This window comes from Kitasatospora sp. NPDC022785 (assembly GCF_055561295.1).
This window is the reverse complement of sequence record NZ_JBVHHB010000006.1, coordinates 1-230,686: the sequence shown is the minus strand read 5'-3', so window position 1 is coordinate 230,686 and position 230,686 is coordinate 1. Positions and strand designations below refer to the sequence as shown.

General features: G+C 73.4%; 182 protein-coding genes and 4 pseudogenes (1 of these 186 cut by a window edge). 114 read left to right on the top strand and 72 right to left on the bottom strand.

What is annotated here, in order from left to right; genetic code table 11:
* From ACZ3YO_RS12760 to ACZ3YO_RS12750, 3 genes are all read left to right on the top strand, one after another.
* Positions 1 to 531, top strand: the final stretch of a protein-coding gene (locus ACZ3YO_RS12760; protein ID WP_465568554.1) for a protein kinase domain-containing protein. 1,770 nt of this gene lie to the left of the window's left edge; the window shows 531 of its 2,301 coding nt (coding positions 1,771-2,301); its start codon lies beyond the left edge, outside the window; it ends in the stop codon at positions 529 to 531.
* Positions 532 to 533: 2 nt separating this feature from the next.
* Positions 534 to 2,951 (top strand): protein kinase domain-containing protein, encoded by a 2,418-nt coding sequence (locus ACZ3YO_RS12755; RefSeq protein ID WP_465568551.1) that lies wholly within the window; start codon positions 534 to 536, stop codon positions 2,949 to 2,951.
* A gap of 182 nt (positions 2,952 to 3,133) precedes the next feature.
* The gene (locus ACZ3YO_RS12750; protein WP_465568549.1) at positions 3,134 to 3,439 is read left to right on the top strand and encodes a hypothetical protein; all 306 of its coding nucleotides are present in this window, start codon (positions 3,134 to 3,136) and stop codon (positions 3,437 to 3,439) included.
* Between the two features lie 111 nt (positions 3,440 to 3,550).
* Here the strand turns inward: ACZ3YO_RS12750 and ACZ3YO_RS12745 are convergent, their stop codons facing one another.
* Positions 3,551 to 3,883 (bottom strand): cupin domain-containing protein, encoded by a 333-nt coding sequence (locus tag ACZ3YO_RS12745; RefSeq protein WP_465568546.1) that lies wholly within the window; start codon positions 3,881 to 3,883, stop codon positions 3,551 to 3,553.
* 71 nt (positions 3,884 to 3,954) lie between these two features.
* Between ACZ3YO_RS12745 and ACZ3YO_RS12740 the strand changes: the two genes are divergently transcribed.
* The gene (locus ACZ3YO_RS12740) at positions 3,955 to 4,911 is read left to right on the top strand and encodes a GlxA family transcriptional regulator (RefSeq protein WP_465568543.1); all 957 of its coding nucleotides are present in this window, start codon (positions 3,955 to 3,957) and stop codon (positions 4,909 to 4,911) included.
* 137 nt (positions 4,912 to 5,048) lie between these two features.
* Here ACZ3YO_RS12740 and ACZ3YO_RS12735 read toward each other — a convergent pair whose 3' ends face one another.
* The 6 genes from ACZ3YO_RS12735 to ACZ3YO_RS12710 form a co-directional block, all read right to left on the bottom strand.
* On the bottom strand, positions 5,049 to 5,651 hold the full coding sequence (locus ACZ3YO_RS12735) for a dTDP-4-dehydrorhamnose 3,5-epimerase family protein (RefSeq protein WP_465568540.1): 603 nt from the start codon (positions 5,649 to 5,651) through the stop codon (positions 5,049 to 5,051).
* Between the two features lie 99 nt (positions 5,652 to 5,750).
* Positions 5,751 to 6,860: a DegT/DnrJ/EryC1/StrS family aminotransferase gene (locus tag ACZ3YO_RS12730; protein ID WP_331741972.1), complete on the bottom strand. Its 1,110-nt coding sequence runs from the start codon at positions 6,858 to 6,860 to the stop codon at positions 5,751 to 5,753.
* Positions 6,861 to 6,945: 85 nt separating this feature from the next.
* Entirely contained in the window at positions 6,946 to 7,953 is a 1,008-nt protein-coding gene (locus tag ACZ3YO_RS12725; protein ID WP_465568536.1) for an NAD-dependent epimerase/dehydratase family protein, read from the bottom strand.
* 78 nt (positions 7,954 to 8,031) lie between these two features.
* Positions 8,032 to 9,183: an acyltransferase family protein gene (locus ACZ3YO_RS12720; RefSeq protein WP_465568533.1), complete on the bottom strand. Its 1,152-nt coding sequence runs from the start codon at positions 9,181 to 9,183 to the stop codon at positions 8,032 to 8,034.
* 210 nt (positions 9,184 to 9,393) lie between these two features.
* Positions 9,394 to 10,824 carry an NDP-hexose 2,3-dehydratase family protein gene (locus ACZ3YO_RS12715; protein WP_465568531.1) on the bottom strand — a complete coding sequence of 477 codons (1,431 nt, stop codon included), beginning with the start codon at positions 10,822 to 10,824 and terminating at the stop codon, positions 9,394 to 9,396.
* Between the two features lie 78 nt (positions 10,825 to 10,902).
* Positions 10,903 to 12,576 carry a cation:proton antiporter gene (locus tag ACZ3YO_RS12710; protein WP_465568528.1) on the bottom strand — a complete coding sequence of 558 codons (1,674 nt, stop codon included), beginning with the start codon at positions 12,574 to 12,576 and terminating at the stop codon, positions 10,903 to 10,905.
* Between the two features lie 241 nt (positions 12,577 to 12,817).
* Here ACZ3YO_RS12710 and ACZ3YO_RS12705 point away from each other — a divergent pair, with 241 nt between their 5' ends.
* Positions 12,818 to 13,957 (top strand): winged helix DNA-binding domain-containing protein, encoded by a 1,140-nt coding sequence (locus tag ACZ3YO_RS12705; protein ID WP_465568525.1) that lies wholly within the window; start codon positions 12,818 to 12,820, stop codon positions 13,955 to 13,957.
* A 127-nt stretch (positions 13,958 to 14,084) separates the two neighbouring features.
* Positions 14,085 to 15,296, top strand: coding sequence for a glycosyltransferase (locus tag ACZ3YO_RS12700; protein WP_465568522.1), 1,212 nt, complete (start codon positions 14,085 to 14,087; stop codon positions 15,294 to 15,296).
* Positions 15,297 to 15,401: 105 nt separating this feature from the next.
* Here ACZ3YO_RS12700 and ACZ3YO_RS12695 read toward each other — a convergent pair whose 3' ends face one another.
* From ACZ3YO_RS12695 to ACZ3YO_RS12675, 5 genes are all read right to left on the bottom strand, one after another.
* The gene (locus ACZ3YO_RS12695; protein WP_331741990.1) at positions 15,402 to 16,913 is read right to left on the bottom strand and encodes an MFS transporter; all 1,512 of its coding nucleotides are present in this window, start codon (positions 16,911 to 16,913) and stop codon (positions 15,402 to 15,404) included.
* Positions 16,914 to 17,144: 231 nt separating this feature from the next.
* Positions 17,145 to 17,822 (bottom strand): TetR/AcrR family transcriptional regulator, encoded by a 678-nt coding sequence (locus ACZ3YO_RS12690; protein ID WP_465568519.1) that lies wholly within the window; start codon positions 17,820 to 17,822, stop codon positions 17,145 to 17,147.
* A gap of 286 nt (positions 17,823 to 18,108) precedes the next feature.
* Complete coding sequence (locus tag ACZ3YO_RS12685) at positions 18,109 to 18,276, bottom strand: Trm112 family protein (RefSeq protein WP_331741995.1); 168 nt, start codon at positions 18,274 to 18,276, stop codon at positions 18,109 to 18,111.
* Positions 18,277 to 18,374: 98 nt separating this feature from the next.
* Positions 18,375 to 19,877 (bottom strand): class I adenylate-forming enzyme family protein, encoded by a 1,503-nt coding sequence (locus ACZ3YO_RS12680; protein ID WP_465568515.1) that lies wholly within the window; start codon positions 19,875 to 19,877, stop codon positions 18,375 to 18,377.
* 17 nt (positions 19,878 to 19,894) lie between these two features.
* Positions 19,895 to 20,653 (bottom strand): class I SAM-dependent methyltransferase, encoded by a 759-nt coding sequence (locus ACZ3YO_RS12675; RefSeq protein WP_465547398.1) that lies wholly within the window; start codon positions 20,651 to 20,653, stop codon positions 19,895 to 19,897.
* A 229-nt stretch (positions 20,654 to 20,882) separates the two neighbouring features.
* Between ACZ3YO_RS12675 and ACZ3YO_RS12670 the strand changes: the two genes are divergently transcribed.
* The 18 genes from ACZ3YO_RS12670 (at position 20,883) to ACZ3YO_RS12585 (ending at position 72,761) form a co-directional block, all read left to right on the top strand.
* Entirely contained in the window at positions 20,883 to 21,761 is an 879-nt protein-coding gene (locus tag ACZ3YO_RS12670) for a DUF6039 family protein (protein ID WP_465568512.1), read from the top strand.
* On the top strand, positions 21,762 to 22,997 hold the full coding sequence (locus ACZ3YO_RS12665) for a hydroxymethylglutaryl-CoA synthase family protein (RefSeq protein WP_465568509.1): 1,236 nt from the start codon (positions 21,762 to 21,764) through the stop codon (positions 22,995 to 22,997).
* Entirely contained in the window at positions 22,988 to 23,794 is an 807-nt protein-coding gene (locus tag ACZ3YO_RS12660) for an enoyl-CoA hydratase-related protein (protein WP_465568506.1), read from the top strand. Before ACZ3YO_RS12665 ends, ACZ3YO_RS12660 begins: the two co-directional genes overlap by 10 nt.
* Positions 23,795 to 23,897: 103 nt before the next feature.
* On the top strand, positions 23,898 to 26,354 hold the full coding sequence (gene fabD, locus ACZ3YO_RS12655) for an ACP S-malonyltransferase (RefSeq protein ID WP_465568503.1): 2,457 nt from the start codon (positions 23,898 to 23,900) through the stop codon (positions 26,352 to 26,354).
* Between the two features lie 88 nt (positions 26,355 to 26,442).
* Entirely contained in the window at positions 26,443 to 27,420 is a 978-nt protein-coding gene (locus tag ACZ3YO_RS12650; RefSeq protein WP_465568500.1) for a DUF6039 family protein, read from the top strand.
* A gap of 31 nt (positions 27,421 to 27,451) precedes the next feature.
* Positions 27,452 to 29,329, top strand: coding sequence for an amino acid adenylation domain-containing protein (locus ACZ3YO_RS12645; protein WP_465568497.1), 1,878 nt, complete (start codon positions 27,452 to 27,454; stop codon positions 29,327 to 29,329).
* Complete coding sequence (locus tag ACZ3YO_RS12640; RefSeq protein WP_465568494.1) at positions 29,326 to 30,276, top strand: chlorinating enzyme; 951 nt, start codon at positions 29,326 to 29,328, stop codon at positions 30,274 to 30,276. Before ACZ3YO_RS12645 ends, ACZ3YO_RS12640 begins: the two co-directional genes overlap by 4 nt.
* Positions 30,257 to 31,447, top strand: a complete 1,191-nt coding sequence (locus tag ACZ3YO_RS12635) for an alpha/beta fold hydrolase (protein WP_465568491.1) — start codon at positions 30,257 to 30,259, stop codon at positions 31,445 to 31,447. The genes ACZ3YO_RS12640 and ACZ3YO_RS12635 overlap by 20 nt, the downstream gene beginning before the upstream one ends.
* A 189-nt stretch (positions 31,448 to 31,636) precedes the next feature.
* The gene (locus tag ACZ3YO_RS12630; protein ID WP_465568488.1) at positions 31,637 to 44,713 is read left to right on the top strand and encodes an amino acid adenylation domain-containing protein; all 13,077 of its coding nucleotides are present in this window, start codon (positions 31,637 to 31,639) and stop codon (positions 44,711 to 44,713) included.
* Positions 44,710 to 65,478 carry an SDR family NAD(P)-dependent oxidoreductase gene (locus tag ACZ3YO_RS12625; protein ID WP_465568485.1) on the top strand — a complete coding sequence of 6,923 codons (20,769 nt, stop codon included), beginning with the start codon at positions 44,710 to 44,712 and terminating at the stop codon, positions 65,476 to 65,478. Before ACZ3YO_RS12630 ends, ACZ3YO_RS12625 begins: the two co-directional genes overlap by 4 nt.
* A complete protein-coding gene (locus ACZ3YO_RS12620; protein WP_465568482.1) occupies positions 65,475 to 66,467 on the top strand; it encodes an LnmK family bifunctional acyltransferase/decarboxylase in 993 nt (330 codons plus the stop codon). The genes ACZ3YO_RS12625 and ACZ3YO_RS12620 overlap by 4 nt, the downstream gene beginning before the upstream one ends.
* Complete coding sequence (locus ACZ3YO_RS12615) at positions 66,464 to 66,751, top strand: phosphopantetheine-binding protein (RefSeq protein ID WP_465547388.1); 288 nt, start codon at positions 66,464 to 66,466, stop codon at positions 66,749 to 66,751. The genes ACZ3YO_RS12620 and ACZ3YO_RS12615 overlap by 4 nt, the downstream gene beginning before the upstream one ends.
* Positions 66,748 to 67,977 (top strand): hydroxymethylglutaryl-CoA synthase family protein, encoded by a 1,230-nt coding sequence (locus tag ACZ3YO_RS12610; RefSeq protein ID WP_331742036.1) that lies wholly within the window; start codon positions 66,748 to 66,750, stop codon positions 67,975 to 67,977. Before ACZ3YO_RS12615 ends, ACZ3YO_RS12610 begins: the two co-directional genes overlap by 4 nt.
* A 163-nt stretch (positions 67,978 to 68,140) precedes the next feature.
* Positions 68,141 to 68,890 (top strand): thioesterase II family protein, encoded by a 750-nt coding sequence (locus ACZ3YO_RS12605; RefSeq protein WP_465568478.1) that lies wholly within the window; start codon positions 68,141 to 68,143, stop codon positions 68,888 to 68,890.
* Between the two features lie 122 nt (positions 68,891 to 69,012).
* Positions 69,013 to 69,426 carry a nuclear transport factor 2 family protein gene (locus ACZ3YO_RS12600; protein ID WP_331742040.1) on the top strand — a complete coding sequence of 138 codons (414 nt, stop codon included), beginning with the start codon at positions 69,013 to 69,015 and terminating at the stop codon, positions 69,424 to 69,426.
* 41 nt (positions 69,427 to 69,467) lie between these two features.
* Positions 69,468 to 69,866 (top strand): DUF3224 domain-containing protein, encoded by a 399-nt coding sequence (locus tag ACZ3YO_RS12595; protein WP_331742042.1) that lies wholly within the window; start codon positions 69,468 to 69,470, stop codon positions 69,864 to 69,866.
* 141 nt (positions 69,867 to 70,007) lie between these two features.
* Positions 70,008 to 71,204, top strand: coding sequence for a cytochrome P450 (locus ACZ3YO_RS12590; RefSeq protein ID WP_465568474.1), 1,197 nt, complete (start codon positions 70,008 to 70,010; stop codon positions 71,202 to 71,204).
* 291 nt (positions 71,205 to 71,495) lie between these two features.
* The gene (locus tag ACZ3YO_RS12585) at positions 71,496 to 72,761 is read left to right on the top strand and encodes a cytochrome P450 (protein ID WP_465568471.1); all 1,266 of its coding nucleotides are present in this window, start codon (positions 71,496 to 71,498) and stop codon (positions 72,759 to 72,761) included.
* Between the two features lie 104 nt (positions 72,762 to 72,865).
* On the opposite strand, the gene ACZ3YO_RS12580 is transcribed toward ACZ3YO_RS12585, so the two are convergent.
* Together ACZ3YO_RS12580 and ACZ3YO_RS12575 are read right to left on the bottom strand one after the other, a co-directional pair.
* Positions 72,866 to 73,243, bottom strand: coding sequence for a VOC family protein (locus tag ACZ3YO_RS12580; RefSeq protein ID WP_465568468.1), 378 nt, complete (start codon positions 73,241 to 73,243; stop codon positions 72,866 to 72,868).
* Positions 73,244 to 73,355: 112 nt separating this feature from the next.
* Entirely contained in the window at positions 73,356 to 74,072 is a 717-nt protein-coding gene (locus tag ACZ3YO_RS12575) for a PIG-L deacetylase family protein (RefSeq protein WP_465568465.1), read from the bottom strand.
* A 204-nt stretch (positions 74,073 to 74,276) separates the two neighbouring features.
* Here ACZ3YO_RS12575 and ACZ3YO_RS12570 point away from each other — a divergent pair, with 204 nt between their 5' ends.
* Genes ACZ3YO_RS12570 through ACZ3YO_RS12560 form a run of 3 tightly spaced genes read left to right on the top strand, consistent with a single transcriptional unit; the run spans position 74,277 to position 79,320 of the window.
* A complete protein-coding gene (locus ACZ3YO_RS12570) occupies positions 74,277 to 75,857 on the top strand; it encodes an ABC transporter substrate-binding protein (protein ID WP_465568462.1) in 1,581 nt (526 codons plus the stop codon).
* The gene (locus ACZ3YO_RS12565) at positions 75,854 to 76,855 is read left to right on the top strand and encodes an ABC transporter permease (RefSeq protein WP_465547382.1); all 1,002 of its coding nucleotides are present in this window, start codon (positions 75,854 to 75,856) and stop codon (positions 76,853 to 76,855) included. Before ACZ3YO_RS12570 ends, ACZ3YO_RS12565 begins: the two co-directional genes overlap by 4 nt.
* Positions 76,852 to 79,320, top strand: coding sequence for an ABC transporter ATP-binding protein/permease (locus ACZ3YO_RS12560; RefSeq protein ID WP_465568458.1), 2,469 nt, complete (start codon positions 76,852 to 76,854; stop codon positions 79,318 to 79,320). The genes ACZ3YO_RS12565 and ACZ3YO_RS12560 overlap by 4 nt, the downstream gene beginning before the upstream one ends.
* Before the next feature lie 63 nt (positions 79,321 to 79,383).
* Here the strand turns inward: ACZ3YO_RS12560 and ACZ3YO_RS12555 are convergent, their stop codons facing one another.
* Both ACZ3YO_RS12555 and ACZ3YO_RS12550 read right to left on the bottom strand, forming a co-directional pair.
* Positions 79,384 to 80,088 (bottom strand): Crp/Fnr family transcriptional regulator, encoded by a 705-nt coding sequence (locus tag ACZ3YO_RS12555; protein WP_465568455.1) that lies wholly within the window; start codon positions 80,086 to 80,088, stop codon positions 79,384 to 79,386.
* A gap of 598 nt (positions 80,089 to 80,686) precedes the next feature.
* A complete protein-coding gene (locus ACZ3YO_RS12550) occupies positions 80,687 to 81,430 on the bottom strand; it encodes a helix-turn-helix transcriptional regulator (protein ID WP_465568452.1) in 744 nt (247 codons plus the stop codon).
* Between the two features lie 54 nt (positions 81,431 to 81,484).
* Between ACZ3YO_RS12550 and ACZ3YO_RS12545 the strand changes: the two genes are divergently transcribed.
* The 3 genes from ACZ3YO_RS12545 (at position 81,485) to ACZ3YO_RS12535 (ending at position 85,782) form a co-directional block, all read left to right on the top strand.
* The gene (locus ACZ3YO_RS12545) at positions 81,485 to 82,681 is read left to right on the top strand and encodes an MFS transporter (RefSeq protein ID WP_465568449.1); all 1,197 of its coding nucleotides are present in this window, start codon (positions 81,485 to 81,487) and stop codon (positions 82,679 to 82,681) included.
* 239 nt (positions 82,682 to 82,920) lie between these two features.
* Entirely contained in the window at positions 82,921 to 84,000 is a 1,080-nt protein-coding gene (locus tag ACZ3YO_RS12540; protein WP_465568446.1) for a hypothetical protein, read from the top strand.
* A gap of 111 nt (positions 84,001 to 84,111) precedes the next feature.
* The gene (locus ACZ3YO_RS12535; RefSeq protein ID WP_465568444.1) at positions 84,112 to 85,782 is read left to right on the top strand and encodes an Ig-like domain-containing protein; all 1,671 of its coding nucleotides are present in this window, start codon (positions 84,112 to 84,114) and stop codon (positions 85,780 to 85,782) included.
* 221 nt (positions 85,783 to 86,003) lie between these two features.
* Here ACZ3YO_RS12535 and ACZ3YO_RS12530 read toward each other — a convergent pair whose 3' ends face one another.
* A complete protein-coding gene (locus ACZ3YO_RS12530; protein WP_465568441.1) occupies positions 86,004 to 86,657 on the bottom strand; it encodes a CatB-related O-acetyltransferase in 654 nt (217 codons plus the stop codon).
* Positions 86,658 to 86,729: 72 nt separating this feature from the next.
* The gene (locus ACZ3YO_RS12525) at positions 86,730 to 88,202 is read right to left on the bottom strand and encodes an MFS transporter (RefSeq protein WP_465568438.1); all 1,473 of its coding nucleotides are present in this window, start codon (positions 88,200 to 88,202) and stop codon (positions 86,730 to 86,732) included.
* A gap of 150 nt (positions 88,203 to 88,352) precedes the next feature.
* Here ACZ3YO_RS12525 and ACZ3YO_RS12520 point away from each other — a divergent pair, with 150 nt between their 5' ends.
* Positions 88,353 to 88,916 carry a TetR/AcrR family transcriptional regulator gene (locus ACZ3YO_RS12520; protein ID WP_465568435.1) on the top strand — a complete coding sequence of 188 codons (564 nt, stop codon included), beginning with the start codon at positions 88,353 to 88,355 and terminating at the stop codon, positions 88,914 to 88,916.
* A 576-nt stretch (positions 88,917 to 89,492) separates the two neighbouring features.
* Here the strand turns inward: ACZ3YO_RS12520 and ACZ3YO_RS12515 are convergent.
* Complete coding sequence (locus tag ACZ3YO_RS12515) at positions 89,493 to 90,836, bottom strand: collagenase (RefSeq protein ID WP_465568432.1); 1,344 nt, start codon at positions 90,834 to 90,836, stop codon at positions 89,493 to 89,495.
* A 140-nt stretch (positions 90,837 to 90,976) separates the two neighbouring features.
* Here ACZ3YO_RS12515 and ACZ3YO_RS12510 point away from each other — a divergent pair, with 140 nt between their 5' ends.
* A complete protein-coding gene (locus tag ACZ3YO_RS12510) occupies positions 90,977 to 91,654 on the top strand; it encodes a quinone oxidoreductase family protein (protein WP_465568429.1) in 678 nt (225 codons plus the stop codon).
* A 310-nt stretch (positions 91,655 to 91,964) separates the two neighbouring features.
* Here the strand turns inward: ACZ3YO_RS12510 and ACZ3YO_RS12505 are convergent, their stop codons facing one another.
* The 3 genes from ACZ3YO_RS12505 to ACZ3YO_RS12495 all read right to left on the bottom strand — a co-directional run bounded on the left by ACZ3YO_RS12505 (position 91,965) and on the right by ACZ3YO_RS12495 (position 93,822).
* On the bottom strand, positions 91,965 to 92,261 hold the full coding sequence (locus ACZ3YO_RS12505) for a hypothetical protein (RefSeq protein ID WP_465568426.1): 297 nt from the start codon (positions 92,259 to 92,261) through the stop codon (positions 91,965 to 91,967).
* 336 nt (positions 92,262 to 92,597) lie between these two features.
* Positions 92,598 to 92,741, bottom strand: coding sequence for a hypothetical protein (locus tag ACZ3YO_RS12500; protein ID WP_465568423.1), 144 nt, complete (start codon positions 92,739 to 92,741; stop codon positions 92,598 to 92,600).
* A 154-nt stretch (positions 92,742 to 92,895) separates the two neighbouring features.
* Positions 92,896 to 93,822, bottom strand: a complete 927-nt coding sequence (locus ACZ3YO_RS12495; protein ID WP_465568420.1) for an NADP-dependent oxidoreductase — start codon at positions 93,820 to 93,822, stop codon at positions 92,896 to 92,898.
* Between the two features lie 238 nt (positions 93,823 to 94,060).
* Here ACZ3YO_RS12495 and murJ point away from each other — a divergent pair, with 238 nt between their 5' ends.
* Positions 94,061 to 95,749, top strand: coding sequence for a murein biosynthesis integral membrane protein MurJ (gene murJ, locus ACZ3YO_RS12490; protein ID WP_465568418.1), 1,689 nt, complete (start codon positions 94,061 to 94,063; stop codon positions 95,747 to 95,749).
* A gap of 115 nt (positions 95,750 to 95,864) precedes the next feature.
* Here murJ and ACZ3YO_RS12485 read toward each other — a convergent pair whose 3' ends face one another.
* The 4 genes from ACZ3YO_RS12485 to ACZ3YO_RS12470 all read right to left on the bottom strand — a co-directional run bounded on the left by ACZ3YO_RS12485 (position 95,865) and on the right by ACZ3YO_RS12470 (position 98,637).
* The gene (locus ACZ3YO_RS12485) at positions 95,865 to 96,545 is read right to left on the bottom strand and encodes a hypothetical protein (protein WP_465568414.1); all 681 of its coding nucleotides are present in this window, start codon (positions 96,543 to 96,545) and stop codon (positions 95,865 to 95,867) included.
* Positions 96,546 to 96,735: 190 nt separating this feature from the next.
* The gene (locus ACZ3YO_RS12480) at positions 96,736 to 97,620 is read right to left on the bottom strand and encodes a DMT family transporter (protein WP_465568411.1); all 885 of its coding nucleotides are present in this window, start codon (positions 97,618 to 97,620) and stop codon (positions 96,736 to 96,738) included.
* A 206-nt stretch (positions 97,621 to 97,826) separates the two neighbouring features.
* Positions 97,827 to 98,279 carry an SRPBCC family protein gene (locus tag ACZ3YO_RS12475; RefSeq protein ID WP_465568408.1) on the bottom strand — a complete coding sequence of 151 codons (453 nt, stop codon included), beginning with the start codon at positions 98,277 to 98,279 and terminating at the stop codon, positions 97,827 to 97,829.
* A gap of 190 nt (positions 98,280 to 98,469) precedes the next feature.
* Positions 98,470 to 98,637 (bottom strand): hypothetical protein, encoded by a 168-nt coding sequence (locus tag ACZ3YO_RS12470; RefSeq protein WP_465568405.1) that lies wholly within the window; start codon positions 98,635 to 98,637, stop codon positions 98,470 to 98,472.
* Positions 98,638 to 99,202: 565 nt separating this feature from the next.
* Here ACZ3YO_RS12470 and ACZ3YO_RS12465 point away from each other — a divergent pair.
* Genes ACZ3YO_RS12465 through ACZ3YO_RS12450 form a run of 4 tightly spaced genes read left to right on the top strand, consistent with a single transcriptional unit; the run spans position 99,203 to position 104,134 of the window.
* Entirely contained in the window at positions 99,203 to 100,909 is a 1,707-nt protein-coding gene (locus ACZ3YO_RS12465) for a hypothetical protein (RefSeq protein WP_465568402.1), read from the top strand.
* Positions 100,910 to 100,963: 54 nt separating this feature from the next.
* Positions 100,964 to 101,767, top strand: coding sequence for a hypothetical protein (locus tag ACZ3YO_RS12460; RefSeq protein ID WP_465568400.1), 804 nt, complete (start codon positions 100,964 to 100,966; stop codon positions 101,765 to 101,767).
* Entirely contained in the window at positions 101,748 to 103,082 is a 1,335-nt protein-coding gene (locus ACZ3YO_RS12455) for a radical SAM protein (protein WP_465568397.1), read from the top strand. Before ACZ3YO_RS12460 ends, ACZ3YO_RS12455 begins: the two co-directional genes overlap by 20 nt.
* Complete coding sequence (locus ACZ3YO_RS12450) at positions 103,079 to 104,134, top strand: NAD(P)/FAD-dependent oxidoreductase (protein ID WP_465568394.1); 1,056 nt, start codon at positions 103,079 to 103,081, stop codon at positions 104,132 to 104,134. Before ACZ3YO_RS12455 ends, ACZ3YO_RS12450 begins: the two co-directional genes overlap by 4 nt.
* Before the next feature lie 51 nt (positions 104,135 to 104,185).
* On the opposite strand, the gene ACZ3YO_RS12445 is transcribed toward ACZ3YO_RS12450, so the two are convergent.
* The 3 genes from ACZ3YO_RS12445 to ACZ3YO_RS12435 all read right to left on the bottom strand — a co-directional run bounded on the left by ACZ3YO_RS12445 (position 104,186) and on the right by ACZ3YO_RS12435 (position 105,412).
* The gene (locus ACZ3YO_RS12445) at positions 104,186 to 104,506 is read right to left on the bottom strand and encodes a hypothetical protein (RefSeq protein WP_465568391.1); all 321 of its coding nucleotides are present in this window, start codon (positions 104,504 to 104,506) and stop codon (positions 104,186 to 104,188) included.
* 292 nt (positions 104,507 to 104,798) lie between these two features.
* Complete coding sequence (locus tag ACZ3YO_RS12440) at positions 104,799 to 105,170, bottom strand: fic family toxin-antitoxin system, toxin component (protein WP_465568388.1); 372 nt, start codon at positions 105,168 to 105,170, stop codon at positions 104,799 to 104,801.
* Positions 105,167 to 105,412, bottom strand: coding sequence for a plasmid mobilization protein (locus ACZ3YO_RS12435; protein ID WP_465568385.1), 246 nt, complete (start codon positions 105,410 to 105,412; stop codon positions 105,167 to 105,169). The genes ACZ3YO_RS12440 and ACZ3YO_RS12435 overlap by 4 nt, the downstream gene beginning before the upstream one ends.
* Before the next feature lie 291 nt (positions 105,413 to 105,703).
* Between ACZ3YO_RS12435 and ACZ3YO_RS12430 the strand changes: the two genes are divergently transcribed.
* The 21 genes from ACZ3YO_RS12430 to hypE all read left to right on the top strand — a co-directional run bounded on the left by ACZ3YO_RS12430 (position 105,704) and on the right by hypE (position 128,513).
* Complete coding sequence (locus tag ACZ3YO_RS12430) at positions 105,704 to 108,589, top strand: hypothetical protein (RefSeq protein ID WP_465568382.1); 2,886 nt, start codon at positions 105,704 to 105,706, stop codon at positions 108,587 to 108,589.
* Between the two features lie 305 nt (positions 108,590 to 108,894).
* Positions 108,895 to 109,134, top strand: coding sequence for a DUF5302 domain-containing protein (locus tag ACZ3YO_RS12425; RefSeq protein ID WP_331742090.1), 240 nt, complete (start codon positions 108,895 to 108,897; stop codon positions 109,132 to 109,134).
* A gap of 338 nt (positions 109,135 to 109,472) precedes the next feature.
* The gene (locus ACZ3YO_RS12420; protein WP_465568378.1) at positions 109,473 to 110,693 is read left to right on the top strand and encodes a GNAT family N-acetyltransferase; all 1,221 of its coding nucleotides are present in this window, start codon (positions 109,473 to 109,475) and stop codon (positions 110,691 to 110,693) included.
* Between the two features lie 314 nt (positions 110,694 to 111,007).
* On the top strand, positions 111,008 to 111,145 hold the full coding sequence (locus ACZ3YO_RS12415) for a hypothetical protein (protein ID WP_465568375.1): 138 nt from the start codon (positions 111,008 to 111,010) through the stop codon (positions 111,143 to 111,145).
* Between the two features lie 302 nt (positions 111,146 to 111,447).
* The gene (locus tag ACZ3YO_RS12410) at positions 111,448 to 111,666 is read left to right on the top strand and encodes a hypothetical protein (protein WP_465568372.1); all 219 of its coding nucleotides are present in this window, start codon (positions 111,448 to 111,450) and stop codon (positions 111,664 to 111,666) included.
* Positions 111,667 to 111,948: 282 nt separating this feature from the next.
* A complete protein-coding gene (locus ACZ3YO_RS12405; RefSeq protein ID WP_465568369.1) occupies positions 111,949 to 113,328 on the top strand; it encodes an erythromycin esterase family protein in 1,380 nt (459 codons plus the stop codon).
* Positions 113,329 to 113,684: 356 nt separating this feature from the next.
* Positions 113,685 to 115,376 carry a hydrogenase maturation protein gene (locus tag ACZ3YO_RS12400; protein WP_465568366.1) on the top strand — a complete coding sequence of 564 codons (1,692 nt, stop codon included), beginning with the start codon at positions 113,685 to 113,687 and terminating at the stop codon, positions 115,374 to 115,376.
* A 102-nt stretch (positions 115,377 to 115,478) separates the two neighbouring features.
* Positions 115,479 to 116,540 (top strand): NADH-quinone oxidoreductase subunit B family protein, encoded by a 1,062-nt coding sequence (locus ACZ3YO_RS12395; RefSeq protein WP_465547351.1) that lies wholly within the window; start codon positions 115,479 to 115,481, stop codon positions 116,538 to 116,540.
* A gap of 64 nt (positions 116,541 to 116,604) precedes the next feature.
* On the top strand, positions 116,605 to 118,389 hold the full coding sequence (locus ACZ3YO_RS12390; protein ID WP_465568363.1) for a nickel-dependent hydrogenase large subunit: 1,785 nt from the start codon (positions 116,605 to 116,607) through the stop codon (positions 118,387 to 118,389).
* The gene (locus ACZ3YO_RS12385; RefSeq protein WP_465568360.1) at positions 118,386 to 118,916 is read left to right on the top strand and encodes a hypothetical protein; all 531 of its coding nucleotides are present in this window, start codon (positions 118,386 to 118,388) and stop codon (positions 118,914 to 118,916) included. Before ACZ3YO_RS12390 ends, ACZ3YO_RS12385 begins: the two co-directional genes overlap by 4 nt.
* On the top strand, positions 118,913 to 119,536 hold the full coding sequence (locus ACZ3YO_RS12380; RefSeq protein ID WP_331742111.1) for a DUF5947 family protein: 624 nt from the start codon (positions 118,913 to 118,915) through the stop codon (positions 119,534 to 119,536). Before ACZ3YO_RS12385 ends, ACZ3YO_RS12380 begins: the two co-directional genes overlap by 4 nt.
* Positions 119,533 to 120,180 carry a DUF6084 family protein gene (locus tag ACZ3YO_RS12375; RefSeq protein WP_465568356.1) on the top strand — a complete coding sequence of 216 codons (648 nt, stop codon included), beginning with the start codon at positions 119,533 to 119,535 and terminating at the stop codon, positions 120,178 to 120,180. Before ACZ3YO_RS12380 ends, ACZ3YO_RS12375 begins: the two co-directional genes overlap by 4 nt.
* Positions 120,177 to 121,592, top strand: coding sequence for a hypothetical protein (locus tag ACZ3YO_RS12370; protein ID WP_465568353.1), 1,416 nt, complete (start codon positions 120,177 to 120,179; stop codon positions 121,590 to 121,592). Before ACZ3YO_RS12375 ends, ACZ3YO_RS12370 begins: the two co-directional genes overlap by 4 nt.
* Positions 121,589 to 122,122: a hydrogenase maturation protease gene (locus ACZ3YO_RS12365; RefSeq protein WP_465568350.1), complete on the top strand. Its 534-nt coding sequence runs from the start codon at positions 121,589 to 121,591 to the stop codon at positions 122,120 to 122,122. The genes ACZ3YO_RS12370 and ACZ3YO_RS12365 overlap by 4 nt, the downstream gene beginning before the upstream one ends.
* Positions 122,123 to 122,139: 17 nt before the next feature.
* Positions 122,140 to 122,244: a DUF6893 family small protein gene (locus tag ACZ3YO_RS12360; RefSeq protein ID WP_465568347.1), complete on the top strand. Its 105-nt coding sequence runs from the start codon at positions 122,140 to 122,142 to the stop codon at positions 122,242 to 122,244.
* A gap of 215 nt (positions 122,245 to 122,459) precedes the next feature.
* A complete protein-coding gene (locus ACZ3YO_RS12355; protein WP_465568344.1) occupies positions 122,460 to 122,840 on the top strand; it encodes a hydrogenase maturation nickel metallochaperone HypA/HybF in 381 nt (126 codons plus the stop codon).
* A gap of 3 nt (positions 122,841 to 122,843) precedes the next feature.
* Positions 122,844 to 123,590 carry a hydrogenase nickel incorporation protein HypB gene (hypB, locus tag ACZ3YO_RS12350; RefSeq protein WP_465568341.1) on the top strand — a complete coding sequence of 249 codons (747 nt, stop codon included), beginning with the start codon at positions 122,844 to 122,846 and terminating at the stop codon, positions 123,588 to 123,590.
* Positions 123,587 to 125,953: a carbamoyltransferase HypF gene (gene hypF / locus ACZ3YO_RS12345; protein WP_465568338.1), complete on the top strand. Its 2,367-nt coding sequence runs from the start codon at positions 123,587 to 123,589 to the stop codon at positions 125,951 to 125,953. Before hypB ends, hypF begins: the two co-directional genes overlap by 4 nt.
* Before the next feature lie 34 nt (positions 125,954 to 125,987).
* A complete protein-coding gene (locus tag ACZ3YO_RS12340; RefSeq protein ID WP_465568336.1) occupies positions 125,988 to 126,308 on the top strand; it encodes a HypC/HybG/HupF family hydrogenase formation chaperone in 321 nt (106 codons plus the stop codon).
* A complete protein-coding gene (gene hypD, locus ACZ3YO_RS12335) occupies positions 126,305 to 127,438 on the top strand; it encodes a hydrogenase formation protein HypD (RefSeq protein ID WP_465547342.1) in 1,134 nt (377 codons plus the stop codon). The genes ACZ3YO_RS12340 and hypD overlap by 4 nt, the downstream gene beginning before the upstream one ends.
* Entirely contained in the window at positions 127,431 to 128,513 is a 1,083-nt protein-coding gene (hypE, locus tag ACZ3YO_RS12330) for a hydrogenase expression/formation protein HypE (RefSeq protein WP_465568333.1), read from the top strand. Before hypD ends, hypE begins: the two co-directional genes overlap by 8 nt.
* Positions 128,514 to 128,529: 16 nt before the next feature.
* Here the strand turns inward: hypE and ACZ3YO_RS12325 are convergent, their stop codons facing one another.
* Together ACZ3YO_RS12325 and ACZ3YO_RS12320 are read right to left on the bottom strand one after the other, a co-directional pair.
* Positions 128,530 to 129,798, bottom strand: a complete 1,269-nt coding sequence (locus tag ACZ3YO_RS12325) for an ATP-binding protein (RefSeq protein ID WP_465568330.1) — start codon at positions 129,796 to 129,798, stop codon at positions 128,530 to 128,532.
* 374 nt (positions 129,799 to 130,172) lie between these two features.
* Positions 130,173 to 130,937, bottom strand: a complete 765-nt coding sequence (locus ACZ3YO_RS12320; protein ID WP_465568327.1) for an alpha/beta fold hydrolase — start codon at positions 130,935 to 130,937, stop codon at positions 130,173 to 130,175.
* 170 nt (positions 130,938 to 131,107) lie between these two features.
* Here ACZ3YO_RS12320 and ACZ3YO_RS12315 point away from each other — a divergent pair, with 170 nt between their 5' ends.
* The 3 genes from ACZ3YO_RS12315 to ACZ3YO_RS12305 all read left to right on the top strand — a co-directional run bounded on the left by ACZ3YO_RS12315 (position 131,108) and on the right by ACZ3YO_RS12305 (position 134,187).
* Entirely contained in the window at positions 131,108 to 131,953 is an 846-nt protein-coding gene (locus tag ACZ3YO_RS12315; protein ID WP_465568324.1) for a hypothetical protein, read from the top strand.
* Between the two features lie 766 nt (positions 131,954 to 132,719).
* Positions 132,720 to 133,727 (top strand): DUF2278 family protein, encoded by a 1,008-nt coding sequence (locus ACZ3YO_RS12310; RefSeq protein WP_465568321.1) that lies wholly within the window; start codon positions 132,720 to 132,722, stop codon positions 133,725 to 133,727.
* Between the two features lie 157 nt (positions 133,728 to 133,884).
* Positions 133,885 to 134,187, top strand: coding sequence for a putative quinol monooxygenase (locus ACZ3YO_RS12305; RefSeq protein WP_465568318.1), 303 nt, complete (start codon positions 133,885 to 133,887; stop codon positions 134,185 to 134,187).
* 238 nt (positions 134,188 to 134,425) lie between these two features.
* Here ACZ3YO_RS12305 and ACZ3YO_RS12300 read toward each other — a convergent pair whose 3' ends face one another.
* Positions 134,426 to 134,944, bottom strand: coding sequence for a MarR family winged helix-turn-helix transcriptional regulator (locus ACZ3YO_RS12300; protein WP_465568315.1), 519 nt, complete (start codon positions 134,942 to 134,944; stop codon positions 134,426 to 134,428).
* Between the two features lie 139 nt (positions 134,945 to 135,083).
* On the opposite strand from ACZ3YO_RS12300, the gene ACZ3YO_RS12295 reads away from it, so the two are divergent.
* Together ACZ3YO_RS12295 and ACZ3YO_RS12290 are read left to right on the top strand one after the other, a co-directional pair.
* On the top strand, positions 135,084 to 135,683 hold the full coding sequence (locus ACZ3YO_RS12295; protein WP_465568312.1) for a malonic semialdehyde reductase: 600 nt from the start codon (positions 135,084 to 135,086) through the stop codon (positions 135,681 to 135,683).
* A gap of 76 nt (positions 135,684 to 135,759) precedes the next feature.
* Positions 135,760 to 136,998, top strand: a complete 1,239-nt coding sequence (locus tag ACZ3YO_RS12290; RefSeq protein ID WP_465568310.1) for an MFS transporter — start codon at positions 135,760 to 135,762, stop codon at positions 136,996 to 136,998.
* An 88-nt stretch (positions 136,999 to 137,086) separates the two neighbouring features.
* On the opposite strand, the gene ACZ3YO_RS12285 is transcribed toward ACZ3YO_RS12290, so the two are convergent.
* From ACZ3YO_RS12285 to ACZ3YO_RS12275, 3 genes are all read right to left on the bottom strand, one after another.
* Positions 137,087 to 137,224, bottom strand: a complete 138-nt coding sequence (locus ACZ3YO_RS12285) for a hypothetical protein (protein ID WP_465568307.1) — start codon at positions 137,222 to 137,224, stop codon at positions 137,087 to 137,089.
* Between the two features lie 140 nt (positions 137,225 to 137,364).
* Complete coding sequence (locus tag ACZ3YO_RS12280) at positions 137,365 to 139,851, bottom strand: ricin-type beta-trefoil lectin domain protein (RefSeq protein ID WP_465568304.1); 2,487 nt, start codon at positions 139,849 to 139,851, stop codon at positions 137,365 to 137,367.
* A gap of 264 nt (positions 139,852 to 140,115) precedes the next feature.
* Complete coding sequence (locus ACZ3YO_RS12275; RefSeq protein ID WP_465568301.1) at positions 140,116 to 142,440, bottom strand: RICIN domain-containing protein; 2,325 nt, start codon at positions 142,438 to 142,440, stop codon at positions 140,116 to 140,118.
* 513 nt (positions 142,441 to 142,953) lie between these two features.
* Between ACZ3YO_RS12275 and ACZ3YO_RS12270 the strand changes: the two genes are divergently transcribed.
* Positions 142,954 to 143,901 carry a helix-turn-helix transcriptional regulator gene (locus tag ACZ3YO_RS12270; protein WP_465568298.1) on the top strand — a complete coding sequence of 316 codons (948 nt, stop codon included), beginning with the start codon at positions 142,954 to 142,956 and terminating at the stop codon, positions 143,899 to 143,901.
* Between the two features lie 128 nt (positions 143,902 to 144,029).
* Here ACZ3YO_RS12270 and ACZ3YO_RS12265 read toward each other — a convergent pair whose 3' ends face one another.
* From ACZ3YO_RS12265 to ACZ3YO_RS12215, 11 genes are all read right to left on the bottom strand, one after another.
* Positions 144,030 to 145,397, bottom strand: a complete 1,368-nt coding sequence (locus ACZ3YO_RS12265; RefSeq protein WP_465568295.1) for a M1 family metallopeptidase — start codon at positions 145,395 to 145,397, stop codon at positions 144,030 to 144,032.
* A 181-nt stretch (positions 145,398 to 145,578) separates the two neighbouring features.
* Entirely contained in the window at positions 145,579 to 146,097 is a 519-nt protein-coding gene (locus ACZ3YO_RS12260; protein WP_331742173.1) for a nucleoside 2-deoxyribosyltransferase, read from the bottom strand.
* Positions 146,098 to 146,185: 88 nt separating this feature from the next.
* Positions 146,186 to 146,806: a class I SAM-dependent methyltransferase gene (locus ACZ3YO_RS12255; protein WP_465568293.1), complete on the bottom strand. Its 621-nt coding sequence runs from the start codon at positions 146,804 to 146,806 to the stop codon at positions 146,186 to 146,188.
* A 27-nt stretch (positions 146,807 to 146,833) separates the two neighbouring features.
* Entirely contained in the window at positions 146,834 to 148,717 is a 1,884-nt protein-coding gene (locus ACZ3YO_RS12250) for a hypothetical protein (RefSeq protein WP_465568290.1), read from the bottom strand.
* 334 nt (positions 148,718 to 149,051) lie between these two features.
* Complete coding sequence (locus ACZ3YO_RS12245; RefSeq protein WP_465568288.1) at positions 149,052 to 150,281, bottom strand: MFS transporter; 1,230 nt, start codon at positions 150,279 to 150,281, stop codon at positions 149,052 to 149,054.
* A gap of 81 nt (positions 150,282 to 150,362) precedes the next feature.
* Positions 150,363 to 151,604 (bottom strand): ATP-grasp domain-containing protein, encoded by a 1,242-nt coding sequence (locus ACZ3YO_RS12240; protein ID WP_465568285.1) that lies wholly within the window; start codon positions 151,602 to 151,604, stop codon positions 150,363 to 150,365.
* Positions 151,601 to 152,782 carry a DegT/DnrJ/EryC1/StrS family aminotransferase gene (locus ACZ3YO_RS12235; RefSeq protein ID WP_465568280.1) on the bottom strand — a complete coding sequence of 394 codons (1,182 nt, stop codon included), beginning with the start codon at positions 152,780 to 152,782 and terminating at the stop codon, positions 151,601 to 151,603. The genes ACZ3YO_RS12240 and ACZ3YO_RS12235 overlap by 4 nt, the downstream gene beginning before the upstream one ends.
* Positions 152,779 to 153,945, bottom strand: a complete 1,167-nt coding sequence (gene blsG / locus ACZ3YO_RS12230; protein ID WP_465568274.1) for an arginine 2,3-aminomutase — start codon at positions 153,943 to 153,945, stop codon at positions 152,779 to 152,781. Before blsG ends, ACZ3YO_RS12235 begins: the two co-directional genes overlap by 4 nt.
* 186 nt (positions 153,946 to 154,131) lie before the next feature.
* Positions 154,132 to 155,082 carry a CGA synthase-related protein gene (gene blsF / locus ACZ3YO_RS12225; protein ID WP_465568271.1) on the bottom strand — a complete coding sequence of 317 codons (951 nt, stop codon included), beginning with the start codon at positions 155,080 to 155,082 and terminating at the stop codon, positions 154,132 to 154,134.
* Positions 155,070 to 156,059, bottom strand: coding sequence for a cytosylglucuronate decarboxylase (blsE, locus tag ACZ3YO_RS12220; RefSeq protein WP_465568268.1), 990 nt, complete (start codon positions 156,057 to 156,059; stop codon positions 155,070 to 155,072). Before blsE ends, blsF begins: the two co-directional genes overlap by 13 nt.
* Positions 156,060 to 156,125: 66 nt before the next feature.
* Entirely contained in the window at positions 156,126 to 157,394 is a 1,269-nt protein-coding gene (locus ACZ3YO_RS12215) for a hydroxymethylcytosylglucuronate/cytosylglucuronate synthase (protein WP_465568265.1), read from the bottom strand.
* Positions 157,395 to 157,707: 313 nt separating this feature from the next.
* Here ACZ3YO_RS12215 and ACZ3YO_RS12210 point away from each other — a divergent pair, with 313 nt between their 5' ends.
* The 3 genes from ACZ3YO_RS12210 (at position 157,708) to ACZ3YO_RS12200 (ending at position 160,506) form a co-directional block, all read left to right on the top strand.
* Entirely contained in the window at positions 157,708 to 159,348 is a 1,641-nt protein-coding gene (locus ACZ3YO_RS12210; protein ID WP_465568262.1) for an ATP-binding cassette domain-containing protein, read from the top strand.
* A 326-nt stretch (positions 159,349 to 159,674) separates the two neighbouring features.
* Complete coding sequence (locus tag ACZ3YO_RS12205) at positions 159,675 to 159,872, top strand: hypothetical protein (RefSeq protein ID WP_465568259.1); 198 nt, start codon at positions 159,675 to 159,677, stop codon at positions 159,870 to 159,872.
* 250 nt (positions 159,873 to 160,122) lie between these two features.
* A complete protein-coding gene (locus ACZ3YO_RS12200) occupies positions 160,123 to 160,506 on the top strand; it encodes a VOC family protein (RefSeq protein ID WP_465568256.1) in 384 nt (127 codons plus the stop codon).
* Between the two features lie 180 nt (positions 160,507 to 160,686).
* Here ACZ3YO_RS12200 and ACZ3YO_RS12195 read toward each other — a convergent pair whose 3' ends face one another.
* Both ACZ3YO_RS12195 and ACZ3YO_RS12190 read right to left on the bottom strand, forming a co-directional pair.
* Positions 160,687 to 161,586, bottom strand: coding sequence for an MBL fold metallo-hydrolase (locus tag ACZ3YO_RS12195; protein WP_465568253.1), 900 nt, complete (start codon positions 161,584 to 161,586; stop codon positions 160,687 to 160,689).
* A 123-nt stretch (positions 161,587 to 161,709) separates the two neighbouring features.
* Positions 161,710 to 162,960, bottom strand: a complete 1,251-nt coding sequence (locus ACZ3YO_RS12190) for an MFS transporter (RefSeq protein ID WP_465568250.1) — start codon at positions 162,958 to 162,960, stop codon at positions 161,710 to 161,712.
* A gap of 280 nt (positions 162,961 to 163,240) precedes the next feature.
* Between ACZ3YO_RS12190 and ACZ3YO_RS12185 the strand changes: the two genes are divergently transcribed.
* The 9 genes from ACZ3YO_RS12185 to ACZ3YO_RS12145 all read left to right on the top strand — a co-directional run bounded on the left by ACZ3YO_RS12185 (position 163,241) and on the right by ACZ3YO_RS12145 (position 174,004).
* On the top strand, positions 163,241 to 163,870 hold the full coding sequence (locus ACZ3YO_RS12185) for a TetR/AcrR family transcriptional regulator (RefSeq protein ID WP_465568247.1): 630 nt from the start codon (positions 163,241 to 163,243) through the stop codon (positions 163,868 to 163,870).
* A gap of 314 nt (positions 163,871 to 164,184) precedes the next feature.
* On the top strand, positions 164,185 to 166,176 hold the full coding sequence (locus ACZ3YO_RS12180) for an ATP-binding protein (RefSeq protein WP_465568244.1): 1,992 nt from the start codon (positions 164,185 to 164,187) through the stop codon (positions 166,174 to 166,176).
* 116 nt (positions 166,177 to 166,292) lie between these two features.
* Complete coding sequence (locus tag ACZ3YO_RS12175; protein ID WP_465568241.1) at positions 166,293 to 167,852, top strand: MFS transporter; 1,560 nt, start codon at positions 166,293 to 166,295, stop codon at positions 167,850 to 167,852.
* 175 nt (positions 167,853 to 168,027) lie between these two features.
* Entirely contained in the window at positions 168,028 to 168,468 is a 441-nt protein-coding gene (locus ACZ3YO_RS12170; protein WP_465568238.1) for an SRPBCC family protein, read from the top strand.
* A gap of 66 nt (positions 168,469 to 168,534) precedes the next feature.
* A complete protein-coding gene (locus ACZ3YO_RS12165) occupies positions 168,535 to 169,902 on the top strand; it encodes a carotenoid oxygenase family protein (protein ID WP_465568235.1) in 1,368 nt (455 codons plus the stop codon).
* A gap of 344 nt (positions 169,903 to 170,246) precedes the next feature.
* Positions 170,247 to 171,410 carry a 4-hydroxybenzoate 3-monooxygenase gene (locus ACZ3YO_RS12160; protein WP_465568837.1) on the top strand — a complete coding sequence of 388 codons (1,164 nt, stop codon included), beginning with the start codon at positions 170,247 to 170,249 and terminating at the stop codon, positions 171,408 to 171,410.
* A 116-nt stretch (positions 171,411 to 171,526) separates the two neighbouring features.
* Positions 171,527 to 173,311 (top strand): methyltransferase, encoded by a 1,785-nt coding sequence (locus tag ACZ3YO_RS12155; RefSeq protein WP_465568232.1) that lies wholly within the window; start codon positions 171,527 to 171,529, stop codon positions 173,309 to 173,311.
* A 90-nt stretch (positions 173,312 to 173,401) separates the two neighbouring features.
* A complete protein-coding gene (locus tag ACZ3YO_RS12150) occupies positions 173,402 to 173,590 on the top strand; it encodes an HAAS signaling domain-containing protein (RefSeq protein ID WP_465568229.1) in 189 nt (62 codons plus the stop codon).
* A gap of 96 nt (positions 173,591 to 173,686) precedes the next feature.
* Positions 173,687 to 174,004 (top strand): hypothetical protein, encoded by a 318-nt coding sequence (locus tag ACZ3YO_RS12145; protein ID WP_465568226.1) that lies wholly within the window; start codon positions 173,687 to 173,689, stop codon positions 174,002 to 174,004.
* Positions 174,005 to 174,280: 276 nt separating this feature from the next.
* Here ACZ3YO_RS12145 and ACZ3YO_RS12140 read toward each other — a convergent pair whose 3' ends face one another.
* Entirely contained in the window at positions 174,281 to 174,604 is a 324-nt protein-coding gene (locus ACZ3YO_RS12140) for a hypothetical protein (protein ID WP_465568223.1), read from the bottom strand.
* Between the two features lie 492 nt (positions 174,605 to 175,096).
* Between ACZ3YO_RS12140 and ACZ3YO_RS12135 the strand changes: the two genes are divergently transcribed.
* Both ACZ3YO_RS12135 and ACZ3YO_RS12130 read left to right on the top strand, forming a co-directional pair.
* Positions 175,097 to 176,200: an NADH:flavin oxidoreductase/NADH oxidase gene (locus tag ACZ3YO_RS12135; RefSeq protein WP_465568220.1), complete on the top strand. Its 1,104-nt coding sequence runs from the start codon at positions 175,097 to 175,099 to the stop codon at positions 176,198 to 176,200.
* Positions 176,201 to 176,456: 256 nt separating this feature from the next.
* Entirely contained in the window at positions 176,457 to 176,927 is a 471-nt protein-coding gene (locus ACZ3YO_RS12130) for a GyrI-like domain-containing protein (protein ID WP_465568217.1), read from the top strand.
* A 199-nt stretch (positions 176,928 to 177,126) separates the two neighbouring features.
* Here the strand turns inward: ACZ3YO_RS12130 and ACZ3YO_RS12125 are convergent.
* Positions 177,127 to 177,567: pseudogene (locus ACZ3YO_RS12125) on the bottom strand (MarR family winged helix-turn-helix transcriptional regulator); the annotation flags it as partial.
* Positions 177,568 to 177,672: 105 nt separating this feature from the next.
* Here ACZ3YO_RS12125 and ACZ3YO_RS12120 point away from each other — a divergent pair.
* Complete coding sequence (locus ACZ3YO_RS12120) at positions 177,673 to 178,065, top strand: nuclear transport factor 2 family protein (protein ID WP_465568214.1); 393 nt, start codon at positions 177,673 to 177,675, stop codon at positions 178,063 to 178,065.
* Between the two features lie 459 nt (positions 178,066 to 178,524).
* Complete coding sequence (locus tag ACZ3YO_RS12115; RefSeq protein ID WP_465568211.1) at positions 178,525 to 179,751, top strand: enoyl-[acyl-carrier-protein] reductase FabV; 1,227 nt, start codon at positions 178,525 to 178,527, stop codon at positions 179,749 to 179,751.
* A gap of 54 nt (positions 179,752 to 179,805) precedes the next feature.
* Here the strand turns inward: ACZ3YO_RS12115 and ACZ3YO_RS12110 are convergent, their stop codons facing one another.
* On the bottom strand, positions 179,806 to 180,705 hold the full coding sequence (locus ACZ3YO_RS12110; protein ID WP_465568208.1) for a LysR family transcriptional regulator: 900 nt from the start codon (positions 180,703 to 180,705) through the stop codon (positions 179,806 to 179,808).
* Positions 180,706 to 180,773: 68 nt separating this feature from the next.
* On the opposite strand from ACZ3YO_RS12110, the gene ACZ3YO_RS12105 reads away from it, so the two are divergent.
* From ACZ3YO_RS12105 to ACZ3YO_RS12085, 5 genes are all read left to right on the top strand, one after another.
* Positions 180,774 to 181,496: an SDR family NAD(P)-dependent oxidoreductase gene (locus ACZ3YO_RS12105; RefSeq protein WP_465568205.1), complete on the top strand. Its 723-nt coding sequence runs from the start codon at positions 180,774 to 180,776 to the stop codon at positions 181,494 to 181,496.
* Positions 181,497 to 182,028: 532 nt separating this feature from the next.
* Positions 182,029 to 182,637: an RNA polymerase sigma factor gene (locus tag ACZ3YO_RS12100; RefSeq protein WP_465568835.1), complete on the top strand. Its 609-nt coding sequence runs from the start codon at positions 182,029 to 182,031 to the stop codon at positions 182,635 to 182,637.
* On the top strand, positions 182,634 to 183,461 hold the full coding sequence (locus ACZ3YO_RS12095) for a zf-HC2 domain-containing protein (RefSeq protein ID WP_465568202.1): 828 nt from the start codon (positions 182,634 to 182,636) through the stop codon (positions 183,459 to 183,461). The genes ACZ3YO_RS12100 and ACZ3YO_RS12095 overlap by 4 nt, the downstream gene beginning before the upstream one ends.
* 88 nt (positions 183,462 to 183,549) lie before the next feature.
* The gene (locus tag ACZ3YO_RS12090) at positions 183,550 to 184,362 is read left to right on the top strand and encodes an ATP-binding cassette domain-containing protein (protein WP_465568199.1); all 813 of its coding nucleotides are present in this window, start codon (positions 183,550 to 183,552) and stop codon (positions 184,360 to 184,362) included.
* 67 nt (positions 184,363 to 184,429) lie between these two features.
* Complete coding sequence (locus tag ACZ3YO_RS12085; protein ID WP_465568194.1) at positions 184,430 to 185,746, top strand: hypothetical protein; 1,317 nt, start codon at positions 184,430 to 184,432, stop codon at positions 185,744 to 185,746.
* Here ACZ3YO_RS12085 and ACZ3YO_RS12080 read toward each other — a convergent pair.
* Genes ACZ3YO_RS12080 through ACZ3YO_RS12070 form a run of 3 tightly spaced genes read right to left on the bottom strand, consistent with a single transcriptional unit; the run spans position 185,662 to position 188,148 of the window.
* The gene (locus ACZ3YO_RS12080) at positions 185,662 to 186,621 is read right to left on the bottom strand and encodes a hypothetical protein (protein WP_465568191.1); all 960 of its coding nucleotides are present in this window, start codon (positions 186,619 to 186,621) and stop codon (positions 185,662 to 185,664) included. The genes ACZ3YO_RS12085 and ACZ3YO_RS12080 overlap by 85 nt on opposite strands.
* Positions 186,591 to 186,944, bottom strand: coding sequence for a hypothetical protein (locus ACZ3YO_RS12075; RefSeq protein ID WP_465568187.1), 354 nt, complete (start codon positions 186,942 to 186,944; stop codon positions 186,591 to 186,593). The genes ACZ3YO_RS12080 and ACZ3YO_RS12075 overlap by 31 nt, the downstream gene beginning before the upstream one ends.
* Position 186,945: 1 nt before the next feature.
* A complete protein-coding gene (locus ACZ3YO_RS12070) occupies positions 186,946 to 188,148 on the bottom strand; it encodes an erythromycin esterase family protein (RefSeq protein WP_465568184.1) in 1,203 nt (400 codons plus the stop codon).
* Positions 188,149 to 188,206: 58 nt separating this feature from the next.
* Here ACZ3YO_RS12070 and ACZ3YO_RS12065 point away from each other — a divergent pair, with 58 nt between their 5' ends.
* Entirely contained in the window at positions 188,207 to 188,998 is a 792-nt protein-coding gene (locus ACZ3YO_RS12065) for a TioE family transcriptional regulator (RefSeq protein WP_465568181.1), read from the top strand.
* An 881-nt stretch (positions 188,999 to 189,879) separates the two neighbouring features.
* On the opposite strand, the gene ACZ3YO_RS12060 is transcribed toward ACZ3YO_RS12065, so the two are convergent.
* Positions 189,880 to 190,209, bottom strand: coding sequence for a delta-60 repeat domain-containing protein (locus tag ACZ3YO_RS12060; protein WP_465568178.1), 330 nt, complete (start codon positions 190,207 to 190,209; stop codon positions 189,880 to 189,882).
* Between the two features lie 590 nt (positions 190,210 to 190,799).
* Here ACZ3YO_RS12060 and ACZ3YO_RS12055 point away from each other — a divergent pair.
* Positions 190,800 to 191,243, top strand: coding sequence for a hypothetical protein (locus ACZ3YO_RS12055; RefSeq protein WP_465568175.1), 444 nt, complete (start codon positions 190,800 to 190,802; stop codon positions 191,241 to 191,243).
* A 98-nt stretch (positions 191,244 to 191,341) separates the two neighbouring features.
* The gene (locus ACZ3YO_RS12050) at positions 191,342 to 192,250 is read left to right on the top strand and encodes a hypothetical protein (RefSeq protein ID WP_465568172.1); all 909 of its coding nucleotides are present in this window, start codon (positions 191,342 to 191,344) and stop codon (positions 192,248 to 192,250) included.
* A 131-nt stretch (positions 192,251 to 192,381) separates the two neighbouring features.
* Here ACZ3YO_RS12050 and ACZ3YO_RS12045 read toward each other — a convergent pair whose 3' ends face one another.
* Positions 192,382 to 192,756, bottom strand: coding sequence for a hypothetical protein (locus ACZ3YO_RS12045; RefSeq protein WP_465568169.1), 375 nt, complete (start codon positions 192,754 to 192,756; stop codon positions 192,382 to 192,384).
* Between the two features lie 399 nt (positions 192,757 to 193,155).
* Here ACZ3YO_RS12045 and ACZ3YO_RS12040 point away from each other — a divergent pair, with 399 nt between their 5' ends.
* The 3 genes from ACZ3YO_RS12040 (at position 193,156) to ACZ3YO_RS12030 (ending at position 196,030) form a co-directional block, all read left to right on the top strand.
* A complete protein-coding gene (locus ACZ3YO_RS12040; protein ID WP_465568166.1) occupies positions 193,156 to 194,232 on the top strand; it encodes a DUF4190 domain-containing protein in 1,077 nt (358 codons plus the stop codon).
* Between the two features lie 141 nt (positions 194,233 to 194,373).
* Positions 194,374 to 194,952: a TetR/AcrR family transcriptional regulator gene (locus ACZ3YO_RS12035; protein WP_465547287.1), complete on the top strand. Its 579-nt coding sequence runs from the start codon at positions 194,374 to 194,376 to the stop codon at positions 194,950 to 194,952.
* A 181-nt stretch (positions 194,953 to 195,133) separates the two neighbouring features.
* The gene (locus tag ACZ3YO_RS12030; protein ID WP_465568162.1) at positions 195,134 to 196,030 is read left to right on the top strand and encodes an SDR family NAD(P)-dependent oxidoreductase; all 897 of its coding nucleotides are present in this window, start codon (positions 195,134 to 195,136) and stop codon (positions 196,028 to 196,030) included.
* Between the two features lie 446 nt (positions 196,031 to 196,476).
* On the opposite strand, the gene ACZ3YO_RS12025 is transcribed toward ACZ3YO_RS12030, so the two are convergent.
* A complete protein-coding gene (locus ACZ3YO_RS12025) occupies positions 196,477 to 197,436 on the bottom strand; it encodes an alpha/beta hydrolase family protein (RefSeq protein ID WP_465568159.1) in 960 nt (319 codons plus the stop codon).
* A gap of 165 nt (positions 197,437 to 197,601) precedes the next feature.
* On the opposite strand from ACZ3YO_RS12025, the gene ACZ3YO_RS12020 reads away from it, so the two are divergent.
* Positions 197,602 to 198,201, top strand: coding sequence for a TetR/AcrR family transcriptional regulator (locus tag ACZ3YO_RS12020; RefSeq protein ID WP_465568156.1), 600 nt, complete (start codon positions 197,602 to 197,604; stop codon positions 198,199 to 198,201).
* 94 nt (positions 198,202 to 198,295) lie between these two features.
* Here ACZ3YO_RS12020 and ACZ3YO_RS12015 read toward each other — a convergent pair whose 3' ends face one another.
* The 3 genes from ACZ3YO_RS12015 to ACZ3YO_RS12005 form a co-directional block, all read right to left on the bottom strand.
* Positions 198,296 to 199,159: an NmrA family NAD(P)-binding protein gene (locus ACZ3YO_RS12015; protein ID WP_465568153.1), complete on the bottom strand. Its 864-nt coding sequence runs from the start codon at positions 199,157 to 199,159 to the stop codon at positions 198,296 to 198,298.
* Between the two features lie 146 nt (positions 199,160 to 199,305).
* Positions 199,306 to 199,776, bottom strand: coding sequence for a hypothetical protein (locus tag ACZ3YO_RS12010; RefSeq protein ID WP_465568150.1), 471 nt, complete (start codon positions 199,774 to 199,776; stop codon positions 199,306 to 199,308).
* A 150-nt stretch (positions 199,777 to 199,926) separates the two neighbouring features.
* On the bottom strand, positions 199,927 to 200,445 hold the full coding sequence (locus ACZ3YO_RS12005) for a MarR family winged helix-turn-helix transcriptional regulator (protein WP_465547281.1): 519 nt from the start codon (positions 200,443 to 200,445) through the stop codon (positions 199,927 to 199,929).
* Between the two features lie 392 nt (positions 200,446 to 200,837).
* Between ACZ3YO_RS12005 and ACZ3YO_RS12000 the strand changes: the two genes are divergently transcribed.
* The 5 genes from ACZ3YO_RS12000 to ACZ3YO_RS11980 all read left to right on the top strand — a co-directional run bounded on the left by ACZ3YO_RS12000 (position 200,838) and on the right by ACZ3YO_RS11980 (position 208,173).
* On the top strand, positions 200,838 to 202,388 hold the full coding sequence (locus ACZ3YO_RS12000; RefSeq protein ID WP_465568145.1) for a TolB family protein: 1,551 nt from the start codon (positions 200,838 to 200,840) through the stop codon (positions 202,386 to 202,388).
* Between the two features lie 431 nt (positions 202,389 to 202,819).
* Entirely contained in the window at positions 202,820 to 203,344 is a 525-nt protein-coding gene (locus ACZ3YO_RS11995) for a GtrA domain-containing protein (RefSeq protein WP_465568143.1), read from the top strand.
* Positions 203,345 to 203,564: 220 nt separating this feature from the next.
* A complete protein-coding gene (locus ACZ3YO_RS11990; protein ID WP_465568140.1) occupies positions 203,565 to 205,415 on the top strand; it encodes a zinc metalloprotease in 1,851 nt (616 codons plus the stop codon).
* A 204-nt stretch (positions 205,416 to 205,619) separates the two neighbouring features.
* Positions 205,620 to 206,711 (top strand): vWA domain-containing protein, encoded by a 1,092-nt coding sequence (locus tag ACZ3YO_RS11985; RefSeq protein WP_331742318.1) that lies wholly within the window; start codon positions 205,620 to 205,622, stop codon positions 206,709 to 206,711.
* Between the two features lie 94 nt (positions 206,712 to 206,805).
* Complete coding sequence (locus ACZ3YO_RS11980; protein WP_465568137.1) at positions 206,806 to 208,173, top strand: NAD(P)/FAD-dependent oxidoreductase; 1,368 nt, start codon at positions 206,806 to 206,808, stop codon at positions 208,171 to 208,173.
* 53 nt (positions 208,174 to 208,226) lie between these two features.
* Here ACZ3YO_RS11980 and ACZ3YO_RS11975 read toward each other — a convergent pair whose 3' ends face one another.
* On the bottom strand, positions 208,227 to 208,409 hold the full coding sequence (locus tag ACZ3YO_RS11975; protein WP_465568134.1) for a hypothetical protein: 183 nt from the start codon (positions 208,407 to 208,409) through the stop codon (positions 208,227 to 208,229).
* 20 nt (positions 208,410 to 208,429) lie between these two features.
* Here ACZ3YO_RS11975 and ACZ3YO_RS11970 point away from each other — a divergent pair, with 20 nt between their 5' ends.
* Positions 208,430 to 208,891 carry a pyridoxamine 5'-phosphate oxidase family protein gene (locus ACZ3YO_RS11970; RefSeq protein ID WP_465568833.1) on the top strand — a complete coding sequence of 154 codons (462 nt, stop codon included), beginning with the start codon at positions 208,430 to 208,432 and terminating at the stop codon, positions 208,889 to 208,891.
* Here the strand turns inward: ACZ3YO_RS11970 and ACZ3YO_RS11965 are convergent.
* Positions 208,822 to 209,412: a helix-turn-helix transcriptional regulator gene (locus ACZ3YO_RS11965; RefSeq protein WP_465568132.1), complete on the bottom strand. Its 591-nt coding sequence runs from the start codon at positions 209,410 to 209,412 to the stop codon at positions 208,822 to 208,824. The genes ACZ3YO_RS11970 and ACZ3YO_RS11965 overlap by 70 nt on opposite strands.
* A 403-nt stretch (positions 209,413 to 209,815) precedes the next feature.
* On the opposite strand from ACZ3YO_RS11965, the gene ACZ3YO_RS11960 reads away from it, so the two are divergent.
* Positions 209,816 to 210,526: an alpha/beta fold hydrolase gene (locus ACZ3YO_RS11960; protein ID WP_465568130.1), complete on the top strand. Its 711-nt coding sequence runs from the start codon at positions 209,816 to 209,818 to the stop codon at positions 210,524 to 210,526.
* 38 nt (positions 210,527 to 210,564) lie between these two features.
* Here ACZ3YO_RS11960 and ACZ3YO_RS11955 read toward each other — a convergent pair whose 3' ends face one another.
* Positions 210,565 to 211,212, bottom strand: a complete 648-nt coding sequence (locus tag ACZ3YO_RS11955; RefSeq protein ID WP_465568127.1) for a helix-turn-helix domain-containing protein — start codon at positions 211,210 to 211,212, stop codon at positions 210,565 to 210,567.
* 140 nt (positions 211,213 to 211,352) lie between these two features.
* Here ACZ3YO_RS11955 and ACZ3YO_RS11950 point away from each other — a divergent pair, with 140 nt between their 5' ends.
* The gene (locus ACZ3YO_RS11950; protein ID WP_465568125.1) at positions 211,353 to 212,342 is read left to right on the top strand and encodes an alpha/beta fold hydrolase; all 990 of its coding nucleotides are present in this window, start codon (positions 211,353 to 211,355) and stop codon (positions 212,340 to 212,342) included.
* A gap of 117 nt (positions 212,343 to 212,459) precedes the next feature.
* On the opposite strand, the gene ACZ3YO_RS11945 is transcribed toward ACZ3YO_RS11950, so the two are convergent.
* Complete coding sequence (locus tag ACZ3YO_RS11945; RefSeq protein ID WP_465568123.1) at positions 212,460 to 212,849, bottom strand: hypothetical protein; 390 nt, start codon at positions 212,847 to 212,849, stop codon at positions 212,460 to 212,462.
* 152 nt (positions 212,850 to 213,001) lie between these two features.
* On the opposite strand from ACZ3YO_RS11945, the gene ACZ3YO_RS11940 reads away from it, so the two are divergent.
* Both ACZ3YO_RS11940 and ACZ3YO_RS11935 read left to right on the top strand, forming a co-directional pair.
* Entirely contained in the window at positions 213,002 to 213,772 is a 771-nt protein-coding gene (locus ACZ3YO_RS11940; RefSeq protein ID WP_465568121.1) for a DUF4328 domain-containing protein, read from the top strand.
* A gap of 280 nt (positions 213,773 to 214,052) precedes the next feature.
* Positions 214,053 to 214,598 (top strand): GNAT family N-acetyltransferase, encoded by a 546-nt coding sequence (locus tag ACZ3YO_RS11935; RefSeq protein ID WP_465568832.1) that lies wholly within the window; start codon positions 214,053 to 214,055, stop codon positions 214,596 to 214,598.
* 433 nt (positions 214,599 to 215,031) lie between these two features.
* Here the strand turns inward: ACZ3YO_RS11935 and ACZ3YO_RS11930 are convergent, their stop codons facing one another.
* Positions 215,032 to 215,304: a hypothetical protein gene (locus tag ACZ3YO_RS11930; RefSeq protein ID WP_465568119.1), complete on the bottom strand. Its 273-nt coding sequence runs from the start codon at positions 215,302 to 215,304 to the stop codon at positions 215,032 to 215,034.
* 842 nt (positions 215,305 to 216,146) lie between these two features.
* Between ACZ3YO_RS11930 and ACZ3YO_RS11925 the strand changes: the two genes are divergently transcribed.
* From ACZ3YO_RS11925 to ACZ3YO_RS11900, 6 genes are all read left to right on the top strand, one after another.
* Positions 216,147 to 216,485 (top strand): hypothetical protein, encoded by a 339-nt coding sequence (locus ACZ3YO_RS11925; RefSeq protein ID WP_465568117.1) that lies wholly within the window; start codon positions 216,147 to 216,149, stop codon positions 216,483 to 216,485.
* Positions 216,482 to 216,751 carry a ferredoxin gene (locus tag ACZ3YO_RS11920; protein ID WP_465568115.1) on the top strand — a complete coding sequence of 90 codons (270 nt, stop codon included), beginning with the start codon at positions 216,482 to 216,484 and terminating at the stop codon, positions 216,749 to 216,751. Before ACZ3YO_RS11925 ends, ACZ3YO_RS11920 begins: the two co-directional genes overlap by 4 nt.
* A complete protein-coding gene (locus ACZ3YO_RS11915) occupies positions 216,748 to 218,142 on the top strand; it encodes an NAD(P)/FAD-dependent oxidoreductase (protein ID WP_465568830.1) in 1,395 nt (464 codons plus the stop codon). Before ACZ3YO_RS11920 ends, ACZ3YO_RS11915 begins: the two co-directional genes overlap by 4 nt.
* 166 nt (positions 218,143 to 218,308) lie before the next feature.
* A complete protein-coding gene (locus ACZ3YO_RS11910) occupies positions 218,309 to 219,547 on the top strand; it encodes a cytochrome P450 (protein WP_465568112.1) in 1,239 nt (412 codons plus the stop codon).
* Between the two features lie 922 nt (positions 219,548 to 220,469).
* Entirely contained in the window at positions 220,470 to 221,822 is a 1,353-nt protein-coding gene (locus tag ACZ3YO_RS11905) for a lipase family protein (protein ID WP_465568110.1), read from the top strand.
* 292 nt (positions 221,823 to 222,114) lie between these two features.
* The gene (locus ACZ3YO_RS11900; protein ID WP_465568107.1) at positions 222,115 to 222,570 is read left to right on the top strand and encodes a hypothetical protein; all 456 of its coding nucleotides are present in this window, start codon (positions 222,115 to 222,117) and stop codon (positions 222,568 to 222,570) included.
* A gap of 13 nt (positions 222,571 to 222,583) precedes the next feature.
* Here ACZ3YO_RS11900 and ACZ3YO_RS11895 read toward each other — a convergent pair.
* The 4 genes and pseudogenes from ACZ3YO_RS11895 to ACZ3YO_RS11880 all read right to left on the bottom strand — a co-directional run.
* Positions 222,584 to 223,008: pseudogene (locus tag ACZ3YO_RS11895) on the bottom strand (ATP-binding protein); the annotation flags it as partial.
* A gap of 131 nt (positions 223,009 to 223,139) precedes the next feature.
* The gene (locus ACZ3YO_RS11890; RefSeq protein ID WP_465568104.1) at positions 223,140 to 223,265 is read right to left on the bottom strand and encodes a hypothetical protein; all 126 of its coding nucleotides are present in this window, start codon (positions 223,263 to 223,265) and stop codon (positions 223,140 to 223,142) included.
* A 27-nt stretch (positions 223,266 to 223,292) separates the two neighbouring features.
* The gene (locus ACZ3YO_RS11885) at positions 223,293 to 224,000 is read right to left on the bottom strand and encodes a hypothetical protein (RefSeq protein ID WP_465568101.1); all 708 of its coding nucleotides are present in this window, start codon (positions 223,998 to 224,000) and stop codon (positions 223,293 to 223,295) included.
* Between the two features lie 44 nt (positions 224,001 to 224,044).
* A complete protein-coding gene (locus tag ACZ3YO_RS11880) occupies positions 224,045 to 224,461 on the bottom strand; it encodes a hypothetical protein (protein WP_465568098.1) in 417 nt (138 codons plus the stop codon).
* Between the two features lie 145 nt (positions 224,462 to 224,606).
* Here ACZ3YO_RS11880 and ACZ3YO_RS11875 point away from each other — a divergent pair, with 145 nt between their 5' ends.
* Both ACZ3YO_RS11875 and ACZ3YO_RS11870 read left to right on the top strand, forming a co-directional pair.
* Positions 224,607 to 224,843, top strand: coding sequence for a hypothetical protein (locus ACZ3YO_RS11875; RefSeq protein ID WP_465568095.1), 237 nt, complete (start codon positions 224,607 to 224,609; stop codon positions 224,841 to 224,843).
* Positions 224,844 to 225,026: 183 nt separating this feature from the next.
* Positions 225,027 to 225,422, top strand: a pseudogene (locus ACZ3YO_RS11870) (hypothetical protein); the annotation flags it as partial.
* A 30-nt stretch (positions 225,423 to 225,452) separates the two neighbouring features.
* On the opposite strand, the pseudogene ACZ3YO_RS11865 reads toward ACZ3YO_RS11870, so the two are convergent.
* Positions 225,453 to 225,557: pseudogene (locus ACZ3YO_RS11865) on the bottom strand (HAD hydrolase-like protein); the annotation flags it as partial.
* Positions 225,558 to 225,622: 65 nt separating this feature from the next.
* Between ACZ3YO_RS11865 and ACZ3YO_RS11860 the strand changes: the two are divergent.
* Both ACZ3YO_RS11860 and ACZ3YO_RS11855 read left to right on the top strand, forming a co-directional pair.
* The gene (locus tag ACZ3YO_RS11860) at positions 225,623 to 226,135 is read left to right on the top strand and encodes a hypothetical protein (RefSeq protein ID WP_465568092.1); all 513 of its coding nucleotides are present in this window, start codon (positions 225,623 to 225,625) and stop codon (positions 226,133 to 226,135) included.
* A gap of 686 nt (positions 226,136 to 226,821) precedes the next feature.
* Complete coding sequence (locus ACZ3YO_RS11855) at positions 226,822 to 227,484, top strand: hypothetical protein (protein ID WP_331742351.1); 663 nt, start codon at positions 226,822 to 226,824, stop codon at positions 227,482 to 227,484.
* Between the two features lie 276 nt (positions 227,485 to 227,760).
* On the opposite strand, the gene ACZ3YO_RS11850 is transcribed toward ACZ3YO_RS11855, so the two are convergent.
* On the bottom strand, positions 227,761 to 228,873 hold the full coding sequence (locus ACZ3YO_RS11850) for an FAD-dependent oxidoreductase (protein ID WP_465568089.1): 1,113 nt from the start codon (positions 228,871 to 228,873) through the stop codon (positions 227,761 to 227,763).
* 70 nt (positions 228,874 to 228,943) lie between these two features.
* Between ACZ3YO_RS11850 and ACZ3YO_RS11845 the strand changes: the two genes are divergently transcribed.
* The gene (locus ACZ3YO_RS11845; protein ID WP_465568086.1) at positions 228,944 to 229,624 is read left to right on the top strand and encodes a TetR/AcrR family transcriptional regulator; all 681 of its coding nucleotides are present in this window, start codon (positions 228,944 to 228,946) and stop codon (positions 229,622 to 229,624) included.
* A gap of 203 nt (positions 229,625 to 229,827) precedes the next feature.
* Here the strand turns inward: ACZ3YO_RS11845 and ACZ3YO_RS11840 are convergent, their stop codons facing one another.
* A complete protein-coding gene (locus tag ACZ3YO_RS11840; RefSeq protein ID WP_465547250.1) occupies positions 229,828 to 230,163 on the bottom strand; it encodes an ArsR/SmtB family transcription factor in 336 nt (111 codons plus the stop codon).
* Positions 230,164 to 230,396: 233 nt separating this feature from the next.
* Here ACZ3YO_RS11840 and ACZ3YO_RS11835 point away from each other — a divergent pair.
* Positions 230,397 to 230,686: NAD(P)/FAD-dependent oxidoreductase (locus ACZ3YO_RS11835; RefSeq protein ID WP_465568083.1), on the top strand; the 290-nt coding region annotated here is incomplete at its 3' end.

The following is a 230,686-nucleotide window of genomic DNA, read 5'->3' as shown; positions in this document are numbered from 1 at the left end:
GTCGCCTGGGAGCGCAGGCTCCCGGCGCTCGGCCTCGGCGCCGCCGGGAAGTACGTCCTCGCCCTCGACAAGGACAGCACGCTGACCGCCCTGGACCCGGACGACAAGGGCAGCCCGGTGTGGACGGTGAGCGGCGTCGTCGGGGCCGCCCCGCGCGGCGACGGCTTCCCCGGCAGCGAGGACGGCAGCGTCCTGTACTTCCTCCGGAGGGACGCGGACGCCGGGTACTCGGTGGGCACCCTGGACCCGGCGAACGGTCGCACCGGCTGGAGTACGCCGCTGCCGCTCGACTCTCCGGAGGCCGCCCTCCTCGGGGCCCGCCTGCTCTGCGCCGACGGCAACCTCTACCGGATGGGGCCCGACGCCGTGATCTGGGCCCTCGACCCGGCGAACGGGAAGGCCCGCTGGAAGTACTCCGGGCTGAAGGGGAAGGACACCTCGAGTCTGGCCTGGACGGCCGGTGCCGGGCGGCTCTGCGTCTCCGACACGGCCACCCGCACGATCACCTCCCTGCCCGCGAAGGGGTCCTGAACATGCGCCAGCTGGAGTCCGACGACCCGTCCAGGATCGGCCCGTACGCCCTGCTTGGCCGGCTGGGGGCCGGTGGCATGGGGGTGGTCTACCTCGGCCGGTCGGCCGGCGGACGGACCGTCGCGGTCAAACTGGTCCGGCGCGAGCTGGCCGGTGACGCGAAGTTCCGCGCGCGGTTCCGGGCTGAGGTCTCGGCGGCCAGGGCTGCCTCCTCGGCGTTCACCGCTCCGGTCGTGGACGCCGACACCGACGCGCCCGTGCCCTGGATGGCGACCGCCTTCGTGCCGGGGGTCGCGCTGGACGAGGCGGTCCGGCTGGTCGGCGCGTTCCCCGAGCACGTGCTGCGCATCCTGGCGGCCGGGATCGCCGAGGAGCTGAGGAACATCCACGCCGTCGGGCTGACCCACCGGGACCTCAAGCCGAGCAATGTGCTGCTGGCGCTGGACGGGCCGCACGTCATCGACTTCGGCATCGCGCGGGCGGCGGACGGCACCGCGCTGACCGCCGAGGGCGCGATCTTCGGCACGCCCGCCTTCATGTCGCCGGAGCAGGCGCTGGGGGAGCGGGCCGGCGCGGCGAGCGACGTGTTCTCGCTCGGCTCGACCCTGGCGTTCGCCGCCACCGGCGGGACCGGGCCGTTCGACGGCGGGCATCCGCTGGAGATGCTGCGCAAGGTGGTGAGCGAGGAGCCGGACCTCGCGGCGGTGCCCGGTGGGGTGCGGCTGCTGGTCGCGGCCTGCCTGGCCAAGGCCCCGGGGGACCGGCCGACGCCGCAGCAGCTCGCCGCCTCCCAGGGGGTGGGACCGCTGACACCGGGGACGTGGCTGCACCCGGTGCTGGTCGCGGCGATCGAGGAGGCGGCAGCGGTGATGGCCCCGCTGGCGGCCGCCGCGCCCCCGCCACCCCCGTCGCTCCCGCCGGTCCAGCCGCCCCTGCCTCCCGGGCCGGGCGGACCCGCCGGGCCGCCGCCGGTGGGGCCTGCGGCCGGGACACCGACGGGGCAGCAGACACTGCTGCTCGGCCGGGTCACGCCCTCGCCCGCGCCCCGGCCGGGCCGCCGCAAGCTCCTGCTCGGCCTGGCCGGCGGGGCGGTGGCCGCGGCTGGCGCCGGCACCGCGCTGTTACTCACCCGTGCGGGCGGCGGCGACAAGCCGCAGTCCGCTGCCGGGCCCGGGACGGGCTCCGGCAACCCGCCGCCGACCCCGGCCGCGAACCCGACCGACTACTCGCGCTCGCTGGACACGGACGTCCTGGCGACCCCGCTGTGGACGGCGCCGGTGGACGAGCCGCTGATCGCGGTGACCGGCGAGGGGGACACCGTCGTCGTCGCCGGAATGAAGGGCGTCTCGGCGTTCGACCGGGCGGGGAAGCCCCGCTGGGGACCGCTGACCAACTACTCCGCGCCGTCCGGGGTCGGCAGCGGCGACTGCCCGGTGGCGGTCGGCGGGGGCATGGCCTACGTGATGGGGTACGGCGGCGAGACCGACCTGACGTACGTCTTCAAGGCCGTCGACCTCGCGACCGGAGCCGTCGCCTGGACCCTGAACCGGCCGGACCTGCGGATCGCCCGCTCCGCCTCGGTGGCGGGACTCCTCGACAACCTCGTCTACGTCCACGGGGAGGCGATCGGCACCTTCCGCCTCCCCGACCCGAAGGCCCCGGTCGCCTACACGGGGGGCTTCGTGTGGGCGGTGGACCCGGCGACGCGTCAGCTCCGGTGGCAGCTCGTGCGACCGCGAGGCGTGACGGAGACCACGAGGCTCTCCATCCCGTCCACCGGGACCCGCCTGCTGTGGGAGACCTACGACGTGGACGTCAACACCTACAAGAAGACGGGGAAGCTGGAGGCCCTCGACGTCAACGACGGCGGCAAGAGCCTCTGGCAGCAACTGGCTCCGGGCAGCGGCGCCACGGTCATCATGTTGCCCTTCTTCGCCGACGGCCAGCACAGTTCGGCCGGAGGCTACTTCCTCTACCTGGGCGACCGGCTCTACGCGGTCGACCCGGCGGACGGGAAGGTGGCCTGGCAGTCCGCCGGGGAGTGGGCCTTCAAGGGGGCGGTGGCGAGCCCCGACGGCACCACCGTCTACGCCCTGGGAGCGCACTACGCGAAGGCCTGTACGGTCGTCCAGGCGTTCGACGCCAAGACCGGCGCCGTCCGCTGGTCGGGCTCCCTGCCCGGCGGAGTGCTCCAGGACATGGCGGCGCACTACGCGGACGAGACCCTCTACATCTGGGTCCACGGCAAGGTCCGGGCGCTGGATCCGGCCACCGGCTCCCCCCGCTGGACCTTCGACTTCCACCCCAGCGGCGGCAGTGCGACCCCCGTGCCGTACTGGGCCGGCGGCGGCCGGCTCTACGGCCCGACCGAGAAGGGCCTGGTGGCGATCGCCGCCGACGGCAAGGCGGCACCCGCCTGAGGCGCACCGCCCGGCGGCCGTATCCTCGGAGGCCGTGACGCCGCCGGGCGGCCGTGTGCCCGAGGACACGGCGGGAGCCCGGTTCGGCGGAACCGGCCGGGGTAGGTGCCGCGTCGAAGCGTTCGAGGGCGCGCCGGCCGGCGGCCGTACGAGGGACGGGGGCCGCGACGGTCATGGGATTCGTGATCCTGCTCGTTGTGCTCGGTGGCGGGGCCGGCCTGGTCCTGTCCGGCGTCAGCAAACTGCACACGGTGGTGCCCACCTGCTACGGCCGGCCGATGGAGCCGGGCGACATCTGCCACCCCAAGGTCACCGGATCGTTCTCCGAGGGGATGCCCGAGCCGCACGACACCACCTACCAGGAGCAGTTGGACAGCCTGACCAGCGGGGGCTGGACGTCGATCGCGCTCGGTGCGGTGCTCGTGGTGCTCGCGCTGGTGATCGGGATCGGCTGGGCGGCCGAGGTGGGCCGCGGTCGGGAGACGTGAGCCGCACCCCCTTTTCCGGATGCCGTGCGCGGGGGTGCCGTGTGCGGGGGCGCTGTGCGGGCCCGCCGACGGGTGACCGGCGGGCCCGGTCGGCAGCCGGTGCGGGGTGGGTCAGCGGGGCATGACCGTGATACCGAGCATGCGGGCGCCGGTGTCGGTGCGGGGGCGGTGACGGCTGCCCGGGGCGAAGACGACGTAGGTACCGGGGCCGTGATGTTCGGTGCCCTCGATCACCTCGCCGCTCAGTACGTAGTAGCGCTCCTCTGCGGAGTGGACGTCGACCTCCGGCCACTCCGTCCCGGGGGCGAAGTCGATCAGCCAGCCGCGGGCGTACTCGGTCGCCGGCAGCCGGCGGCGCACGATCCCGGGTGCGACGTCGGCCGGTTCGACGTGGTCGACCTGGACGGTGGTCTTCAGTGCTGTGACGTCATGGGTTTCGCTCATGCGGCCACTGTGCGGCAGGGCGGTGCACGCCTTCGAGAGTCTGGAAAGACATCCATGGATATATTCCTGCCATGAGCCGTCATCGCGTGGTCGCCCTGCTGAACGAGCCCCAGTCGCCCTTCGAACTCGCCTGCGCCAGTGAGGTCTTCGGCACGGTCCGCCCGGAGGTGCCGGTGCGCTACGACTTCCGGGTGTGCACCGAGCGCCCCGGGCCGGTGGCGACCACGGCCGGGTACGCGATGCTCGTCGACGCCGGGCTGGACGCCCTGGCGGAGGCGGACACCGTGATCGTCCCCGGGTGGCAGCCGCCCGGCGGCCCGGTGTCCGCGGCGGTCGTGGCGGCGCTGCGGGACGCCCACCGCCGCGGGGCCAGGATCGTGGCCATCTGCACGGGGGCGTTCCTGCTGGCCGAGGCCGGACTGCTCGACGGCCGCCGCGCCACCACCCACTGGCGCCGCACCGACCAGCTCACCGCGGCGTTCCCCGGCGTCGAGGTGGACCCGGACGTGCTGTACGTCGACCACGGCGACGTGGCGACCAGCGCCGGGACGGGGGCCGGCATCGACCTGTGCCTGCACCTGGTGCGCGCCGACCACGGCGCGGCGTACGCCGCACAGGTCGCCCGGAGCATGGTGCTGCCGCCGCACCGGGAGGGCAGCCAACTCCAGTACGCCGTGCGGCCCGAGCTCGCCCGGGCCGTCGACGAGTCGCTGGCACCCCTGGTGGAGTGGGCCTCCTCCCGGCTCGGCACCCGGCTGACCCTCGACCGGCTCGCCGAGCACGCCGGGCTGTCGAGCCGCACCCTCGCCCGGCGCTTCGACCAGCAGCTCGGCGTCAGCCCCGGCCAGTGGCTGCTGCGCCGGCGGATCGAGGCGGCCCGGGTCCTGCTGGAACGGACCGACCTGCCGGTGGAGGCCATCGCCACCCGGGTGGGCCTCGCCTCCGCGGTCAACCTGCGCCACCGGTTCCGGGCCGCCCTGGGCACCACCCCCGGTGCCTACCGGCGGGCCTTCGGCGAAGCCCGGTAGGCGCGGCCCGGCAGGAGCGGTCTGGTAGGAGCGGCCTGGTCGGCGCGGCCCGGCTCGAACGGGCCGGGGAGGGCCACCCCGCAGGGGGAGCTGTCCTCGCATCGGCCGTGCGGCGACGGACCTGCCGTCCGGGCGTCCTACCGGCGGAGGGCCTCCTCGATGGCGAGGCAGTCCGCGTAGCGGGGGAGGAGTCCGGCGGCGCGGGCCTCGGCGAGGGTGGGGGCGACGCCGTCGCGGTCGGAGAGGATCGGGGGCGTGTCGGTGGGGACGGGGAGGGCGAGTTCGGGGTCGAGGACGGAGACGGCCTGCTCGTGCTCGGCCACGTAGGGGTGGGTGAGGAGATAGGAGACGACGGAGTCCTCGGCCCGGCTGATGAAGGCGTGCCCCACCCCGACGGGGAAGTAGACGGCCTTGAAGGTGCGGGGGTTGAGCACGACGGAGTCCCACGCGCCGTAGGTGGGTGAGCCGACGCGGAGGTCGACGACGATGTCGAGGACTTCGCCGTGCGGGCAGTACACGTACTTGGCGGTGCCGGGGGGCGTGGTGGTGAAGTGGACGCCGCGGACGACTCCGCGGCGGGAGCGGCTGTGGTTGCTCTGCGCGGTGGGGAAGGCGGGGAGGCCGGTCGCCTCGGTGAAGGCGGCGATCTGGAAGGGCGAGACGAACAGTCCGCGGTCGTCGGGGAAGATGCGGGGGGTGAACTCGAGGGCGCCGTCGACGGCGAGTTTGCGTGCTTCCATGTCGTCTCCTGGAGGCGGGGCGGGCCGGTTGGCAGGCGAGGCGAGGCGGGACGGGCCGGTCGGCAGGCGGCCGGGCGGGTGCGCGGGGCGCGTGCGGCGTCAGAGCTTGCGGAGGACCTCGCGGAGGGTGTCGATGACCCGGTCCTGCACATCGGGTGTGAGGGTGGGGTACATCGGGAGGGAGAAGATCTCCCCGGCGAGCTGTTCGGTGACGGGCAGGGAGCCCCGGCCGTGGCCGAGGTGGGCGAAGCCGGTCATGGTGTGGACCGGCCAGGGGTAGCTGATGTTCAGTTCGATGTCGTGGGCCTTGAGGGCCTCCAGGACGGCGTCGCGCTGCGGGTGGCGGACGACGTAGACGTAGTAGACGTGTTCGTTGCCGGGGGCGGTGGCGGGCAGGACGAGGTCGGTGTCGGCGAGGCCCTCGCGGTAGCGGTCGGCGACGGCGCGCCGGGCGGCGGTGTAGTGGTCGAGGCGGCGGAGTTTGCGGCGCAGGATCTCGGCCTGGACCTCGTCGAGGCGGGAGTTGTGGCCGGGGGTCTGTTCGACGTAGTAGCGCTCGGCCATGCCGTAGTACCGCAGCCGGCGCAGTCGTTCGGCGGTGCCCTGGTCGCGGGTGAGGACGGCGCCGCCGTCGCCGTAGGCGCCGAGGACCTTGGTCGGGTAGAAGGAGAAGGCCGCCGCGTCACCGGTCGAGCCGGCGACGCGGCCGTGCCGGCGGGCGCCGTGCGCCTGGGCGCAGTCCTCGACGAGCTTGAGGTCGTGGGCGGCGGCGAGCTCCTCCAGGGGCGCGAGGTCGACGCACTGGCCGTACAGGTGGACCGGCAGCAGGGCCCGGGTGCGGCCGGTGATCGCGGCGGCGACCTGACCGGTGTCCATCAGGTAGGTGTCCGGGTCGATGTCGACGAAGACGGGGGTGGCTCCGGCGCCGTCGATGGCCAGGACGGTGGGGGCGGCGGTGTTGGAGACGGTGATGACCTCGTCGCCGGGGCCGATGCCGAGGGCCTGAAGGGCGAGCTTGACGGCGTTGGTGCCGTTGTCGACGCCCAGGCAGTGGTCGACGCCGTGGTAGGCGGCGAACTCGTCCTCGAAGGCGCGCATGCTGGCACCGAAGACGAGTTGTCCGGAGCGGAAGACCTGGTCGACGGCGTCGAGGAGGTCGGCGCGCTCGTTCTCGTACTCCTGGCGGTAGTCCCACACCCGGATGGTCATGTGTCCTGTCGGTCCGTTCTCTCGGTGGTGGCGCCCCGGGGGCGGATACCCGGCCGGGGCGGGGGTCGCGGTGGCGTGCCGGGGGTCAGCCGGGCCGGCCGGGGGTGCCGGCGAGGGCGTCGACGGTGGCCGCGAGGGCCTGTTCCAGGGGCAGCCCGGGCTGCCAGCCGGTGGCGTGGCGGAAGGCGGAGGAGTCGATGGTGACGCTGCGGAAGTCGGTGGCGGGGGCGTGGTCGGGCGGGTCGACGGAGAGCACGGGGACCGGGGGGCGGCCGGTACGGGCGGCGACGAGGCGGGCGATGGTGCGGAAGACGTCGCCGAGCGGTTCGCCGTGGCCGGAGCCGAGCAGCCAGTGGCCGCCGACCAGCGGGTGTGGTCGCCGGGCGGCGGCGGTGAAGGCGGCGGCGACGTCGGTGACGCAGAGCAGGTCGCGGCGCACGGTGCCGTCGTGCCACAGGGTGAGCGGTTCGCCGGCCAGGGCCCGCCGGATCATGTACGAGACCACGCCCCGGTCGTCGGCCCCGGGCGCGGTCGGCGCGCCGAAGACGGTGGGCAGGCGCAGGCTCACCCCGCGGACCGCTCCGGCGGCGGTGGCCTCCTTGAGGAGCTGTTCGGCGCGGAGCTTGTGGCGGTCGTACTCGGTCGCGGGGTGGTCGGGTTCGCTGCCGTTGATCGGCTCGGTCTGCGGCACTCCGATCTGGGAGGCGGCGCCGGAGTAGAGGAGCAGCGGGGGCCGCCGGCCGGGCGGGTGGTCGCCCAGCACCTCGGTCAGGGCGGCCATGACGCCGACGTTGACCGTCTGCGGGTCGTCGCCGGATTCGGCGGCGCGCCATCCGCCGGTGTGCATGACGAGCGAGACGACCACGTCCGAGCCGGCCACCGCCTCGGCCAGGGCGGTGCGGTCGGTGAGGTCGGCGCTGCGCACCTCGGTGGAGGCGGTGCCCGCGGGGACGGTGCTGGGCCGGCGGGCGACGGCCCGCAGCCGGACGGGCAGCCGGCTGAACGCGGCGGTGACCGCGGAGCCGACGAAGCCGGAGGCACCGAGCACGGTGATCAGCGGAGCCTCGTCGGGGCCGGGGAGGGGGGCCGTCATGGGTGTCTGGTTCCTTCGTTCGGCCGCGGCCGTGGGCACCGTCCCCGGGGCCTGGGGGCGGCGGACCGTCGGGGCGGGTCAGGACGCGGTGGCGGACAGCGCGGCCGGCCGTCGGCGGCCGGCGAGGAGGGTGACGGGGCGTTCGACCAGGGTGTGCAGGATCCACGCCAGGCCCAGGGAGAGGGCCAGGCCGAGCAGGAGGACGAGCAGCTCGACACCGGTGGAGGAGGTCCACTCCGGGCCGAGGGCCTTGCGGAGCTGGGTGAGGACGAGGTAGTGCACCATGTAGAAGGCGAAGGACAGTTCACCCAGCCGTACCCAGAGCGGCGTCCGCAGCAGGGAGGGCGTGCCGCGGGTGTCGGCGGTCGCCGAGGCGGCGATCAGCGGGCCCACCCAGACGGAGGCGAGGCCGCCGACGCCCAGCAGGTACGAGGAGTAGGTGGAGACCAGGTAGCCGGCGACGGCCAGGGCGAGGGCGGGCAGCAGGCCGACGCGGACCCACTGGCCGGTCAGGACGAGCCGGGCCAGCAGGATGCCGAGCAGGAAGTCCAGCATCCGTACGGGCGGGAAGAAGTAGACGAACCACACCTGGTGGAAGGACATCGATTCGAAGCCGGGGTAGGGCAGGGCGGGTTCGTTGGAGATCACGTAGCGGGCGGTCAGGGCGGCGGCGGCGCACAGGGCGACCACGGCCGCGGTCGCGGGCCACAGGGCGCGCCGGGGGATGCGCTTGACGGCCGGCAGCAGCAGGGGGAAGGCGAGGTAGAACAGCAGCTCGCAGGAGAGCGACCAGCTGACCGGGTTGCCGGAGGACGAGACCAGCGGGTCCGGCCACCAGGACTGCAGGAGCAGCAGGTTGGGCAGCCACCCGCTGACGCCGAGGGCGGTGCCGGTGCCGGCGGTCAGCAGCATCGCCGCCACGAAGGTGACCAGGTGGTTGGGGAAGATCTTGGCCAGGCGCCGGCGCAGGAACAGGCCCCGCGGGGCGCCGTTGCGCTGGGACCAGGTGAGGACGAAGCCGCTGAGGACGAAGAAGAACCCCACGCCGTAGCTGCCGCCGCGTTCCATGGCCGAGTGCAGGTGTTCGCCGGTGGTGCCGCTGACGAACCCGACCTCGACGAAGCCGTGGTAGAGGAAGACCAGCAGTGCGGCGGCGAACCGCAGGCCGGTCAGGGTGTCGAGTCTGGACGCCGGGGCGGCGGCGGTGGTTCTCGCGGGGTGCTCGGTCATGGGCTGGTTTCCTTCGGGAGACCGCGCCGCCCCGGCGAGGGGACGGCGGACGCGGGGAGGCGGCGGGACGGCGGACGCGGGGAGGCGGCGGGACGGCGGACGCGGGGAGGCGGCGGGACGGCGGACGCGGGGAGGCGGCGGGAGGGCGGACGGGCGGGGTGGGGCGGGGCCGGCACGCGGTGCCGGGCGCGCCGGGGCGGCACGGGTGGATCAGGCGGTGCTGAGCAGGCAGGCGAGCAGGGTGCGTGCCTGGATGTTGACGTGGTGTCCGAACCGGGTGATCCGGGCGAGTTGGTCGAGGGTGGCCCACCGGTACTGCGGGGGCTGCTCGACGGGGAACCCCTCCGGGGCCTCGACGAGCATGTTGCGGCTCTGCGCGTGGTGGAAGCGGCCGCCTTCCTCGGACTGCAGGACGTCGTAGTGCACCCGGGCGGCGGGGGCGCGGAGCACCTCGTCGAGGTAGGGGGAGGTCTCGCCGGGCAGGCACTGGACGGTCGGGGCGAGTTCGGGCCCGTTGAGGGAGCCCGCCTCCTCGTGGGCCTGCACCAGGACGTGCAGGACGCCGTCGAGGCGGGTGGTGAGGAAGGCGTGGACGGCGGTGCCGGTCGGTTCGAGCAGGGGCTGGGACCACGAGGCCACTTCGCGGTTGTCCGCTTCGACCTGGGCGCCGATGACGGCGAACGGGCCGCCCTCCCGGTGGGCGATGCGGTCGGGGGTGCGGATCCAGCCGGCCTGTTCGGTGTCGGCGAGCGGCACCCGGCGGGCGGAGCCGGGCGCGCCGGCGCGCATGTCGGTGAGCCAGCGGGTGAGTTCGTCCAGGGTGTGCCGGGGCCGGGCGGTGGGGCTCAGCGACTGCAGGACGGCCGCGCCGACGCCGTGGACGCCGGACGGGACGAGGCCCTGCGAGTCGATGGGGACGCAGGACAGCACGGTGCGGGAGTCCATGTTGACGAGGTGCTCCTGCCGGAGCAGGCGGCCGATCTGGCCGAGCGTGAGCCAGCAGAAGTCGTGGTTCCCGGGGACGTCCTCGGTGGTCTCGACCACCATGTGCCGGTTGCGCTTGTGCAGGAAGTACGAGCCGTGTTCGGACTGCAGGAGGTCGACCAGGACGTCGGCGCGGCCGGGCCGGGCGAAGTACTCGAGGTAGCGGACGGCCGAACCACCGTGTGCCTGGGTGTAGTTGCTGCGGGTCGCCTGCACGGTCGGCGACAGCTGCACGGTGTTGATGTTGCCGGGCTCCATCTTGGCCTGCATCAGGAGGTGCAGGATGCCGCCGAACTCCCGGACCAGGATGCCCAGGGTGCCGATCTCGGGCTGGATGATGATCGGCCGCGCATCGCCCGGGGTGGGGCGGTCGCCGTCCTCGGCGCGCAGCCCCTCGACGGAGAAGAACCGGCCGCTGCGGTGGCGCAGGTTCCCGGTGCCGGGCTCGCTGTACCACTGGTCGAGGGCGTCGAAGGGGATCCGGGAGACCTTGAAGTGGCGTGCGCAGCGCTCGGCGTACCAGGTGTGGAAGTCGCTGAGCGGGAAGTGCGGGCTGTCCTGGGCGGCGAGGGAGAGCATGAAGCGCTGTGCGAGGGAGGGTGTGCCGCCGCCGGGCAGCGGTCGGGCGGCCGGCAGGGGCGGTGACAGCTTTTCCATGGCTTCTCCGCAACGGGGTGGGGCGGCCGGGGCGGCCGGGGTGTGGTCGGTGGAGGCTGGACGGCTCGGGCCGGGGCGCTACGCCCCGTGGCGGGCGCCGCTCTCCTGCGGCCGCGGGCGGGCCTCCCCGTCCGGGGACGCCGCGGGCGGCGCGAGGGCGTTCGGTACGTCGGCGTCCTGCGAGTCGGGGTTCCCTGCGCCGGTGCCCGGAGCATCGGCGTCCTGCGCGTCGGGGTTCCCTGCGCCGGTGCCCGGAGCATCGGCGTCCTGCGCGTCGGCGCCCGGAACGGCGGCGCTCCGCTGCGGGCGGCCGTGGCCGAGCAGTCGCAGCAACGGGACAGGCAGGGTGGTGGTCAGCAGGGTGATGACGGTGAGGATGGCGAACATCCGCTGGTCGATGATCCCGGCCTGCTTGCCGATGCCGAGGACGACCAGCTCGGTGAGGCCGCGGGCGTTCAGCAGGATCCCGAGGCCGGCCGCGTCGCGCCAGCTCATGCCGGCCGGCCGGGCGCAGAGGCCCGCCGCGAGCTTGGTGAGCACCGCGGCGACCAGCAGCGCGCCGCCCGCCAGGAGGGTCTGCCCGTCCAGCGGCAGCGCCCCGAGGTCGACCGAGAGCCCGAACCCGAGGAAGAAGAACGGCAGCAGCAGGGTGCCGGAGAAGGACGCCACCCGGTCGGCGGCCGCGTCCAGCGCCGGTGTCCCGGTGGGGTAGGCCGCGCCGGCGAGGAAGGCGCCGATCACCGCGTGCAGGCCGATGGCCGAGGTCAGCGCGGCCGCGCCGCAGGCCAGGCAGAGCAGCAGGACGATGGCCGCGCCGCCGTCGCCCGGCGCCGTGCGGTCACCGGCCGCCTCCGCGGCGCCCGTCGCCGCGCGCGTGCGGCCGAGCCGGTGGTGCGCGGTGCGGCGCAGCGCCGTGCGGACCGGCCAGAGCAGCAGCACGGCGGTGGCGAGGCCGCCGCCCGCGGTGACCCACGGGCTCACCGTGGCGCTGCCCTGGGCCAGTGCGACGGCCACGGCCAGCAGCAGCCAGGCACCGGCGTCGCCGACGGCCGCGGCCAGCAGCGACAGGCGCCCGAGCGGCGTACGGGTCAGGCGCAGTTCCTCGAGGATGCGGGCCAGGACCGGGAACGCGGTGATGCTCAGCGCGCAGCCGAGGAAGACCGTGAAGGCGAGCGGGTCCTGGGCGGGGCCGAGGTAGCGGGTGCCGAGCGCGACCGCGGCCACCGTCCCGGCCGCGAACGGCACGGCGAGGGAGGCCTGGGTGACCAGCAGGTTCCGGCTGCCCGTCCCGCGCAGCCGGACCGAGGAGAGTTCCCGTCCGACGCCGAACATGAACAGCGCCAGGCCGAGTTGGGCCAGGGCGTTGAGCATCGGCAGGACGCCGGCGGGCAGCAGCCAGGCGGTGGCGTCGGGGGACAGGCGCCCGAGCAGGGTGGGGCCCAGCGCGATGCCGGCGCAGATCTCGCCGACCACCGGCGGCTGGCCGGCCAGCACGGCCAGCCGCCCGGCGAGCCGGGCCACGCCCAGGACCACCACGACGGCGATCAGGAAGTGCACGGTGGGATCGGCGTGGGCGCCGCCGGCCACCCGGGCGGCCCCGCCGCCGGTGCCCTGGACGTGGTGCAGGGCGATCAGGCTCACGACCGCCGGCACCACCGCCAGCGCGACGCAGATGCCGATGACGCGCCGCCGGCGCGCGGTGGTGTTCGTCTGGGGGGTGTCACTGGCTCTCCGGAGCCGGTCCGTACTCATCGGGTCCGTCTTTCTCACGGTGTCCAACAGGTGAGTCCGGGCGAGAACCTAGGTGCCGTGGAATGACGCCGGATAGGCACAATTGCGCATTCCCCGGCGCGCCCGGCGGCCGGTGTGGCGATCCGCCGCCGGCCCGCTGCCGCTCGACTAGGCTGCCTGGCGGCAGCGCTTGGCGGACCTTGCCGGACCTTGCGATTCCTCGGCGGGCCAGGCGGACTTCGGCAGGACAAAGGGGTGGGGCGTGAGCGGGCAGACGTTGACGGACCGTGCGTTGAACCGTGCGTTGCTGGCCCGGCAGGGGCTGCGCGAGCGGCTCGACCTGCCGCTGCCGCAGGCGGTCGAGGCCATCGGCGCCGTCCAGGCGCAGTACGGGCCGGCGCTGCCGGTCGCCCTCTTCAGCCGGGTGCGGGGCGTGGACGCGGACAGCGTGCGCACCGCGCTGGAGCGGCGCGAACTCGTGGTCGGCACGCTGCTGCGCCGCACGCTGCACCTGGTGACCCCGGAGCAGCACGCCGCGTACGCGGCCGTGGTGGTCGCGGTCGGGGACGACACCTGGCGCCGCACGCGCGGGGAGTCGGCTGCGCAGACGGACCGGCTGCGGGAGCGGCTGGCCGAGTACGCCGGGTCGGCGGCGCGGTCGCCGCAGGAGGTCGCGGACTGGGTCGAGAAGTGGGTCGCCGCCAACCCCGAGGCCTTCGACCCGGCCGAGCTGGAGCTGCAACGCACGTACAAGTGGCGGCCGTTCCGGTCGACGGTGGCGCTGGTCCGCTCGCCCGCCGACGGGGTGTGGGGGGAGGGCATCCCGGAGGGGGTGCTCGCCGCGCCGCGGCCGGCGGAGGGCGTACCGGAGGCGCAGGAGGCGCTGGAGGAGGTGGTCCTGCGTCATCTGCGGGCGTTCGGCCCGGCCGGGGCCGACGACGTCGCGCAGTGGATCGGCGCGAAGATCACCCCGGTGAAGGCGCTGCTGGCGTCGTTGGGCGAGCGGTTGGAGGTGTTCCGGGACGAGGACGGACGGCTGCTGTACGACCTGCCGGACGCGCCCCGCCCGCCGGCCGAGGAGCCGGTTCCGGTGCGGCTGCTGCCCTGGTTCGACAGCGCGCTGCTGGCGTTCGCGCCCAAGCGGCGGGCCCGGATCCTGCCGCCGGAGTACAAGGACGCCGTCTACGCCAAGGCCAACCTGCAGTTGAAGCCGACCTTCCTGGTGGACGGAACGGTCGCCGGGGTGTGGTTGCTGGACCGCAAGCGGCGCGAGGCGGTGCTGACCCTCACGCCCCTGCAGAAGCTCAGCCGCGCGGTGACGGCCGAGCTGGTCGCGGAGGCCGAGCGGCTGCTGCCGGTGGCCGTGCCGGACGGCCCGGCCCACGTGGTGCTGGGCGACTGAGCCGCAGGCCCCACGCCCCGGCGGCGAGTGGGGCCGGCGGGGGGGGCGGCCGACTGGCCACAACTGAGCAGCGGGTGTGCCCGGGTGGGCGGTAGACAGCAGCCAACCGACTGCTGAGGAGCCCTCGATGCGTGTGCTGTTCACGACGACACCGGCCCCCGGGCACTTCCACCCGCTGGTCCCGCTGGCCGCCGCCGCCCGCGCGGCCGGCCACGACGTCGCCTTCGCCACCGGCCGCTCGATGCTGCCGGAGGTGACGGCGATGGGACTGCGCGGCTTCGCGGCGGGCCTGAGCCGGGACGGCGACGGCGACGCCGAGTTCCTGCGGATCAAGGAGAGTGCCCGGGGCCTGCCGCCGCACGGCGTGGAGATGGACCGGGTGGCGATCGCCCGGATCCTGTACGGGGTCCGGGCCCGCCGGATGGCCCCGGACCTGCTGGAGCTCGCGAAGAGCTGGCGCCCGGACGTGATCGTGCGCGACAGCTACGAGGTGGGCGGTGCGGTGGCGGCCGAGGTGCTCGGCGTGCCGCACGCGGCGCTGGACACCACCCCGCTCTACGACATGGGCCCGCTGAAGGACCTCATCGCCGAGGAGCTGGCGAAGGTCCGGGCCGAGGCGGGGCTGGCGCCCGACCCGCAGGAGCTGATGCTCCACCGCCACCTGACGCTGAGCTGCGCGCCGCCCGGGTATCTGTACCCGGGCCGGACCCGCCCGCAGACCCTCAGGGCGCTGCGGCCGATGCCGTTCGACCGCGCCGAGGGCGAGGAACTGCCCGCGTGGGTCGCCGGGTTGCCGGACCGGCCGACGGTGTACGTGACCTTCGGGACGATCGCGAACCGCTGGGTGCCGGGGGCCTTTCCCGGCCTCTTCGGCCAGGTGCTGGCGGCGTTCGCCGACGAGCCGGTGAACGTCATCGCCACCACCGACCGGGACAGCGATCCGGCCGAGCTCGGCCCGCTGCCGCCCAACACCCGGGTGGAGCGCTACATCCCGCAGAGCCTGTTGTTGCCGCACTGCGCGCTGGCGGTCACCCACGGCGGCTTCAACACGGTGGTGGGCGCGCTGGACGCCGGCATCCCGCAGGTGGTGGTGCCGTTCCTGGGGGACCACCCGGACAACGCCCGCCGGGTCGAGGAGCTGGAGATCGGCCGTTGCGTCGACCCGGCCGGGCTGACCCCCGAGGCGGTGCGCGTGGCGGCGGCGGACGTGCTGGCGGACGCGCGCTACCGGGAGAACACCGCCCGGCTGCGCGCCGAGCTGCGCGGCCTGCCGGGGCCGGCCGAGGCGGTCGGGCTGCTGGAGCGGCTGGTGGCGGACGGGGCCCTGCCGCGGGACTGACGACGCCGCCGTGGTGACGGCCCCGGGCCGTCACCACGGCGGCACCCACCACCGAGGGCCTGTGAGGCGCGGCGGCGCTCACAGGCCCTCGGTGGTGGGTGTGCGTCAGGCCTGCTCGGCCGCCTCCGGCGGGGCCATGTCCTTGAGGACCGCCTCGACGTGCCGCTTGCGCAGCAGGGCGGCGAACAGGATGGCGCCGGTGAGCAGCAGCAGCGCGCCGACGGCGAAAGCGGCCCTGAACCCGGAGACCTGGGCGGCGAGTTGGGTCGCGGTGTCCGGCGAGTCGACGCCGTCGAGTTCGCCGGCGGTGCGGCGCACCGCGATGGCCGACAGCACGGCCAGGCCGATGGCGCCGCCGATCTCCTGCGTGGTCTGGTAGAGCCCGGAGGCCAGTCCGGCGTCCGCCTCGGGGACGCCGGAGGTGGCCAGCAGGGTGACCGGGACGAACGCGATGCCCAGGCCGACGGAGAGCATCAGCAGACCGGGGAGCAGGTCGCCGGCGTAGGAGCTGGAGGACTCGGGCAGGCGGGCCAGCAGCAGCATGCCGCCCGCGCTGACGGTCAGGCCGGCGGTGCCGACCGGGACGGGCCCCAGCCGGGAGACGGTGGGCTGGGCCAGGCCGGCACCCAGCATCACACCGGTGGCGGCCGGCAGGAAGGCCAGTCCGGCCCGCAGCGGGCTGTAGTCGAGGATGCCCTGGAGGTAGAGCGAGGAGAAGAAGAACATCGAGAAGACGCCCGAGGTGAGCATCAGCAGCACGAGGTCGGCGACGGCCAGCGAGCGGATGCGGAAGATCCCGAACCGCACGATCGGCGAACGGCCGCGCAGCGAGACCACCGTGAAGATCGCGAGCAGGACCGCCGAGCCGGCGGCCGTCAGCAGGGTGCGGGTGGAGGTCCACCCCCACGACTCGCTGTTGCTCAGGACCAGCACGAGCAGCAGCAGGCCGCCGGTGACGGTCACCGCCCCGACCACGTCGACCGAGCGGTCGCCGTCCTCGTTCAGCCGGGAGTCGGGGATCAGCCGGGAGCCGATCAGGACGACGGCGCCGATCGGGATGTTGATGAAGAAGATCCAGTGCCAGGACAGCGAGGCGGTGAGCAGACCGCCGAGCAGCAGGCCGAGCGCGCCGCCCGCGGCCGCGATGGTGCCCCAGGCGCCGAGCGCCTTGGTGCGCAGCGAGGCGTCCTTGAAGGAGGTGTTGATGATGGAGAGTCCGGCGGGCGCGATCATCGCTCCGGCCAGGCCCTGGACGCCGCGGCCGGCGATCAGCAGGGTGGCGTCGGTGGCCAGGCCGTTCACCGCGGAGGAGACGGTGAACAGGACGACGCCGGCAAGCAGCAGCCGCTTGCGGCCGAAGAGGTCGCCGAGCCGGCCGTTGAGGATGAGGAAGCCGCCGAACATCAGGGCGTAGATGTTGACGACCCATTGGAGGTCGCCCTGGCTCATGTCGAGGCCGGATTTGATGGACGGCAGGGCGACGTTCACGATCGTGGCGTCCAGGACGACCATCAGGTCGGCCAGGCACAGGAACACGATGATCAGTGCGGGCCGTCCCGGTCCGAGCGATGCCGCGGCCGGGCTCGGGGGAGTGTCCTTCGCGGGTGAGGTGGTCACAAGCGCTCCTGACGGACAGCAGGTCGGTGGACCCGGCGGTGCCGGCTCGCCGGATCGTAGCACCTGAAGCGGACCACGTGGTCCGTTTCGTGCTGACACTGCCGCACCGGGCGCTCCCCGGCGGGGGCGAGCGGCGGTGCGGGCGGTGCGGGGGCGAGCGGCGGTGCGGGTGGTGCGGACGGTACGGGTCACGCGGTGGCCCGGGTCGGGGGAGGGGTCAGGGGACGGGTTCTAGGGTGCGCCGAGCGCCTCGACGGCCCGGCGGTAGTGGGCCCTTGACGGGGCGCCGGTGCCGGCACCGGCCGGTTCGGGTGCGCCGGGTGCGGGGGTCCGCAGGCCGGCGAAGACGACGTCGAGGTAGCGCTGCCAGAGGTCGGGCAGGGTGGCCAGCAGCGGTGCGGCGGCCTGCCGGATGCCGCCGAGCAGCAGCAGGACGTCCACGGTGCTGATGTCCGCCCGGACCGCGCCGTCCTCCTGGGCCCGGCCCAGCAGGACGTCCACCGCGTCGGTCAGCTTCCCCTCGGCCGCCAGGACCTCGGGGTGGGCGTGCGGCGGCAGTGAGAGGGACTCGAAGAAGCCCCGGTCCGCGGCGAACAGCCGGGCGGCGGCCTGCATGAAGGAGTACAGGGCCGCTGCCGGGTCCGCCTCGGCGGCCAGGGCCTCGGCCAGCTCGGTGAGTTCGTCGAGGCGCTCGGCGGCGATCGCGGCGACCAGGTGGTCCTTGGTCGGGAAGCAGCGGAACACCGTGCCCTTGCCCAGGCCCGCCTCCCGGACGATCTGGGAGACGGGGACGCCGAGGCCCCCGGCGGCGAAGGAGCGGGCCGCGGCGTCGGTGAGCAGCCGCTGGTTGCGGACGGCGTCGGCACGCGAGCGCGCCGCCGGTGCGCCGGACGCGGGGGTTCTGGACATGGTGCGGGTACCTCCAGGGCGGTGGTGTCGCGGCGGGGCCGTCCCGGCGCGGGAGCGGGGGCGCCGCCCCCGCCCGCGTCGGCCGGGCCGGTGCCGGCAGGCGCCCCGACGGAGTACAGCGGGCGCCCGGCCTTATGGTGCCCGACCGGGACGGGGCCCGACGACCTCACCCTGAGCGTCCGGGGCCGGCCGGTGCGGCCGGGAGGCCGGCGAGGTCACCGGCTCGGGCACGGGCCCGCTCGGACCCGCCACGGGGCACGGGCCTCGCCGGGCACGTCGGCCGCCGCTACTGCCGGGGCTGGGGCGGCAGCAGGACGGGGACGCCGCCGACCACCGGGAAGGCGTGGGTGCACTCCAGGCAGGTCAGCGACCCGTGGTCGTCGTCGGCCCGCAGACCGGCGTCCGGGTGGTCGGGGCAGCCGAGGACGGCGAGAAGCGCGGGGTCGAGGGGCATCGGGATCTCCTCCTGGCGGGACGGTGCGGGACGGTATGGGGCGGTGCGGGACGGTACGGGGTGGGGTGGTCGGGGAGCGGGCGGCCGGACCGGGGCGGTCAGGCCGGCTGGCCGTAGCGGGCGCGCAGTTCGCGCTTGAGGACCTTGCCGAGGAAGCTGCGGGGCAGCTTGTCGGTGACGATGTAGCGGGCCGGGTGTTCGGCCTTGCCCAGCCGGGTCTCGGCGAACGCGCGGACGTCGTCGAGCCGGCCCTGGCCGGTCAGCACCAGGACGGCGGTGAGGGCCTGGCCGAGTTCCGGGTCGGGGAGGCCTATCACGGCCACCTCCCGGACGTCGGGGTGCTCGTACAGTTCGGCCTCGACGGCGATGCTGGATATCAGCGTCCCGCCGCTGCGCACCGCGTCGACCGAGCGGTCGAAGAAGGTCAGTTCGCCGTCCTCGTCGACACGGCCGAGGTCGGTCATCCTGGTCCAGTCACCGATGTTGAACCGCTGGTCGAGGTCGGTGTCGAGGTAGCGGCGCCTGGGTGCGGCGGTGCGCATCCAGATCTCGCCGACCTCGCCGGCCGGCAGCGGCTGCTGCTGCTCGTCGGTGATCCTCAGTTCGGTCCCGTGGGCGGGGCGGCCCATCGACAGCGGCCTCGCCGGGTCGAACAGGTTCAGGGTGACGGCGGGTGCGGCCTCCAGCGAGGTGTAGGCCATGGCGAGGGTCGCCCCGGGCAGCATGGCCAGCAGCTCACGGGCGACGGCCGGCGGGAACGCGGAGGAGGCGGTGGTGACGGTGTGGATGCTGGACAGGTCGTGCCGCTCGTGGACGCGGGCGCGGACCAGGGCCAGCGCGGTGGCCGGTGTGATCATCATCGAGCCGGCCCGGTGACGGGCGACCGCTTCGGCGATCCGCTCCGGGTCGTCGGGCGGGGCGACCAGCAGGACGCTGCGCGAGAGCAGCGACAGCGAGGCCGTGCCCTGGCTGGAGGAGGTGCCCAGCGGCATCGCGGCGAGCAGGTGGTCCGCGTGGCCGAGGGCGTCGATGGTCGGCTTGGCCCGCCCGAACATCATGTTGCCGTGCGGCACCGTGATGGCCTTGGCCCGCCCGGTGGTCCCCGAGGTGTAGAGGATGTCGGCGATGCCGTCGATGCGCGGCTGTTGGGCCGGCGCGTCGTCGCGGCCGGTGTCGAGCTCCTTCAGGTCGGCCGTCCAGCCGGTGAAGCCGGCCGGCGGGGCCAGCGCGCTCCCGTGCACGATGCCGTTGACGCCGCACTCGGCCAGCCGGTGCGCGACCTCGTCGGCCGGCATCGTGTCGTTGAGGTGCAGCGCGGTCGCGCCGGCCCGCTGGGCGGCGTGGTAGGCGATGGAGTAGTCGATCCAGTCGAGCCCCCCGAAGTAGAGGGCGATCCGGCGGCGGCGGGACTCCTCCAGGCGCAGCAGCCCGTGGGCGGCGGCGTCGGCCCGGCGGTTCCAGTCGCCGAAGGTGAGCGGGGCACGGCCGTCGATGACGATCGCGACGCCGTCGGGATCGGTCGCCGCCCGTTCGCGCAGCACGTCGGTGAGGGTGAGGCCGGGCGTGCCGGCGGGCTGTCCGTCGGTGGTGGTGGATCCCATGTCAGCCCCCCGGCCGGTCAGTTCTTCTCGAGGACGGTCAGCGGCACCCGCCAGACCTGGTGGCGTTCGCGGTCCGGGTCGGGCAGTGCCCGCAGGGCCGCCACGACGGGGACGACCAGGCGCTGCCAGTCCTGCCCGTCGACGTCCTTGAGGTAGGACCAGACCCGGCCGGCGATGCTGTCCGCGTACTGGTTGGGCGTCAGGTCGATCTCGTACGGGTTGACCGACGCCTCCTGGAGCACCCGCAGCCCCACCTTGGCGGCGGCGTCCGCGAGCCGCTCCGGGGTGTCGGGCACCTGCGGCTTGAGGACGTTCAGCGGGGCCTCGGCCGCGACCAGGTCGTCGGGCTCGGCGACGGGGACGCCGTGCACGGTGACCAGGCGGCCGCCGGGGGCGAGCACCCGGGAGGTCTCGGCGAGCACGCGCTGCATGTCGTCCACCACGTGCAGCACGTGCACCATGATCACGTTGGGCAGCGAGCCGGAGGCGAACGGCAGGTGCGCGCCGCTGCCGACCACGACCCGCCCGTTCAGGCGGCTGTGCGCGCGGGCGGCCATCTGCGGCGCGACGTCCACGCCGAGCACGCTGTGGCCGAGCTCCGTCAGGCCGACGTCGACCAGGCCGGTGCCGAGGCCGATGTCGAGCACCGGGCCGGGGAGCAGGTGGGGGGAGAGGTCCGCGGCGGCCTTGCGCCCGCGCTCCAGGCCGCCGTGGTACGCGTCGTACTCGTCCGCGTCCTTGTCGAACCGCAGGGACTCGCTGGTGACAGAGGTCATGAAGGCGCACTCCAATCAGGGGGCCGTGAGCAGCCACAGCCCGCGTCGAGCCAAGAGGACCACGCGGTCCGCTTGTGCGGGAGTCTAGTCGATCTGCCGCCGCGAGGGGTTGCCCAACATTGAGCAGAGTCCCCTTTCCGGGCCCGGTTAGCGTGGCCGCACCGCGGAGCCGGGTGTGCGGACCGGCCACCGGCCCCATCCGCGGAACCGGGCAGAAAGGAATCCCCCCATGGCGTGGACCGATAGTGCGCCGGCCGCCGAACAGGTCGCCGAGCCGCCCGAGCAGCTCCTGCACACCGGGAATTCCGGGCTGATCATCCACCGGGTCGGACAGCTCACCTACGAATTCCGGACCGAGGGCCGTTCGTTCGCCCGGGATCTGCAGTTCTTCACCAACAAGGCCCTGCACCCGAACGCCACCACGTTCGTCTACGAGGAACTCTTCGGCACCCAGGACCGGCTGCACTGGCTGATCCACATGCGGGCCCCCAACGACTACGGCCAGCTGCTGGAAATGGTCGACCACAACACGGAGTTCCAGGAGGTCGCCACCAACGACCGCCTCACCGAGCAGGGCGGCGGCAACTGGGAGCGGATGTTCGTCCAGGGCTCCTTCCACGAGAAGGTGATCGTGCCCCAGCACGGCCTCACCCACGCCGGCCACGACGAGGACCTCGGCGGCCTCTTCGCCGTGCCGGCCCGCTACCAGAGCCGGCAGCCCGTCGAGCAGCAGCTGAACAGCGCCAACGCCGGCGTCATCGTCCACCGCGCCGGACAGGTCAAGTTCGAGTTCCGCAAGGACGGCCGCAACTTCGCCTTCGCCTGGCTCGACCGGATCAACGAGAAGCTCGCCGGCCACGCCACCGTCTTCCTCTACGAGGAGCAGTGGGGCACCCAGGACCGCATCCACTGGATGATCCACCTGCGCAGCCTCGACGACTACCGCCTGATCGTCGAACTGGAGCAGACCGACCCCGAGTTCCGCGAGATCCTGACCGGCCCGCGGATCCCGGCCGGCCGCGGCGGCGGCACCTGGGGCCGGATGTTCCTGGACGGCACCCTCCAGGAGACCGTCCTGGTCCCGCACCACGCGCCGGCGGCCGGCTAGATGGAGGTCGGCATCGAGGCGGTCAACGCCTACGTCGGCCGGGCCTCGCTCGACGTGCGGACCCTGTTCGAGGCCCGCGGGCTGGACGTGCGCCGCTTCGGCAACCTGATGATGCGCCAGAAGTCGGTCAACCTGCCCTGCGAGGACGCCGTCAGCAACGCCGTCAACGCCGCGAAGCCGCTCGTCGACGCCTTGACCCCGGCCGAACGGGACCGGATCGAACTGGTCGTCGTCGGCACCGAATCCGGCCTGGACTACGGCAAACCGCTGAGCACCTACGTCCACGACGCCCTCGGCCTGGGCCGCCGATGCCGCTCCTTCGAGACCAAACACGCCTGCTACGGCGGCACCGCGGCACTGCGCAGCGCCGCCTCGATCCTCGCCGTCGGCGCCGACCCCGACGCCAAGGCCCTGGTGATCGCCGCGGACGCGGCCTCCGCCGCCGCCCGCGACACCTACTGGGAGCCCTCCCAGGGGGCCGGCGCCGTGGCGATGATCGTCGGCGGCCGGCCGCGGATCCTGGCCCTCGACCCGGGAGCCAGCGGCTTCCACAGCTACGAGGTGATGGACACCCTGCGCCCCCGCCCCGACCTGGAGGCCGGCAACTCCGACCTCTCCCTGCTCTCCTACCTGACCTGCCTGGAACAGAGCTACCGTCACTACGCCGAGCGCGTGGCCGGAGCGGACATCGTCACCACCTTCGACCGCCTCGTCCTGCACACGCCCTTCGCCGGCATGGTCCGCGGCGCCCACCGCACCCTGCTGCGCACCCTCAAGGGGTACAGCGCCGCCAAGACCGAGGCCGACTTCGAGCAGCGCACCGCCCCCTCGCTCGACTACTGCACCCGGGTCGGCAACGTCTACTCCGCCGCGCTCTACCTCGCGCTGTGCTCGATGATCGACCACGACGGACCCCTCGCCGGGGCCCGCCGGGTCGGACTGTTCTCCTACGGATCGGGCTGCGCCTCGGAGTTCTACAGCGGCGTGGTGCCCGAGGGGGCCGGCGCACAGCTCGCCGCCCTGGGCATCGACGCCGCCATCGAGGACCGTTACCCGCTCTCGATGCCCGAGTACGAGACGATCGCCGACGGTGGCGCGCTGCGCATGGCCGGCGTCCGCGACCAGGCCTTCGACCCGGCCGACTACGGGCCCGTCTACGAGCAGGCCTTCGCCGGCCGGGGGCTCCTGGTCCTCGACGAGATCAGCGGATTCCACCGGAGGTACCGGTGGAGCTGACCACACCCGCCACGGGCGGCCCGCGCACGCTGCGCCTGGAACGGGACCGCGGCCGGCTCACGGTCACTCTCACCAGGCCCGCCGAGCGCAACAGCATCACCCGCGAGCTGATCACCGAACTCGGGGCCGCCCTGGACCTCGCCGAAGAGGCCGAGGACTGCCGGGTGGTCGTCCTGCGGGCCGAGGGCGACACCTTCTGCAGCGGCATGGACCTCTCCGGCGTCGCGGAGGCCGCCCGCCCGGACGCCGCGGACACCCGGCAGGGCGGGGACGACTACTTCGCGCTGCTGGAACGCCTCACCACGATCGGGCGGATCGTGGTGGCACAGGTGGACGGCCAGGCGGTCGGCGGCGGCGTCGGCCTGGTCGCGGCCAGCGACTTCGTGCACGCCACCGGCCGCAGCCGCTTCAGCCTCCCAGAGGCGCTGTGGGGGCTGCTGCCCTGCTCGGTCCTGCCGTTCCTGATCCGCCGGGTCGGCTTCCAGCGGGCGTACGCCATGTCGCTCGGCACCCTGCCGGTCAGCGCGGCGGAGGCCGCGGCCCACGGGCTCGTGGACGAGCTCGCCGACGACCCGGCGCCGGCGCTGCGCCGGCTGCTCTTCCGTGCCTCCAAACTGCCTCCGGACACGGTGGCCGACCTCAAGAGCTACATGCGCCGGCTGTGGATCCTCGACGACGGCACCCAGCGGACGGCGGTCGATGAGTTCGTCCGGCTGATGACCACCGGCCAGGTCCGCGAGCGGATCGCCGGCTACACCGCCGGGACGGGCCCCGCCGCGCCGCTGCCGCCGCGCTGAACCCGGCCCCGGCGGGCCCGGCACGGCACCGGTCCGGGGCTCTGCCCGTCCGGGGCCACACCGGCCGGGTGCTCATGCGGCTCCAGCGACCCCGGCGGCTGCTGTGACCCCGACGACTCCGATCGACTCCGACGACGACGAGAGGACACCCGTGCGCGCCTGGATCTTCCCGGGACAGGGATCGCACCGGCGGGGCATGGGCGCCGGGCTCATCGAGCGCTTCCCGCAACTGCTGGCGACGGCTGACACCGTCCTGGGCTTCCCGCTCGCACCGCTCCTCCTGGACGACCCGGACCAGCGGCTGACCGACACCCGCTACGCCCAGCCGGCGCTCTTCACGGTGGAGGCGCTCACCGTGCTGGCCGCCCGCGCCGACGGCGAGCCCGGGCCCGACGTCCTGGCCGGCCACAGCCTGGGCGAGTACGCGGCGCTGTTCGCGGCCGGCTGCTTCGACTTCGAGACCGGGCTGCGCCTGGTCAAACGGCGTGGCGAGCTGATGGCCGGCGCCGCGGAGGGTGCCACGGGCGGTGGTGCGGCGGGTGTCGCGGACGGTTCCGCGGGCGGGCGGGAGGACGCGGGGATGCTCGCCGTCGTCGGCCTGCCCGCCGAGCAGCTGGCCGAGGCCCTGGCCCGGTACGGCGCCACCGCGGTGGACATCGCCAACCACAACGCGCGCACCCAGCTGGTCCTCTCCGGCCCGGCCGCCGAGCTGCGCGCGGTGGCCGCCCGGCTGCGCGAGGACAAGGCCGCCAGGACGGTGCCGCTGGCCGTCCGCACGGCCTTCCACTCGCGGTACATGCGGGAGGCCGCCACCGCGTTCGCCGCCCACCTGGCCGGCTTCACGCTGCGCCCGCCCGCCGTGCCGGTGATCGCCAACGTCACCGCCGCCCCGTACGGCAGCGACGTGGCCGCGCTGCTGGCCCGTCAGATCGCCGAGCCCGTCCACTGGGCGCAGAGCATGGCGCGGCTGATCGACCTCGGCGTGCGGGAGGCGCGCGAGTGCGGGCCGGGCACGGTGCTGACCGGGCTCTGGCAGACGGCCCTGAAGGACCGCGGGGCCACCGCGACGCGGCCGCCGGAACCCGCGCCTCCCGCCCGCCCGGCGCCCTCCCGCCCGGCGCCGGCCGGCCCGGAACCCGCCGGCCCGCAGTCCGCCCGACCGGCGCACGACGGCCCGCAACCGGCCCCGGCCCGGGTGGAGTTCCGGCCGGAGAGCCTGGGCAGCGCCGAGTTCCGCGCGGACCACCGCGTGCGGGCCGCGTACCTGGCGGGCTCGATGTACAAGGGCATCTCCTCGGCCGACCTGGTGCTGCGGATGGGCCGGGCCGGCCTGCTGGGCTTCCTCGGTACCGGGGGCCTCGGCCTCGACCGGATCGAGCGGGACCTCGCCCGGATCGCCCGGGAGCTGGGCCCCGACCGCCCGTACGGCGCCAACCTGCTGCACACGCCCGCCGACCCGGCCCGGGAGTGGGCGCTGGCCGGGCTCCTCGTGCGCTCCGGGGTGCGCTGTGTGGAGGCGGCCGGCTTCACCCGGATCACCCCCGCGCTGGTCCGGGCCCGGTTCAGCGGAGCCGGCCGCGACGCCGACGGCCGGCCCCGGGCCGGTCGCCACGTCGTGGCCAAGGTCTCCCGGCCGGAGGTCGCCCAGGCCTTCCTGGCGCCGCCGCCCCCCGCGCTGGTCGGCCGGCTGCTGGCCGAGGGCGCCCTCACCGAGCCGGAGGCGCAGATCGCCCGGGAGCTGCCGGTCAGCGGAGACCTCTGCGTGGAGTCCGACTCCGGGGGCCACACCGACGGCGCCGTGGCGCTGGCCCTGCTGCCCACCGTCGCCCGGCTGCGGGACCGGGCCGGCGCCGAGTACGGGTACCACCGGCGGGTGCGGGTCGGGGCGGCCGGCGGGCTGGGCACCCCCGAGGCGGTGGCGGCGGTGTTCCTGATGGGCGCCGACTTCGTCCTGACCGGCTCCGTCAACCAGTGCACCCCCGAGGCGGGCACCGCGGACGCGGTCAAGGACATGCTGGCCGGGCTGGACGTCCAGGACACCGCCTACGCGCCGGCCGGCGACATGTTCGAACTGGGCGCGCGGGTCCAGGTGGTCCGCAAGGGCACGCTGTTCCCGGCCCGGGCGAACAAGCTCTACCAGCTCTACCGGCAGCACGACGGCCTGGACGGTCTGGACGCCGCGACCCTGCGCTCGCTGGAGGAACAGTGCTTCGGCCGCCCGGTCGAGGAGGTCTGGCGGGAGACCGAGGCGCACCTCGCCCGCACCGCTCCCGAGGAGCTGGCCCGGGCCGCCCGCAGCCCCCGCCACCGGATGGCGCTGGTCTTCCGCTGGTACTTCGTCCACTCGACCCGGCTGGCCCTGCACGGCACCCCCGACCAGCAGGTCAACTACCAGATCCACTGCGGCCCGGCGATGGGCGCCTTCAACCGGCTCGTCGCCGGCACCGAGCTGGCCGACTGGCGGCGGCGCCATGTGGACGTCATCGCCGGCCACCTGATGACGGGCGCCGCCGCGGTGCTGGCCGACCGGACGGACGAACTCCGGCGTGCGCAATTGTGAGCAGGAAATCGGCACCCCGCTGAATAGTCTCTGACAGGCGAATTCCAGAATGCTCGGGAATTCGCTCGCATTCGATCAGGAGGGCCCCATGTCGACATCGGAGACCGGAGCACCGGAATCCATTGGAAACTCCCGGGCGGCCGTGCCGCCGGCCGGCGGCCAGACCGTTCTGGCGCCGGAGCACATCCTGCACTCCGGGAACTCCGGAATGATCGTCGAACGCACCGCCCAGGTACGCGGCGAATTCCACTCGGAATCCCGTGAGTTCGCCCGGGAACTCGCCGAGTACATCAACACCACCCAGCAGGGCGTGGCGAGCGTCTTCGTCTACGAGGAGACGTTCGGCACCAAGGACCTCGTGCACTGGCTGATCCACCTGAAGTCGATGGACAGCTACGAGACGCTGGTCCGCATGGGCACCCAGGACGAGGGCTACCGCAACCTCTTCGGCAAGATCAGGATCGGCGAGGAGAAGGGTGGTGGCAGCTGGGCCCGTATGTTCGTCGACGGCACCCTGCGCGAGGCGGTCCTGCTGCCGCAGTTCTGGGGCATGTACGGAACCGCGGTGGACGGCACCCTGGAACGCCAGAGCTCCGTCTTCAAGGACACCGGCACCGCCGTCGTGCTCCCGTCGGCCCGTCACCAGACCGGCCAGGGCGACGACCAGCTGCTGCACTCCGCCAACGCCGGGCTCCTCATCCACCGCACCGCCCAGATCGAGTACGACTACCGCTCCGAGGCCCGCCAGTTCGCCCGCGAGGCCGCGGCCGCGATCAACGACAACCTGGCCGGCGAAGCCACCGTCCTGCTGTACGAGGAGGCCTTCGGCCCGGCGGACCGCATCCACTGGCTGATCCACCTGCGCTCGCTGGGCACCTACCAGCGCCTGCTCCAGCTGCACGTCCAGAACGAGAGCGTCCGGGAGATCTTCTTCCGGGAGCGGGCACCCGAGAAGGGCGCCGGCGGCACCTGGGCCCGGATGTTCGTCCAGGGCACCATGCAGGACGTCGCCCTGACGCCGCACCACTGGGGCCTGTACGCCACCCAGTACCCGTCCGCGGGCTGACCCGCCCGCCGAGGACCAGGAGGTGTCGGCCATGAGCGGCCGGACGCTGCACGAGATCTTCCAAGACCGGGCCCGCGAAGCGCCCGACCGGATCGCCGTCACCTCGGCCTCCGGGCAGCTGACCTACGGCGAACTCGACGCCCGCGCCGAGGAGCTGGCGGCCCGTCTGACGGCGCGCGGAGTCGGCCCCGGCGCGCTCGTCGGGCTCGCCGCCCACCGCGGCGCCGACCTGGTGGTCGGCCTGCTCGGCATCCTCAAGGCCGGCGGGGCCTACGTCCCGCTCGACCCCGACTACCCCGAGGCCCGGCTGCTCCACCTCGTCACCGACACCGGCGTCGAGGTGGTGGCGGCCACCGGCCAGGCGGCCAAGGCGCTGCCGGACGCGCTGACCGCACAGGTCGTGCCGATCACCGCCGAGGCCCCGCCGGCCGGCACCGGAGCGCGCGAGCGCACCCCGGTGGCCGACCGGGACCTCGCCTACGTGATCCACACCTCCGGATCGACCGGCCTGCCCAAGGGCGTCCTGGTCGAACACCGCCAGGTGGTCCGCCTGTTCGACACCACCCGGGACTGGTTCGGCTTCGGGCCCGACGACGTCTGGACGCTCTTCCACTCCGCCAGCTTCGACTTCTCCGTCTGGGAACTCTGGGGCGCCCTGCTGCACGGGGGCCGGCTGGTCGTGGTCGACAAGGACGTCACCCGCCGGCCCGCCGAGCTGCACGCACTGCTGCGCGCCGAGCGGGTCACCGTGCTCAACCAGACCCCCTCCGCCTTCCGCCAGCTCGCCGCCGCCGACGCCGAGGCGCCGGGGCCGGACGCCCTCGCGCTGCGCCTGGTCGTCCTCGGCGGGGAGCGCCTAGACGTGCGCGACCTGGCCGGCTGGCTGGAGCGGCACGGGGACGCGTCGCCCCGGCTGGTCAACATGTACGGCATCACCGAGACCTGCGTGCACGCCAGTTACCGCCCGATCACCGCGGCCGACCTGGCCACGCCCGAGCACAGCCCGATCGGCGTGCCCCTGCCCGACCTGGACTTCGTCCTGGCCGGCCCGGACGGCGCCCCGGTGCCCGACGGCACCCCCGGCGAGATCCTGATCGCCGGCGCCGGTGTCACCCGCGGCTACCTGAACCGCCCGGAGCTGACCGCCGAGCGCTTCACCACGGAGTCCTTCGGCGGCGGGCCCGTCGCCCGGCACTACCACTCGGGGGACCTCGCCGTACGCACCCCCGACGGGCAGTTGCGCTACCTCGGCCGGATCGACGACCAGCTCAAGGTCCGGGGCTTCCGGATCGAACCGCGCGAGATCGAGCACCGGCTGCTCGGCCACCCCCTGGTGCGCGCGGCCGTCGTCCTCGCGCACGACGTCGACGGCGACGTCCGGCTGGCCGCGTTCGTGGTGCCCGAGCCCCGCCGCACCGCCGACCCGGTCGTCGACCCGGCCGCGCTGCCCGACGACCTCGCCGGGCACGCCGCCGCCGGCCTGCCCGCCCACCTGCGGCCCGCGCTCTACCGGGTGGTCGACGAGCTCCCGCTCACCCCGCAGGGCAAGACCGACCGGGACGCGCTGCGCGGGCTCCTCGACACCGCGCCCGCCGCCCTCCCGGACCAGGACGTCCCCGGCGGACCGACCGTCCTGGACGCCGTGACGGCCATCGTCCACGAAGTCCTGCGCGGCTCCCGCCCGCCCGCCCCCGAGGCCGACCTGTTCGACACCGGGGCCACCTCGCTCGCGTTCACCCGCATCCTCGCCCAGCTGAACCGGCGCTTCGCACTGCGCCTGACCGGCGCCGAGCTGGACGGCGAGGCGAGCATCGCCCGGCTGGCCGCCGCCGTGGCCCAGCAGACCGGCCGCCACCCCGGGCAGAACGCCGGCGGCGACCACGACAACCCCGTGAAGGAGCAGGCATGACCCGGGCAGCAGACGGCCGCGCGTTCGCGCTGTCGGCCGAGGAGCTGGAGAGCTTCCGCACCAACGGCTTCTTCGGTCCGTTCAAGGTCTACGAGCCGGAGGAGATGACCGCCCAGTGGCGGCGCGAGCGGCTGGCGCTGATGGACCGCTCGATGGCCGTCTACGGCGACGAGGCCGCCTCCTCGGGCAACACCAACATCTCCAACTACGACCGCCACCTGGACTCGCCGTTCCTGGCCGACCACATCGGCCGGGCCGAGATCGTGGACCGCGTGGTCGGCGCCCTGGGCCCGGACGTGCTCTGCTGGCGCACCGAGTTCTTCCCCAAGTACCCCGGCGACGAGGGCACCGACTGGCACCAGGCGGACACCTTCGCCAACGCCTCCGGCAAGCCGCAGATCCTGTGGCCGCCGGAGTTCAAGGAGTTCGGCGGCACCATCACGGTCTGGACCGCCTTCACCGAGGCCACCGTCGACAACGGCTGCCTGCAGTTCATCCCCGGCTCGCACGAGCAGATGAACTACGACGAGGCCAAGAAGATGCACTACGACCCGGACCGGATCAACCAGCAGGACAAGGACGGTGTGCGGCGCGGCTTCTTCGGCTACGACTACCGCGAGCTGCGCAAGGACGAGAACTTCGTCCCGGACGAGACCAAGGCCGTCTCGATGGTGATGAAGCCGGGCGAGGCGATCATGTTCTGGTCCACCCTGATGCACGCCTCGCACCCCAACGACGGCCCGGAACAGCGGATGCGGATGGGCTTCGCCTCCCGCTACGTCCCCACCTCGGTGCGGGTCTACCCGGACACCGAGGTGATCGAGGAGTACGGCGGCCAGGTCTCGCTGGACCGCTACGGCGCCGTCCTGGTGGCCGGCCAGGACGTCCACGGGCACAACCGGCTGACGGACCGTACCACCCGGGGCCATGTCTTCCCGGTCTGCTGACGCCGGCGCCGGAGCGGGCCCCGCGCCCGCTCCGGCGGCCCGGCTCGCCGAGGCCGTGCTGTCGCTGCGCCCGCTGCTCGACGTGCTGGCACCGGTGACCGTCCCGGCCGGGCCCCGCGCCCGGTCGCTCGGCCCGCTGCTGGCGGCCGTCACCCGCCGCCTCGGCGCCCCGCCCGTCGCGGTGGCCGCCGAGACGGAGGAGACGGACACCTTCGCCCGGGTGGTCGCCGCCCGGCTGGACCTCGAGGGCCTGGCGGTCACCGCGGACGGGACGGCCGGCTCCACGGCCGGCGCCGTCGTCGACGCGGCGGTCGACGAGGTCGTCGCGGCCGACTTCGAGGGGTTCTGCACCCGGCTGGACGCCACGGCGCCCGACGGCGTGCCGCTGCGGGTGCTCACCGCGGGCCGGCCCGCCGAGCGGGCCGTGGTGCTGGCCCTGGCCCCCGGGATGCCCGCCCGGCTGGCCGAGCGGTGGATCCGCGAACTCGCCCGCACCCACTACGTGGTGACCTGGGAGAGCCGCGGCCTCTTCGCCGGCCAGGACGGCCCGGCGCCGCCCGGCTACGACGTCACCGCCCAGGCCGGCGACCTGCTGGCCGCCCTCGACCGAGCGGGCGCCGTCCGCGCACACGTGGTCGGCCTGTGCGGCGGCGCCGTGCCGGCGGTCGCCGCCGCCGCGCTGGACCCGGCGCGGATCACCTCGCTCAGCCTCTGGCACGGTGACCTCCACCTCGGCCCGGACAGCCCCCGGACGGACCACCAGCGCAACCTGCACGCCCTGCTGGAGATGGCCTGCGAGGACCAGGGCCTGGCCGGGACGATCCACGCCACCCTCTGCCGCTCGATCGGCGACAGCGTTCCGGTCGACCTCGCCCACCTGGTGCTCTACCCGTACGCGACGGTCGAACTGTTCGGCCGCTACTGCGCGTTGAACAACGCGGTGATGGGAACGGACCTGCGCCCGCACCTCGAGCGGGTGAGCGCGCCCGCGCTCGTGGTGACCAGCGCGGACGACGACACCGCCCACCCCGGCGCGTCCGCCCTGGTCGCCGCCGCGCTGCCGGGCTCGGTGAGCGTGGTGCGGCCGCACGGCGACCACCTCTCGCTGTTCCGGGGCGAACCCGCGCTCTTCGAGACGCTGGACGCCTTCCTCGCCGAGCACCCGATCTGACGCCCCGCCTGTTCTGCGCCCGCCCCCGCCCCGTGTCCGCCCCGCGCCTGCTCTGCCCCGCGCGTGCTCTGCCCCGCGCGTGCTCTGCCCTGCGGCAGCGCCTGCGTCTGAATCTGCATCTGCGTCTGTCCCGTGTCTGCCCCCGCCCCGCTGCGCCGCGCCCTGCCGGGCCCGTCAAGGAGGAACCCATTGAACCGCGACGAGATCGCCGCAGCGGTCACCCGTCTCGTCGATGAGGTCGGGCCCGCCGGAGCACCACGGCCCGCCCCCGACCTGCCGCTGCGCGAGCACGGGCTCGCCTCGCTCGCGGCGACCCGCCTGGCCATCGGCATCGAGGCCGCGTGCGGGGTGAAGATCGCGGTCGACTGGATCGGCGGTGGTGCCACGACCCGGCAACTCATCGACAGGATCGACGAGTTGACGGATGAGGCCGACGGCGGCCAGCGGCCGGTGCCGGCCGCCGCCCCCGGCACGCCGGGGCACGACGAACCGTTCCCGCTCACCCCCGTCCAGCAGGCCTACCTGGTCGGCCGTGACCCGGACCTCGGCACCGACCCGGTCGGCTGCCGGATCTACCGCGAGTTCGCGCCGCCCGCACTCGACCCGGCACGGCTGACGGAGGCCTGGCAGCGCGTGGTGGCCCACCACGACATGCTGCGCATCCTGGTCGACGAGGACGGCCGCCAGCGGATCGCCGCCGCGGTGCACCCGGCCGTCCCGGTGCACGACCTGACGACCGCCGCCCCGCAGGCCTTCGCCGACCACCTGGGCGCCGTCCGCGACCGGCTGGCGGACCCGGCCTGGCAGCGGGACACCGGCTGGCAGCCGCACCACGTCGAGGTGTCGCTCGGCCCCGACGGCGTCGGCGTGGTCCACCTGGACATCGACGCCATGCTGACCGACGGCCAGGGCCTCCACGTGCTGCTGGACCACTGGTGGCAGTGCTACCAGCAGCCCGGCCACTCGCTGCCCGCCCCGGCCGTACCGCTGCGCGAGGCCGTCCTGGCCCTGTACGGGCGGCGTTCCACCCCCGCCCACCAGGCCGACCTGGACCACTGGTGCGCCAGCCTCGCCGGGGCGACGGCCGCCCCCGCGGCCGCCCTGGTCCGGCCGCAGGCCCGCCCCGGCGGCCACCCGCGCCGCTCGCTCGGCGCGGCCCTGACCCCGGCCCAGTGGAACGCCCTCAAGGCGCACGCGGCGCGCCTGGGGGTGTCGCCCACGGCGCTGGTGCTCACCGCCTTCGCCGAGGTCCTGGCCGCCGACGCCCCCGGCAGGCCGTTCACCCTGGTGCTGACCACCACCGACCGGGTCCGGCTGCCGGCCGGCACCGAGCAGCTCGTCGGCCCGTTCACCTCCACCGCGCTGCTGGCCGTCACGCCACAGCCCGACCACTCCTTCGACGACGCCGCCCGCGCCCTGCACGACCGGCTCTGGGCGGACCTCGCCCACACCGGCGTCTCCGGGGTGGAGGTCCTGCGCGAGCTGCGCGCCCGCGACAGGTCGGCGCCGCCGGCCGCGCTGCCGGTCGTCTTCACCAGCCTGCTGGACACCGGCACCGGCACGCCGGACGGCCTCTCCGCCCACCTGACGCACGCGGCCGGCCGAACCGCCGGCATCGCGCTCGAACACCAGATGTGGGAGACGGGCGGCGCCCTGCACTACCGCTGGGACGTCGCCGACACCCTGCTCGCCCCGGGCGCCGCCGACACCCTCTTCACCGCCCTCGGCAACACCCTGCGCGACCTGGCCTGCGGCGCCGGCACCGACGAGGAGTCCCGGCCGCTCAACCAGCTCCAGCAGGCGTACTACGTGGCCCGCGCCCAGGGCGCCGCCCCCTGGGACGGCTGTCAGGTCTATCACGCCTTCGAGCTCGACCAGGTGGACATCGGCCGGCTGGAGGACACCTGGCACGCCATGACCGAGCGGTACGACGTGCTGCGCAGTCACCTGTCCTCCGACGGCGAACTGCGGGTGCGCCGCACAGCGGGCCCGCGCCGCCGGATCCCGGTCATTGACCTCCCCGCGGACGGCACCGACGGCCCCGACAGTTCTGGCAGCAGCCCCGGAGGCCCCGACGGCGGGGACGTGGTGGACGCGCTGCGCGACCGGATGGCCGGGACGGCCTTCGCGCTCGGCCGCTGGCCGCAGTTCGACCTCCGGGTGACCCGGGCCGCGACGGGCCGGGCGACCCTGCACTGCGCCATCGACCTGGCCGTCGTCGACGGCCGCAGCCTCCACCTGCTGCTGCGCGAGCTGGTCGCCGGATACGCGGGCCGGCCCGCAGCCCGGCCCGCCCAGCCGGCCCCCGCCGCCGAAACCGCGGCACCGGACCAGGCCGCCGTCGCCTACTGGCGCGAGCGCTTCGCCGCGCTGCCCGCCGGCCCGGTCCCGGCCGGGGGAGCCGACCGCCGCCGGATCCGCCACTCCGGCGTCCTGACCGGCTGGCGGCGCACCCGGGCGGCCGCCGAGAGCCGCGGCCTGAGCCCCGACGCCGCGCTGCTCGCCGTCCTCACGGAGGCTCTGGCGACCCGGGTGGACGGCGACTTCACGGTGGTCGCCGCCCGCTGGCACCCTGACGACGAACACCGCCGCCCGGGCGAGCACACCCGGCTCAGCTGGCTCGACCACGGGCCGGCCGCACTCCCGCTCGCCGAGCGGGCCGCCGCCCACCAGGCGCGGATGGACCGGGACGACACGCTCGGCGCCGGCGCCGACGGGCTCGCCGAACTGCGCCGCGTGGTCATGCGGGAGCGGGCCGGCGCGGGCCTGGCCTTCCCCGTCGTCCACACCGGCCTGCTCGAACTCACCGAACACGCGCCACCGCCCGGGGCACGCACCGCGCGGTGGATGACCTACACCCCGGACGTGAGCCTGGACAGCATCTGCGTCGAGGACGGCGACGAACTGCAGTACCACTGGGACGCGGTGCCGGGGGACTTCGCCCCCGCCGACCTGGAGGCCATGTTCGCGGCCTACCGGCACCTGCTGGCCGGCCTCGGCGAGGCCCTCACGGCGGCCCCTCCCACGGCTTCCGCGACGGGGTCGGCCACGGCGACAGGGCCGGCCTCCGCGACGGGGCCGGCCTCCGCTACCGGTCCGTCGGTCGAGCCGGCGGCCGGGCCGGAGCCCGCCCCGGCCCGGGCGCTCAGCGCCCAGGAGCGGGAGCTGGTGCTGCACACCTGGAACGACACCGCCGTGCCCGTCCCCGACGAACGCCCCGTCCACCTCTACGTCGAGGACCAGGCCCGGCGCACCCCGGACGCGCCCGCCGTGCTGCACCCCGGCGGCACCGTAAGCCACCGCGAACTCGACCGCTGGGCCAACGGCATCGCCCACCGCCTCCGCGCGCTCGGCGTCGACACCGGCCAGGTGGTGGCGATCGGCGCCCGGCGCGGCCCGGCCCTGGTAGCCGCCGTCCTCGGCATCCTCAAGGCGGGCGCCGCCTACCTGCCCGTCGAACCCACCGCCCCCGCCGAGCGGACCGCCGGCATGCTCGCGGACACCGGTGCCACCCTGCTGCTCACCACTGCGGACACCGGGCCGCTCGCCCTCCCGGACGGCGTCCGGGTGCTGGAGATCGACCACGACATCGTCCCCGCCGCCACCGCGCCCCGGCCGACCGCCCACCTGGACGGCACCGCGTACGTCATCTTCACCTCGGGCAGCACCGGTCGGCCCAAGGGCGTCGCGGTCTCGCACCGCCCGGTGGCCAACCTGCTGCACTGGTGCCGGCGCACGTTCGGCCTGGGGCCCGGTGACCTCGGACTGATGGTCACCTCGCTCGGCTTCGACCTCTCGGTGTTCGACATCTTCGGCCTGCTCGGCAGCGGCGCCGCCGTCTACATCGCCGACGAGGCCCAGCAGAAGGACCCGGCGCTGCTGCTCGACCTGCTGCTGGAGCAGCCGATCACCTTCTGGAACTCGGCGCCCACCACGCTCGCCCAGCTGATGCCGCTGCTGCCCGCCACGGCCGGCGACGGCACCGGCGGCCCGAGGGGTACGGACGACCTGCGGCTGGTCTTCCTCAGCGGCGACTACACCCCGCTGTCGCTGCCCGACCAGCTGCGGGCGGTCTTCACCCGCGCCGAACTGGTCAGCCTGGGCGGCGCCACCGAGGCGACCGTCTGGTCCAACTACCACCGGATCGGCACCGTCGACCCGGCCTGGCGGAGCATCCCGTACGGCCGGCCGATCGACAACGCGCGGTACTACGTCCTGGACGAGCGGCTGGAGCCCTGCCCGATCGGCACCGAGGGCGACCTCTACATCGGCGGGGACTGCCTGGCGCTCGGCTACCAGAACCGGCCGGAGCTCACCGAGGAGCGCTTTCTGCCCGACCCGTTCGTGGCGCGCCAGGGGCAGCGGATGTACCGCACCGGCGACCGCGCGGCCTTCGGCCCGGACGGGGTGATGACCTTCCTCGGCCGGGCCGACACCCAGGTCAAGATCCGCGGGCACCGGGTCGAGCTGGGCGAGATCGAGCACCGGCTGCGCAGCCACCCCGCCGTCCGGGAGGCCGTGGTGCTGGTGCGCCCGAGCGCCTCCGGGGACCAGAAGGTCGTCGGCTACCTGCTGGCCGCCGGTGACCCGCCGTCGACGTCCGAGCTGCGGGCGTACGCCGCGCTGGCCCTGCCGGACTACATGGTCCCCAACCACCTGGTCTTCCTGGACACCTTCCCGGCGACCGCCAACGGCAAGCTGGACCGGGCCGCGCTGCCCTGGCCGCTGCCGGCCGCCGCCCCCGTCGCGGCCCTCGTTCCTGTTGCCGCCCCAGGTCCCGTCCCCGCACCCGCCGCTCCTCCCGCCGCTCCTCCCGCCCCCGCCGCGTCGGCGTCCGCCGCCGGGCTCGCCGAGGAGATCGCGCAGATCGCCTCCGGGCTGCTCGACGGCCTGCCGGTCGACCCCGAGCAGGACCTCTGGGACCAGGGTGCGACCTCGTTCACGATGGTCAGGATCTCCCGGACCCTCCAGCAGCGGCACGGGGTGCGGATCCCGGTCAGCGCACTGCTGGACACCCCGACGGCGGCCGGGATCGCCGACCGGCTCGCCCGCGAACTCGGCGCCGCCCCGGCGCCCGCCCCGCAGGCCCCGGCCGGGCCTGCCCCGCAAGCCGCCGCGCAAGCCGTGCCCGAGCCCGCCCCGTACGTTGTGCCCGAGCCGGCTCCCGCCCCGTACGCCGTGCCCGAGCCGGCTCCCGCCCCGTACGCCGTGCCCGAGCCGGCTCCCGAACCCGCCGCCCCCGCACCGGTACCCGCGGCGGCTCCGCAGTCCGTGGACGTGCTCTCGCCCGAGGAACGCGCCGCCTTCAAGGACGGCCGCTGGAACCTGCGCCCGCCCTCGCCGGCCGAGCCCGCCGTGCCGCTGCCCGCCCCCGACGCCCCCGCCGAGCGCCACCTCGCCCGCGCCAGCCGGCGGGAGTTCGGCCCCGGTCCGCTGCCGTTCGCCCACCTCTGCGCGCTGCTCGACCGCCTGCGCGCGAGCGAGGCGGACGGCCGCGAGCGGCGCGGTTACCCCTCGGCCGGTGACACCTACGCCGTCCAGACCTACCTGTACGTGCGCCCCGGCGCCGTCGAGTCGCTGCCCGGCGGCGTCTACTACCACGACCCGGTCGCGCCCGCGCTGCGCCTGGTCAACCCGGCCCCCGCACTCGACCGCTCCGCGCACTTCTTCTACAACCGGCCGCTGTTCGACCAGGCGGCGTTCGAGCTCTACCTGATCGGCCAGCCCCGGGGCATCGCGCCGCTCTACGGCGCGGACGCGGGCCGCTTCCTGCTGCTGGAGGCCGGCTACGTCGGACAGCTCCTGATGGAGGCCCAACAGGAGACCGGGGTCGGCCTGTGCCCGATCGGGAGCGTGGCCTTCGACCGGGTCCGCGCCGAACTGCGGCTGGACGACGGCCAGCAGTTCCTGCAGTCCTTCCTCGGCGGCCTGGCCGCCGACCTGCCCGCCGCCGCGCCGCTCATGGGACCCGGGCCCGTGCCGGTGGCCGCCGCCGCGCCGGCCGAGCTGGCGGTCCCGGCCGGGCGGCGCGCCGGTGTCACCCCCGCCGCCGTGATCGGCCTCGCCGGCCGCTACCCGCAGGCCGGCTCGCCCGAGGAGCTCTGGCATAACCTCCTCGACGGCCGCCGTTCGATCGCCGCCGCGCCCCCCGCCCGCGCCGCCGACACCGGCAGCGTCCCCGGCGGCTACCTCGACGACATCGACGGCTTCGACCACGCCCTGTTCCGGCTCTCGCCCGCCGAGGCCGGCACTCTCGACCCGCAGCTGCGCCAGCTGCTGCACGCGGTGCACCAGTGCCTGGAGGACGCCGGGCACACCGCGGACTCGCTGCGCCGGGCCGCCCCCAGGGTCGGCGTCTACGTGGCGACCATGTGGAACGACCACCAGCACGTCGGCGCCGCGCGCTGGGAGCGCACCGGGCGCGCCGAGGTGTCGGCCGTCGCCGCCGACATCCCCAACCGCATCTCGCACCTCTTCGGGTTCCGCGGGCCCAGCGTCGCCGTCAACACCTCCTGTTCCTCCTCGCTCACCGCCCTGCACCTGGCCGTGGAGGCCCTGCACCGGGGTGACTGTGACGCCGCCGTGGTCGGCGCGGCCAACCTGGTCGCGCACCCGTACCACACGGCGCTGCTGGCGGGCCTGGGACTGGTCGCCCCCGAGGGCGTGCGGGGCGCCTTCGACGCCGCCGCGAGCGGCTGGTCCCCCGGGGAAGGCGTGGGCGCGCTGCTCCTGCGCCGGGTCGAGGACGCGCGCCGCGACGGCGACCACCTGCACGGGGTGGTCGAGGGCAGCTGGATCGACTTCGCCGGCGGCTCCCACCGCTTCGGCGCCCCCGACGTGGCCGCCTTCCAGGAGTCGATGGCTCGCGCGCTGGACCGGGCCGGGGTCACCACCGAGGAGGTCGCCTACGTCGAATGCGCGGCCACCGGGGCCGCGTTCGCCGACGCGGCCGAGGTGGAGGCGCTCGGCGGGCTCTTCCGGGACCGCCCGGGCGGTCCCGTGCTGCTCGGCACGCTCAAGCCCGCCATCGGCCACCTGGAGGCCGCCTCCGGACTGGCCCAGCTCACCAAGGTCCTGCTCCAGCTGCGCCACCGCACCATCGCCCCGACGCCCACCGCCGAGCAGCTCAGCCGCCTGGTCGACTGGGACGCCCTGCCGGTCCGGCTCGCCGACCGCCGGCTGCCCTGGCCCGCACCCGAAGGCGCAGCGCCTCTGCGAGCCCTGGTCAACGCGGCGGGGGCGACCGGCTCGCTCGGCCACGCGGTCGTCCGCCCGGCGACGGCCGCGGAACTCTCCCCGGCTGGCGGCGACACCCCGCGCGGTCCGCTGCTGGCGGTGCTCTCCGGGCGCGACGAGGCCGCCCTGCGCGGCGCGGCGGCCCGCCTGGCCGAGCGGCTGCGCACCACCGACCCCGACCCGGCCGACCTCGCGTACACGCTGCAGACCGGCCGCACCCACCACGCGCACCGGCTCGTCCTCGACTGCGCCGATGGCCTGCCCGCGCTGCGGGCCGCGCTCGCGCACCACCTGGCGGGCGGTCGGCCCGCCGTGCCCTCCGACGGACCCGGCGCCGCCTGGTTGGCGGGCGCGGAGGTGGACTGGCCCGCGCAGTGGGCGGTGCCGGCCCGCCGGGTGCCGCTGCCCACCGAGCCGTTCCCGGTCGCGCCGGTCGCGCCGGTCGCCCGGGAGGCCGGCGCGGCCCCGGCACCCGCCATGCCCGCCGCACCCGCAGCCGCGGACCGGCCGGCGCCGTCCGGCGAGGACGTCGCCCGTGTCGAACGGCGCCTGGTGGAGCTCTACGCCCAGGTGTCCGGCCTGCCGCAGGCCTCGATCGACCCGCACACGCCGCTGGACCAGTACGGCCTCACCTCCTTCCTGGTGGCACGGCTCAACGCCGACCTCCGCGCGGAGTTCGGGATCACCTCGGCCACCCTCCTGTTCGAACAGCGCGACCTGGCCGGTGTCGCCCGCAGCGTCGCCGCGCTCGCCGCCCCCGCTCCCGCCGCCGGGGCCGCGTCGGGCCCGGCACCCGGCGCCGCGGCCGGGGACGACCTCGCCGTGATCGGCCTCGCCGGCCGCTACCCGGGCGCGGCCACCGTGCAGGCGCTCTGGGAACAGCTGCTGGCCGGCGCGGACCTCGTCACCGGTCTGCCCGCCGGGCGGCGCACCGGCCGGCCGGGGGAGGAGCTGATGCAGGGCGGCTTTCTGGACGGGGTGGACCGCTTCGACCCGCTGCTGTTCGGCATCACCCCGCACGACGCCGACCTGATGGACCCCCAGGAGCGGCTGCTGCTGGAGGTGGTGTGGGAGACCCTGGAGGACGCCGGCTGGCCCAGGGAGCGCCTGCGCCGGGCCCACGGCCCCCGGATCGGTGTCTTCGTCGGCTCGATGCACCACGAGTACCCGTACTTCGGCGTCGAACGCACCCTCACCGGTGCGCCCGTGGCCGCCGGCTCGACCCCGGCGGGCATCGCCAACCGGGTCTCGTACTTCCTGGACGCGCACGGCCCCAGCCTGACCGTCGACACCATGTGCTCGTCCTCGCTGACGGCGATCCACCTCGCCGCGCGCAGCCTGCGCGACGGCGAGTGCGAGGTGGCCCTGGCCGGCGGGGTGAACCTCTCGCTGCACCCGAACAAGTTCGTGCAGCAACGGGCGATGGGCATGACCTCCTCCGACCACCGCTGCCGGGCCTTCGGCGCGGGCGGCGACGGCTTCGTGCCCGCCGAGGCGGTCGGCGCCGTCCTGCTCAAGCCGCTGGCCCGGGCGGTCGCGGACGGGGACCGGATCCACGGCGTGATCAAGGGCACGGCCGTCAACCACGGCGGCCGCACCAACGGCTACACCGTGCCCGACCCGGCCGCACAGGGCCGGGTGGTGGCCGAGGCGCTCGCCCGCTCGGGCGTGGAGCCCGGGACGGTCGGCTACCTGGAGGCGCACGGCACCGGCACCGCGCTCGGCGACCCGGTGGAGATCGCCGGACTCCAGCAGGCGTTCGGCGCCCTGGCCCCGGGCCAGGTGGCCATCGGGACGGTCAAGTCCAACCTCGGGCACGCCGAGGCGGCGGCCGGCATCGCCGGGCTGACGAAGGTGTTGCTCCAGCTCCGGCACGGGCGGCTGGTCCCCTCGCTGCACGCCGACGAGCTCAACCCCGCGATCGACTGGGCGGCCTCGCCCTTCCGGGTGCAGCGCTCGGCCGCCGACTGGCCCCGCCCGTCCGGTGGTCCGCGCCGGGCCGGGGTCAGCTCCTTCGGCGCCGGCGGGTCCAACGCCCACCTCGTGGTGGAGGAGTACCCGCAGCCGGTTCCCGCCACGGCGGCGGCGGCCGACCCGGCGGGGCCGCAGCTGGTGCTGCTGTCCGCACGCACCGAGGAGGCGCTGACCGGGCTCGCCGGCCGGTGGGCCGACCACCTGCGGAGCACCCCCGTGCCGGCCGACGGCGCAGCGGAGCTCGCCGATGTGGCCCACACCAGCCGGGTCGGCAGGGAGGAGCTGCGCGAGCGGCTCGCCCTGGTGGTCTCCTCGCCGGCCGAACTGGCCGAGCGGCTCGCCGCGTTCGCCTCCGGCCGGGGCACGGCCGAGCTCCGCGGGCGGGTGAGCGGCCCCTCCGGGCCGGGCCTGCCCGCCGAGCGCGTCGACCCGGCCGGGTACGAGCTCACCGAGCTCGCCCGGCGCTGGGTCACCGGGACGGCCTGGGACTGGCAGGCCCTGCCGCAGACCGCCGGACGCCGGATCGCCGCGCTGCCCGGCTACCCGTTCGCGGGCCGGCGCTGCTGGCTTCCGGAGCCGGTCGGCGGTCCGGACGCGACCCCGCCCACGGAGCCGCGGACCGCCGCACCGGTGGTGGCGCCCTTGCCCGGCCCGGTAAGCACGGTGGCCGTCCCGTTGCGCGAGCGCCGGTGGACGGCCGGCCCGCAGCCGGCCCCGGGCACCGTCCCGCCCGGCACGGTGGCGGTGCTCGCCGGCCCCGGCAGCGAGGCCCTGGCCGCGCGAACCGTCGCGCTGCTCGGCGCCCGGGCCGACTGCGTGCTGCTGCGCGAGGGCGCGGACCGGGGTGACGGCGTGCCGGCCTTCCACGACGAGGCCTCCGCACGGCGTGCCCTCGCCGGGCTGCCCGCCCTCGCCGGGGTGCTGGACCTCACCGACGTGGGCCGGCCGGACGCCGGCCCGGGCCCGTGGACGGCGCGGATCGCCCTGCTCCAGGAGCTGATCCGCGCCCACCGCGGCGAACTGCGGGTGCTCCAGGTGACCGAGGGCCTCCAGGACGTCCCGGGTGCCCGCCCGTCGCCGGCCGGCTCCCGGGTCGCCGGGTTCGTGCGGATGCTCGGCGTGGAGTACCCGAGGGTCCGCGCGACCCACCTGGACACCGACCTGCCCCGGGCCGAGGCGGTCGCCGCCGAGTGGGCCGCCGGGCAGCCGCCCGCCGAGGTCTGCCACCGGGGCAGCCGACGGCTGCTCCCGCAGTGGAGCACCGTCGAGGCGCCGGCGGCGGTACCGTTCACGGCCGACCCCGCCCGGACCTACCTGGTCACCGGCGGCACGCGCGGTCTCGGGGCGACGGTCGCCCGTCACCTGGTGGCCCGCGGCGCCCGCCGGATCGCCCTCGCCTGCCTGCGCGAACTGCCGCCCCGGGAGCGCTGGGACGACCCGGAGCTGCCCGCGGTCACCACCGAGGCGGTGAGCACGGTCCGCGACCTGGAGCGGGCGGGCGCCCGGGTGCTGGTGTTCACCGGCGCGCTCTCCGACCGGGCCCGGCTGTCGGCCTTCCTGACAGAGGTCCGTACCGGACTGGGCCCGATCGCCGGGGTGGTGCACTGCGCCGGGCTCGGCTCCCGGGGTCCGGCGGCCTTCGTCCACAAGCGGTGCGACGACATCCGCGAGGTGCTGGAGCCGAAGACGGACGGGCTGGAGACCCTCGCGGAGCTCTGCGCCGAGGACGGGCCGGACTCTCTCGTCCTCTTCTCCTCGGCGTCCTCGGCGCTGCCCCGGCTGGCGGCAGGGGTGAGCGACTACGCGGCGGCCAACGCCGCCACGGACTTCGAGGCCGGCCGGCTGGCGCGGCTCGGCCGCGGCCGGGTCCGCGCGGTGCAGTGGCCGGTGTGGGCGGACGGCTCCGCCGGGGACGAGGCCCGGGCGGCCGCCCGGGCCGCCGGGCTCGGCGAGCTGTCCACCGCCGACGGGCTCGCCGTCCTCGACTGGGCGATGGCCTCCGACGGCCCGGCGGTCGTCCTGGCGGCCCCGCCGGTGGCCGGGGCCCCGCAGCAGACCGCCCCCGACCGCGTTGCCGCCCCGGCCTTCGCGGCGGGCGCGGTGCCCGGGTGGCTGGCCGAGGTGTTCGAGACGGTCGCCGGCGTCCCGCGCGGGGAGCTCGAACCGACCGCGTCCTTCTCCGAACTCGGCGTCGAATCGGTGATGCTGGGCGAGCTGGTGGTGGAGATCGAGCGCCGCACCGGCCGTCCGCTCGAACCCGCGGTGCTGCTGGAGCACGACACGCCGCAGGCGCTCGCCGCCCACCTGTCCCGGGTGCTTCCGCCCTGGCCCGGCCCGGCTGCACCGGCTGCACCGTCTGCAGGGCCCGCCCCGGCAGCTCCGCCTGCCCCGGTCGAGCCGTTCGCTCCGGTCGCGCCAACCGCCTCGGGCGAGCCGTCCGCTTCGGCTCCCGTCGAGCCGTTCGCACCGCCCACGGCCGCGGAGCCCGTCGCAGGGGGGCGGCCGGACCGGATCGCCGTCGTCGGGATGGCGTGCCGCTTCCCCGGCGCCCCCGGGCTCGCCGCCTTCTGGGAGCAGCTGGCCACCGGGGCGGACGCGGTCACCGAGGTCCCGCCCGGCCGCTGGGACACCGCGCGCCTCTACCGCCCGTCCTACGAACCCGGCCGCAGCATCAGCCGGTGGGGCGGTTTCCTCGACGCCATCGAGGACTTCGACCCCGACCACTTCGGCATGACCGAGGAGGAGGCCACCGGCCTCGACCCGGCGGTGCGGCTCTTCCTGGAGGGCGCGGAGAGCGCCCTGTGCGACGCCGGCTACCCGCAGGAGGAGCTGGCCGGCCGCCAGGTCGGAGTCTTCGCCGGCGCCCGGATGTCCGGCTACCGGCACCGGGCCGGGGCGGGCGGCCCGGCCGGGCTCGGCGGCGACCAGAACTTCATCGCGGCCCGGGTCGCCCACCAGTACGATCTGCGCGGCCCGGCCATGGTGGTGGACAGCGCCTGCTCGTCCGCACTGGTCGCCGTCCAGCTCGCCTGCCGCAGCCTGCTCGCCGGAGAGTCCGAACTGGCCCTGGCCGGCGCGGTGGAGGTGCTCCTGGACGAGGAGCCCTACCTGGAGTTCAGCGCGGCCCGGGCCCTCTCGCCGTCCGGCCGCTGCCGTACCTTCGACGAGCGGGCGGACGGCTTCGTCCCGGGCGAGGGCTGCGGGGTGCTGCTGCTGAAGCGCCTCGACGCGGCGCTGCGCGACGGCGACCGCATCCACGGCGTCATCGACGCGGTGGCCGTCAACAACGACGGCCGGACGATGGGCCTGACCACGCCCAACCCCAGGGCCCAGGCCGCCGTGGTCCGCCGGGCGCTGGCCGACGCCGGTCTGCGGGCCGGGCAGATCGGCATGGTCGAGGCGCACGGCACAGCCACCCTGATCGGCGACCCGATCGAACTGCGGGCCCTGACCGACGCCTTCGCCGACGGCACCGCCCAGGCCGGCCGCTGCGCGATCGGCAGCGTGAAGTCCAACCTGGGCCACCTGCTCAGTGCGGCCGGGATCGCCGGGCTGATCAAGGCACTGCTGGCGGTGGAGCACGCGGCGATCCCGCCCACCCTCGGCTGCGAACGGCCCAACCCGCGCTTCGACCTGGCCGGTTCGCCGTTCCGGGTGAACACCGAACTCTGCGCCTGGGCGACCGGGCACCGCCGGATCGCCGGCGTCAGCGCGTTCGGCCTCGGCGGGACCAACGCGCACGCCGTGGTCGGCGAGCTCGACCCGGGCTTGCGGGCAGGCCACCAGCCCGTCCGGGAACCGCTGCCGCAACCGGAGCTCAAACGACGCCGGTTCTGGCTGGAACGCGAACCGGACGCCTGGCCGCCGCCCGGGCCGGTGCCTGCCGTGGCAGCACCTCCCGGGCCGGTGCCTGCCGAGGCGGTGCCTTCCGGGCCGGTGCCTCCAGGGCCGCCGCCGGGCTCCTCGGGGCCGGTGGCCTCGATCCTCGACCTCCGCTTCGCCGGTGACGACGACGCGATCTCAGAAAGCCTCGGGCAGAGGGGAACACGGCCGTGACGGACCGACCGATCGAGTGCCGGGTGGTACTGACGGCCACCGACTTCATCATGCGCAACCACCACGTGCACGGGGTCTCGGTCATGCCCGGGGTGACGTTCCTGGACATCCTGCTGCGCATCCTGCGCAGCCAGGGCCTCGACCACGAACAGGCCGTGCTCACCCGGATCCTGTTCACCGAGGCGGTGGCCACCACGGAGGGCCGGGACCGCGAGATCCGGATCACCATCGGTGCGGCCGACGCCGCCGGCCAGCGCCCGGTGCGGGCCGACAGCCGCTGGGCCGGCGTGCCCGGCTCGCCGTGGCGGGAGAACCTGACCGCCCTCCTCGGCTTCGACGTCGCACCCGTCGACACCGACCCGGCGCGGCCGGCCGTCGCCGCAGCGCCCGCGGCCATCGACCTCGACGCCCTGCGCTCCGGCGCCGTCCGCCGGTACGACATGGCCGAGCTGTATGCGCGGGCCCGGGACGAGAACATCCGGCACGGTCCGGCGATGGCCTGCCACGGCCTGCTGCACGTCGGTGACGGCTACCTGCTGGCCGAGTTGACCACCGGTGCCGAAGCGCCCGACCCGGCAGCCTTCCACCTGCACCCCGCACTGCTCGACGCCGCCACCATCGCCGCGTACGGGCAGACCGAGGCCGTCTCCCGTGAGCCGTTCATCCCGGTCTACATCGACCGGTTCCGGGCGCCCCGGCCGCTCGGACGGACGGTCCACCTCTATGTGCCCGGCGTCGAGCGGCTGGCCGGCTCCGGCGACGTGATCCGCAGCGACTACGGCCTCTACGACGAACAGGGCCTCCTGTTGGCCGAGTTCGGCGCGCTCACCTGCAAGCGGATCCGCCGTCCGGAGCTGATCACCCGGCTGCTCGACGAGCCCACGGCCCGGGCGACGGTGGCGGCACCGGAGACGGCCGAACCGGCCACCCCGGCCGGCCCGGCCGTCGCAGTCGGCCCTGCCACCCCGGCCGGCCCGGCCGTCGCAGCCGGCCCGGTCGAGTCGGTGGCGGCCGGGCCCGAGGCCGTCGCCGCCTACACCGCCCGACTGCGGCAGCTCGCCGGCGAGGCGCTCGGCCGAGAGCCGGCCGAGGTCGGCAGCGGCACCGGGTTCTACGAGCTCGGCCTGGACTCCGCCGACCTGGTCCGGATCAGCGCCCTGCTGGAGGAGACGGTCGGCAGCCCGCTCTACCCCACGCTCCTGTTCGAGTTCACCGACATCGACAGCCTCGCCGCCCACCTCGCCGAGACCCACCCCGCGGGCGCGACGGCCGCCGCCGCACCGGAGCCGTCCGCCGCCGCGGCCCCCTTCGCCGTCACCGCCGCCCCCGTCGCCGCCGGACCCGGGCCGTCCGCCACCGCGCTCTTCCGGCCGCGCTGGTACCCCGCCCCGGCCCCGGCTGCCGCGGGGTACCGGCCCGAGGGCGACGTCCTCCTCTTCGCCCCCGACGGCGGGCCGGACGGTCTGGCGGCCGAGCTGGCCGCCCGGTGCGACGGCGCCACGGTCGTCACGGTCGGCCCCGGGCCGGTGTTCGAGCAGGCCGGAGTCACCGGCTACCGCCTCGACCCGGCCGACCCCGGCCAACTGGACCAGCTCTGGTCGGCGTTGGAGGCCCGGAGGATCCGCCCGGCCGCCCTGGTGGTCCCGGCCGCCGCGGAGCCCGCTCCGGCGTCCGACGGCCCGCACGGCCCGGCCCTGACCGTGCTGCGCCTGGCGCGCTCCGTGCTGAGCCGGCGTCCGGCCCGGGCAGCGCAGCTCCTCTTCGTCCACCCCGCCCCGGCCGGTGGCGGCGCGCCGGAGCACCTGGCGGTCGGCGCACTCGCCCGGTGCGTCACGGCCGAGGCCCCCGCCCTCGCCTGCCGCTGCGTCGGCGTGCAGCACTGGACGGCCGGCGCCGTCGCCGAGGCCGTGCTGGCCGAGCTCGCCGCCGGCGGGACGGCGCCGCAGTCCCGGCACCTGGACGGGCGCCGCGAGCTGCGGGGCCTGGCGCCCGCCGCGTCACCTGCCGCCCTGCCCGCCGCCGGCCCGGACGCGGCCGTGCCGCTGAAGCGCCACGGCGTCTACGTGGTGACCGGCGGCGGCGGAGCCCTGGCCACCGTCCTCGCGGACCACCTGGCCAGGCGCCACGCCGCCCGGATCGCGCTGGTCGGCCGCCGCCCGATGAGCGCCGAGCAGGCCGCCCGGGCCGAGGAGTGGCGCGCCGCCGGCGCGGAGGTCGTCTTCCTGACGGCCGACGTCACCCGCCGGGCCGACGTCGAGGCGGCGCTCGCCCTCGTCCGCGAGCGGTTCGGTCCGCCGGACGGCGTGTTCCACACCGCGGGAGTCACCGCGGACTCGCTGGTGCGCAACAAGCCGGACGGCGCGCCGTCGGCGGTGGTGGCGCCCAAGGCCCTCGGCGCGGTGCACCTCGACCGGGCGACGGCCGGGGACCGGCTCGACCTGTTCGTGCTGTACTCCTCGCTGTCCGCCTCCCAGGCCAATCCGGGGCAGAGCGACTACGCCTTCGCCAACGCCTACCTGGAGCACTTCGCCGAGGCCCGCGCCGCCCGCGCGGACCGGCCCGGGCGGACCTACGCCATCGGCTGGCCGATGTGGGCCGACGGCGCGATGAGGCTCACCCCCGACGCCCTGGACCACGCGCGCCGCACCAGGGGGACGTGGCCGATGCCCACCGCCGACGCCCTGGACCTGCTGGAGCGCGTCCTGGCCGGCCCCGGGGGCACGACGGTGGCGGTGCACGGCGCACCGGACCGGGTGGCCGCGCCGTTCGCCGGCGCGGATGCCGCCCCGGCCGGCGGTGCCACTTCGGCCGGCGGTGCCACTTCGGCCGCCGATGCCGCCCCGGCCGGCGCACCGGCCGGGACGCACGACCGGCCCGATGCCCCGGCCGCAGAGCGCGTGCAGCCGGCCGAGCCCCCGCACGCCGCCGAGACCGAGGACGCCGTCGAGACCGAGGACGCCGTCGCGATCATCGGGCTGGCCGGCCGCTACCCACAGGCCCCGGACCTCGACGTGTTCTGGCAGAACCTCGCCGAGGGCCGGGACAGCATCACCCCCGTCCCCGAGGAGCGCTGGGACCACAGCGTCCACTTCGCCCCCGAACGCGGCCGGGCCGGCTCCACCTACAGCCGCTGGGGCGGGTTCCTCGACGGTGTGGACCTCTTCGACCGCGAGTTCTTCGGCATCTCCCGGCGCGACGCCGAGCGGATGGACCCCCAGGAACGGCTCTTCCTGACCATCTGCTGGCGCGCACTGGAGGACGCCGGCCGCCCTGCGCCCACCCTGGCGGGCGAGACGGTCGGCGTCTTCGCCGGCGTGATGTGGAACCACTACCAGCTGTTCGAGGACCAGGGCGTGGCACCGACCGCCCTGCACGCCGCCGTCCCCAACCGCGTCTCCTACACCTTCGGCCTCACCGGGCCCAGCCTGGCCGTGGACACGGCCTGCTCGTCCTCCCTGACGGCGATCCACCTCGCCGTCGAGAGCCTGCGCCGGGGCGAGAGCACCCTCGCCCTGGCGGGCGGGGTGAACGTCACCGTCCACCCGCAGAAGTACCTCCAGCTGGCGCAGGGCCAGTTCCTCTCCGACGACGGCCGCTGCCGCAGCTTCGGCGCGGGCGCCACCGGCTACGTGCCGGGGGAGGGCGTCGGCGCGGTCCTGCTCAAGCCGCTGCGCCGGGCGCTGGCCGACGGCGACCACATCCACGGCGTGATCCGCGCGTCGGCCGTCAACCACAGCGGGCGCACCAGCGGCTTCACCGTCCCGAGCCCGCACTCGCAGGCCGAGCTGATCCGCACCGTCCTTCGGCGCTCCGGCGTCGACCCGCGCACGATCGGCTGCATCGAGGCCCACGGCACGGGGACGTCACTGGGCGACCCGGTGGAGATCGAGGGTCTGCGCCAGGCGTTCGCCGGCAGCGCGGCGACGCCCGGCAGCTGCGCGGTGGGATCGGTGAAGTCCAACATCGGGCACCTGGAGAGCGCCGCCGGGATCGCCGGCCTGACCAAGGTGCTGCTGCAACTGCGCCACGGCCGGCTCGTCCCGTCCCTGCACGCGGACGAACCCAACCCGCACCTCGACCTCACCGGCTCGCCGCTGCGCATCCAGCGCGAGGCCCAGGAGTGGACCGGGCCGGCGGACGGCGGCCCCCGCCGGGCCGGGATCAGTGCGTTCGGCGCGGGCGGCGCCGGCGCCCACCTGGTGGTGGAGGAGCACCCGGCCCCCGCCGAGCCGGCGCCCGGCCCCGGCGGGCCGCTGCTCTTCGTCCTCTCCGCCCCGAACCGGGCCGCCCTGCACACGCAGGCGCGGCTGCTGCGGGCCCACCTGGACCCCGGCCACGCCGGGGGGACCGGCGCGGCCGCCGGGGATCCGCCCACCGGGACGCTGGTCGGGCTCGCCGCCGACCTGCTCGGCGTGCGCACCGACCAGATCGACCCGGACGCCTGGCTGGGTGATCTCGGGCTGGACCCGTCCAGCCTGTTGGAGCTGGCCCGCCGGATAGGGCAGGAACTGGCCTGCGACCTCCCGCCGGCCGCCCTCGCCCCGGACGGCTCGCTGCGCCGGATCGCCGAACTGGTGGCCGCCGACCGGCCTGCACCCGGCGCCGGCACCGGCCCCGATCCGGCCGACGTGGCGTACACCCTGCAGGTCGGCCGGACGGCGCGGCCCCACCGGCTGGCCGTCGTCGCGGACGACCGGGCCACCGCGCTCGACCGCCTGCGGGCGGGCCTGGACGCCTACCTGGACGGCGCGGCGCCCGAAGGCGCCGACGTCGTCACGGGCGCCCCGGACCAGTCGGGCACCGGCCCGGCGACACCGCCCTCGCCCGAGGCCTGCGTGCGGCTCCTGAGGCAGGGGCGCCTGAGGGAGCTGGCCGCCGCCTGGGCGGCGGGCGCCGAGGTGCCCTGGCACGAGGCGTACGGCCCCGAAGGCGGACCCGCCGGCCGGCGGATCCCGCTGCCCACGCACCCCCTCACGGAGGAGAGCTGCTGGCTGGGCCGGTGGCGCGGCGCGCCGCAGGAGCCGGCCGGCGCCGGGAGGGCCGACGCAGAGACGGAGCAGCCGAGGGTGCGACAGCGGACGGCACAGCAACGGACGGCACAACAGCGGACGGGGGATCAGACGGTGGCGTCGACGGGCCTCCCAGGGGCCGATGGCCCCGCGGTCGAACTGCGGATCCTCGATCCCGGCATCGCCCTGGTGGTCATGCACGGCGACACCAACATGTTCACCGAGGAGACCGTGCGCGGCCTGGAGGCGGCCTTCGCCGAGCTGCGCGCGGACGAGGGCGTCAAGGCCGTGGTGCTGACGGGCGGCGGTCCGGCGTTCAGCATGGGCGGCACGCCCGAGGCCCTGGAGCGCCTGGCCGGCGGCCGGGGCAGCTTCACCGACGTGCCCTTCCTCTACGAGGGCCTGCTCTCCTGCGACCGCCCGGTGATCGCCGCGATGTCCGGGCACGCGGCCGGCGGCGGCCTGATGTTCGGCCTGCACGCCGACCTGGTGCTGATGGCACGCGAGGGGACGTACGCGGCCAGCTTCCTCAAGTACGGCTTCACCCCCGGCATGGGCGCCACCTACGTGCTGGAACGGCGGTTCGGGCGGTCGCTGGCCACCGAGATGTTCTACACCGGCAGGCCGTTCGGCGGCGCCGAGCTGGAACGGCGCGGGGCGCAGGTCACCTTCCTGCCGCGGGACGAGGTCCTCCCCGCCGCGCTCGACCTGGCCCGGGCGATCGCCGCCCAGCCCGTCCTGCCGGTGCGCGCCCTCAAGCGCGAGCTGGCCGGCCGCACGCTCGCCGAACTCGGCACGGTGGTGGCCCGCGAGGCCGAACTGCACCGCCTCGTGCTCGGCCGGGACGCGGTGAGCCGCGTGCACGAGCACAGCGCGAAGGTGCGCGGCTACGCCCACCCGGCGAGCGCGGCGCCGCCGGTCACGGCAGCCCCGGCCGCCCCGGCGGTCACCGCGGGGGTGCCCGCCGACGCCCCGCCACCGGACCGGGCTCCCGACTCGGCTCCCCGCCTCACACCCGCACCGGCGCCTGACGCGGCACCGGTGCCGGCTCCGGAGCCGGCACCGGAGGCCGAGGGCCCGGACCGCGCCGAGGTCGTCGCCGTGGTCATGGAGACGCTCTGCGGTCATCTGTACCTCGACCGGGACGAGATCGACCCCCGGCTGACCTTCAGCGAGATGGGCGTCGACTCGCTCGGGGCGGTCGAGATCGTCCGCGACCTCAACCAGCACTTCGGCCTCGACCTGGACTCGGTGGCGGTCTACGACCACCCGACGCTGGACCGGCTGGCCGACTTCGTCGGCGCCGAGTCCGCCCGGGGCCGTGCCCTGCACGCCGCTGCCGTCCGCCCGGCCGCTCCGCAGGCCGCCGCGCAGGCCGTTCCCCCACAGACCCCGGCCGACCGGTCCGGTGACGGGCCATCGCAGGGCCGGTCGGCCGGCTCACCGCCCCCGCTGCAGCCCCGCCCCACGGGGGCTCCGGGGTCCGAGGACGCACCCCAGGGCGCGCCGCAGGCCACGCCGCAGGAGACGCCCAGGCCCCCGGCCGGGCCCGGGCAGGTGGTCCTCGCCCCGGTCCCCGGCAGGACCGCACCCGCAGGCGCATCCGCACCCACGGCCGGCCCCGCTGCCGTCCCGCCCGTCACCCTGCCCGCCGTCCGGCCCGTCCCGTCCGTCCCGTCCGTCCCGTCCACCGTCCCGCCCCTCGCCTCGTCCGCCGCCCGGCCCGTGAGCGCGCCCGTGACCGCGCCCGTGGGTGCCCTCGTCACCCTGCCCGCCGTCCGGCCCGAGCCGGCGGGGCCGGTGGACATCGCGGTGATCGGCATGTCCGGCCGCTTCCCCGACGCCCCCGACCTCAGCACCTTCTGGTCCAACCTGGTCGCCGGCCGCAGCAGCATCCGTGAGGTCCCCGCCGAACGCTGGGACGTCGCCGAGCACTTCGACCCCGACCAGCGCGCCGAGGGCCGCACCTACAGCAAGTGGGCCGCTCTGCTCGACGACGTCGACCTGTTCGACGCCTCCTTCTTCCACCTCTCCCCGATGGAAGCCGAGCTGATGGACCCCCAGCAGCGGCTCTTCCTCCAGGAGGCGTGGTCGGCCCTGGAGGACGCGGGCTACGCGCTGCCCGGCACCGAACGGGCCCGCTGCGGGGTGTTCGTCGGCTCCGGCGCGGGCGACTACCTGCGGCTGCTGGAGGAGAACGGCCAGGACGGCACCGGTCAGGCGTTCCTCGGCAACTCGCCCTCCATCCTGGCCGCCCGGATCGCCTACCACCTCAACCTCGGAGGCCCGGCCGTCGCCATCGACACCGCCTGCTCCTCCTCCCTGGTGGCCGTGCACCAGGCCGTGGCGGCCATCCGCGCCGGTGACTGCGACACCGCCGTCGCGGGCGGCGTCGCGGTGATGCTGACCCCCCGGATGCACGTCTGGACCAGCCGCACCGGCATGCTGTCGCCCACCGGGCGCTGCGCCCCCTTCGACGCCTCGGCCGACGGCATCGTCCTCGGCGAGGGCGTCGGCGCCGTGGTGCTCAAGCCGCTGGAGCGCGCACTGGCCGACGGCGACACCGTGTACGCGGTGATCAAGGCCACCGGCACCAACAGCGACGGCCGGACCAACGGCATCACGGCGCCCAGCGCCGACTCCCAGGCCGCGCTCCTGGCGGACGTCCACCGGCGGGCCGGCCTCGCCCCGGAGGACGTCGGGTACGTGGAGGCGCACGGCACCGGCACGGTACTGGGCGACCCGATCGAGGTGAAGGCCCTCACCCGGGTCTTCCGCGACCGGGCCGGGCAGGCCGGCGTCTGCTACCTGGGCTCGGTGAAGTCCAACATCGGGCACACCACCCTGGCGTCGGGCATCGCCGGATTCATCAAGGTGGTGCTCGGGCTCCGGGCCGGGATGATCGCGCCGTCGCTCAACTTCGAACAGGCCAACCCCGTGATCGACTTCGACGGCGGGCCGTTCCGGGTCGCCACCGCCGCGGTGCCGTGGCTCCCGGGCCCGTCCGGGCGACGGGTCGGCGCGGTGAGCAGCTTCGGCTTCAGCGGGACCAACGCGCACGTGGTGCTGGCCGAGGCGCCGCCGCAGGCCGCGCCCGCCGTCGGCCCGTCCGGGCAGGCCGTCGTCCTGCCGGTCTCGGCGCGCACGGACGGCGCCCTGCGCGACCGGGTCCGCGGGCTGGCCGGGTGGCTGACGGAGCAGCACGACCTCGAGGACACCGCCCGCACGCTCGCGCTCTCCCGCGCGCACTTCCCGGCCCGGGCCGCCTTCGTGGTCCGGAGCACGGCCGAACTGCGCGAACAGGCCGAGGAGTTCCTCGCCGGCGGGCGGCCGGCCACCGACGGCCACGGCGAGCGGCTGCGGCGGCTCGCCGAGGACTACCTGGCGGGCCGCGAGGTGGACTGGGCCGCCGTGCACGCCCACCGGCCGCGCCGCAACGTGCCGTTGCCCGCTTACCCCTTCGCGCGGACCAGCCACTGGACCACCGCCCCGGCGTCCGTCACGGCCCGGGCGGGCGTCGCCGCCCCGGCGTCCGTCACCTCCTCCCGGGCGTCCGTCACGGCCCCGGTCCCGCCCGCCGCGCAGGCCCCCGGGCGCGCTCCGGGCGCGCCGGAAGCGGTGGCCGCGCCCGGCTCCGCGGCCGCCCCGGACTACCCGCTGCTGGTCTGCCGGCCGAGCTGGTCCGAGGACGCCGGACCGGGCGAGCGGCCGCCGGCCGGGGGCGGCAGGCGGGTCGCCCTGGCTCACGCCGAGGGGGACGGACCGCTCGCCGACGCCCTGGCCGCGCTGCACCCGGACGACGAGGTGGTCCGCATCCCGCTGGGCGGCGCCGTACCCGTCCCCGGCCCGTTCGACGTGCTCTACGTGCTCGCCGGCCGCGCGGGCGCCGTCCCGGAGCCCGCCGACACCGCACCTTGCGGGGACCCGGTCACCCTGGCCGCGTTCTACCTGCTCAAGCAACTGCTCCGGGTGGGCCAGGCGGCCCGCCCGCTCGCCGCGACCTTCGTCGTGCACGGCGTCCTGCCGGTCACCTCCGGCGACCGGGTGCAGCCGCACGGCGCCGGCCTGGTCGGGCTCTCCCGCACGGTGGCGGCCGAACACCCGCTCTGGCGGGTGAACTGCGTGGACGTCACGCCGGACGCCCTCGCCGCCGACCCCTCCCGCACCGCCCGGCGGATCGCCGCCGAGGACGGCACACACCCCGTGGTGGCCCTGCGCGGCGAGCACCGCTACCTGCGCCGCTTCGAGCCGCTCGCCGCGCCCGTTCCCGGGGAGGCCGCCAGCGGGGATGCCGGTCCGCGTCTGCGCAAGGGCGGTGTCTACCTGGTCGCCGGCGGGACGGGTGGCCTGGGCGGTGCCGTGAGCCGGCGCCTCGCCGCCGTCCACGGCGCCCGGCTGGTCTGGCTCGGCCGCCGGCCGGCCGACGACCCGCAGGTGACGGCCCGGGCGGCCGAGATCGCCCGGCTGGGCGGCGACGTCCGCTACGTCCGCGGCGACGTCACCGACCCGGACGCCGTCCGGGCCGCGGTGGCCGAGGCCCACGACTCCTTCGGCGCGCTGCACGGCGTCCTGCACGCCGCCGGCGAGCTGCGGGACGTCCCGCTCGCCCGGATGACGGAGGTGGAGTTCACCCGGGTGTTCGCCCCGAAGGCGGCCGGCGCCACCGCCCTGGTCGAAGCACTCGACGGGCAGCAGCCGGACTTCTGCGTCTTCTTCTCCTCCGCGGCCTCCTTCGTGGCCTCGCCCGGGCAGGCCAACTACGCGGCGGCGGCGACCTTCGAGGACGCCTGCGTCTGGTCGGCCCGCAGTCGCTGCGCGTTCCCGGTGTCGGTGGTGAACTGGGGCTTCTGGGGGAGCGTCGGTGCCGTGGCCACCGCGCACCACCAGCGCTCGTTCGCGGCCCTGGGCGTCGGCTCCATCGACCCGGCGGAGGGCGCCTCGGCACTGGAACGCGTGCTCTCCGGCGGGGCCGGGCAGGCGCTGGTCATCAAGGCGGACCCGGCCCGGCTGGCCGGGCACGGCATGCCGCTCACCGGGGCCCCGGCGCCCGGTGCGCCGGCGCCCTTGGTTCCGGCTCCCGTGGTTCAGGCGCAGGCGCAGGCGCCGGCGGTTGCGGCGCCGGCCGGCGCGGACCTGGAGCGCCGGGCCCGGGATCACCTCAAGCGGGTCTTCGCCGGGGTCCTCAAGTGCGAGGAGGACGAACTCACCGACCGGGACACCCTGGAGACCTTCGGCATCGACTCGCTGATCGGCGCCGAGATCGTCGAACGGCTCGCCGCCGACCTCGGCGAGCTCCCGGCGACCCTGCTGTTCGAGCACGCGACGATCGAGCGGCTCGCCGCCCACCTCCTCGCCGTCCGACGCGAGCCGCTGACGGCCGTCCTCACCCGCACGGAGGCCGGCCCCGGGCCCCTCGCGACGGCGGCCCCCGCCGACGCGCAGCCGGCGCCGGAGACAGGCTCGGCGGCGGAACCGGCCGGAACGGCGGCGGAACCGGCCGAGGCAGCGGCCCGAACGGCGACGGTCCACCCGGCGTCCGCGCCGCATGACCAGACCCGCGAGGAGCAGGCCCGCGACGGCGCCCTCGACATCGCCGTCGTCGGCGTCACCGGACGCTACCCGGGCGCCCCGGATCTCGACACCTTCGCCCGCAACCTCGCCGCCGGTGCCGCCCACATCACCGAGGTGCCGGCCGACCGCTGGGACTGGCGGGAGCACTTCGACCCGCGACGCGGCCGGCCGAACCGCAGCTACGGCCGGTGGGCCGGATTCCTGGACGGTGTGGACGAGTTCGACCCGCAGCTGTTCGGCATCCTGCCGCGCGAGGCGGCCGCGATCGACCCGCAGGAGCGGCTGTTCCTGGAGACCTGCTGGAACCTCCTGGAGGAGACCGGCTACCTCGGCGCGCACACCCGCGTCCCGGAGACCGGCGTCTTCGTCGGCCTGATGTACGGCTCGTACGGCCAGCTCGCGGCGGCCTCCGGCTGGCCCCGGGGCGAGTTCGGGGCCGCGCACTCGGCGTACTGGTCGGTGGCCAACCGGGCCAGCTACCACTTCGACCTGACCGGGCCCAGCTTCGCGGTCGACTCGGCCTGCTCGTCCTCGCTGACCGCCGTTCACCTGGCCTGCGAGAGCCTGCGCCGGGGCGAGTGCCGGATGGCCGTCGCCGGCGGCGTCAACCTGATCCTGCACCCGGCCCACCTGGTCGCCCTGTCGGCGCGCGGCATGCTGGCCGGCGGCGACGCCTGCCGGACCTTCGACGCCGACGCGGACGGTTACGTCCCCGGCGAGGGGGTGGGCGCCGTCCTGCTCAAGCCGCTGGCGGACGCGGTGGCCGACGGCGACCGGATCTGGGCCGTCATCAAGGGCAGCCGCGCCAACGCGGGCGGCAAGACCAGCGGCTACACCGTCCCGAACCCTAATGCGCAGGCCGACCTCGTGGCCGGGACGCTCGCCGCGGCCGGCGTCGACCCGCGCACCGTCGGCTACCTGGAGGCCCACGGCACCGGTACCGCGCTGGGCGACCCGATCGAGGTGGCCGCGCTCGCCCGGGCCTTCGGCGCCGGGCCCGACGTGCCCTCGGCCACCGGCTGGGACGGCCCGCCGGTCGCGATCGGCTCGGTCAAGGCCAACATCGGCCATCTGGAGGGCGCGGCCGGGATCGCCGGGCTGACGAAGGTGCTCCTGCAACTCAGGGACGGGCTGCTCTACCCGAGCGCCAACCTGGACCGGCTCAACCCGAGGATCGACTTCGACGCCTCGCCGTTCCGGCCGCTGACCGAGGCCGCCCCGTGGCCCCGGCCCGTGGCGGACCAGCCGTACCAAGCGGACCGGGTGGACCGGGCGGACCAGGACGGGCGGGCGGGTGCGCAACCGCGCCGGGCGGGCGTGAGCTCGTTCGGCGCCGGCGGGGCCAACGTCCACCTGGTGCTGGAGGAGTACCTGGGCGCCCCCGCGTCGCTGGGCGCCCCCGCGTCGCTGGGCGCCCCCGAGCCCGCCGGGATCGAGGAGGTCTTCGTGCTGTCCGCCCGGACGCGCGAGCGGCTGGCCGTGCTCGCCGGCCGGGTCGCGGACCACGTGGCGGCCGCGACCGGGGCCGGCGACGACGCACCGACCCTGCGCTCGCTCGCGTGGACCAGCCAGACCGGACGCCGGGAGCTGACGGAGCGGCTGGCCGTGGTCGCCGGCAGCCTGCCCGCCCTGGCCGAGGGCCTGCGCGCCTTCGCCGAGGGGCGCCCGGCCCGCGGCGTCCACACGGGCACCGCCGCCCGCACCGCCGCACCGGTGCGGGACGGCGCGGACCGGGCGGCGGCGGTGGCGGCCTGGCTGACCGGGGCGGAGGTGGACTGGCGCACGCTCTGGGCCGGCCCCCGGCCGCGTCGCGCCGCCTTCCCGACGTACCCCTTCGACCGCGCCCGCTACTGGCTGGCCGAGCCCCCCGCCGACGAGGCGGCGGGGGAGGCCGGGGAAGACGTCACGACCGACGGCGCGCCGCAGCCGGGCCTCGGCGAGGAAGCACCGCAGACCCCCGAGGTACGGAGCGCCCCCGAACGGCCGGAGGAGGCGGGCCTGTTGCGGTTCGCCCGCCCGGTCTGGGAGCCGGTGCCCGCGCCGGAGCCGCTGACCGGTGCCCCGGCGCCGCGCGTGGTGCTGGTCGCCGCCGAGGAGCCCGGGCCGGCCGGGGCACTGGCCGGGCGGCTCGCCGCCGGCGGGGTGCAGGTCGTCGCCCTGGCCCCCGCCCCGGAATTCGCCCGAACCGATGACACGGGCGGCTACCGCCTGGCCCTCACCGACCGGGAGCAGTGCCGGCGGCTGGTGGCGGACCTCGCCGAGCGCGGCCTGGAGCCGGACGGCCTGGTGTTCTGCGCCCCCGAGGGCGCGGCCGGCCACGGCGGTGACGACCTGACGGCCGGTCTCGACCGCGGCTTCCACGCCCTGGTCGCGCTCACCACCGCCCTGCTCGCCCGGCCGGGGGCCCCGCGCGACCTGCGGGTGGTCTACGGGTACACCGCCCCCACCCCGTCGTCCCGGCCGCACGACGCGGCCGTCGGCGCCGCGCTGCGCAGCCTGGCGCTGGAGCACAGCCGGCTGGGCGCCGCCCGGGTGGCCTTCGAGGGGGCCGACGCGGTGGCGCCGCGCGAGCAGCGGGCCGCCCGGCTGGTGGCGGAGCTGGCCGGGTGCCGGCCAGGCGCCGCCGTCGAGGTCCGTTACCAGGGCGGCGAACGGCAGGTGAGAGGCCTGCTCGACCACGTGCCCGCGCCCGCCGACCGGCTGCGGCCGCGCCCGGACGGCGTCTACCTGGTCACCGGCGGCGCCGGGCCGCTCGGCCTGCACACCGCCCGGCTGTTGGCCTCCCGCGCGCGGGGGGTGACCGTCCTGCTGGTGGGCCGCTCCGCGCTGGACCCCCGACGCCAGGCCCTGGTGGACGAGCTCGACCGGGGTGCCGGTACCGTCCGCTACCTGCGCGCCGACGTCGCGGACACGGACGGGATGCGCCGGCTGGTCGGCGAGGCCGTCGCGCAGTACGGCCCGCTGCGCGGTGTCGTGCACGCGGCCGGGGTCACCCGCGACGCCCGCGCGGTGACCAAGAGCCGGGCGGACCTCGATGCCGTGCTCGCCCCGAAGACGGCCGGCGTGCTGGCGCTCGACGAGGCGACGCTCGGCCAGCCGCTCGACTTCTTCGCCCTCTACTCCTCCGTGGTCGCCTACAGCGGCAACCCGGGCCAGCTCGACTACGCCTACGCCAACGCCTTTCTCGACGAGTTCGCCGAGCAGCGGGCCCAGCGGCACGCGGCCGGCCTGCGCGCCGGGCACACGGTGTCGATCGCGTGGCCGCTCTGGGAGGACGGCGGCATGAGTGTGGACGCCGCCACCCGGGAGCTGCTCGCGCGCCGCTGGGACATGGCGCCGATGAGCACCGCCAACGGGCTGCGGGCGCTGGACGTGGCCCTGGGCGGCCGGGAGACCCGGGTGACGGTCGTCCAGCGGCCCTCCGCCCCCTCCGCCCCGTCCGCCGCGTCCGCCCAGGCCGCTCCGGAACCGCAGGTGGATCGCCCCGAGGCCGCCTCGCCGACGCCCGAGCAGCAGCCGACGCCCGAGCAGGAGCCCGAGCAGCAGCCGACGCCCGAGGAGGTGCCGGCGTCGGAGGTGGAGCGCGAACTGCGGGCGATGGCCGCCGGGTTCCTCCTGGTCGAGCCCGAGGACGTCAACGTGGACGACCAGCTGCTGGAGCTCGGGTTCGACTCGCTCACACTGACCGAGCTGATCAACCAGGTGAACGGGCTCTACGGTCTGGACCTGCTGCCGACCGTCCTCTTCGAGTGCCCCGACCTGGCCTCGTTCGCGGCCCACCTGGTCCGCCACCACGCCGCCGAGGTGGCGGTTCACCACCGTCCGCAGCCCCTCCCCGCCCCGGCAGGGCCGCAGCCGGCTCCGGAGCGCGGCGAACCGCCGCAGCCGGCCGACGAACAGGCTGCCGAGCCCGCTGCCGCATCGCAGCCCACAGCCATCGCCGAGCCCACGGCCATCGCCGAGCCCACGGCCATCGCCGAGCCCACGGCCACCTACCAGCCCACGGCCACCTCCGGGCCGCCGACCCCCACCCCCGCGCTACGGCCTTCCAGCGGCCGGCCGCTCCCGGTGGCGGTGGTCGGCATGGCGGCGGTGCTGCCCGGCGCGGCCGGCACGGCGCAGTTCTGGGACCATCTGATGGCCGGCCGAAACCTGGTCACCGACGTGCCGCCGGACCGCGCCGAGCTCGGCCGGGCCGCGGGGGCGGCCCCCGTCCGGGCCGGGTTCCTCGCCGACGTGAGCCGGTTCGACGCCCGCTTCTTCGGTATCGCCCCGCGCGAGGCCGCCCTGATGGACCCGCAGCAGCGGCTGTTCCTGGAGACCGCCTGGCGGGCCGTCTGGGACGCCGGCTACCGCCCGTCCGACCTCGCGGGCACCGCGACCGGCCTGTTCGCCGGTGTCTCGACCTCCGACTACGCCGACCTGCTCGGAAAGGCGGCCGTCACGGTGGAGGCGCACAGCGCCACCGGAGTCGCGCACGCCGTCCTCGCCAACCGGGTCTCCTACCTGATGGACCTGCACGGGCCGAGCGAGTCGGTGGACACCGCCTGCTCCAGTTCGCTGGTGGCGATCCACCGGGCGGTCGGCGCGCTGGCGGCGGGCGAGTGCGAGCAGGCCCTCGTCGGCGGGGTCAACGTGCTGCTCAGCCCGGCGCTGTTCAGCGCGTTCCAGCAGTCCGGAATGCTCAGCGCAGACGGCCGCTGCAAGACCTTCGACGCCGGGGCCGACGGCTACGTGCGGGGCGAGGGCTGCGGGGTCGTCCTGCTCAAGCCGCTGGAGCGGGCGATGGCCGACGGTGACCACGTCTATGGAGTGGTGACCGGGTCGGCGGTCGGCCACGGCGGCCGCGCCGGCTCGCTGACCGCGCCCAACCCCGAGGCACAGGCCAGGGTCCTGGTGCGGGCGCACCGCGCGGCCGGTACCGATCCCGACCGACTGGGGTACCTGGAGGCGCACGGCACCGGGACCAGTCTCGGCGACCCGGTGGAGATCGAGGGCATCAAGCAGGCCCTCGCGACGCTCTACGCCGACCGGGGCCGGGAGCTGCCCGACCATCCGCACATCGCGGTCGGATCGGTGAAGACCAACATCGGCCACCTGGAGGCGGCGGCGGGCATCGCGGGGGTGATCAAGGTCCTGCTCGGCCTTGAGCACCGCCAACTCCCGCCCCACCTGCACCTGGAGCGGCTCAACCCGCACATCCGGCTGGCCGGGACACCGCTGCGGATCGTCGACGGTCCGCTCCGGTGGGAGGGTACGGCCGGTGCCGACGGCGTGCCCGTGCGGTGCGCGGGGGTGAGCTCGTTCGGCTTCGGCGGCACCAACGCCCACGTCGTCCTGGAGTCGCCCCGGCCCCGGCCGGCCGCCGCCGACGACGGCAGCCCGCGGCTGGTGGTGCTGTCCGCGCCCACCGATGCACAACTCCAGGAGTACGCCGGTCTGTTGGCCGACCACCTGGAGCTTCGTGAGCCCGTGCTCGCGGAGGTCGCCCGCACGCTGCAGAGCGGGCGCGAGGAGTGGCCCGAGCGTCTCGCCCTGGTGGTGCGCGACCGGGCGGAGCTGGTGCGCGGGCTGCGTGTGGCGGCCGGGGGCACCTGCCCGCCCGGTGCCCATCGCGGCACCGCGCGCCGGTCCGCCCCGGCGGTCCGCGACCACGAGAACGCCGCCGGCCCCGTGGACCGCGGCCCCGTGGAGCGCGACCACGTCGACCTCGACAGCCCCGCGGACCTCGACGGGCAGGCCCGTGCCTGGGTGGAGGGCATGGCGGTCGACTGGGCCCGTCTCTGGGCCGGTCCGCTGCCGCGCCGCACCCCGCTGCCCGGTGTTCCCTTCGCCGGGGCCCGTCACTGGTTCGCCCCCGGCGCACCGCACCCGAGTCTGGAGGCCACCATCGAAGCGTCACCGTCCTCGTCCACGGCGCCGTCGCCCGTGCGGGCTCCGGCCGTCCGCCGCACGCCGGCGCCCGCTGCGGTCGCCCGCGAGCGGGTGAAGCTGCCCTCGCTCGGCGCGTCCGCCGGCCTGGGGCCCTCGCCCCGCAAACCCGGACCGGCCCCTGCTGCCGGCCCCGCACCTGCCGTGGCCCCCTCTGCTCCAGTGGCCCCCATGGCCCCCACCGCGCCGCCCGGCGTCGGGCTCCCGGAGATCCGGCGGACGGTCACCTCGCTGCTCTCCGACATCCTCGGCATCCCCGAGGCGGAGCTCCCCGCCGACCAGCCCTTCGGAGAGCTGGGGTTGGACTCGGTCTTCCGGATGGACCTGGCCCGGATGCTCAACGAGACCTACGGCCTGGACCTCAAGGCGGCCGAGCTCTACGAGCAGGACTCCGTCGAGCTGTTGAGCGCCGGTGTCGCCGCCGCGATCGCGGCGCTCCCGGCCGTCCCCGCTGCCCCCGCCACCTCGGCCGTCCCCGCTGCCCCCGAAGCCCGCACCGTTCCCGCCACCCCCGCTGCCCGCGTCGCCCTGCCACAACCTCACACCAGTGAAGGTGATCTGACGGACACTCAACTCGCCGGCTTCATCGAGTCGACGGTCGAGCGGCCCGTCGATCCCGGGGCGGACTTCGCCGGCCAGGGCTTCACCTCCTTCGACATGCTGAGGGTCGTCGCCGCCCTGGAGCGGCGGTTCGGCCCGCAGCGCAAGTCCCTGCTGTTCGACCACCCCACGGTGGGCGCGCTGGCCGGGCACCTGTCCGCGACGCACGGCGCCGCAGCGGCCGCCCTGCTGGCCGCGCCGGCCCCGGGCCGGGCCGGAGGTCCGGCGCCGGACCTCGCGGCCGAGCCGGCGGCGGGCGGCCCGGTGGTGGTGCGCAAGCGCGAGCTGGCGGACCGTCCGGAGATCGCCGCAGCGATCGCGGAGCTGGACCGCCGGCACGCCAAGGAGGGCGGCCTGCCGGGCCGGGACATCGCGCCGCTGGTCTTCCTCGGCTCCGCCCGCAGCGCCTACTTCAACTTCTCCCAGCGGGACGGCTCGCTGCTGGCGTGGAGCTACGTCGGCTCGGAGCAGGACCTCCCGGAACTGACCCGCGAGTACACCGAGCACGCGGAGCGCCACGGGCTGAAGCCCAACCTGCTCTCCATGGTGCGGCTGACGGAGGTGGGCGGGCGCGCGTACTCGGCCACGCCCTTCGGTGTGGTCCAGCGGATGGAGTCCATCCAGGAGTTCAGCCTCTCGGGCGCCCGGATGCAGCGGCTGCGCTACATGGTGCAGCGCTTCGCGCGGATGCCCGGGGCGGGTGTGCACGAGTACCGGGTCGGGTCCGATCCGGCCACCGACACCGCGATCGCCGGGCTCATCGACGGCTGGTGCGCCACCAAGGACATGGTCAATCCGTACGTGGCCACCGTGCGGGACGAGATCAGCCGCGGGGTGCTCGCCGAGCGGCACCGGATGTTCCTCACGCACTCCGCCGGACAGCTGTGCAGCGCGGTCATCGTCACCCGGATCCCGTCGGAGAACGGGTACCTGCTGGACCTGGAGTTCTACTCCGAGCAGACGCCGAAGGGCGGTCTGGAGTACACGATCGTGCGGATCGTGGAGCTGCTCGCGGAGGAGGGCTGCACGATGTTCAGCTTCGGGGCGAGCCTGGGCGTGCGGCTCTGCTCCTCGCCGAACGCCGAACCGGCGGCCGAGCAGGCGCTGGCCGAGCTGCGCGCCGCCGAGGTGTTCACGGGGGAGGGGAACTTCCGCTTCAAGAACAAGTTCCGGCCGGTCAACCTCCCCGTCTACCTGTGCCGGCCGGCCGACGGGGAGCCGACCGACGTCGGTGAGCTCATCCTCATGATCGCCAACCCCGAGGTCGCGGCGGGCCGCCCCCCGGCAGCCCGGGCGGCCGCCCGTCCGGCCCCCGCGCCCACCCGGATCCCCGCGCCCACCCCGCTCCCGGCACCCACCCCGCTCCCGGCACCCACCCCGCTCCCGGCACCCACTCCGGCGTCCGCCCGCCCCACAGCCCCGGCGTCCGCCCGCCCCGCACCCCCGCAGCCCGTCGCCGGCGCCGGGGCCCTTCCCGCCGGCACCCGTCCCCTCGAGGCCCCCGACACCGAGGCCGTCGCCGTACGGGCGCGGCGCCTGGCCGCCCACGGCCACAACCCCCTCCTGCTGGACTCCGGCGAGGCCGACATCGACCTCGTCACCGACTCCTGGACGGAGCTCGACACCGCCTACGTCGCCGAGGGCATGGCCGCGCTGCGCGCGCAGACCGCGGCCCGGCCCGGCCCGGCCGAGGACCTCGCGGCCCTGCTGCCCTTCCGCTACGTCGTGCCGACCCTGCGGGGCCGGTCCGCCGAGGCCCTGCTCTGCCGGGCCTGGCCCGGCCGGCGCGGACTGGTGGTGCAGAACGCGCTCTTCCCGACCTGGGCGCTGAACCAGATCGACCACGGCTTCGTCCCGCTGGCCGTCCCGGCCGTCGCCGCCGCGAACGGGGCACAGGCGCTCTGGGGGGACATGGACGTCGACGCGCTGGAACGGGCGCTCGCCGCCAACCCGGGCACGGTCTCCTTCGTCTGCGTGGAGACCAGCACCAACGCGCTCGGCGGGCTCCCGCTGTCGCTGGCCAACCTGCGTAGGGTCCGGGCCTCCGCGGACGCCCACGGGGTGCCGCTCGTCCTGGACGCGACGCGCGTGCTGGAGAACGCGGCCTTCGTCGCCGAGCACGAGGACGGCGAGCGGGGCCGCAAGGTGTGGGAGGTCGCGGAGGAGATCCTCGCCCTGGCCACCGCCGTCACCCTCGGCCTGTCCAAGGACTTCGGCATCGACCACGGCGGCCTCGTCGCCACCGACGACGGCCGGCTCGCCGAACTGCTCCACGAGGACGTGCTGCGGCGCGGCCGGGAGCCGGGCGTCGCCCAGCGCCGGCTGATGGCCGCGGCCCTGGCCGACCGCGAACGCTCGGCCGCGGCCGTGGCCGAACGGATGGGCGCCGTCCGGGAGTTGCGGCGGATCCTCGCCGACGCCGGTCTGCCGGTGGTGGCGGCCGGCGGGCACTGCGTGCTGATCGACGCGGCCCGGCTGCCCGGGGCTGACCGCTCGCCCAACCCGGCGGCCGACTGGCTGGCCTGGAGCTACCGGCACACCGGTGTACGGGCCGCCCCGCACCTGGCCGCCGGCCCGACGGCGGGCGCCGCGCTGGTCCGGCTGGCCGTGCCGCTCGGCCTGGGAACCGAACGGGCGGCGGAGGCCGGCCGCCGGCTGGCGGCGCTGCACCGCGACGGGGGCCCGGCCCCGCTGCTCGTCCCGGCCGACGGCCCCGGCGCCGCCGCGCACCCGGCGACCGCCGCGTACCATCCGGCCGCGGCCCTTCCGGCCGACGTCCGCGCCGCGCTGGACGAGGGCCACCGGCCACTGAGCGACAACCACGCCGTCCTGCGCGAGCACCAGCCGGACGTGCAGCGTCACCTGGTCGCACTGAGCGAGGGCGACGTCGAGGTGTTCACCGCCGGCGGGGGCAGCCCGCTGGTCCTGCTGCACCCCTTCAACATCGGCGCCGGCTTCTTCGGCCCGCAGTTCGCCGCGCTCGCCGACCGGCACCAGGTCATCTCCGTGCACCACTCGGGCGTCGGCGCGACGACGGCCGCCGCCGACCTGTCGGTGGAGGGCCTGGCCGAACTGCTGCGCCGCACGCTCGACGCCCTGGACGTCCGGGGCCCGGTCCACCTGGCCGGCGCCTCCTTCGGAGCGCTGCCCGCGATGTCCCTCGCGATGCGCCACCCCCACGACGTCGCCTCGCTGACCCTGATCGGCGGGTCCTACCGGATCGGCAACCGGCAGGGCGAGATGAACCGCCTGGCCCTCGTCGCCCGGGAGGACTTCGACCACCTGCTGGCCCAGCCCGGCACCGAGCCGATCGCCGGCCACCGCCGGCGCTACGAGGAGCTGCTGCTGCGCTGCGAGAGCCTCGACGCCCGGATCGGGCTGCGCTACCTCGACGAGTTCGACCTCGCGACGAACCTGCTGCCGGGGCTCCCCGGCCTCACCGCGCCCGCGCTGATCGTGCACGGCCGCCACGACACGGTCGTCCCGCTGAAGACCGGTCATCTGCTGCACGGCACCCTGCCCGACGTCCGCTTCCACGAGTTCGAGGACGCCGGACACTTCCCCAGCCTCACTGCCGCGGGGCGCTTCAACCAGGTCCTCGCCGACTTCCTGGCCGGCATCGACGCGGCCGGCCGACCGGAGACCACCCGATGACCCCGACGCCCGCCCACACCCCGGCCCCGGCCTCCGCCCCCGCGCCCTTCCAGGTGCTGGACCCCGGCACCGTCCGCCGCCGGGTCACCGTCTCGCCCGCGATGTGCGGCCACAACTCGCTCTTCCTCGGCCAGGTCGGGGACTGGACCTGGGAGACCGTCGGCGCGCTCTGCGACACCGACGTCCTCGCGGCCAAGGGCGCCGGCGGAGACCCGGCCTACCTCGCGTTCTTCTACTACCGGGTGCGCGGCAGCCGGGAGTTCCACCTGCGCAGCCCCACCTTCGGCGACGAACTCGACGTGCTCTCCCGCTCGTTCGACTTCGGCAGCGAGTCGGTGCTGACCGTCCACCGGATCTCCTCGACCACCGCCGCCGGCGACCCGCCCGAGCCCTGGGACCCGGCCGCCTTCCATCGCGGCCCGGCGCCCGGCACCCTGCACGTGGAGAACTTCAACCGCTGGGTCAGCCGCCGGCACGCCGACAGCAACCGGGGCCTGGTCCCGGCCTCGCCGCCGGACTTCCACCACACCCGGCTGCCGGCCCTGCCCGAGGAGTACTCGCCCCGCCCGGTCTACGGCCGCGCCCGGCGCGCGCTGACCTTCCGGGAGGACACGGCGGGGGAGTACCGCACCGTCGCCCAGGGCTTCACCACCCGGTACGGCATCGACATCACCCGGGACCTCAACGGCGTCGGACTCGTCTACTTCGCGTCCTACTTCTCCTTCGTCGACCAGGCGGTGTTGCGCCAGTGGCGCGCGCTGGGCCGCAGCGACCGCTCGTTCCTGCGGCGCCGGACGGTCGACCAGCAGCTGTGCTACGTCGGCAACGCCGAACCGGACAGCGAGTTCGAGATGGCCGTCACCGTCCGGGCTGCGGTGGCCGACCCGGCAGAGGAGCTCGTCGACGTCGTGGTCCGCGACGCGCACAGCTCGGACCTGATCGCCGTCAGCACCCAGCGGGTGCTGCGGGACCTTGAGGAGGCAGAGTGAACAGCGAGCAGGACGGCGCTCGGCGCGCCGCACAGGAGGCGGCCCGGGCCCGGGCCGAGCAGGCGCTGCACGAGGTGATCCGCGGCATCCTGCCCGCGCTGGACCCACGGGAGATCACCGGGCACAAGCACCTGAAGGAGCTGGGCGCCGACTCGGTGGACCGCGTCGAGATCATCATCGGCGTCACCCGGCTCCTGGGAATCGACGAGCCGATGTCGAACTTCAGTGCGATACCGGACATCGACGGCCTCGTCGCGCACCTGGCCCGGGGGGTGCGGGCGTGATCGGGATCGAGGCGCTCAACGTCTACGCGGGCCTGGCCGGCATCGCCCTGACCGACCTGTTCGACGGCCGCGGCCTGGACCACGCCCGGCTCGGCAACCTGATGATGGAACGCCGCTCGGTCGCCCTGCCCTTCGAGGACCCGGTCACCAACGCCGTCAACGCCGCCAAGGCGCTGGTCGACGCGCTGGACCCGGCCGAGCGCGGGCGCATCGAGCTGCTCGTCACCTCCACCGAGTCGGGGGTGGACTACAGCAAGTCGGTGGCCTCCTACGTCCACGAGTACCTCGGCCTGCCCCGCTCCTGCCGGGTGATGGAGGCCAAGCAGGCCTGCTACGCGGCGACCGGCGCGGTGCAGCTCGCCGCCGGCTACCTGGCCTCCGGGCGCTCGCCCGGCGCCAAGGCCCTGGTGATCGCGACCGACGTGGCCGTGGTGGACGAGTACGCCGCGTACGCGGAGGCCGCCACCGGCCACGGCGCGGCCGCCGTCCTGGTGAGCGACCGGCCCCGGATCATGGCCATCGACCCGGGGGCCTACGGCCTCCACAGCTACGAGACCCTCGACTCCGCCCGCCCGCTGCCCACCCTGGACATCGCGGACGCCGACCGCTCGCTCTTCGCCTACCTCGACTGCCTGGCGAAGAGCTTCGCCGACTACGCGGACCGGGTGGAGGGCGCCGACTTCGCGACCACCTTCGACCGCCTGGTGATGCACACCCCGTTCGCCGGGCTGGTCCGGGCCGGCCACCGCAAGATGATGCAGGAGCACGCCGACGCCCGGCCCGCCGAGATCGACGCGGACTTCGCCCGCAGGGTCGCGCCGTCCCTGGTCTACCCGAGCGTCGTCGGCAACCTCTGCTCCGGCTCGCTCTACCTCGCGCTCGCCGCGACCATCGACAGCGCCCCCTGCGAACGCCCCGAGCGGGTCGGCCTGTTCGCCTACGGCTCCGGCTGCGCCTCGGAGTTCCTGAGCGGGGTGATCACCCCGGAGTCGGCCCGCACGCTCGGCGCCCTGCGGATCGGCGAGCGCCTGGCGGCCCGTCGCGACATCGGCTTCGAGGAGTACACCCGGCTGCTGAAGCAGACCAGGTCCTGCCTCGTTCCCGAACGCGAGCGCCGGGTCGACACCGAGGACTGGGCCGAGTACCTCGACCACGCCGGCCGGCCGGGCGAACTGCTGGTCCTCACCGGCGTCCAGGACTACCACCGCCGCTACGCATGGCGCTGAGCGGCGCACCCGCCCCCGGGGCCGGGGGAGACCGCCTGAACGGTCCCTCGGGCGGCCGCACAGCAGGGACACCGACGCCGACACCGAAACCGACGCCGACACCGACACCGGCAGCCGGCCGGCCGTGCCGGCGGACCGGCCGGGCGAGAGGAGCTGAGGACCGATGACCGGACGCTGGACCGCGGCGGCGCCGGGCGCGCCGGACGCCGGGCTGCGCCTGTTCTGCTTCGCCCACGCCGGCGGCGGACCGACCCTGTTCCGTTCCTGGCAACGGGAGTTCGGCCAGGACGTGGACATCCGGCCGATCCTCCTGCCGGGCCGGGAAGCCCGCGCGAGGGAACAGCCGTTTCGCCGGATGACGGATATCATCGGTCCGATGTGCGACGGCCTTCTGCCGTCGCTGGACCGGCCGTTCGCGCTGTTCGGGCACAGCCTGGGGGCGGTCCTCGCGTACGAGGCGGCCCGGGAGTTCGCGGCCCGCGGCTGGGGAGAACCGCGCCACCTGGTCGTCTCGGCCCGCCGGGCCCCGCACCTGCCGTCCCGCCGGGCGCGGCTGCACGACCTGCCGCAGGACCAGTTCACCGCGGCCGTCGCCGGCATGGGCGGCACCCCGGCCGAGGTGCTCGCCCACCCCGGGCTGCTCAACGCGTTCGCCCCCGGCCTGCGGGCCGACTTCGAGGTGAACGAGACGTACACGCCGCTGCCCGGCGGCCTGCTGGCCTGCCCGGTCTCCGCCGTCGTAGGGCGCTCGGACCCCGAGGTCGACCCGGACGAGATGGCCGGCTGGCGGGACACCACCCGGGGAGGCTTCGACCTGCGGGTGGTGGACGGCGGCCACTTCTACCTGAAGGAGGAACCGGGCGAGCTGCTTGCCCTGATCCGCGAGCTCCTCGGCGTCCCCGCCCCGACCTGACCCCCGGTCCACGACCTGACTCCCGGGCCCCGACCCCCGACCCCCGACCCCGGACCGGGCCCGTCCCGGACCGTCCCGCTCCGCCCCGCGCACCCGCGCGGCACACCCAGAAGGAGAACACCATGGAAGAGCTCGACCTCTCCGGCTGCCACCCGCTCTTCGTCCGCCAGATCGACTGCCTGGACAACAAGGACATCGACGCGCTCATGGAGACCTACCACCCCGACGCCGTGGTGGTCCGGTTCCAGGGCATCCTCACCGGTCACAAGGAGATCCGCGAGACCTTCAGCCGCTACATGGACATCCAGGCCAAGTACGAGCGGCTGCTGGAGTACACCCACACCGGCGACACCCTCTTCATGCGCGCCCTCATGAGCGTCCGGGGCGAACGTGAACTCGGCTTCGGCGCGTACGTGTTGAAGGATGGCCTGATCTGGCGTCAGGTCGCCGGAATCGAGGGCGGAATGCGCGACTGGTTCGCGGCCCAGGCCGAATCAGGGCATGCTGGTGAGCCGGGCGGTGCCGCCTCCGCGTGACATCGCGCCACCTTGCCGACCCTCTCCGAGAAGGACACAGGATGAGCAACGCCACCGGGACCCGCGCCCTCAAGAGCTGGGACGAACAGGACATCACGGAGACCGACGGGCGCAAGCTGACCCGCTCGGCCGTCGAGTACTCCTACACCGGCGACATCGAGGGCCAGGGCGTCCAGGAGTACGTGATGTTCTACCGGAGCGACGACTCCACCACCTTCGTCGGCCTGGAGCAGGTCTCCGGCCGGCTGGGCGGGCGCTCGGGCAGCTTCGTACTCCAGCACACCGGTGAACTGACCGGCACCACCGCCGAGGTGACCTGGACGGTCGTCCCGGGCTCCGGCACGGGCGAGCTGACCGGTCTGACCGGCAGCGGCGGCTTCACCGCCACCCACGAGGAGGCCGGCAACGCCCGGTACCGGCTGGAGTACGACCTCGGCTGATCCACCCCCGGGCTGATCCGCGTTCTCCGTGATCTGCCGGCCAGCACAATACTGAGCAGACCCTCCGAGCGCCGACGACCAGGATGGCTGCCGGGCAATCCCGCCCGGCAGCCGCCCCGTTGGACGAGGAGGACACGCCCCTTGGACGCCCCGACCGAGCCGTCGTCGTACCCGGTGCCCCGCACCTGCCCGCTCGACCCCGCCCCCGTCTACCCGCGGTTACGGGCGGAACAGCCGCTCCACCGCTCCACCCTGGACTTCGACGGCAGCGACGTGTGGCTGGTCACCGGCCACGCCGACGCCTGCGCCGTCCTGGCCGACGACCGCTTCAGCTCCGACTTCTCCCGCGACGGCTTCCCCGCCCGGATGACCGTCCGCCCGCCCGGCCCGGGCACGTTCATCCGGATGGACCCGCCCGACCACACCCGGCTGCGCCGCACCATCGTCGGCGAGTTCCGCAAGAAGCGCCTGGAGGAGCTGCGCCCCGCCGTCCAGGGCATCGTGGACGAGCTCGTCGACACCATGCTGTCCGGCGGCGGCACCGCCGACCTGGTCCAGACGATCGCCCTCCCGCTGCCCACCCTGGTGATCTGCGAACTCCTCGGCGTCCCCTACCGGGACCGCGCGTTCTTCCAGGAGTGCACCCAGGTCATCGGCGACCAGAGCGCGCCGCCGGCCCGCCGTCAGGTGGTCCGCGACGAACTGCGCGAGTACCTGGACCGGCTGGTCCGCGAGAAGACCGCCGAACCCACCGACGACCTGCTCGGGCGGGCCGCCGCCCGGCTCGACGAGGACGGCATCACCCACGACGAACTCGTCGGCATCGCCACCCTGCTGATGATCGCCGGGTTCGAGACCATCGCCAACCAGATCGGCGTCGGCACCCTCGTCCTGCTCCAGCACCCCGAGCAGCTCGCGGAACTCGTGAAGGACCCGGCCCGCGTGCCCGGCGCCGTCGAGGAACTGCTGCGCCACCAGACGGTCATCGACTACGGGCTGCGCCGCGTGGCGACCGAGGACGTCGAGGTCGCCGGGAAGACCGTCCGGGCCGGTGAGGGCGTGGTCGTGGTGCTCTCCTCGGCCAACCGCGACGAGCGCGTGTTCCCCGACCCGGACCGGCTGGACATCACCCGCCCGGAGGCGGCCGAGCACCTCGGCTTCGGCTACGGCCTGCACCAGTGCCTGGGCCAGCTGCTGGCCCGGCTCCAGCTCCAGGTGCTCTGGTCCACGCTGTTCGCCCGGGTCCCGACGCTGCGACTGGCCGTGCCGCTGGACGACGTGCCGTTCCGCAGCGACATGTTCGTGCACGGCGTCCACGCGCTGCCCGTCACCTGGTGAACGGCTGCCCGCCGGCCACCCGTCCCTGCCCGCCGGCCACCCGTCCCTGATCACCGACATCCTCCGAGCGCCGGACCTCCGAGCGCCGGACCTCCGAGCGCCGGACCTCCGAGCGCCGGACCACCGGGCACCCGACCACCGGGCCCCCGACCACCGCGTAGCCCACCACCGACCACCTGCCGGCACCGAACCAGCAGCACCGCACCACCGGCACCGAGCACCGAACCACTGACCACCGGCGGGCCCGGGCGCACCGAGCGCCCGGGCCCCCGCGGACCGAAAGGAGCCGGAGTGACCCGGCCGCAGCCCGAAGACCACCCCGCCGACACCGCCGGCCCCATCGACACCGCGGAGCTCGTGGACACCGCCGAGCGGTGCCCGTTCCCGTTCCCGATCACCTCCGCACTGGACCCCTCGCCCGAGTACGCCCGCCTGCGGACCGAACAGACGGCTTGCCCGGTCACCCTGCCCAGCGGCGACCCCGCCTGGATCGTGACCCGCTACGAGGACGTCCGCACCGTCTTCAGCGACCCGCGCTTCAGCCGCCAGGCAGCCACCAGACCCGGCGCACCGCAGTTCATGCCGGGCGTCGAGGGCGACCCGGACTCCATCGTCAGCAAGGACGCGCCCGACCACACCCGGCTGCGCAAGCTCGTGGCCCCGGCCTTCACCGTGCGCCGCATCGAGGCCATGCGCCCCGGCATCCAGCGGACCGTGGACGAGCTGCTGGACACCATGGAGCAGGGCGGCCCGGGCGGGGACGTGGTCTCCGCCCTGTCCGCACCACTGCCGATCATGACCATCGGCGACCTGCTCGGCGTGCCGCGCCAGGACCAGCCCCTGTTCCGGCAGTGGTCCGACCAGATGTTCAAGACCGCGCCCGACCAGCTCCAGGAGGCCGTCGCCGCCCGCCAGGCCCTCATCGGCTACCTGGCGGCCATGGTGCAGGAGCGCCGCGCCGCCCCCGCCGACGACCTGCTCGGCGTCCTGATCGCCGCCCGCGACAACGACGACCGCCTCAGCGAACGCGAACTCGTCTCCTTCGCCGGCGGACTCATCGTGGCCGGGTACGAGACCACCGCCAACCGCCTCGCCAACGCCGTCCTGGTCCTGCTGCGCAACCCCGAGCAGCTGGCGCTGCTGCGGGCCGAGCCGCAGCGGATCGGCGACGCCGTCGAGGAGCTCCTGCGCTACATCCCCGGTGGTGCGGCGGGCGGCCTGATGCGGGTCGCCACCGAGGACGTCAAGATGGGCAGCGTACTGATCCGGGCCGGCGAGGGCGTCATCGCCGTCACCAACTCGGCCAACCGCGACGCCCAGGTCTGGGAGGACCCGGACACCTTCGACATCACCCGCCGCCCGGGCTCGCACACCACCTTCGGGCACGGCATCCACCACTGCGTCGGCGCCCAACTCGCCCGGCTGGAGATGCAGATCGGCATCAACACGCTGATCCGGCGGTTCCCCGGGCTGCGGCTGGCCGGCCCCGAGAGCGAACTGCCGTGGAAGCGCAACATGGTGATCCACAGCCTGGAGGCCCTGCCGGTCACCTGGTGACGCGCCGCCGCCGGGGCAGGTCCCCGGCGGCCCTGGCACGACGGACGAGCGGGCCGGGAGGTCCCCCCCGGCCCGCTCGCGGCTTCCCGCACCCTTCCGTGCCGTCAGCTGAGCTTCTGACTGAAGAACCACTCGTGGCCCTCGTGGTCCTCGACCTTGAAGACCCGCATGCCCTGCGGGGTGTCGGTGGGCGGGAAGACCAGCGTGGCGCCGGCCGCCTCGGCCCGCTTGAACCGGGCGTCGACGTCGTCGGTGTCCACCGACACCATCGCGCTGCGCTGGCCCGTGGTGGCGGGGGAGCGGTAGTCCCCGCCCGGGCCGGCCAGGTAGACCGGGTCGCCGGCCGGCGTGAGCATCTCCGCGTGGAACACCGGGCCGTCGGGGTGGGCGAACCGTTGCTGCTCGGTGAACCCGAACGCCTCGGTCAGCCAGTCGAGCGCGCGCGCGACGTCCTCGTACTTGACATAGGGGATAGCAGCCATGCCCGGAACCCTACGGATCCGGGCCCGCGCCGCCTGGCCAAAGTTGCGCATCGGCGGGACGAGTTCCGAGCGGTGCGGCCGGGCGGCGGCCCGGGCGGGAGGTGGGCGGCCCTCAGCCCACCACGAGCTCGAACGCGATCGAGAGCCGCCCGCCGAACCGCTCGCCGGTGGACTGGTACAGGCCGGTCAGCGGCGCGCGCACGTCCACCGGACGCCCGCCGCCGAGCGCCGCCAGGTAGGCCTCGTGCGCCTCCAGCGACGCCACCGCCTGGTCCACCGTGCCGCTCACGTCCACCGCGTGGGTCGGCTCGGGGGAGCCCACCATGGCGACGTACCGCACGCCGCCCCACGGCTCGCCGGCCTCGGGGAAGATCCACCGGTTGCCCGCGTCGCCCACCGCGTCCAGCAGCGCCCGCCCGGCGTTGCGGTGGTCGGGGGTGTTCCAGCGGCGGGTGTGGGTGGTGTCCCGGTGGTTGTAGCCGACCACCAGATCCGGCCGGTGCCGGCGGATCGCCGCCGCGATGTCCCGGCGCAGTGCCGGGCCGTACTCCAGGACACCGTCCGGATGGTCCAGGAACTCGACCTCCGCCACGCCCACGATCCGCGCACTGCGCCGCTGCTCCTCCTCCCGCACCCGGGCCGCCTTCGCCGGCTCCATCCCGTCGATCCCCGCCTCGCCGTGGGTCAGCAGCAGGTAACCCACCTGCTTGCCCGCCGCGGTCCACGCGGCCACCGCGCCCGCCCCGCCGAACTCCATGTCGTCGGGGTGGGCGACCACGCACAGCACCCGGTCGAAGTCGGCCGGCATCTCCTGCAGCTGGTTCGTCATGAGGCGCAGACAAGCACGCGTGGCCGGGGCCGGTCTGCTCCGAAGTGAGCGCCCGGATCCGGCGGACCGTGTGGTCCGTTTGGTTCGTACCGGGCCTTCACCTGGGCATCTCCGATGCTCAATGCTGCGCAGATCTTGGGGATTTGAAGTGGATACCTTCCTCGCGCGCACGGCCCAGCGCAGGCACGCGAACTAGGAGGAACCATGGCGGACCAACGGCTCACAGTGTCGAGACGAGCCCTCTTGAGGGCGGCTGCCGGCATCACGGCGGGCACCGCGGGGGTGGGACTGCTGACCGCCTGCGGATCGGACGCCAAGGCCCCGGCCGCGGACGCCACGGCGCCGCCGAGCCCCAAGCGCGGCGGCAAGCTGCGCGCCGCCTTCATCGGCGGCAGCAACGAGACCGCGAACGTGCTGAAGGCCGCCAACACCCCGATCGACTACGTGCGGGCGCGGGCGATCTACGACGAGCTCTGCGTCGTCGACGCCGAGGGCAAGATCGAGATGCAGCTCGCCGAGAGCATGACGCCCAACGCCGACGGCACCGAGTGGACGCTGCGCGTGCGCAGCGGCGTCAAGTTCACCGACGGCCGCAAGCTCACCATCGAGGACGTCCTCTTCACGCTCCAGACCTACGTCGACACCAAGGCCAACCAGGCGCCCCTGCTGGCCGACGTCGACCTCGCCAAGACTCGGCGCAAGGACGAGCTCACCGCCGTCCTGGTGATGAAGCGCCCGCACGGCTTCCTCGACCAGGTGTTCACGCAGGGCATCTTCGTCGTCCCGGCCGGGACGACCGACTTCTCGGCTGTTCCCGGCAGCGGTCCCTTCATCCTGCAGCAGCACAAGGTCGGCCAGGGCGCCACGCTCAAGCGCAACCCCGACTACTGGGGCAGCGCCGGCCCCTACCTCGACGAGCTCGAACTCGTCTCCATCGCCGACGGCGCGGCCCGGCTCAACGCGCTCAAGGCCGGCCAGGTCGACTACGCGGCGAGCATCTCGCTGGTCGCGGGCAAGGCCGAACGCGCCAACACCGCCCTGCAGTTGCTCACCCCGCCCAAGTGGGAGTGGCCCAACTTCGGTGCGATGCTCAAGCGAAGCCAGGACCCGTTCACCGACGCGCGGGTGGCGCAGGCGCTCAAGTACGGGGTGGACCGCGACCAGATGGTCGAGCGGGTCACGCTCGGCTTCGGCGAGGTGGGCAACGACCTCTTCGGCAAGTACCTGCCGGACTACGCGCAGGACCTCCCGCAGCGCCAGTACGACCCGGAGCGCGCCAAGAAGCTGCTCAAGGACGCCGGCGTGGACAACCTCTCGCTGACCATCCGCACCAGCGACTACGAGTACGGGCTGGCCGAGGGCGCCGCGGTGCTGGCCGAGCAGGCGAAGAAGGCCGGGATCACCATCGGCCTCGACAAGGTGCCGGCCGGCGACTTCTTCGCCGACCCGAAGGTCTTCATCGGCGCCAAGTTCCAGTCCGCCAACCGCAAGCCGCGACCGCTGCCGCTGGACGTGCTGTTCTTCTACGGCTCCGACGCCCTGCTGCCCTTCACCGGCGTCGCCGGCCCGAAGGCGGACGACCTGGTCACCAAGGTCCGCTCGGCGGTCACCGAGGAGCAGCGCAAGACCGCGCTGGCCGACATCCAGCACTACCTCCACGAGGAGGGCGGCGACCTCGTCTGGGCGAAGGCGCCGGTCCTGGCCGCCGCCACCCCGCAGGTGCACGGCGTCAAGTCGCTGGGCTACCCGACGTTCCCGAGCTTCCGAGACGCATACCTGGCATGACCGACACCGCTCTCAAGGCCCCGGCGACCCCCGGCACCGGCCGGGGGTCGCTGAGGTCCCTCCTGCTCCGGCGGCTGTTCACCGGTGTCCTGGTGCTGCTCGCCGTCTCGGCGATCGTCTTCGTCGCCACCGACGCGGCTCCCGGTGACGCGGCCGCCGCCTCCCTGGGGCCGGACGCGGACCCGGCCCAGGTGGCCGCCCGCCGCGCCGAACTCGGCCTGGACCGGCCCGCGCTGGTGCGCTACGGCGACTGGCTGCTGACCGTCCTGCACGGCGACCTCGGCACCTCCTACGTGTCCGGCAGCCCGGTCGCGGACGTGGTCGGGGACCGGGCCGGCAACTCGCTGGTCCTCGCCGGGGTGACGCTCGCCCTGCTGGTGCCGCTCGCCGTCGGCCTGGGCGTCTGGGCCGGGCTGCGCTCCGGCGGCCTCGCCGACCGGCTGATCTCGGCGGCCACCCTGACCCTGCTGGCGGTGCCCGAGTTCGTGATGGGCAGCGTCCTGGTGCTGGTCCTCGCCGTCGAACTGGACCTGTTGCCGGCGGTCTCGCTGATCAGGCCCGGCCAGGGGCTGCTGAGCAGACCCGAGGTCCTGGTCCTGCCGGTGGCCACCCTGCTGGCCGGCTGCCTGGCGCACAACGCCCGGCTGGTGCGCAGCGGGGTGGTGGAGGTGGCCGGAGGCGACGCCGTCGCCACCGCACGGCTCAACGGCGTGCCCGAGCACCGGGTGGTGCTGCGCTACGTCCTGCCCGCCGCCATCCCGCCGGTGATCCCGCTGCTGGCGCGCTACCTGTCGCTGCTGGTCGGCGGGGCGCTGGTGGCCGAGACGCTGTTCGGCTTCCCGGGGATCGCGTCCGTCCTGATCCAGGCGTCGGCGGGGCGTGACGTGCCGACCGTGCAGGCCGTCGCCCTGCTGATCGCGCTGGTGACGGTGGTGGCGAACCTGCTCGGCGACGTGCTCGGCATGGCGCTCGACCATTCGAGGAGGATCGTGCTGTGACCCTCGCTTCCACCCCGGTCACCGAACCACCGGCGCCCGTCGCGCCCGCCCCGGGCCCGACCGGGCCGGCCCGGCGGCGGCCGGTCGCGGCGGTGGTGCTCGCCGTGCTGGTGCTGCTGACCCTCTGCGGCCCGTGGCTGGCGCCCAAGGACCCGCGGGTCGGTGTCGGCATGCCGTTCGCCCCGAGCAGCGCCGACGCCCCGCTCGGCACCGACCACCTGGGCGCGGACGTCCTCAGCCGGGTGCTCTCCGGCGGGCGCACGCTCATCCTGCTCTCCGTCGCCGTGCTGCTGGTCGCCTACCTCGTCGGGGTGGCGGCCGGCATGCTCGCGGCCTACCGCGGCGGCCTGACCGCGACCCTCGTGATGCGGGGCGCCGACGTCCTGATGGGCCTTCCGCCGCTGGTGCTGATCGCGGTCATCGCGACCGGCACCGGGCCCGGACTGGTCGGCGTCGCCATCGCGGTGGTCGCGGTGATGGTGCCGGACATCACCCGTATCGTCCGGGCCGCCACCACCCAGGCCCTGGCCCACGACTACGTCGAAGTGGCCCTGGCCCGTGGTGAGTCGACGCCCTCGATCCTGGCCCGGGAGGTGTTCCCCAACCTGGTCCGCACCCTGGCCGCCGACGCCAGCGTCCGCTTCGCCGGCACCGCCTACGCGGTCGCGACCGCCGGCTTCCTCGGTCTGGGCGCCCAGCCGCCCACCCCCGACTGGGGGCTGATGATCATGGAGAACCAGGGCGGCCTCACCCTCCAGCCGCTGGCCGTGCTGGCCCCGGCGGCCCTGCTGCTCGCCCTGCTGCTGACGGTGGGCCGCCTCGCCGACACCCTCGGCCCGGCCGACACCGCGCGCCGCCGGCGAGCCGGCCGGGGCCCGCGGCGGCCGCGCCCGGCGGGCCCTGCGGCCGGCCCGCGCGCCGTGGCGCTGCCCGGACCGGGCGCGGCACCGGACGGTGCGGGTGTGGCGCCGGACGGTGCGGCGACCGTGCGGGGCCTGCGTCTGGAGGCCACCGCCACCGGACGCGAGACCGTCCACGGCGTCGACCTCACCGTCCCCGCCGCCACCGTCGTCGCGCTCATCGGCGACTCCGGCAGCGGCAAGACCAGCACCGCACTCGCCCTGCTCGGCCACACCAATCCGGGCCTGGAACGCACCGCCGGCACCACCCGGCTCTTCGGCACCACCCTGGACGGCCTGAGCCGGCGCGAACTCTCCCGCCTGCGGGCCCGCAGCGTCGCCTACGTCGCCCAGGACCCGCGCACCGCACTGCCGCCCAACCTCAAGGTCGCCGACCAGATCGGCGAGCAGCTGCGCACCCTGGACGTCCCGCCCGCCGAGCGGCTGGAACGCGCCAGGGCCGCGCTGCGCGCCCTCGGCCTGCCCGACGACCCGGCGTTCCTGGCCCGCCGGCCGCACCAGCTGTCCGGCGGCCAGCTCCAGCGGCTGTCGATCGCCGTCGCCCTGGCCCGCGAGCCCCGGCTGCTGGTGCTGGACGAGCCGACCAGCGCCCTCGACCCGGAGAACACGGCCCGCCTGGTCATGGAGGTGGTCGCCCTGTGCCGCAAGAAGGACACCGCCGTCCTGCTCGTCTCCCACGACCTCGACGCGGTCGCCCAGGCCGCGGACACCGTCGTGGTGATGGGCGGCGGGCGGATCCTGCGCTCCGGCCCGCCCGACGCCGCACTGGCCGCCGAGCCCGAACCGGCCGCCACGGCGGCCGTGGCGGCCGCGCCGCCGGGCGCCCCGCCCACGGCGGAGGCGGACCCTGCCGCGCCGCTCTCCGTCGCAGGGCTGCGGGTCGAGCGCCCCGGCGCCGGACGGATCCTGGCCGACGCCTCGCTGAGCGTCCCGGCCGGCGGCCGGCTCTGCATCGTGGGCGCCTCGGGCAGCGGCAAGAGCACCCTGCTGCGGGCGATCACCGGGCTGGTGACACCGGCGGCCGGCGAAGTGCGCCTGGCCGGCCACGTCCTGGCCAAGGAGGTGGGCGGCCGCACCCCGCTCCAACGCCGGCTGCTCCAGCTCGTCCCGCAGAACCCGTACGACTCGCTGAACCCCCGTCACAGCGTGGCGGGGATCGTCGGCCGCCCGCTGCGCCAGTTCGCCCTGGTGCCGCCCGATCAGGTCCGGGCGCGGACCCTGGCCCTGGTCGAGCGGGTCGGCCTGGGCGCCGGGCACCTGGACCGCAGGCCGGCCGCACTGTCCGGCGGTGAGCGCCAGCGCGTGGCTCTGGCAAGGGCGTTGGCGGCAAGCCCGGAGGTCCTGCTGTGTGACGAGATCACCAGCGCGCTCGACCGGACGACCGCACTGGCGGTCCTCGAGCTGCTCGACGAGCTGTGCCGGGACCTCGGGGTGGCGCTGGTGGTGGTCACGCACGACCGCCTGGTCGTGGAGCGGATCGGCGGGAGCCTCGCGCAGGTGGCCGACGGCCGGCTGCGCCACCTTTCGGGGGCGGGGCCGCTCTGACGGCCCGGGGGAGCGGTCCCGCCCGGAGCTGCCCGGGCCGGGCGGGACCGTTTTCCGGGGCGCCTAGACGGACGCGTCGCTGAGGCCGAGGCGCGCTTCGATGTACTCGGCGAGGTTGGCCTCGTTGCGGATGGTGATCCAGCCGCGGCTGGACTCGAGGAGCCCGGCCTCGCGGAATCTCTTCAGGAAATATCCCACCCTCGACCGTGTGGTCCCGACCATTTCGGCGAGTTCTTCCTGGGTGAGCCTCGCGGCGATCTTGAGCCCGCGCTGGTGGCTCTGCCCGAAGCGGTGGGAGAGCTGGAGGAGCCGGGCGGCGAGCCGTAATTCGCTTTCCAGGGTGACCAGGTCGACAATGACCCGCTGGCGTTCCGAGAGCCGCCCGGCCAGGTGCTCGGCAAATTCTTCGAGGAGGCCGCCGCCGGCGAGAATCTTGAAGAATTTGCTGTAGGGAATTCTGGTCAGCTCGGTGTCCGCCATGGCGACCGCCGTCTCGACGCGGCCGAGCTGCGTCATGCAGAGCTCACCGAAGATGTCTCCGGCGATGTAGAGGTCGAGCAGACATCGCTTCCCGGTCGAGGTCACGATCACGGTTTTGACCTGCCCGGATTTCACGAGGTAGAGACTCTGGTCGCTCTCGGCGCAGTTGTAGATGTGGCCGCCTCGGGTGATGGTCACCGTCGGCAGGGTGTGCTCGATCGACTGGAGAGAGCCGACAACCCGGTCGGTGAACTTCGTCGGGGTGATGGCTGGCTTGGGAAAGCTCATGTGGCATCGGGGGACCGCCTGAGCATCGAAGACGTGGACTTTAATGCCAGGCCCCCCCTACCCCCCTCCGCTTTACGGAAATGTCCAACAATAAATACCGAACATGCGGTCGAGCTGTCAAGACGGGCTATAGCACGGGCAAACTGACAATCTGTCGCAGTAGGCCGGCGGGAGCCCTCCCCGAGTTCTCGCACGGCTTTATCGGCGCAGGTCCGAATCGGGGGAGCGGGGGGACGAAGGCCGTCCCGAGTTCACCCGTAATCATTCGAACCAGTCCCCGGAGGGAGTGGGAGGATTAATCGCTGATTTCCTCCAGCCGGTTTATTGATCTTGTCGCCACAGTGCCGTGCCGACCCCCGCCGGATCCGCCGATGCCCCGCGCCCCGGCCCGCCGCCGATCACTCCGGGCCCGGGCCATTCACCGCCGGCCCGCCAGGCGACGCGTCCGATCTTCCATGCGCGTACGCTCCCACAGGATCCTGAACCGGAGCATAACGCGCACGATTGGTCGAGCATGGTCGAACCAGAATTAACCTCCGATCAATTCGAGCCAATCCTGCCGGACGGTGTGCCCGTCGCCGCGCGTTGGCCGGGTGGGTCACCGGCGTTGGTGCGTACCGGGGGTATGGCCGAACGTCCGGCGGAAGACGTCGATGAAGGCGCTGGCCGAGGACCACCCGCACCGGTGGGCCACCGCCGTGACCGGGACGTTCTCGGCGAGCAGGACGAGGGCACGGTAGAGCCGCAGTTGGGTGCGCCACTGGGGGAAGGTCATGCCCAGCTCGTCGGTGCAGAGCCGGGACAGGGTGCGGTCGCTCGCGCCGACCTCCCGGCCCAGGGCGACGAGGGTGCGCCGGTCGGCGGGGTCGGTGCGCAGGATCTCGTAGAGATCCTTGAGCCGGGGGTCGGCCGGGGCCGGCAGGTGGACGGGCCGCTGCGGTGAGGCCGCCACCTGGTCGAGGAGGACGGCCCGCAGTCGCCGTCGTCGGGGGCTGTCGTCGTCCGGGGCGCGGGTGTATTCGACGATCAGCTCCCGCAGGAGGGGGCTCACGATGAGCGCGGTCGGCGTCTCCAGGCCCAGCGGGTTGTCGGTCGCGGGCAGGCCCACCAGGTGCAGGTCGAGCGTGCCGTGGGCGTGGTGGGCGTGCACGGTCCGGGCCGGGATCCAGACGGCGTGGGTCGCCGGGGCGATCCAGGTCCCGAGACCGGTGGTGACGGCCAGCACTCCGCGGGCGGCGTAGACGATCTGGTGATCGTTGTGGCGGTGGGCGTCGATGCCCGTACCGGAGGGCAGCAGCTGGGCCCTGGTCGGCGCGACGGGGGTGTGGCGGATTTCCGGCATCAGTCGGCAGGATATCGGAAGCACGACAGACCGGTGGACGGCGACGATGGCGCAATGCCGAAGAACAGGGCCATCGTTGTCCTCTCCGCCGGCCATGCCTGCGTCGACGTCTACCAGGGGGCCGTGGCCGCGCTCGTCCCGTTCTTCGTCGCCGAACGCGCCTACAGCTACGCCGCGGCCTCGGGCATCGTGCTCGCCGCCTCGGTGGTGTCCGCGGTGGCGCAGCCGCTGTTCGGAGCGCTCACCGACCGGTACGCGCTGCCCTGGCTGCTGCCGGTGAGCACGGTCGTCGGCGGTCTGGGCATCGCGTCGTGCGGGCTCGGCGGCTCGTACGCCGCGACGATCGCCGCCGTGGCCGTCTCGGGGGTCGGCATCGCGGCCTACCATCCCGAGTCGGCCCGCGTCGCGCGTCTGGCCGGGCGGGGCAGCCATTCCGCGATGGGCTGGTTCTCGCTGGGCGGCAACGTCGGATTCGCTCTCGCGCCGGTCCTGGTGGCCGCCGTCGTCGGGGCGGGAGGCCTGGGGCACTCACCGCTGCTCGTCGTGCCCGCCGTTGCCGGCGCCGTGCTGTGCCTGGTGTTCCTACGCGGGGCGCAGGGGCAGCGGACGACGCGGGGTGCGCCCGGCGCCGCCGTGGCGCCCGCGGGCGCGGGGGACACGGCATCGTTCGTGAGGCTGGCGGTGGCGGTGGTCTGCCGGTCGGTGGTCTTCACCGGGCTGTCCACCTTCATCGCGTTCTACGCGCGGGAGCGGGCGGGAGGCGGCACGGCCACGGGCGCCGGCGCGTTGTTCGTGCTCTACCTCGGCGGCGCGGCCGGAACCGTCCTGGGCGGCAGGCTGGCCGAGCGCCGGGACCGGGTCACCGTGGCGCGCTGGTCCTACGCCGCCGCCGTCGTCACCGTGGCCGGCCTCGTCCTGGCCGCCGGCCCGGCCGTCCACCTCTTCGTGGCGCTGACCTCGGCCGCCCTGTACGTCCCGTTCTCGTTGCAGGTCACGCTGGCCCAGGACTACCTGCCCTCCCGCGTCGGCACCGCCGGCGGCGTCACCCTGGGCCTGGGCGTCGGCATCGGCGGTCTGGCCGGTCCGCTGATCGGACGGCTCGCCGACGCGACGTCCCTGCAGACCGCGCTGGCGCCGCTGGTCCTGATGCCCGCCCTGAGCTGGCTGCTGTTCCGCACCCTCGCGGAGCCGGCCGCACCCGGGAGCCCTGCCCCGGCGCCGGAACAGGCCCGGGAGACGGCGGAGACGTGACGGACGGGCCCGGTCCTGCCGTGCGGCCGCGGTGCCCGCGGCGGCGCCGCGGCCGCCGTCAATCCGGGCTCCCGGCTGGCTGATCGCCCAGCCGGCGCGCCGGGGCGCCGTGCGGATCACCAGTGGTCTACCCGGGTGTAGCTGTCGAGGATGTGCAGCGCTCCTCCCAGACGATGCCTCAACGGACAACGCCGCCGGACACTTCGCGGCCGCGTCGGATTCCAGAAAGAGCGATCCAGATGAAGAAGAAGTCGTGTCTGCGCCGGCTCACCGGCCGGGGCGTGGCCGCCGCGGCCGTCCTGGCCGTGCTGGTGCCGGGAATCGCCCACGCCAACACGGTGGGCGTCACCGTGAAGACGCCCGGGGCCACCGCGGGGCCGGGGGCCGCGTTCTCCGAGATCTCCACCCACGCGGACTGCTCCGGCGGCCTGATCTCCGGCGGCGGGATCAGCCAGGCCATCGGCACGGGCACCTCGTCGAACGGCAACAAGGTGAACGGGACGGCTCCGAGCCCCGACGGCAGCACCGAGTACACCGGCTCGACCGGGGTCGTGGGCACCGACGTCACGCATTGGCTCGGCATCGGGGGCAGCGGCGGCGCGGTCAACGCCGACTTCTCCTCCACCCCGTTCGCGGTGTGCTTCGCCAGCAACCTGATCAACCACACCCAGGTCGTCATGAACAAGACCGCGGGCCCCACCGGCAGCGGAACGGTGGGCCTGGTCGTGGCGACCTGTCCGGCCAACACCCGCCTGCTCGGCGGCGGCGCCAGGATCACGCCGGCCGGTGTCGGCAGCCTCAAGCCGATCGCGAGCTTCCCGACCTTCGGCAACGCGGCCCACGACTACGGCCAGAAGGCCGCGGCCGACGGCGAGACCAACCCGGACTCCTGGGCGGCGGTCGGCTGGAACGGCGGCGGCGGGAACAACAACACCACCACCTACGCGTACGCCATCTGCAGCGGGAACGGCATCGGCGTCAGCGGCGCGACCGTGACGGTCCGTCACAGCGAGGTGAGCGGCCCGACGGCGGCCACCGCCGGCCAGTCCGTGACGGTCGGCTGCGGCGGCAACGACGGGAAGCTCGTCAGCGGCGGAGCCGCCGTGAGCGGGGGCAGCGTGACGACCACGGACTTCACCGGACCGGGATCCGTCGGCGACCACCTCAACGGAAGCTTCCCCAGCACCTCCGGCGGCACCCCCGTGGGCGACGGGACGACCACCGCCGCGTACTGGACGGCCGTCACCCACACCGGCGGTGTCAGCTCGCCGAACACCTACTCCGACGCGTGGGCGCTCTGCGCCGACGACGGCATCTGAGACCTCCCGCACCACGACAACGGAGGTGCGGCCCGCCGTCCGCCGGGCCGCACCTCCGGCGCGCACCCTCCCACCCTCGGCCCGCGCGGGCCGGAGAGGCACAGACACTTCATGAACCGTCACCCGAACTCCCTCCCGGTCGCCACCACGGCCGGAACCGGGGCCCAGGCCGGCACCCGGATCCGGACCCTCGCACTGGCCGGCGCGACCGGCCTGCTGGCCACCGTCCTGGCACCCGTCGCCGTGGCCGCCGAGCCTGCCGCGCCCGCGGCCTGCGGCAGCCACGGCGTCTTCACCGCGTCCTCGCCCGCGTGCACCTACGCCGACCCGGGCACCGACACCTTCACCGTCCCCGCCGGGGTCGTCGAGGTCGGTGTCGAACTGTTCGGAGCCGAGGGCGGCAGCGCGGCCGGCCACGTGGACCCCAACCCGCCGAACACCGGGGCACCCGGCGGGCTCGGCGGCCGGACCAGCGCGACGCTGGCCGTCACCGCCGGCCAACGACTGCAGATCACCGTCGGGGCGGCCGGGATCCCCGGCTCCTCCCGGCACGGCGAGTACGCCCGGCCCGGCGGCTTCGGACACGGCTCCGGCGGCGGCGGCGCCCACGGCGGCGGCGGCTCCGGCGGCGGTGCCACCGACGTGCGGGCCGGCTCCTTCGGCGCCGCGGACCGGGTGCTGGTGGCGGGCGGCGGAGGCGGGGCCGGCAACGGTGGCCCGCTGCTGCACGGCGGCGCCGGCGGCGGCCTCACCGGCGAGCCCGGCGGCCAGGGCGGCGGTCCGGACGGGTCCGGCGTCGCCGGCGGCGGCGGCAGCCAGTCCGCTCCCGGGACCGGCACCCCCAACTCCGCGCTGGGCGGCCCCGGCACGGCCGGCGGCGACACCGACCCCAACACCGGCCTGGCCAACCCGGGCAGCGGCGGCCCCGGCGGCAACGGCGCGCGAGGCGGCAACGGGGGCGGTGGCGGGGGCGGCGGCTACTTCGGGGGCGCCGGCGGCTCCGGCGGCGGAAACCCGGGCAACCTCTACGGCGCGGGCGGTGGCGGCGGCAGCGGTTTCGCGGCACCGGGCGCAGCCGACGTCTCGCTCACCCCGGGCGTCAACCACGGCAACGGCAGGGCGGTCGTCTCGTTCCGGTACGGGGCGTCCGTCTCGCTCACCACGGACACCGCGACGCCCCTCTTCGGACACCCCGTCACCCTCACCGCCGCCGTCCTCCCGGCGGACCAGGAGGACGGCACCCCGACCGGAACGGTCACCTTCCGCGACGGAGGAACGGTGCTCACCACCGTCCCGCTGGCCGCCGGCCGCGCCGCCTACACCACCGGCGCCCTGCGGCCCGGCGCGCACAGCATCACCGCCGACTACAGCGGATCCTCCGCCTTCGTGCCGCGCGGCACCACGGCCCCGGCCGCGCTCACGGTCGGCTTCACCCGCCCCTGCCTGACGACGGCACACCACGGTCCCCTGGTGGTGGCGGCCGGCGAGTCGGTCTGCATCGGGCCCGGCGGCCGGCAGCAGGGGCCGCTCGCGGTGCAGCCGGGCGGGGCGCTGGCCGTCTCGGGCGCGGAGGTCAACGGTCCGGTGGCCGCCACCGGCGCCCTGGCCGTCGAGATCTGCGGCTCCACCGTCAACGGCCCGCTCGCCGTGACGGGATCCACCGGCAGCGTGCTGCTGGGCACCGGTCAGGACGGCTCGGCAGCCTGCGCCGCCAACCGGCTGAGGGGCCCGGTGGCGACCGGTACCGGGCCGGATCGTCCGGGGCCGGCGCAGGCCGGCTGAGCCGGGCCGGCCGGGCCGGCGGCCCGGGTGGTACGGGTGGTACGGGTAGTACGGGGGAGTGTGCGGGTGCGGGCCGGCCGGAGTGTGTTCTCCGGCCGGCCCGTCCACGAGCCGGTCGGTGTTCATGAACTGCTCGGCTCCCTGCGGCACGGCGACGGGACATGGGCGATCACTCCTTTCCGGCGCGGGACGGGTGCGGGCGGTGTGGCGAGGACGCGGTGTCAGGGCTGGCCGATCTGCGCGGCGGCCTCCTCCAGGTCGGTGACGGTCCCCGACATGATCGTCCGTACATGCCTGGTGATGTGCTCCACGGGCCAGTCCCACCACGCCACGGCGAGGAGCCGGGCGATGTCCGCAGCGTCGTAGCGGGTGCGGATGAGCCGGGCGGGGTTGCCGCCGACGACGCCGCAGTCGGGGACGTCGCCGGTGACCACGGCGCCGGCGGCGATGATCGCGCCGTGCCCGATGCGTACACCGGGCATGACCGTAGCGCCGTGGCCGAACCACACGTCGTTGCCGACGACCGTGTCGCCTCGGCCGGGCAGGTCGGTAATCAGGTCGAAGTGCTCCGCCCAGGAGCCCCCCATGGTGGGGAACGGAAAGGTGGAAGGACCGTCCATGCGGTGGTTGGCGCCGTTCATGATGAACCGGGTGCCAGTCCCCAGCGCACAGTAACGGCCGATGACAAGCCGCTCGGGACCGTAGTGGTACAGGACGTTGCGCGTCTCGAACGCCGTCGGGTCGTCCGGATCGTCGTAGTAGGTGAAGTCACCGACCTCGACCAGCGGCGACTTCACCAGCTGCTTGAGCAGAACCACGCGCGGGTGCTCGGGCATCGGGTGGAGCACGGTGGGGTCAGCGGGAACGGGCTGCATCGTGGAAGCGGTTCCTCTCTCCTGGGGGTGTGACCCGGGTGCGGCAGAAACGGGCCATGAGATGATCTTGGTCTAGTTCGGGCGGTTCGCGGATGCCCGGTTCAAGGTGGTGACCGCATCCGGACCGGTGGAACGTTGCGGCGCCGGGGAGCCTTCCGCGGGCTTGGACCTCGCCAGCCACAGGCCGGTGAACACGGCGGTGGCCAGAGTTACGGTGCCGGCAGCGAGGAAGGCGCTGTTGAGGCCGGTCTCGAAGGAGGCGCCGCCGGATTGCCGGGTGCGGACGACGGCTCCGAGTACCGCCACGCCGAGCACCGCGCCGATCTGCCGGGTGGTGCTGCTGATGCCTGATGCGAGGCCGCCTTCCTGTGGGCTGACTGCTTGGATGGCGGCTCCCGTCAGTGGGGACAGGGCCAGGGCGAAGCCGATGCCGGCGAGTCCCAGCCGCCACCACACGTTCCCGTAGCCGGTGTCGGCGTGCACCATGCCGAGCGCCTGCAGTCCCAGGCCGGCCAGGGCCAGGCCGGTGGTGACCACGATTCGGAAGCCGTACCGGGCGGCGAGCCGACCCGCGTACGGGCTGACGATCACCATGGCGAGCGATACCGGCAGGGTCTGCAGGCCGGCGCGCAGGATCGAGCTGCCCTGGACGTACACGAAGAACTGGGAGAAGAAGAACGACGAGCCCATGAGCGCGAACCCCACCACGACCATGGCGGTGTTGGACGTGGTGAACAGGCGCTCCCGGAACAGCCTCAGCGGCAGCATCGGTGCGGAGCGACGCGCTTCGACGGCGACGAAGGCGGCGAGGAGGATCACCGCGGCTGTGAAGCTGCCCAGGATCGCGGGCGACGTCCAGCCGCGGGCGCCACCCTCGATCAGCCCGTAGGTCAGTGCCCCCACTCCCAGGACGGACAGCACCGTCCCCGGGATGTCGATCGCGGGGGCGCTCGGATTGCGGGTCTCTTCGAGGCCGCGCAGGCCGACCAGTAGAAGGACCACGCCGATGGGCAGATTGACCAGGAAGATGGCGGGCCAGCCGAAGGCGTCTGTCAGCACTCCGCCGGCCACGGGGCCTGCGGCCAGACCGATTCCGCTGAATCCGGCCCACAGCCCGATCGCCTTGATTCGTTCTTGCGGCGCGGGATGGGCGGCGGCGAGCAGGGCGAGCGAGGCGGGGCTGAGCGCCGCGGCCCCGATGCCCTGCAGCACCCGGCCGGCGACCAGCCAGCCGAGCGAGGGTGCGAGGCTGCACAGCACCGACGCGGCGGTGAACGCCGCCACGCCGGTCAGGTACACGCGCTTGCGGCCGAACCGGTCGGCGAATACGCCGCCGGACATCAGCAGCATGGCGACCAGCAGTACGTACGCGTCGACGATCCATTGCAGACCGGTCAGCTGAGTGTGCAGCCGGTGCTGCATATCGGGCAGCGCCGCTCCGACGATCGTGTTGTCGAGCAGGACCATGAATTGCCCCAGGCAGGTCACCGTGAGCAGCACGGCCCGGTTTGGTCGACGGCCTACGGCTGCAGGCGATGTAGCCATGGGGATTCCTCTCGGTCGTTGGTTGCGCCCCGCCGTGGTCGACGCGGGTGGCGATGCACCTGAGCGCTCTAAAGCAGTCAGCGACTGCGTTAGGTGACTGTAAGGGGGGTGCCTCACAAACGCAAGCGATGACTGCGTTAAGATGGGGGCATGAACGAGCGACAGCGAGCCCGGCGGCCCGGCGGGCGCAGCGCCCGCGTCGGCGCGGAGGTGCACCAGGCCGTCACCGACCTGATCAGTGAGCGCGGCTACGGCAACTTCACCGTCGGCGAGGTCGCAGCCCGCGCGGGCGTAGCCGACAGCAGCATCTACCGCCGGTGGGGCAGCCTGGAAACCCTGCTCACCGACGTGGCACTCAACCGCCTCAACGCGCAGTCGCCGATGCCCGACACCGGGAGCCTGGCCGGCGACCTGCGCACTTACGCGGCCAACGTGGCCCGCGAGATCACCGGACCCGACGGTCTGGCGGTGGTGCGTCTGGCCGTCGCCTTGTCGAGCAACGGTCAGCAGGGCCTGAAGGCCGGTGACGACCTCCGCGCCGAACGCATGCGACAACTGCAGTCCATGCTCGATCGCGCCCGCGACCGTGGCGAGGACGCACCCGACGCATTCGGCGTGCTGGACCACATCCTGGCCCCGATGTACATCCGCGTCTTGTTCGGCATGGAGCTCACCCCGGACTACGTCGACGGGCTGGTCGACCGAATGCTGTGACCTCACCCCGGTTCCCGGTCCCCGGGATCGGCCCTCGGGCGCGGTGCCAGGGCTCCGTACTCGCCGACACCCGTCCGGCCCGCTCAGGCATCCGGCTCTCGGTCGGCTCACACGGCCCGGCTGAATCCGCCGGTCGGCGGGCCGTCGCCGCGGACGGGGGTGAAGCCGGCGTCCAGCTGCGGTCGTAGCCGTCGGGTTGGTCGGCGAGCTCGTGGGTGGAGCATTCACCGAAGCGGCGGGTGTGCTCGGTCAGGTACGGCGAGACCAGCGCGAAGTCCTCCGGGTCGACCGTCTCCCCTTCGTCCTGCAACCGGCGGGGGACGCCGTTGCGCTGTCCGACATCCTCGGGCCTCCCGGGTCGAAGCCGGACGGGTGGGCGGCGCCCCACGGTGCTGTCCGCCGGGCGGACTCGAATCATTGCGGTTGTCATGGAGGCGGAGCATGGGGGCCGGGCACGCAACTTCCGGTCCGCGTTACGCCCGAAACCCGTTCACCACCCCCACTCAACCGCCGTCGTGCCGTCGACGGGCCCCGCCCGGACGGCGGTGGGCGGCCCGACGACGGCACGTTTGCGGCTCAGCGCCGCAGCGGGCCTTCGCAGGTGTACTCGGCGCTGCCGGCCCGGCCGTCGGGCCAGACGTCGACCGTGCCGAACCAGCAGTTCATGTCGGCGAGGTTGTCGGCGGCGGTGCCGGCTCGGGAGAGGAGGTAGTAGTCGACGGTGGCGGCCATGTCCTTGCGGGTCTGGCCGGGGTCGGCCGGGGCCGCGAGGTTGGCGGTGATGCGGCCGGTGCACGTGAAGCGCATCTTGTTGTTCCAGTCGGCGTTGTCCTTGCAGACCGGGGTGTTCCCGGTGGCCCTGGCGAAGGAGGCCTGGACCTCGGAGCTCCAGGCGTAGTCCAGCGATCCGTTGGGGGTGTAGGAGGTGGCCGGGACGAACAGGGAGTCGGCGAGCGGGATCTCGGCGTCGAGGTAGGCGGTGTACTCGCGCTGGAGGGCGGCGTCGCGGCCGAGACGGTCGCGCCAGGCGTCGTACCCGGCACGGTCGTCGGCGCGCAGCAGGCGGTACATCTCGGCGAGTCGGTCGGGGTGCTTCTCGCCGAGCAGGTTGAAGAGCGTCGCCGCGTACGGGTAGGCGCGGAAGCCCTGCCCGCTCCAGGTGGCGTGGAGGATCTGGTCGACGGTCAGCCGGGCGGTGCCGGCCTGGTCGTCCCAGCCGACCTGGCGGACCATGTACTTGCGCGGCTTGACGCCGCCGTCGCGGGTGGAGCCGGCGAAGTACTCGGCGGTGCCCTCGTTCATCGCGAAGGTGGCGTCGCCCGGCCAGCGGGTGGTGTAGCCGGACTCGGGGATGGCCCACGGGGCGTTGAGGTAGTGGGTGTACTCGTGGCGGAAGAGCTCCTCCAGGCTGAAGTACGACTCGGCGGTGGTGCGCTGGTAGGTGTAGAAGGTGGACCGCTCCTCCAGGAACATGCCGCCCTTGTTGACGTCGCCGATCTTGAACAGGAGGTTCTGGAACGCCTGGTAGTTGGCCTTGGTGTCGTACAGCTGGACGTTCAGGACCGGGTGGTCGTCGCCCGCGAGCGGCTGGTCGGTGCCCAGCACCCGGAAGAACTGGCTCTTGACCTGTTTGGTCGCGTAGTAGAGCTGGTCGGCGGTGGCCCGGTCGAGGGCGGTGTGCACCACCAGGGAGCCGTTGTCGTAGCTGTAGGTGTTCGGGAAGAGCTGCTTCTCGATGTCGGCGCGGCAGACGCCGTACTGCTCGCAGAGGCCGAGGTCGTCGACCGGCCCGACGAGGTTGGCCCACGGCCGGCTCAGCCGGCCGAAGGCGGTGGCCGCCCGGACGAGCAGGTCACCGATGCGGGACTTCAACTCGGGCCGGAGGGAGTCGATCTGGGCGAAGCGCCCGTACTCCAGCATCGCGTCGGCGGCGGCCCACTCGCTCGCGGTGCCCTTGAGGTGGGTGTAGCCGGCGTAGGCCCGGAAGGCCTCGCGGTAGTCGGCGCTGGCTCGTCGACGGAACGTGGCGTGAGCAACTGACCGCCGACGCGGCCCAACTCATGCCGATCCCCGACGGGGTCGGTGACGAGGCGGCCTGCGCGCTCTTCGCCGGTGCCGGATTCAGCGCCGCCTACCTCGTGCTGACCCAGCTGATCGACTTCGCACCAGGACAGACGGTTCTGGCACCTGGCGTCGGCGGCTCCGTCGGCATGGGCACCGCGCAAGTGGCACGCGAACTCGGTGCCTCGCTGGTGATATCCACCGCGAGTCGTACCGACAAGGCCGTGCAGGCACGCGCCGCGGGCTACCAGCACGTCATCGACCTTTCCCGCGAGTCGCTACCCGAGGGCGTGGCGCGCCTCACCGAAGGCAGGGGTGTGGACGTGGTGGTTGACGGTGTCGCCGGCCCACTTCTGGGCCCCGCGATCGCGAGCCTCGCCCACGGCGGCAGCTATGTCGGTGTCGGATACTCCGGCGGTACCGAAGGAACGGTGAACATCACTGATCTGATCTGGAAGAACGCGAAGGCCTACGGCTACACCTTCACGATGTTCCCGCGCGACGTCGCTCGGGCCGCCAGGAAGACACTGCTGGAGTGGCTGCGCGACGGACGGCTCGACCCCGCCATCGCCCGCATATTCCCCTTGGAGCAAGCCGCCGAGGCGCAACGTCACCTGATCGAGGACCGCCCGTTCGGCCGAGTCCTGCTCGCCACCCACGAAAAGAGGCTCCGGTGACAGGGCGAACGGCACGGATGCACCCCCATAGGGCTTCAGCCGCCGACGCGCCGGAACTGGTCCGGTCGTGCGCTGTGGCGCGCGACAGTCCGGGTACCGATCCCGGCCCGCCCGAGGCGCCGCGGCGGTAGGTCGCCCAGGAACGGTTCGAACAGCGCATCGCCCGCCAGCGGGACTGGAGGTGCCTGGTCGTCGGCGGCGAACAGGTGCACTCGCCTGTCTGCTCGGAGGTCACATCAACCGGCAAGACCACTCGACGACGGGCCCGATCACACGTCACGCGGTCCGAGGCTGTCGTACGAGCACGCCGCTACGGAGCCGAATTGTCGACGATCTCGGCGATCTCCACGAACTCGATGACTGGCGCGACGCCGTACAGACCGGTCACTCGCTCGCGCAACTCCTCGGTGAAGAACTGATCCGCCTGCTCTTTCGAGTCCCAGACGTAGAAGTTGACCACCTGCTGCTGCTTCTCATCGAAGGTGAAGAACTTGAACCGCAAGCCCGGCATGCCTTCGAACATGCCCCGGGCGTTCTCGGCCACCTTGGTTATCCGTGAGCGATCGAAGTCGCCGGTGTAGGAGAAGGTGACGGTGGCGCCGATCATGGGAACTCCCCGTGTCGATGGGTGTGATCACCTTGCCTCACCTAGAGACGCTACGCCCCTGCTCTCCGGGCGGCCAGCTCGATCGGGTCTGTCGGGCCGACGTCACCGGTCACCCCGCACTGCCGGCGGGCCACGCCCACCGACGTGGTCTCCTTCTTCCGCGCCCGGGTGTCGGCCAGTACCGGCGAGGAGCGAGCGTCCCCGAGATACTCGGCGACATGCGCCCCGAGCTCGGACTCGGCCCTGAGTTCGGGCAGCGGCTCCTCGACATCCCAGGACGCCTCACCCGGGAAGGCTGGATCCGGTGCGGGGTCGCAAGGGGCGACGGCGACGAGCTCAGAGCAGCGAGTAGTCCTCGGACTGCCGGTCGATGAGCAGCGGGGTGATGCCGTCCAGGACGAGCTCACGATAGTGGTCGGTCTCCTGGTGCGCCGCGTGTGCGTCCCGGTTCTCGTACTCGGCGATGACGACTACGGACATGGCGTGATCCTTCGGGCGGCGGCGCCGGGGGCCGGCGCCTCGGGTGGTCCGGGCGGGTCGGACCGGGTGGGGCGGTCGTGCTGTGGCCGGGGCGTGCGGCCCGGCATCGCTGAACAGGGGGGCCGTGGGGGCGGCCCCCCCACGGCCGGTCGGATCAGGGGACGGTGACGATGATCTTTCCGCGGGTGTGCCCGTCGGCGTTCAGGCGCTGGGCGTCGGCGGCGCGCTCCAGCGGGAAGGTCGCGGCGACCTCGACGGTCAGCGCCCCGCTGTCGGCGAGCGCGGCGAGCGCGGTCAGGTCGGCGTGGTCCGGACGGACGAAGACGTAGCGCCCGCCGGCGGCCAGGACGGCGCCGTCGGCGATGGACGCCAGCCGCCCGCCGGGGGCCAGCAGGGCGGGGGAGGCCTGCAGCGCCTCGCCGCCGATCAGGTCGAGTACCGCGTCCACGCCCTCCGGGGCCAGCGCCCGGATGCGGTCGGCGAGGCCCTCGCCGTAGGTGACGGGCTCAGCGCCGAGCGTCCGCAGGTAGTCGTGGTTGCGCTCACTGGCGGTGCCGATCACCCGGGCGCCGAGGGCGCGGGCGATCTGGACGGCCAGCGAGCCGACGCCGCCGGCCGCGGCGTGCACCAGCACGGTCTCACCGGGCTTGATCTCGAGGGCGCCGGTCAGGGCCTGGTAGGCGGTGAGGCCGGCCAGGGGGAGGCCGGCGGCCTGCTCGAAGTCGAGGGCGGCGGGCTTGTGGGCCAGGGTGCGCACGGGGGCGGCGACGTACTCGGCGAAGGTGCCACGGCCGACCATGTCCTCGCGGACGTAGCCGATGACCTCGTCCCCGGGCGCGTACTCGGTGACGCCGACGCCGACCTGCTCGACCACGCCGGCGACGTCCCAGCCGGGGATGACGGGGAAGACGGCGTCGAGCACGCTGTCCAGGTAGCCGGCCTGGATCTTCCAGTCGACCGGGTTCACCGCGGCGGCCCGGACGCGGACCAGGACGGCGTCGGCGCCCAGCTTGGGCTCGGGGACGTCGCCGTACTCCAGGACGTCGGGGCTGCCGTAGCGCTGGTAGGTGATGGCCTTCATGGTGGTGCTCCCGGTGTTCCTGGACAAGAAGTTTTGACGTACTTGATGGTTGATGTCCTCAAGTAACAGATTCGACGGTAGGGCTCGATAATTGAATATGTCAAGTAATGTCCTCCGGGCCGACGCCGTGACCTGGATCACGGCCGATCCCGGGCCGACGCCGGGGCCGGTCCCTGGCCCGACCGGAGAACCCGGACCGGCTTGCACGGCGATGATCTCCACGACGTAGGTTGGGGTCATGTCGGAGGGGACGCAGGCCGCGGCGACAACGCGGTCACGGGGGAAGCGGAAGCAGGGGCGGCACGCCGCCCCGAAGCCGGGGGCGGCCGAGAGCGGGCTGATGCGCTCGTCCCTGGTGATGGCCGCGGGGACGACGGTGTCACGGGCCACGGGGCTCCTCAGAACGGTCCTGCAGGCCGGGGCACTCGGGGCGGGGCTGCTGGCCACGACCTACAACCAGGCCAACGTCGTACCGGCGAGCCTCTACTTCCTGCTCATCGGCGGCGCCCTGAACTCGGTACTGGTACCGCAGTTGGTCAGGGCGAGGACCGAACACCCGGACGGCGGAAGCGCCTTCGAGCAGCGCCTGGTCACCCTCACGATGTCCGTGCTGGGAGTGGGCACCCTGCTGGCCGTGTGGGCGGCGCCGCAGATCATCGGCCTCTACCAGCGCGACACACCGGCCAACCACGAGGCGTTCCGGCTGACGGTGGTCTTCGCGCGGTTCCTGCTCCCGCAGATCTTCTTCTACGGGCTGTTCAGCATCCTCGGCCAAGTGCTCAATGCCCGGAACAAGTTCGGCGCGATGATGTGGACCCCGGTCCTCAACAACGTCGTCCTGATCGCCATGTTCGGCGTCTACCTCGCCATGATGACCGGCCCGGGCTCGGTCCAGGACATCACTCCGGCCCAGGTCACCATGCTCGGCGCGGGCACCACGGTGGCCCTGGCGGTCCAGGCGCTCGCCCTGGTCCCGTTCGTCAGGGCCGCCGGCTTCCGCTTCCGCCCGCGCTTCGACTGGCGCGGCACGGGCCTGGGCAAGAGCATCGGTGCGGCCCGCTGGACCCTGCTGTTCGTCCTCACCAACCTCGTGGCGAGCACGGTGGTGACCCGCTACGCCTCCGCCGCGGACACGGCACTGCCCAAGGCCGGCGTCGGCTTCTCCGCGTACACCTACGCGCAGACCATCTGGTCGCTGCCGCAGTCGGTCGTCACCGTCTCGCTGGTCACCGCCCTCTTGCCGCGCATGAGCCGGGCCGTCGCCGAACACCGCCTGGACGACATGCGCGACGACCTCTCGCAGGCCCTGCGGATCAGCGGCGTCGTCATCGTTCCAGCCGCCTTCTTCCTCGTGGCCCTCGGACCGGAGGCGGCACAGGTGATCTTCGCGCACGGGCACGCCGATCCCGCGTCCGTCGTGCCCCTGGGCCACATGCTGCAGGCCTTCGGACTCGGCCTGATCCCCTTCTCCGCCCAGTACCTGCTGCTCCGCGGCTTCTACGCCTTCGAGGACACCCGGACCCCGTTCTGGATGGCCGTGTGGATCAGTGCGGCCGACATCGTCCTGGCGACCGCCTGCCATCTGCTGATGCCCCCGCGCTGGTCGGTCACCGGCCTGGCGGGCGCCTACGCCGCCTCCTACGCGATCGGTCTGCTCGTCACCGCCCTGCTGCTGCGACGCCGCCTCGGAGGCCGGCTGGACGGCAGGAGGCTGTGCCGCACCTACGGCAAGCTGACCGCTTCCGCCCTCGCCGCCGGAGCACTGGGCTGGTCCGTGGCCCGCGGCTGCTCCGCCACCGTCACGTCGGCCACCTGGGCCCCCGTGCTGGGCCTCGCCGCGGGCGGCCTCGCGATGCTCACCCTGTTCGTCCTGCTCGCACGACTCCTGGGGATCGGCGAGCTGCGGCGCCTGCCGGGGCTGGGCTGAGGCGCCCGGGGCCGTCCGGTCGATGCCGTGGTGACGCGCGGCCCGGCTTGGCGGGCGGGCCGGGGCGGCGCGGCATCGAAGGGCGCCCGGCCGTGCTGTTCGCCGGGCGGGCGGGTCACCCCGTGGGCTGTCCGGGCCGGCCCGGTACCCAGAGCGGTACGGGGCCACCGGGTGGCATGCACCGGGCGGCCTGTTCATCGAGCCACCGGTCGGCCCGAGCCGGGTCGCCGTCACTCACCTCGACCAGCGCGTTCGCGGCCGTCCGGGCACAGGACAGCAGGAGCGCGAGGGTGTCCTGGCGGTGGTGCCGCTCGCGGACGTACGCCTCGCACCGTTCGGCGATGCGCCTGTCGTGGGACTCCCGGCCCGCGGCGGTGTGATCGCCGTCGATGGTGATCGCCTGGATGCCGTGCCAGACGAGGGCGAGTGCGGCGGGCTCGGCCGGGTGGGCGGCATCCGCCCGCCGCGCCTGGTCGCGGGCCTCGGCCGACCGCCGGCCCAGCCACTCCAGAGCGGCCGGAGCGTCCTCCTCCCGGGCCTGGAGCACCAGCTCCGCGGCCCGGGACACGACCGACCGCATCACCGCTCCGGCCGGCACCCGCAGCCCCGGCACGGCCGGTTCGGCAAAGGCCAGCCACGTGTCCGCGAACGAGGCCGCCCGCATCTGCCACACCCACGCCGGCGCCCCTGCCGCCTCGCCCAGCCATTCGTCCGCAGCCAGACGAACCAGACCTACGGCGGAGAGCCGGACCGCGTCCGCGTCCAGCCCGGCCCCCAGCAGCCGTCCACTCCTCAACCCGCACCCCCGTCAGCGGTCATCATCTCGTGACGCCACATCCCACCACAGAGGGACGCGAACGAACCAGACGGAGGCGCGTGAGACCTGGGACACAGATTTGGCCACCCGCTCCCGGGTCGGCGGTCACGCAGGGTGACTTCGACCGGCCGACGCCGCCCGCAGCGGCGTCCGTCACCGTGCTCTACGTTCAGCCGCGGCGGGAGACGGCGACGCCGGCCAGGCAGAGGGCGCCACCGGCCAGGGTCAGCATCGCGGGTGCCTCGCCGAGCAGCAGCCACGCCATCAGCACGACCAGGGCCGGCACCGAGTAGGTGATCGCACCCATGCGCGCCGCCGTGGTCCGGGAGATCGCGTAGGCCCAGGTGGTGAACGCCAGCGCGGTCGGAAACAGGCCCAGGTACACCACGTCGAGCGTCGCGGACAGGGGCGCGGCCGCAAGGTCCGACACCAGCTCCGGAGCGAACGGCAGGCAGGCTGCCGCGCCGATCAGGCAGCCGAAGGTGGTCACCTGGAGGGCGGAGGCGTGCCGCAGTGCCGGCTTCTGGCTCACCACACCCGCCGCGTAGGCCACGGCCGCGAGCAGGCAGAGCGCGATGCCGAGCACCGAACTGCCGCCCCCGCCCGACATGGAGAAGCCCACCACGACCGCCCCGGCCAGCGAGACCGCCATCCCGGCGAGCAGCTTGGGCGGGAGGCCCTCACGCAGCAGCCAGCCGCCTAGGAGGGCGATCAGAACCGGTCCGATGCCGACCAGCATCGCCGCCGTGCCCGCGTCGACCTGCTTCTCGCCCCAGTTCAACGCGACCATGTACAGGCCGAACCAGAGCACCCCCGAGGTGACCACTCCCGGCCAGGCCGGCCGCGGGGGCAGGCCCTCCCGGCGGTACACGAGCAGTCCGACCAGCGCCACCGCCCCCACCAGCAGCCGGCCGAGCGCGAGCGCCCCGGGCCCGAAGTGGTCGCCCGCACTGCGGATCGCCACGAACGCGGACGCCCACAGCACCACCGTCGTCGAAGCTGCCGCGAGTGCCTTGCCGTCCGCCTGGGCCACGTCCGTCGTTGAAAGATCCATGCCGGAGAACCTACGGCCTCCACCGTTCGGTCCCCACCGAAATATGGCCGCCGCCGGCCGCCCCGGCAGGGCCCGATGCCCCCGTGGCACGTCCTCTCGTCCCCGGCGTCCTCTCGTCCCCGGCGTCCTCTCGTCCCCGGACCCGGCCGGAGCCCGGGCGAGCAGAGCCCGGGCGAGCAGAGCCCGGGCATGTGACGAGGCGTCGATCAGGAGGGGGCGTCGCCCGGGGTGTCGGGCCCGGCGCCGCGCTCCTCGATGAAGTGCTTGAAGCGACGAAGGTCGCCCCTCACCTGACGGTCGAGCACACCCAGCTTGTCGGCGGCCTTCTCGGCGAAGCCGGTGGGCTGGAAGTCCATGGTCATCCTGACGCGCGTGTGGGTCGCATCGATCGGCTGCAGGGAGACCATGCCGGTGTGCTTCACGTTCTCGCTGGTGGTGTGCCAGGACACGCGCTCGTCGGGGACCCGTTCGATGATCTCGGTCTCGAACTCACGGGACAGCCCGGCGATCTTCGTCCTCCAGTGGGCGTGCAGGTCGTCCAGTTGTCTGACCTCCTCCACGCCCTCCATGAACTCCGGGAAGCGCTCGAAGGTCGTCCACTGGTCGTAGACGACGCGGACCGGAACGTCCACGTCGATCGACTCCTCCACCCTGCCCATTGCCGCACCCGCCTCCACACCGTCCGGACACCCTGCCGGCGAGCGGTCTCCCGAGGAGGGGAATCCGCCGACAGCACCACCACGAATGTCCGCCCTCCGGCGGGCGACGGCAACCCGCCCGCCCGCCGCCCGGGTCCGGCGGCCGGGAGCGGCCGTCTCCGTTCTGCCGGAGCGTCCGCCTGGGACGGGCTCAGACGGGCCTCTGCGCCGTCCCGCGCGCCCGGGCCCGCGCCCACGAACCCGCGCCCACCAGCAGGGCCGCCCCCAACGCGTACACCGGCAGCCAACGCGTCGTCGCCGCCAGGCACTCGTCGACGGCCTGGCGGCTCTGCTCCCGCTGCGCGTAACCACCCGCCATCACACCCTGCCACCACACCGGGACACCCCCGACCCCACCCGCCCGGCCGAGCCGCCCACAGCTGCCCCCGCCTGTGCGAGGCCCTGGCCGCGCGCAGGCGAGCCCTAGCGCTGATCTGCTCGTTGTTCCCGTAATGGGGCGGGGAGAACGCGGCGATCTGTCGGACGCCGAGTGGGAGCGGCTGCGGCCGGCTGACGGGCTGGCAGCCGCCCGGGGTCCCGCCCGAACGTCTCCCGGCACCAGCCGAGTTCGGCACCGCCGATGCGAGAGTTCCCTGCCGGTGCGCGCGACCACCCGACTGGCGGATCATAGCCAGGCGCGTATTGGGAAGTCCTGGACAGAATGGGTGGCCAGGACAGCGGCAGTAGTGGGAACCAGACTTCCCCATCTCCGTGAATCCGCACCTCGTGTCGGGCGGCAGTCGACGCAGGAAATGAGGACCCATGAATTCCCCTCCCCAGGTCCGTCGGGACGATGCGCCCGCGCAGGGCAGAGCCTTGAGGAAGCCACGCCGGCTGACGGCGCCGAGGAATTCCGGCCGGTGCGGGTCACCGAGGGCCGATCGGTGACCGACGACCAGCTGGACGGAAGCGGCATCACGGAACTGCGGATCCTCCCTCCACTGGCCATCGGTCGCTTCGGGTCGTCCGACGAGCCGATGGACAACTACCACGCAGTGGTCCGCGAACCGACCGGATACCGCGAGCTGCAGCCCGCGCCGACCTTGCACGTCGACCCTGGCAACGGAGCGATCGCGGGGGAGACACAGCCGGCCGAAGTCCGGTTCCGGGACGGCACGGGCCGGGTCCGTCCGGTGGCGCCCTTCCTGGAATTGTGGGCTCGCTTCGGCACCGGGGACCTGGAACCCCTCACCACCGCACGCCTCGAAGCCGTCGGCCTCGCCCCCGCCGACCTGCGCTGGCAGGTCGTGGTCGCCAACCTCAAGGCGGCGCGGCGCACAGGGGACGTCAGGGACGGGATCCACGCCGACACCGGGCCATTCAGCGATCACGCCGAGCACCCGCTCACCGGTCGCGCCGACAATTTCAAAGCCGGCAAGTCGATTCCGCTCGGCACGGTCCGCTTCATCAGGCCGACGGCCGACTTCCCCGAGATCCGGATGCGTTTCGTGCCCGGCCGGGGCGCGGTGTTCGGGGTGCAGCCGGGTGATCCGCTGATCAGCGACGACGTGTACGACCCTGCCGTGGGTCACTGGGACGACCACTTCGACGGCGACCCGGCCACGCCACTGGTGACCTTCCCGGCGCAAACCTACGAGGGCACGCTCGACCAGCAGGGGCAGCGCTACATCTCCAAGGGCTATGTCGACGACTCCTGCGACGGAATCGTCAGTGTCGAGGTCACCGTCGGCGGTCAGGTGCTTGCCGCGTCGGCCCGGATCTGCTCCGGAGTGCCCGACTTCGCGCCGGACAGTTACCACGTCCGCACGCTGCAGGACGACCTTGTTCAGGCGCTGCTTGGGCCCGTCGTGAACGGTGCGCTGGACCGGGAAGAGGTGGAGGACACCCTGCGCCGCGCCCTGGAGACGGTGCGCCTGATGAACACGATGGCCATGAATGCGGACCAGGGGATCGGTGGCGTCGTGACGAACGCCACCAACCAGGCGCGGCATGAGACCGCCGAGTACCAGCGCGCCTTCGAACCCGTCTTCGGGCAGGGCCAGGCTCCTTACCATCAGGTCCTGGCGCTTCACGAGCAGCTCATGACGAGCTGGCAGGCGGGCGTATTGCCCATCCCGCGCGATCTGATCCGTTCCTACGACGAAGCCGGTGATTTCTCGACCATGGCACGCCAGAAGATGCCGGCGCTCATGCGCGGCAGCGACACCCTGGAGCTGGCGCTCACCCGCCGTCAGATCGAGCTCCTGCGTCGTGCCGCCCTGGAGACGCAGGCCACGACCGAGCCCGAGCGCATGATGCTCCGCCTGGTGGAGTTCTTCCGCGCGATGGCTCCCCTCCATGAACACATTCCCACGGAGTCGGGTTCGTTGTCGGAGCTCTTCGTGCGTCCCCTGGACCTGCTGGATCACATCCGTACAGCCAACGCCCAGGGACCGCTCGCGGAAGGGGACGCCGGGCAGCGCCTGGTGACCCCGGGCGACCCGGAGGCCTCGGCGTTCGTACGCCTGCTGCGCCGCGAGAACCACCCCATGCACGGACCGTTCAGCCGCACCCTGCCCGGTACCGACAAGACCGGCCTTGAGATCGTCGAGGCCTGGATCGCCGCGATGCCGCCGGACGGGGACGAGTGACCACCGCCACCAACGCCGCCACCAACGCCGTCATCGCAGAGCCCAGGAGTAGCCGTGGAACCGATCGCGCCCCGGAACCTGACCGCCCAGCTCGCGCACCGGGCGCGTGGCAACCCTCCCGGTACGACCCCGGCTTCCTCCGTCGGCAACTTCTATCCCGGGCTTGAACTGGACCTGCGCAATCTGTGGCGTCGCGTCTTCGCTGGAATCCAGTTGCACGAGGCGGTCGCCCTCGTCCTGGCCGTCGACGACGATGCGCCCGAAGAGGTGCGGGGGCTCGTCGGCGAGATCCTTCTCGCCGTCGATGGGCATCCGGTCTGGATCGAGCTCGCCGGCCCGCGGTCACCCGGAGGGGCCAGCGAGAGCCTGGGCAACTGGTCTTTGGAATGGTCGAACGCCCTTGCCGACGTCGTGCAGAAGGCAGGGCAGGAGGTCCAGTGCACCTTCAGCAAGGGCGACGCCGGTCAACAGGACGTCTCGCTGAGGGTCCGGAAGATCTTCGAGGAGTCCGGGCCCGAGGGCGGGGAGGATACCCGCACCGCGGTGATCAGCCGCGAACTCGCCCAGCCCGGCGAGCTGACGCAGAGTCTCTGTTCGCCATGGCAGAACGACTTCGTCGGCTGCGGTTGCTACTACTGGGCCGCCAGCCGACCCGACTACGTCAACGTCGAGGCGGACGAGGCCGACGGCAGCCGAGGCCACAACTGGCTGCAACGCAATCGGACACCCGCCACGCCCAAGGTCTACACGCTTCGTCAGGCCGACCTGCTCCAGCACGAAGACATCATCGCTAGCTGGGAGGACAAGCTGAGCTTCGTCCTTGAGGGAAAGGACGTCCATGAACGCGACGGTGACTGAGCCTCGGGTCCGCGGCTATCAACTGTTCGACGGAGGAACCGGCCCGCACATCCTCGTCTCCGCCGGTTCGCTCGTCTACGCGATCCCGCCAGAGGTCCGGGAGCTCTTCGAGGACGCGGCCGCCGCCCGGGACGAGGCCGCCGCCGACGCCTTGCTCGCCCGGTTCGGCCTGGACGTCCCCGTGAGGCTTGATGAGGCCCCCCGCGAGGTCCCCCTGCGCTCCGTCTCCCTCGCCATCGCGCAGACCTGCAACTTGGGTTGCACCTACTGCTACGCGGAGCAGGGCGACTTCGGCGGCGCCGCCAAGCTGATGTCCGAGCAGGTCGCCCGCCAGACGGTCGATCGCCTGGTGGACGGCGCGGCCACCGGGGAGCAGGTCACCATCGCGTTCCTCGGTGGCGAGCCGCTCGCCAACCGCCGCGTCCTGCGGTCCGCCACCGAGCACGCTGCCGCTCGCGCCACCGAACGCGGAGTCCGCGTCGGATTCTCGATCACGACGAACGGCACCCTGGTCAGGCCCGACGACGCCGAATTCTTCGCACGGCACGGATTCGCCGTCACTGTCAGCCTCGACGGCGTGGGCACCGTCCACGACCGCCTGCGCCCCACGAGGAACGGACGGCCCACCTACGAACGGGTGCTCAGGCGTCTGGAGCCGCTGCTGAACGACCGACGGCGAACCATGAGCGTCTCCGCCCGCGTCACCGTGACACCGCGGAACCTGTCTCTTCCGGAGACGCTGGAGGAATTCATCTCCCTGGGGTTCGACAGCGTCGGGTTCTCGCCGATGCTCAGCTCGCCCACAGGCGCCGACGAGATGGCTGGGACCGACCTGACCGCCATGCTCGAACAGATGACGGCCTGCGCCGAACGTTTCGAGGAGCGGGTCGAGAACGGCAAGGCATATCCGTTCCTCAATGCCGTCAACGCGCTGCGGGAGATCCACCGGGGCACCCACCGCCCGTACCCATGTGGTGCCGGAGCAGGATATCTGGGCGCGTCCGCCGATGGCGAACTGTTTGCCTGCCACCGATTCGTCGGTGACGACGAGCGCAAAATGGGCGACGTCCTCACCGGGGTGGATCCAGCACGGCAGCTGAAATGGCTGGACGATCGGCATGTGCATCGCCAGCAGCCGTGCTCCGACTGCTGGGCGCGGTACCTGTGTGGCGGGGGATGCCACCACGAGGTGATCGGGCGTGGCCGCCCGGCCTGTGACTACATCCGGGGCTGGCTCCACCATTGCCTGTGCATGTACGCGCGGCTGATGGAGAAGCGGCCGGACTATCTCGACGCGATCGGAACCGGCCGGTGACGACGACCGTTCGGGCGGACGTCTGCGTCATCGGCGGCGGGCCCGCGGGCTCGACCGCCGCCCGCCAGCTCGCCCTGTTGGGGCATTCCGTCCACCTCGTGGAACGTGCGGCGTTCCCCCGTCGCCGGCTCGGTGAGTGCCTGGCGCTCGGGATCTCTCAGGTCCTGGGCGCTCTGGGCCATCTCGCCCCCTCCGGCTTGCGACGCGCGGAGCTGCTCGCGCGGTGGGCCGGCGCCGAGCACAGCGCACCGACGTTCGTCGCCGACCGCGGCGTCTTCGATACGTTCCTGCTGGACGAGGCGCGGACCGCCGGAGTGCAGGTGTCGCAACCCGCCCTCGCCCGCTGCCCTCGCCGGCACGACGACGGCTGGCGCATCGAGGTGCGGCAAGCCGATCAGCGGTTCGATCTGGACTGCAGGTTCCTCATCGACGCCGGCGGACGGACGGGCTTGCTTCGCCAACACCGCCACCGCGCAGGGGCGCGTACCACCGCCCTCTACGGATATTGGCGACCGGGGGTGCGGGACGGGCCCGACGTCCGTGTCGAGGCGGGTTACGACGAGTGGCTCTGCGCCGCGCTGCTGCCGGACGACACGATCAACGCGATGGTCTTCGTCGAGCGCGCCCGGTGTACCGTGCTGGACAGGGACGCGCGGAGTCGGCTCTACCGTTCGCTGTTGTCCGCCTCGGACCTGGTTGGTCCCTGGCTCGGCACACAGATCACCGGAACGTTCGCCTGCGATGCCACGAGCTCGATCGCCCAGAGCACCATCGGCCGTGACTGGATCAAGATCGGCGAGGCGGCCCTGACCCTCGACCCGTTGTCCGCGCAAGGCGTCCAGACCGCGATGACGACCGCCATGCAGGGCAGCATGGCCGCCCACAGCATCCTCCGGTGGCCTGCCACCGCCTCCACGGTCGCCTCCTCCTACCAATCGCACTTGCGGCGCCTCGCCCGACATCACGACGGGCTGGCCGCTGAGCACTACAAGCGTCAGTGTCAGCTACAAGACCGGCAGTTCTGGATTCCGCGAGCCATCACACCCTCCTGAGACGGCGGTTCGTGATCACGGCGGCGGCAGGGCGCGCCGCCGCCCGGTGCGTCAGTCGTCGGCGTCCGTCTCCGCGTGCGCGTCGAGCAGAGCGAGCGCCGTGCGCAGCCAGCCGGTGGCCTCCTCCAAGCGGCAGATCGCGGGCAGGCGGCGCGCGGAGACGGTCAGGAGGGGCCGGTCGCCGTGCGGAGTCGCCGGACCCTCGCCGAGCGCACGGCCGAGGAAGGCCTCGGCCGCCTCCACGGCTTCAGCGTGCCGCTCGCGGCCAAACCGATTGCCGGGCTTGATCGCGCGTATGGAAGTGGCGTGGTTCAGCGCCCCCTCCCAGGCGGTCACCCGGGCGAGCGCGGCGTTGGCGGGCCGGACGGACATGGACCTCCTGCGGCAGGATCCCCGGCCTCGGCCGGAAGGTGGGAGACCGGCAAGGGGTGAACGGTCAGTCGGCCCGCTGCCCGGGCTGACTCGGAGGAGTGCCGCCGGGCTTGAGTGCCTGCCTCACTCCTCCGAGGTCGTCCACGAGACCCTCAGTCCTCATCGTCCTCGTCCCAATCGGGATCCGGCACATGGGGCGGTCCCATGAAGACCGCCCCTGATGGCCCGCCAGCCCTCTACACTCACCCACGCAGCCTCTGAGCAGGCAAAACGTTGAAGTCCTTCTGGAGTACTAGCGGTACCAGGTGCGGACGGCGGTGGCGGTTTCGCGTACGTCCGCCTTCCCGTCGCGGATGCGCGCGGCGAGCTCGACGGCCTGCTTGGGCTCGGCGGTGACGATCACGCCGGAGGCACTGAGGTAGGAGGCGGCGACGACGGCCGCGAAGTGCTCGTTGGCGAAGTCCAGCGCCGGCACGCGGATGAGCTGGTGCATGAGCGCGGCCGCCCGCTGGTGCACGCCCCCGTACACCGGTACGTCCATGACCTCGTCGACGTGGCGGGCCACCGCGGCGGCGAGGGTGCCGTAGTCGGTGACGTCCGGATCGGCCGGCAGGAACTGGTGGGCGATGTCCAGCAGCCAGGCCCGGTCGACATACAGGATCACGCCGCGTCCGCCGTCCCGGACCGGGTGACGCCCTGGGGGTAGGGGCCGAACTCGGCCTCGAATGCCGGCGCCCAGGCCTGGGAGAAGTGCGCGGCGGCGGTCAGGAAGCGTTCACGCCGCTCGTCGGCCTCCTCGGCCAGCACCCTGCGCGCGTAGTCCGGCAGGCTCATTCCGGCCGCCTCCGCCCGCTGCTCGAGGGCCTCGTGAACGGTGTCGTCCAAACGCACATTCAGCTGCTTCATGCGTGGCAGCGTAGCCATGCGTACCGTCCGCTACAACACCGCCGCCGCTCCCGTCCTCGTGCGAGCGGGACGCCGTCTCCGGCAGTAGTCGGTCTCCCTCCACGTTCCGGCGCCGCCCGCCGGTGCCCTCGCCCCGGGAAGACCCTCCGGATGCCCGTCCGTCCGTGCCGGTCTGCCCTTTCGGTACATGCTTCGCACAGGCTCCTTCCGTTGCGGGCACAGCTCTGACACCATCGTCCGCTATCCGGTGACGGAGCGTCGGTGCCGTCGTCCCGTCCGACGGAGGACCGTGTGACCAGCCCCGCCCGCCGTCGTACCCGGCCCGCCGGTGCGTCCCGTACCGCGATCACCGGCGCCCACCGGCCTGCCCCGTGGGTACGCACCAGGCTGCGGACGGCACCCTGGGCCGCGCTGCTCACCGCCGTCCTCGCTCTCGCCCTCGTGTTCCTGGCCGCGGCCTTCCCGAGGGCCCTGGACCGGGGCACGGATGCCGCCCTGCGCGACTTCCTCCACGACCGCGGCACCCTGGAGACCAGCCTGCTGGCCACTTCCGCGCCCCCGCGCGACCGCGAGGAGAGCGCCGCGGACCTGGAGGCCGTGACCGCCGAGCTCCTCGCCCATACCGGGGCGGGCTTCTCCGTGGCGTCCTCCGGTCCGGTGTTCGGCGCCCGGGCCGTCGAGCGTCGTGGGCTCACCAACCCGGGGCTGGACCGCCCGGACGGCCGCTCCCTGCCCACCCTGGACCTGCTCTACCTGGACGGCTTCGCCGAGCACGCCATCCTGGTCGCCGGGAGCTGGCCGAGCGGCGCCACCCCCGACGGCCCGATCCCCATCGCGGTCAGCCGCGCCGCCGCCGAGACCATCGGCATCCGTCTCGGCGACGTCCTCGGGGACGGCTCCGGACCGGCGGAGCAGACCCGGGTCGTCGGCCTCTACACCGTCACCGACTCGGCCGATCCGTACTGGACCGACCTCGCCTGCACCGGCCGGGCCTGCCTGGAGCGTCTCCTCACCGACCCGACGGTCCGGCACTGGCATACCGCCGGGGTCGTCGGCGGCGACCACCTGCGCGCCCTCGCCACCTGGGGCCACCAGGCGCGCGACTTCTGGCGGCTGCCCGTCGACACCGACGCCCTGCGCGCCGACCGGCTGGCCGAGGTCCGGCACGACGTCGCCGCCTATCTGACCGGGCCGACGGCCACCCGGCTGATCGCCGCGACCGGACGCCCGGACCTGTCGACCACGTCCCGGCTGCCCGGTCACCTCGACCGGGCCGTGGCCCGGCAGGCCGCCGTCGCACCGCTGGCCCTGGTCGGACCGGCGGCCGTCGCCGGAATCGCGGCCGTCGTCCTCGCCCTGGCCACCGCCCTCACCACCGAACGACGTGGCGCCGAACTGCGGCTGCTCCGTGCCCGGGGCGGCTCCGGCCCCGGCGTCCTGCTGCGCCTCTGCGGCGAGGGCGCGGCGACCGTGCTCCCCGCCGCCGTGGCGGGCACCGCGCTGGCGCTGTGGCTGCTGCCCACCCCGCGCTGGACGGCGGCCGTCGCGGCCGCGCTGGTCACCACCCTGGTCGCGTTGCTCGCCGTCCCCCTCCGGGCCGCCCTGCCACCGAAGCACAGCCACCCCGGCAAGGCCGCGCGACGTGGACGGCTGATCGCCGAACTCGCCGTCCTCGCCCTCACGGCCGCCGCCGTGGCCGGCGTCCGGCGCCGCGGCGCCGCACCGCCCGCCGACGGGCCCGACCTGCTGCTCGTCGCGGCGCCCCTGCTGGTCGCCCTCACCACGGCGCTGGTGCTGGCGCGACTGCTGCCCGCCCTCGCCGGCGCGCTGGCCCGCACTGCCGTGCGCGGCCCCGGGGTGGTGGGTTTCCTCGGCCTGGCCCGCGCCGCCCGGGGCAGCGACGGCCGCCGCCGCCCCTCCACACTTCCGCTGCTCGCCCTGGTGCTCGCCGTCACCACGGCCGGTTTCGGCGCGTCCGTGCTGGACAGCGTCGGCCTGGCCCGGCAGCGGGCCGCCCGCCTCGCCGTCGGCGCGGACGCCTCCGTCGCGGCGCCCACCGGCCGCACCCTGCCACCCGACTTCGGCCCGGCCGCTGCCGCCCTCCCGGGGGTGACGGCCGCTACCCCCGTCCGGCTGGAGAGCGAGGCCTTCCTGCTCGAAGGCGTCCCGGGGATCGGTACCGGCGTCGACCCCCACGCCACCCAGGTCACCCTGGTCGTCGCCGAACCGCAGGCGTACGCGCGGATCGCGCGCACCGTCGGCGTGGGCGCCTTCGACCCGGCCGCACTCGCCGCCCCGGCCGGTCCCGTCGCCGGAGCGCCCGCCGTCCCCGCCTTGTTCAGCGCCGGCCTCGCGCGCCACCTCGGCCCCGGCGGCCACCGGCTGCGCCTGCCCAGCGGCGGTGAGGTCCTCGCCGTCCGCGCCGGCACGGTCGACGCCACCCCCGCATTGCCCGGCGCCACCCGGCCCTTCATCGTTCTGCCGACCCCGGCGGCCACCGCCGTGCTGCCGGAACTCGACCGGGCCACCGACTGGTTCGCCGTCGGCCGCGTCGACGAACCGGGCCTCGCCCACCTGGTCGGCAAGCTGTCGCCGTCCGTCCTCGCCGACCTCGACGCCCCACCCCCGCCACCCGGGCCGAGCGCCTCCGCGGCCCTGGTCGGCAACGACCCCGACGCCCTGCGCAGCGGCTACGTGACGCGCACCAGCGCCGCCGTCATGGTCGACCTCGCCAACGACCCCCTCCAGCACGCCGCCGGCCGTCTCTTCCGCCACGCGGTCACGGCCGCCGGGGCGCTCGCCCTGCTCGCCGTCCTGCTCACCCTGCTGCGCGCCGCCCCCGACCGGGCCGCCCTGCTCGCCCGGCTGCGCACCATGGGCCTGCGGTCGCGCCAGGGCCTCGCGCTCATCCTCGCCGAGACGTTGCCGCTGACCCTCACGGCCGCGGCCGGCGGCGCCTTCGCCGCGCTGGCCGCCGTCGCCCTGCTCGGGCCGGCCTTCGACCTGTCCACGCTGGTCGGAGCCCCGGCCCCGGTCGGCCTGCGCCCGGCGGCCGGGCAGCTCCTCCTCCCGGCGGCGGCGCTGGCCGCGCTGACCACGCTCGCGGTCCTCGCCGAGGCCCTGACCGGCGGCCGACGCCAGCTTGCGACCCACCTGCGGGTCGGCGACCGGCCCTGACCGGCCGGAGGTCAGGCGCGAGGCCGTAACCGCCCGACCCGCGGACGAACCTCGACCGGGCTGCCCCTTCCCAGCCCGCGCCGTGGTCGCTCCCAGCGGCGCGCGAACCGGTGGTGGGGGCGAGTGGTGCCCCGCAGCGGGGGACCGGCACGCGGACCGGAGAGGTCCGGCCGCACGGGGGAGAGGAGGCCGGGGTCGGGGCGCGCCGGGTGTGCGGGGCCGGTCCCGGCGGTGGGTGGGGCCCTCGGGCATGACATGGTGTCGGTGTAGCCGTCAATCGGCACCACACTTCCAGGAGGTCCTGCATGAGCAGCGACGCAGCATCATCGGAGAACCCCGAGAGCACCGAGAGCACGGAGGCCGTCGAGGCCGCCGCGTCCGGCGCCGGGGACGACGTCAAGGCCCGGTTCCTCGCCGCGCTGGAGCGCAAGCACGGTGCCAAGACCGATGGCACGGCCGGCGGTCCGAGCGGTGACTCGAAGATCCACGGCGCTCACGGCGCGGTCGGGGGCAAGCGCAACTTCCGCCGCAAGAGCGGCGGCTGATCACCCCGCCCCACCCCGTGGGGCCACCGGCCCGGTGCCTGGCCGCCCACGGCGCGGGCCGGGGCCGGGGCCGGGGCGGAGGCGGCGGGGCGGGCGCCCCGTCCCGCCCTGTGCCGTGCCGGCGCGCCGACCGGCCTCCTGCCCCGCTGCCGCGGTGGGCCGCCGCCTCCGGAGGGCGGCGGCCGCCGGCCCCGGGCCTCGCCCCACCGGCCGTGACCGGCGGCGGTTCCGCCGCGGGCCCGGCCGTAATTCGCTTGCCGTGGCCACGGGTCAACGCTGCACTGTGATCCGGACACCACGAGTCGTGGTGCCGGTGATTCGAGGAGGCAGCGGCGGCAATGGAGATTCGTTCCACGACAGATGAGGACTTCGACGTCTTCGTCGAAACGGTCCATGCCGCGTTCGGGCGCTTCCCGGAAACCCCGGTCGAGGGCGGCGGGCTCTGGTGGTCGGCGCTCGAAACGGACCGCTGCCTGCTCGCCCTGACGGCGGACGGGCGGCCCGTCGGCACCGCCGCCGCGTACCCCTTCGAGCTCACCCTGCCCGGCCGGACCCTCGTCCCGGCCGCCGGGGTGACCGCCGTCGGCGTCCTGCCCTCGCACCGGCGCCAGGGCGTGCTCAGCGCGATGATGCGGCATCAGCTCGCCGAGTCGCGGGCTCGCGGGGAGTTCCTCTCCGTGCTGCTGGCCTCGGAGGCCCCGATCTACGGCAGGTTCGGCTACGGACCGGCGACCTACACGGCGCGGCTGACGGTGCCGCGCCACAGGGCCGCCCTCGCCGTTCCCCGGGCGCGCGGAGTCGCCGAGGTACCGGCGACCGGCTCGGTCGAGGTGCTGCGTCGTGCCGAGTGCGGCGAGATTCTGGAGGAGGTCTACGACCGGTACCGCCGCGCCCAGCCCGGCGCACTGTCCCGCCCGCACCGCTGGTGGGCCTTGCGCGCGGGGCAGCCCCCGATCTCGCCGGCGCCGCGCTACGTCGCCGTTCACCGTGACGCCGACGGCGTTCCGGACGGTTACGCCAGCTACTCGATCGGCGAGCCCGAGACCTTGACGGTCGACGAGACCATCGCCGCGGACGACGCCGTCTTCACGGCCCTGGCCCGGTTCGTACTCGGACACGACCTGGTCGCTCGGGTCGTCTTCAAGCACGTCCCGCCCGGGCACCCGCTGCGCTGGCAGTTCGCGGACTTCCGCGCCGGCGAGGTGAGCGGCGACACCGACTGGCTCTGGGTGCGTCTGCTCGACGTCCCGCGTGCCCTGACCGCCCGTGGCTGGTCCATGGACGGCGAACTCGTCCTCGACGTCGCGGACCCGTTCCTCGGCGAGCACGGCCGGTACCTGCTGACCGTCCGGGACGGCAAGGCCGACTGCGTCCCGACGGATCGCGAGCCCGACCTGTCCATGGACGTGAGGGACCTGGGCTCGGTCTATCTCGGTGGCACCGCCCCGAGCACGCTCGTGCGTGCCGGCCACATCCGGGCCCACCGCCCGGGCGCGGCCGCCCTCGCTGACGCCCTCTTCCGCGCCGAGCGCTCCCCGCACTGCCTGCACTGGTTCTGACCGCGCGCCCGCGGCCCGGCACAGGTCTCCTCGGCCGGGTCACGGGCCGGCCGCCCTCCCACGTCCTTTCCGGCCGTGAACCGGCGGAGGTCCGGCGACGGCAGCGGCACCCCGCCGGTTCAAGACCGCATCGCCACAAGGGTCCAGGAGCGTGAGCATCGCGGCCGGCGTCGGAGATCGGCGACAGCGGAAGTCCACCTGCCTGCCAGGCTCAAGAGATTCTCAGACCCGGTGCGCCGGTGCCCTGGGTGGGCCTAGGCTGCCGGGAGGAGGCACACCGGACCTGTCCGGATGCCAGAGCTGGGGGGGAACGGATGAAGAGGATCATCGGAACGCTGCTGTCGATACTGGGCTCCGTCGTCGGGATCGGCAGGCAGCCGAGCGGACAGCCGTACTCGCCGGACGTCGACAACTACCGGCAGGCCGCCGGCTCGGTCCCCGGAGGCTTCTGAGCCTTCGGGCGGCGGACGCCGTACCGGCGAGCGCAAGCGGAGCAGGATTCCCGGTGGGTGCGGTGACCGTGCCGCCGAGACAGCGGGCTCGCCCGGCCGGGCGACCGCCCGGGCGGCTCGGTTCTGTCCGACCGACGACGCCCGGACGACCCTACGAGGGTGCCGGGGCAGGGATCCCTCCAGGGCGGGAGTGCTGACAGGGCCTGCTTCGGCGGCAAGCGGCAGCCGTTCGCCGCAGTGGTCCAGCGCGAGCTGGAGCAGCTCGCGGCCGCCGTGCCGTTGGGGAGGCGGACGGGCGGGCGGTGGACACCCCCGAGTACGCGGGCCACGCCGAGAAGATCGCCGCGCTCTCGCGTGCCCACGACCGCGGCCACACCGCGTACGTCAACCACGACGCCTGTGCGGCCTTCAGTCGAGCCCGGCAGGAGTACGTCCGTGAGCACGTGATCCACCACTTCGGCGGCCAGACCGACGCAGCCGCCTTCGCCGGCGCACTCGATGCCACGCTCTCGGCCCGCTGACGGAGACGAGTACACGGCCGTCACCGGGCCCGGCCCGAAGGGCGCGCGCACCCGGGCCCGGCCTATCCGCCACGGGATGCCGGGCAACGGAAAGAGTCCAAGGGCCTGTCGCACCCCCGCTTGGGCTGTGACGGTTCGAATCCGTCCTCGCCCGCCTCGGACGCCGCCACCCGGGGGTTTTCCCCCGGTTCGGTCCGGTGGCCGGCACCAGCGCGACCCGCCCCCGGTCCGCGCCATGATCATTCCACCGCCCGGCGAACACCGAACCAAGGAGTGATCAGCATGACCGCACACAGTAAGGCGATCGGCCGACGAGGGCTGCTCGCCGCGACGGCAGCGCTCGTGGCCACCACCGTGCTGGCCCCGGCGGCCTCCGCCGCACCCGCCGCCGGCCCCGCGTCCGCATCAGCCGGCTCCTCGGCGACCGACAGCCGGCAGGCGGCCGCGGTACGCGCTCTGGAGCGCGCCGCCTACCGCCTGCGGTCGACGGAACCCGGCGGCACCACCACCGACCTGCGGCCGTTGGGCGCCATGGTCGGCGACGCCAAGGTGGTCGGGCTGGGAGAGGCCACCCACGGCTCGCACGAGTTCTTCGCCATGAAGGAACGCGTCTTCCGCCACCTCGTCGAGGAGAAGGGCTTCACCACCTTCGCCCTGGAGATGAGCTGGACGGCCGGCCTGCGGATCGACGAATACATCCAGGGCGGCCCGGGCGACGCCCGGCAGGTGGCCAAGGAGGAACTCGCCGGATCCCCCTGGGAGCGCGAGGAGTTCGTCAGCCTCATCGCCTGGATGCGGCAGTACAACGACCGGCACCCCGACCGGAAGGTCCACTTCATGGGCAACGACATCGGAGCGCCGAGGCTCGGCAACGCCGTCTTCGACCGGGTCGCCTCCCACGTCCGCGCCACCCACCCCCAGGACCTCCCGCGCCTCGAAGAGCTGTACGCGGGCCTGCGCCCCCTCGACGACGTCTTCGCCTACCTGCGCAGGCCCCTCGCCGAGCGACGCAACAACGCCACCGTCGCCCAGCAGGCGCTCGACCTCGTCATCGCCAACAGGGGCACCGGCGGCGAGGCGTACGAATGGGCCGAGCAGCACGCCCGCAACATCGCCCAGACCTTCGCCTTCGCCGCCCTCGACCTGTCCGACCCGGAGTCGGTGTCCGCCGCGGAGCACCTCCGGGACCGCGTCATGGCCGAGAACACCGTCTGGTGGCAGCGCCGCACTGGCGACAAGGTGCTGCTCTCGGCGCACAACGGCCATGTGGGTTACCTGTCCAGCGACCCCGTCATGTACCCCACGACGCAGGGCGTCTACCTGCGCAACGCCCTCGGCCGGGGCTACGCCGCCATCGGCTTCACCTTCGACCAGGGGTCCTTCCTCACCGCGACCACCCTCGGCGGGGCCTGGAGCAAGGTCACCGTCCCCGCGGCCACCCCCGACATGCAGGAGTACACCCTCGACCTGGTCCACCACCGCGACTTCTACGTCGACCTGCGGACGCTTCCGGCCGCGGCCCGTACCTGGCTGGACACCCCCCGCCCCGTCTACGAAGCCGGCTCCAGCTTCAAGAACGACCCGCTCCCCACCGTCGCCATCACCCAGACCCACGACATCCTCATCCACCTCCACCAGGTCCACGAAGCCACCGCCCTCTGAACCACCCGCCGCGCCGCCCCCGCCGCGCCGCCCCCGCCGCGCCGCCCCCGCCGCGCCGCCCCCGCCGCGCCGCCCTCGGCGGCGCGGCATGCTGCTCGCGCCTCCCGACCGGGCCGGACAGCACGACTACGAGAGCCCGGCCCGGCGCACGGCGGTGCATCGTTGCGCCGTCACGAGACCGACTGTCCGACCCGGGGGATCTCCCCTGGGGAATCCTCCACTCACCGGGTCGTGCCGCCAGATGGGCTCGCGCGATCGAGTGAGCCGGCAGCCTGTCAACCGTGGGTGACGCCGCCCCGTGCACGACGATCGGCGGTGGCCGGGCTCGTGTCCCCACGGGCGGCCGGGAGGCTGTCATGCAAATCCTGCTCGTCGCTTCGGCGTTCAACAGCCTGACGCAGCGCGCGTATTCGGAGCTGGGCGACCGGGGCCACCAGGTGGCCCTCACGCTGTTGCGCGGTGAGGCGTCAGAGCGCGACGCCGAGCTGCGTGCGGCCGTCCGTCGCCACCGGCCGCGGCTGGTCGTGGCACCGATGCTGAGGACCGCACTGCCGCAGGACGTGTGGTCCGGGCTGCCGTGCCTGATCGTCCACCCGGGGCCGGTGGGGGACCGGGGGCCCTCCTCACTGGACTGGGCCGTCGACGAGGAGGCCACCCGGTGGGGGGTGACGGTCCTTCAGGCGAACGCCGTCATGGACGGCGGTGACGTCTGGGCGGCCGGCTCCTGCCCGGTGCCGCCCGTCGGCAAGAGCGACCTCTACCGGAACGAGGTGTCCGACGCCGCCATGACCGCCCTGCTGCTGGCGGTCGACCGCTTCGCCTCGGGCACGTACCTGCCCGTGCGGCAGACGGATGCCGATCCCCGGCCGTACTTCCCCCAGGAACGGCGGAGGATCGACTGGCAGCGCGACTCCACGGCCACCGTGCTGCGCAAGCTGCGCGCCGCCGACTCCTCCCCGGGTGTGCTGGACCGGCTGCTGGGCGAGGAGTGGTTCCTGCACGGCGGCCACCGGGAAACCGAACTGCACGGCACACCGGGGGAGCTGCTGGCCACCCGGGCCGGCGCGGTGTGCCGGGCCACCGCCGACGGAGCCGTGTGGATCCCGCAGCTGCGAGCCCGGCGCCGTCCGGGGCAGGACCGCCCGTTCAAGCTGCCCGCCGCACGCGCGTTGGCCGGCCGGATCCCCGGGCTTCCCGAGGTCCCCGTCGCACCGGACTGCCCCGCCACGACCTGGAGCGACATCCGCTACCGGGAGGAGGGCGCGGCCGGGTTCCTCTCGTTCTCCTTCCCCGGCGGTGCCATGAGCACCGACCAGTGCCGCCGGCTGCTCGACGCCTACCGGCGGGCCTGCTCGCGTCCCACGTCCGTCCTGGTGCTGGGCGGCCAACGGGACTTCTTCTCCAACGGGATCCACCTCAACGTGATCGAGGCCGCCGCCGATCCGGCAGCGGAGTCCTGGGCCAACCTGAACGCGATGGACGACCTGGTGGAGGCGGTCCTGACCACCACCGACCGCCTGGTGGTCTCCGCCCTGGGCGGCAACGCGGCCGCCGGCGGTGTGATGCTCGCGCTCGCGGCCGACGAGGTGTGGTGCAGGGCCGGCACCGTGCTCAATCCGCACTACCGGCTGATGGGGCTCTACGGCTCGGAGTACTGGACCCACCTGCTGCCCGCCCGGGTGGGTGACGCCACGGCCCGGCAGCTCACCGGCCGGGCGCTGCCGCTCAGTGCCGCGTCCGGGCAGCGGATCGGCCTGGTGGACCGGCTGTTCCACTGCCGGCCGCAGGCGTTCGCCGCCGAGGTCCGCGCGGGGGCCCTGCGACTGGCGGGCTCCGGTGCGGTCACCGGGCCGCGGATCGCCGCGAAGAAGGCGGCGCGCGAGGCGCAGGAGGCGATCAAGCCACTGGCCGCCTTCCGCCGGGAGGAGCTCGACCGTATGCACCGGATCTTCTACGACCCCGAAGCGCCGTACCACGCGCTGCGCCGGGCGTTCGTTCGGAAGGAAGCGGCGACCGTCGAGCCGCCCCACGTGGATGACGGAGAGTAGTCGGTTCACCGGATCGGCCGCATCCACCGGCACATCCGCCCCCAAGTGCAGGGAGTCTGGGAGGACACCCGGCTTCGCGACAACCTCCTTGAGGAGGCCCCAATGACCGAGACCACCGAGGCGACCGCCGCCACCGAGGCCCCGTTGATCCACATCCTCTGGATCAACGCCGGCCTGAGCTGTGACGGTGACTCCGTGTCGCTGACCGCCGCGACCCAGCCCAGCATCGAGGAGATCGCCCTCAGCGTGCTCCCCGGGCTGCCCAGGATCGCGGTGCACTGGCCCCTGATCGACTTCGAATGCGGCCCGGTCCAGGGCGCCGACACGTTCATCGAATGGTTCTTCAAGGGCGAGCGCGGCGAGATCGACCCGTTCGTGCTGGTCGTCGAGGGATCCATCCCCAACGAGTCGATCAAGAAGGAAGGCTACTGGTGCGGGTTCGGTGACGACCCCGAGACCGGCCAGCCGATCACCACCAGCGAGTGGCTGGACCGGCTCGCCCCCAAGGCCCTCGCGGTGGTCGCGATCGGCACCTGCGCGACCTACGGCGGCATCCACGCGATGGCCGGCAACCCGACCGGTGCGATGGGCGTGCCCGACTACCTCGGCTGGGACTGGAAGTCCAAGGCGGGCATCCCGATCGTCTGTGTGCCGGGCTGCCCGATCCAGCCGGACAACTTCTCGGAGACGCTGGTCTACCTGCTGCACCAGGCGACCGGCGCGGCCCCGATGATCCCGCTGGACGAGCACCTCCGCCCGGCCTGGCTCTTCGGCGCCACCGTGCACGAGGGCTGCGACCGGGCCGGCTACTACGAGCAAGGCCAGTTCGCCTCCACCTACGACTCGCCCAAGTGCCTGGTGAAGCTCGGCTGCTGGGGCCCGGTCGTCAAGTGCAACGTCCCCAAGCGCGGCTGGATGAACGGCATCGGCGGCTGCCCCAACGTCGGCGGCATCTGCATCGGCTGCACCATGCCCGGGTTCCCGGACAAGTTCATGCCGTTCATGGACGAGCCGCCCGGGGCCAAGGTCTCCAGTACCGCCAGCGGCGTCTACGGCGCGGTCGTGCGCCGGCTGCGGGCGGTCACGGCGGACACCCTGGACAAGGAGCCCAAGTGGCGACGGACCGGCCAGAACCTGACCACCGGTTACCGCAAGCCGTGGTGACACCGCCCGCGCAGCAACAGCATCCCGCAGAACTCCCGGCATGAAGAAGGGCTCGGAAGACACGATGGCACCGACGACGAGAGCGGCCGGAGACGGTAGCGGCCTGGTGGAGATGTCCTGGGATCCGATCACCCGGATCGTGGGCAGTCTCGGCATCCATACGAAGATCGACTTCAGGCAGAAGCGGGTCGCCGAGTGCTACAGCACGTCCTCGGTCTTCCGCGGCTACAGCGTCTTCATGCGCGGCAAGGACCCCCGTGACGCGCACTTCATCACCAGCCGGATCTGCGGGATCTGCGGCGACAACCACGCGACCTGCTCCGTGTACGCGCAGAACATGGCCTACGGAGTGAAGCCGCCGCACCTCGGCGAGTGGATCATCAACCTCGGCGAGTCCGCCGAGTACATGTTCGACCACAACATCTTCCAGGAGAACCTGGTCGGGGTCGACTACTGCGAGAAGATGGTCCGCGAGACCAACCCGGGCGTCCTCGAGCTCGCCGAGCGCACCCCCTCCCCGCACGCCGGCGAGCACGGGTACAAGACGATCGCCGACATCATGCGCTCGCTCAACCCGATCGAGGGTGAGTTCTACCGCGAGGCCCTCCAGGTCAGTCGCTACACCCGGGAGATGTTCTGCCTGATGGAGGGCCGCCACGTGCACCCCTCCACCCTCTACCCGGGCGGCACCGGGACGGTCGCCTCCGTCCAGCTCTTCACCGACTACCTGAGCCGCCTGATGCGGTACGTGGAGTTCATGAAGCGCGTCGTCCCGCTGCACGACGACCTGTTCGACTTCTTCTACCAGGCGCTGCCCGGCTACGAGGAGGTCGGCCGCCGCCGGATCCTGCTCGGCTGCTGGGGCGCGCTCAACGACCCCGAGTACTGCGACTTCACCTACCGCAACATGACCGACTGGGGACGGCGGATGTTCGTCACCCCCGGCATCATCGTGGACGGCAAGCTCGTCACCAACGACCTCACCGAGATCAACCTGGGCATCCGGATCCTGCTCGGCAGCTCGTACTACCAGGACTGGGAGGGCAAGAAGCAGTTCGTCACCCACGACCCGCTCGGCAACCCCGTCGACCCGCGCCACCCGTGGAACCAGCACACCATCCCGGCCCCGCAGAAGCGCAACTTCGAGGACAAGTACAGCTGGGTGATGTCGCCGCGCTGGTTCGACGGCAAGGACTACCTGGCCCTGGACACGGGTGGCGGCCCGATCGCCCGGCTCTGGTCGACCGCGCTCTCCGGCCTGGTGGACATCGGCTACGTCAAGGCGACCGGGCACAGCGTGGTGATCAACCTGCCGAAGACCATGACCAAGCCCGAGACCACCTTCGAGTGGAAGATCCCGCAGTGGAGCAACGCCCTGGAGCGCAACCGCGCCCGCACCTACTTCCAGGCGTACGCGGCCGCCGTCGCACTGCACTTCGCCGAGAAGGGCCTCGCCGAGGTGCGGGCCGGACGCACCCAGACCTGGGAGAAGTTCGAGGTGCCCGAGGAGGGCTTGGGCGTCGGCTTCACCGAGGCCGTGCGCGGCGTCCTCTCGCACCACCTGGTGATCCGCGACGGCAAGATCGCCAACTATCACCCCTACCCGCCCACCCCGTGGAACGCGAGCACCCGCGACACCTACGGGACACCGGGACCGTACGAGGACGCGGTGCAGAACACGCCGATCTTCGAGGAGAACACCCCGGAGAACTTCAAGGGGATCGACATCATGCGCGCCGTGCGCAGCTTCGACCCCTGTCTGCCGTGCGGGGTCCACATGTACACCGGCGAGGGCCGGACCGTGAAGCAGATGCACGTGCCCACCGGCCTGAGCGGACTGGGCGGATGAGCGCGGTGACGGCGGCCGCGGCGGCCCGGACGGTCAACACGGAACAGCTCGGCCGGCGGATCGAGGAGATCCTGGACCAGCTCGCGGCCACCGGCCAGGACGAGGCCGCGGGCGCCGCCGAGGAACTGGTCCGCGCGCTGATGGCCTTCTACGGCGCGGGCCTGGCCCGGATCGTCGACCTGCTGGGCGCCGCCACGGTGGTGAGGACCCTGCTGGCGGACGAGCTGGTGGCCAACCTCCTGGTGCTGCACGAGCTGCACCCGGAGGACCTGTCGGCCAGGATCGGCAGGGTGCTGACCCAGCACCAGGCCGAGATGGTGAGCTTCGACGAGGCCACCGGCGCCCTGCGGGTGCGCTTCACCGGTGGCGGCTGCGGATGCCCGAGCACGTCGGCCACCGCCGACGAGGCACTCACCGACGCGCTGGCCGGCCTCGCCCCGGAGGTGACCTCCGTGGCAGTGGAGGACGCCGTCAAGGAGCCGGCGCTGCTGCAGATCTCCACCCGTGCCCCGGGCGGCGGCTCGTGACGGCGGCCCTCCGCCGGTTCCTCGCACCGCGCGAGCCCGCACCCGAGCGCTGTGAACTGTGCGGGGTGGTGGTGGCCGAGCACGGCCACCGCCACCTGGTGGACGTCGAGCAGCGCTCGCTGAGCTGCGCCTGCATCCCGTGCAGCCTGCTGTTCGAGCACTCCGGAGCCGCCCGCGGGCGGTACCGCGCGGTGCCGGACCGCTACCTGACCGACCCGCAGCTCCGGCTGGACGACGCCGCCTGGGACCTCCTGCAGATTCCGGTCGGGGTCGCGTTCTTCTTCCGCAACAGCGCACTCGACCGGCTGGTCGCGCTCTACCCGAGCCCGGCAGGCGCCACCGAGAGCGAGCTCGACCCCTCGGCCTGGCAGGCCGTGCTGGACGGCACCCGGCTGGCCGCGCTGCTCGAACCGGACGTGGAGGCCCTGCTGCTGCGCCGCTCCCAGGACGGCTACGCGTGCTACCTGGTGCCGATCGACGTCTGCTACCGGCTGGTCGGGCAGATGCGGCTGCACTGGAAGGGGTTCGACGGGGGAGCGCGGGCCCGGGCCGAGCTGGACGCGTTCTTCGCCCACGTCGCCGGGCGAGCCCGGATCCCGCAGGAGGCCGCGCAGCCGTGACCGAGTTCTCCTTCAGCTGCACCGGGGTGCGGGCCGACCGCTACGCCGCCGGCCCCACCCTGGTCTTCAGGCTGCGGATCACCGCCACCCCGGACACCCGGGTACACGCCCTCGCGCTGCGCTGCCAGCTACGGATCGAACCGGCACGGCGCGGCTACCAGCCGGCCGAGGCCGACGGCTTGGCGGACCTGTTCGGCGACCGCTCGCGCTGGGGCAGCACACTCAAGCCGCTGCAGTTCGCCGAGGTCGCGCTGATGGTCCCCGGCTTCACCGGGGAGACCGAGGTGGACCTTCCGGTGCCCTGCAGCTACGACCTGGACATCGCCGCGACCCGGTACTTCCACGCCCTGCGCGAGGGCGAGGTGCCGCTGCTGATGCTCTTCTCCGGTACCGCGTTCACCGGCGCGAGAGGTTTCCACGTGGAACCGGTGCCCTGGGACCGGGAGGCGCACTGCCGACTGCCCGTCACCGTCTGGCGAGAGATGGTCGACCAGCACTTCCCCGGCTGCGGCTGGGTCCGGCTCTCCCGCGACACACTGGACGAGCTGCTCGCCTTCCGGTCGCGCCGTGCGCTGCCGTCCTGGGAGCTGACCGTGCGCCACCTCCTCGATTCCGCCACGGTGCAGAACGGAGCCGTCCAGTGAAGGCCGACGTGCTCACCCCGGCGATCGAAGCGCGGTTCGCGGCGGTGCGGCAGCTGGCCGACGCCGTCCTCTTCGAGGGCTACGTGCTCTACCCCTACCGGGCCTCGGCGGCCAAGAACCGGATGCGCTGGCAGTTCGGCGTCCTGGTGCCTCCCGCGTGGGGCGCCGACCAGGGCGAGCAGTCACGCCAGCGCACCGAGTGCCTGATCGAGCCGCGCCGCGGCGCGACGCTCTACCTGGAGCTGCGTTTCCTGCACGCGCAGCGGCGCGCTGTCCAGCAGGCCCGTCCCGACGGCTCCTACCTGACGGTGCCCGAACTGGAGCTCGCCGACCGGGTGCTGACCGCCTGGGACGAGGGCGTCGAGGAACGCGTCCAGCTGGCCCTGCCGGTCGCCGAACTCGGCGGGCAGCCCACGCCGGTGACCTTCTCCCGCCCCGCCACGAAGGAGACCGAGCTGGTCCGGGACGACACCGGCCGGGTGATCGGCCGGGTCGTCCGCCGCCGGGAGGCCGTGGCCGGCACCCTGCGGATCGCGGCGGCCGAACTCCCCGGCCCCTACACGGTGAGCAAGCTGACGGTGCTGGTGGAGAACTCCAGCGGCTGGACCCCCGGACCGGGCGCGGACCGCGAGGCCGCGCTGCCGCGGTCGCTGGTCTCGGCCCACCTGCTGCTCGCCCTGGACAACGGGTCCTTCCTCTCGCCCACCGACCCGCCCGAGTGGGCCAAGGCCGCCACCGCCGACTGCCGCAGCCTGCACACGTGGCCGGTGCTGGCGGGCGAGCAGGGCAGCGCGGACCTGCTGCTCTCCTCACCGATCATCCTGGAGGACCACGCGGCCGTCGCCCCCGAGAGCCCGGGCACCCTCTACGACGCCCTGGAGATCGACGAGATCCTGGCGCTGCGCACGGCCGCCCTGACCGACCAGGAGAAGCGCGAGGCCCGCGGTACCGACGCCCGGGCGGCCGCCGTGATCGACCTCGCCGACTCGATGCCCCCCGAGGTGCTGGAGCGCCTGCACGGCGCCATCCGCTCACTGCGCGAGGTCACCGCGCCGGACACGCACCACACCGCGGCCGACCCGATCGAGCAGCTGCTCTCGCCCGGCACCCCGTGGTGGGACCCGGCGAGCGACGCCAGCGTCGACCCCGAGCGCGACCGCGTGCTCGTCGACGGTCACCGTGTCGGCGCCGGCAGCCGGGTCGTGCTGCGCCCCGGCCTGCGGCGAACCGACGCCCAGGACCTCTTCCTGCAAGGCCGGAACGCGCTGGTGGAGGCGGTGCTCCACGACGTGGACGGCGGAGTGCACCTGGCGGTCACCGTCGAGGGCGACCCGGGCGCCGACATCCGCCGCGAGCAGGGCCGCTTCCTCTACTTCCAGCCCGACGAGGTCACCCCGCTGGAGGACGCATGACACCCCCGGCACGGACCCTGGTCGCCGGGGTCGGGAACATCTTCCTCGGCGACGACGGCTTCGGCGTCGAGGTGGTCAGGCACCTCACGCCCCGGCAACTCCCGCCCGGGGTCGAGGTGGTGGACGTCGGAGTACGCGGCGTCCACCTCGCCTACCAGCTGCTGGACGGCTACGACACCCTCGTCCTGGTGGATGCCACCGCCCGCGGAGGCCCACCCGGCACGGTCTACCTGATCGAGGCCGGCGAACCGGGCGAAGCAGAACCGGGCGCCGCACCACTGGACGGCCACCGGATGTCCCCGGACGCGGTGCTTGCCCTGCTCGGCACTCTGTGCGCCGGCACCGGATCGACGCCGCCGCGACGCACCGTCGTGGTCGGCTGCGAACCGGCGGACGTCGGCGAGGGCATCGGCCTCAGCGAACCGGTCGCGGCAGCGGTCCCGGAGGCCGTACGGCTGATCCGCCGACTACTGGCCGGGGACGAGGCACGTACACCGCCGCTGACAGCGGCCGACCCGGCCGCGAACTGACGAGAGGAACCACCGCCATGAAGAAGTGCCTCATCGGCACCGTCGCCGCCACCGGACTCGTCTGGCTGGCGATCCAGGTGATGCCGGACATCAAACGCTACCTGCGGATCCGCTGCATGTGACGGCCACCGTGACGGACACCCCGGGCGGCCGCCGGACGGCGACCGCCCGGGCCACGTTCCGAGGGTGAGCCGCGAGCGCCACCGCCGGCCGGCCTTGGCCTGAACGGGCTAAGCGGCGGGCCGGTGGCGGCGCGTCGCCCGCGCGGCCCCTCGGTGGCCGCCCTTTAATGAACCCGGCCGGCTCGCGACAGCTCGGCCGCGCAGGAAGGTCCCCGATGCACGAGATGTCGATCGCCGCGGCCGTCGTCGGCCAGGTCGAAGAGGCCGCCCTGGCGGCCGGAGCCACCACCGTGCGGTCGGTGCTGCTCCAGGTCGGCCAGCTGGCCGGAGTCGTCCCCGACTCGCTCGACTTCTGCTTCGGACTCGCCTGCGAGGGAACGGTGCTGGCCGGCTGCGAGCTGGTCGTCGAGCCCGTCGCCGCCCGCGCCCGGTGCGTGCCCTGCACCGACGAGTGGCTGGTCGGCATGCCGCCGGAGCTGTGCTGCCCCGTCTGCGGCACCACCACCGCGGAGTTGCTGGCCGGGCGCGAGTTGCAGATTGTCAGCGTGCGCTGGGACGACCCGCACGCCGCCGAACCGACTCTCCAGGAGCGCTGAACCATGTGCCGAACGGTCGACCTGCAACAGGCGGTCCTCGCCAAGAACGACCTCGGCGCGCAGCAGTTGCGCGAGGAGCTGGCCGCGCGCGGCACCATCGCCGTCAACCTGCTCTCCAGCCCCGGAAGCGGTAAGACCGCTCTGCTCGAAGCGGAGTTGACCGCCGCCCGGGAGCGCGGCATCCCGGTCGCCGCGCTCACCGCGGACCTCGCCACCGAGAACGACGCGATGCGGCTGGCCCGTTCCGGCGCGCCGGTCAAGCAGGTGCTGACCGACGGGCTCTGCCACCTGGAGGCCCACATGCTGGCCGGCCACCTGGACGGCTGGCTGCCCGCGCAGACCAAGCTGCTCTTCGTGGAGAACGTCGGCAACCTGGTCTGCCCCGCCTCCTACGCGCTGGGCGAGTCCCTGCGCGTCGCGCTGGCCTCGGTCACCGAGGGGGAGGACAAGCCGCTGAAGTACCCGACCGCCTTCGGGCTGGCGAACCTCGTGCTGGTGACCAAGACCGACCTCGCCGAGGCGGTGGGATTCGACGAGGCGGCGTTCCGCGCGAACGTCGGACAGGTCAACCCGGGCGTGGAGATCCTGCTGACCTCGGCCCGGACCGGGAACGGAACGGGCCTGCTGTTGGAGGCCGCGCTGGCGGTCCACGGCGGCAGGCCGGTGCACGTCCCGGTGATGGCGCGGGTCGAGCCGGCGCACACGCACGGGCACGATCACGGGCACGCGCATCCGGCGCTGCACCTGTGACCACGGCCGGCACTTCCGTCGACGCCGCCGAGGCCGCACAGCGCCGAAGGGTTGCCGTCCACGGGGTCGTGCAGGGCGTCGGCTTCCGCCCGTTCGTGCACTCCCTCGCCACCCGGCTCGGCCTGACGGGACAGGTCGGCAACACCGCCGACGGTGTGATCGCCGAGGTCGAGGGCCCGCCCGCGTCGGTCGCACGGTTCTGTGAGCTGGTCGCCACCGACGCACCGCCGCTGGCCGTGGTGGACTCCGTCCAGCACGAGAGCGTCCCGTCGCAGGGTTCGGTGGGATTCACCATCCTCGCCTCGCACGCCGCCGGGCCCGCCCGCACCCTGGTCTCGCCCGACACGGCCACCTGCGCCGACTGCCTCGCCGAGCTGACCGACCCCGGCGACCGGCGCCACCGGCACCCCTTCATCACCTGCACGCACTGCGGGCCGCGCTTCACCATCGTCACCGGCCTGCCCTACGACCGGGACCGGACCACGATGGCCGGTTTCCCGATGTGCGCCGCCTGCACCCGCGAGTACACGGATCCGGCCGACCGGCGCTTCCACGCCCAGCCGATCGCCTGCCACTCCTGCGGCCCCCGCCTTCGCCTGCTCGCGGCCGGGCCGGCGCCCCGGGGCGCGATCCGCGAACTGCCGGGGGAGGACCCGGTGGCAGGGGCCCGGCGCCTGCTCGCCGCCGGGGCGATCCTGGCGGTCAAGGGCCTGGGCGGCTACCACCTGGCCTGTGACGCGTCGGACCAGGCGGCGGTGGCGCGGCTGCGGCGGCGCAAGGCCCGCGGCGACAAGCCCTTCGCGCTGATGGCCGCCGGCCCGGCCGAGGTCGAGGCCCTGGTCGAGCTCGGCGCCGAGGAGCGGTCCCTGCTCACCGGAAGAGCCCGGCCGATCGTGCTGCTGCGCCGTCGCCGCGGTGCGGCGGTGACGCTGCCGGACGCCGTGGCCCCGCGCACTCCCGACCTCGGCGTGATGCTCCCGTACACGCCCCTGCACCACCTGCTGCTCGGCCTGCCCGGCGACCCCCCGGGACCGCGGCTGCTCGTCATGACCAGCGGCAACCTGTCGGGCGAACCGATCGTGACCGACGACGCCGAAGCCCTCGAACGGCTCGCGGGGATGGCGGACGCCTGGCTCACCCACGACCGCCCCATCCACGTGCCCTGCGACGACTCCGTCGTGCGGGTCTGCGACGGCCACCAGCTGACCGTCCGCCGCTCCCGCGGCTACGCCCCGCTCCCGCTGACGCTGCCCTGGCCCGTCCCGGCCGCACTGGCGGTCGGCGGGGACCTCAAGAACACGCTCTGCCTCGGCGAGGGCCGCCGGGCCTGGCTCTCCGCCCACATCGGCGACATGGACGACGTGGCGACCCAGCAGGCGTTCCAACGCGCCGAACAGCAGCTGGAGTCGATCACCGGGGTACGGCCCGGGCGACTGGCGGCGGACCGGCACCCGGCCTACCGGTCCGCCCGGTGGGCCGAACGCCACCGTGCCGGCCGCCCGCTCGTCCGCGTCCAGCACCACCACGCGCATGTCGCCGCGGCCATGGCCGAACACGGACTCACAAGCGCCGAGCGGGTGATCGGAGTCGCCTTCGACGGCACCGGCTACGGCGACGACGGCGCGGTCTGGGGAGGTGAGTTCCTGCTGGCCGGCTACGACGGATTCGAGCGGTTCGCCCACCTGGCGTACGTCCGGCTGCCCGGCGGTGACACGGCCGTCCGGCGCCCGTACCGGATGGCGCTGGCCCACCTGTGGGCGGCCGGCCTGCCCTGGGACGAGGACCTGCCCGCCGTGCGCGCCTGCCCGCCCGAGGAACTGCGCCTGCTGGCCCGTCAGCTGGAGCGCGGGGTCAACTGCGTCGACACCTCCAGCATGGGACGGCTCTTCGACGCCGTCTCCTCGTTGGCCGGCGTCTGCCAAATCGTCGGCTACGAGGCCCAGGCCGCCGTCGAACTGGAGGGGGCGGCCGTCGGCGTGGCGGGAGCGAGCGGCTATGCCTTCGCCCTGCACCCTGCCGGTCCGGACACTGTCGGGCCACTCGTCGCCGACCCCGCCCCGGTGCTGGCCGCCGTGGTCGCCGATCTGCGGGCGGGCACCGGGCGGGGCGTCGTCGCCGCCCGGTTCCACACCGCCGTGGCCGGCCTGGTCCGGGACGTCTGCGGGGCGGCCCGCGAGCGCTCCGGCCTCACGGCGGTGGCCCTCACCGGCGGGGTGTTCGCCAACACGCTGCTCTCCTCGCGCTGCGCCACCCTGCTGCGCGAGGACGGCTTCACGGTGCTGCGCCATACACGCGTCCCGCCCAACGACGGGGGACTCGCGCTCGGCCAGCTGATGGTCGCGGCCCGGGCAGCCGACGGCTGACCGGCCACCCAACGCCCCAGAACGAGGAGAGCCCATGTGCCTGGCGGTGCCCGGCAGAGTGCTGGAGATCGAGGAGAAGGACGGTACCCGGATGGCCACCGTCGACTTCGGCGGCGTGGTCAAGGAGGTGTGCCTGGAGTACGTGCCGGATCTGCGGGTCGGTGAGTACGCGATCGTCCACGTCGGATTCGCGCTGCAGCGGCTCGACGAGGAGTCGGCGCGCCGCACGCTGGAGCTCTTCGCCGACCTCGGCATGCTCCAGGAAGAGTTCGGGGACCCGTGGGAGGCGGCCGCGGCGATGGCCGAGCTCACCGGGGCCGAGGCGGAGGACCGGGCCGGGGAGGCCGAGCTGTGAAGTACATCGAGGAGTTCCAGGATCCCGAGCTGGCCCGCCGGCTGCTCGACGACATCCACGCGACGGTGACCCGGCCGTGGGCGCTGATGGAGGTGTGCGGCGGCCAGACGCATACCATCATCCGGCACGGGATCGACCAACTGCTGCCGGACCAGGTGGAGTTGATCCACGGACCGGGGTGCCCGGTCTGCGTCACCCCGCTGGAGGTGATCGACAAGGCGCTGGAGATCGCCGCCCGGCCGGAGGTGATCTTCTGCTCCTTCGGCGACATGCTCCGCGTCCCCGGCACCGGCCGTGACCTGTTCCGGGTTCGCGCCGAGGGCGGCGACGTGCGGGTGGTCTACAGCCCGTTGGACGCGCTGCGGATCGCCCAGCAGAACCCCGGGCGCGAGGTGGTCTTCTTCGGCATCGGGTTCGAGACCACCGCGCCGCCGAACGCCATGACCGTCCATCAGGCCCGCAGGCTCGGCATCCGCAACTTCAGCCTGCTGGTCTCGCACGTACGGGTACCCCCCGCGATCGAGGCCATCATGCAGTCCCCGGACTGCCGGGTGCAGGGCTTCCTGGCGGCCGGTCACGTGTGCAGCGTGATGGGCGTCGAGGAGTACCCCGCACTCGCCGAGCGGTACCGAGTCCCGCTGGTGGTCACCGGGTTCGAGCCGCTGGACATCCTGGAGGGCGTCCGGCGCGCGGTGCGCCAGCTGGAGGCCGGCACCCACACGGTCGAGAACGCCTACCCCCGGGCCGTGCGGCCGGAGGGGAACCCGGTCGCCCGGGCGATGCTGGCGGACGTCTTCGAGGTCACCGACCGGGCCTGGCGCGGGATCGGCACGATTCCCGACAGCGGTTGGCGACTCTCCTCGCGCTACCAGGAGTTCGACGCCGAACAGCGCTTCTCGGTGTCCGGGATCCAGACCCGCGAGCCCGCCGCCTGCCGAGCCGGCGAAGTCCTGCAGGGGCAGCTGAAGCCGCACGAGTGCGAGGCCTTCGGCACCACCTGCACCCCGCGCAACCCGCTGGGCGCCACCATGGTCTCCAGCGAGGGCGCCTGCGCGGCCTACTACCTCTACCGCCGGCTGGAACTCAAGCCCGCGGCCCCCGCGCACCTGGAGGCGAGCCCCGTTGCCTGAGCCCACCGACACCCTGCCCGCGCCGCGGCCCGACCTCACCGCCTGGACCTGCCCGGCCCCGCTGCGCGACCAGCCCCGGGTGGTCATGGGCCACGGCGGCGGTGGCGCGATGTCCGCCGAGCTGGTCAGCCACGTCTTCGCACCCGCCTTCGGCGGCGAGCTGCTCGCCCACCTCGGCGACAGCGCGGTGCTGACGCTCGGCGGAGCACGGCTGGCCTTCTCCACCGACTCCTACGTGGTGCGTCCGCTCTTCTTCCCCGGCGGCAGCATCGGCGACCTGGCGGTCAACGGGACCGTCAACGACCTGGCGATGAGCGGCGCCCGGGCCGCCTACCTGTCCTGCGGGTTCATCCTGGAGGAGGGCCTGGAGATGCCGGTCCTCGCCCGCGTGGCCGAGGCACTCGGTGCGGCCGCTCGGGCGGCCGGCGTGGAGGTGGCGACCGGCGACACCAAGGTGGTGGAGGCGGGACACGGGGACGGGGTCTTCATCAACACCGCGGGCATCGGTCTCGTCCCGGCCGGCGTCGACCTGCGTCCGCAGCGGGTCATCCCCGGCGACGTGGTGATCGTCAGCGGTGCGATCGGCATGCACGGCGTGGCGATCCTGAGCGTGCGCGAGGGCCTGGAGTTCGGTGTGCAGATCGAGAGCGACTGCGCGCCGCTGGGGGGCCTGGTCGAGGCGATGCTCGCCGTCACCGCGGACCTGCACGTGTTGCGCGACCCCACCCGCGGCGGGCTCGCGGCCTCCCTCAACGAGATCGCGGCGGCCGCCCGCGTCGGCGTGGTGATCCAGGAGCGGAGCGTCCCGGTGCCGCCGCCGGTGGCCGGCGCCTGCGCGATGCTGGGCCTCGATCCGCTCTACGTGGCCAACGAGGGCAAGCTGGTCGCCTTCGTGCCTCGGGAGCATGCGGAGGCCGTGCTGGCGGCGATGCGCGCCCACCCGCTCGGCGCCGACGCGACGGTGATCGGCGAGGCGGTCGAGGAGCACCCCGGCATGGTGGTGGCCCGCACCGGCCTCGGCGGCACCCGGGTGGTGGACCTGCCGGTGGGGGAGCAGCTGCCCCGGATCTGCTGACCGCCGAACTGCCGGGTCAGATGCGCCCGAACCGGACGGTGTCGTCGGCGAACGCCAGCGCCATCTCGGTCGTCACCGTCGGCCGGGTGCGCTGGATCGTCCGCAGGTAGTCGTCCGTGTTCGGGCGCGACCGCTCGCCGGTGTCGAGGGTGCGTTCGAAGACCGCCTGGGCAACGGTGCGGGCCGCCTGGGCGATGTCCGCGGGGGTGAACCCCTCACTGGCGTCGGAGAGGGCGGCGACGTCCGCCTCGGCACCGGCGCGGGCCAGGTAGCTGGACCACAGGGCACGGCGCGCCTCGTTGTCGGGCGGTCCGACCGGCAGGACGTAGTCGAAGCGGCCGTGACGCAGGAAGGCGGGATCGAGGGCGGCCACGCTGTTGGTCGCGCAGATCAGCAGCCGGTTGTCGCGGTCGCGAAACCGGACGATCGACTTGAGGAGTTCGTTCACCACGGCGGTGGCCGCCGGATCCGCCTGGCTGCGGATGCCGGCCACCTCCTCGACCTCGTCGATGAAGACCAGGACGTGGTCGAGCCGGACCACCTCGTCGAACCACTGGTGCAGACCGGTGGCCATCGTGCCGGTCAGGGCGAGGCGGGACGGGAACAGCTCGACGAACGGCCACGCGAGGCGGCCGGCCACGGCCTTCGCGAAGGTGCTCTTGCCCGTACCCGGCGGCCCGAACAGGACGACGGCCTGCGGAGGTTCCACGCCGTGCTGGCCGGCCAGCACCGGGTTGGCCAGCGGAAGCACCAGGCGCCGCTCGATCAGCCTCTTCTCGGAGGTCATTCCGGCGAGGGTGTTCCACAGGCCGGCGGCCGGGACCTCCGCGCCCAGCGAGGAGAGCAGCACCACGTCCTGGGCGGTGACCGCCTCGGACTTCTGGAAGTAGGTCATCCCGGGGCGCGGACGGAAGCCGGCGTTGTGCAGGGCCCTCGTGCCGGTGTCGTGCTCGGCGAGCACGGCCGCCAACGTGCGAGCACCGGCGGCCAGCAGCCGGTGCTCCAGGGCTCCCAGCAGAGCACTGCCCAGACCCATGTTCCGCCACGACGGGTGCTGGCTGATCCGCAGCACCCAGGCCCGGTCGCCCTCGACCCGGCCCACCGCGGCCCCGACGATCTGGTCGTCCGCCACCGCCACGACCGCGGGATGCAGGTCATGCAGTGCGGCGACGACGTCGGACAGCCGGAACACGGGCGAGCCCTCACCGCCCTCGCCGAGGTTCTCGAGCCGGACCACCGCCTCCAGGTCGTCCGGAGCGAAGTCCCGCAGATGCCAGCCGGCCATGGTCCGCTCCGATCGCTCTGCGCGCTCCTCCCATCCTGGGCCGGGTCGTCCGTCGCCGCGCGTTCTGCGTGCCGGGACTGTCCCGCGGGGCCGGGGACGTGATCCCTTGTCCCGGTACCCGTTCGGTGCCCGCCTCCGGGACGCCGGGGGAGCCGCTCGCCGTGGCGGGCATCGGCGCGCACGCCGTCGTCCGGGGCGGCCGGAGGAACGACAGCGGGCGCGGGGCACGACAGCGGGGACACCCGGGCGGAGCGGTCACCGCGCCCGGACCATCCCGGTGTGGCCCGGCGCGTACCCCGGTGCCTTCAACTCGTGAACACGGCCGGCCGCCGTCCTCCCCGCCGGGGCCGCACTCCCCGGCCCGGGCCTTGCCCTCAGCCGGCGGGGACCGTCTCGCGCAGGAAACCGGTCAGCAGGTCCGTCACCTCGGCAGGCCGCTCCAGACTGGGGAGATGACCGGCCCAGGGCAGTTCGAGGTGCCGGGCGGAGGCGAGCAGACCCGGTAGCCGGGCCGCGATCTGCCGGAAGTCCGCGAGGTCGTGGCCGCCGGAGAGAGCGAGCGAGGGGGCCTTGACCGCCGACAGGTCGATGTCCACCTTCCTCCGCCCGGCCCCGTCGGGGGCGGCCAGTTGCACCTCGAAGGCATTCCGTTGCATCCCGCGCACCTTCTCCCGGACCGCCTCGTCGGCGTCCGGCCCCAGCCAGGTCTCCACGTTCAGTTCCACGGCCCCCGCGATGTCGCCCGCCTCGATCAGCGCGTCCTCCTTGTCGCCGAACGCGCGCAGTTCATCGCTGGGTTCGTGCCCCGGCAGGCCGGAACAGAGCAGCGCCATCGCGGACACGCGGTCCGGACGGCGTGCGGCGATCTCCAGGGCGACACCTCCGCCGTACGAGGAGGCGACCAGCGCCGCCTGCTCGATTCCGAGGGCATCCAGTACGTCCAGCACGTCCTCGGCATCGTTGTGGGGGTGGTCCGGCAGGGGCGTCCGGCCGAAGCCGCGGAAGTCGCAGCGCACCACCCGGTATCCGGCGTCGACAAGGGCCGACCACTGCGGGTCCCACATCCTGCGGTCGCACACCGCCGAGTGCAGCAGTACCAGCGCGGGACCGTCTCCGGTTGCATCGTGAGCGAGAGTCATGCGGCCGAGCCTAGGCGGTGGGCGAGAGCGCTCACGCATTTCTGCGGTTGGTGGACGACCGGCCGGGGTGAGCGTTCACCCGGCGGGTCGAAAACCGATTCGATCACGGATCGGCAGGTGTGTCAGGATGCCCCGACCTGTTCGTCCCGTTCGGGGGGCTCTTCTTGACCATGCGTCGTACCACTGTGCTCGCCTCCGCCGTCGCGGTCGTCTCACTCGCCGGCCTGGTGGGCTGTGACGACGACACCGCTCCTACGGCGTCCGCCACCACGACCGCCGCCACCGCATCCGCGTCTCCCGAGGCCTCTCCGAGCGCCTCCGCTGCGCCGACGGCCGGGAGCACGGCCAACACCCCCGCGTCGGCCCCGGCCACCACCGTGCCGGCGGCCGTGCCCGCGGCCACCGGGGCGGGTGGGGTGATCGACCCGGAGCAGGCGCTCGCGCTGGCCGGGAAGACGCCGTACGCGGCCACTCAGGAGTTCCGCTCCGAGGGCGGCCCGCTGACCGCGGTCACCAAGGCCCGGGTCAACCTCAACGGCGCTGTCCGCAGCGGCCGCCTCACCGAGACGATGAGCGCGGGCGGGGAGGACCTGCTCGGAGACGGCGGCTCCGGCCCCACCGTCGTGGTCACCGAGGACGGGACCACCTACATCAGGAGTGGCGGCGGCTGGCGGACGTCCCCGCTGGGGGACCGGATCGCCGACTACCACGGCTACGCCAAGGCGTTGCTCGCCCTCGGCCCGGCCGCGCGCAAGGGGATGGAGGACTGCGCAGGCACCCCGTGCTTCCACCTCTCCGGCACGGTCGATCTGGAGCAGATGCGGACGCTGGAAGCCGAGCAGTACAAGATCCTCAAGGGCAAGAACGTGATGTCCTTCCAACTCGACCAGTGGATCGACGGGCAGGGCCGTACCGTCCGCTACGACCGGCGCACCGACCTGAAGGGCGTCCCCCTTCGCACCCACGGCACCTTCAAGGACTTCGGCCCGGTGGAGAAGGTCGCCCCGCCGGCCTAGGCACGGCCCGATCGGGGGGAGAGTCGGGCTCGCCGGCTGGCGCCGCGGGAGTGGGCGCGCCCGGAGCGGCGTACGCCCCGGTGCCGGAGGGTGCCGGCACCGGGGCGAACGACGGAGCGGTGGCCGGATCAGCAGGAGGCGGCCGGGCGGTCGCGGACCACCAGGTCGTGGTCGTCGCTGTTGCCCATCACCCAGTGGCCCCGGCCCGCGGCCGGCCCGACCGGGGTGGTGGCGTCGCGAAGCAGCGGCGCCGCGCAGGGCGGCGATGTGACGATCAGTCACCCGATGCTCGATCGTGGACGCCCGGCCCGTCCAGGCCCTCGGGCGAAAGTGCCGGGGGAGCCGGAACCCCTGCACATCGGCACACCCGCCCCGTGTCCGAACGGGCACGAACTGCCTCCGGCCGCAGAAATCGCCCCCACCGGTGAACCGCCCCCGGCCCCGTCCCGTGCGAGTCCGCCTGCCGGCGCGCGCCGTTGCATGCCCGCCGCGGTGCACGACCCGCGGGAGATCGTCCACGGGTGGGCCGGCCGTCGCTGCGCCGAGCGGGGACCTCCTGATCCGTGGCCGGGCCGCCGGCTCGGTGGGGTGCCGCGTCCGCTCGTCCCACGGCCCGGCGGGCGGGCCGCGTCCGATTCGTCCGGTCGGCGGCTTCCGCCCCGCCCGAACCGGCTGCGATGGTGGTCAACGGTCCGGAAGACACGGGCGGCTCAGCCGACCGGCGCCGAGACCGATCCGGAGAACCGAGCGCGTTGGAGGATGACGGATGCCCCTCAAGAACTACGGTGTGCTGGCCGCCCGAGCCGTCGACCGGCACCGTGAGGGAGGCACCGACGCACCCCACTACGAGATCCACCTCCAGGACAACGCTGGTAAGCACTACCGGGCCGCCGTCAACGTCCGGTCGAAGGAGTCGCCGCACGAGTTGATGTACGTGGTGGTGGACGACTTCCGTCATCCCCTCACGCAGCAGCTCCCGGTGGCGGGCAGCGGATGGAACGAGCTGCCCCGGCAGGCGGGCGGCGCAGCTCTCGACTTCACCCGTGCCAACCTCTTCGATCCCACCTCCATGCGGGTGCTCCCGCCGGACCTGCCCGGCGTCGACAACGACCTCTCCGACGTCTTCGACCACTACGTCGAGAGGGCCCTCGCGGACCAGGCCGTCGCCCTCTACGTCTTCGGCGAGCGCTTCGGCCCCAAGCCCCAGGAGAAGGACGACGACTTCGGGTTCCAGCCCGCCGACGGCGTGCACGAGGTTCACATGAACCAGGGCAACAGCGAGGATTTCCGCCCGCAGGACGGGGTCTGGCAGGACGGCGGTCTGCTCTTCCACCTGCCCGCCGAGGACCGGTGGGTCGCGGTGTTCCTCGCCTTCCAGTCCCAGAAGTGGCACACCGACGGCACCACCGGCCACACGATCCCCGACGCACCGGAGCAGCCCACCGACCACGACGAGCCGTTGCGGATCGTCGCCGCCCTGGTCAATCCGGTCGGACCGGCACCGGAGGCCGAGACCGTGACGCTGCTCAACGCCTCCGCGGCCGAAGTGGACCTCACGGGCTGGCGACTGGTCGACCAGCAGAGCCACCCGCTCCCGCTGCCCTCCCGGCAGCTGCAGCCGGGCACCACGATCACCGTCGCCGGCGGCAACGGCTTCCAGCTCGGCAACCACGGCGGGACGATCACCCTCTGTGACCCCGCCGGCCTCAAGGTCCACGGCGTCGCCTACACCGCAGCCCAGGCCGCACCCGAGGGCCGGACGATCGCCTTCTGACCGGCGACGCCACCGGTCAACCGGCGGGTGCCGCCGAGGAGGTGAACGGCCTCCTGCCCGGTGTGGGGCAGCCGGATCGCACCGGGCCGCCGTGCTACTGCTTGCCCATCGCCGCTGACGTACGCGGCTGCCCGGACAGGATCGGAGAACAGCGGAGATGTCATCGAACGTCGGCCTGTTGGCCCGCATCGAGGCACGGCCGGAGCATGCGGACGAGGTCGAGGCGCTGCTGCGCGGGGCCCTCGACGCAGCTCGCGCCGAGGAACGGACCGTGACCTGGTTCGCCTTCAGGGAGAGCCCCACCGTGTTCGGGATCTTCGACACCTTCGCCGACGAGGCCGGCCGGACCGCGCACCTGGAGGGCCCGATCGCCGCCGCGCTCATGGAGGTCGCCCCGAGACTGCTGGCGGCCGGGCCGAGCATCCGCTCCATCGACATCCTCGCGGCCAAGCACGCCTGAGCCGCCGGCCCCGAAGCCGTGCTGCCGGCTGCCCGCCCGGACGCCGGGCCGGCAGCCGGCCCGCGCGTAGGGTGCCGTGCCGGCCGGGGGGTGTCCTGGCGGTCGGACCGCAGCACGGCGAAGCCGCCGGTGATGACGTTGCGGGAGCCCCACCTCCTGTCCGGCCGACCTTGCCGGCGCGCGATCGACCGGACGGGACCGGGCACGGGCACCGTGCGGGCCTCACGTCCGCCCGGCCTCACGTCACGGTGGTGTCCCCGAAGGAGACGAGCAGCCGGCGCAGCATGTCGGCGAGCTCCTCGCATTCCGCGCGGTCGAAGAGCTCCAGCATCTCTGCCTCGTTGGCGAGGTGGTCCGCCATGTACTCGCGGGTCACCGCGATCCCCTTCTCGGTGAGCCTGATCCTCACCGAGCGCCGGTCCTCGGTGTCCCGCACCCGCTCGACCAGGCCCTTCTTCTCCATGCGGTCGATCCGGTTGGTGATGGCGCCCGACGTCACCATGGCGGCCTTGCGGAAGGCTCCCGCCGTCAGTTCGTAGGGCGGGCCCGATCGCTGCAGGGTGGTGAGGACGTCGAACTCGCCCAGTTCCAGGCCCCGTTCGGCAGCGAAGGTCTTGAACTCCTTGTCCAGTGCCGTGCCGAGGCGCTGGAGGCGGCCGAGTACCTGAACCGGCCACAGGTGGTCGGTCAGGTCGGGGCGCTCCGTCACCCACTGCTCGACGATCTCGTCCACCGCATCGCTGTCGCCGCCGCTCATCGTTCTCCCTCGGGCCGTTGCCGTGTCTCCGTGTCCCCCTCGAGGATATCTCAACCTTAAGAGACTTGACGTTCAGAGACCGAGAGTGATTTTATCTCAACGTTGAAACTCTCAGTCTTGAACGAATGGAGCGCACGACATGTCCGCACACCCCCTTGCCCTCACCGCGGCCGCCCAGGACCTGCTGTTCCGTGAGGCCCGCACCGCCAACGCGTTCTCCGCCGAGCCGGTGAGCGAGGAACAGATCCAGGCCGTCTACGACCTCGTCAAGTACGGTCCCACCGCCTTCAACCAGTCCCCGCTGCGCATCACCCTGGTCCGCTCCGCGGAGGCCCGCGAGCGCCTGGTGAAGCACCTGGCCGAGGCCAACCGGGCCAAGACCGCCTCCGCTCCGCTGACCGCGATCCTCTCCGCGGACAACGAGTTCCACGAGGAGCTGCCCCAGCTGTTCCCGCACTACCCGCAGGCCCGCGACGACCACTTCGCCGAGCGTCCGGTCCGCGAGGAGTCCGCCCTGCTGAACGCCACGCTGCAGGCCGCGTACTTCATCGTCGGCGTCCGCGCCGCCGGCCTGGCCGCCGGTCCGATGACCGGCATGGACTTCACCGGCGTCCGGAAGGAGTTCCTCGACGACGACCACACCCCGCTGATGGTCGTCAACATCGGCAGGCCGGGCGAGAACGCCTGGTACCCGCGTTCCCCGCGTCTGGCCTACGACCAGGTCGTCACCACCGTCTGACGCGGCCGTCGGCAGCCGCGCCCGCCTCGTCCCGGGTCAGCACCGGGGTCCTCACACGTCCGCCAAGGGAGTCGCCATGTCCGTCGCCGTTCCGACCATCGCCGCCACAGCCCGCACCGCGCCACCCCGCACCGACGGGGCGCGGTCCGGCCGGCCGCCGGCCGCCCTCTGGCTGGCCCTCCTCGCCACGCCCATCGCCATGGGCGCCAACGCGCCCGTCCTGATCCTCCCCGACATGGCCCGCTCGCTCGGGGTCTCCACCACGACCGCGACCTGGCTGGTCACCGTCTTCGCCTGGGCGATGACCATCGGAACGCCGCTGTTCGCCGCACTGATCAGGCAGCGGGGGCTCCGGCCGACCCTCGTCGTGAGCGGGGTCGCCGTACTCGCCGGCACCGCCATCCTCACCACCTCTCCCTGGCTCGCCCTCACGCTGGTCGGGCGGGCCGTCCAGGCGGGCGGCGGGGCGGGGCTCGTGGCCGTGGCGATGAACCTGGCCGGTTCGGCGCGGCGGATGGGGGCCATCACCGCGGGGTTCGGGATACTCGGCGCCTCGGCGCCCCTGCTCGGCTCGGTGATCGCAGACGCGGTCTCCTGGCGGCCGGCGCTCGCACTGTCCACCCTCGCGCTCGTCGCGATACCCGCCGTCTGGCGTCACGCAAACCCCGCCCGGCCCGCAGCCGCCCCCTTCGACGCCACGGGGGCCACGCTCGTGGTGGCACTGGCGTCGGCACTCGTCCTCCTGCCCACCGCACCGCTCGCCGCCGCCGGCGCCGGCCTCGCCGCCGTCGTCTCCCTCGCGGTCCACGTGCGACGCCGCCCTGACGGCTTCGTTCCGGTCGTCCTGCTGCGCTCACGCGCCTTCATCGGATCCGCACTCCTCGCGGCCGCCTTCTCGACCTCGTACTTCACCCTCCTGTTCAGCCTGCCGCGGCTGATCCAGCAGCGGACGTCGTGGAGCACGGAGCTCATCGGCACCGGACAACTCGTCGCACTGCTCATCGGCTCGGGCCTGTCCTGGCTCCTCGCCGCGGCCTCGGTGCGCCTCGGCCACCGCGCGGTCCTCGCCCTCCTGATCACCCTCTCCGTCCTCGCCCCGGTGACCGCGGCCCTCGCCACCCGGCCGCTGCTCCTCCTGTGCGCAGCCTCGGCAGCCGTGTTCGTCTCCGCCGGCAGCAACGCCGTGCTGTCCCTGCACGCCGCCAAGAGCGCGCCCCAGCAGCACCGCCCCACCGCCATCGGCCTGTTCGTCCTCTGCTACCAGCTCGGTGGCGCCCTCGGGCCGGCGCTGGCAGCCCTGCTCGTCCTGAAGTAGCACCGCCCGGGCCGGCCTGAAGGGGCCCCTCTCGCGGCGGGAGCGGCCGGGGATGTGCAGCGGCCGGTGAAGGTGCACTGAACGCCGCTCAGGCCGCCGGGTGGTAGTGCGGCAGCGGGTGGGTGTTCCCGGCCCGGACCTGGCGCTCCACCCCGCCGACCGCCCGCGACAGCGGCAGACGGGCCAGGGTGTCGCGGACGCACCGGCCACCGGCGGTCCTGGGCACGATGAGGCGGACGCTGGGACCGATCCGCTGCCTGCGGTAACGGCGGGTGGCGCCCCTGCGTGCTGCCGCTCCCCGCGCCCACGGTGTGTCGGTGCCGGCCGACCGTCGAGGAATCCGGTCGGCCGGCACCGAGCGGATGATCAGCCGGGCAGTCGCCAGGACTGATTGGCCCCGCCGTCACAGTCCCAGATGTCCAGCCGGGTGCCGTTCGTGGTGTCGAGGGCCGGGTCGTCCAGGCAGCGACCGGACTGGAGACTCCTGAGGCTGCCGTCCGGCTGCGGCGACCACTGCTGGTTGGCGCCGCCGTTGCAGTCCCAGAGCTCGACGGGTGAGCCGTTGGCCGTGGCCTGGCCGGTGACGTCCAGGCACTTGCCGTTGTGCGTGAGCTTGCCGCTGTCCAGGGTCCAGACCTGGGCCGAGCCGCTGGTGCAGTCCCACAGCTGCACCCGGGCGCCGTTCAGGCCGGAGTCCTGGTCGACGTCCACGCACTTGCCGGCCGCGAGCCCGGAGGTGATCGGGCCGACGGGCAGCGGGGTGGCGGCGCCCGGGGTGAGGGCGAAGTCGTCGAACTGTTGGGTCCGGTAGCCGCCGCTGCCCAGCCCGAGGCCGGCCATCCCACTGGTGAACGAGGTGTCGGTGGCCCGGCCGACCTCCTGGCCGCCGACGCTCGCGATCAGGGTCGAGCCCTGCAGGGTGAGGGCGAGGCCGGTCCACTTGCTCAGACCGGGTGCCGCGATCGTCCCGGTGGCGAGGGTGGTGAAGCTCCAGCTGGTGTCGCTCTTGAGGATGGACCACGTGCCGGCATCGGAGAGCCGCAGGTGGTAGGCGTTGAGGCCGTTGTTGTTGTGCCCCTGTCGGCCGATCCGGCCCAGCAGTTCGACACTGCCGGGCTGCTCGAACAGGACGTCCGAGGCGACGGTGTAGTTCTGCCAGGCGCCCTCACCCATGATCGTGTACGGGGCGTTGAACGGTTCGTCGGTCCAGCGCATCGGCACGGTGGGGGCCATCTGCCGCAGGCAGGTCCCGGTCCGGCCGCCGCCGCAGGCCACGGTCTTGAAGGCGCCGTTCATGTCGGCGAAGTACCTCGGCGAGGTGGTGGCGGCGGGCGCCTCGAAGCTGTCGGCGTACGGCAGTTGGAGGGCGCTGCCGGGTGGGGGTGTGGCGGTGCCCTTGCCCTGCCCGGTCGTTGTGGTCACGGTGTAGACGTAGCCGGGCTGGAGGGTCAGGGAGTAGCGGCCGCCGCCCGTCACGACGGGGTCCGGCTGGCGGACGAACCAGTCGCTGCTGTTGTCCGACCGCACGTTGGTCGCCCACACGTGCACCCGTCCGGTGGGCAGGCCGCCGGTGACGGTGAAGTTCACGGCCTGCGCGGCGGTGGCGTCCATGGTCTCGATGACGGTGGAGTACGCGGAGTTGTCGGCGGCCTTCAGCGTCGCGTAGCTGCCGTTGGTGCGCTTGTTGCCGAGGTAGCTGCTCGCGCCGTCGACGTAGCGCCAGCCGGGCTGGGTGAACTGGGTGGTGTGGGCGGTGACCCAGGCCGTCTTGCCCACGGTGTAGTTGCCGGACCACGGCTGGTTGGCGAGTGCCATGCCGTCGGTGGCGAAGTCCAGGTTGCCGTACAGCCCGGCGACGACCGGCCAGTTGACGAAGGCGGTGAACCGGGAGTCGATGTATCCGCGGTTGATGCCGCGGGCCACCGAGCTCGCTCCGGCCTGGTAGTCCTCGGAGCCGTTCTCGCTCGCCCAGATCGGCTTGCCGAGTCCCTGGGCCTTGTCGATCGAGGCGGAGTCCGCGGCGGGCTTGCAGTTGCTGAAGTCGCTGTTGTAGCCGCAGGGGTAGTGCACCCCGATGACGTCGACGGCGTTGCGGAAGGCGGCGTCGTCGGTCATCTGGTCGACCACCCGGTAGCCGAACTGGTCGGGGGCGACGACCTTCACCGAGCCGAAGCCGCCCGCGACGAGCTTGTTCTTCAGGCCCACGAACCACTGCGGGTCGGCGTCGTGCTCGTTCCAGCCGCCGAGGTAGTCGATGGTGAGGTTGTGCTGCCGGGCACAACCGAGCCACGAGAGCAGGTAGTCGTGCATCTTCGGGGTGTAGACGGTGTTGCTGGTGGTGCTGTTGTCGTTGACCCAGCCGGGGGCACCCCAGGAGAGCGCGGCCAGCTTGATGCCGGGGTTGCGGGCCTTGGCCTGCTCCATCATCCACCACTCGTAGCCCTGGTTGCAGTCCAGGGTGTCGGCGGTGTGCATGTGGCTGGCCTCGGCGCCGTCGGTGGAGTTGGTGTCACCGCCGATCTCCACCTTGAGGATCTGGAGCGCGGCGCCGTAGCCCGGCTTGAACAGGTAGTCCAGCACCTGGCTGCGCTGCGGTTCCGGATAGTCCGCCAGCAGCCGGGAGTTGCCGCCGCCGCCGGAAATGGCGCCGACGCCGTCGAACACCCGGCCCGGCTGGTTGCCGGCGACGGTGATCGTGGTCGCGGCGGTCGCCTGCGCGGGGGAACCCTGTGCGGCGGTGGCCTGCGTGGGGGTGGCCTGCGCGGGGGTGGTTGCCGCCACGCCGGTGAGCGCGCCCACCGTCAGGGCGAGGGCGGAGAGCAGGGTGGTGCGTGGTCGTGATCGCCAGGTCATACCAGCTCCTTGTGGGGGATCCGTACGGCTCGGACGGTGTGTCCGAGAGTGGTGGGGCGGCCCGTGCGGCGGGCCGGGGTGTGTCGTGCCACGTGGCTCGCGCCCCGCGGGCGGCGGGGTCAGGCCGACAGGCCGACGGCGGGTTCGTCGCTGCGGGCGCGGAGAGTGGGACTGGGAATGGGAATGGGACTGGGTGGGGTGACCGGTCTCGCGGCCGGACAGCACAACGAGACCGGTCGTGAATCGGGACGGCCGTGTGGCGGACTACTGCGTCGTGGCCCACTGCTGGCTGGTCCGGCCGGTGGCGCAGGTCCACTGGACGACCGGCGCGCCGTCGGCGCCGGAGGCGCCGGTCACGTCCAGGCACTTGCCGCTGTTGACGGAGATCAGTTGGACGGCGCCGGTGCCCGCCACTGGGACGAGCGTCCACTGCTGGTTGGCCTTGCCCGGACCGCAGGCCCACTGGACCACGGGCGCGCCGTCGGCGCCGGAGGCGCCGGTCACGTCCAGGCACTTGCCGCTGTTGACGCTGGTGACCGGGGTGACCGCCGGACCGGCGAGCGGGGTGACGGCGAGGTTGGCGAAGTCGGCGTGCTGGAAGCCGCCGACGGCAAGACCGCTCTGGCCGACGACGTGGCTCGCGTCGGTCACGACGGCCACCTCGACGTTGTCGACGGACGCGGTGATCGACGGGCCCTGCATCGCGAGCGCGAGGTTGTGCCAGGTCCCGGCGCCAGCGCCGGGGTAACTGCCGCTCGCCAGCGGCGTGTCCGTGCCGGAGCGGTTCTCGGTGGACAGCCGCCACGTCCCGGCGTCGTCGATCTTCAGGTGGTAGGCGGACCGGTCGTGGTCCACGTGGTCGATCCGGCCGAGGAGTTCGGCGGAGCTGCCGCCCTGTTCGAGCAGGACGTCCGTGCTGACGCGGTAGTTGCTCCAGGCCGGATCTCCCAGCAGGGTGGCGGGGGTGTAGTTCATGTCCGAGTGCCACGGGTGCGGCGCCTGGGTGAGGACCTGGCGCAGGCACATCGGGGTGCCGGCCCCGGCCGGGCAGGGTGCGGTCTCGAACGCGCCCGCCCAGTCGTGGAAGTAGCGGCCTGCCACCCCGGCCTGCTGGGTGCTCAGGTCGGCCCGGTAGGGCAGCGGGAACGACTTCGCCGCCGGCGCGACGGCGTCACCCTTGCCCTGACCGGTGGTGGTGGTCACGGTGTAGACGTAGCCGGGCTGGAGGGTGAGAGAGAAGGCTCCGCGCCGCGGGGTGACGTCCTGGGTGTGGACGAACCACTGGGAGGAGTCGGTGCTGTTCATGTTGGTGGCCCAGACGTGCACCGCGCCGCTGGACAGGCCGCCGGCGACCGTGAAGTCGACCGTCCTCGCGGCGGAGGCGTCGGTGGTCTCGATGACGGTGCTGTAGTCCTGGCCGGACCTGAGGGTGACGTAACTGCCGCTGTGGGGATCGCCGTTGACACCGACACCGGACAGGTAGCCGACCGAGGTGTCCAGGTACCGCCAGCCCGGACGGGCGAACTGCGTGGTGTGGGCCATCGCCCAGATGTTGCGGCTCACCGCGTAGTTGCCCGACCAGGGCTGGTCGGCCGCCATCAGGCCGGCCCCGGCGAACGGCAGGTTCGAGGGCCAGGAGCTGACCAGCGCCCACTTGATGTCCGAGGTCACCTTGGCGTCGATGTACTCACGGTTGAGGTTGCGGGCTAGCGCCGCCGGCTGGGAGCCGTAGCTGTCGACGTCGTCCTCGGCGACCCACAGCGGCTTGCCGAGCCCCTTCGCGGTGGTGCTGCCGGGGCAGGCGGTGTAGGCCGGGGTCGAGTGCCAGCAGACACCGTGCAGGCCGACGGCGGCGACGGCCTTGTTGAAGGCGGGGTCGGCGGCCAGGTCGTCCGCCACCGACCAGTTCTCGTCGTCGTTGTCGGACGCCACCAGCAGGGTGTCGCCGTGACCGCTGCTGTCGAGGGCGGCGCGGAGGGTCTGGTACCAGGCCTTGTTGTAGCCGTTCTCGTTCCAGCCGCCCAGGTAGCCGATCTTCAGGCCGTGGCTGTCGGCGCATCCCAGCCAGGACTGGATGTAGGTGATGTTGTCCTGGGACCACACGCCGCCGTTCAGCCAGCCCGACGCAGCCCACTCCAGGCCGTAGAACGTGATATCCGGATTCCGCGCCTTGGCCTGCTCCATCAGCCACCACTCGTAACCGCGGTCGCAGTTGACCTCGGTGGGGGTGCGCATGTGGCTGGGCTCGGGGCCGTCGGAGGAGTTCCCGTCGCCCCCGATCTCCACCTTCAGCATCTGTAACGCGGCGCCGTAGCCGGGCTTGAACAGGTAGTCCAGCACCTGGCTGCGCTGCGGCTCCGGGTAGTCGACCAGCAGCCGCGAGGTGGCGCCGCCGCCGCTGATGGCCCCAAGTCCGTCGAAAGACCGGCCACTTGACGAGCCGTCGATGGTGATCCGCTGTTGCTGATGTTGCTGCTGCGCGGCCTGGGCTTCGGATGCCAGGGTGGGCGTCCAGGTGGCGGCGATTCCCAGGGCCAGCGCCGCCAGCGCAGTGGCCCCGCCTCTGAGGGCGCGGGGAAGTGTTCGCACGGAATGCTCCAGTTCCATGGGTGGGGGTCCTGTCGCGGAGGGATCGCAACGGGATGGAACGCATGGGCCTTTGATGTCCCGGTCGGGTGGGCCGGGTTGAGCGCCCGCCGGAGCCCGATGCCGGGCCGGCGGCGGTGTGAGCGCTCAATTTCGCCCAATATGAAGCGCGATTGCACAGAAGTCAACATGACCGAACAGGTATGTGCGCGTTTTCGTCTGCCGAGGGGATGCCGGGAGGCGACGCTCCCTTCGCATGCTCGACCGGCCTGGACCGACCGCACGAAGGTCGAGGGTGCGCCGACGGCTCCACCACGCAGCGGGCGGGCAGGCTGCAGCTCGGGCCGGCGGGTAGCGGTCGGCGATGCCGCATGCAGAGTGTGCGGCGGGGCCGAACCGCCGGCGACGAGTTCGCCCTGGCAGAATCCGGCATGGCGGAAAGACGACAGCCTCGCTCGCCGGATCCGGTCGGCCTCGTGAGACGATCGAGAGGTGTATTCGCTTCATGGCATAGGTATGAGCCAGACGGCCGAGAACGCCTACCTCCTCCTCGTCGAGCGCGGCCCGCTGGCCCCGGCCGAACTGGCCGGCGCCCTGCGGGTGACCTCGCACGCCATGGCCGCGGCGATCGGCGAACTGACCGGCCTCGGCCTGGTGGAACCGGAGGGCACACGGCTGGTCGCCCGCCCCCCGCGCGCCGCGCTGGACGTCGTGGTGGACAGGCGCAGCAAGGAACTCGCCGCCCTGCACGACGGCGTCGAGGAACTGTCCCGCTTCTGGCGCGACCACCACCACGCCGACGGAGCCGACTACATCGAGGTCGCCCGGACGGAGGCGGCCCGCAGTGCACTCGTCCGGCGGCTCTACGACGAGGCCACCGACCGGGTGCGCGGCCTGACCATCGGGTTCACCGGCCGATCCGCACAACCCAACATGCTGGCCCCCGGCTGCCGGGAGGCGCTGACCCGCGGTGTGACGTGCACGGTCGTCTACGGGTCCCGGGTACTGCGGGACGGGGCCGCCCGACAGGCCGTCCAGACCTCCATCGACCTCGGGGAACGAGCCCGCGTCTTTCCCGAGGTGCCGCTGAACATGGGCATCTGCGACGACCGGTTCGCGCTCGTCTGCCCCCCGTCCAGCGACTGGGACCGCCGGCACCACATCGTCGTGCAGCGATCGGACCTCCTCGACTCGCTGATCGGGGTGTTCGAGTCGTTCTGGCAGATCGCCGTCCCGCTGCCGGCCGCCGTCGAGACCGGGGACGACAGCGGGACGGCTCCCGGAGTCGAGAGCCGGCAACTGCTCACCTACCTCAGCGGCGGTCTGACCGACGAGTCGATCGCCCGCGAGATCGGCGTCAGTGAACGGACGGTGGCCCGCCGCATCACCCGCCTCCAGGAGGTCCTCGGCGCGCGGACGCGCTTCCAGCTCGGCGTCCAGGCCAGCCGTCGCGGCTGGCTCTGAGGGCGGAGCCCCGCCCCCGCCGGGGCGTCACCGCAGTGGCCGGGGCCGGGGAGCCGGCGGTCCGGACAGTGCGTCCTTGCCGGACGGTGACTCTCGGCGGCTCCGGGCCGCCGCCCACGGCTGGTCGGTCAGGCGCCGATCCGGTGGGCGGCCCAGAACGGGGTCAGGTCCTCGGCGGTGGCGGCCTGGGCGGCGGACGTGAAGGCGGGAGTGCTGCTCACGCCGTACCGGTGCTCGCACACGTAGTCGCGGAGCAGACGGGTCATCACGTCGGCTCCGATCAGCCGCCGTAGGTCGTGCAGCGCGCACGCGCCGTAGTCGTACACGACGACCCCGTACCGGGCCGGGTGTTCGTCCCAGTACGCCATGCCGTTGGTGATCCGTTCCTGCGGCGACGACCACACGACGGTGCTCCAGCAGTCCGCCCCGTCCCGGCCGCCGGCCAGGTCGGTGGCGTACTCGGCGAACGATTCGTCCAGCCAGGGCTGGTGGTACTGGTCGTCCCCGACGATGCCGTACCACCACTGGTGGGCGATCTCGTGGACGAGGGCGGTCGTGTTCACCCGGTCCAGGACGAACCCGGGGTACTCCATGCCGCTGAACCAGAGGGCGTTGTCCAGGACGGCGTCCAGCTCCGGGTACGGGTACGCGCCGAATGCGCGGCCGTGCGCGTCCAGGGCGGACTCGGCGGTGGCCAGCATCGCCCGCGCGTCCGCCGCGCCGACGCCGGCCGCTGTGTGGACGTTGACCCTGACCCCGTCGGCGGAGACTCCGGAGACGGTGTCGAAGGGGCCCGCGGCCCAGGCGAAGTCACGCACCTGCCGGGCGGTCGCCGTGGTGACGGTCCGTCCGGAGGCGCCAGGGGTGTCGGACGAACTCCCGGTGGCGGGTACCCCCAGGGCAGCCGGATGGTCCAGCACGACGGTGAAGTCGGCGGCCAGCGTGTAGAAGGACTCCCCGGTGTCGGTGAACGGGTCGAGGTGCCAGCCGGTGGCGTCCCGCACCGCGAGCACCGGCAGGGCGTTGCCGAAGTAGCTGTACGCCCCGTGCCGCCCGAACCGGTCGGCGTCGTCCGTGCGTTCGGGGGCCCGGATGGTGAGGTCGAAGCCGACCGTGTGGCGCCCGCCGTGACCGAGCGGCGCCGGCAGGGCGATCCGCAGCGCGGTGCACCCGACCGAGAGCTCGTGCGCGGTGGCCCCGACCAGGTGTGTCACGGTGACGGACGGTGCCGTGCAGCCTCCGTGGGCATTGCCCCACAACCTCAGGAAGACCTCGTGGAGCGGCTCCGCCGAGACGTTGCCGAAGGTCACCCGCTCGTGCCCGGACCAGCCGCCTCCCGAGGAGTCGCCCGTCAGCTCGGTCACGTAGGCGGCCGCGGCCGGCGTCCGGACCGGCTCGGCGCGCCGCCCGTTGCCGGGTCGTGAGCCGCCCGACGTGGTGGCGATCAGCGCGAGGCACGCGAGGATGGCTGCCAGGAGCCGGGCGGACTTGTTCATCGGTTCCCCTCCTCGGGAGTCGGCGGCAGGCCCGGGGGCGGGAGGCTTCCGCTCCGGCTCCGGCGCCTGCTCCTGCTCCTGCTTCGGCTTCCGTTCCGATTTCGGCTTCCGCGCGGGCTCCGGCTTCGGCTCAGGCTCCGGCGTCGGCTCCGGCCGAGGCCGGAGCCCGGGCGCTCGCCGGTCACCGACCGCCGTTGCCCTCCCGCTGCCGCAGCACCGCCAGGTCCACTGCCCGGTCGACGGCCGGCAGGCAGGCGGCGATGTCGGTGTGGACCACGTACTCCACCGAGGCCACCGTGTGCAGGCCCTGGACCAGGAAGGTGTACTCCCGGCCGCGTTCCAGCAGCAGGACGATCGGCTTGTCGAACGCGCTGGCCCAGCCGATCTCGATGTGGGTGCCTGGGGAGGCCGGGTGGCCCGGGAGGGCGACGAAGACATCGGCCTTGCGGATCTCGTCCTGGTCGAGCTTGGTGCACTGATCCGGCCGCATCAGGTCCGCACCCCACGCCTCGCGGCGGTGGGCGTTGTGCACGGAGAGCCCCTGCGCCTCGAAGTGCTTGATCAGGACGTCGAACGGGGCCCGGGCGTCGGCCGGCATCTCTCCGGTCTCCGGGTCCAGGAGCTGGATGAACGGGCCGGCGAGGAAGATCGAACGGATGCCCAGGTCGGGGCGGGAGTCATGGGGCAGCGTGATGGCCATGGGGATACCTCCGGAGCAGCGCCGGTGACCGGGTGTCGGGTGAGGGCCGACCGGCGGGCGGGCGTGGGCTGAAGGCGGCGTGCCGGGGTCAGTCCTTGAGGAAGCACTGGATGAAGGCGTCGCCGGTGGTGCCGCCGTGGGTGTACTCGGTGGTGTCGTACGCGACGAAGGGGTGCCGCTCGACCCGGATCCGACGGAAGTGCGGGAAGTACTGCCAGCGCAGCTCCGGCTTGGTGCTGAAGAACGGGATGAACACGCCGCCGGGACGCAGCACCCGGACGACCTCCGGCATGGTCCTGGCCCACAGCTCGGCGTCCGTCCAGACCTCCATGTCGAGGGCCGGGTCGAAGAACATTCCGTCGATGCTCTCGGACGGCAGCTCGAAGATCCGCTGGAAGAAGTCGCCGCGTTCGACGGTGAGGTTGTCGGGCAGCGCGGGGTGCCGGGCCCGGAAGAGGTCCTCGACCTCGTCGAAGAGTTCCAGCACGGTGTGCCGTCGGGTCGCCGGGTTGCCGGCGATCCGCAGCGCGGACAGGCCGAGGCCCAGCCCCACCTCGTAGAAGTCCTGGCCGTACTCGCAGAGCGTGTCGGCGCTGGCCCACATCAAGTCCCGCTCCCAGGCCTGCATGGCCTGCTCGCCGCCGATGCTGAGGGTCACCTCGCCGTTCTGCTCGATCAGTTCGATCGCGGGCTTGGTCTGGCTCTCCATGGTTCTCCCTAGGGGGTTGCGGGTGGGTCAGGCGCTCACGGGGACGACCCCGAAGTGGCGCCGGGCCGTCGAGACGGCGAGGTCCTGCACGGCGAACACCGTGAAGTAGTAGGCCTGCGGGGCGGTGTCGGCGGCGAACCGCACGCGGAACGCGACCTCCTCGGCGTGCCCGCCGGTGAGCCGGAGCCTCGTGGTGACCGGCTCCACCGTGGCGTCCTCGCGCAGGTAGCCCGGGACGAAGAGGCCCAGCCGGACCGGGCCGGTCCGGGGCGCGGTGACCAGCGCCCGGACCTCCAGCACCCCGCCCTGCTCGACCTCGTCCGCGGCGTGGGCGAGCAGCGTGGGGGCGTCCGGGAGCTGGAAGGTGACGTCGCCGCAGCGCATGCAGACGACGCACGTGGTGTCCAGGACGTGCGGGAGCAGGCCCCGCCGGGTGAACTCCTGCGCGGGGCGCCCGCAGTGGCAGGTGACCTCGCGGACCTGCGGGTCCAGGCTGCTGCGGTCGCCGAAGTGTGCCGGGTAGTTCATCAGCTCGTGCTCGGGGTTGGCCGCGACCTGCTCGGTGATCACGTGGTCGAGGGACTGCAGGTCCGCCGTGAGCGATACGCGGATCTGCTCCGGCGACTGGTCGGCGAGGTGGGTCGGCCTGGCCACCCAGAGGTCGACCTTCCGGGCCAGCTTGGTCAGCCGCGGACGCAGCGGGTGGTTGTGCGGCAGCAGCTCCGAGGCGAGGTAGGCGGCGAGCCGGGCGCCCACGGTGAGCAGCAGCGGGTCGGGGCGGTGGTCCGCCGGGGCCGGGGGCGGCGGGGTGTCCTCCGGTGCTCCTGGCAGGCCGAAGCGCATGAACGCCGGGTAGGGGTGGGAGCCGGCCAGGCTGGCGTTGAGGGTGTCGACGGAGTCCGCGCCGACCAGGGCGCCGTGCATCCAGGCGACGTTCTCCGGGCGGTCGGTGTCGTGCACCGACACGGCCGAGACCACCGTGCGGGCCGGCCCGTCGAGCGCGTTCAGCAGCAGCTGGTACTTCGGGTCGTACAGGGCGAGGTCCGCGAGCGGGCCGCTGTTGCACGCGCTGAGCACCAGCTCGACGGCCTCCACCCGGTTGAGCGGGACGAGCTTGTCCTCCGGCTTGTAGCAGGGCAGCCCGTAGGCGCAGCGCGGGCCGAGCAGCCCGGGCACGGCCGCGGCCGAGCCGTTGAGGCCGCAGATGGTGAACTCGCCGAGGTTGACGCTGTCGTCCTTGCCGTGCCCCTGGAAGGCCACCCGCCGCCAGCGGGTGCCGAGGATCTGGGCCTGGATGTCCTCGCGGTCGAAGTCACGGTCGTCGAAGACCTGGACACCCGGCAGCCGGGGCGGCCGGTCGGTGTCGGTGAACAGGCCCAGCGCGTCGACGTCGAGCGCCGGTTCCGCGTACTGCTTGGCCACGTTCCAGCCGACCGAGGCGTCGTCCCGGCCGCTCAGCAGCGTCAGCCCGTGCGGTCGGCCGCGGTAGGTGGCCAGCAGCAGGGCCCGGACGGGGTCGAGGGTGAGGCGGTCGTAGCGGCCGACGAGCAGCAGCGAACCGCTGTGCCGCTCCTGGAACGCCGCGACGTCCGCCAGTTCCTCCTCGGCCACCCAGGTCCGGGCGAGCGGGCGGGCGAGGTCCGCGAGCCCCTCGGGCAGCTGTGCCGCGCCGAGGACGATCCCGACATCCAGCGGGTGCGGCTGCCGCAGGCCGCCGTACAGCCGGCCGGCGAGCTCGACGCTCTGCGCCAGATCGGCGCGGTCCTCGGTCGGGACCGGCACCGGCAGCAGCTGGGGGGATGCCAGGAACTCCCGGACGGCCTGCGGTAACTGGTCCCGGGTGACCGGACGGAACAGGGGGGTGGGTTCGGACGGCAGGTCGGGCCGCCGGTCGGTGAGGGCAGCGTTCATGGTGGACACCTCGTGTGGTCCGCGCCGGGAGGGCGGGGGAAGGGGAGCGGCTCGGCGCGCGAGCCGATGACGGTCAGCTTGGCGGCCGGGGGCGACCGAGCCGATGAGGGTCAGCCTGGCGCCGGGGCGACCGGGCCGATGGCGGTCAGCCTGGCGCCGGGGCGACCGAGCCGATGAGGGTCAGCCTGGCGCCGGGGCGACCGGGCCGATGGCGGTCAGCCTGGCGCCGGGGCGACCGGGCCGATGGCGGTCAGCCTGGCGCCGGGGGCGACCGGTCTGATGAGGCGGGGCGTCGACGAGCCGGCCGGCGGGTCCCGGGTGGTGGGTCCGGCCGTCATGCCGCACACTCCACCACCGGCACCGCGCGCCGGGTCAGCAGCCCCCGGCAGGCGAAGGCCAGTGCGGCGGCGGCCAAGGCGGTGCCGGTCGCCGCGGCGAACACCGCACGCGGCCCGAGCGGGTCCATCAGCAGCCCGCCGGCCTGCTGGCCCAGCGCGTCGCCCAGGACGGTGGCCAGCGAGGCCCAGGTGAAGGCCTCGGCCAGCGAGCGGCCGTCGGCGATGCCGCTCACCAGGGTCATCTCGCTGGCTGAGACGAGGGCGATGGGTGCGCTGCCCACCGCGAGGGCCACCGCGAGGCCCACCGGGGAACCGGCGAGCAGCGTCAGGCCCGTCCCGAGGGCGTACGCCAGGAGCAGCCGGGGGAAGCGCACCTGGGGGGCCACCCGGGACTGCGAGCGGCCGAGCCAGAGGGCGCCCAGGGCGCTGCCGACTCCCCAGCAGGCGTAGACCACGCCCGCGCCGCCGGGGGCTCCGTGCCGGTCGACGAAGGCCGGGATGGCCAGCGTCAGCAGGCCGATGGGCACCGCGGAGAGGGCCATGATGCCGGTCAGGGCCAGCAGGGCGGGCTCCCGCAGCGGTCCGAGCGGGTGGCGCGGCTCCTTCGGAGCGGCCACCGCGGTGTCCTCGGTGCCGGCCGGGAGCCGGGTGTACGCAAGCCCGAGCGTGCCCACGCCGCCCAGCACCGCGACCGTCGTCAGCGCCAGGCCCGCCGAGCCGACCAGCATCAGCGCCGCCAGGATCAGCGGGGCGCCGATCACCAGGACCTCGGTGAGCAGCGCCTCCCAGAGGTAGGCGGTCTCGCGTTCCTCCTCCTGGAGCGGCAGCCGCGCCCAGAGCGCCCGCATACAGGCGTTCGCGGGCGGCAGCACCGCCCCGGCGAGGACCGCCGCCGCGGGCTGTGCCCAGCCGCCGGGGTGGGTGAACCACACCAGGACGGTGAGCGCCACCGGGTAGGCGACGGCGGTCGCCGTCAGCACCGCCGCCCGGCCGCGACGGTCGAGGTGGCGGGCGATCAGCGGGCTGCCGAGGGCCATCCCCAGCGTGTACAGCGCGGCGACCAGACCGGCCTGGGCGTAACTGCCGCCCTGCTCACGGACGGTCAGGACGAGTGCCAGCGACATCAGATAGACCGGCAGCCTGGAGACGACGCTCCACCAGGCCGCCCCGGCCACCCGGGGGCGTGTGAGCAGATCGAGGAAGCGACGGGGCAGGCCGCTGGTCACGTGGTCGTTCTCCGTTCCGTGGCCGCACAAGGCGGCGGAGTGGGGTGCCGGGCCGCTGCGCGGACGGGCGGCACGGCGGGATCAGGTGGGGACGACACCGGCCTCCCTACCCGGCACCACCTCGATCGCGAAGCGGTCGAGCACCTCGCGCATGCGGACTTCCACCTCCTCGACCGACCCTCCCACGACGTGGGCGTACCCCGAGGCGTTGTGCGAGGCCCGGCGGGCCGCCACCCGGTCACCGGCACGGACCTTGAGGACGGCGTCGACGACGCCGGGCATCCCCAGCAGCTCCTCCCGGGGGGTGATCCGCCGGATCGTCCCGGAGCCGGGCAGCGGCAGCAGCAGGTCGCCCGCACAGCGGCGCTCGCGGTAGTCCAGCTCGGGCCGGCGGCCGAGGTAGACCGCCAGGGTGGCGCCGAACACGTCGAAGCCGTACGCGTGGCCGTGGTTGGCGGGGATCTCGCAGCCCGCGAGCCGTACGCCGATCTCGCCCGCGTACACCTCGCCGTCGATCAGGAAGAACTCCATGTGGGCGTACCCGTGGTCGATGCCCATCCCGGTGGCGATGCGTTGGACCAGCGCCCGCACGTCGACCGGCGGCCCTTCACCGGTGCCGACGCTGATGTTGGCGTTCATCGCGCCGTCGACGATGTCCAGCGGTCGGCAGGGCATCGCGCTCGGCCACGCGTCCAGCACCTCGCCGCCGAGGATGATCGCGCACACCTCCCACTCGGTACCGCCGAGGTGCTCCTCCACCATCCACTGCCGTGCGGTGAGGTCGATCCCGGCGAGGTCACCGGGCCCGGCGAGACGGTAGGTGTCCACGCAGGCGAACGAGTCCACCGGTTTGAGCACCACCGGCCAACCGTGCCGCCCGGCGAACCGCTCGACCTCGGCGCTCGACCACACCCGGGTGAACTCCGCCGTCCGCAGGCCGAGTTCCCGGAACCGGGCCTTCATGGCGGCCTTGTCCCGGACGAGGGTCACCTGCTGCTCGGTCAGGTGCGGCAGGCCGGCGAGCGCCGCGAACCGCTGGGCCACGGCCTGGCGGGGCTCCGACGGGTTGCAGAACCGGGTCGGCGGCACCGGCAGCCCGGCCGCCCACTCCCGGTACCGCTTCGCCTCCTCCTCCGCCGGCACGCCCTCACGCACCCAGAAGGCGGGCAGGTGCGCGGTCTCCAGGAGATAGTCCTCCGACAGGTCCAGGCGTGTCTCGGCGAACCGCAGCAGGACCAGCCGGTCGGCCAGCTCCCGGGCCGCGTAGCGGGTGAAGGACGAGGGTCGGTCGTCCACCATCAACAGCACCTCGGCGTCGGTCACACCGCCTCCAGCACCTGGCGGACGGTCTTGGCCGCGAGGGCCTGCTCCTCCTCGGGCAGCTCGGGGGAGAGCGGCACGCACAGGGTGCGGTCCAGCAGGTCCCTGGTCCGGGCGAAGCCGTCGCGGCTGAGCGCGAGCGGGCCCTCGGGGGCGTGGTTCCAGGGGAAGCCGTCGCGGTAGAGCGAACGGCGGCCGGCGAGCACCGGATGGTCGGGCAGCAGGTACTTCCCGAGCGTCCAGTTGGCGATGCCGGCGGCGGTGAGCGCGGTCACCGCGGCGTCCCGCAGCTCCTTGCTCTCGCACCGGAAACGCAGGCTGACCTTGACGTCCCCGTCGGCCCGGGGCCGGACCTCCAGGCCGGGCCGGTCGGGCAGTTCGGCCATGGCGATGGCGTACATCCGCTCCAGGCCCGCGAGCAGCTCGTCGAGGTGCCGGAACTGCTGGCACTGGACGGCCGCGACCTGCTCGCTGGTCACGAAGTTCTCCCCGAAGTGGGCGTCCTGGTCCCACGTCGGGTAGTGGCCGGGCACCCGCGCCGAGCCGTGGTCGTGGTAGCGGCGCATGGTCGCCCAGGCGTCGTCGGCATTGGTGAGGACCAGCCCGCCCTCGCCCGAGGTGAGGACCTTGTTGTGGTGGAAGCTGAACGTCCCGGCGTAGCCGGCCGTCCCGGCGTACCGGCCGTCGGCCAAGCGCGCGCCGAGGGACTGGGCGCAGTCCTCGATCAGGTACGGGACATCCGCCGGCAGCGGTGCCACGGTGCCCTCCATGTGGGCGGTGATCACCCGCCGGGCGTCGGGCGGCAGCAGCGTCGGGTCCATGGAGAGCGAGTCGTCGGCGTCGACCAGCACGGGGATCAGGCCGCACGACAGCACCGCGCCGGCCACCGCGACGAACGTGACCGCCGGGATGTGCACCAGGTCGCCGATGGCGGGGCCGGTGGAGATCAGGGCCAGCCTCAGTGCCTCCGTGCAGTTGTGGACGGCCAGGGCGTGGCCTGCACCCAGCCGTTCGGCGGCCGTCCGCTCCAGCCGGGAGGCCATGCTCTCGGTCTCGGTCTGGTAGCGGAACAGGACCTGGTGCTCGATCACCTTCTGCAGTTCCGACATGTCGGACCAGTCGAGGTAGTTCGCTCCGTAGGGCAGGAAACGCTGCCCGAGCCGCTTGTCGAGTGAGCTCATGCCGTGTCGGACTCCGTGATCGGCTGCGCCGAACCGTCGACGACCATTTCCTGGCCTCGGTGGTTGCGGAGCAGCAGGCCTTCGGGGATCTGGGTGTAGGAGGGCGGCGCGATGGGGATCTTGCCGATCTTCGTGGTCAGGACGTACTGGGGGACGCCGAACCCGGTGATGTGGCCCTGGAGGCCGGCCATGATCTCCCAGCCCTTCTCCACGGACGTCATGAAGTGCGAGACCCCGGTGACGTTGTCGCAGTGGTAGAGGTAGTACGGCCGGACCCGGATCCGCAGCAGCTCGGTCATCAGGGTGCGCATGGTGGCGACGTCGTCGTTGATCCCGCGCAGCAGCACCGTCTGGTTCCCGACCGGGATCCCGTGCCGCAGCAGGCGGTCCACCGCCGCCGCGGCCTCCGGGGTGATCTCCTTCGGGTGGTTGAAGTGGGTGTTCAGCCAGACCGGGTGGTAGCGGGAGAGCATCGAGCAGAGGCCTTCGGTGATCCGCTGCGGCAGCAGCACCGGGAACCTGCTGCCGATCCGGATGATCTCCACACTGGGGATCGCCCGGAGGCCGGCGATGATCTCCTCCAGCTTGCCGTCCTGGTAGGACAGCGGGTCGCCGCCGGTCAGCAGGACGTCCCGGATCTCCGGGTGGTCGGCGATGTAGCGCAGGTCCTCGTCGTAGGAGCCGCCCTCGTCGTCGCGGAAGTAGGTGCCGTCGACGTCGGTGGTGTGGAACTTGCGCGTGCAGTGGCGGCAGTAGACCGGGCAGGCCTCGGTGATCAGCATGATCACCCGGTCCGGGTACTTGTGCACCACCCGGTTGGTCTTGCGGTAGTAGGTGTCCCCGACCGGGTCGACCTCGGCGCCGGGGAACTCCATCAGCTCGCCGAGCGCCGGCACCGCCTGCTGCCGGACCGGGCAGTCGGGGTCGTCAGGGTCCATCAGCGAGGCGTAGTACGGGGTGACGCTCCAGCGGTACTTGCCCGCCACCCCGGCGATGGCCGTCTCCTCGTCGGTGCTGAGGTTGATCCACTGCCGGGCCTTGTCGACGGTGGTGATGCGTCGGCGCATGTGCCAGCGCCAGTCGTCCCAGTCGGACTCCGGGACCCTGGGGCGGATCAGTTCGGGGCGGGCGGCAGCCGTGGACTCGCGGAGTGTGTCGGACATGGCGGCTCCAGTACGACGCGGACGACGTGGACGGGGTGGCCGCGACCGGTGCGGTCGGACCAGCAGGCTGACGGTCGGTGGGCGGGGCGACGGTTGGTGGCGGTGTCGGGGCGGCTGAACGGGCGAGCCCACGCAGGGGCCGCGGCGGTTGGGGGACGGCGGGCTCAGGGCGGGCTCAGGGCGGGCTCACATCGGGGCGAGCGCGAGCTGACGGAGGGTGCGGGCGACCCGCTGCGCGCCGCGCAGGTCGTCCAGGGCCGGGTCGAGCAGGTGCCAGGGCCCGGCTGCGGCGTCGACGGGCAATGCCCACACACCCGGGTCGGCCGGATCCACCGCCGAGGGCAGCGGCAGCACCTCGGCGAGCCGGTCGGCCAAGTCCCGCTGGGCGGCTCCGAGTGGCGGCAGCAGGACCAGTGGTGCCCGCCGCGCCTGGGCGAGTGTGAGTGCCCCGAGGACCGGTGAGGCCAGGAACACGGCGGAATCGGCGTGGAGTGCGTCCACGTCGGCCTCGACGGCCCGGTGCACCCGGACATCCGGATGCTCCGCGAGGCTGCCGAGGGCGGACCGCAGGAGGTCGAGCCCGGTGTCGGTGACCACGGTGCAGTTTCCGGTGCGGTGCAGTGCCGCCTCGGCCCACCCCCGTAGTGCCCCGGCCGCGAAGGCCGCGGCGTCCGCCTCGGGTACGCCCCACAGGGAGAGCAGCAGGAGGGTGCCCGAGCGGGTCCGGCTCCGACCGGTGCGCTGCGGCGCGAGCACCCCGGTCGGCCGTGTACCGCGGGGGAGGGGCCCGGACGGCGGCAGCCACCCGGGCCGGTGGAGCCGTCCGACGGCACGCCCCGGCGGAGCCTCCGCTGCGGGCGGGCCGGGGTGGCCCGAGCCGAGGTGCACCACCGGCACGCCCAGGCCCAGCAGCCGTTCGGCGACCACCACGTCGTCGCAGACCAGCGCCGCGACCGGTGGCGGGTCGAGCTCGGACGGGTCGGTCCGGCGGAGGTCGCCGAGGTGGGCGGCCACCCGGCGCAGGGCGAGGACCGAGTCCAGCTGGTCCTCGCGGGCACTCAGCAGTACCCGCGGGGCGTGCGCGGCGCGACCGCCCGGCGTTGCCGGGGACTCCCGGGCGGAGGTCAGTAGTGCCATGCGCCCACCGACCCGAGTCGCGCCACATCGTCGCTGTATCCGGCGGCAGTGGTGGAGCACCCGCTGCACACCTCGGGCCCGTGATCACGGAAGTAGTCGGCGTGCGCCCGGAAGACCGGGGTGTCCAGCCTGATCACCCCCTGCTCCCGCAGCGGGGCACCCCCGGGCCCGTCGTCGCCCTCCCGGTGGGGGATGCAACTGCACGCGAACATCCGCCCGTACTTGCCGTCGACGTAGATGACGTCGTCGGCGACGTGGCACAGCGGTTCGGCGGCGCGCGGGGTGACGGACCGGGTGAAGTACCGCTCCTGCTCCTGCGGGGTGTCGCCGTAGAAGCGCTTGCCCATCGGGACCAGCACGGTGGCCGGGTCGGCGTCGTAGATCGGATCGCAGACGCTGCGGACGTGATCGGCGTCGGGGTAGGTGATGGTGCGGTCGAGCTTGAGCGCGGACAGCTCCCACTGCTGTACGCCCGCCTCGGTCAGCACCTCCTGCAGCCGTGGCATCTCGGTGTAGTTGTGCGGTCCGACCACGGTGTTGACCCTGGGCAGGATGCCGAGCGCGGCGGCGTCGCGCAGGCCCTGCAGCCCGCTGTCGAACATGCCGGGGGAGCGCCGGTAGACGTCGTGGGTGGCGCCGGAGGCGCCGTCCAGGCTGACGATCACCTGGGCCAGGCCGGCCGCGGCCAGTGGGGCGGCCATCCTGGGCAGCAGCGAGCCGTTGGTGATCAGGGACATCTTCATCCCCGAGGCCGTCCCGGCGCGCACCAGCTCGACCACGTCCGGGTGCATCAGCGGCTCGCCGCCGGTGAACCGGACATAGCCCACGCCGGCGTCCCCGGCCTTCGGCAGCAGGTCGTCGAAGTCCTCCCGGGAGAAGCGGAACGTGTCGCGGGAGAGGGCGAAGTCGCACATGAAGCAGTCGGCGTTGCAGGCTTCCAGGATCCTGATGAAGAGGTAACGATCACGGGCACGCACGGGGTGGAGACCTTCCAGGCGACTCACGGGACGAGTGGACGGGGTGGGGTGGCGGGAGTGCGCGGGTCAGGAGCGCGGATCCGCCGCGCCCAGGACACCGAGCAGGGCGTCGGCCACCTGGGCCGCGCCGCCGGTGCCGATCGTGGTGGCGAGCGCGCCCCAGTCGTCGACCCCGGCGGCCCGGCGCAGTGCCTCCAGGACGCCGTCGCGCAGGGCGTGGCCGACGGCTGGGCGGTCCTCGTCCTGCGCCGCCGACGCGATCGCGCCGTAGATCAGGTCGAGGGCGCTGTCCTCGCCCTCCGAGCGGAGCGCCAGTGCCTCGTCCTCGGCGAGCACGGCTTTGGGCCAGGGCACGCGCAGCCCGGCCCCGAGCGCCTGGCTGTGGTACCGGCCGTTGAAGATCTGGCTGAGGTTCTGCGGTGGTAGGCAGACGGTGGGGACGCGCATCCCGCCCGCCTCCAGCAGGGTGGTCAGACCCGGCGAGGTGAGCAGGACGTCGCAGTCGTCCAGCCGGTCCAGGAACGCGCCGTGCGTGAGCGGTCCGGTGGTCGTCCGAGGCGGGGCGATCGCCGCGTCGACGAGCCGGCCCGCCAGGTCGGCGGGCAGGTTTCCGGCGATGTGCACCTCCTCGACCCCGTAGGCGGCGAGGGCCTCGAGTGCGGCCGGTACGACCAGACGCGGGTAGTGCCCGGGATCGTCGAGCCTCGGTGCCCGCAGACCGCCCAGGCTGATCAGTGCCTTGCGGTACGGGCGGCCGGTGCCCCGTCCGGCGCCGCGCTGCGGCTCCGCGGCGCGGGGCCGGGCGATCACCGCCTCGACCCAGCGCAGCCCCCGGGCGTCGGCCAGGACGTCCAGGCACTCGGGCGGCAGCTCGACGCTCTTCTGGGCGCAGTACACCGTCGCGTCCAGGGGCAGCGCGGAGCGGTCGCCCTCGGACCAGAGGAACGGCAGGCTGTCGACGAACACGGTGGGCACTCCAGCGCCCAGGAGGGCGTGCGCCGCCGCGCCGTCCAGGACGACCACCGCGGCCCGCACCTGCTGCGACCGCACCACGTCCCGGACCGCGGCGGCCGACCGGTCGGGATCGTCCGGCAGGTCGTGCCAGTCGTCCACCGTGTGCTCGGCGAGCAGCGGGCGGCCCAGCCCCGACGCCAGCCCGACGAAGCGCAGGGGAGGCGTCGTCGGGCGGTCCCGCAGGGCGGAGAGCACCGCGCTGAGCTTTCCCGAACTGCCCCAGCCGAATTCCGCCCCGACGAGGGCGACGGTGACCGGAGCGGATCCCGGAGCGGATCCCGGGGCGAGGGCCGTGGAGTGCGGGGTGACGGGGGATGGCATCGGTTGTCTCTCGCATTTCCGTGGAGGGCCGGCCAGGCTTCGGACGCCTACGCACGAACGCAGGCAGAGCCGCCTAGGGAGGGCGTGAACGGCCCGCCTGGTGGCTTACTTCGGGCACAACCATTATGTATACGGCCGGTTCGGGCAAGGCATTTGGTGAAGCGTTCAGGCTGACGAGTGAATAGCCCGATCGAGCTACTGGATATGATCCGATGAGCAGTGGTTGACGATGGGTCAAGCGGGAGACGGGTCCACCGGAGAGACGCGGGAATTGAATCGCCCGCCGAGCGTTCGGCGACTAGGATCCGCTCCCATGGGCTATCTCGAAGCCACCGGCCTCGGTCACGTTCTCGCCGACGGTCGCGAGCTGTTCCACGACGTCTCCTTCCGTGTACCCGCCGGCGAAACGGTCGCGCTCATCGGCGACAACGGTGCGGGCAAGACCACGCTGCTGCGCACCCTCGCGGGCGAACTCCCGGCACAACAGGGGGCGTTCCGCAGCCAGGGTGCCCTTGCGGTCATGCCGCAGTTCATCGGCAGCCTGCGCGACGACCGCACCGTCCGGGACCTCCTGCTCACCGTCGCACCGCCGTCGCTCCGGGCGGCGGCCGCCGCCCTCGACGCGGCCGAGCTCGCCATGATGGAGGCCGACGACGAGCCCACCCAACTCCGCTACGCCCAGGCGCTGGTGGACTGGGGCGAGACCGGCGGGTACGACTACGAGGTGCTCTGGGACACCGTGACGGTCGCCGCACTCGGCATCCCGTTCCAGATCGCGCAGTACCGGGAGGTGGCGACGCTGTCCGGCGGCGAGCAGAAGCGGCTCGTCCTGGAGGCCCTGCTCCGGGGCCCGGCCGAACTGCTGCTGCTCGACGAACCGGACAACTATCTGGACGTCCCGGGAAAGCGCTGGCTGGAGGAGCAGCTCGCCCAGACCCGGCAGGGCGTGCTGCTGATCACCCATGACCGCGAGGTGCTGAGCCGGACGGCCGGCCAGGTCGTGACGCTGGAGGGCGGCACGGCCTGGACCCACGGCGGCGGATTCGCCACCTGGGGCGAGGCCCGTGAGGCCCGCTGGCAACGCGCGGCCGAGCTGCGGCAGCGTTGGAGCGAGAAGCACGAGCAGCTCAAGGACCTCGTCAGGACCTTGCGCCAACAGTCCTCCATCAGTGACGAGATGGCCTCGCGGTACCACGCGGCCCAGACCAGGCTGGCGAAGTTCGAGGCGGTCGGGCCGCCGCCCGCGCCGCCACGCCGGCAGCGGGTCGTGCCGGACCTGCGCGGCGGCCGGACGGGCGTTCGGGCGATCACCTGTCGCGACCTGGAACTCACCGGGCTGATGCGGCCGTTCGACCTGGAGGTGTTCTTCGGCGACCGGGTCTGCGTGCTCGGATCGAACGGATCCGGCAAGAGCCACTTCCTCCGCCTGCTGGACGAGGCCGGCGGGGACGCGGCCGCGACCGTGGCGCACACGGGTGAATGCCGGCTCGGTGCACGTGTACGGCCAGGACTGTTCGCCCAGACGCACCGTCACCCGGAGTGGGCCGGCCGGACCCCGGCCGACATCCTCGGCGCCGGCGAGGGCGACCGGGCCGGGCTGGACCTGGAGCGCGCCATGTCGGCCCTGAGTCGCTACGGATTGGCCGGCGCAGGCCGCCAGAACTTCGAAACCCTGTCGGGCGGACAGCAGGCACGCTTCCAGATCCTGCTGCTGGAACTCGCCGGGGCGACCCTGCTGTTGCTGGACGAACCGACCGACAACCTCGACCTCATCTCGGCGGAGGCCCTGGAACAGGCCCTGGCGGCCTTCACCGGAACGGTGGTGGCGGTCACCCACGACCGCTGGTTCGCCCGGGTGTTCAGCCGCTTCCTCGTCTTCCGGGCCGACGGCCAGGTGGTGGAGGCGGACGAACCGGTCTGGGACGAGGGTCGGGTCAGCCGCGTTCGCGGCTGACCCGAGCAGCCCTTCGGACCGACTGCGCCACGGCCGAACGCGGACGCGCCGCCGCCGGGCTCGTCCGCGTCGAACCGGGCTCCGGTCCCGGCCGCCCTCGTACACGGCGGCGGGGCCGTCGATCACGGGAACACCGTAGAGCCGGGCACCCTCCGACAGCCGACCGGGGGAGTCGACCGGGGGAGCCGTATGGCAATTGCCTTGCTGTGACGGTGGATGCGAGCGATGCTGGGCCGATGCCAGGGCAGCGGAAGAGAAGGCGTCAGCGGCAGGACGAGATACGGCGGGCTGCCGATCGCTTCGCACCTGACGCGGGCAGCTGGGACGTGCTCTTCGAGACCCAGGACGAGTCGGAATGGCGCGCTCACATCCGGCATCTCCGGGCGACGGACAGGCAGATCGACTGGACGGCGGTGCGGATGGACACCTTCTGTGGGCGTCTGGTGCAGCCGACCACCTATCGGCTGAGCCTCTTCGTGCCGACCCCTGTGCCCGATCCGGGCCAGGACTCCGCCACTGATTGATCGTGTTGCCGGCGGAGGTGCCTGACCCGGTATGGCCCGTGGCGGGCTGCCCCGGGTCGATCCGTCGGCTGCTGCGACGTCGAGGCATCCCCGACACCATCCGCGAACGCCGCGATCGGATCGCCGACCGCGAGAGGCGCGCCGCGTTGCGCTCGCGCGTGGTGGTCGGCCGTTCGCGATCCCGTAGCACGTTGCCCTTGGGCACGAGGCCGACGACGGACTCCCCGGCCGCCGACCTACACTGGCGGGCATGGCATGCCGCATCAGTGAACTGGTCATCGACTGCGCCGACCCCGAGCGGCTCGCCGCGTTCTGGAGCGAGGTGCTCGGCTACGTCGAACTCGACCGGGAGGACGACGGAAGCATCCAGATCGGGCCGCCCGACGCCGGCTTCGGCGGCCTGCAGCCCACCCTCGTCCTCAGCCCGAGCAGCGACCCGCGGACCGGGAAGCTCCCACTGCACATCGACGTCAACGCCACCGACCGTGACCAGGACGCCGAGCTGGAGCGGCTGCTGGCTCTCGGTGCCCGGCCCGTCGACGTCGGCCAGACCGGCGCCGAGAGCTGGCACTGCCTGGCCGACCCGGAGGGCAACGAATTCTGCCTCCTGCGCACCCGGCTCAAGCCCCTCTGACCACGTACGTCCTGGCGCCACGTCGCCCGGTCGGCCGGTCGCCCGGTCGTTCGGGGCGGTCGGAGATGCTCGTCCGCCTTCGCGGAGCAGTGAGGCGGGAATCCGCGTGCGATCGGCGGGCCCGCGTGCCGGAAGCCACGGGCCGGTTCGGCCGTTCGGGCGGCCGGAACGGGCGGGCCGTCAGGCCGCGGGCACGGGAGTCAGCCGGTAGGCGTCCCCGTGCGTGATCACGCGGCCGGCGGTGGGCGGCGCGAAGTGGGTGCCGAGGACGAGGGTGTCCGTGCCGGCGAGGGAGGCGAGCAGTTCGCGGCGGGAGGCCTCGGACCGACGCGGGTCGATGTCGACGCAGGCACCGATGGCGGGGTGGGCGAGCTGGACCGGGTGGTGGATGCAGTCGCCCGTGATCAGCGCCGTCGCGCCGTGGCTGGTCAGCTCGACGGCGACGTGGCCGGGTGTGTGTCCGGGCGTGGGCAGCAGGCGCAGGCCCGGGGCGATCGCGATGCCCCCGGCAGGGACGTCGACGAGGTCGAGCAGGCCCGCCTGCTCGACCGGCGTCACGGAGTCGCGGAACATCTGCCGGCGGGCCTCGTCCATGTCGTAAGCGGCCCAGAACTCCCGCTCGGCGCGGGAGGTGAGGTAGCGGGCGTTGGGGAAGGTCGGGATCCACGCTCCGTCCACCTCCTGGGTGTTCCAACCGACGTGGTCGGCGTGCAGGTGGGTGAGGACGACCAGGTCGACGGAGTCCGGGGGGAAGCCGGCGGCGGTCAGGCGCTCCAGGTAGTCCGTCCGCAGGTTGTGCCAGGCGGGGTTGGCCCGCTCCTTCCCGTTGCCGATGCCCGTGTCGACGAGGACGCGCAGCCCGGCCACGGTGAACGCGAAGCTGTGGCTGTCGAGGTGCAGGATTCCCTCGTGGTCGGCGAAGTCGGGGTGCAGCCAGTCCTGGCCGGTCACCACCTCGGGGGTGGCGTCGGGCAGCAGCCACGGTCCGGTCGCGGGCGGCAGGAGGACCTCGTCGATGCGGTGGACGGTGACCTCGCCCAGGATCCAGGAGGGGATGGGCGTGGCGGCGGGAGTCTGCATGGTGGTCCGTCGTTTCCTTCGCTCTTGTCGATGGAGGTGGTTGTTGGTGGAGGTGGTCGTTGGCGTGGCGGTCTGCGGTCGTTGGCGCGGGGTGTCGGCGCGGGGTGTCGGCGCGGGCGGTCGTCAGCGCAGGCGGTCGTCTGCGGGGCGGGCTGCTCCGCGCCTTGACGCGGCGAGTGCTGCCAGTGCTGCCAGGGCGAGCAGGCCGGCGATGACGGCGTAGGCGTGGGAGGTGATCGCGAGCCCGTAGCGCTGGGTGGCGGCTCCCGCGGCGATGGCGGGCAGGCTCATGGAGAGGTAGCTGAGGAGGTAGTAGGTGGCCAGCGACGCGGCGCGGTCGCGCTCGTCGAGCGAGGAGAGGATCAGGCGCAGCGCCCCCTGCGACACGGCGCCGAAGGCGATGCCGGCCAGGGCCGCGCCACCGTAGACGGCGGGCAGTCCGACGCCGTGCAGACCGCTCAGGGTCAGGAACGTGGCGGGAAGGATGGAGAGGCATCCGCCGATCGTCGCGGCGAGGGGGTCGGTGCGCCGCACTGTCCACACGGTGAGGGCTGCGGCGGCGCTGAGGGTGAAGAAGACCATGCCGCGGGCCGCTTGCGGGGCGTCGGGGGCCACCAGGCGTACGAGGGTCGGCCCGAGTGAGGAGTAGAAGCCGCCCAGCGCCCAGACGGCCACGACCCCGGTGCCGACGGTGGAGAGGACGCGGCGGACCGTGGACGGGGCGCTGAGCCGCGGGCGCAGCGACCGCAGCACGCCGGTGTGCCGGCGAGCCGTCTCCGCGGTGAACGTGACCGCGATCGCCTGGGCGGCGAACAACCCCGCCAGCAGGACGTAGACGGTGACGGTGGGCGCGGGGGCGAGGCGGACGAGGAGGGTGGCGGCCAGGACGCCCGCTGCCATGCCGGCGACCGGGGCGATGGTGTTCGCCAGGGCGGCCCTGCCCGGACGCCTGGGGTCCTCCAGATCGAGGAGTGCCGCGCCTGCCGCGCTGGTGGCCGCTCCGGTGGCCAGTCCCTGCAGGGCCCGCGCGGCTGTCAGGAGGCCTGCGCCGTCCGCAGAGGCCAGGAGAATCATGGAGCCGGCGGCTGAGACCAGGGAGCCCACCAGGACGGGCCGCCGTCCCAGGTGGTCGGAGAGCGCTCCGGTGGTGAGCAGGGCCAGTAGCAGCGCCAGGGCGTAGGCGCTGAAGACCACCGTGACGGCGAGCGCGGAGAGGCTCCACCGGTCCTGGTAGAGCGGGTACAGGGGCGTCGGGGCGCTGGAGGCCGCCAGCAGCGTCACCAGGATCGAGGACGGGAGAGCCAAGGAGGTTGCGCGGGCACGGGCGACCCGGTGGGTGCGGTGCGCGGGTGCGTCGGACAGGACGCTGGGCATGGGACTCCTTCCCGGTAAACGCAATCTGTTTGCGTTAAGCCACCGTAGAGCCTGCGGGGTCACTAACGCAAACCGTTAGCGTTTGGCGCGAAGGGGGAGGCGTTGGGCCGGGCGGGAGTGCGGTGGCGGTGGAGACGTAGGCCGGGCGGAAGCACGGTGGCGGTGGAGGTGCAGGCGGGGCTGGAAGCGCGGCGGGGGTGGACGGCCCGTACGGGCCCGCGCCGGTTGGCGTCCGCAAAGGGCGCCCGTAAACGCAAGGATTGTGCTTTAAGGTGGTGTCATGAGCCGCAAACAGATGGTGCGCCCCGGCGGGCGCAGTGCCCGGGTCCAGGCGTCGGTGCACGCCGCTGTACGTGAACTCCTCTCCGAGGTGGGCCGCGACGCGCTGACGGTACCTCTGGTCGCCCAGCGCGCGGGGGTGACACCGTCGACCGTCTACCGCCGCTGGGGCGACCTCCAGGAGCTCCTGTCGGACGTCGCGGTGGAGCGCCTTCGGCCCGACGCGGCGCCGGAGGACCACGGGGACCTGCGCTCCGACCTGACGGCCTGGGCAGAGCAGTTCCTCGACGAGATGGCGTCCCCCTCGGGGCGCGCCTACATCCGCGACGCCCTGCTCGGCGATCCGGACGGCAGCAACGCCGGCAGGTGCTCGGCCTACGCGGCCGAACAGATCGACGTCCTGCTGGCGCGGGCGATCGCGCGCGAGGAGAACGCTCCCGGCGTCGAGGCGGCCATGGACCGCGTGGTCGCCCCCTTGATGTACCGCATCCTCTTCCGTCCGGACGGTCTCGACGCCGCGTACGCGCGCGGGCTCGTCGCCGGGCTCCTCGGGTCAGGCCCGGACGGGGACGCAGACGCAGAGGTAGGCCTGGGTCCAAGTCCGGACGCGGACGCAGGAGCGGACGCGTAGGAGAAGACGCAGAGTCCGGCCGAGGAGCGGGCGGGGGTCGTTCGCGACGGCGGGGCCGTCGCGCCGCGGCCCGGCGTACTGCGGTGAGGGGCGGACCGCCGGCCGGGGGCCCTCCCCGCTCGGAGAAGGTGACCGCCTGATGTCGCATCAGGCCGACGTGTGACGAGAAGTGACCGCTGGGGCCGGGACGGTGGAGCGGTCCGCAGCACCGTCGCCCGTGCCGCGTTGCGGCCGGTGTGGTCGGTGCGGTCTGTCGGACCTCCGGGCGGCTCCGTCCGGAGGTGGAACGTGGGAGGGGAACCGCCATGGGGTCTGTGGGAGAGAGACTGAGCAGGACGCGGGAGCGGGCCTTCATCGGCCGGGAGGAGGAACTCGGCGCGTTCGGTGAGGCCTTGGCGGGGGATCCGCAGGCGCCGTTCGCGTTCTACGTGTTCGGGCCGGGAGGGATCGGGAAGTCGGCGCTGCTGCGCTGCCTGGCGGATCGGGCCCGTGCGGCGGGGCGGCCGATCGTCGAGGTCGACGGTCGTTTCGTCGGCCGCGACCCGGCCGATTTCGAGCGAGAAGCCGGCCCCTTCCTGGAGGTCGCCGGCACGGTGCTCCTCGTCGACTCCTTCGAGCACTGCCAGTGGCTGGAGAGCTGGTTGTGGCAGCGCCTCCTGCCTCGTGCTGCCGACGACACGCTGGTGGTCCTGGCCGGTCGCGTCGCGCCGCAGCCGCAGTGGCTCGCCGATCCGGCCTGGGCCGGGGCGCTGTACGTCCGTGAACTGGAGCCGTTCTCGGAGGAGCAGGCCTGGAGCGTGCTGGCCACGGCGCAGGTCCGGCCCGAGTTGCGGGAGCGGGTGCTGCGGTTCGCCGGGGGCAACCCGCTGGCGCTGTCTCTCGCGGCGGCCGCGGGTTCGACGGGCTGGAGCAGGGAGGAGGTCTGGGCGCCCTCGGCCGACCTCCTGCGGACGCTGTTGACGGGGCTGATCGGGGAGGTGCCGACGGCGGCCCACCGCCGTGCCCTGGAGGTGGCGGCGCAGGCGCACTCGACCTCCGAGGAACTGCTCGCCGCGGTCCTGCCGGAGGAGGACGTCCATCTGCTGTTCGGGTGGCTGAGGGACCTTCCCTTCATCGAGTCCGCCCCCCGGGGCCTCTATCCGCACGACGCCGCGCGCGAGACGCTGACGGCCGATCTGCGGTGGAGGGCCCCGCATGCTTTTGTGACGATGCGTCAGCGATTGGTGGAGGAGTATCTGCGCATGCTGCGCGAGGCACCCGAGGAGCGGGTGTGGACGGTCACCGACGAACTGTTCTACCTCTTCCGGGAGCTGGAGAGCCTGACCCGGTTGCGCACCTGGTCGCGTGAGGAGGAGGTGCACGACTGCCCGCTGCGGCCCGACGACCTCGACGACGTGCTCCGGATGGCCGCGGAGACCGAGGGGCCGGCTTCTGCGGAGCTGGTCCGCTACTGGGCCGAGCGGCAGCCGCAGGCGTTCAGCGTCTACCGACTGGTGAGCACGGGCCGGACCGTGGCGTTCACCGCCCGGCTGGCCCTGCCGGCCCCTGCCGACCCCCGGGACGTGGCCGTCGATCCCGTCGTCGCGGCCGCCTGGGAGTACACCGACGCCACCGCGCCGGTCGGCTCCGGCGAGCACATCGGCATCAGCCGATTCTCCGTCTACCCGGAGCGCTACCAAGTCCCCTCGCGCGTCATCGACCTCAGCAGCTCCCGCGCCCAGGCGGAGTCCGCCCGTGCCCGCGGCCGCGCCTACGGCTTCGCCGTCTGGCGGGACGCCGACGCCTGGGCCGAACGCGTCAGGGGAACCCTGAGCGACACCGGCGCGCGGCCGCGGGTCGGTGAGCACACCTACGGGCTGTTCGGCGTCGACTGGCGTCAAGTGCCCGTCGAGAAGTGGCTCGGCCGCTTCATCTCCGCCACCGACGTCCCCGCCCAGCCCGGGCCGTCCGCCCTCTCGCGCACCGCGTTCGACCAGGCCGTGCGGGAGGCGCTGGCGCACTGGCGCGACCCGGCCGCCTTCGCGGTCTGCGCCCTGACCCGCACCCGCCTGGCGGCCGACTTCACCGATCCCGCCGAAGAGCTGCGCGCCCTGCTGCGCCACGCCGTGGACGACCTCGCCGGTGACCCGCGCGGCGTGCGCGCCCGCGAGGCCCTGGCGGCGGGCTACTTCTCCGGTGCGCCCACGCAGGAGGCCGCCGCCCGCCGCCTCGGCCTTCCGTACGGCACCTACCGGCGTCACGTGCGCCAGGGCCTGGACCTGCTGTGCGAATCCCTGTGGCGGCAGGAGCTGCACGGCCCCCGGTGACGAGGGCGGGCGCAGGCCCGCGGCGGGGCGGGCCGGACAGGTGCGGACAGCGGTGGACAGTCATGGCCCCCGGCGGGCCTGGATAGTGGACAGCGCTCCGCACGAGGCTGTGCGTCATGAACCTCCAACGCACACAGCCGGGGCGGACGGGGCCCGCCCCGCGGCCGGCCGCCGTGCTCACGGTGCTCGCCGCAGCCCAGTTCACCGTCATGCTCGCCACCTCGATCGTGAACGTCGCGCTCCCGCAGATCCGCGCCGGGGCCGGCCTGTCGGACAGTGGCACCACCTGGGTGGTCAACGCCTACGGCCTGGCGTTCGGAGCGCTGCTGCCGGCGAGCGGGCGGGCGGCCGATCTGCTCGGCCGCCGCCGGGTGCTGGTCGCCGGCCTCGCGTTGTTCGCGGTTGGCTCGGCGGCCGCAGGACTGGCCACCTCCTCGGACGTGCTGATCGCCGCCCGTGCCGTCCAGGGGGTCGGCGCCGCCGCCGTCGCCCCGGCTGCTCTGGCCCTGGCCATGGAGGTGTTCCCGTCCGCCGCCGGGCGCGGCAGGGCACTGGGGGTGTGGGGCGCGGTCTCCGGTGCGGGGGGAGCGGGCGGCGTGCTGCTGGGCGGTGCGCTCACCCAGGCGTGGGGCTGGCCGTGGATCTTCCACTCCGTCGCGCTCGGGGCGGCGCTGGTCCTGGCCGCCGTGGTGGCCCTCCTCCCACGGGCGGCCGGACGGAAGGCCGGGCGGTTCGACCTGCTGGGCACCGTCACCGTCACCCTGGCGCTGACCGCCCTGGTGTGGGGGCTGACGACCGCCCGCGGCGCCGGCTGGACGGACGCCCGGGTGCTGGGCGCCCTCGGCGCGGCCGCCGTGCTCCTCGCGGCCTTCGTCGTGATCGAGCTCCGCCGGCCGAACGCGCTGATACCGCCGAGGCTGGTCTCCACCGGCCGGGTGGCGGCAGGAAACCTGCTGATGGCCCTGCTCGGGTCCGTCTGGATCGCCCTGTTCTTCTTCCTGCCGCTCTACCAGCAGCAGGTCCTCGGATCCAGTCCGCTGGTCACCGGGGCGGGCCAACTCCCGCTCGCCGCGGCCAACATGCTCGGATCGGCCCTCGCGCCGCGCGTCTCGCGGCGCATCGGCGCCACCGCGACCGTCACCGCGGCCCTGCTCACCGAGGCCGCAGGCCTGCTCTGGCTGTCACGGATCACCGCCGACGGGAGCTACCTCGCCGATGTCCTGGGCCCGAGCGTCCTCGTCGGCCTCGGCCTGAGCATCGCCTTCGTCCAGCTCACCGCATTCGCCGTGGAAGGCCTCCCGCCGCAGGACGTGGGTCTGGCCGGCGGACTGGTGAACACGACCCGCCAGGTCGGCGGCGCGATCGGCCTCGCGGCACTGGCCACCCTCGCCGGCTCCGTCACCGCCCACGCCTCCACGCACGAGCCCCATCTGGCGGCCCTCACCGCCGGCTACCGCGCCGCTTTCGCGGTCTCGGCCGGCGTCCTGGCCACCACCGCACTCCTCGCACTGCTCCTCACCCGCGGCACCCGTCCGCGAACCGCGGCCGTCGCAGCCACCACGGCCACCGCGGCCGTCGCAGCCACCGCGGCCACCGCTGCCACCGCGGCCGTCGCTGCCGCCGCGACCCACCCCGCCTCCGGCCCGCGTCCCCCGACAGCCCTGCACGCCCCGTAGGCCCTCGAACCGCAATCCCCGAAACCCCGCCATCCCCGCTATCGCCGTGAACCCGCCATCCCCGTGGACCGCAATCCCCGCTATCCCCGCGGTTCACCCCGGACCGGCCGGCCGGCCGGCCCGACGGCCCCGGCGGAGCCGCCGGCAACCCACCCTCAGGAGAGGAACCACAACCATGGTCACCATCGACGAGACCGCCCCCGTCGTCGTCCGCCTGTCCACCGTGATCGACGCCCCACTCGCGACGGTGTGGGAGCTGCACACCGACGTCGCCGCCTGGCCCACCTGGAACACGGACATCGAGCAGACCGTCGTCAGCGGCCCGCTGGCGCCCGGGAACTCCTTCGGCTGGCGGACCCACGGCCTGGACATCACCTCCACGGTGTACGAGCTCGTCCCCGGTGAGCGGATCGTCTGGGGCGGCCCCGCAGACGGCATCGACGGCGTCCACGTGTGGACGTTCGAGCAGAGCGGGGACCACGTCACCGTCCGCACCGAGGAGTCCTGGAGCGGTGCTCCGGTCGAGGCCGCGGCCGACCACCTCGGCGAAGCCCTCCACGGCTCCCTGGAGAACTGGCTCTCCCACCTCAAGAGCCGGGCGGAGAAGCCTATCTGACTCACCGTCACAAACTGCGGTGTTCGCGCCGTCCTGCCATCACACCCACCGGAAGAGAGTCCTGCCATGACCGCCGTCAAGCCCCCCTACCTGACCGGCCACTTCACCCCCGTCGCCGACGAGATCACCGCCACCGGGCTCACCGTCGAGGGCACCCTGCCGCCCGAGCTGACCGGCCGGCTGTTCCGCAACGGCCACAACCCCAAGCCCGGCATCACCCCCACCCACTGGTTCAAGGGCAGCGGCATGGTGCACGGCATCCGGCTGCGCGAGGGCCGCGCCGAGTGGTACCGCAACCGCTGGGTCCACACCCCCGCCCTGGACGGCGCCCCCTACATGACCGAACACGGCCCCGACCTGACCGCGTCCGCCGCCGGTACGCACGTCATCGAGCACGGCGGACGGCTGCTCGCCCTCTGCGAGGCGAACCTTCCCTTCGAGCTCACCCGGGAGCTGGAGACGGTCGGCGCCCATGACTTCGACGGCAAGCTGCGCACCGCGATGACGGCGCACCCCAAGGAGTGCCCGGTGACGGGGGAGCTGCACTTCTTCGGGTCCTCGCCGTTCCCGCCGTTCCTGACGTACTACGTCGCCGACGCCAAGGGCGAGATCGTCCACACCGCCGAGATCCCGGGGGCGACCGCCTCGCTCAAGCACGACTTCGCGATCACCCGCCACCACGTGGTCTTCGTGGAGGGCAACGTCACGTTCGACCCGGCCGACCACTCCGGCATCCCCTACGGCTGGAACGACGGTCAGCCCGCCCGCATCGGCGTCATGCCCCGCGGCGACGACGGCGCCCGCAAGGTCCGCTGGTTCTCCATCGAGCCGGGCAACATGCTGCACGTCGCCAACGCCTACGAGGACGGCAGGGGCCGCATCGTCCTGGAGGGCCCCACCGTCGACCGGGAGGGATTCCGGCTCTCCTGGAACTGGTGGGTCGGTGCGCCCGGACGCGGCACCGAGCCCGTCACCCGCTCCTACACCCGTCGCTGGGTGGTCGACATGGCGGCCGGCACCGTCGACGAGCAGATCATCGACGACCTGCCGGTGGAGTTCCCCACCCTCAACGAGGAGTACCTCGGCGCCGAGAACCGCTACCACTACGCCATCTCCTTCCCCGACGAGAAGGGTTTCGGCGGCTACGGCGTGGTCAAGTACGACCGCACCACCGGTGCACGCCGCATCCACCAGGTCGGCGACGCCCGGATGCCCGGGGAGGCCGTCTTCGTCCCCGCCGCCGAAGCCACCCGCGAGGACGACGGCTACCTGCTCACCGTCGTCTCCGACCTCAAGCAGAACGCCTCCCAGCTGCTGGTCCTCGACGCCTCCGGCCTCGACCGGATCGCCACCGTCCACCTGCCCCACCGGGTGAGCGCCGGCCTCCACGGCTCCTGGATCCCCGACGGCACCTCGGACGTCGACGGGCGCTGACGCACCGTGAGGAGCCAGTCCGGGTCCTCCGGCGGGCCGACACCCGAGGGCTGACCCCGAAGCCCTCGGTACGACGGGCAGGCACCCGGGCCCGGCGTCGCCCGGCCCGCAGACCTCGATGCCCTTCCCGCCCGCCGGGAAGGGCATCGGGCCGCGTGGCGGACCACCGCCCGCTCGTCGTGGAGGGCCTCCGCCTCGGCGCGCTTCCGGGCGCAAACGACATAGATCATCATCCTATTCACCGGTTGGGGTGATTTTCACCCTTCCATGTATCTTGCGCCGATTATGATCCATTTCCTGTGACGAACAGTCAGAACGCCCGAACGGCCGAGGACGCGGCCGACGTGGTCATCCTCGGCGCCGGGCCGGCCGGACTCCTGCTCGGCAACCTCCTCCACCGGAACGGGATCGACTGCGTCGTCCTGGAGCGCGCCGACCGGATGCACGTCCAGACCCGGGCACGCGCCGGCTTCCTCGCCGCCGAAACAGTCCGGACCCTGGACCGCCACAGCCTGGCCGAGGGCCTGCACCGGCGCGGCCGCCGGCACGGCAGCTGCGAATTCCGCACCGACGACGGCCGCTTCCGCCTGGACTACGGCAGCCTCGGCCGCGGCGAGCAGCACACCGTCTACCCGCAACAGGACCTGGTCACCGACCTCTTGACGCAGTACCTGGACACCGGCGGGCGGATCCACTTCGAGACCGAGGCGCTGGCCGTGCTAGACGCGTCCGGCCCGCGGCCGTCGGTCACCGTGCGCGGAGCGGACGACCGCCCCGGCCGGTGGCGGGCCGGATACGTCGCCGGCTGCGACGGCCGTCACGGTGCGGCGCGCCGTTCACTGCCGCCCGGGGCGGTCCGCCACCACCGTGACCACGGCGTCTCCTGGCTCGGCCTGCTCGTCGAGGCGCCGCCGAGCCTCGACGCCGTCGGCTACGCGGTGCACGGCCGGGGTTTCGCCGGGCACATGGCACGCACCCCGGAGATCACCCGCTACTACCTGCAGTGCGAACGCGGCACCCCGGCCGACGCCTGGGCCGAGGACCAGATCTGGGACGAGCTCGACCTCCGCATGCGTGCCGGGGACTACGGACCGCTGAACCGCGGCCGGATCCTCCAACGCGCCGTCGTCGACCTCGAGTCCGACGTCGTCGAACCGCTGCGCCACGGCTCGCTCCTCCTGGCCGGCGACGCCGCCGGCCTGATCAGCCCGTCGGCCGCGAAGGGCGCCAACCTCGCGGTGCTGGAGGCGGAACTCCTCGCCCGGGCCCTGATCGACGACCTCGCGCACGGCGACGGCGACGCTCTCTCCCGCTACTCGGCCCGGTCCCTGGCACACATCTGGCGGGCGCAGGAGTTCTCGCAGTGGATGATCCAGCTGCTGCACAGCTCGCCCGGTTCGGACGGCGAATCGCTGTTCCGCGATTCCCTGCGGCGTTCGCGCATCGAGTCGCTGCGCACCTCGCGCACCCACCAGGACTGGTTCGCCGAGAACTACGTCGGCCTGTGAGCCGACGGCCCGAGCGCCGGACCCCGAGCGCCGAGCGTCGGACCCCGAGCGCCGAGCGTCGGACCCCGAGCACTGAGCACCCGAGCACTGAGCACCGGAACGAGGATTCCTCCGCGATGACGACGACACCCCCGGACGATGCGACCCGCCTTCGCGCGACGGCCGCATTCGTCAGGGACCAGGACAGCACCACCCTGCTCCGGCTCCTGCTGCCCGGCATCCAGGGGCCGGAACTGCGGGCGCTGGTGGACCGCTGCCGCTTCGCCCACGCCGCGCTCCTCGTGTTCCCGGCGGACCAGGCGGCACTGCGGGCGGAACTGGCCGCCTGCGGGCTGGCCGTGGACGCGCCGCCGACTCCCAGCGTCGTCGTCCGGGAGCGGCTGGCCCTGCGGCACGGGCGCGACACGGCCGAGCTCGACGTCTCGATCCTGCGCCCGCCGGTGCACGGCCCGGACGGGGAGCGCCGGGAGGTCGAGGTGTTCGCGCTGACCGTGCCACCGGGCTCTGAGCTGGCCGGGATCGCCGCGCACGAGCGGGCCCGCCAGCACGAGGCGCACCTCGCCTTCGAGGTCGAGAGCCCGGACCCGCTGGTGCTGCGCGGCCTGTGCGCACTCCTCGCACGGCACGGCGCGGCCGCCGACGGCGGCGGATACAACCCGCACGAGGACGGCACGGTCCTCTACTTCACCGCCCCCGCTGCTGCGAAGGCCGGGTACCGGCGGGTGGAGCTCCACATGAGCGGCGATCACCCGGACGTGCTGGCGGCGCATCTGGGCGAGCACCTGGCGCACCGGCCGGCCCGGACACTCCTGCACCTGCTGACCGGAGCCTGGACGACACAGGCCCTGGCAGTGTGCGCGCAGCTGGGGGTGCCCGACGCCCTGGACACCCGCGCGGCGACCGGCGTCGAGGCCCTGGCACGGCAGGTCGGCGCCCACCCGGAGAGCCTGGCGACACTTCTGCGCTACCTCGCGATGCTGGACGTGGTGGCGCAGGACGACGACGGCTTCCGGCTCACCGGGCTCGGCGCGCTGCTGCGCGCGGACTCGCCGGCGTCGATGCGGCCGCTGGCCCTGATGTACGGCGGCCCGTTCTACCGCTCCTTCGCCGGCCTCGGACACACGGTGCGGACCGGGCAGGCCGCCTTCGACCGTCTCTTCGGCGAGAACCACTTCGACCACTTCGCCCGCGACCCCGAGCTGGCCGAGCTGTTCGACCGCTCCATGGCCGCGAGCTCCCGCATGTTCGAACCGATCCCCGCCCACCCGGTCGTCGCGGCCGCCGGCGCGGCAGCCGTCCCGATGACCGTCGTCGACATCGCCGGCGGGAACGGGGAACTGCTGGGGCGCGTCCTCACGGCGCACCCGGGCCTGCGCGGCGTCCTGCTCGAACGTCCGCACGCCGTCGAGGCCGCCCGCAGGCTGCTGGACGCGCGTGGGTGCGGCGAGCGCTGCACCTACCGGGCGGGCGACTTCGCGGACGTGCCGCCCGGCGCGGACGTCTACCTCCTCTCCCGGGTGCTGCACGACTGGGACGACGCGCGCTGCCGGGAGATCCTGCGTCACTGCGCCCGCGCGATGCCCGCCCACGCCGACCTGCTCATCGTCGAGCGCGTGCTGCCCGCCGACGGGTCGGTCTCTCTGGCCACCGCGTGGGACCTCCACATGATGTGCAACACCGGCGGTCGGGAGCGCCGCGCCGACCACTACGCCCGGCTGCTCGGCGACGCGGGTCTCGAACTGGTGGACTGCTCGCCGCTGCCGCTGGACGCCACCGTCCTGCACGCGCGCAAGGTCGCCGTTCCCGGGCCCGCCTCCCCGTCCTCACCCCGTCAGGTCCCGGTCGCGGCGGGAGTGCGGCCGGCCCCGGTGGACGCGATCGCCGACGTGACGGGCCACTGAGAACGGGGTGTTCCCGAACCGGAGCGGTTCGGGAACACCCCGTCGCCGGACGGGAGCCGGGAGCGCGGTGTGCCCGGGACCGCCCCCGGGGTGAGCGAACGTCATGTGCGCGACGCGGTGGACGCCGTCGACCGGTACACCGCCCCGCTGCCCGAGGAGCGCCGCCGCGAACTCCTCGCCGACCTGCGCGAGCACGTCGAGGTCGCGCTGGCGGAGCGAGACTTCGTCGACGAGGACGCCGTCCGGCAGGTTCTCGGCCGGCTCGGCAGCCCCCGGTAGCTCGCCGACGCCGCGCTGGCAGAGGAGGGCCGTACCCGGCCCGAGCCGGAGACCGGTCGCCGCACCACCCTCACCCTGGTCCTCGCGGTGCCGCCGATGCCGCTGCTCCTCGTCCCGGCGATCGGGCCCGGCCTCGCGCTGATCGCCGCCGCCGTCGCCACGGTCAGGGTCGCCAGGTCCGCCCAGCGGACCCAGCGGGAGAAGAAGCAGGCGGCCCTGCTCCTGCTCAGTCCGATCCTGATCACGCCGGCGGCCGCCGGCGTCGTCGCGGCCGTCTCCCGCCTCAGCCCGGCCGGGGTCCTCGTCGCCTGCGCGGTGGGCTTCTGCCCCACCCTGATCGCGGCGGCGCGACTGGCCCGCTCCGCCGCCCGCCTGCGCACCGCCGCCACCACTGCCGCCGCCGCCACCGCCTGAGCACCGGCACCGCCTGAACCCGACCGCGTTCTCGACGGCCCCGGCCACGGCCGCCACGCCGCTCGGCCTCGTGGTTCGGACCGCCGTCCACCACCGCGCAGTGCCGCGTTACGCGGTGGGGGGGCGAGTCGGCAGTGGGCTGTACCTGGGTGGTGGGCCGGGGGAAGGGGTGAGGGCTCGCCGTCGGGCGAGCCCTCACCCTGTGCGGACGCCGGACCCTGTGCGGACGCCGGTCGGGCAGTCCGCCGATGAGATGCCGACGGATGGGGCGGCCGCTCAGCGGGCCGCGGTCTCCGCCGGCTGGGCGGTGGCGGTGTCCTCGTGGTGCTCCGTGATGGCCGGTTCGGCGGCGGTGGGTGTGGAGTTCTGGCCGGCGGTCTGGCACGTACTGCACGTGTGCCAGCGCGGCCGGGGCCTTGGTCGGTCGGTCTCGGTGAATCGGTGCGGGGCGAGGGTCATCTCGCCGGTGTCCAGACCGCACAGGGTGAGGGGCCCGCAGGCGCCGGAGGCTTCCGCGGGGGCGGCGTGGGCGCGGCGCACCGGGTTCTCCGGGTGCGCTGGCGTGTGGTCGGGGCCGAGGACCCGAACATTGCTTGGCATATCCATTTCCAGTACGACGACGATGTCCATCCCCTCAACGTGGCCGCCCGGTCCCTCCGCCGCACCCGCACGGTGGCATCCGGACCAGCCGGACCACCCCCTTGCCCCCGAGGGTGTGCCCGGGAGTCATGGCTTCGCCGGGCGGGAGCCCTGGCCATCGCCGAGCCGGAAGGGCTCCATCTCCGACGAGACGGGACGGGCGCGCCGAACGCCGGGGTGGCGGCGCCACCGACCCATGGACGGAACGGCCTGGGCTTGCAAGTGAGGCGCGTGTGCAACTATTGTGAGATCAGATAAAGCCTGCTTGCAACATCAAGGGCACCGCCGTGCCGGCCCGGCCGCGCCGTCGCGGGTCCCACGGCTGCCCGGCAACGAGCCGCCCACCGCTGAACCTCCGCCACACCGGCGGCACGGGGCCGAGGCCGCCCCGTGCCGCCGGATCCCGCCCGTCCGGCGCCCTCCCGTCCCGGACGTCCCACCAGGAGATCCGCCATGAACGCCACCCTCTTCACCCCCTACACCCTGCGGGCGCTGACCGTTCCCAACCGGATCTGGATGCCGGCGATGTGCCAGTACAGCGCCGTGCCGGACGGGGACGCGGCCGGCGTGCCGACGGACTGGCACTTCGCCCACCTGGCGGCGCGTGCCACCGGCGGCACGGGGCTGATCATCACGGAGGCCACCGCGGTCAGCCCCGAGGGGCGCATCAGCCCGTACGACCTCGGCATCTGGAACGACACCCAGGTCGCGGCATTCCGCCGGATCACCTCCTTCCTCAAGGCACAGGGCACCGTCGCGGGCGTCCAGCTCGCCCACGCCGGACGCAAGGCGTCCACCGAGCGGACCTGGGTCGATCGCGGGCGTGCCGTCGCCCCGGACGAGGCCCACGGCTGGACGCCGGTGGGCCCCAGCGCCGTTCCCTTCAGCCCCGCGCACACCAAGCCCGACGAGCTGACCGAAGAGCAGATCGGCGGGATCGTGCGGCAGTTCGCCGACGCCGCCCGGCGTGCGCTCGACGCGGGGTTCCAGGTCGCCGAGATCCACGGCGCCCACGGCTACCTGATCCACGAGTTCCTCTCCCCGAGCAGCAACCACCGCACCGACGCCTACGGCGGCTCGTTCGAGGGCCGCGTCCGCTTCGCCCTGGAGGTCGTGGACGCCGTTCGCGCGGTGTGGCCGGAGGAACTGCCGGTCTTCTTCCGCATCTCCGCGACCGACTGGCTCACGGAGAACCCGCAGGACGGCCGCGAGGGATGGACCTCGCAGGACACCGTCCGACTGGCCAAGGAGCTCCGGGCCCACGGCGTGGACCTGATGGACGTCTCGACCGGAGGCATCGTCCCCGACGCCCGCGTCGAGTCCGGGCCCGGCTACCAGGTGCCCTTCGCCGAGGCCGTGCGCCGTGACGCCGGCATGCCGGTGGCGGCCGTCGGCCTGATCACCGACGTGGCCCAGGCACAGGACATCCTCACCAGCGGCCGGGCCGACGCCGTCCTGATCGGCCGCGAGTTGCTGCGCAACCCGTCCTGGGCGCGCCATGCCGCAGCCGAGCTCGGCGCCCGGGTCCCCGGACCCGTCCAGTACCACCGCGCGTAGCGGCACCACGGCACGCCCCGGTCGCGGACCGCGCACCCGCCCCGCGCGGTCCGCGACCGGGGGCGTCCCTCGGAATCCCGTCGCGGACCGCGTACGAGCGGGACGCGGCGGGCGGCACGGTGCGGCTCGACGGGAGCCGGGAATCGCGTGGTCCGGGGGCGAAGGGGGCGGCTCGCGCGGCCGGCGCGTCCGGGATCGGCAGGACCGGGCCCACTACCGTCTTCAAGGAGACTCCGGGACCCGGAGAGGTTTCCCCATGACCACTGTGCCCGAGCCCGAGCTGGTGACCATCGCCCCCGCGACGACGGCCGTCGTCCGCGCCACCGTACCGATGGCCGCGCTGCGGGACTTCTTCGACACCGCGTTCCGCGCCTTGGCCAAGGCCCTCGCCGCCCAGGGGGTCGCACCCGTGGGCCCCGCCTTCGGCCGCTACCGCGGGACGTTCGGCGACCCCGTCGACATCGAGGTCGGGTTCGCGACCGACCGGGGCGTCCGGCCGGATGGGGAGGTCGTGGCCGAGGCACTGCCCGGCGGGCGCGTGGCGCGGATGGTGCATGCCGGTGCGTACGACGGGCTGGGCGAGTCCTGGGAACGGCTCCACGGGTGGATCACGGACCAGGGCCTCTCGGCGGAGCCGCAGAGGTGGGAGGTCTACCTCACTCAGCCGTCGCCGGACATGGACCCGCGTACGCTCCGCACCGAACTGAACTGGCCCGTCGCCGACTGACACGACGTGGTCGGGTGGGACCATCCCACCTGGGGAAGGCCCGGAACCGTTCGTCGGTGCCGTCCGCCACCATCGACGGACATGACGAAGGACCCTACCCGATCACGGATCACTGACCAGGCCGATTTTCTGCCTCCCGGCGGGGCATGACGACGCGTCGGACTCCACGACTCCTCTGGTATCCGTCGGCGGTCCGCGACGCGAAGGGGCCCTCGGCGGTGAAGCGGCGCAGGTGGCGGGCGACGGTCTCCGCCTGGCCCGGCGGCCAGGCCGAAAGGCTCGCGGTGATGTGGCCGGCCAGCCGTTCACGCAGTTCTGCCACGGCCCGTCGGCCCTGCTCGGCCAGGACGAGCAGCCGTGCGCGCCGGTCGTTCGGGTCCGACTCGCGGCGGACCAGGCCGCTGTCCTCCAGGCGGGACGCGCGGCGGGTGACGCCGAAGCGGTCGAGACCGACCTCGGGAGCCAGGTCGGCGGCGCTGCGCGGCCCGGTCCGGGCGAGGGCGCTGAGGACGGGGTACGTCAGCCGTCCGGCTCCTCGCCCATGCCCTCGGTCAGCCGCCGGTGCAGCCGGGTGCGCGTGGTGCGCCTGCAGCAGGACACCCAGCGCATCCGCGATCTCGCTGCCCACCTCGTTCTCCATGCCACCAGATTAGCGTGCGCGGTGCACGCATCGGGTGCTACAGTTCGGAAGAAGCGTGCGCAGCGCACGCATCTCCTGAATTCCCCCCTCCCGAAAGGAAGTCCCATGACCCGCACCCGCATCGAGGCCGCCCTCAACGACCTCCTCTTCAACCGCCACCTCACCGTGTCCGAGGCCGCCGACCGCCACTTCACGCCGGAGTACCGGCAGCGGACCGACGGGGAGTGGGCCGACCGTGCCGAGTTCCTCGACCACATCACCCACCTGCGCACCGTCGTCGCCGGCGGCCACGTCGTGGTCCACGAAGAGCTCCACGACGGCAACAAGTACGCCGACCGGCACACCGCCCACGTCACCAAGAAGGACGGCTCCACCGTGCGGATGGAGGTGTACGTGTTCGCCGACCTCGCCCCCGACGGCCGGTTCAGCCGGATCGAGGAGACCACGCTGATGCTCGAGGGCTCCGAGGCCGACCGCACCATCGGCAGCGCACGCTGAAGCCGGTTCCCGCGCCCGCGGACCGGACGACGGGGGAGTTGCGTGGGCAACACCCGGTGCGCACTGCGGGTGCCGAGCGCGATCTCGGCACCCGCGCCCGGCCGGGGCCCGGGGGCGGGGCTCCTCGGCCCCGGCAGCCGCGCCGCCGCCTCGATGCGGCGACCGGATAGCCGACGGAGGGCACCCGAGACAATGCCGACCCCCTACAACCGGACCCCGCATCGTCCGTGACCCTCCGACACCAGTGATGTCCACCACCGTGGATACGATCCGAATGACGGACACCTGGAGCAGGATCCCGGGATCGACAGCCATGCCGTTCACCGGCTCGTCGTCACCCGGGAGACGCTTCCGAACGTGGCCGTCCCGGACGAGTGAGGTGGGCCGCACGGAAACCACCGCAGGCCCTCGCACGCTCCTCGCCCGGCAGGACCACCCCACCCGAGAGGGCACCACCGAGTGAGCAAGCAGGTCATCACCCCCAAACAGCGCGGCTACCTGATCGTCAACTCCCACCCCGACGGGTGCGCGGCGACGGTCGACCGGCTGTGGGACGGCATCGGGCCGGCCGCCCCCGGCAGCAGTGAGCCGGCCGACTCCGGCCACCGTGCGCCGGTCGCCCTCGTCCTGGGCGCGAGTGCCGGGTACGGCCTGTCCATCCTGCTGGCCGGCCTGCGCCGTCAGGGCATCCGCGGCGTCGGCGTCGCCTTCGAGGCGGCCGGCACCGAGCGGCGTACCGCCTCGGCCGGCTGGTACCGCACCGCGGCCACGGCCCGGCTGGTCGAGGCGGCCGGCGGCGACTTCACCTTCGTCAACGCCGACGCCTACGCCGACTCCACCCGGACCCGGGTGCTGGAGCTGCTGGCCGACCGGTACGGACCGGTGGACTACCTGGTCTACTCGCTGGCGTCGCCGCGCCGCACCGACCCGGCCACCGGGGTGGTCCACCACTCGGTCATCAAGCCGATCGGCGAGGCCTACACCGCCCCCTCGCTGGTGTTCGAGGACGGCACCGCGTCGATCGGCACCGTGGACCTGGCGGCGGCCGACGAGGACGAGCAGGCCGCGACCGTCCAGGTCATGGGCGGCACGGACTGGAAGCTGTGGGTCAAGGCCCTCGCCGGCGCCGGGCTGCTCGGCGAGGACTTCACCACGGTGGCACTCTCCTACGTCGGCTCCGAGATCACCGCTCCGGTGTACCGGCGGGGCACCATCGGCGCAGCGAAGGAACACCTGGAGAAGACGGCGCACGAGCTCAACGCCGACGTCCTGGCCGACCGCGGCCGTGCCTTCACCGTGGTCGCCGGCGCCGCCGTCACCCAGGCCTCCACCGCCATCCCCTCCATCGCCCTCTACACCTCGCTGCTGCGCAACGTGCTGGGCGCCGGCGGCTGGCGTACCACCGCCGACCAGGCGGTGGACCTGTGGGAGCAGTTGGCCGGCTCCCGGCCGCTGAACCTGGACACCCAGGGCCGTATCCGCCTGGACGACTGGGAGATGGACCAGGACGTCCAGGACGGCGTCCGCAAGCTGTGGGAGGACCCGGGCGCCTCGCTGGCCGACACCCCGGCCGGCCCGGCCTGGTTCTACGACCAGTTCCGCGAGCTGTACGGCTGGGACGTCCCGCAGGTCGACTACGAGGCCCCGGTGGAGACCTCCGTTCCCTGGCCCGCCGAGGGCGTGTAGCGGGAAGCCGGCCGTCCGAGGGCGCCGGTGGAGCGGGCCGTTACCCGGCCCGCTTCACCGGCGCCGTCGGGAGTCCGCGACCACGCCGCCGTCCTCGCCGGCCACCGGGTTCGAGGTCCGGTCCCCGTCACTCCCCGGAACGCCGGAGTTCCGGCGCAGGGCCGCGGTGGCGATCTCCAGGAAGTCCGGTACGGGGCCCGCGCAGCCGTTCACCGGTACCGCCAGGCAGGTCTCGACGGGCTGGGCGTCGGTGACGGGCAGGTGGACGAGGTCGGGGCGGGAATAGGAGCCCGCGACGCTGACGGGGACCATCGCGATGCCCTGCCCGGAGGCGATGAGCTCGAACTTCTCCTCCAGCGAGGACGTCCGACGCGTCCTGGCGTCGAGGACCGGTTCGCCGTCGAGGTCGGCGGAGGTGAGCGAGTCACGGCCGGCCAGCGGATGTGTCGCGGGCAGGCACGCGACCTTGCTCTCGTGGCCGATGGGGATGGTGCGCAGGCCCGAGTCGTCGAAGGGCCGCCGCAGGAATCCGAGGTGCGCGCGGCCGTCGCGCAGCGGCGCGTCCTGCTCCCACCAGCGCAGCGGGAGGACGTCGACCCCGACCGTGGGGTGGCTCGCCGTGAACGCCCGGATCGCGTCCGACACGTGCAGGCCGGGGGAGAAGGCGATGACGAGCCGCCGCTCGCCCCGCTCGGCCTCGTGCACGCGCCGCAGGGCCGTGTCCACGACCGTGGTGATCCTGCGCGACTCGTCGTACATCTGCTGCCCGGCGGAGGTGAGTTCGACGCTGCGCGTGGTCCGGGTGAGCAGCCGGCACCCCAGCTCCTGCTCGAACGCCCGGATCTGCCGGCTCAGGACCGGCTGTGCGATGAACAACGCCTGTGCCGCGCGGCCGAAATGCCGGTGTTCGGCCACCGCGACGAAGTAGCGGAGCTTGCGCAGGTCCAGATCCATGTCCGCACGGTATCAATGCGGCCGGAAGGGTATTGGACGTCCGGCGGGACCGCTCGGAGACTGGGCTCATGATCGCCACAACCACTCCGACGGGCGGCGCGGGCACCCGCGGGACCGCCCTCGTCATCGGTGCCTCCCGGACCCTGGGCCTCGGGCTCGCCGCCGAGTACCTCCGCCGCGGCTGGGACGTCATCGGCACGGTCCGCGGCAGCCGGCCCACCGGCCTGCACGACCTGCTCGACGCGGCCGAAGGGCGGCTGGCCATCGAGTCGCTGGAGATGACCGAGCCGGAGCAGATCTCGGCGCTGCGCGACCGGCTGGCGGCGCGCACCCTCGATCTGCTCTTCGTCAACGCCGCCATCACGCGCGGCGACCTGCCGATCGGGGAGGTGCCGACGCGGATGTTCACCGAGGTCATGATCACCAACGCGCTCAGCCCGATGCGGGTCGTGGAGACCCTCGGCCCGCTGGTCGCGCCGGCCGGCACGATCGGCGTCATGTCCTCCGACCAGGGCAGCATCACCCTGAACACCGACGGCGGGCAGGACCTGTACCGGGCCAGCAAGTCCGCGCTGAACCAGCTGATGCGCAGTTACGCGGCCCGCAACGCCGAGGGCGCACGGACGCTGCTGCTCATGGACCCGGGCTGGGTGCGCACCGAACTCGGCGGGCCCGACGCCGATCTCAGCGTGGAGGAGAGCGTCCCCGGAGTGGCGGAGACGATCGAGAACCACCGCGGGAAGCCCGGTCTCCACTTCGTCGACCACCAGGGCCAGGTGGTGCCCTGGTAGCCGCGGCGACCGCGGCAGCCGGGTGGCGGACCTCCGCGCCCTGCCCGGCGCCCGCTGCCGCGGTGGCGGGCCCCGCCCTTCACGCGTGGCGTCGTGCCGACGCCGCCCGGCCCCTGTCCCTCCCACTGCACACTGAGCGAGTCACCGATCCGCCTGAACCGTGCCCCGACGAGATCGGCGTATCCGCGCGAGGCGGCGCTCACGCTTCCGATTTCCTCGTCGGTGGAGAAGTCGTGGGCCCCCTCGAGGGTGATGTCCTCGCCGGAATCCCCGGAATGCCCGGACGCGTCGATGAAGAAGAGCGTCAGCGCCGCCGTGTTCAGACTGTCTCCGCCACGCGCGGGGCGAGCCGCCGCAACCTCACCCGGATTCCTCACACAGGGCCCGGGGGTGTGACACCTCCCGGCTGGACCGCGGACACTGCCGGCTCTGTGCGCCGCCCACGACGAACACGATTCCGCCGTCTGCCCCGCAGGCCCACCAGCCTGGTCATGGGGGCCGGTGAGGTGTCGGCCATCCAGTCGTGCGTGTGATGTGGATCACGACGCAGGGGAAAACCCGGAGCCCGTGTGCCCCGTCAGACCAGGATGTGAAACGTTCACCGGCCTCGTTGACCGAGGCGCAGCTGGTCCGGCGGATCTCCCGGGGAGACACCGCGGCCTTCGACGAGTTGTACCGGCGCAGCGCCCCGTGGCTGACGGCGCGGCTGCGTCGGCGCTGCGCGGACGACGAGATCGTCGCCGAGGTCCTGCAGGAGACGTACATGGCGGTGTGGCGGGCCGCAGGGTCCTTCGCCGACAGCATGCGCGGCGAGGAGGCCGGCGGCTGGCTGTGGACGATCGCCGCCCGTCGGCTGGTGGACGCCTTCCGGGTGCGCGGCCGGCACAGCACCCTCCCGCCGGCGTCCGTCGCTCCGGGCCTGGCGCCTTCGGCCGAGCACGTCGTGATGGATGCCGCCATCGGGGGCGACCTGGGCGCGGCACTGGACCGCCTGGCCCCCGAGCTGCACCAGGTCCTGACCGCGATGGTGCTCGACGGACTGACGGTCCGTGAGACCTCCGAGCTGCTGCGGATCCCCGAGGGCACCGTCAAGACCCGCGCCCGCCGTGCCCGCCTCGACATGCGAAAGGCACTGTCATGACTCTGCACGTCCCCCGTGAACTGCTGGTGAGCTACGTGCTGGACGCCGGTGCCCAGGCCGGTCCGAGCGTCGGGGCGCTGTGGACCCTGGAGGCGCATCTGGAGCGGTGCGCCACCTGCCAGGCCGAATTGAGGGAGGTCTCCCTCGCCCACTGCCCGGCCGACACCGCGCTGATGGAGCAGGTGCACGGGCGCCTGTCGGCGACGCTGGCGCCGGTACGCCGCCGACGGTGGCGACGGGTGCGGCGCGGACTGGCCCGGTGGGCGGCCCCGGCGCTCGGACCGTGGGCCGCGGCCGTCGTCCTCGTCGTTCTCGGCGCCCTCGTCCTGTCATCGGCCGTCGCGCGAAACTCCCCGACCCTCCAGCTGCTGGCCCCGGCGATGCCGCTGCTGGGAGTGGCCGTGAGCTGGGGCCCGCGCTCCGACCCGGTCCATGAGCTGATCGCCACGACCCCCAGGGCAGGGCTCGGCCTCGTCCTGCGGCGCACCCTGGCCGTGCTGACCCTCGTGATCCCGGCGCTGGCAGCCGCCGGCTGGCTCACCGGCACCGCATCCGCGCTTGTCCTCCTGCCGGCCCTCGCGCTGACCTGCGCAAGCCTGGCGCTGGGGAGCGTGCTGGGCATCCAGCGCGCCGCCACCGCGCTGGGCGCCGTCTGGGCCCTGTGCGTGGTCGTCCCCGCCGTCGAGGGCGGAGCCGTTCCGTCTTATCTGCACGAGTCCACCGCCCCGGGATGGGCCGCGGCGACCGCGGTCCTGGGCGTCGCCGTCGTCCTGTGCCGCAGCGCCTATCTGCACCCCCGCGAGGCCCGCGCGCGCCACCGCTGAACCGCGCGCCGCCGAACAGCGCGCACTCCTTCACCCGCACCGTCCTTCACCCGCACCCTCCTTCACCCGCACAGCGAGGAGACACGCCATGCCCGGAATCGGTACCGCGAGCGAGCTGGCCCCCACCGGTTACGCCCATCACATCCAGGCCCACGGGCTGACCGTGCGGCGGGGCCGCCGCGCCGCGGTCGACGGGATCGACCTGAACCTGGGCACCGGTGTGCACGGCCTGCTCGGTCCCAACGGGGCGGGCAAGACCACCCTGATCCGGACGCTCGCCACCGTTCTCCACCCGCACAGCGGCGACCTGGAACTCCTGGGCAGCGCCCGTCGCAGCCGTGGCGAACTGCGCGAACTCCGCCGCCGACTGGGCTACCTGCCGCAAGCCTTCGGGCACTACCGGCGCTTCACGGTGCGCGAGTTCGTCGAGTACATGGCCTGGCTCAAGGAGGTGCCCCGCCGCAGGACCGCCGACGCCGTGCAGCACGCCATCGACCGGGTCGACCTGACCGGCCGGGCCGATGACCGCATGGGCTCGCTCTCCGGCGGCATGCTGCGCCGGGCCGGCATCGCCCAGGCGATCGTCAACGACCCCGACATCCTGCTGCTCGACGAGCCCACCGTGGGCCTGGACCCCGCCCAGCGCATGGAGTTCCGCGCCCTGCTGCGCGACATCGGAGCCCAGTCCTGCGTCCTGGTCTCCACCCACCTCGTCGAGGACGTCGGCGCCGCCTGCGCCGGCGTCGTGCTGATGGACGAGGGCAGCACGGTCTTCGCGGGTCACATCGACCACCTCCGTGCCGCGGGCACCGACGCCGACCCGGGCGACAGCGACTTCGAGCGCGGCTACTCCGCCCTTCTGCGCCGGCACCGCGAGGGCAAGGTCGGCGCCCGGGGGTAGGCGGCGCGACCCGATCCCCTTCCGACCCCCCTGCACGTCCTGATCCACCCGACGACTGGAGACTGCGATGTTCCGAATGGTGCGCCTGGAGGCGAAGCGCTCGGTCGCCCTGGCGTTGTTCCTGGTGCTGGCCGCCCTGACCCGGGTCTTCCTCTGGATGGACGTCCAGCAATGGGCGGCCAGCTGGACCCCTTTGGTGTACTCGATGCGGGGGGCCGCCTGGATCGGGCTGCCGGTGGTGCTGGCCGCCGCGATCTGGCACGGCGGGCGTGAGCAGCGCGGAGAGGTCTCCGAGCTGTTCGCCGCCACGCCACGGCCGCGCTCGGTCCGGTTGCTGCCCGCCTTCCTGGTCATCGTCGGCACGGCGGTGCTCGCCGTGGCGGCGGTGGTCGGATGGGCTGTGGTCGTGGTCAGCGGGCACGCGACCTTCAGCGACGGTGCGTGGCCGCTGGGCCTTGCGGTGGGACTTGTCGCCGTCGCCGCCGTCGCCCTGCTCGGGCTGGGCATCGGACGTGCGGTGCCGGCGCCGGTCGCGGCGCCGCTGGGCGCGGTGGTGCTGTTCCTGATCCTGACGGTGAGCCAGGCACGGGACGGCCGGCCGGCCAACCGTCTGGTGGACACCGTGCTCCCGATGCTGCCGGTGACGGACGACTTCCACCGGCTGCTGCCCTCGTTGTCCGCGGCCCAGGGCATCTGGTTCGCCTCCCTCGGCGCCACCGGCGTGCTGCTGGCCGCCGCGGTCACCACGCGAGCCCGGTTGCTGGCCCTGAGTCCGGCCGTGGCCGGCGTGGTCCTCGGGACGCTGGTGGCGCCATCGGGCGCGATCGTCCCCGCCCCGCAGGCAACCGCCCTGGTCTGTGCACCGCACGACGGCCGGATCTGCGTCACCAAGGTGCACAGCAACACGCTGCCCGATCTCATGGCTCCCGCCCAGAAGGTGCTCGACGCCTTCGCCGACGTGCCGGGCGGCCCGACGAGGGTGCAGGAGGACCCGGTGAGCTGGATGCTCGACGACGGCAGGACGGCGGCCGCCGCGGATCTCGACACGGTCCGCCTCCAGCTCCCGTACCGGACCCAGGAGGGCGGCATCCGGTGGGACCCGGCCACAGTCCTCACCCTGCTGGTCCACAACGCCACGGTCGACATCGGCTGCTATGCCGGGGACCAGGAACGGACCCGCGCGAGCGACGCCTCCGGTGCGATCACCGCGCTGCTTCTCGACACCCCCACCGACAAGCTGAGCCCCGCGGCCCGCACGGCGTACGAAACGCTGCGCGCGCTGCCTGTCGAGGAGCGCCGTCAGCGGATCGGGGACGGCAGGAGGGCCGGACTGACCTGCGGGGACGCGCTGGCCGTCGTCATGGGACAGGGAGCGGGCCGATGACCGGGGATCTTCGCGGCATCGTGCTGCACCTGCGCAGCCGGGGGATCCCGGCGACCGTACTGGCCTATCTCGCCGCGGCCGGGCTCACCTGGGCCGGGTACCTGACGGACGACCCGACGACGTCTCGCATGGTCGGCCTGATCGCCGTCGTGCTGGGCGTCGCCGCCACCGCCCGCACCCTCGCCGGCCCGGACGAGGAACTGGAACGCGGCACACCCGTCCCCTGGCGGCTGATCCGCGCCGTCCACCTGACGCTGCTCGGCGCGGTCCTCCTCGGTCTGCTCGCCGCCGTCCACCTGATCGCCGGTCAACCGGCGCGCGCCGTGCCCTGGGGCAACCTCGTGGAGGCCGTCCTGGCGCTCACCGCGTTGACCGCCCTCACCGCGGTGGTGCTCGGGGCCCACGCGGCCTGGGTCCCCTCCATCGGCTGGGCCCTGCTCATGCTGGCGCTGGGGCCTCGGATCACCCTCGACGGACAGGTACTGACCTGGATGGTCCAGGAACCCCGGACCGTCACCTCCACCACGACGGCCGCCTGCCTGACCGTTGTAGGTGCCGCCGCCTACATCCAGCGCGGAAGCCGCCGCTGAGCCGGCCGTGCCCGGCCCTCCGGCCGGGGCGACGGCGGCCGTCCCGGTGCCGGCGGCTGACACCGGGCGGCGTCCAACGGCGTCCGGACGGCCATCGGCCGCGGCTCGCCGAAGACGCGCCATACGGGGGTTCGCCGGAATGGCCCGGTCCGGACCGCGGAGAGCCCGGTACTTCTGGTGCGTACTGCCCCAAGCGCGGTGAATCAAGCGGAAGCCGTCGGCGCCGGTGATCCCGACGACGCCGTTCACGCGCATCAGCCGCTCAACCCGCTTGCGATTGACCACGCGCCCGGCCCGGACGAGGGCCGCATGGATCCGGGGAGCCGTAGGCACCGCGCGACCCCGCGTGCAGCACCCGGATCCCACACCAGCACCAGCGCCTCCTCGGCCCGGTCGCGCCGGCGGCGGGCGGGCCGTGCGGCCACGTGAGTGTAGTAGGCGGACCGGGAGATGCCCAGCGTGCGGCAGAGGAAGGCCACGCTGTCCCCGCCCGGGTTCGTCTCGCCTGCCTTCTCCACGTCGATGAACGCGTAGCGCGCGGCTACCGCGTCCTGCGATTCGCGAAGAAGGCGGTCGCTCTCGCCCCCGCCGCACAGGTTAAAGGTCAAGCTAGCTCTGGGCGATGTCCTTGGCGAACACCATGCCGTCAATGCTCGCGAGGTGGGCCGGGTCGAGCGGGGCGTAGCCGAACCAGGGGGAGACGCGGGGCGCGGGCCGCGTGTCGCGGAGGGCGGCGGCCAGCCGCGGGGCGTCGATGACGCAGCGGTCCTGCGGGAGTGCGTACAGGAGTCCTTCGACGGTGTCCGGCGGCGGGGTGTCCACTCCCCGGTGGCGGATCGTGCCCAGGGCCGTGGCCACGAAGGCGTACTCCTGGCCGAGCCGGGCGTTCACCAGCGCGCCGGCGCTCCACCACTCCAGACGGACCCCGCCCATCCGCACCGAGCTCTTCTCCCGCTGGAGGTGGGAGTTGTGGGCGTGGACGAGTGTCGGGCCACGGTCGGCGAGGGCGAGGAGGTTGTGGGCCATCATCTGGTCCCGCAGGCCCACCAGCCTGGTCATGCGGGCCGGTGAGGTGTCGGCCATCCAGTGGTGGTAGCGCAGCAGACCGGTGGCGGTACGCCCGCACAGGCGTGCCCGGTCCCACGCGTCCGGCGAGTCCGCCGTGACCAGGTGCGGCGTCTGCGTGTCGAGCAGTGCCACCAGATCGTCGGCGAGCAGCCGCAGTCGACCGGCCTCGGCCGACTGCCCCACGGACCGGGCCGGGTCCGTCATCGCGGCGGGATCGGTCCAGCGGTCGTCGGCGCCGAGCAGGCGGTCGAGTGTTGGCGCGGTGCAGGGGAGCAGCTCAGCGTCCACCCGGGCCGCGAGGTAGCCGTGGAGGGCGGTGAGGGCCTGCCGGGGGCTCGCGGCGCCGGTGATCTCCAGGGGGCCGTCGACGCCGGCGAAGCGGAGCCGTTCGGACGCGGGCCGGCCTTCGTTGTACGCCCGTGCCCAGCACACGAGTTCGCGGTTGGCCGCGGAAGCACCCCACTCGTGGCTGAATCCGCGCGCCATGACCTCGTCGAGGGTGCCCGTGCCCGACGTGACGTGGTCGTCCACGACCAGGCCCATCATGCAGTCGCTCTCGATCGCGATCGTCCGGTAGCCCTCCTGCTCGACGAGCTGTCGGAAGAGCCCGTTGCGCAGGTCGAGCAGCGCGTCCTCGCCGTGGGTGGGCTCGCCCAGGGCGAGCAGCCGGGGCCGGGCCGGGAGCAGCCTCATGACGGAGGCGGCGTCGACGGCATGGGCGACGTCCTTGATGTCAGTAGCCATGCCTTCAACGCTATCGCTGAACCCTCGGTTGAAACTTTGCCGCGATATCGTCGCGCCCATGGGGAGAAACCTTCAAACGGGTGGGCGACTGAGGCCGGTTGATCTGGCGCGCGGGCACGGCCTGTCCACGCAGGCGGTCAGGAACTACGAGGCGGCCGGCATCCTTCCGGCCGCCGACCGCACACCCCACGGCTACCGCACCTACACCTCGCTGCACGCGGGAGCCCTGCGTGCGTTTCTCGCCCTGGTGCCCGGCCACGGTCACCAGACGGCGACGTCGATCATGCGGGCCGTCAACCAGGGCGCGGTCGACGGGGCGTTGCGCATCATCGACGAGAGTCACGCCCAGCTCCTCGACGACCGGCGGACCCTCCAGGCCGTGGAGAGCGCCCTCCGCGACCTGAAACCCACCACCGCGCCCGAGACCGGTGCGGGGCCCGGGCCCGGGCGCGGTGCGGGGCCCGGGCCGACCGAGGTGTCCGGGCCCATCGCGGGGCCCGGGCCCGTAGGCACGTTCATCGGTCCGCTGGCTGGGAAGCTCGGCGTCCGGCCCGCGACGCTGCGCAAATGGGAGAGCGCCGGGCTGGTCCGACCGCGCCGTGACCCGCAGACCGGCTACCGCGTCTACGACGAGGCCGACGTACGGGACGCCCGGCTGGCTCACCAGCTGAGGCGGGGCGGCTACCTGCTGGAGCAGATCGCCCCGCTGATCGCCCAGGTGCGGGCGGCCGGCGGGCTGGAACCGCTGGAGGCCGCACTGTCCGACTGGCACGGCCGGCTGTCCGCCCGCGGGCGGGCGATGCTGACCGGGGCCGCGGAGCTGGAGGCGTACCTCCGCGAGCGCGGATGAGACACCGGCCGCCGGCCGAAGACCGGCGTCGAGGAGTGCGAGGGCGTCGAGGGCCAGACCGAGGGCGTCGAGCACCGGGCCGAGGGCGCCGATCCGGCCCGAGAGGGGCCGACTGCCCTGCCGGCTCCGTGGCCGGAACCGGCAGGGCGGTCTGTTGCCGGTCAGTCCCGGCGGGTGCCCTGGGTGATCCGGCCGATGACGGCCGCGGCCTGCTCCGGGTGCCCCTCCAGCCACTGGCCACCTCCATCGTCCCGGCCGTCCGCTCCTCCTCCCGCTCGAAGCCGAGGATGTCCGGGTGAACGGGCCCCTCCGCCTGCTCGTCGAGGAAGGCGACGAAGTCCCGCACCCCGCCCGAGAACCGGAACCGCACCGAGCGTGACCCGGCCGGGCGGCGCTCGTCGGTCAGCGAGATGTCCAGACCCCGGTTCAGGAAGGCGAGTTCCCGGTAGCGCTCCGCCAGGCCGTCGAACGAGCACTGCACGGTTCCGATGATGTCGGGGTCGGGCCAGAGGGCGAGGGTGGTCCCGCTTCGGGTCGCCGGCCCTGCCTGCGCGAGCGGGGTGAGCGCGACACCGCGCGCGTACTCCTGGACCCAGCGCACTCCTTCGTGGCGCACCTCGGCCGTCAGACGGCTCGACAGGACGTTGGCGACGAAGGGGGCCATGCCGTAGTAGCCGAGCGTCACGTCGTGGCGGCCACCGGGTGCCGTTCCGGTGCCTGCCGCCGGATCGCGGCCGCGGGCCCGGCGAAGCCGCGTACGACACTGTTCCCGGCGGCCCCGAGGTCCCCGATTCCACCGGTTTTCGCGCCGGCCCGCGACACCCCTCGCGCCGGGGCCGGGAGTCCTCGACCGCCGGCTGTTTCGGCACTCCGGGGTGCTGTCAGTCGAGTCGGTAGCGGGCCACGCAGACGTCGCGGCCGGTGGTGGTTCGGTCGCACTCGCCGGCGGCGATCAGCCCGTCGTGACCGGCCAGGGCGATGTCGTAGATCTCGTTGTCGCCGCCGGCGGTGCCGGTCGGGGTGAGGGTGAAGCCGTCGGTGCCGAACCCGGGGTCGGGTGTGCCGTTCTCCAGGTAACGGCCGACCAGGAAGTTGCTGTCGACGAGGAACTCGGTGGCGGCGGCGCTGCCGCCGACGAGGATCCGTCCGTCGGGCTGGATGACCAGGCCTTCGAGGTCGTCGTCGGTGGTGCCGGGCCCGACGTCGGTCACCACTCACCGCGGTGCTGGTGCCGCCGGCGGCACGGTCCCGGAAGGCGCCGCGGACGGCGGGGCGGGAGCGGGACACCTCGGGGCTCCTGGTCGACCCGGCGTGGCAGGCGGGCGTCGCGACGTGCGGGATGCCTCGGCCGGTCTGTTTCAGGGGGCGATCGGGACGGCCTCTGCCACGGCCGGCGGGATTGTCCGTCGCGGGCGGTCCGGGCCCCGGACAATTGCCTGGCCGGTCCGTCTGCACCGGCGGGGCGACCGCCGGCCCGCCGCGGCGCGAGCGCCGGCGCGCCGCGGATCGCCCGAAGGGGAGCACGTCGAACGGGACCGGCCGGGGGAGCGCAGCCGGCCTGCTCAGCCCCTCGCTTCGGCTGCCCCTGTGGGGGCCGGCAGTGTCCGCCCCGTGCCCCTGCTCTGTCCGCGGCCAATCAGGGTTGTCCGCCGCTCACCTGGCCCTCGGCCGGTTTCTTGTTGATGGACAATCAAGCCTGTCGCACGGTGGGACCTCCGCCGGTTCTTCGGTTGTCGGGCTCCGTGAGGGAACCCGCCAGACTCCCGGGCCCGGCACCGAACCCCCATCAGAAAGGCACCACATGCGCGTACGTGCGGCTGTAGTCGCCCTCTCCGCCGCGGCGACATCGTTCGTTGCACTCGCTCCGGCGGCACACGCCGATCCCCCCTCGTCGCGCTGCCTGGTCGAGGCGCCGGCGACCCAGGCCTTCTGCTACTTCTACAACAGCGGTCAGAACGGTGCCGTGCGGGGCTGGGACATGAGCAACTTCGACGGCTACTCGAACATCGACAACGCACCCGGGGACACGGCGTACTTCGTCCTCGGAAGCGGTGCAGGCTCCGGCCTTCGGGTGAAGAACCACGCCGCATCCGCCGCGTACCAGCGTCCGGGGAACTGCAGCGGGTGGGTCCGCTCCTACTTCGAGAGCAATTGGGCCGGTGTCTACGACGAGATCCCCGCATGCACCGGCAGGAACCTCGTGAAGACGAAGAACGAGAACGCGTCCTTCAAGAAGTTCAACTGACGCGGAGTGTGGAGCGCGCCGTCCGCAGCGGCCGGCGCGCTCCACACGCCCCCCGCTCCGGGGAACACTCCGACCACGCCACGCCCGAGGTGCGAGTCTTGCGGACACATGTCAGTCGTTATGCCCATCCCGCTCTGTGTGCGGCGATCGCCCTCGGCGTCGGAGCCGGCATCGGCGGCTGCGCAGCGAACCGTGATGGTCAGGAGCCGTTGCCTGCCACGCTGGAGGTGCCGCCGCCGGCCGTCAGTCAGTTCCCGGCGATCGCCGACGGCCGGATCCCGGAACTCCCGTTGGACCCCTATTTCCTCGACCCGCAGGAGCATCGGACGCTGCTGCGGTCGCTGAGACTGCTGACTGGTGAATGCATGGCCAGGGCCGGCGTCCCGATGCCTCCGGCGCCGGCTGCGCCGGCCCCCGCCGACACCGGTCGCAACGACCGCCGATACGGCCTCATCGACTCGGCCGAGGCGGCGGCCGGCGGGTATCACCCGCCGGCGCAGCCGGCGCAGGCGGATCCGCCGCTCACCCAGGAGCAACTGGACGCCCTGGCGGGAACGCCGGACGGTGGGCCGGGGCCCGGTGGTTCCCCGGCCGTCGGCTGCAACAGCGCGGCAGCCCTGAAGATCACCGGCACGAGGGACTATCCGGCGAACGACCAGGTCGTGCGGGAGATCAACGTGGCGTCGTTCGAGCTGTCCCGCAAGGATGACCGGGTGGTGGCCGCGATCAGGAGCTGGTCCGCATGCATGACCCGTTCCGGGCACGCCCAGCCGGACCCGCTGAACATCGACGGAATCTCCGAGGCCGGGGCGTCCGATGCCGAGAAGGAGATCGCCGGGGCCGACGTGGCATGCAAGCGGGAGACCGGCCTGGTCGCCGTCTGGAACGCCGTTGAGACCGCGTATCAACATGAGCTGATACAGAAGAACAAGAAGGCCCTTGACGAGGTCCTCGGCAAACGGGCGGCACAGTTGAAGAAGGCGCAGGACGTGCTGGCACGCCGGTGACTGCGGTGGCGCCGTAGGCCGACCTCACGGACGTCCACGCGGCTCGCCGCCCCTGGACAGCTGAACGCTGTCGGCGCTGAATGACCCGGGAGCCGAGGACCGGGTCCGCCGCCCCCGCGGGACGTCCTCCTTCACAGTGGGGTGAGGATGTCCTGGTGCGCCCCGTCGAGGACGAAGCCGTTGTCCAGCCTGACCCGGACCGTCACCCGCCTCCCCTGCTCCCGGTACGCCGCCCACTCCGGCTCCAGCGCGGCGATCTCCGCCTCCAGCCGCTTCCGGCTCGCCTCCGGCATAGTGTGCCCGTAGTCCTCGAAGAGCGCTTTGAGCCGCTGGTACTCGCGGACCTCCTCGCTCTCCGGGAGTTCCCCGTCCACCCGCTCGACGGTGCCCTCGATCCCGGCTCCCAGCGAGAGGAACCCGACGACGGCCCCGGGCTCCCCGGCGACCGCCTCACCGATCCCGAGCTCCCCGGCCAACCTGACGCGCCGGCCTTCTTCCAGGGTCATCCGTTCTCTGCCTCTCCGTCGATCGGTGCCGCCGGCCCAGCCGGCCCGCGGCCCCGGCCATTATCCGCCGGGCGCGCCAGCGCGCCGGGCAGCTGACGCGGGGTGGGCCGTGCTTGCCGATCGCGCAGTCCTGGACGTCCTCGTCCGGGACGGGAGCCGGCCCGCGCGGCCGGGCCCGGCTCGGGGCCGGACCGCGACGTCGGGGCTGTCACCGGGCACCTGTATGTTGATCACCCGCCGACCACGTCGGTGCCCCGTCCCAGGGTGTCGATGTGCGGGTCCGGCCTGGGCCGGTGACTGTTTCCCGGACATCGGGTCGCTGTCGCCGGGGGATCAGAACAGACTTCGGCGTGGGGCTGAACCTCCGCTCGTCATCTCAACGTGCTTGAAGGATTTCGCATGACCATTCCTGCCCCGCCCGACCGCCCGCAGTCCGCCGAGGGACCGGCCGACACCAACCCGTGGGCAGCGCCGAGCCCGCGTCAGGGCGAGGGCCGGGGCGGGGCTCCGGGGCAGGGCGGGGCCACGACTCCTGCCACGGCCACGCATCCGGGCCCGGCCACAGCCCCCATCCCGGTCCCGACCATGGCCACGGCCCCGGGTGAGGGCCCGGGTGTGCCGTACTGGCCGCCTTACCTGGCGCCGGCTCCGCAGCCTCGCAACGGCGTGGGCATCGCGGCCATGGTGCTCGGGATCGTCGGTGTCGTTCTCAGCCTGGGCGTCATCCTGTTCTGGCTGTCCTGGCTGCCGGCGCTGCTGGCCGTGGTCTTCGGTGTCGTCGGGCTGGGCCACGCGCGCAAGGGGCTGGCGACCAACCGGGCGATGGCGCTCGCAGGCGTGATCCTGGGTGTCTCCGGTCTGCTGGTCTCGGCCGGCACCGGGGCGCTCGTCGTGGCAAAGGTGCAGGCGGTCAACAAGGAGCGGCAGGCGGAGGAGGACGCCGCGCGCGCTCGCGCCGAGGCTGCGATCGAGGCAGCGAAGGAGCGGGCGGCGAAGGAGAAGGAGCGGATCGACGCCGAGCGGAAGAGGATCGAGGCCGAGCGGGAGAACGAGGCTGCGGACGAGAGGGCCCGGCGCCTGTCGTTCGGCCAGTCCTACACGTACGGGGACGGGCTGAAGGTCACGATGGCCGAGCCGGAGCCCTACGTTCCGAGCACGACCGTGTTCGAGGCCCCCAAGAACGCCACGGTCATCCAGGTGAAGATCACCGTCCTCAACACCGGGTCGGAGGAGATCTCGCTCTACGGGTCCGGGATGCCCTCCGTCAAGGACGCCAAGGGCAACCCCGTCTACCTGCTGATCGACGGAAGCGGACGGTTGAAGATCCTCACCGGCTCTCTCGCTCCCGGCCAGCAGGCCACCGGCCTGTCTGCGTACGCCCTGCCGAACGACGCGGCCGACCGGTTCTCCGTCGAGTTCAACCACAGCTCCGGGCTGCAGCGCAAGAACGTCATCTGGTCCGGTTCTCCCGGCTGACCCGAGGGCGCTCCCGCCGAAGGCTGCTGCGCGATACCGGCCCGCGCGGAACCGTCAACCGCCGCACGGGCGCCCGGGGCGTGGGCCACGAGGTCGGGCTGACCTCGGAGGCCGTGCAACGCGGCCCTCTATGCTGGGGTCGTGACACCGAGAGCCGGGCAGGGACCAGTGCTGCGGGCGGATGCCGCGCGCAATCGTGCCCGGGTGCTGCAGGTCGCCCGCGAGCAGGTGGCCGCCGGTGACGACTCGCTCCAGCTGAACACCATCGCCCGGCTCGCCGGCGTGGGTGTCGGAACCGTGTACCGGCACTTCCCCAACCGCCATGCGCTGGTGGAGGCGCTGTCGGCAGAGCGCTTCCGGGAGCTGGTCGGCGAGGCGCAGGCGGCGGCCGTGGCCGAGGACGCGCTCGCGGGCCTGCACCGCCTGCTGCGCTTCACGCTCGACCGCGCGCTGGACGATGCCGGTTTCGCCGCCGTCCTGGAGTCCGCGAGCGATGCCGAGGAGCAGACCTCGGCGATGAAGGCCGAGCTTGACCGGGCGGTCGCGGACCTCTTGGACCGTGCCCGCCTGGCCGGCGTCGTCCGGGCCGGCGTCGAGGCGGACGACGTGCGCCGCCTGCTCTGCGGCGTCGAGCATGCCGTGCGCTCCGGTGACTGCGACCCCGCGCGCCGAGAGCTCTACCTCGACGTCCTTCTCGGGGGCCTGCGCCCGCCGCGCTGACGGCGGCACGCGCATCACGGCGGCACGCGTCACGTCGGCATCGGCATCGGTGCCGACCCGGTACCGAGGACGCCCGACGGGCCAGTGCACTCCCAACTGACCGGATAGCTATCCGCTTGTGCTAGCGTGCCGCCATCAAAGCGGATAGCTATCCGGATGTGGAACGACGGAGGGCAGAGCGGTGGGCCAACGGGCAGTGGTGACGGCGGGGACCGGTGGCATCGGCCTTGAGACCGCGATCGGACTCGCGGCGCGCGGGCTCGACGTCACGGTGGTCGGCCGAAACGCCGAGCGCGGCGGCCGCGCTCTCGAGCGGATCGCGGCGGTCGCGACGGGAGCCGCCCCGCGGTTCCTGGCCGCCGACCTCGCATCGCTCGACGACGTACGGGCGCTCGCCGCGCACCTGGCGGCCGAGGGACCGCTGAAGGTGCTGGTCAACAACGTCGGCGCGATGTTCGCGCAGCGGCAGCAGACGGTCGACGGGATCGAGGCCTCGTTCGCTGTCAACCACCTCTCGCCGTACCTGCTGACCGAGCTGCTGCTCGATCAGCTCCGGGCCGGCGGGCCCAGCCGGATCGTCAACGTCACCTCCGGTGCGATCAAGGTCGCCAAGCGCACCTTCGACGCCGTCGAGCCGCCGGGCGGCTACTACGCCTTCCACTGGTACGGGCGGGCCAAGCTCGCCAACCTCGCCTACACCCTGGAGCTGGCCGAGCGCCTGCGCGGCACCGGCGTCACGGTCTTCGCCGCCGACCCCGGCGGCGCCGCGACCGACATGACCGACGGCACCATGACCTCGCCGACCATCGTCTCCCCGGGGCTGCGCCTGCTCTGGCCGCTGGTTCGCCGTACCTTCCGGCGCTCCACCGCCGGCCCGGCGTCCGTTGCCGCCCGGCCGTCCGTCCGCGCCGCCACCGACCCGTCGCTCGACGGGCAGACCGGCCTGCTCATCGGCCCCCGGACCCACCCCGTGCCCGCCTTCCGCGGATCCACCGACCCCCGGGTCGTCGGCAACGTCCTCAGGCTCAGCCGAGAGCTGGCGCCGCTACACGGAGGCTCCGACGTCCAACCGGGGTGAGGCCGGAGGGGCAGGCCCTGCGATGACCAGCCTGACGGGAGTCCGGTCTGCTCAACCGTCCTTCCGGGGCGCGCGGCGGCCGGACGGGCTGTCACATCGGCGCACCGGCCGCGCGGACGGTGCCGTCAGGCGGGCAGTGCTGCCGATACGGTCGCCTGAACGCCCGCGGCGGACTGCTCGGTCAGGAGCTGGTGCGCTCCGGCGACCCGCGCGAGGGCGTGCTGATCGGCAACGAGCGTGCGGCGCAGCGCCCGCCCGGCCGCGGCGTCCTGATCCGCCGCCGGTACCCGCCACGGTGGTCCAGCCGGCGCATGCCCAGCCCTCGGCCGACGCCGGGTCCGACTCCGTCTCCGGCAACGACGCCGGGCCGAGCGCGTGAGCGGACGCGGACCTCGTCGTCCGGCCGGACCGGCCGCGCGGTCCTCCTGCCCGAGCCGCACGGCCTCCTACTTGGAGTCGACCCGCCCGAGCGGGTCGGGGCCGGCCGTGAGCGCGTCACGCGCCGTCTGCCACGCGGGATCCCCGGGGCGGAACGCGGTGCGGAGGAAGGCCCAGGTGAGCCGCTGGACCACTGCGACCCGCTCCGGGTTCTCGTCCGTGGTCTCGGCGACGTCGTATCCGGAGACCCCGCCGAGCCCGTGCTCCGCGTCGAAGAGGGTGAGCAGGGACTTGGGGCCGGGGGAGAGGACGTACGGATCGGTGTGCCATTGCGGGCCACGGACCGTCAGGTGGTCGGAGGCGTCCTTGTCGCCGGCGACCACGAGGGTGGGCGTCGTCATCCCGGTGAAGTCCGTGGTCGAGAGGAAGGGGTAGTTCTCGGCCACGAACGTGGTGAGCGCGTCGCCGCCCCTGCCGGGCGCGGCGAGCAGGACACCCGCCTTGATCCGGGGCTCGGCCAGGTCCACCACCGTTCCGTCGTGCGGGTCGGTGAGCCGCGCGCCCAGCAGCAGGCTCGCGGTGTGTCCGCCCATGGAGTGCCCGGCCACGGCGACCCTGCTGTGGTCCAGGCGCCCGAGGAGCTGCGGGACGGCGGCCTCGATCGCGTCGAGCCGGTCGAGGATGTGCCGCATGTCCTCTGCCCGCGAGCGCCAGTACATCGGAGCCCCCGGGGTCCCGGGATCCAGACTCAGCGTGCTGGAGCTCAGATGGGTGGGCTGGATGACGGCGAAGCCGTGCGCCGCCCAGAAGTTGACGAGGGGCGCGTAGCCGTTCAGAGAGGAGAGGTTGTTCGAGTGGCCCTGACCGTGCGAGAGGAGGACGACCGGTAGGTCGCTCCCGGTCACCGGCGCGGAGACCCGCACCTGCAGATCGACGGCCCGGCCGGGAGCCGGCAGTACGACCGGACTGACCGACAGGACCGGAGTGGGCGGGCCGAGGATCTCGGCGGTGCGGGAAGACTCGCTCATGATGCATGTGTCCCTTCAACGGCCTCTGCTGCCGGTCCCGTCGGGCCGGCGGCGGTCGAGGCGGGCGGGAGTGTCCGGCTTCACCTGCGGTAGAGTCGGAACGTTGTTCCGCTTAACGTACGGAACAACGTTCCGCTTCGTCAACTGTCATGGGAGGAGAGCGTGGTGCCCAGTTCCAGCCCGTCCGGTGAGGTGCCCGCCCGAAGCAGGCGGGCCGACGCGCTGCGCAACCAGCAGACGCTGCTTGCCGCCGCTGCCGAGGTCTTCGTCACCTCCGGCGTCGACGCGCCGATCCGTGAGATCGCGGCCAGGGCGGGCGTCGGTCTTGGGACGATCTACCGGCACTTCCCAACGCGGGCGGACCTCGTCGTCGCCGTCTACCGTCACCAGGTGGAGGCCTGCGCCGAAGCCGGCCCGACGCTGCTGGCCGGCTCGGACTCCCCCCTCGCGGCGCTGCGGCAGTGGGCCGACCTCTTCGTCGACTTCCTGGTCACGAAGCACGGACTCGCCAACGCGATGCAATCGGACAGCAGTGGATTCCTGGCGCTGCACACCTACTTCCTCGACCGCCTGGTACCCGTCTGCGCTCAGCTGCTCGACGCCGCGGTCGACGCCGGCGAGATCGGCCCGGGCATCCAGGCCTACGAACTGATGCGCGGCATCGGCAACCTCTGCATCGGACGCGACAGCGACCCGCGCTACGACCCCCGCCGATTGGTCGGACTGCTCCTTCTGGGGCTTCGGCCCGCGCAGTCATCACCCTGACGCCGACGACACCCGATGGACCGGCCGGGCCCGCGTCCGGCTCGGCCGTGGAAGTCGCCGGCGGCCGCTGAAGCGGTCGAGTTGCCGGGGTCGGTCATCGGCCCTGTCGGCGGAAGTGGTCGCCGTGTTCGCGCAGGAAGGCGTCCAGGGTGCGGGGCGGGCGGCCGAGGATGTCGGCGACGGTGGTGGTGGGGGTCTCGGGCCGGGCTACGGCGAGTTGCTGGATCTCCGTCACGTGGTCGGCGAGCCAGGTCGGCAGGTGGGCGTGGTGGATGAGGTTGTCCCGCAGTTCGTTCGGGCTGAGGTCGACGTAGCGGATCTCCCTGCCGGTCAGGGCGGACAGCCGGGAGGCGAGTTCGGGGTGGGACACGGCTTCCGGGCCGGTGAGGGTGTACGTGCCGCCGGCGATGTCGGGCCTGGTGAGCGCGGCGGCGGCGACGTCGCCGATGTCACGGCAGTCGACGTAGTTGCAGGGCGCGTCGCTCATCGTGCCGAGGAGGAGGCCCTGGGCGAGGGTGGGCGCCGGCCGCAGGAGGTTCTGCATGAACGCGTAGGGGCGCAGGACGGTGTGGGTGAGCCCTGAGGTGCGCAGGTGGTCCTCGACGGCGTGGTGTCCGCGGGATATGGCGACGGGGGAGTCGGGTTCGGCTGCGGGCGCGGAGATCTTGACGATGTGCCCGATGCCGGAGTGGGCGGCGATGTCGATGACGCGGGTTTCGAGTTCGACCTGGGCGGGGCTGTTGGCCATGGCGAGGAAGAGCCCGCTCGCGCCCTCGAAGGCTGCGCGCAGCGAGTGGGGGTCGGCGGCGTCGGCGTACCGGACCTCGACAGGCGGACGGTGTGCGCCGGTAAGGCCGGGCAGCGGCCGCTGGGGGGTACGGGTCAGCGCGCGAACGGGTTCGCCGAGTGCGAGGAGGCTGTGGAGAAGGGCGTTCCCGGTGGCTCCGGTCGCTCCCATGACAACGATCATCGGTGTTCTCACTTCCTGGTGGGTTTCCTGGTGGGTACCCGGCGGCGGGTGCCGCCGGGGTGGACCCGGCCGGGCCCGGGCCCGGGCCCGGGCCCGCGGGGCGGGCAGTCGGGCAGGTCCGGTGCCGCGGTGGGCTATGGCCGGGATGCGGTGGTGGTGATGATGCTGCGCCAGCGCAGGGTGACGATGGTGGTGGCGAGGGCCGCGGAGACGGGCAGGTCGATGCGCAGGCGTTCCAGCCAGGGACCGGCCGGGACCGGGGTGTGGGCGGGCAGCCATCGGGCGGCGAGCCACCCCAGCAGGGCCGCTGCGCCGGCGGCGGTGACCACGAGTACGGCGGTCAGGGCGACGCGCGGTACGGCGGTGGTCCACCGCCGCGGCCTCCCGCCGTGCCCCAGCCAGGTGCCGACCAGGAACGCCACCACGGCGGAGGTGCCGGCGATGGAGGTGCACGCCGCAACCGCCAGGTCCCGCTGCCCGGTGACGACCCCGGCGGTGCCGGCCATCAGCGCGGGGGCGGCGTAGGCGGTCAGTACCTCGCGCCACAGGGTGAACGGCCGGGACGCCGCCCGGCTTCGGCCGGCTCTGTCCTTCATTGCGGGCATGGGGGCCTCTTTCTCGTCAGCGTGAGGAAAGCGAAGGGTTGCTGCGGGGTGGCCGGCGGACCTACCGGCCAAAGAAATTAGGCGGCTAACTATATGTTCGCGAAAAAGGCCCTGCCCGGAGGGCGGGGCCAGGGACGGCCGAGAACCGGGTCAGTCGGCGGCCAGGGCCGCACTGCCGCGCACCACGCGCGCGAGCAGATCGAGGAACACCGCGCGCTCCTCGACGCTGAGCCCGCCCACCATCGCCTCCAGCCGCCCGAAGTGCTCGGGCGCCATGTCGCGAAGGCGCTGCGCACCGCGCGCCGTCAGAACGGCCACCGTGCCGCGTCCGTCCTCCGCGGACGGGCGCCGGGCGATCAGGCCCTCGCGCTCAAGGCCGTCCAGCAGGCCGGTGATCGTGGCCCGGGAGACGTCGAGGTCTGCCGCAAGGCGTGAAGGGGACTTCTCTCCGCCGTGGGCTTCGAGGTCGGCGAGCAGGCGGTAGCGCCCCGTCGACAGGCCGAACCTGGCGAAGTGCGCCTCGGCCGCCCGGCCGACCCGCGCGCCCGCCGAGATCAGTCGTACGGCGACGAGCACCGCCTGCGGATCGGTCTCCAGGCCGTAGTGCTCGACCTGCCGCCTGGCCTGGTCCAGCGTGGGCACCTCGTCGTCGACCCCATCCCTCGTCATGAAGGTAATATGGCGGCTAATTACCTTGGTTGTCAAGGCGCCCAGGCACTTGGCCGCCCTGGCCGGATCTGACCCCCCGGCGACCGGCTCGCCGACCCCCTCCGCGCCCGCTGTCCAGCGACTCCGCGCTCCCGTTCCGCTGCGCCGGCCCCGCCCCGGCAGCGTGTCGACCGTGCCCGCGACGGGAACTATTCCCGCTCCGCCTGTGCCCCCCGAGGCCGGGACGCTCGGCAGGTGGGCCCGACTCCCATGCGGTGTACACCTGTTGACGTATTTCCCGCAGAGGTCATCCGTGACCGTTGACCGCCGTGCCTCCCGACGGTTTGGCTCTCCTGAAGCCCGCCGCCGGGAGGGAGCCCGGCCGGGCGATCACAGGGGGAAGGACAGACCTCATGGCACGCAGCACCCGTACCACCCGCAACCGGTGGCCGGCCGTCGGTGGCAGCATCCTCGCGACCGCCGCCGTCCTCGCCGCGACCGCCGCACCCGCCCAGGCCGACCCGGCACCGCGCGGCACCGTCCAGGTCAGCGTCGGGCTGAACGGCGCCGTGCCGGACAACCAGTCATGGAGCCGGGGGATCAGCGCCGACGGCCGCTACGCCCTGTTCACCTCGTGGGCCACGAACCTGGTGGCCCAGCCCGCGAAGAGCGGACGCGACGCCTATGTCCGCGACCTGCGGACCGGCCGCACCGAGCGGATCAACCTGTCCGACGACGGCGCCGTGCTGGACGGCTTCACCGACTACGTCGCGATCAACGCCGACGGCCGGTACGTCGCCTTCGACAGCGACTCCGCGGACGTGGTGCCCGGCATGCAGGTCCAGGGGCGCGACGAGGTGTACATCCGCGACCGGCGGACCGGCCGCACGGAGCTGGTCAGCGGGGCGCCCACCAGCACCGACACCGAGCGGTTCCACGCCTCGTACGCGCCCTCGGTCAGCGCGAACGGCCGCTACGTGGCCTTCGTATCCAGCCGGACCGACCTCGCCCCCGGCCCCCAGGGTGGCGACCCGTCGATGGCCAGGCCCTACACCTGGGACTACAACATCTACGTCACCGACCGCTGGACCGGGAAGACCCGGCTGGTGACCCGCGGCGTCGACGGCAAGCCGGGCGACGGCATGTCCCTCAACCCGACGATCAGCGCGGACGGCCGTACCATCGGCTTCACCTCCTTCGCCGGCAACCTGCTGCCCGCCGAGCAGACCCCCGCACTCGCGGCCCCGGCCGCCGAGGGCGCCGCCGCCGACGTGGAACCGGCCCGGGGCATCGCCGCGGCCGTGCCCCGCAGCGCCCGGGCGAGCCTGGTCCAGCCGGACCTGGCCCGGCCGACGACCGGCGCCTACTACACGTACGACGTGGACTCAGGCCGCATCGCCGCCGCGAGCCTCGACCTCGACGGCAAGCTCGGCTACGCGAGCTTCGACGCGACGATCAGCCCCGACGGGCGGCGCGCGATCTACGCCCTGCCCGAGCCCGGCGGGTCGACGAACGGCCACCGGTACCACACCGTGCTGTACGTCCGGGATCTCAGGAAGGGCACCGTGACGAAGATCAGCGGCGGCCTGTCCGGGACCACCTCGGTCGGCTCCTCCGACCACGGCCGGATCACCGCCGACAACCGCTGGGTCTACTTCTCCTCCGCCGCCGACAACCTGGTGACGGGCCCGCAGCACCAGGGCTGGGACGTCTACCGCCAGGACCTGAAGACCGGCCGCACCGAGCGGATCGCCACCGCGCCGGACGGTTCGCCCGGCAACGGCTCCTCGATCGACCCGGTCGTGGACGCCCGCGGCGACACGGTGGTGTTCGGCTCGACCAGCGGAAACCTGCTCGCCGGCACCGGCGGCCCGGCGACCACCGACTACCAGGTCTTCGCCCGCACCACCGGGAACCACGGCGACGGCGACGGTGACGACGACCAGGGCCAGGACGACGACTGACCGGAAGCGTTGGTCGCACCGTGAACTGCGAACTGGGAACCGCGAACCGCGAGGCGATGCGCGTACGGGAGCAGGAGGGCGGGGCGGTGGTCGGTGGGCCGTGCGGTGGGGCGAATCGATCCGCCCCGCCGCACGGCGGATGCGTTCACGTCTCCCCGATCGGCATAGCGTTAACCGTCAATCCAGTGCAACGATCGGGCGCCTGTCATTGCGTTAGAAGTGAGGCGATTGCAACGATATTGCCGCTGTGGCCTGCATCAATAGTGTTTCCGTGCAACTGTCTTGTTGCGTGAAATCTGAAGGCAACGTAGCGTTTCCATCGTCAGAAACAGCGGCGGCGGGTTGTGGGCCGGTGCCCCGGGCGGCGTGCTCCGGTCTCGCAGACCGACGGGCGTGCGGTACGCGGGTGGGCCATCAGCAGGGGGCGGATCATGGAGACAGTGCAGAGCCGGCAGCAGGCGGCACCCGGAGCCGTCACGGCCTTCGCCCGCTTCGTCCTCTTCGGCGGCTCGGTGGGGCTGGCTTCCAGCTTCGCCGTGACGGCCCTCGCCTCCTGGATTCCCTGGATCCTGGCCAACGCCCTGATCACCGTGGTCTCCACGCTCCTCGCCACCGAGCTGCACGCCCGCTTCACCTTCGGCGCGGGCCGGCGCGCGACGTGGCGCCAGCACTCCCAGTCGGCCGGGTCGGCGGCAGCGGCGTACGCGGTGACCTGCCTGGCGATGCTTGCCCTGCAGCAGGTGGCGGCGGCGCCCGGTGCGTTGCTTCAGCAGGCCGTCTACCTCACGGCCTCCGCACTCGCCGGCGTCGCGCGCTTCGCGGTGCTGCGCCTGGTCGTCTTCACGCGGAGCCGCTCGCAGGCCGCGGCCACCGTCCGCCACGCCCCTCCCGCGCACGCGACCGTTGCCCTCACCTCGGCCCCGACCGGCCGCGGGGCACTCTGCCGCGCAGCCTGAGCGTTTCCCCGGGTCAGGGAAGGGCGCATCCATTCTTCGCAGGGAGCCTGCCGGTGTCGAGCGCGGCGCCCCGCCCGGGCTGATCCGACGGCACCCGGGCAACACGCCGGTGCTTGCGGTGACGAGACCTCGTGCAACCAGCCTGTGGGATAGTTCCGGGGCCGTGAGCGTCCTGAGCACCAGACCCGGCCACGGCCACCACGCATGATGGAGCCCGATCGTGCCTGTCGTCCGAACTGCCGTCATTCTCCTCGGCCTCCCGGCAGGGCAGCCGCTGAACCTTCGCGGTGACGCCCCCTGGTACGTCTCCTACTTCTTCAGTCCGACACACGGTCAGGCGTCGTACTGGCTCAAGCAGACCGACAACGAGGTGCTGCTCACCGGTGAGGTGTTCGACTGGGCGTTCATCGACGACCCCGCTCCCGACCTGTCCACGCGCCGCAAGGCGCTCGATCGGGCGATTCGGGCGCTGGAGGACAGCCGGGGCGTCGACTTCTCACCGTTCGACGTCGTCGTCGTGGTGCTGGGGCTGAGGGACGGCTACCCGTCCAACGGCGGGTCGGACGTGGCGACCTCCCGTCACCGGCAGCACCACGGAATCGTCACGCGGGTGAACGACCGGTTCGACTTCGTGGCCCACGAGTTGGGTCACGCACTCGGCCTGACCCACTCCTTCGGCGACCCAGCCTTCAAGGATCCCGGGGAGGACTACGGCGGCTACGCGCACCCGTACTGCATCATGAGCGCGATGGCCTACGGAGGCATCGGCAGCTCCTACCTCCCGGCCACGCCACGAGACAACCGGCCCGAGTACTCGGGGCTCGGCCCGAGCCTGAACGCGACGACCGCGCTGGGCCATGGGTGGCTCCACGCGCACACCTACGATCCGGCCACCGCGGGCGCCGCCGAGTTCACCCTGCGCAGCCGGCACTGGCTGGGCCGGGACACCGCTCTGCCACCGCAGGCGCTGGAAGTGCTGGCCCCCGGCGGGCGGAACTACGTCATCGAGTACCGGGAGAACGCCGACTGGGACCAAGGCCAGGGCACGCCGGCGCTGATCGTCGCGCAGGGCCGCGGCAGTACCGGTGATGCGCACTACCCCGGTACCTTCGCGACGACGTACCTGGCGCTGCGCCGTCTGCCGATCGCTTTCGGGTCGTGGGGCGGCGTCTACAACGGTCCGGGTTTCGGCATGGAGGTGATCGCCCGGTCCCCGGCCGATCACACGGTGACGGTCCGTCTCCGTCCGCGAAGGGTCCAGCCGGTCGAGATCGCGTTCACGGACCGCGTGGAGACCCTGCGCGAGGACGAGGTGGGGGCGGGCGAGACCACCTGGGCGCCGGGCGAGAAGTTGTGTGTCGTGGGCACCTGGGACTACCGCGAGCTCGCCAACACCCAGGAGGCCGTGGTCGAGGCGAGCTACCCGCCCGCGGACGTACCCGTGACCGTGGCGTGGACCGTCGACGGCACGCGCCTGAAGGGGCCGTCCGGGCAGCTGCTGCTGTCGAAGCAGGTGCAGGTCGCCAACCCCAGGCTCGACACACAGGAGGACGTCCGTCCGGTCGTCGTGGCCTACACGATCGAACCCCTGCCCGCGGGGGCACGCCTACGGCTGGCCAACCGGCCCGCCGACGAGACGTTCGAGCTGGACGTCCACGCGACGGTGTCGACGTCGTTCGGCGAGGCCGGCGATCAGGTGTGGGTCGGGTTCCGCGGCCGGGAGTACCGCTACCCGCCGGAGTTCGACCGGACGCGCGACTCCTGTCTCCAGAACTTCATCGACATCGGTCACCGCTTCTCCAAGTACAAGGTCCTGCTGCCGCCGGATCTGTGGCGGCGAGTCAGGCCGGAGCGCGTCGACCAGGTGCAGCGGCTGACCGACGTCCTGGCGTACCTCCACACCGAGCGGGAAGAGGCGGCCTACCGGCAGGCAGTCGGCGAGCTCGCGACACTGGTCAACGACGCGAGCGTCCGTCCGGCACCGGTTGAACTGGACTCGGTGGCCCACGTGACGATCCCGGACGGGCCGCTCGCACCGCCGGGCCACGAGGTCCTTCCCTGGTCGACCTGACCGGCCCCGGAGATCAGCTGCACCCTGTCGGCGCCGCCCCGCCGAATCCGGCAGCCACCTCCCTGCGTCAGACTCCGAAACCGGTCATGGGGCCCATGAAACCCCAGGTCGGACCGTCTGTCAGTGCCGCCTCGTAGTGTGGGATCAACGTTGGAGGGGCGCCGGAAAAGGCGTCGAAAAGGGCGTTGGAACAGGGGTAGAGGCATGTCGGTGAACAGGATCAAGCACAAGGTCAACCACGTTTCGCTCGTGGTCGACAAGTCGGGCTCGATGCGCCAGCACGAGGCGCAGCTTGTCCGCGTGGTGGACGAGTTCGTGAAGGGCCTTCAGGAGGAGTCCGACCGGCTCGGCCACGAGACCCGCATCAGCCTCTACGCCTTCGATCACGAGGTGCAGAACCTGGTCTGGGACATGGACGTCAAGCACCTGCCGTCCCTGCGGGGCCTCTACGCGGTCGACAACGGTGCGACGGCGCTGATCGAGGCGGCCGTGAAGTCCGTCGACGACCTGAAGAACATCTGGGAGGGGTACGGGGAGCACTCCTTCCTCCAGGTCGTCGTCACCGACGGCGAGGAGAACGCCTCGGGCTGTTCGGAGAGCGGCCAGATGCACACCCGCATGGCCGGTGGCAAGGGCACCGCGGTGCTGCGCAGCTGGATGGACCGGATCCAGGGCGCCATGGACGACCTTCCCGACCACTGGACCTCGGCGATCCTGGTCCCGAACTCCCTGGCCAAGCGCACCGCTCAGGAGTACGGCTTCCCGGCGGGCAACATCGCGATCTGGGACGCGGATTCCAGCAAGGGCGTCGAGGAGGCCATCGGCACCGTCAAGGCCGCTGCCACGAGCTTCCTGCGGGGCCGTGAACAGGGCGTGCGTGGCACCAGGAACCTTTTCGCCATGGGCCAGGACCTGAACACGGCCGAGGTGAAGGCCAATCTTGACGCCCTGGACACCGGCAAGTACATCCTGATCCCGGTCGACCAGCAGATGCCGATCCGCGACTTCGTCACCAGCGCCGGGCACGCCTACAAGAGTGGCTGCGCCTTCTACGAGCTGTCCAAGCGCGAGAAGATCCAGGGCGGCAAGCAGCTCGCCGTGGCGGAGAAGGACCCTGCCACCGGCCGGATGACGGGCAGGGTGTTCTCGGGCCCGGCGGCCCGCCGGCTCCTCGGCCTGCCGGAGTCGGAGGTCACGGTGAAGCCGGGTGACAACCCGTCGTACACCGTGTTCGTCCAGTCCACGTCCGTCAACCGGAAGTTGGTGCCGGGTACCAAGCTGCTTGTCACCCTGTAGCAGAGGGCCGCGGGGTTCGAGGGGCGGCGCCCGGGCCGAACGCGCGGGAGGATGGCGACGACGGCCTGATCGCACATCATCCGATCCATCACCCTTGACAACTGTTCATGTTCCTGACAGCACTGGCAGTGCACCACTCCCACGAACGGCACCACACCCCGAAGGGAGCGATCAGCGCATGACGAAGTCTGAGAGCGCGGGATACGACTACGACGTCGTCATCAGCGGCGCCAGCCTCGCCGGCAGCGCCGCGGCGATCCTGCTCGCTCGACGCGGTGTCCGCGTCGCACTGCTGGAACGCCGGTCGGACCCGGGCGCGTACAAGGTGCTCTGCACCCACTCCCTCCAGGCCGCCGCGTACCCGGTGCTGGACGAACTCGGCCTCGTCCCCGCTCTCGAGGAGGCGGGAGCCGTCCGCAACGAAGCCCGCTGGTACACCCGCTGGGGGTGGATCGAGCCGAGGGCGGCGTCGGCGGGCCCCGAACTGCCGTACGCGTACAACATTCGGCGCAGCACCCTCGACCCGTTGATCAGGTCCCGTGCGGCGCAGACCCCTGGTGTCGATCTGTTCCCCGGTCACCAGGTCACCGGGCTGGTCCGTGAAGCCGGGCGAACCGTGGGGGTGCGCGCGTCGACGCAGAAGGGCGAGCGTGAGATCCGGGCCCGGCTGGTGGTCGGCGCCGATGGCAAGGACTCGGCCGTGGCGAAGTTCGCCGGAGTGCCTGCTCGGCTGCACGAGAACGCGCGGTTCGGCTATCTCGCGCACTTCCGCGATCTTCCGCTGCACGGCGGTATCGGTCAGACCTGGTTCCTCGAGCCCGACATGGCGTACGCGTTTCCCAACGACGACGGGGTGACGGTCGTCGCGGTGCTCCCGGACAAGCGACGGCTGCCGGCCTTCCGGGAAGACCTGGAGGGCAGCTTCCTCGAATTCGTCCGCGCCCTGCCCGAGGCACCGCCCGTGGACTCCGCCGAGCGCATCACGAAGATCATCGGCACCGTCGACTACCCGCTTCACAGCCGCAAGCCGACCGCCCCGGGTGTCGCGTTGATCGGCGACGCCGCCCTGACCGGCGACCCGTTGTGGGGAGTGGGATGCGGATGGGCCCTGCAGTCCGCGCAATGGTTGGCCGAGACGGTCGCCTCGGCCGCAACCGGTCGGGGTGACCTCGACAGGTCGCTCGCGGTGTACGCCCGCACGCACCGGCGCCGGCTGCGCGGTCACCAGTACCTGGCCGCCGACTTCGCCAAGGGCCGTCCGTTCAATCCCTTGGAGCGGCTCATGTTCTCGGCCGCAGCGCGCGATGAATCGATGGCGCGGCACATGTATCGCTTCGCATCCCGCCTGATAGGCCCGCTGCGATTCCTGAACCCCGTGGCACTGGCCAAGGCTTCGGCCGTCAACCTCAGGCACAGGCGGGCCGCCGTGCCACCCGCGCACCTGTCACACACAGGGTCGTGACCGGCTTCCGTCCCGGAACCCGCCACGGCATGCCTCCTCACTATGATCACCGATCAGGCGGGGAACTCGATGGCAGCAGCGGCGGCCGATGTGAGGAACGGCAAGTGGCTGCTCGGTAGGCGGTGGACGGAACCGGTGCGCGTGGCGAGCTCGCGTTGCCGGGGCGGTTCGAGCGCCTTGTCACGGTCGCAGACGACGTAGCTGGAGGGCACGGTGCGCCATCCTGCCGTGGTCACCCGCTCCGTGAAGGACCACCATCGCGACGCTGAATCGGGACGGCGGGCCGCAGACCTCGGTGGTCTGGATCGCGGGGGACGGGGACGCGGTGCTGTTCTCCACCACGGCGGGGCGCCAGAAGGCACGCAGCCTCGCCCGGGACCCACGGATCAGCCTCGCCGTCTTCGACACCGAGAACCCGTACCACTCCGTGGACATCCACTTCACAGGTCCGGGTTCAGTGGCCCGTCGGGGAGTCGGCCGGATATCTGTCGGCCCGTTGAATCCGTCTCTGACAGTGAATCCCGCGAATTCCTGCCAACTGGTCGGAATTCGCGGGATCCGGGCTCACACGGGGCGAGGGCCCTCACGGCGGCCTGCGCCGGCCATCGTCCGGTCGCCGGCCACTGTCGTCGCGGGTGCGAGTACGCATCACCCCGAGGACTTGACCGCCGTCGGGAGTCGAGACGCGTGGGCGGTGCTCTGGCGACCGGTTCGGTAGCGGCCCGGGGTCGTCCCGATGACGCTGGTGAACGCCGCGATGAAGCTGCTGGGGTTGGCCCATCCGCAGGCGTAGGCGGTTTGGATGGTGTCGTGGCCGTCGGCGAGGAGCACGAGAGCGTGGTAGATGCGTAGCTGCGTGCGCCACTCATAGAAGGTCATGCCGAGTTCGCTGCGCAGCAGTCGGCTGAGGGTGCGGGTGCTGGCTCCGATCGTCTTGCCGAGTTCGGCCAGCGTGGCATTGTCCGCCGGCTTCTCGTACAGCATCCGGGCGATGGCCTGCAGTCGGTCGTCCCGTGGCTCCGGCAGGTGCAGTGGCTGTTCGTGTGCTTCGCGGAGTTCGTCGACGAGGACACGGAGGAGGCGAGAGTGCGCGGAGCGGCTGTAGCCCGACGTGTCGTCGTAGTTGCGGGGGCCGGTCAGGGCGAGCAGGACCTCGCGGGCGAGGCCGGAGGCCAGGAAGACGGCGGGATGGTCGGGTAGGAGCCGGGCGAGGGATGGCGTGAGAAAGACGATCCGCATGTCGGTGTCGCCGTGGGCGCGGTGGTAGTGCGTGAACCCGGTGGGGGTCCAGGCGACCCGGTTGGCGGGAACGATCGACGTGCCGTGCTCGGTGTGAACCGCCAGGACGCCGCCGGCTGCGTATACCAGGTGCCCCCGTGGGTGTGACTGTGCTGCGCTGGTTTCGCCGGACGGCCAGAGGTGGCGCCCGCCGGACGGCCACACATGGGACGTCACGCCGGCGTGCAGGCGAGGTTGGCGGCGAACGGGCATCAGTTGGCATCCTACCGGTAGCACGCCACACCCTGATCTGGTGACACTTCTTTCATGCGGAGCGGTCGTCGGTCGCGCAGGCCACCCGACCGGACCCCCTGGCATCGAGGCAGCGTGCCTCGATGCCGCGGATCGAGAGAAGGAGAAGCGCATGGCGAGGTTCGTCCTCGTGCCCGGCGGTTGGCACGGCTCCTGGTCGTTCGAGGCGGTGGTTCCGCTGCTGGAGCGCGCCGGTCATGTCGTTCACGCCCTGACCCTGACCGGTCTGCGGCCGGACGACGACAACGCGACGGTCGCGAGCGCCAACCTCGACACGCACGCCGACGACGTCCTGCGGCTCCTCGATCGGGCCCACATCACCAGCGCGACGCTCGTCGGGCACAGTTACGGCGGCATGGTGATCGCCGCGGCCGCCGATCGAGCCGGCGGCCGGATCTCGCGTCTGGTGCATCTCGACGCCTACGTACCGCGCGACGGCGAGTCGTGCTGGTCGTCGACGACCGAGCGCTACCGGGAGGTGTTCGCTGCCGGCGCCGCGACCACCGGTTACGCCGTCCGACCGCCGGACGGCGGCGATCCCCGCCGCCGTCCCCATCCCCTCGCCTCGTTCTTGCAGACGATCCGGCTCACGGGCGCGCTCGACCGGGTGCCCCGCCGGGAGTTCGTCTACTGCTCAGGATGGGAGGACCGGACGCCGTTCGCCGAACTCCGCACCCGACTGCAAGCCGATCCCGAGTGGCAGGTCCATGACCTCCCAACCGGCCACGACGCCATGCATGAGGCCCCGGAGGCGGTCGCTGCACTACTGCTCGACGAGTGCACCGCGGATGCCTCGACGCACGCACGACAGGCCTGCCGCTGAGGGTCGCGGAGCGTCTTGACGTGTACGAGTTCCGGGTCTTACGGCTGTGCTCTATGACCGGCCCGGCCGCGCGGCTGACGGGCCCCGCCACCGGCGGCTGGAGGGGTGCGCGGTCGCAAGCGCTCTCCCTGCGGCCCGAACATGATCAGGTACTCGACCGGTCCGCCGGGTCCGGCGTTCGCGACTCCGTGCGCGGTGCGGGTGTCGAACTCGGCGACGTCTCCGGCGGTCAGGACGAGGTCCTGCCCGCCGAGCGCCAGCCACAGGCGCCCGTACAGAACGCACAGCCATTCATACCCGTCGTGGGAAACCTGCCGCGGTCGTGCCGGCGGCTCCTCGACGGCGGGCAGGACGTGCTTATGGGCGTGCAGGCCCCCCACGTACCGGGTCAGCGGCAGCACCGCCTTGTCGTCGCCGAGGCGCTGCAGCACCGGGGCGCGCGGTCCGGTCGTGGCGGCGGGTCCGGTGCCGGCCAGCTCGTCCAGGGAGACGCCGTACTCCTTCGCCAGTTGCAGCAGCACCTCCAGCGTCGGCTTGCGCCGGCCGGTCTCGATCCGCGACAGCGTGCTCAGCGAGATGCCGGTCGCACAGCTGATGCCGGTGAGCGTGGCGCCGCGCTGCTCGCGCGCGGCCCGCAGCCGGGGGCCCATCGCCGCCAGCGTGTCGGCTATGCCGTCGTCCGCCATCCTCGCCCCGCTCCCTCCGGCCACGCCGCCCGACCCTGTCCTGCAAGTTTGCCGGATTGGCAAGACTGATCGCGTCGGGCGGCTGCCGCGCCGCATGATCGACGGGTACCCGCGTCCGCCCGTGAAACGAGGAGAAGCCCATGCACCCCGAGCCGTCCGCCCACCTTCGCCACCGCACCATCGAGGCGCCGGCCGGGCGCCTGCACCTGGTCGAACAAGGCACCGGCCCACTGGTCCTGCTCGTCCACGGCTTTCCCGAGTCCTGGTACTCCTGGCGCAACCAGCTCCCGGCCCTCGCCGCAGCCGGGTACCGGGCGGTGGCGCTCGACGTGCGCGGCTACGGCCGCTCCTTCAAGCCAGCCGCGACGGACGCCTACCGGATGCTCGACCTGGTGGAGGACAACGTCGCCCTCATGCGCGCCCTCGGCGAGGAGAGCGCGGTGATCGTCGGCCACGACTGGGGCTCCAACATCGCGGCCACCTCCGCCCTGATCCACCCCGAGATCTTTCGCGCCGTCGCCCTGCTGAGCGTCCCCTACACGCCGCCCGGTGGCCCCCGCCCCACCGATGTCTTCGGCCAGATCGGCGGCCCGGAGCAGGAGTTCTACGTCTCGTACTTCCAGGAGCCCGGCCGCGCCGAGGCGGAGATAGAGCCCGACGTCCGGGGCTGGCTCGCGGGCTTTTACGCGGCCCTGTCCGCCGACACCATGCCCGCCCAGGGCGAGCCCGACCCGCACTTCGTGACCCGCGACTCCGGCCGGCTGCGCGACCGCTTCCCCACCGGCAAGCTGCCCTTCTGGCTGGGCGAGGACGACCTCGACGTCTACGCCGGGGAGTTCGAGCGCACCGGCCTGACCGGGGCCCTCAACCGCTACCGCAACATGGACCGCGACTGGGAGGACCTCGCCCCCCACCGCGGATCCTTGATCAAGCAGCCGTCGCTGTTCATCGGCGGCGCCCTGGACGCCTCCACGACCTGGATGGCCGACGCCATCGACGCCCACCCCGTCACCCTGCCCGCCCTGGCCGCCTCGCACGTCCTGGACGGCTGCGGGCACTGGATCCAGCAGGAGCGCCCCGAGGAGGTCAACCGCCTGCTGACCGCCTGGCTCGCCTCCCTCCAGGGCTGAACCAGGCAGGCTACCTGGGCAGCTTCGCGGTCCGTTCCGGGTGGGCCGCGCCGATGTAGCGCATGGCGGTTGACTCCGTGACGCCGAACCGCCTCATCAGCTTCAGCGGGTCGTCGCTCACGCTCGGCCTCGTCCCCTGGTCTGTCGCTGGCACGCGGTGGGAGCGCATGGGCAGCCGGGCAGGTAGGCCAGATGCAAAGCCGCACCGAGCACGCGGTCGAGCGGGCCGTGCCCTTCGGCCTGGCTGTCTACACGATCACCGTGCTCTGGTACGCGCTCCACGGCCACCACCCCGCCGACCTCGACGAGCGCCGCGAGCAGCGGCCCTGGTACACCACCAAGCGCGAGCCCGCCCTTGCCGACGTAGTCGCCAAGCTCCGCCGCCTCAGGATCGCCGCCCGCCAATATGCCCAACCTTGCAGGCCAGCCCAGCGAAGCCGAAATCCTCGCCGTCACCCGCGCCTTGGCCGCTGCCAGCGCATGAACCTCATCCAAAGATCGCCACATCAGCGAAAGTCGAGCGGTTGGGGACGTGTCGGATATCTGGCAATAAGGCCTCTGGCCTGCGACTTTCTTGGTGGCGGCGGCGCGTTGGCAGCGCTAGGGTCAAGCCCGCCCGGGGACTTGACCTCGGCGTTCTGCGTGAGGGTCACCGACTGATGTCCTGTCTGGTTTGTAGGGTGCGTCCGAGTCTGGGAGCGGACGGACGGTGCTTCGCCTGCGCCGGTGCGTACCGGTCACCGGCATCGCTCGGGACGGCAACCTCGGTTCTGCTGGGGGTCAACGGCGGGCTCGCGCTCGCCGTGGCAGTGCTGGACATGTTCGACTACTCGTCGGTCGGGGCGCTGGCGGACGGCACGACCGACACGGCCGACGATTCCCTCGACACCATGCGTGCACTCTCAAACGCTCTGAACGTGCTCTCGGTGACCGTCCTGGTCGCGACGGCCGTCCTGTTCATCATCTGGCTCTACCGCGTGCGCGAGAACGCCGAGCTCTTCGCCCGGGGCACCCACCAGCACGGCAAGGGCTGGGTGATCGGCGCATGGTTCACGCCCATCGTGTGCCTCTGGTTCCCGTGGCGGATCACGGTGGACTGCTGGCAGGCCAGCGCGCCCGTCACCGGCCCCTACGGTGAGCGGCAGATTCTCTCCCAGGGCCTGGTGTCGTCCTGGTGGACGGCCTGGATCGGTGGGCTGATCCTCAATCGGATCACCGCGGCGTCCGTGGGCGCTGCCACCGTGGCGAGCGGAGACGTCGACACCGACGTCGCGGCTGTCCAGACCTCGCTGGTGCTGGAGATTGCGGAGAGCGCCTTCACTCTCGCTGCTGCCGTCCTGGCGATCCTGGTCGTGCGCCGGCTGAGCGCCATGCAGGATGCCCGGGCCGGGCTGACCGCCCCCGTGCCAGCCGCGATGATGACGGTCTGAGAGCCCTGACGCGGCCCTGGCACCTTGCAAAGCAAAGGGCCAGGGCTTGCGGCGTTGCTCGGGCTCCGAAACGATCAGTCAATTGGGCGACGTGGGTGGGACTACCCGCAAGGAAGCGCCGGGGCCAGGCCCGGTCCGGCGGATCTTCCCGGGCGAATGCAACTGGTTCCCGTTGGAGCGCGTCTCGATGTTCGGCGACGTCAGAAGTCGCTGCTGCCATGGTCGTACGAGGTCGAAACGTGTGGTCGAGAGGATCAGGAACCGTTCCGTGTCGGATGAGATGACAGTGCACCCCGTCCCCTGGCCACCTGCCCCGATCAGCACCGAGCGGCTCGTGCTCCGCCAGTCCGAGGCCCGGGACCGTGCGGCGTTCATCGAGCTGTTCGCCTCGCCCGAGGTGGGCGCCTACATCGGTGGCTCTCGACCGCGCGGTGAGCTCGCGCGCGCGGTGCCCGAGGTGCCCGGGCGGCGGCCCGGCCTTTTCGTGATCGAGCTCGGCGGAGCGATGATCGGCACCATCGAGCTCAACCGGCGCGACTCGGAACATCGGAGTCATGTCCGTCCGCATGCCGGGGAGGCCGAGCTCGGCTACCTGTTCCTGCCAGAGGCATGGGGACGCGGGTACGCCGCCGAAGCGTGCGCGGCGGCGCTCGGCTGGTTCGCCGACGCGCTTCCCGGCGAGCCGGTGGTGCTCTGCACCCAGACCGCCAACGAACGCTCGATGCGCCTCGCGGCGAAGCTCGGGTTCACCGAGGTGCAACGGTTCGAGGAGTGGGGCGCCGAGCAGTGGTTCGGCGCGTGGTCCCCGGTCGCGCCGTCTGCTTGAGCCCGTGCTCGAGAGTGCGGATCCACCAGGTCACCGATCAGTCGTCGGCCTCGGCAGGCCACTTGACCACGTGGACCGCGTCGGAGGGGAAGCGAAGGCGGACGGGCGATGTCAGTCGCGCTGCGCGCGGTACCGGGAAGATCGACGGCGCCGGCGGCCACAGTCGAGCTGATCACGGATCGAGCCAGGGGCGGATCGAGGCCACGGTCACGGTGCCGTGGAAGACGTAGGCGCGCTTGTCGGAGCGCGTGACCACGGCTCGGTGGTATCGGGGGGATTCAGCCGGTTCCGGGTGCTGAATGTTGGTCGGATGCAACCGATGCGGCACGGGTACACCAATGGGCACTCGAGTGCTCCGGCACGTACGGACCATCGGTGCGCGGCTGCTGACCACCGAAGCCGACCACTCGCAGAGGGCTGGCCGCCCCACGGGCTACGTGGTGATCCGGTTCGGCCGGCGTGGGCGACCGGGGGCCGGGAGGCGGGACTTGGCGGCGTTGCGGATGCGCCGGGTGCGGCCGCCCTCGGCCAGTGTCTCCAGGGCGATCACGGCCGGGGACTTCTCTGCGGTGTGGAGCTGAAGCCAGTTGGAGGCCGCGAGCAGGGTCGCGGCGTTCCACGGTTCGCCCAAGGTCATCGCCCGCAGCAAGCTCCACTCGCGCAGCCGCCGGGCGGAGAAGTCGTCCACCGCCACGGGGCCGGTCATCTCCCGGCACCAGGAGGGATAGCCAGGGTCCGTGAGTAGCTCTGCGGCCCGTCGGTCGAGGTACTCGCATACGGCACTGTTCGCCATCCCCGAATCGGGGTCGGTGAGCACACGAGTGACGAGGGCGGCTGCGTCCTCGGCGGACACCGTGCCGAATTCCCGGCGGTAGCGGGCAAACCGCACGTGCTCGTCCGGCTCCCAGCCCGGATCGTCGGCTGAGACCACACCGCTCAAGGTCGCCCCCATTCCCTTTCGGTCGCTGGGGCCTGGAAGTCTGCCACAGCCGTTGGCGGCCGAGCACCCAGCTCACGGCGGCCGGGGAAGCGCGGGTGGAGCTGGCCCGCCCCGAGGGCCGGCCAGGGTGTGGTTCACCGCGCCGCGCACCGGCGAGGTGTGGTTCACCGCGCCGCGCACCGGCGACGCCGCCGCACCGGCCCGGACAGGGGTCAACGCGAGAAGTCCGTTCAAGCGAAACGGTCGTCGGCTTCCGGTCGCTTCCGTACGTGACTCAATCCCGACGTCTGCGGCCGCGCGGCACCGGTGTCCTCTGTTCGTGATGGTGAGCCATCAGTCGATTACCGCAGGCGTGCTGTCGGAGGGTTCCGCCACGGGGTGCACGCTGTGCGACGGTGAGACCTGGTGCATGGTCACCCCTCCCCGTCACACCGCCGCGACCGACACGCTCCCGGCCTGGGACCGGTCCCTCCTCCTGGCGTAGGGCGCGAGGCCGGGGCCCCATCGGGGCGGGTCCCGGACTTCGGCGCCGGCCGGGTCCCGACCTCGCCCGTGACTTTGCCGCCGACTCCGCCGCCGACCCGCAGTCGCCGTGGGCGGACCAGCAGGTGAACCAGACCAACAACCCGAACCTGCTGGAGCACCTGCGCGCCGTCGAGGAGGACTTCGTCTGCGCCCCGCTGGCCGACCGGCGCCGCCGGGCGGGACCTGCGCCGGATCCCCGGCGCGCGCCGCCCACCTGCGTCCTCTCCCTTGCCGCCGACAGCGGAGCGCGCCACCCCTCGGCCCTCGGGCCACCGCCACCGGGGGCGCGGCAGCCGGGACGCCCGGCCCGGCCTGCGGGCCGGGCGGGTCACTCGATGGGGGCGCTCCGGCGGGCGGTGGCGGCCCGGGTGGCGGAGGCTGACGTGGACGTGACCGCGTGTGGTGAGGGTGGTGTCCGGTGAGGGTGGTCGTTGATCTCAATCGTTGCCAGGGGTACGCGCAGTGCGCGTTCCTCGCGCCCGACGTCTTCAGGATGCACGGGGACGAGGCGCTGCTCTACACCCCTCGGGCCGGGGCCGAACAGCGCGAGCGCATGGCACGGGCGGTCGCGGCGTGCCCGGTGCAGGCGATCGTCGTCGACGACCGGGACGAGGAGCAGCGCACGCCCGTCGGTGGGACAGGTGTCGGCGGGGTGGAGGCCGACGGCCACGGAGGTGGTCGGTGGTGAACGGTGACGGCTGGCTGGAGCGGCTCCGCCGCGAGGGACGCATCGTGATCGTGGGCGCCTCCCTCGCCGGGCTGCGGGCGGCGGAGACCTTGCGGGACAAGGGCTTCACGGGGCCGCTCACGCTGGTCGGCGACGAGCCCTACGGCCCGTACGACCGGCCGCCGCTGTCGAAGCAGGTGTTGCTGGGCATGGCGTCCGCCGATTGCACCGCGCTGCCGCACCGGCGGGAGGTGGACGCGCACTGGCGGCTCGGCAACGCGGCGACCGGGCTGGACATGGCCACGCGGCGGGTGCGCCTGGCCGACGGCGACGAGCTGGAGTACGACCGGCTGCTGATCGCGACAGGGGTACGGGCCCGCCCCTGGCCGCACGCGGATCAGGCCGCCCTGGACGGTGTGTTCGTGCTGCGCGGCCGCGACGACGCGGCCGCGCTGGAACGCCGGCTGGGAGCCGGCCCGCGCCGGGTGCTGGTGATCGGGGCGGGGTTCACCGGTTCCGAGATCGCCTCCGCATGCCGGGAACGCGGCCTGGCCGTCACCGTCGCCGAGCGCGGGGCCGCGCCGCTGGTGGGTGCGCTGGGCGGGGTGATCGGCGAGGTGGCCACGCAGATGCACCTCGACGCCGGGGTCGACCTGCGGTGCGGGGTCACCGTCACCGCCCTGGAGGGCGACGCGGCCGGCCGGGTCCGCTCGGCGGCCCTGTCGGACGGTTCGACGGTCGAGGCGGACGTCGTGATCGTCTCGCTCGGCGCGATCCGCAACACCGATTGGCTTGCCGGGTCGGGGCTGGGCGCCGGTCCGCGCGGGATCGCCTGCGACGCCGGCTGCCGGGCGTTCGACGTGCGCGGCATCGTCACCGACGACGTCTTCGTGGCCGGAGACGTGGCGCGCTCGCCGCACCCGTTGTTCGGTTACCAGTTCCTCTCCCTGGAGCACTGGGGCAACGCCGTCGCACAGGCGGAGGTCGCCGCGCACAACATGATCAACGCCGCCCCGCAGCGGCTGCCGCACCTGTGGGTGCCGGCCTTCTGGTCGTCCCAGTTCGGGGTGAACATCAAGTCGGTCGGGGTGCCGTCGATGGGGGAGGAGATCATGGTCACCCAGGGTTCGCTCGCCGAACGCCGCTTCACGGCCGTGTACGGGCACCAGGGGCGGGTGATCGCCGCGGTCACCTTCGACCACGGACGCTGGCTTCCGTTCTACGAGGAGCTGATCCAACGCACCGCGCCCTTCCCGCCGCCGTTCGAGACCATGGACCGGCCTCACGGCGGCGGCGGCCCGCGTCCGGCCGGCTTTCCCGATCCGTCCGTGCCCTCGCACGGCCCCACGGTCACCGTCAGCGGCTACTCCCCGGCCGATCGGACCGTCACCTTCACCCCCGCGCGGGCCTGACCGTCGCCACCCTCCCGTCGCCCGCCGTCCCGCGCCCGTCGCCCGCCGTCCCCGTCCAGCCCTCCCGCGTCCGCCGTCCCGCCGCAGGCCGGCGAGCCGCGGGCCCTCCCGCGGACACCCCGCACCCGCACGACGGGCACGGTGCCCCACGAACCCGAGGACCGTCATGACCGACCTGACGTTGCTGCAGCAGATCACCGACTACTCCAACCGCCACGACCCGTACCCGTTGTACGCCCGGCTGCGGGAGAAGCCGGTCCACCACGACGAGAGCGGCCCGTACGTGATCGGCGGTTACCACGCGGTGCGCGCGCTGCTGCACGATCCGCGGATCAGCTCCGAGGCCCGCTACCGGGCCGTGCCCGACACGGCGGCGCCCGGGCAGGAGGAGGGCGACGCCGGCGGGGTGCTGCCACCGAACTTCCTGCGACTGGACCCGCCCGAGCACGACCGGCTGCGCGCCATCACCAACCGCCCGTTCGGCCCGCCGCACAGCCCCCACCGCATCGACGGCATGCACGGCGAGCTGGAGACGATCGTCACCGACCTCATCGACGCCCTGGACGGTGACGAGATAGACCTGGTCGACCACTTCTCCTACCCGTTCCCCGTGACCGTGATCTGCCGCCTCCTGGGCATCCCCCGCGAGGACGAGAGCCGCTTCCACGGCTGGGCCGACACCCTCGTCGCCACCCTCGACCCACAACCCGGCCAGGACCTCACCGAACGCAACCGCATCGCCCAGCAGGCCCGCGTCGAGCTCGGCCTCTACCTGAACGCCCTCATCGAGGAACGCCGCAAGGCGCCCGGCGACGACATGCTCTCCCAACTCGCCACCGGACAGGGGCCCGAGGGCCGGCTGAGCGGCATGGAGGTGCTCAGCACCGCCGCACTCCTGCTCATCGCCGGCCACGAGACGACGGTCAACCTGATCACCAACGGCATGCTCACCCTGCTGCGCCACCCGGAGGCCCTGGAGCGGCTGCGCGCCGACGCGCGGGTGGCGGTGCCGCTGGTGGAGGAGCTGCTGCGGTACGAGCCGCCGGTGCAGATGCTGCCCAGCCGCACACCGATCACCGACATCGAGGTCGCCGGCGTCACCATTCCCAAGGGGGCCTCGCTCTGGTTGATGCTGGCGGCCGGCAACCGCGACCCCGAGCGGTTCGCGGACCCGGACCGCTTCGACCCCGACCGGCCGGACAACCAGCACCTGGGCCTCGGCAGCGGCATCCACAGCTGCTTCGGCGCGCCGCTCGCCCGCCTGGAGGCACAGCTGGCGCTGGCCGGACTCGCCCGCCGGCTGGAGCGGCCGCGCCTGGTGGAGGACCCGCCCCCGTACCGCACCAACGCGGTGCTGCGCGGCCCCCGCCACCTGCGGATCGCGATCGACGGCGTGCGGCGCTGAGGCACCGGGCCCGCGCCCGCCACCGCGCCGCCCAGGGTGACACCGGCCGGTAACCACCCACGGGGGACCGGCGCGTGGATCGACAACCAGCCGTCCGAGTACAACCGGCGGTCCGGCGACCGCATGAGGTTCCACGGCCGGAACGGCACCTTCGGCCGGACCCTCCCGGGCGGTGGCAGCGCTGGCCCCGTCGCGCGCTGGGGCTCGGGGGCGGCGCCTGCCGCCGGACCGGCGCGGTGGCCCGGAGCCTTCATGGAGCGGCATGCCGGCGAACCGTGGTGCCGAGTCGCGTTCCGCCGCGTTGGGTGCGGTCACAAACCACTTCGTGAATCTCTGTTGTACGGCCCGGGGACACGGCGCCGTTCCGCCGTCATCATGGTTGCCGAGAGGCTACTTACCGGTTGGTAACACTCCCGCCGGTGGATCACCAGACGTGTGCGGACGCTGACCTCACCGTCCATCGGACTCCCACGCCCCCACGCCCCCACCCGTACCGGAGGACCGCTGTGCCCGCGCGAAAGGCCGCTGTGCCCCGTATCCGCCGACTCCCTCGCGGGGGCGCCGCCACCGGAACCGGACCGCCGGCCGAGGAATGACCGGGCGTCCTCGGTTCGGCTGACGACGCAGCCGGGGCCGGCACGTTCACAGGCCCGCACCCGACCACACGTCAGGCCCGGAGCGGGGCGCCTGCCCGACAGTCCCCACAGCCGCGTCCCTGAAAGGCTCCGCCCGGGCCCATGGCGGGCTACCCCACCGACGCGGGCACCTTGTCCCGTCAGGCCGCCCTGTCGCCTTTCCGCGCCCTCGTGCGGCTGCGCCGCCTGCCGGCGACCTCCAGCGCCGTTGTCCCACCGCGGCCCAAGACCTCAACGCCCCACCCCGTACCAACGCCCCACCATCCGACCCACGAACCGGGGGAATCATGCGCACCGTCACGTCCCGACTCATGGCCGCCGTTGCCGTCGCCGCGATGGCCGTCACCGCCCTTCCGGCCGCCACGGCCGCAGCCGCCGCGGCGTCGGCCACCACGGCGTCGGCCACCACGGCGAGCGACCCGTTCTACACCTACGACGGCAGCGAGCCCCTGGCCTCGTTCGCGCCGGGGACCGTGCTGAAGACACGGACGCTGCAGTACCACCTCGTGGGCCTGCCCACCCCGGTGAAGGCGATCCAACTGCTCTACCGCACCACCGACGCCCAGGGCCGTCCGGCCGCCAACGTCACCACGGTGGTGCGGAGTCTGACGGGCGACGGCAGCAGGGCGGTCTCCTACCAGTCGTTCTACGACTCCCTCGACCCGCGGGACAGCCCCTCCCGGGCCATCGCCGGCGACCTCACCCTGGGCGGCGCCATCGCGAACGCCGAAGCCGTCTTCCTGGCGCCGCTGCTGTTGCAGGGCTACAACCTCGTCATCCCGGACACCGAGGGACAGACCGCCGACTTCGCGGCCGGCCCGGAGTACGCGTTCACCACGCTGGACTCGATCCGCGCCGCGACCGGGTCCGCGGAGACCGGCATGGACTCCGACACCGCCATCGCCCTGATGGGCTACTCCGGCGGCGCCATCGCGACCAACTGGGCGGCCGCACTCGCACCGGGCTACGCCCCCGAGGTCAACAGCAAGCTGGTCGGCTTCGCCGAGGGCGGCCTGCTCGTGGACCCGGCGCACAACCTCAAGTACGTCGACGGCTCCCTCGTGTGGAGCGGTGTCATCCCCATGGCGGTCATCGGGGTCTCCCGTTCCTTCGGCATCGACCTCAAGCCCTACCTGAGTGACGACGGCCTGGCGGTGTACCGGGAGCTGGAGCACGGGTCGATCGTCGACGCCCTGGGCCACTACCCGGGTCTGACCTGGGAGAAGCTGGCGAAGCCGCAGTACGCCGACCCGAACTCGGTGCCGCCCTTCCTCGAGGCGGTGAACAGGATCAACCTCGGCTCGGCCCCCACTCCGACCGTCCCCGGGTACGTCGCACAGGGCGACGGGGGTGTCCTGGAAGGGACCTTCAACAACTCCCCGGGCATCGGAACCGGTGACGGGGTCATGGTCGCCGGGGACGTCCGGGCGCTCGCCCGGCAGTACTGCGCCACCGGCAACGGCTCGATCAAGTACCAGCAGTTCGACCTGCTCAGCCACGTGGGCGTCCCCGTCGTCTGGGCGCCCCTCGCGATGGGCTGGCTCGCCGACCGGTTCGCGGGCCGGGCCGCTCCCTCCGACTGCGGTCGCATTCCCATGGGGAACTCGCTGGCCCCGGAGACGCCGGCGCGGGCCTCCTGAACACCGCGCCGCCCGCTGGCCCCGCCGTACCCGGATCCCCGCCCATGGGCGCCCCGGCTGCGGCGAGGACTTCGGTAGGGTCGGGGCAATGACGGGAAACCGAGGCCGCCGGCCGAAGACCGACCAGGATCGTGGCATCGAGGACGTGACGCTGGCTTCGTAGGCGAGAACGAAGAGCGATTGTTGGTGGGTCCTGGCATCGGTTCTTGATCTGGGCGCCGGAAATGTTGATGCGAACTGGCGGCACTCGGGGGGGCCTGATGTGTCGGCGCTGACGGACATAATCCGAGTCGTGGACCTGAGACCGGAGCTGCTGGCCCCGCCTGTGAGCCGGGAACGGCTGGATGAGTTGTGTCGTGAGATCGAGCGGATCGCTGACCTGCTGGTCGTCAGCTCCGCAAGCGCGGATGAGGCGATCATGGCCTTCAATGAGGTGACCGGTCACGACTACGGGGCCCTCGACTTCGCCGAGTACGACGCCAGCCGGAGCCTGGAGGAGTTCGCCAGGGAGGCCGCCCGGCCGGCTCGTCCGTGGGTTGCGGACATCACCCTGGACGAACTCGTCGAAATAGTTCGCAGACTCCTGGCGGTCTCCCCGGAGAGCGACTACTACCTGCGGCTTCTCGAAGCCAACGTGTCGCATCCCCGGGTCAGTGACCTGCTCTTCCATCCACCGGCCGAACTCCAGGACGCCTCCGCAGAGCAGATCGTCGACGAGGCTCTGAAGTACCGACCGATCGCGCTCTGAGCAGCGGGACGGGTCAGCCGGCAGCCGCCTGCTGTTCGGCGCGGGCGCGGGTGGTGGCGAGTCGGTAGGAGTCGGTGCCGGTCTCGATGATGTCGCCGCCGAAGGTGAGGCGGTCGACGATGGCCGCGCAGAGGCGGGGGTCGGTGAAGGTCTTGGTCCAGCCAAACGACTCGTTGGAGGCGATGGCGACGCTGTTCTTCTCCTCGCGCTCGGTCAGAACCTGGAACAGCAACTCGGCGCCCCTGCGGTCGAGTTCCATGTATCCGAGTTCGTCGATGCACAAAAAAGGTCGACGCGGCCGTAGCGGGCGATGGTCTTGGCGAGCTGCTTCTCGTCGGCAGCCTCGACGAGCTCGTTGACGAGCTTGGTGGCCAACACGTACTTGACCCGGAAGCCGGCCATCGCGGCCTCGGTGCCGAGCGCGATCAGCAGGTGGGACGGTGTCGGCCTCAGCGGCCTTGCGGGCCTCCAACGCGACGGCGTCCGCGGTCAGCGCGCCGGCCTTCAGGGCGACTGCGAGGCCTGCAACGAGGTGCTCGTGGGGCAGGTGGCGGCTCAGCAGCAGGACCTCAATTGGCCCTAAGGTTGTCGTAGCGGACCTTCCCGGTCGGCACCCCGCCGAGCACGTTGAGAGCGTGGACGTGGCCCTCGAAGAACGCCTCCTGGCCGGCCGAGGCGAAGATGCTTCTCTGCACTATCGAGGGTGCGTGAGCGGATCCCGGTCAGAGCCCGATCGAGAGCTCCTCAATCCAGCAGTCGACTGACTTCGCGATGATCACGGCTCGGGCGTCCTCGGCGTCGGCTCTGGTCAGAAAGACACCCGCTCCGGTGACGTCGGGTCCGTCGGGGCGGATCACCCGTGTCATGACGACGTAGACCCGGCGATGACGCTCTCGTCGGATCGTGGGGCTCTCTTCAGCCAACAGTGCGTCGATGAGTTCCTGGGCCGAGGCGATGTTGAGGCCAGCGTCGACCCCGGAGAGCGGCTGGCTGGGCCAGATCGGCATGTCGGGGTAGAAGTTGTTGAAGAAGCTCTGCTGTGTGCGGCCGAGCACCCCTTCGGTCCACCCGACGGCCATGGCGACCACATAGTCAGACTCGCCCTGGCTCTCCAGAACGAAGACGCGATCGTCCCGGCGAAGGGCCATGCTGGCGTGGTCGGCCTTGACCTGCTCGCTCTCGGCCTCGGTCGCGCATCTGATCGCTAGGCCGCGGTAGTCGTCACGGATCTTCACTACGGCGGCGGGCTTGAACAGCAGGTCAATCGTTGTCTCGGGCTCGCCGGGATCGTCGGGTTGGCCGAGGCTCCGCATCAGGAGCTGGCCGTGGCTTGCCGTGTAGGCCAAGAGGTGGAACCTGCGCTCGCTGCGAAAGAGCTCCTTGCCGGGGATGAGCTGGTGATCGCGGTTGAGCCAGGTGCTGTCCGTCATGGGCATACGATCTCTGTCCCGCCCGCGCTGGTCAATGTGATTGATCAGCTGAGGGAGTCGGCTCCGTTCTCTCCCTGCCCTGCTTGTGCCCGTAGGCGTTCGGCCTGCTGCTTCTTGACGGCGATGTGCCGCAGGCTATCCTGCAGGCCGGCGACCTCGCCGAGCCACTGCATCCGCTGAGCCTCCCCGAGGCGCTGGCGGGTGTTGGTCTCGATCTCCAGCAGCCGGGGCTCTTGGGCCAGGTCGGCCCGCAGCATCTGGTCGATCAGCGGCTTGAACGGGTCCAGCCGGGTCCGACGGGGCGGCAGCTTCTTGCGCGGCTCCGGCCATGCCGACTCAAGGGCCTTCTTCACCGTCAGAAAGCCGACCCAGTACTTCCGCTGCAACGCGCGGCTGGACAGGCCCAAGCGGGCATCACGGCGGATCGCCGCGTGCAGATCGACCTTGGACTTCGGCAGCACCAGGGACCCCTCGTCGTGCAGAGCACAACCATGGTCCCGAGGCAAGCACCTGGGTGCTCTCAAAACTCGGCGACATCACTCTTCCGTGGCACCGGGTGCTCTCGCCGCTGAGCAACAGGTGCTCTCGGCAGTCGCCTACAAAGCCATGACGCTCCTCATCCTGGAATGGCTGGGTGAGCAGGGCGTGAACGCCATGATCAGGGTGGACGCGGAGAGGGTGGCCGACAATGCGCCGGCGTGGACGTTCGCCGCCAGTGGGGGTCCGCTGGAGCATGGCATGCGCGCTGACGGGAGGACCGTGCAGCAGTGCATGTCCGCCGCCCTGTCCAGGCTGCGCGAGGCCGGGAGTGTCGGTTCCGTTCTGATCTTCGTTCGCCACTGATCTCGATCACGGAGCCGGTCTCCTCGCCGGTCCGGCCCTCGCGTCCGGCTCGGGCGGTGCGCGCGACGAGGTCGTCGCGGATCCCCCCGATACGGAAAGCGCCGGTCAGGGTCCGGCCGGTGCATCGGACATCGCGGCAGGCTTCTGCGGGCCGGACCGTCGCTCCGGCTTGCAGGAGTCGCCCAGGACCGGTTCTGGCTCACCCGCGACTACCTGCCCGAGTTCGCCGCCGTCCTGGCCGAATTTCCCTCGCTTGCCGGGATGGCCGACGCGATCGGCGCCCGCGCCGAGCCGGTGCCCGTCCCGTGGGACTGCGCTGACGGCCTGTTCGAGGCGTACTGGCGCCGGCCGGGGGCGTATCTGGAGGACCACGTACGCCGTGCGATGTCGGTGTGGACGAGGGTCGGGCCGGAGGCCGAGCAGCGGGCGGTACGCAGTCTCAGCGACGACCTCGACTCCGGTCGGTGGGCCGAGCGCAACCGCGACCTCGCCGACCGCGACGCGGTCGTCACGGGGCGGTCCTTCCGGCGGGGATCGGGACCCGGGCGGCCAGGGCGGCGACGCCCTCCAGGGCGGTGACGCGCGGGCCCGTGACGTCGGGGAAGCGAGCGTAGCGGTGAGGAGGACGGGGTGCAGACCCGCCCCCTGGGCTCCCTCGACGTCGATGACGACCGAGTCGCCGATGAAGACGCACTCCTGCGGCGGGCGGCCGAGTCGTTCGCGCGCTCACCCACGGCGCTCCGGACGTCCAGGACGTGGCTCTCGGTGCGGCCACACTCGTGTCCCACTGCCTGGCCGAGAGTGACTTCTTCCGGGCCTGGACTTCCTCCGGTCCGGGCGACGACCACCCGATCGACGCGCTGGTCCGCTCGCTGCCCGTGCCGTACGCGGCAAGCCCGGGCACGGTTCTGGACCTGCTGAAGGCGCCCGGCGGCGTCCCCGACCACGGGCAGCTTGCCTGGACGGCGCCGGACGCGACCGCCTCCTCGGCGCTCCTCGGCGCCCTCTTCATCGTCTCCCGCTTCCCCGGCCGCGACACCGTGGCCGCAGCCCTGCAGTTCGCGTCCGGGGCGCCGGACGGCAGATCGGTGGCGGCCACCGCCGGTGCGCTGCTCGGAGCCGCGCACGATGTCGACGCGTTGCCTGTCGAGCTGCTGAGCCGGCTCGAACTCGCCTGGGTGCTCGAGACCTTGGCCCGCGACCTGCTTCAGGAGCACGTCGACTCGCCCGGTGGTAGCGCTTACGTACCTGCCCGTGACCCGCACTGGTGGAACCGTTATCCCGGCTGGTGACAGCACGGGTGAGGTTCGGCTGTGAGTGGACGGACGGACTCATGGCCAAGGCGGGCCGCCGACGTCCTCCACCGGCCGACGGCGTCCCGCCAGGGTTGGCGCGGGGCGGCCGGTCGGGAACACTGCCGGGTGCTCGGGCGGGCGTGGCCATCGGCCGCCAGAAGTGGCCAGGGCGGCCGGGGTAGCCGGAGGTTTGAGAGGCGGCGCGCCGGTGCCGGTGATCGGGCGGCGGGTCCTGGTGGGCTCTTCCCCGGCGAGCGCCGCCTTGTAGGACTGCGCATCGGCGGCACGGCGTCGAGCGGGGAGTCGTCGGCCTGGAGCCACTACGATGCGTGGCGTCGATGGGCAGGACAGTGGGGGTGCGTGGCGTGGCTGGTTACGGCGGGGGCGGGTACGGGGATCCGGTGGGTGGCGCGGGCAGTCGGCCGCCGGCAGGGTGGCCCGGCCAGGGTTCCCCGGTCCCGCCGCCCAGGTCCGCGTACGCTCCGCCGGCGGGGTACCCGTACGCTCCGCAGGGTTATCCGTATGCTCCGTCCGCTTCTCCGCAGGGGTATCCGTACGCGCCGCCTTTTCCGGCGGCTTCGCCACCACCTGTCGAGCCGTCACGCGGCCGGAAGATCCTGCGCGGGGTCCGCAATCCGTTCTACGCCGCCCAGCGGACCTTCCGTCCTTCCCGTCCCGCGGTCGTGGACGATCCGGCGGTCCGCAGGCTCCAACTGTGGCGCACCGTGCTGGGCCTGGTCGCCTGGGTGGGCCTGATGGTCACCTACAACTCCGTCGTCAGTGCCGCCGACGTCAAGGCCGTTGCGGACGAACGCCTCAACCAGAGCTGGTCCAGCGTCCTGGTGCTGGTCTGCACCTTCCCCGTGGTGGTGGGTGCGTTCGTGGCGGCCGCGCGGGGCGGGCTGCGGCGCGTCTACCTGCGACGGGCCCTGCGCCCACTCGGTGCGGTGGTGGCCATCATGGCGTCCATGGGCACCGCGGCGCTCGCGATGGCGCCGGAGACGGCGGGGCTCCGGGAAGCCGTCGGGCTGCCGGGAACGATCGCCATCGGGGTGCTGTGCGTGTGGTCGATGGGTTTTGCCCTCTATGGCATCGGCCTGTCGCTCGTGCACGTTTTCCGTACCGCTGACATCCACGAGGTGCTGCCGCCGGTCCTTGCCGGCGTCCTGGTGTGGGAGATGGCGCTCCTGGACGTGATCACGGGCGCCTACCCCCAGGTTCCGGCGGGCGCCCGGGCGGTCTTCATCCTGGGCGCCCCCGTGACCGTCACGGCCCTGTCCTGGTGGGAGATGCGCCGGCTGCGCCGCCACCACGGGCTGACGGTCCGTAACGCTCTGGGGCGCTGACCGCCCGGCCGCCCCCGCTTGCCGGAGATCACCGTGGTCCGGTCGGCCCCCGGCTGCGCGGGGAGGAACGGCCGCGAGCCCCCTCGTCTTCGCCGTCGGCGGCCGACCTCGCGGGTCATCAGGATCCGAGACTCTCCCCCCCCCTCCCGTTCCTCGGATCGTAGGTCGGGGTGGTGGCTGGGGGTGGGAGGGAACGAGGCCGGCCGGCCTCGCGGCCACTGCACAGGCAGGCATGCACGTTCAAGCGTCGGTTGCCCGGTCGTTTGCCGGCTGCGTTCAGCTGGGCTGGAAGAACGCCAGCATCTTCTTGGCGGCGTCCGGCGACGTCAGGATCTCCTGGACGTGCGCGGACTGCCGACCGGCGGCGCTGGTGCGTTCGAACATCTCGCGTTCGTATTCTTCGACCGCGGCGGGAAAGTCGTCCGGGTGCGCGGCCAGCGCGAGGCCGAGCAGCGCGCCGTCGAGCAGCGCCATGTTGGCGCCCTGCCCCACCGGCGGCATCAGGTGCGCGGCATCGCCGAGCAGCGTGACGCCCGGTGTCGACGGCCAGGTCAGGCCGACCGGGAGAGTGGTGATCGACCGTGGCAGGACGGCGTCGTCGCAGGCGGCGATCAGTGCGGTGAACCGTGAGTCCCAGCCGCTGAACAGATCGATCAGCCGCACCCGGGCGGCGGCCGGGTCGTCGAACGGGATCCCGCTGGTGGCGAACCAGTCCTCGGCGGTGCTGAAGCTCAGGTAGAGGCGTACGCGGCCGTCGCCGTTGCGCTGCGCCGAGAGGGATTGCCCGTCGCCGAGCACCCAGTAGTTGCCTCGTCCGACCATCGCCGCGAGGTCGGGGTGGGTGCGGTCGATGTCGGGGATGCCGAGCTCGACGACGTTCTGGCCGGTGTGCACCGGGCGGGCGTCGGTGAGAAGCGCGCGGACCCGGGAGCCCGCACCGTCGGCGCCGACCAGCAGGTCACACGTCGCGCTGCTGCCGTCGGTGAAGTGCAGCAGGCCGCGGTCGGCGTGTTCGAACGCGTGCCCCCAGCGCACCGCGTGTTCGGGGAGAGAGTCCAGCAGCAGGTTGCGCAGATCGGCACGGTCGACCTCAGGTCGCTCGAGTGGGGCGTCGTCGGGCGTGTCCTCCTGGAGCAGCAGGGTGCCGTCCGGCTCGAGAAGTCGCAGGTCCTGGCCTTCGCGACGGGCAATCGCGTGGAACCGGTCGATCAGGCCGGCCTCGCGCAGCGCCCGCTGCCCGGTCCCGGAGTGCAGGTCGAGCATGCCGCCCTGACTGCGCGCGCCGCGGGACGGTTCGCGTTCGTACACGACGGCGTCGATGCCGTTCACGTGCAGCACGCGGGCGAGGGCCAGGCCGCCGAGGCCGGCTCCGATGATGGCGATGGTCATGGTTGCCTCTCTCCGATACACCGTACTGACCGATACACTGTATCTCCTGATGCGATGTATTGTTAGCGGCATGTTGGTGTGGGAGAGGCCGGAGCCGCCGAATCGACCCGTGCCGGCCCCGCTGAACCGAGAGCGGATCGTGCGAGCGGCGATCCGGCTGGCCGACGCGGACGGCCTGGAGGCGGTGTCGCTGCGCAAGGTCGCCACCGCGTTGGCTGTCGGGCCGATGCGGCTGTACAGCTACATCGCCGGTAAGGAGGAGTTGCTCGACCTGATGGTCGACGCGGTCCACGCCGAGATCCGGCCGGTCGGAGACGGCTGGCGGGAGGTGCTGCGGTCCCTTGCCGAAACCACGCGGCAGGCCGCTCACGAGCACGAATGGCTCGCCGATCTGCTCGGTGGGCGTCCACAGCTCGGGCCGAACGCGCTGGCCAGGGGAGAGGCCGTGGTGGCCGCGCTGGGCGGCGTCGACGTGGACGCCATCATGCCGGTGGTCACCGCGGTCGACGCGTACGTGATCGGCGCGGTGCGCCGGGAGATTGCCGAGCGGCGTGCCGAGCGGGCCACCGGGATGGACGAGAAGCGCTGGCAGGCCTCACTCGGGCCCTATCTGGAGCGGACCTTCGCCACCGGCCGGTTCCCCGCGCTGGCCACGGTGGTGCGCGACGCCGCCCACCTGGACACCGACCAGACCTTCCGGATCGGCCTCGACTTCCTGCTCGACGGCATCGAAGCCCGCATCTCCACCTGACGCGCGCCCGAAGGACAGGGCCGGTACCGCCCACGGCACCAGGCCGGCGCCGACGCGTCGAGACGACGCAACCTCGCCCGCCGAATGCTGAGCGGGTGATTCACCGTCGGCGCCTGCCGGGCTCGCTCAGCCGGCCTGCGCGGGCCCGGGCCTTCCGATCGCGCCGGAGGCCGAGCCGTGCGCGGGGAGGCGCTCGGCGTCGGTCACTCGCACGGCCGTTTGCGGTCCGCGGCCAGCGATTCCGCCGCCGCGCGGGCGAGACCGCCGAAGAACTCCTCCAGGGCCTGCGGCACCTCGGGGCGCAGGCGGTAGTACGTGAAGCGGCCGTGCGGCTCCGGCTCCACGATGCCGGCCTCGCGCAGCACCCGCAGATGGTTGGACAGCGCGGTCTGCCGCGCACCCGTCTCCTCGATCAGGTGGTTGGTGCACAGGGCCGCCTGCGCGAGCAGCGTCACGATGCGCAGGCGAAGGGGCTCGCCCAGCACTCGAATGAGGTCGCCCTGCGTCAGCGTCGCCTTGTCGGTCCCTGGTGTCAGCATGCCTCGATTATCACATATCACGTCGCGCTGATACCACTCTTGCGTGATATCACTGCAGCGTGATACGTTGCGGATGTTCCGGTCGCCCCACTCTCTCGGGATCGGTCGGACCCCCGCCGCGCGGCCCCGCAACGGCGCGGCGTGGTCCGGGCCGCAGCAGCCAGGCGGTCGGGCCCGACACCGCGGCCCCCGGCGGAGCCAACCGTCGCCGTGACCTATCAGGAGGCATCGCCTTGAGCACCCCCATCCGTGACGTGATCATCATCGGTTCCGGCCCGGCCGGCTACACGGCCGCGCTCTACACCGCCCGTGCCTCCCTCAAGCCGCTGGTCTTCGAGGGCGCCGTCACCGCCGGCGGCGCGCTGATGAACACCACCGAGGTGGAGAACTTCCCCGGCTTCCGGGACGGCATCATGGGCCCCGAGCTCATGGACAACATGCGGGCCCAGGCCGAGCGGTTCGGCGCCGAGCTGATCCCGGACGACATCGTCGCGGTCGACCTCACGGGTGACGTCAAGACCGT

Excerpts from the sequence above, each read along its gene's own strand:
- ACZ3YO_RS12755 (WP_465568551.1), top strand. The coding sequence starts at position 534 with ATGCGCCAGCTGGAGTCCGACGACCCGTCCAGGATCGGCCCGTACGCC.
- ACZ3YO_RS12745 (WP_465568546.1), bottom strand. The coding sequence starts at position 3,883 with ATGAGCGAAACCCATGACGTCACAGCACTGAAGACCACCGTCCAGGTC.
- ACZ3YO_RS12740 (WP_465568543.1), top strand. The coding sequence starts at position 3,955 with ATGAGCCGTCATCGCGTGGTCGCCCTGCTGAACGAGCCCCAGTCGCCC.
- ACZ3YO_RS12735 (WP_465568540.1), bottom strand. The coding sequence starts at position 5,651 with ATGGAAGCACGCAAACTCGCCGTCGACGGCGCCCTCGAGTTCACCCCC.
- ACZ3YO_RS12730 (WP_331741972.1), bottom strand. The coding sequence starts at position 6,860 with ATGACCATCCGGGTGTGGGACTACCGCCAGGAGTACGAGAACGAGCGC.
- ACZ3YO_RS12725 (WP_465568536.1), bottom strand. The coding sequence starts at position 7,953 with ATGACGGCCCCCCTCCCCGGCCCCGACGAGGCTCCGCTGATCACCGTG.
- ACZ3YO_RS12720 (WP_465568533.1), bottom strand. The coding sequence starts at position 9,183 with ATGACCGAGCACCCCGCGAGAACCACCGCCGCCGCCCCGGCGTCCAGA.
- ACZ3YO_RS12715 (WP_465568531.1), bottom strand. The coding sequence starts at position 10,824 with ATGGAAAAGCTGTCACCGCCCCTGCCGGCCGCCCGACCGCTGCCCGGC.
- ACZ3YO_RS12710 (WP_465568528.1), bottom strand. The coding sequence starts at position 12,576 with ATGAGTACGGACCGGCTCCGGAGAGCCAGTGACACCCCCCAGACGAAC.
- ACZ3YO_RS12700 (WP_465568522.1), top strand. The coding sequence starts at position 14,085 with ATGCGTGTGCTGTTCACGACGACACCGGCCCCCGGGCACTTCCACCCG.
- ACZ3YO_RS12690 (WP_465568519.1), bottom strand. The coding sequence starts at position 17,822 with ATGTCCAGAACCCCCGCGTCCGGCGCACCGGCGGCGCGCTCGCGTGCC.
- ACZ3YO_RS12685 (WP_331741995.1), bottom strand. The coding sequence starts at position 18,276 with ATGCCCCTCGACCCCGCGCTTCTCGCCGTCCTCGGCTGCCCCGACCAC.
- ACZ3YO_RS12680 (WP_465568515.1), bottom strand. The coding sequence starts at position 19,877 with ATGGGATCCACCACCACCGACGGACAGCCCGCCGGCACGCCCGGCCTC.
- ACZ3YO_RS12675 (WP_465547398.1), bottom strand. The coding sequence starts at position 20,653 with ATGACCTCTGTCACCAGCGAGTCCCTGCGGTTCGACAAGGACGCGGAC.
- ACZ3YO_RS12670 (WP_465568512.1), top strand. The coding sequence starts at position 20,883 with ATGGCGTGGACCGATAGTGCGCCGGCCGCCGAACAGGTCGCCGAGCCG.
- ACZ3YO_RS12665 (WP_465568509.1), top strand. The coding sequence starts at position 21,762 with ATGGAGGTCGGCATCGAGGCGGTCAACGCCTACGTCGGCCGGGCCTCG.
- ACZ3YO_RS12650 (WP_465568500.1), top strand. The coding sequence starts at position 26,443 with ATGTCGACATCGGAGACCGGAGCACCGGAATCCATTGGAAACTCCCGG.
- ACZ3YO_RS12645 (WP_465568497.1), top strand. The coding sequence starts at position 27,452 with ATGAGCGGCCGGACGCTGCACGAGATCTTCCAAGACCGGGCCCGCGAA.
- ACZ3YO_RS12640 (WP_465568494.1), top strand. The coding sequence starts at position 29,326 with ATGACCCGGGCAGCAGACGGCCGCGCGTTCGCGCTGTCGGCCGAGGAG.
- ACZ3YO_RS12635 (WP_465568491.1), top strand. The coding sequence starts at position 30,257 with ATGTCTTCCCGGTCTGCTGACGCCGGCGCCGGAGCGGGCCCCGCGCCC.
- ACZ3YO_RS12620 (WP_465568482.1), top strand. The coding sequence starts at position 65,475 with ATGACCCCGACGCCCGCCCACACCCCGGCCCCGGCCTCCGCCCCCGCG.
- ACZ3YO_RS12605 (WP_465568478.1), top strand. The coding sequence starts at position 68,141 with ATGACCGGACGCTGGACCGCGGCGGCGCCGGGCGCGCCGGACGCCGGG.
- ACZ3YO_RS12600 (WP_331742040.1), top strand. The coding sequence starts at position 69,013 with ATGGAAGAGCTCGACCTCTCCGGCTGCCACCCGCTCTTCGTCCGCCAG.
- ACZ3YO_RS12595 (WP_331742042.1), top strand. The coding sequence starts at position 69,468 with ATGAGCAACGCCACCGGGACCCGCGCCCTCAAGAGCTGGGACGAACAG.
- ACZ3YO_RS12580 (WP_465568468.1), bottom strand. The coding sequence starts at position 73,243 with ATGGCTGCTATCCCCTATGTCAAGTACGAGGACGTCGCGCGCGCGCTC.
- ACZ3YO_RS12575 (WP_465568465.1), bottom strand. The coding sequence starts at position 74,072 with ATGACGAACCAGCTGCAGGAGATGCCGGCCGACTTCGACCGGGTGCTG.
- ACZ3YO_RS12570 (WP_465568462.1), top strand. The coding sequence starts at position 74,277 with ATGGCGGACCAACGGCTCACAGTGTCGAGACGAGCCCTCTTGAGGGCG.
- ACZ3YO_RS12565 (WP_465547382.1), top strand. The coding sequence starts at position 75,854 with ATGACCGACACCGCTCTCAAGGCCCCGGCGACCCCCGGCACCGGCCGG.
- ACZ3YO_RS12555 (WP_465568455.1), bottom strand. The coding sequence starts at position 80,088 with ATGAGCTTTCCCAAGCCAGCCATCACCCCGACGAAGTTCACCGACCGG.
- ACZ3YO_RS12550 (WP_465568452.1), bottom strand. The coding sequence starts at position 81,430 with ATGCCGGAAATCCGCCACACCCCCGTCGCGCCGACCAGGGCCCAGCTG.
- ACZ3YO_RS12545 (WP_465568449.1), top strand. The coding sequence starts at position 81,485 with ATGCCGAAGAACAGGGCCATCGTTGTCCTCTCCGCCGGCCATGCCTGC.
- ACZ3YO_RS12540 (WP_465568446.1), top strand. The coding sequence starts at position 82,921 with ATGAAGAAGAAGTCGTGTCTGCGCCGGCTCACCGGCCGGGGCGTGGCC.
- ACZ3YO_RS12535 (WP_465568444.1), top strand. The coding sequence starts at position 84,112 with ATGAACCGTCACCCGAACTCCCTCCCGGTCGCCACCACGGCCGGAACC.
- ACZ3YO_RS12530 (WP_465568441.1), bottom strand. The coding sequence starts at position 86,657 with ATGCAGCCCGTTCCCGCTGACCCCACCGTGCTCCACCCGATGCCCGAG.
- ACZ3YO_RS12525 (WP_465568438.1), bottom strand. The coding sequence starts at position 88,202 with ATGGCTACATCGCCTGCAGCCGTAGGCCGTCGACCAAACCGGGCCGTG.
- ACZ3YO_RS12520 (WP_465568435.1), top strand. The coding sequence starts at position 88,353 with ATGAACGAGCGACAGCGAGCCCGGCGGCCCGGCGGGCGCAGCGCCCGC.
- ACZ3YO_RS12515 (WP_465568432.1), bottom strand. The coding sequence starts at position 90,836 with ATGCTGGAGTACGGGCGCTTCGCCCAGATCGACTCCCTCCGGCCCGAG.
- ACZ3YO_RS12510 (WP_465568429.1), top strand. The coding sequence starts at position 90,977 with ATGCCGATCCCCGACGGGGTCGGTGACGAGGCGGCCTGCGCGCTCTTC.
- ACZ3YO_RS12505 (WP_465568426.1), bottom strand. The coding sequence starts at position 92,261 with ATGATCGGCGCCACCGTCACCTTCTCCTACACCGGCGACTTCGATCGC.
- ACZ3YO_RS12500 (WP_465568423.1), bottom strand. The coding sequence starts at position 92,741 with ATGTCCGTAGTCGTCATCGCCGAGTACGAGAACCGGGACGCACACGCG.
- ACZ3YO_RS12495 (WP_465568420.1), bottom strand. The coding sequence starts at position 93,822 with ATGAAGGCCATCACCTACCAGCGCTACGGCAGCCCCGACGTCCTGGAG.
- murJ (WP_465568418.1), top strand. The coding sequence starts at position 94,061 with ATGTCGGAGGGGACGCAGGCCGCGGCGACAACGCGGTCACGGGGGAAG.
- ACZ3YO_RS12480 (WP_465568411.1), bottom strand. The coding sequence starts at position 97,620 with ATGGATCTTTCAACGACGGACGTGGCCCAGGCGGACGGCAAGGCACTC.
- ACZ3YO_RS12475 (WP_465568408.1), bottom strand. The coding sequence starts at position 98,279 with ATGGGCAGGGTGGAGGAGTCGATCGACGTGGACGTTCCGGTCCGCGTC.
- ACZ3YO_RS12470 (WP_465568405.1), bottom strand. The coding sequence starts at position 98,637 with ATGGCGGGTGGTTACGCGCAGCGGGAGCAGAGCCGCCAGGCCGTCGAC.
- ACZ3YO_RS12455 (WP_465568397.1), top strand. The coding sequence starts at position 101,748 with ATGAACGCGACGGTGACTGAGCCTCGGGTCCGCGGCTATCAACTGTTC.
- ACZ3YO_RS12445 (WP_465568391.1), bottom strand. The coding sequence starts at position 104,506 with ATGTCCGTCCGGCCCGCCAACGCCGCGCTCGCCCGGGTGACCGCCTGG.
- ACZ3YO_RS12435 (WP_465568385.1), bottom strand. The coding sequence starts at position 105,412 with ATGAAGCAGCTGAATGTGCGTTTGGACGACACCGTTCACGAGGCCCTC.
- ACZ3YO_RS12425 (WP_331742090.1), top strand. The coding sequence starts at position 108,895 with ATGAGCAGCGACGCAGCATCATCGGAGAACCCCGAGAGCACCGAGAGC.
- ACZ3YO_RS12420 (WP_465568378.1), top strand. The coding sequence starts at position 109,473 with ATGGAGATTCGTTCCACGACAGATGAGGACTTCGACGTCTTCGTCGAA.
- ACZ3YO_RS12415 (WP_465568375.1), top strand. The coding sequence starts at position 111,008 with ATGAAGAGGATCATCGGAACGCTGCTGTCGATACTGGGCTCCGTCGTC.
- ACZ3YO_RS12405 (WP_465568369.1), top strand. The coding sequence starts at position 111,949 with ATGACCGCACACAGTAAGGCGATCGGCCGACGAGGGCTGCTCGCCGCG.
- ACZ3YO_RS12400 (WP_465568366.1), top strand. The coding sequence starts at position 113,685 with ATGCAAATCCTGCTCGTCGCTTCGGCGTTCAACAGCCTGACGCAGCGC.
- ACZ3YO_RS12395 (WP_465547351.1), top strand. The coding sequence starts at position 115,479 with ATGACCGAGACCACCGAGGCGACCGCCGCCACCGAGGCCCCGTTGATC.
- ACZ3YO_RS12390 (WP_465568363.1), top strand. The coding sequence starts at position 116,605 with ATGGCACCGACGACGAGAGCGGCCGGAGACGGTAGCGGCCTGGTGGAG.
- ACZ3YO_RS12385 (WP_465568360.1), top strand. The coding sequence starts at position 118,386 with ATGAGCGCGGTGACGGCGGCCGCGGCGGCCCGGACGGTCAACACGGAA.
- ACZ3YO_RS12365 (WP_465568350.1), top strand. The coding sequence starts at position 121,589 with ATGACACCCCCGGCACGGACCCTGGTCGCCGGGGTCGGGAACATCTTC.
- ACZ3YO_RS12360 (WP_465568347.1), top strand. The coding sequence starts at position 122,140 with ATGAAGAAGTGCCTCATCGGCACCGTCGCCGCCACCGGACTCGTCTGG.
- ACZ3YO_RS12355 (WP_465568344.1), top strand. The coding sequence starts at position 122,460 with ATGCACGAGATGTCGATCGCCGCGGCCGTCGTCGGCCAGGTCGAAGAG.
- hypB (WP_465568341.1), top strand. The coding sequence starts at position 122,844 with ATGTGCCGAACGGTCGACCTGCAACAGGCGGTCCTCGCCAAGAACGAC.
- ACZ3YO_RS12340 (WP_465568336.1), top strand. The coding sequence starts at position 125,988 with ATGTGCCTGGCGGTGCCCGGCAGAGTGCTGGAGATCGAGGAGAAGGAC.
- ACZ3YO_RS12325 (WP_465568330.1), bottom strand. The coding sequence starts at position 129,798 with ATGGCCGGCTGGCATCTGCGGGACTTCGCTCCGGACGACCTGGAGGCG.
- ACZ3YO_RS12320 (WP_465568327.1), bottom strand. The coding sequence starts at position 130,937 with ATGACTCTCGCTCACGATGCAACCGGAGACGGTCCCGCGCTGGTACTG.
- ACZ3YO_RS12315 (WP_465568324.1), top strand. The coding sequence starts at position 131,108 with ATGCGTCGTACCACTGTGCTCGCCTCCGCCGTCGCGGTCGTCTCACTC.
- ACZ3YO_RS12310 (WP_465568321.1), top strand. The coding sequence starts at position 132,720 with ATGCCCCTCAAGAACTACGGTGTGCTGGCCGCCCGAGCCGTCGACCGG.
- ACZ3YO_RS12305 (WP_465568318.1), top strand. The coding sequence starts at position 133,885 with ATGTCATCGAACGTCGGCCTGTTGGCCCGCATCGAGGCACGGCCGGAG.
- ACZ3YO_RS12300 (WP_465568315.1), bottom strand. The coding sequence starts at position 134,944 with ATGAGCGGCGGCGACAGCGATGCGGTGGACGAGATCGTCGAGCAGTGG.
- ACZ3YO_RS12295 (WP_465568312.1), top strand. The coding sequence starts at position 135,084 with ATGTCCGCACACCCCCTTGCCCTCACCGCGGCCGCCCAGGACCTGCTG.
- ACZ3YO_RS12290 (WP_465568310.1), top strand. The coding sequence starts at position 135,760 with ATGTCCGTCGCCGTTCCGACCATCGCCGCCACAGCCCGCACCGCGCCA.
- ACZ3YO_RS12280 (WP_465568304.1), bottom strand. The coding sequence starts at position 139,851 with ATGACCTGGCGATCACGACCACGCACCACCCTGCTCTCCGCCCTCGCC.
- ACZ3YO_RS12270 (WP_465568298.1), top strand. The coding sequence starts at position 142,954 with ATGAGCCAGACGGCCGAGAACGCCTACCTCCTCCTCGTCGAGCGCGGC.
- ACZ3YO_RS12265 (WP_465568295.1), bottom strand. The coding sequence starts at position 145,397 with ATGAACAAGTCCGCCCGGCTCCTGGCAGCCATCCTCGCGTGCCTCGCG.
- ACZ3YO_RS12260 (WP_331742173.1), bottom strand. The coding sequence starts at position 146,097 with ATGGCCATCACGCTGCCCCATGACTCCCGCCCCGACCTGGGCATCCGT.
- ACZ3YO_RS12255 (WP_465568293.1), bottom strand. The coding sequence starts at position 146,806 with ATGGAGAGCCAGACCAAGCCCGCGATCGAACTGATCGAGCAGAACGGC.
- ACZ3YO_RS12250 (WP_465568290.1), bottom strand. The coding sequence starts at position 148,717 with ATGAACGCTGCCCTCACCGACCGGCGGCCCGACCTGCCGTCCGAACCC.
- ACZ3YO_RS12235 (WP_465568280.1), bottom strand. The coding sequence starts at position 152,782 with ATGAGCTCACTCGACAAGCGGCTCGGGCAGCGTTTCCTGCCCTACGGA.
- blsG (WP_465568274.1), bottom strand. The coding sequence starts at position 153,945 with ATGTCCGACACACTCCGCGAGTCCACGGCTGCCGCCCGCCCCGAACTG.
- blsF (WP_465568271.1), bottom strand. The coding sequence starts at position 155,082 with ATGGCACTACTGACCTCCGCCCGGGAGTCCCCGGCAACGCCGGGCGGT.
- ACZ3YO_RS12215 (WP_465568265.1), bottom strand. The coding sequence starts at position 157,394 with ATGCCATCCCCCGTCACCCCGCACTCCACGGCCCTCGCCCCGGGATCC.
- ACZ3YO_RS12210 (WP_465568262.1), top strand. The coding sequence starts at position 157,708 with ATGGGCTATCTCGAAGCCACCGGCCTCGGTCACGTTCTCGCCGACGGT.
- ACZ3YO_RS12200 (WP_465568256.1), top strand. The coding sequence starts at position 160,123 with ATGGCATGCCGCATCAGTGAACTGGTCATCGACTGCGCCGACCCCGAG.
- ACZ3YO_RS12195 (WP_465568253.1), bottom strand. The coding sequence starts at position 161,586 with ATGCAGACTCCCGCCGCCACGCCCATCCCCTCCTGGATCCTGGGCGAG.
- ACZ3YO_RS12190 (WP_465568250.1), bottom strand. The coding sequence starts at position 162,960 with ATGCCCAGCGTCCTGTCCGACGCACCCGCGCACCGCACCCACCGGGTC.
- ACZ3YO_RS12185 (WP_465568247.1), top strand. The coding sequence starts at position 163,241 with ATGAGCCGCAAACAGATGGTGCGCCCCGGCGGGCGCAGTGCCCGGGTC.
- ACZ3YO_RS12175 (WP_465568241.1), top strand. The coding sequence starts at position 166,293 with ATGAACCTCCAACGCACACAGCCGGGGCGGACGGGGCCCGCCCCGCGG.
- ACZ3YO_RS12170 (WP_465568238.1), top strand. The coding sequence starts at position 168,028 with ATGGTCACCATCGACGAGACCGCCCCCGTCGTCGTCCGCCTGTCCACC.
- ACZ3YO_RS12165 (WP_465568235.1), top strand. The coding sequence starts at position 168,535 with ATGACCGCCGTCAAGCCCCCCTACCTGACCGGCCACTTCACCCCCGTC.
- ACZ3YO_RS12155 (WP_465568232.1), top strand. The coding sequence starts at position 171,527 with ATGACGACGACACCCCCGGACGATGCGACCCGCCTTCGCGCGACGGCC.
- ACZ3YO_RS12145 (WP_465568226.1), top strand. The coding sequence starts at position 173,687 with ATGCCGCTGCTCCTCGTCCCGGCGATCGGGCCCGGCCTCGCGCTGATC.
- ACZ3YO_RS12140 (WP_465568223.1), bottom strand. The coding sequence starts at position 174,604 with ATGCCAAGCAATGTTCGGGTCCTCGGCCCCGACCACACGCCAGCGCAC.
- ACZ3YO_RS12135 (WP_465568220.1), top strand. The coding sequence starts at position 175,097 with ATGAACGCCACCCTCTTCACCCCCTACACCCTGCGGGCGCTGACCGTT.
- ACZ3YO_RS12130 (WP_465568217.1), top strand. The coding sequence starts at position 176,457 with ATGACCACTGTGCCCGAGCCCGAGCTGGTGACCATCGCCCCCGCGACG.
- ACZ3YO_RS12120 (WP_465568214.1), top strand. The coding sequence starts at position 177,673 with ATGACCCGCACCCGCATCGAGGCCGCCCTCAACGACCTCCTCTTCAAC.
- ACZ3YO_RS12110 (WP_465568208.1), bottom strand. The coding sequence starts at position 180,705 with ATGGATCTGGACCTGCGCAAGCTCCGCTACTTCGTCGCGGTGGCCGAA.
- ACZ3YO_RS12105 (WP_465568205.1), top strand. The coding sequence starts at position 180,774 with ATGATCGCCACAACCACTCCGACGGGCGGCGCGGGCACCCGCGGGACC.
- ACZ3YO_RS12100 (WP_465568835.1), top strand. The coding sequence starts at position 182,029 with ATGTGGATCACGACGCAGGGGAAAACCCGGAGCCCGTGTGCCCCGTCA.
- ACZ3YO_RS12095 (WP_465568202.1), top strand. The coding sequence starts at position 182,634 with ATGACTCTGCACGTCCCCCGTGAACTGCTGGTGAGCTACGTGCTGGAC.
- ACZ3YO_RS12090 (WP_465568199.1), top strand. The coding sequence starts at position 183,550 with ATGCCCGGAATCGGTACCGCGAGCGAGCTGGCCCCCACCGGTTACGCC.
- ACZ3YO_RS12085 (WP_465568194.1), top strand. The coding sequence starts at position 184,430 with ATGTTCCGAATGGTGCGCCTGGAGGCGAAGCGCTCGGTCGCCCTGGCG.
- ACZ3YO_RS12070 (WP_465568184.1), bottom strand. The coding sequence starts at position 188,148 with ATGGCTACTGACATCAAGGACGTCGCCCATGCCGTCGACGCCGCCTCC.
- ACZ3YO_RS12065 (WP_465568181.1), top strand. The coding sequence starts at position 188,207 with ATGGGGAGAAACCTTCAAACGGGTGGGCGACTGAGGCCGGTTGATCTG.
- ACZ3YO_RS12055 (WP_465568175.1), top strand. The coding sequence starts at position 190,800 with ATGCGCGTACGTGCGGCTGTAGTCGCCCTCTCCGCCGCGGCGACATCG.
- ACZ3YO_RS12045 (WP_465568169.1), bottom strand. The coding sequence starts at position 192,756 with ATGACCCTGGAAGAAGGCCGGCGCGTCAGGTTGGCCGGGGAGCTCGGG.
- ACZ3YO_RS12040 (WP_465568166.1), top strand. The coding sequence starts at position 193,156 with ATGACCATTCCTGCCCCGCCCGACCGCCCGCAGTCCGCCGAGGGACCG.
- ACZ3YO_RS12025 (WP_465568159.1), bottom strand. The coding sequence starts at position 197,436 with ATGAGCGAGTCTTCCCGCACCGCCGAGATCCTCGGCCCGCCCACTCCG.
- ACZ3YO_RS12015 (WP_465568153.1), bottom strand. The coding sequence starts at position 199,159 with ATGGGAGCGACCGGAGCCACCGGGAACGCCCTTCTCCACAGCCTCCTC.
- ACZ3YO_RS12010 (WP_465568150.1), bottom strand. The coding sequence starts at position 199,776 with ATGCCCGCAATGAAGGACAGAGCCGGCCGAAGCCGGGCGGCGTCCCGG.
- ACZ3YO_RS12005 (WP_465547281.1), bottom strand. The coding sequence starts at position 200,445 with ATGACGAGGGATGGGGTCGACGACGAGGTGCCCACGCTGGACCAGGCC.
- ACZ3YO_RS12000 (WP_465568145.1), top strand. The coding sequence starts at position 200,838 with ATGGCACGCAGCACCCGTACCACCCGCAACCGGTGGCCGGCCGTCGGT.
- ACZ3YO_RS11995 (WP_465568143.1), top strand. The coding sequence starts at position 202,820 with ATGGAGACAGTGCAGAGCCGGCAGCAGGCGGCACCCGGAGCCGTCACG.
- ACZ3YO_RS11985 (WP_331742318.1), top strand. The coding sequence starts at position 205,620 with ATGTCGGTGAACAGGATCAAGCACAAGGTCAACCACGTTTCGCTCGTG.
- ACZ3YO_RS11965 (WP_465568132.1), bottom strand. The coding sequence starts at position 209,412 with ATGCGGATCGTCTTTCTCACGCCATCCCTCGCCCGGCTCCTACCCGAC.
- ACZ3YO_RS11960 (WP_465568130.1), top strand. The coding sequence starts at position 209,816 with ATGGCGAGGTTCGTCCTCGTGCCCGGCGGTTGGCACGGCTCCTGGTCG.
- ACZ3YO_RS11955 (WP_465568127.1), bottom strand. The coding sequence starts at position 211,212 with ATGGCGGACGACGGCATAGCCGACACGCTGGCGGCGATGGGCCCCCGG.
- ACZ3YO_RS11950 (WP_465568125.1), top strand. The coding sequence starts at position 211,353 with ATGCACCCCGAGCCGTCCGCCCACCTTCGCCACCGCACCATCGAGGCG.
- ACZ3YO_RS11945 (WP_465568123.1), bottom strand. The coding sequence starts at position 212,849 with ATGTGGCGATCTTTGGATGAGGTTCATGCGCTGGCAGCGGCCAAGGCG.
- ACZ3YO_RS11940 (WP_465568121.1), top strand. The coding sequence starts at position 213,002 with ATGTCCTGTCTGGTTTGTAGGGTGCGTCCGAGTCTGGGAGCGGACGGA.
- ACZ3YO_RS11935 (WP_465568832.1), top strand. The coding sequence starts at position 214,053 with ATGACAGTGCACCCCGTCCCCTGGCCACCTGCCCCGATCAGCACCGAG.
- ACZ3YO_RS11930 (WP_465568119.1), bottom strand. The coding sequence starts at position 215,304 with ATGACCGGCCCCGTGGCGGTGGACGACTTCTCCGCCCGGCGGCTGCGC.
- ACZ3YO_RS11910 (WP_465568112.1), top strand. The coding sequence starts at position 218,309 with ATGACCGACCTGACGTTGCTGCAGCAGATCACCGACTACTCCAACCGC.
- ACZ3YO_RS11905 (WP_465568110.1), top strand. The coding sequence starts at position 220,470 with ATGCGCACCGTCACGTCCCGACTCATGGCCGCCGTTGCCGTCGCCGCG.
- ACZ3YO_RS11885 (WP_465568101.1), bottom strand. The coding sequence starts at position 224,000 with ATGACGGACAGCACCTGGCTCAACCGCGATCACCAGCTCATCCCCGGC.
- ACZ3YO_RS11875 (WP_465568095.1), top strand. The coding sequence starts at position 224,607 with ATGACGCTCCTCATCCTGGAATGGCTGGGTGAGCAGGGCGTGAACGCC.
- ACZ3YO_RS11850 (WP_465568089.1), bottom strand. The coding sequence starts at position 228,873 with ATGACCATCGCCATCATCGGAGCCGGCCTCGGCGGCCTGGCCCTCGCC.
- ACZ3YO_RS11845 (WP_465568086.1), top strand. The coding sequence starts at position 228,944 with ATGTTGGTGTGGGAGAGGCCGGAGCCGCCGAATCGACCCGTGCCGGCC.
- ACZ3YO_RS11840 (WP_465547250.1), bottom strand. The coding sequence starts at position 230,163 with ATGCTGACACCAGGGACCGACAAGGCGACGCTGACGCAGGGCGACCTC.